Source organism: Mesorhizobium sp. LjNodule214, from assembly GCF_964252735.1.
GTDB lineage: Bacteria > Pseudomonadota > Alphaproteobacteria > Rhizobiales > Rhizobiaceae > Mesorhizobium.
Map to the genome: position 1 here is coordinate 987,493 of NZ_CAXUPE020000003.1, position 220,638 is coordinate 1,208,130.

The 220,638-nt window shown below is 62.7% G+C and carries 224 protein-coding genes, 2 tRNA genes and 6 pseudogenes (2 of these 232 cut by a window edge); 110 read left to right on the forward strand and 122 right to left on the reverse strand.

Annotated features, from left to right (window positions below; all coding sequences use genetic code 11):
- The 3 genes from ACSQ3Z_RS30175 to ACSQ3Z_RS30185 form a co-directional block, all read left to right on the forward strand.
- Positions 1–1,194, forward strand: partial view of a DNA alkylation response protein gene (locus ACSQ3Z_RS30175; protein ID WP_436174879.1) — the 3' portion only. The gene continues 435 nt to the left of window position 1, outside the view; 1,194 of the gene's 1,629 nt are visible here — the last part of the coding sequence; its start codon lies off the left edge, out of view; it ends in the stop codon at positions 1,192–1,194.
- 157 nt (positions 1,195–1,351) lie between these two features.
- Positions 1,352–1,912 carry a hypothetical protein gene (locus tag ACSQ3Z_RS30180; RefSeq protein WP_436174880.1) on the forward strand — a complete coding sequence of 187 codons (561 nt, stop codon included), beginning with the start codon at positions 1,352–1,354 and terminating at the stop codon, positions 1,910–1,912.
- Positions 1,912–2,253 (forward strand): DUF6105 family protein, encoded by a 342-nt coding sequence (locus ACSQ3Z_RS30185; protein WP_436174881.1) that lies wholly within the window; start codon positions 1,912–1,914, stop codon positions 2,251–2,253. Before ACSQ3Z_RS30180 ends, ACSQ3Z_RS30185 begins: the two co-directional genes overlap by 1 nt.
- Here the strand turns inward: ACSQ3Z_RS30185 and ruvX are convergent.
- Positions 2,171–2,677 (reverse strand): Holliday junction resolvase RuvX, encoded by a 507-nt coding sequence (gene ruvX, locus ACSQ3Z_RS30190; RefSeq protein ID WP_436174882.1) that lies wholly within the window; start codon positions 2,675–2,677, stop codon positions 2,171–2,173. The genes ACSQ3Z_RS30185 and ruvX overlap by 83 nt on opposite strands.
- A gap of 117 nt (positions 2,678–2,794) precedes the next feature.
- Here ruvX and ACSQ3Z_RS30195 point away from each other — a divergent pair, with 117 nt between their 5' ends.
- From ACSQ3Z_RS30195 to ACSQ3Z_RS30220, 6 genes are all read left to right on the forward strand, one after another.
- Positions 2,795–3,502 (forward strand): metal-dependent hydrolase, encoded by a 708-nt coding sequence (locus ACSQ3Z_RS30195; RefSeq protein ID WP_436174883.1) that lies wholly within the window; start codon positions 2,795–2,797, stop codon positions 3,500–3,502.
- Between the two features lie 36 nt (positions 3,503–3,538).
- Positions 3,539–3,955 carry a hypothetical protein gene (locus tag ACSQ3Z_RS30200; RefSeq protein WP_436174884.1) on the forward strand — a complete coding sequence of 139 codons (417 nt, stop codon included), beginning with the start codon at positions 3,539–3,541 and terminating at the stop codon, positions 3,953–3,955.
- 280 nt (positions 3,956–4,235) lie between these two features.
- Complete coding sequence (gene gatC, locus ACSQ3Z_RS30205) at positions 4,236–4,523, forward strand: Asp-tRNA(Asn)/Glu-tRNA(Gln) amidotransferase subunit GatC (RefSeq protein ID WP_006202114.1); 288 nt, start codon at positions 4,236–4,238, stop codon at positions 4,521–4,523.
- Positions 4,524–4,529: 6 nt separating this feature from the next.
- Positions 4,530–4,988 (forward strand): GNAT family N-acetyltransferase, encoded by a 459-nt coding sequence (locus ACSQ3Z_RS30210; RefSeq protein ID WP_436175189.1) that lies wholly within the window; start codon positions 4,530–4,532, stop codon positions 4,986–4,988.
- Positions 4,988–6,553 (forward strand): amidase, encoded by a 1,566-nt coding sequence (locus ACSQ3Z_RS30215; protein ID WP_436174885.1) that lies wholly within the window; start codon positions 4,988–4,990, stop codon positions 6,551–6,553. The genes ACSQ3Z_RS30210 and ACSQ3Z_RS30215 overlap by 1 nt, the downstream gene beginning before the upstream one ends.
- Before the next feature lie 133 nt (positions 6,554–6,686).
- Positions 6,687–7,484 carry a YdcF family protein gene (locus tag ACSQ3Z_RS30220; RefSeq protein WP_436174886.1) on the forward strand — a complete coding sequence of 266 codons (798 nt, stop codon included), beginning with the start codon at positions 6,687–6,689 and terminating at the stop codon, positions 7,482–7,484.
- Here ACSQ3Z_RS30220 and ACSQ3Z_RS30225 read toward each other — a convergent pair.
- Positions 7,457–8,176 carry a DUF599 domain-containing protein gene (locus ACSQ3Z_RS30225; protein WP_436174887.1) on the reverse strand — a complete coding sequence of 240 codons (720 nt, stop codon included), beginning with the start codon at positions 8,174–8,176 and terminating at the stop codon, positions 7,457–7,459. The two genes, ACSQ3Z_RS30220 and ACSQ3Z_RS30225, sit on opposite strands and share 28 nt — an antisense overlap.
- Positions 8,177–8,357: 181 nt before the next feature.
- On the opposite strand from ACSQ3Z_RS30225, the gene ACSQ3Z_RS30230 reads away from it, so the two are divergent.
- From ACSQ3Z_RS30230 to ACSQ3Z_RS30245, 4 genes are all read left to right on the forward strand, one after another.
- Complete coding sequence (locus ACSQ3Z_RS30230) at positions 8,358–9,761, forward strand: L-serine ammonia-lyase (RefSeq protein ID WP_436174888.1); 1,404 nt, start codon at positions 8,358–8,360, stop codon at positions 9,759–9,761.
- Between the two features lie 93 nt (positions 9,762–9,854).
- Positions 9,855–10,292, forward strand: coding sequence for a DUF1489 family protein (locus tag ACSQ3Z_RS30235; protein ID WP_436174889.1), 438 nt, complete (start codon positions 9,855–9,857; stop codon positions 10,290–10,292).
- A 101-nt stretch (positions 10,293–10,393) separates the two neighbouring features.
- On the forward strand, positions 10,394–11,125 hold the full coding sequence (locus ACSQ3Z_RS30240; RefSeq protein WP_436174890.1) for a VWA domain-containing protein: 732 nt from the start codon (positions 10,394–10,396) through the stop codon (positions 11,123–11,125).
- Complete coding sequence (locus tag ACSQ3Z_RS30245; RefSeq protein ID WP_436174891.1) at positions 11,125–11,823, forward strand: DnaJ domain-containing protein; 699 nt, start codon at positions 11,125–11,127, stop codon at positions 11,821–11,823. Before ACSQ3Z_RS30240 ends, ACSQ3Z_RS30245 begins: the two co-directional genes overlap by 1 nt.
- A gap of 43 nt (positions 11,824–11,866) precedes the next feature.
- Here the strand turns inward: ACSQ3Z_RS30245 and ACSQ3Z_RS30250 are convergent, their stop codons facing one another.
- A complete protein-coding gene (locus ACSQ3Z_RS30250) occupies positions 11,867–13,261 on the reverse strand; it encodes an SPOR domain-containing protein (protein WP_436174892.1) in 1,395 nt (464 codons plus the stop codon).
- Positions 13,262–13,547: 286 nt separating this feature from the next.
- On the opposite strand from ACSQ3Z_RS30250, the gene ACSQ3Z_RS30255 reads away from it, so the two are divergent.
- The 4 genes from ACSQ3Z_RS30255 to ACSQ3Z_RS30270 all read left to right on the forward strand — a co-directional run bounded on the left by ACSQ3Z_RS30255 (position 13,548) and on the right by ACSQ3Z_RS30270 (position 17,642).
- Positions 13,548–13,877 (forward strand): phasin family protein, encoded by a 330-nt coding sequence (locus ACSQ3Z_RS30255; protein WP_006205150.1) that lies wholly within the window; start codon positions 13,548–13,550, stop codon positions 13,875–13,877.
- Between the two features lie 237 nt (positions 13,878–14,114).
- The gene (gene clpS, locus ACSQ3Z_RS30260; RefSeq protein ID WP_436174893.1) at positions 14,115–14,480 is read left to right on the forward strand and encodes an ATP-dependent Clp protease adapter ClpS; all 366 of its coding nucleotides are present in this window, start codon (positions 14,115–14,117) and stop codon (positions 14,478–14,480) included.
- A gap of 6 nt (positions 14,481–14,486) precedes the next feature.
- Positions 14,487–16,955, forward strand: a complete 2,469-nt coding sequence (gene clpA, locus ACSQ3Z_RS30265; RefSeq protein ID WP_436174894.1) for an ATP-dependent Clp protease ATP-binding subunit ClpA — start codon at positions 14,487–14,489, stop codon at positions 16,953–16,955.
- A gap of 51 nt (positions 16,956–17,006) precedes the next feature.
- Positions 17,007–17,642, forward strand: coding sequence for a chloramphenicol phosphotransferase CPT family protein (locus ACSQ3Z_RS30270; RefSeq protein ID WP_436174895.1), 636 nt, complete (start codon positions 17,007–17,009; stop codon positions 17,640–17,642).
- 18 nt (positions 17,643–17,660) lie between these two features.
- On the opposite strand, the gene ACSQ3Z_RS30275 is transcribed toward ACSQ3Z_RS30270, so the two are convergent.
- The 4 genes from ACSQ3Z_RS30275 to ACSQ3Z_RS30290 form a co-directional block, all read right to left on the reverse strand.
- Positions 17,661–18,092, reverse strand: a complete 432-nt coding sequence (locus tag ACSQ3Z_RS30275; RefSeq protein WP_436174896.1) for an HIT family protein — start codon at positions 18,090–18,092, stop codon at positions 17,661–17,663.
- A 79-nt stretch (positions 18,093–18,171) separates the two neighbouring features.
- Positions 18,172–19,386 carry a GNAT family N-acetyltransferase gene (locus ACSQ3Z_RS30280; protein WP_436174897.1) on the reverse strand — a complete coding sequence of 405 codons (1,215 nt, stop codon included), beginning with the start codon at positions 19,384–19,386 and terminating at the stop codon, positions 18,172–18,174.
- Between the two features lie 41 nt (positions 19,387–19,427).
- Positions 19,428–20,156 (reverse strand): glycerophosphodiester phosphodiesterase, encoded by a 729-nt coding sequence (locus ACSQ3Z_RS30285; RefSeq protein WP_436174898.1) that lies wholly within the window; start codon positions 20,154–20,156, stop codon positions 19,428–19,430.
- A 13-nt stretch (positions 20,157–20,169) separates the two neighbouring features.
- Positions 20,170–20,634, reverse strand: a complete 465-nt coding sequence (locus ACSQ3Z_RS30290; RefSeq protein ID WP_436174899.1) for a RidA family protein — start codon at positions 20,632–20,634, stop codon at positions 20,170–20,172.
- 138 nt (positions 20,635–20,772) lie between these two features.
- Here ACSQ3Z_RS30290 and ACSQ3Z_RS30295 point away from each other — a divergent pair, with 138 nt between their 5' ends.
- The 6 genes from ACSQ3Z_RS30295 to tsf all read left to right on the forward strand — a co-directional run bounded on the left by ACSQ3Z_RS30295 (position 20,773) and on the right by tsf (position 25,944).
- Positions 20,773–21,600, forward strand: a complete 828-nt coding sequence (locus ACSQ3Z_RS30295) for a cell envelope integrity EipB family protein (protein WP_192178773.1) — start codon at positions 20,773–20,775, stop codon at positions 21,598–21,600.
- 97 nt (positions 21,601–21,697) lie between these two features.
- A complete protein-coding gene (locus tag ACSQ3Z_RS30300; RefSeq protein WP_436174900.1) occupies positions 21,698–22,996 on the forward strand; it encodes a hypothetical protein in 1,299 nt (432 codons plus the stop codon).
- A gap of 60 nt (positions 22,997–23,056) precedes the next feature.
- Positions 23,057–23,335 (forward strand): DUF4031 domain-containing protein, encoded by a 279-nt coding sequence (locus tag ACSQ3Z_RS30305; protein WP_436174901.1) that lies wholly within the window; start codon positions 23,057–23,059, stop codon positions 23,333–23,335.
- Positions 23,332–23,943, forward strand: coding sequence for a LysE family translocator (locus ACSQ3Z_RS30310; RefSeq protein WP_436174902.1), 612 nt, complete (start codon positions 23,332–23,334; stop codon positions 23,941–23,943). The genes ACSQ3Z_RS30305 and ACSQ3Z_RS30310 overlap by 4 nt, the downstream gene beginning before the upstream one ends.
- A 177-nt stretch (positions 23,944–24,120) precedes the next feature.
- Positions 24,121–24,903 carry a 30S ribosomal protein S2 gene (rpsB, locus tag ACSQ3Z_RS30315; protein WP_404276793.1) on the forward strand — a complete coding sequence of 261 codons (783 nt, stop codon included), beginning with the start codon at positions 24,121–24,123 and terminating at the stop codon, positions 24,901–24,903.
- Between the two features lie 117 nt (positions 24,904–25,020).
- Positions 25,021–25,944 (forward strand): translation elongation factor Ts, encoded by a 924-nt coding sequence (gene tsf / locus ACSQ3Z_RS30320; RefSeq protein ID WP_436174903.1) that lies wholly within the window; start codon positions 25,021–25,023, stop codon positions 25,942–25,944.
- Between the two features lie 21 nt (positions 25,945–25,965).
- Here tsf and ACSQ3Z_RS30325 read toward each other — a convergent pair whose 3' ends face one another.
- A complete protein-coding gene (locus tag ACSQ3Z_RS30325; RefSeq protein WP_436174904.1) occupies positions 25,966–26,892 on the reverse strand; it encodes a LysR family transcriptional regulator in 927 nt (308 codons plus the stop codon).
- 114 nt (positions 26,893–27,006) lie between these two features.
- Here ACSQ3Z_RS30325 and ACSQ3Z_RS30330 point away from each other — a divergent pair, with 114 nt between their 5' ends.
- The 13 genes from ACSQ3Z_RS30330 to lpxB all read left to right on the forward strand — a co-directional run bounded on the left by ACSQ3Z_RS30330 (position 27,007) and on the right by lpxB (position 40,143).
- The gene (locus ACSQ3Z_RS30330) at positions 27,007–27,534 is read left to right on the forward strand and encodes a nuclear transport factor 2 family protein (RefSeq protein ID WP_436174905.1); all 528 of its coding nucleotides are present in this window, start codon (positions 27,007–27,009) and stop codon (positions 27,532–27,534) included.
- Positions 27,535–27,572: 38 nt separating this feature from the next.
- The gene (locus tag ACSQ3Z_RS30335; protein WP_436174906.1) at positions 27,573–28,682 is read left to right on the forward strand and encodes an aldo/keto reductase; all 1,110 of its coding nucleotides are present in this window, start codon (positions 27,573–27,575) and stop codon (positions 28,680–28,682) included.
- Between the two features lie 157 nt (positions 28,683–28,839).
- Entirely contained in the window at positions 28,840–29,562 is a 723-nt protein-coding gene (gene pyrH, locus ACSQ3Z_RS30340) for a UMP kinase (protein WP_436174907.1), read from the forward strand.
- 94 nt (positions 29,563–29,656) lie between these two features.
- A complete protein-coding gene (gene frr / locus ACSQ3Z_RS30345; RefSeq protein ID WP_006205169.1) occupies positions 29,657–30,211 on the forward strand; it encodes a ribosome recycling factor in 555 nt (184 codons plus the stop codon).
- Between the two features lie 32 nt (positions 30,212–30,243).
- Positions 30,244–30,963 carry an isoprenyl transferase gene (locus ACSQ3Z_RS30350; RefSeq protein ID WP_436174908.1) on the forward strand — a complete coding sequence of 240 codons (720 nt, stop codon included), beginning with the start codon at positions 30,244–30,246 and terminating at the stop codon, positions 30,961–30,963.
- A gap of 11 nt (positions 30,964–30,974) precedes the next feature.
- Complete coding sequence (locus ACSQ3Z_RS30355) at positions 30,975–31,790, forward strand: phosphatidate cytidylyltransferase (protein WP_436174909.1); 816 nt, start codon at positions 30,975–30,977, stop codon at positions 31,788–31,790.
- A gap of 124 nt (positions 31,791–31,914) precedes the next feature.
- Positions 31,915–33,057 carry an RIP metalloprotease RseP gene (gene rseP / locus ACSQ3Z_RS30360; RefSeq protein ID WP_436174910.1) on the forward strand — a complete coding sequence of 381 codons (1,143 nt, stop codon included), beginning with the start codon at positions 31,915–31,917 and terminating at the stop codon, positions 33,055–33,057.
- Between the two features lie 218 nt (positions 33,058–33,275).
- Positions 33,276–35,648: an outer membrane protein assembly factor BamA gene (gene bamA, locus ACSQ3Z_RS30365; RefSeq protein ID WP_436174911.1), complete on the forward strand. Its 2,373-nt coding sequence runs from the start codon at positions 33,276–33,278 to the stop codon at positions 35,646–35,648.
- A gap of 78 nt (positions 35,649–35,726) precedes the next feature.
- The gene (gene lpxD / locus ACSQ3Z_RS30370) at positions 35,727–36,782 is read left to right on the forward strand and encodes a UDP-3-O-(3-hydroxymyristoyl)glucosamine N-acyltransferase (RefSeq protein ID WP_436174912.1); all 1,056 of its coding nucleotides are present in this window, start codon (positions 35,727–35,729) and stop codon (positions 36,780–36,782) included.
- Positions 36,775–37,236 (forward strand): 3-hydroxyacyl-ACP dehydratase FabZ, encoded by a 462-nt coding sequence (gene fabZ / locus ACSQ3Z_RS30375; RefSeq protein WP_120016200.1) that lies wholly within the window; start codon positions 36,775–36,777, stop codon positions 37,234–37,236. The genes lpxD and fabZ overlap by 8 nt, the downstream gene beginning before the upstream one ends.
- 13 nt (positions 37,237–37,249) lie before the next feature.
- Positions 37,250–38,083, forward strand: coding sequence for an acyl-ACP--UDP-N-acetylglucosamine O-acyltransferase (gene lpxA / locus ACSQ3Z_RS30380; protein ID WP_436174913.1), 834 nt, complete (start codon positions 37,250–37,252; stop codon positions 38,081–38,083).
- Entirely contained in the window at positions 38,070–38,972 is a 903-nt protein-coding gene (locus ACSQ3Z_RS30385; protein ID WP_436174914.1) for an LpxI family protein, read from the forward strand. Before lpxA ends, ACSQ3Z_RS30385 begins: the two co-directional genes overlap by 14 nt.
- Positions 38,962–40,143, forward strand: a complete 1,182-nt coding sequence (gene lpxB, locus ACSQ3Z_RS30390) for a lipid-A-disaccharide synthase (protein WP_436174915.1) — start codon at positions 38,962–38,964, stop codon at positions 40,141–40,143. Before ACSQ3Z_RS30385 ends, lpxB begins: the two co-directional genes overlap by 11 nt.
- Positions 40,144–40,203: 60 nt before the next feature.
- Here the strand turns inward: lpxB and gltA are convergent, their stop codons facing one another.
- Complete coding sequence (gltA, locus tag ACSQ3Z_RS30395; protein WP_404276775.1) at positions 40,204–41,532, reverse strand: citrate synthase; 1,329 nt, start codon at positions 41,530–41,532, stop codon at positions 40,204–40,206.
- A gap of 166 nt (positions 41,533–41,698) precedes the next feature.
- The gene (gltX, locus tag ACSQ3Z_RS30400) at positions 41,699–43,123 is read right to left on the reverse strand and encodes a glutamate--tRNA ligase (RefSeq protein WP_436174916.1); all 1,425 of its coding nucleotides are present in this window, start codon (positions 43,121–43,123) and stop codon (positions 41,699–41,701) included.
- A 99-nt stretch (positions 43,124–43,222) separates the two neighbouring features.
- On the opposite strand from gltX, the gene ACSQ3Z_RS30405 reads away from it, so the two are divergent.
- Entirely contained in the window at positions 43,223–45,712 is a 2,490-nt protein-coding gene (locus ACSQ3Z_RS30405; RefSeq protein WP_436174917.1) for a ComEC/Rec2 family competence protein, read from the forward strand.
- Here ACSQ3Z_RS30405 and lexA read toward each other — a convergent pair.
- A complete protein-coding gene (gene lexA / locus ACSQ3Z_RS30410) occupies positions 45,706–46,446 on the reverse strand; it encodes a transcriptional repressor LexA (RefSeq protein ID WP_436174918.1) in 741 nt (246 codons plus the stop codon). The two genes, ACSQ3Z_RS30405 and lexA, sit on opposite strands and share 7 nt — an antisense overlap.
- Before the next feature lie 462 nt (positions 46,447–46,908).
- Between lexA and kynU the strand changes: the two genes are divergently transcribed.
- Together kynU and ACSQ3Z_RS30420 are read left to right on the forward strand one after the other, a co-directional pair.
- The gene (kynU, locus tag ACSQ3Z_RS30415) at positions 46,909–48,156 is read left to right on the forward strand and encodes a kynureninase (protein WP_436174919.1); all 1,248 of its coding nucleotides are present in this window, start codon (positions 46,909–46,911) and stop codon (positions 48,154–48,156) included.
- 29 nt (positions 48,157–48,185) lie between these two features.
- The gene (locus tag ACSQ3Z_RS30420) at positions 48,186–49,016 is read left to right on the forward strand and encodes an alpha/beta hydrolase (protein ID WP_436174920.1); all 831 of its coding nucleotides are present in this window, start codon (positions 48,186–48,188) and stop codon (positions 49,014–49,016) included.
- A 10-nt stretch (positions 49,017–49,026) separates the two neighbouring features.
- Here the strand turns inward: ACSQ3Z_RS30420 and ACSQ3Z_RS30425 are convergent, their stop codons facing one another.
- The 5 genes from ACSQ3Z_RS30425 to ACSQ3Z_RS30445 are packed head-to-tail and all read right to left on the reverse strand — an operon-like array spanning position 49,027 to position 54,452.
- Complete coding sequence (locus tag ACSQ3Z_RS30425; protein WP_436174921.1) at positions 49,027–50,232, reverse strand: molybdopterin molybdotransferase MoeA; 1,206 nt, start codon at positions 50,230–50,232, stop codon at positions 49,027–49,029.
- Positions 50,233–50,730, reverse strand: coding sequence for a cyclic pyranopterin monophosphate synthase MoaC (gene moaC, locus ACSQ3Z_RS30430; RefSeq protein WP_436174922.1), 498 nt, complete (start codon positions 50,728–50,730; stop codon positions 50,233–50,235).
- Between the two features lie 2 nt (positions 50,731–50,732).
- Positions 50,733–51,545, reverse strand: a complete 813-nt coding sequence (gene trpC / locus ACSQ3Z_RS30435) for an indole-3-glycerol phosphate synthase TrpC (RefSeq protein WP_436174923.1) — start codon at positions 51,543–51,545, stop codon at positions 50,733–50,735.
- Positions 51,546–51,549: 4 nt separating this feature from the next.
- Positions 51,550–52,560: an anthranilate phosphoribosyltransferase gene (gene trpD, locus ACSQ3Z_RS30440; protein ID WP_436174924.1), complete on the reverse strand. Its 1,011-nt coding sequence runs from the start codon at positions 52,558–52,560 to the stop codon at positions 51,550–51,552.
- A complete protein-coding gene (locus ACSQ3Z_RS30445) occupies positions 52,557–54,452 on the reverse strand; it encodes a SurA N-terminal domain-containing protein (RefSeq protein ID WP_436174925.1) in 1,896 nt (631 codons plus the stop codon). Before ACSQ3Z_RS30445 ends, trpD begins: the two co-directional genes overlap by 4 nt.
- A gap of 145 nt (positions 54,453–54,597) precedes the next feature.
- Between ACSQ3Z_RS30445 and tpiA the strand changes: the two genes are divergently transcribed.
- The 5 genes from tpiA (at position 54,598) to ACSQ3Z_RS30470 (ending at position 59,827) form a co-directional block, all read left to right on the forward strand.
- A complete protein-coding gene (tpiA, locus tag ACSQ3Z_RS30450) occupies positions 54,598–55,365 on the forward strand; it encodes a triose-phosphate isomerase (protein WP_436174926.1) in 768 nt (255 codons plus the stop codon).
- A gap of 168 nt (positions 55,366–55,533) precedes the next feature.
- A complete protein-coding gene (gene secG / locus ACSQ3Z_RS30455) occupies positions 55,534–56,028 on the forward strand; it encodes a preprotein translocase subunit SecG (protein ID WP_436174927.1) in 495 nt (164 codons plus the stop codon).
- 306 nt (positions 56,029–56,334) lie between these two features.
- Complete coding sequence (locus ACSQ3Z_RS30460; RefSeq protein WP_436174928.1) at positions 56,335–57,450, forward strand: L,D-transpeptidase family protein; 1,116 nt, start codon at positions 56,335–56,337, stop codon at positions 57,448–57,450.
- A 173-nt stretch (positions 57,451–57,623) separates the two neighbouring features.
- Positions 57,624–59,261 (forward strand): CTP synthase, encoded by a 1,638-nt coding sequence (locus ACSQ3Z_RS30465; RefSeq protein WP_436174929.1) that lies wholly within the window; start codon positions 57,624–57,626, stop codon positions 59,259–59,261.
- Between the two features lie 26 nt (positions 59,262–59,287).
- Positions 59,288–59,827 (forward strand): DUF1697 domain-containing protein, encoded by a 540-nt coding sequence (locus ACSQ3Z_RS30470; RefSeq protein ID WP_436174930.1) that lies wholly within the window; start codon positions 59,288–59,290, stop codon positions 59,825–59,827.
- 39 nt (positions 59,828–59,866) lie between these two features.
- On the opposite strand, the gene ACSQ3Z_RS30475 is transcribed toward ACSQ3Z_RS30470, so the two are convergent.
- Complete coding sequence (locus ACSQ3Z_RS30475; RefSeq protein WP_436174931.1) at positions 59,867–61,324, reverse strand: NCS1 family nucleobase:cation symporter-1; 1,458 nt, start codon at positions 61,322–61,324, stop codon at positions 59,867–59,869.
- Between the two features lie 325 nt (positions 61,325–61,649).
- On the opposite strand from ACSQ3Z_RS30475, the gene ACSQ3Z_RS30480 reads away from it, so the two are divergent.
- From ACSQ3Z_RS30480 to ACSQ3Z_RS30490, 3 genes are all read left to right on the forward strand, one after another.
- A complete protein-coding gene (locus ACSQ3Z_RS30480; RefSeq protein WP_192178741.1) occupies positions 61,650–61,952 on the forward strand; it encodes a DUF982 domain-containing protein in 303 nt (100 codons plus the stop codon).
- Between the two features lie 159 nt (positions 61,953–62,111).
- Positions 62,112–63,632 carry a winged helix-turn-helix domain-containing tetratricopeptide repeat protein gene (locus tag ACSQ3Z_RS30485; protein WP_436174932.1) on the forward strand — a complete coding sequence of 507 codons (1,521 nt, stop codon included), beginning with the start codon at positions 62,112–62,114 and terminating at the stop codon, positions 63,630–63,632.
- 117 nt (positions 63,633–63,749) lie between these two features.
- Positions 63,750–63,977 (forward strand): hypothetical protein, encoded by a 228-nt coding sequence (locus ACSQ3Z_RS30490; protein ID WP_436174933.1) that lies wholly within the window; start codon positions 63,750–63,752, stop codon positions 63,975–63,977.
- 369 nt (positions 63,978–64,346) lie between these two features.
- Here ACSQ3Z_RS30490 and ACSQ3Z_RS30495 read toward each other — a convergent pair whose 3' ends face one another.
- The 3 genes from ACSQ3Z_RS30495 to cueR all read right to left on the reverse strand — a co-directional run bounded on the left by ACSQ3Z_RS30495 (position 64,347) and on the right by cueR (position 65,792).
- Positions 64,347–64,769 (reverse strand): hypothetical protein, encoded by a 423-nt coding sequence (locus tag ACSQ3Z_RS30495; protein ID WP_436174934.1) that lies wholly within the window; start codon positions 64,767–64,769, stop codon positions 64,347–64,349.
- A 99-nt stretch (positions 64,770–64,868) separates the two neighbouring features.
- Positions 64,869–65,297: a cytochrome c gene (locus tag ACSQ3Z_RS30500; RefSeq protein WP_436174935.1), complete on the reverse strand. Its 429-nt coding sequence runs from the start codon at positions 65,295–65,297 to the stop codon at positions 64,869–64,871.
- Between the two features lie 96 nt (positions 65,298–65,393).
- On the reverse strand, positions 65,394–65,792 hold the full coding sequence (cueR, locus tag ACSQ3Z_RS30505) for a Cu(I)-responsive transcriptional regulator (protein ID WP_436174936.1): 399 nt from the start codon (positions 65,790–65,792) through the stop codon (positions 65,394–65,396).
- Between the two features lie 254 nt (positions 65,793–66,046).
- On the opposite strand from cueR, the gene ACSQ3Z_RS30510 reads away from it, so the two are divergent.
- A complete protein-coding gene (locus ACSQ3Z_RS30510) occupies positions 66,047–66,484 on the forward strand; it encodes a YqaA family protein (RefSeq protein ID WP_436174937.1) in 438 nt (145 codons plus the stop codon).
- Between the two features lie 224 nt (positions 66,485–66,708).
- On the opposite strand, the gene ACSQ3Z_RS30515 is transcribed toward ACSQ3Z_RS30510, so the two are convergent.
- The 13 genes from ACSQ3Z_RS30515 to ACSQ3Z_RS30575 form a co-directional block, all read right to left on the reverse strand.
- Positions 66,709–66,948, reverse strand: a complete 240-nt coding sequence (locus tag ACSQ3Z_RS30515; RefSeq protein WP_436175190.1) for a hypothetical protein — start codon at positions 66,946–66,948, stop codon at positions 66,709–66,711.
- A 216-nt stretch (positions 66,949–67,164) separates the two neighbouring features.
- Positions 67,165–67,638 (reverse strand): hypothetical protein, encoded by a 474-nt coding sequence (locus ACSQ3Z_RS30520; RefSeq protein ID WP_436174938.1) that lies wholly within the window; start codon positions 67,636–67,638, stop codon positions 67,165–67,167.
- A gap of 110 nt (positions 67,639–67,748) precedes the next feature.
- Positions 67,749–68,483, reverse strand: coding sequence for a cytochrome c biogenesis CcdA family protein (locus tag ACSQ3Z_RS30525; protein ID WP_436174939.1), 735 nt, complete (start codon positions 68,481–68,483; stop codon positions 67,749–67,751).
- 29 nt (positions 68,484–68,512) lie between these two features.
- Positions 68,513–69,304, reverse strand: coding sequence for a DsbA family protein (locus ACSQ3Z_RS30530; protein ID WP_436174940.1), 792 nt, complete (start codon positions 69,302–69,304; stop codon positions 68,513–68,515).
- A 63-nt stretch (positions 69,305–69,367) separates the two neighbouring features.
- Complete coding sequence (locus ACSQ3Z_RS30535; RefSeq protein ID WP_436174941.1) at positions 69,368–70,108, reverse strand: SCO family protein; 741 nt, start codon at positions 70,106–70,108, stop codon at positions 69,368–69,370.
- The gene (locus ACSQ3Z_RS30540; protein ID WP_436174942.1) at positions 70,108–70,437 is read right to left on the reverse strand and encodes a hypothetical protein; all 330 of its coding nucleotides are present in this window, start codon (positions 70,435–70,437) and stop codon (positions 70,108–70,110) included. The genes ACSQ3Z_RS30535 and ACSQ3Z_RS30540 overlap by 1 nt, the downstream gene beginning before the upstream one ends.
- Positions 70,438–70,452: 15 nt before the next feature.
- On the reverse strand, positions 70,453–70,980 hold the full coding sequence (locus tag ACSQ3Z_RS30545; protein ID WP_436174943.1) for a TlpA family protein disulfide reductase: 528 nt from the start codon (positions 70,978–70,980) through the stop codon (positions 70,453–70,455).
- Positions 70,977–71,585, reverse strand: a complete 609-nt coding sequence (locus tag ACSQ3Z_RS30550; RefSeq protein ID WP_436174944.1) for a DsbE family thiol:disulfide interchange protein — start codon at positions 71,583–71,585, stop codon at positions 70,977–70,979. The genes ACSQ3Z_RS30545 and ACSQ3Z_RS30550 overlap by 4 nt, the downstream gene beginning before the upstream one ends.
- A 168-nt stretch (positions 71,586–71,753) precedes the next feature.
- Positions 71,754–72,194, reverse strand: coding sequence for a DUF411 domain-containing protein (locus ACSQ3Z_RS30555; RefSeq protein ID WP_436174945.1), 441 nt, complete (start codon positions 72,192–72,194; stop codon positions 71,754–71,756).
- A gap of 65 nt (positions 72,195–72,259) precedes the next feature.
- The gene (locus ACSQ3Z_RS30560; RefSeq protein ID WP_436174946.1) at positions 72,260–73,696 is read right to left on the reverse strand and encodes a multicopper oxidase family protein; all 1,437 of its coding nucleotides are present in this window, start codon (positions 73,694–73,696) and stop codon (positions 72,260–72,262) included.
- Between the two features lie 134 nt (positions 73,697–73,830).
- A complete protein-coding gene (locus ACSQ3Z_RS30565) occupies positions 73,831–74,226 on the reverse strand; it encodes a hypothetical protein (RefSeq protein ID WP_436174947.1) in 396 nt (131 codons plus the stop codon).
- A 105-nt stretch (positions 74,227–74,331) separates the two neighbouring features.
- Positions 74,332–74,571 (reverse strand): GDCCVxC domain-containing (seleno)protein, encoded by a 240-nt coding sequence (locus tag ACSQ3Z_RS30570; protein ID WP_436174948.1) that lies wholly within the window; start codon positions 74,569–74,571, stop codon positions 74,332–74,334.
- Between the two features lie 22 nt (positions 74,572–74,593).
- Positions 74,594–75,016 (reverse strand): MerR family transcriptional regulator, encoded by a 423-nt coding sequence (locus ACSQ3Z_RS30575; RefSeq protein WP_436174949.1) that lies wholly within the window; start codon positions 75,014–75,016, stop codon positions 74,594–74,596.
- Between the two features lie 70 nt (positions 75,017–75,086).
- Between ACSQ3Z_RS30575 and ACSQ3Z_RS30580 the strand changes: the two genes are divergently transcribed.
- On the forward strand, positions 75,087–77,276 hold the full coding sequence (locus tag ACSQ3Z_RS30580; protein WP_436174950.1) for a heavy metal translocating P-type ATPase: 2,190 nt from the start codon (positions 75,087–75,089) through the stop codon (positions 77,274–77,276).
- A gap of 439 nt (positions 77,277–77,715) precedes the next feature.
- Positions 77,716–78,636, forward strand: coding sequence for a complex I NDUFA9 subunit family protein (locus tag ACSQ3Z_RS30585; protein ID WP_436174951.1), 921 nt, complete (start codon positions 77,716–77,718; stop codon positions 78,634–78,636).
- A gap of 120 nt (positions 78,637–78,756) precedes the next feature.
- On the opposite strand, the gene ACSQ3Z_RS30590 is transcribed toward ACSQ3Z_RS30585, so the two are convergent.
- The 4 genes from ACSQ3Z_RS30590 to ACSQ3Z_RS30605 all read right to left on the reverse strand — a co-directional run bounded on the left by ACSQ3Z_RS30590 (position 78,757) and on the right by ACSQ3Z_RS30605 (position 81,689).
- Complete coding sequence (locus tag ACSQ3Z_RS30590; protein WP_436174952.1) at positions 78,757–79,092, reverse strand: 4a-hydroxytetrahydrobiopterin dehydratase; 336 nt, start codon at positions 79,090–79,092, stop codon at positions 78,757–78,759.
- 139 nt (positions 79,093–79,231) lie between these two features.
- On the reverse strand, positions 79,232–80,059 hold the full coding sequence (locus ACSQ3Z_RS30595; protein ID WP_436174953.1) for an SAM hydrolase/SAM-dependent halogenase family protein: 828 nt from the start codon (positions 80,057–80,059) through the stop codon (positions 79,232–79,234).
- Complete coding sequence (locus ACSQ3Z_RS30600) at positions 80,056–80,991, reverse strand: oxygenase MpaB family protein (protein ID WP_436174954.1); 936 nt, start codon at positions 80,989–80,991, stop codon at positions 80,056–80,058. The genes ACSQ3Z_RS30595 and ACSQ3Z_RS30600 overlap by 4 nt, the downstream gene beginning before the upstream one ends.
- Positions 80,992–81,230: 239 nt before the next feature.
- Positions 81,231–81,689: a YbhB/YbcL family Raf kinase inhibitor-like protein gene (locus tag ACSQ3Z_RS30605; protein WP_436174955.1), complete on the reverse strand. Its 459-nt coding sequence runs from the start codon at positions 81,687–81,689 to the stop codon at positions 81,231–81,233.
- Between the two features lie 367 nt (positions 81,690–82,056).
- Between ACSQ3Z_RS30605 and nuoH the strand changes: the two genes are divergently transcribed.
- Genes nuoH through ACSQ3Z_RS30620 form a run of 3 tightly spaced genes read left to right on the forward strand, consistent with a single transcriptional unit; the run spans position 82,057 to position 84,129 of the window.
- A complete protein-coding gene (gene nuoH / locus ACSQ3Z_RS30610; RefSeq protein WP_404284241.1) occupies positions 82,057–83,043 on the forward strand; it encodes an NADH-quinone oxidoreductase subunit NuoH in 987 nt (328 codons plus the stop codon).
- A gap of 30 nt (positions 83,044–83,073) precedes the next feature.
- Positions 83,074–83,640 (forward strand): NADH-quinone oxidoreductase subunit I, encoded by a 567-nt coding sequence (locus ACSQ3Z_RS30615; protein ID WP_436174956.1) that lies wholly within the window; start codon positions 83,074–83,076, stop codon positions 83,638–83,640.
- 45 nt (positions 83,641–83,685) lie between these two features.
- Positions 83,686–84,129 carry a CBS domain-containing protein gene (locus ACSQ3Z_RS30620; protein WP_436174957.1) on the forward strand — a complete coding sequence of 148 codons (444 nt, stop codon included), beginning with the start codon at positions 83,686–83,688 and terminating at the stop codon, positions 84,127–84,129.
- Between the two features lie 58 nt (positions 84,130–84,187).
- Here the strand turns inward: ACSQ3Z_RS30620 and nuoG are convergent, their stop codons facing one another.
- From nuoG to ACSQ3Z_RS30695, 15 genes are all read right to left on the reverse strand, one after another.
- A complete protein-coding gene (nuoG, locus tag ACSQ3Z_RS30625; RefSeq protein WP_436174958.1) occupies positions 84,188–86,776 on the reverse strand; it encodes an NADH-quinone oxidoreductase subunit NuoG in 2,589 nt (862 codons plus the stop codon).
- A gap of 33 nt (positions 86,777–86,809) precedes the next feature.
- Positions 86,810–88,075 (reverse strand): NADH-quinone oxidoreductase subunit NuoF, encoded by a 1,266-nt coding sequence (gene nuoF / locus ACSQ3Z_RS30630; RefSeq protein WP_436174959.1) that lies wholly within the window; start codon positions 88,073–88,075, stop codon positions 86,810–86,812.
- A 4-nt stretch (positions 88,076–88,079) separates the two neighbouring features.
- Positions 88,080–88,592: an NADH-quinone oxidoreductase subunit NuoE gene (locus ACSQ3Z_RS30635; RefSeq protein ID WP_436174960.1), complete on the reverse strand. Its 513-nt coding sequence runs from the start codon at positions 88,590–88,592 to the stop codon at positions 88,080–88,082.
- Between the two features lie 16 nt (positions 88,593–88,608).
- Positions 88,609–89,823: an NADH dehydrogenase (quinone) subunit D gene (nuoD, locus tag ACSQ3Z_RS30640; RefSeq protein ID WP_436174961.1), complete on the reverse strand. Its 1,215-nt coding sequence runs from the start codon at positions 89,821–89,823 to the stop codon at positions 88,609–88,611.
- A gap of 26 nt (positions 89,824–89,849) precedes the next feature.
- Positions 89,850–90,386, reverse strand: coding sequence for an NADH-quinone oxidoreductase subunit C (locus ACSQ3Z_RS30645; RefSeq protein WP_436174962.1), 537 nt, complete (start codon positions 90,384–90,386; stop codon positions 89,850–89,852).
- Complete coding sequence (locus ACSQ3Z_RS30650; RefSeq protein ID WP_111547966.1) at positions 90,383–90,886, reverse strand: NuoB/complex I 20 kDa subunit family protein; 504 nt, start codon at positions 90,884–90,886, stop codon at positions 90,383–90,385. Before ACSQ3Z_RS30650 ends, ACSQ3Z_RS30645 begins: the two co-directional genes overlap by 4 nt.
- Positions 90,874–91,239 (reverse strand): NADH-quinone oxidoreductase subunit A, encoded by a 366-nt coding sequence (locus tag ACSQ3Z_RS30655; protein ID WP_436174963.1) that lies wholly within the window; start codon positions 91,237–91,239, stop codon positions 90,874–90,876. The genes ACSQ3Z_RS30650 and ACSQ3Z_RS30655 overlap by 13 nt, the downstream gene beginning before the upstream one ends.
- Before the next feature lie 153 nt (positions 91,240–91,392).
- Entirely contained in the window at positions 91,393–92,832 is a 1,440-nt protein-coding gene (locus ACSQ3Z_RS30660) for an NADH-quinone oxidoreductase subunit N (RefSeq protein WP_436174964.1), read from the reverse strand.
- The gene (locus ACSQ3Z_RS30665; protein WP_436174965.1) at positions 92,829–94,304 is read right to left on the reverse strand and encodes an NADH-quinone oxidoreductase subunit M; all 1,476 of its coding nucleotides are present in this window, start codon (positions 94,302–94,304) and stop codon (positions 92,829–92,831) included. The genes ACSQ3Z_RS30660 and ACSQ3Z_RS30665 overlap by 4 nt, the downstream gene beginning before the upstream one ends.
- An 8-nt stretch (positions 94,305–94,312) precedes the next feature.
- Positions 94,313–96,073 carry a Na(+)/H(+) antiporter subunit D gene (locus ACSQ3Z_RS30670; RefSeq protein WP_436174966.1) on the reverse strand — a complete coding sequence of 587 codons (1,761 nt, stop codon included), beginning with the start codon at positions 96,071–96,073 and terminating at the stop codon, positions 94,313–94,315.
- Complete coding sequence (locus ACSQ3Z_RS30675; protein ID WP_436174967.1) at positions 96,066–96,320, reverse strand: hypothetical protein; 255 nt, start codon at positions 96,318–96,320, stop codon at positions 96,066–96,068. The genes ACSQ3Z_RS30670 and ACSQ3Z_RS30675 overlap by 8 nt, the downstream gene beginning before the upstream one ends.
- Positions 96,317–97,771 (reverse strand): monovalent cation/H+ antiporter subunit D family protein, encoded by a 1,455-nt coding sequence (locus ACSQ3Z_RS30680; RefSeq protein ID WP_436174968.1) that lies wholly within the window; start codon positions 97,769–97,771, stop codon positions 96,317–96,319. The genes ACSQ3Z_RS30675 and ACSQ3Z_RS30680 overlap by 4 nt, the downstream gene beginning before the upstream one ends.
- A 3-nt stretch (positions 97,772–97,774) precedes the next feature.
- Entirely contained in the window at positions 97,775–98,077 is a 303-nt protein-coding gene (nuoK, locus tag ACSQ3Z_RS30685) for an NADH-quinone oxidoreductase subunit NuoK (protein WP_436174969.1), read from the reverse strand.
- Positions 98,077–98,577 (reverse strand): NADH-quinone oxidoreductase subunit J family protein, encoded by a 501-nt coding sequence (locus ACSQ3Z_RS30690; RefSeq protein ID WP_436174970.1) that lies wholly within the window; start codon positions 98,575–98,577, stop codon positions 98,077–98,079. The genes nuoK and ACSQ3Z_RS30690 overlap by 1 nt, the downstream gene beginning before the upstream one ends.
- A gap of 373 nt (positions 98,578–98,950) precedes the next feature.
- A complete protein-coding gene (locus tag ACSQ3Z_RS30695; protein WP_436174971.1) occupies positions 98,951–99,205 on the reverse strand; it encodes a hypothetical protein in 255 nt (84 codons plus the stop codon).
- Positions 99,206–99,358: 153 nt separating this feature from the next.
- On the opposite strand from ACSQ3Z_RS30695, the pseudogene ACSQ3Z_RS30700 reads away from it, so the two are divergent.
- Positions 99,359–99,586 (forward strand): annotated as a pseudogene (locus ACSQ3Z_RS30700) (NAD-binding protein); the annotation flags it as partial.
- A gap of 183 nt (positions 99,587–99,769) precedes the next feature.
- Positions 99,770–100,240: a phasin gene (locus ACSQ3Z_RS30705; RefSeq protein WP_436174972.1), complete on the forward strand. Its 471-nt coding sequence runs from the start codon at positions 99,770–99,772 to the stop codon at positions 100,238–100,240.
- Between the two features lie 409 nt (positions 100,241–100,649).
- On the opposite strand, the pseudogene ACSQ3Z_RS30710 reads toward ACSQ3Z_RS30705, so the two are convergent.
- A pseudogene (locus ACSQ3Z_RS30710) lies at positions 100,650–100,974 on the reverse strand (GYD domain-containing protein).
- Between the two features lie 467 nt (positions 100,975–101,441).
- Here ACSQ3Z_RS30710 and ACSQ3Z_RS30715 point away from each other — a divergent pair.
- A complete protein-coding gene (locus tag ACSQ3Z_RS30715; RefSeq protein ID WP_436174973.1) occupies positions 101,442–102,227 on the forward strand; it encodes a GGDEF domain-containing protein in 786 nt (261 codons plus the stop codon).
- A 958-nt stretch (positions 102,228–103,185) separates the two neighbouring features.
- Here the strand turns inward: ACSQ3Z_RS30715 and ACSQ3Z_RS30720 are convergent.
- The 3 genes from ACSQ3Z_RS30720 to ACSQ3Z_RS30730 form a co-directional block, all read right to left on the reverse strand.
- The gene (locus ACSQ3Z_RS30720) at positions 103,186–103,374 is read right to left on the reverse strand and encodes a hypothetical protein (RefSeq protein WP_436174974.1); all 189 of its coding nucleotides are present in this window, start codon (positions 103,372–103,374) and stop codon (positions 103,186–103,188) included.
- Between the two features lie 156 nt (positions 103,375–103,530).
- Positions 103,531–103,734, reverse strand: a complete 204-nt coding sequence (locus tag ACSQ3Z_RS30725; RefSeq protein ID WP_192183193.1) for a hypothetical protein — start codon at positions 103,732–103,734, stop codon at positions 103,531–103,533.
- A gap of 121 nt (positions 103,735–103,855) precedes the next feature.
- Positions 103,856–104,137, reverse strand: a complete 282-nt coding sequence (locus ACSQ3Z_RS30730; protein ID WP_436174975.1) for a hypothetical protein — start codon at positions 104,135–104,137, stop codon at positions 103,856–103,858.
- 345 nt (positions 104,138–104,482) lie between these two features.
- Here ACSQ3Z_RS30730 and ACSQ3Z_RS30735 point away from each other — a divergent pair.
- Positions 104,483–104,605, forward strand: a pseudogene (locus tag ACSQ3Z_RS30735) (IS110 family transposase); the annotation flags it as partial.
- On the opposite strand, the pseudogene ACSQ3Z_RS30740 reads toward ACSQ3Z_RS30735, so the two are convergent.
- Positions 104,594–104,800: pseudogene (locus ACSQ3Z_RS30740) on the reverse strand (adenylate/guanylate cyclase domain-containing protein); the annotation flags it as partial. The pseudogenes ACSQ3Z_RS30735 and ACSQ3Z_RS30740 sit on opposite strands and share 12 nt — an antisense overlap.
- Before the next feature lie 428 nt (positions 104,801–105,228).
- Here ACSQ3Z_RS30740 and ACSQ3Z_RS30745 point away from each other — a divergent pair.
- Together ACSQ3Z_RS30745 and ACSQ3Z_RS30750 are read left to right on the forward strand one after the other, a co-directional pair.
- Positions 105,229–107,094, forward strand: a complete 1,866-nt coding sequence (locus tag ACSQ3Z_RS30745) for a tetratricopeptide repeat protein (RefSeq protein ID WP_436174976.1) — start codon at positions 105,229–105,231, stop codon at positions 107,092–107,094.
- 2 nt (positions 107,095–107,096) lie between these two features.
- Positions 107,097–108,959, forward strand: a complete 1,863-nt coding sequence (locus tag ACSQ3Z_RS30750; protein WP_436174977.1) for a TPR end-of-group domain-containing protein — start codon at positions 107,097–107,099, stop codon at positions 108,957–108,959.
- Between the two features lie 394 nt (positions 108,960–109,353).
- On the opposite strand, the gene ACSQ3Z_RS30755 is transcribed toward ACSQ3Z_RS30750, so the two are convergent.
- Positions 109,354–110,046 (reverse strand): winged helix-turn-helix transcriptional regulator, encoded by a 693-nt coding sequence (locus ACSQ3Z_RS30755; protein ID WP_436174978.1) that lies wholly within the window; start codon positions 110,044–110,046, stop codon positions 109,354–109,356.
- A gap of 136 nt (positions 110,047–110,182) precedes the next feature.
- On the opposite strand from ACSQ3Z_RS30755, the gene ACSQ3Z_RS30760 reads away from it, so the two are divergent.
- The 3 genes from ACSQ3Z_RS30760 (at position 110,183) to dusA (ending at position 114,030) form a co-directional block, all read left to right on the forward strand.
- Positions 110,183–111,355, forward strand: a complete 1,173-nt coding sequence (locus ACSQ3Z_RS30760) for an acyl-CoA dehydrogenase family protein (RefSeq protein ID WP_436174979.1) — start codon at positions 110,183–110,185, stop codon at positions 111,353–111,355.
- Between the two features lie 12 nt (positions 111,356–111,367).
- The gene (locus ACSQ3Z_RS30765) at positions 111,368–112,345 is read left to right on the forward strand and encodes a carbon-nitrogen hydrolase family protein (RefSeq protein WP_436174980.1); all 978 of its coding nucleotides are present in this window, start codon (positions 111,368–111,370) and stop codon (positions 112,343–112,345) included.
- 695 nt (positions 112,346–113,040) lie between these two features.
- On the forward strand, positions 113,041–114,030 hold the full coding sequence (gene dusA / locus ACSQ3Z_RS30770; protein WP_436175191.1) for a tRNA dihydrouridine(20/20a) synthase DusA: 990 nt from the start codon (positions 113,041–113,043) through the stop codon (positions 114,028–114,030).
- A gap of 6 nt (positions 114,031–114,036) precedes the next feature.
- On the opposite strand, the gene ACSQ3Z_RS30775 is transcribed toward dusA, so the two are convergent.
- The gene (locus ACSQ3Z_RS30775; RefSeq protein WP_436174981.1) at positions 114,037–114,741 is read right to left on the reverse strand and encodes a TIGR02281 family clan AA aspartic protease; all 705 of its coding nucleotides are present in this window, start codon (positions 114,739–114,741) and stop codon (positions 114,037–114,039) included.
- Positions 114,742–114,754: 13 nt separating this feature from the next.
- Positions 114,755–114,988 (reverse strand): DUF1289 domain-containing protein, encoded by a 234-nt coding sequence (locus tag ACSQ3Z_RS30780; protein ID WP_006205202.1) that lies wholly within the window; start codon positions 114,986–114,988, stop codon positions 114,755–114,757.
- Positions 114,989–115,148: 160 nt separating this feature from the next.
- Between ACSQ3Z_RS30780 and ACSQ3Z_RS30785 the strand changes: the two genes are divergently transcribed.
- On the forward strand, positions 115,149–116,147 hold the full coding sequence (locus ACSQ3Z_RS30785) for a nicotinate-nucleotide--dimethylbenzimidazole phosphoribosyltransferase (RefSeq protein WP_436174982.1): 999 nt from the start codon (positions 115,149–115,151) through the stop codon (positions 116,145–116,147).
- Between the two features lies 1 nt (position 116,148).
- On the opposite strand, the gene ACSQ3Z_RS30790 is transcribed toward ACSQ3Z_RS30785, so the two are convergent.
- Positions 116,149–117,669, reverse strand: coding sequence for a sensor histidine kinase (locus tag ACSQ3Z_RS30790; RefSeq protein WP_436174983.1), 1,521 nt, complete (start codon positions 117,667–117,669; stop codon positions 116,149–116,151).
- 75 nt (positions 117,670–117,744) lie between these two features.
- On the opposite strand from ACSQ3Z_RS30790, the gene ACSQ3Z_RS30795 reads away from it, so the two are divergent.
- The 4 genes from ACSQ3Z_RS30795 to ACSQ3Z_RS30810 all read left to right on the forward strand — a co-directional run bounded on the left by ACSQ3Z_RS30795 (position 117,745) and on the right by ACSQ3Z_RS30810 (position 120,373).
- Positions 117,745–118,368, forward strand: coding sequence for a thermonuclease family protein (locus ACSQ3Z_RS30795; RefSeq protein WP_436174984.1), 624 nt, complete (start codon positions 117,745–117,747; stop codon positions 118,366–118,368).
- Positions 118,369–118,423: 55 nt separating this feature from the next.
- Complete coding sequence (locus tag ACSQ3Z_RS30800; protein WP_436174985.1) at positions 118,424–119,035, forward strand: glutathione S-transferase; 612 nt, start codon at positions 118,424–118,426, stop codon at positions 119,033–119,035.
- Between the two features lie 18 nt (positions 119,036–119,053).
- Positions 119,054–119,671, forward strand: coding sequence for a uracil-DNA glycosylase family protein (locus ACSQ3Z_RS30805; RefSeq protein ID WP_436174986.1), 618 nt, complete (start codon positions 119,054–119,056; stop codon positions 119,669–119,671).
- Positions 119,672–119,881: 210 nt separating this feature from the next.
- Positions 119,882–120,373 carry an Lrp/AsnC family transcriptional regulator gene (locus ACSQ3Z_RS30810; RefSeq protein WP_006205209.1) on the forward strand — a complete coding sequence of 164 codons (492 nt, stop codon included), beginning with the start codon at positions 119,882–119,884 and terminating at the stop codon, positions 120,371–120,373.
- 53 nt (positions 120,374–120,426) lie between these two features.
- Here the strand turns inward: ACSQ3Z_RS30810 and ACSQ3Z_RS30815 are convergent, their stop codons facing one another.
- The 13 genes from ACSQ3Z_RS30815 to moaA form a co-directional block, all read right to left on the reverse strand.
- A complete protein-coding gene (locus tag ACSQ3Z_RS30815; protein WP_436174987.1) occupies positions 120,427–120,996 on the reverse strand; it encodes a DUF3299 domain-containing protein in 570 nt (189 codons plus the stop codon).
- Positions 120,997–121,042: 46 nt separating this feature from the next.
- Positions 121,043–121,624 carry an N-acetyltransferase family protein gene (locus tag ACSQ3Z_RS30820; RefSeq protein ID WP_436174988.1) on the reverse strand — a complete coding sequence of 194 codons (582 nt, stop codon included), beginning with the start codon at positions 121,622–121,624 and terminating at the stop codon, positions 121,043–121,045.
- A complete protein-coding gene (locus ACSQ3Z_RS30825) occupies positions 121,584–122,288 on the reverse strand; it encodes a DNA alkylation repair protein (protein WP_436174989.1) in 705 nt (234 codons plus the stop codon). Before ACSQ3Z_RS30825 ends, ACSQ3Z_RS30820 begins: the two co-directional genes overlap by 41 nt.
- Before the next feature lie 9 nt (positions 122,289–122,297).
- The gene (locus ACSQ3Z_RS30830) at positions 122,298–123,167 is read right to left on the reverse strand and encodes an NAD(P)-dependent oxidoreductase (protein ID WP_436174990.1); all 870 of its coding nucleotides are present in this window, start codon (positions 123,165–123,167) and stop codon (positions 122,298–122,300) included.
- Between the two features lie 111 nt (positions 123,168–123,278).
- Entirely contained in the window at positions 123,279–124,109 is an 831-nt protein-coding gene (locus tag ACSQ3Z_RS30835; protein WP_436174991.1) for an ABC transporter permease, read from the reverse strand.
- On the reverse strand, positions 124,106–124,819 hold the full coding sequence (locus tag ACSQ3Z_RS30840) for an ABC transporter permease (RefSeq protein ID WP_006205215.1): 714 nt from the start codon (positions 124,817–124,819) through the stop codon (positions 124,106–124,108). Before ACSQ3Z_RS30840 ends, ACSQ3Z_RS30835 begins: the two co-directional genes overlap by 4 nt.
- A gap of 119 nt (positions 124,820–124,938) precedes the next feature.
- Positions 124,939–125,721, reverse strand: a complete 783-nt coding sequence (locus ACSQ3Z_RS30845; RefSeq protein ID WP_436174992.1) for an ABC transporter substrate-binding protein — start codon at positions 125,719–125,721, stop codon at positions 124,939–124,941.
- Positions 125,722–125,934: 213 nt separating this feature from the next.
- Complete coding sequence (gene mobB / locus ACSQ3Z_RS30850) at positions 125,935–126,441, reverse strand: molybdopterin-guanine dinucleotide biosynthesis protein B (protein ID WP_436174993.1); 507 nt, start codon at positions 126,439–126,441, stop codon at positions 125,935–125,937.
- Positions 126,438–127,064 (reverse strand): molybdenum cofactor guanylyltransferase MobA, encoded by a 627-nt coding sequence (mobA, locus tag ACSQ3Z_RS30855; protein WP_436174994.1) that lies wholly within the window; start codon positions 127,062–127,064, stop codon positions 126,438–126,440. The genes mobB and mobA overlap by 4 nt, the downstream gene beginning before the upstream one ends.
- A 49-nt stretch (positions 127,065–127,113) precedes the next feature.
- Positions 127,114–128,034: a DMT family transporter gene (locus ACSQ3Z_RS30860; protein WP_436175192.1), complete on the reverse strand. Its 921-nt coding sequence runs from the start codon at positions 128,032–128,034 to the stop codon at positions 127,114–127,116.
- A 121-nt stretch (positions 128,035–128,155) separates the two neighbouring features.
- Positions 128,156–128,512, reverse strand: a complete 357-nt coding sequence (locus ACSQ3Z_RS30865) for a hypothetical protein (RefSeq protein WP_436174995.1) — start codon at positions 128,510–128,512, stop codon at positions 128,156–128,158.
- A gap of 115 nt (positions 128,513–128,627) precedes the next feature.
- Positions 128,628–129,101 carry a hypothetical protein gene (locus ACSQ3Z_RS30870; protein WP_436174996.1) on the reverse strand — a complete coding sequence of 158 codons (474 nt, stop codon included), beginning with the start codon at positions 129,099–129,101 and terminating at the stop codon, positions 128,628–128,630.
- A gap of 76 nt (positions 129,102–129,177) precedes the next feature.
- Positions 129,178–130,173, reverse strand: a complete 996-nt coding sequence (moaA, locus tag ACSQ3Z_RS30875; protein WP_436174997.1) for a GTP 3',8-cyclase MoaA — start codon at positions 130,171–130,173, stop codon at positions 129,178–129,180.
- Positions 130,174–130,371: 198 nt separating this feature from the next.
- Here moaA and ACSQ3Z_RS30880 point away from each other — a divergent pair, with 198 nt between their 5' ends.
- The gene (locus tag ACSQ3Z_RS30880; RefSeq protein ID WP_006205223.1) at positions 130,372–130,725 is read left to right on the forward strand and encodes a gamma-butyrobetaine hydroxylase-like domain-containing protein; all 354 of its coding nucleotides are present in this window, start codon (positions 130,372–130,374) and stop codon (positions 130,723–130,725) included.
- A 70-nt stretch (positions 130,726–130,795) separates the two neighbouring features.
- On the forward strand, positions 130,796–131,407 hold the full coding sequence (locus ACSQ3Z_RS30885) for a pyridoxamine 5'-phosphate oxidase family protein (RefSeq protein ID WP_436174998.1): 612 nt from the start codon (positions 130,796–130,798) through the stop codon (positions 131,405–131,407).
- Between the two features lie 154 nt (positions 131,408–131,561).
- Here the strand turns inward: ACSQ3Z_RS30885 and ACSQ3Z_RS30890 are convergent, their stop codons facing one another.
- Positions 131,562–132,014 carry a MarR family winged helix-turn-helix transcriptional regulator gene (locus ACSQ3Z_RS30890; protein WP_436174999.1) on the reverse strand — a complete coding sequence of 151 codons (453 nt, stop codon included), beginning with the start codon at positions 132,012–132,014 and terminating at the stop codon, positions 131,562–131,564.
- A 47-nt stretch (positions 132,015–132,061) separates the two neighbouring features.
- Between ACSQ3Z_RS30890 and ACSQ3Z_RS30895 the strand changes: the two genes are divergently transcribed.
- Entirely contained in the window at positions 132,062–132,973 is a 912-nt protein-coding gene (locus ACSQ3Z_RS30895; RefSeq protein ID WP_436175000.1) for an alpha/beta hydrolase, read from the forward strand.
- Between the two features lie 3 nt (positions 132,974–132,976).
- Here the strand turns inward: ACSQ3Z_RS30895 and ACSQ3Z_RS30900 are convergent, their stop codons facing one another.
- Positions 132,977–133,372: a rhodanese-like domain-containing protein gene (locus tag ACSQ3Z_RS30900; RefSeq protein WP_436175001.1), complete on the reverse strand. Its 396-nt coding sequence runs from the start codon at positions 133,370–133,372 to the stop codon at positions 132,977–132,979.
- Positions 133,373–133,423: 51 nt separating this feature from the next.
- On the opposite strand from ACSQ3Z_RS30900, the gene ACSQ3Z_RS30905 reads away from it, so the two are divergent.
- Both ACSQ3Z_RS30905 and ACSQ3Z_RS30910 read left to right on the forward strand, forming a co-directional pair.
- Positions 133,424–133,639 (forward strand): SDR family oxidoreductase, encoded by a 216-nt coding sequence (locus ACSQ3Z_RS30905; protein WP_436175002.1) that lies wholly within the window; start codon positions 133,424–133,426, stop codon positions 133,637–133,639.
- A gap of 212 nt (positions 133,640–133,851) precedes the next feature.
- Positions 133,852–135,735: a L,D-transpeptidase family protein gene (locus tag ACSQ3Z_RS30910; RefSeq protein WP_436175003.1), complete on the forward strand. Its 1,884-nt coding sequence runs from the start codon at positions 133,852–133,854 to the stop codon at positions 135,733–135,735.
- 35 nt (positions 135,736–135,770) lie between these two features.
- On the opposite strand, the gene ACSQ3Z_RS30915 is transcribed toward ACSQ3Z_RS30910, so the two are convergent.
- A complete protein-coding gene (locus tag ACSQ3Z_RS30915) occupies positions 135,771–136,244 on the reverse strand; it encodes a hypothetical protein (RefSeq protein WP_436175004.1) in 474 nt (157 codons plus the stop codon).
- A gap of 104 nt (positions 136,245–136,348) precedes the next feature.
- Entirely contained in the window at positions 136,349–136,606 is a 258-nt protein-coding gene (locus ACSQ3Z_RS30920) for a PepSY domain-containing protein (protein WP_436175005.1), read from the reverse strand.
- A gap of 429 nt (positions 136,607–137,035) precedes the next feature.
- Here ACSQ3Z_RS30920 and ACSQ3Z_RS30925 point away from each other — a divergent pair, with 429 nt between their 5' ends.
- Both ACSQ3Z_RS30925 and ACSQ3Z_RS30930 read left to right on the forward strand, forming a co-directional pair.
- Complete coding sequence (locus tag ACSQ3Z_RS30925; RefSeq protein ID WP_436175006.1) at positions 137,036–138,817, forward strand: adenylate/guanylate cyclase domain-containing protein; 1,782 nt, start codon at positions 137,036–137,038, stop codon at positions 138,815–138,817.
- Between the two features lie 130 nt (positions 138,818–138,947).
- Entirely contained in the window at positions 138,948–143,273 is a 4,326-nt protein-coding gene (locus ACSQ3Z_RS30930; RefSeq protein WP_436175007.1) for a cytochrome P450, read from the forward strand.
- Between the two features lie 16 nt (positions 143,274–143,289).
- Here ACSQ3Z_RS30930 and ACSQ3Z_RS30935 read toward each other — a convergent pair whose 3' ends face one another.
- Positions 143,290–143,976, reverse strand: coding sequence for a Crp/Fnr family transcriptional regulator (locus tag ACSQ3Z_RS30935; RefSeq protein WP_436175193.1), 687 nt, complete (start codon positions 143,974–143,976; stop codon positions 143,290–143,292).
- Between the two features lie 474 nt (positions 143,977–144,450).
- On the opposite strand from ACSQ3Z_RS30935, the gene ACSQ3Z_RS30940 reads away from it, so the two are divergent.
- Positions 144,451–148,128, forward strand: coding sequence for a S8 family serine peptidase (locus tag ACSQ3Z_RS30940; protein ID WP_436175008.1), 3,678 nt, complete (start codon positions 144,451–144,453; stop codon positions 148,126–148,128).
- On the forward strand, positions 148,121–149,656 hold the full coding sequence (locus ACSQ3Z_RS30945; protein ID WP_436175009.1) for a hypothetical protein: 1,536 nt from the start codon (positions 148,121–148,123) through the stop codon (positions 149,654–149,656). The genes ACSQ3Z_RS30940 and ACSQ3Z_RS30945 overlap by 8 nt, the downstream gene beginning before the upstream one ends.
- Before the next feature lie 69 nt (positions 149,657–149,725).
- Here ACSQ3Z_RS30945 and ACSQ3Z_RS30950 read toward each other — a convergent pair.
- Positions 149,726–149,800 (reverse strand) — tRNA-Val (locus ACSQ3Z_RS30950).
- A 137-nt stretch (positions 149,801–149,937) separates the two neighbouring features.
- The gene (locus ACSQ3Z_RS30955) at positions 149,938–150,621 is read right to left on the reverse strand and encodes a phosphoglycolate phosphatase (protein ID WP_436175010.1); all 684 of its coding nucleotides are present in this window, start codon (positions 150,619–150,621) and stop codon (positions 149,938–149,940) included.
- Between the two features lie 189 nt (positions 150,622–150,810).
- Here ACSQ3Z_RS30955 and rpiA point away from each other — a divergent pair, with 189 nt between their 5' ends.
- The 3 genes from rpiA to gor all read left to right on the forward strand — a co-directional run bounded on the left by rpiA (position 150,811) and on the right by gor (position 153,634).
- Positions 150,811–151,542, forward strand: coding sequence for a ribose-5-phosphate isomerase RpiA (gene rpiA / locus ACSQ3Z_RS30960; RefSeq protein WP_436175011.1), 732 nt, complete (start codon positions 150,811–150,813; stop codon positions 151,540–151,542).
- Entirely contained in the window at positions 151,529–152,125 is a 597-nt protein-coding gene (locus ACSQ3Z_RS30965) for a DUF2059 domain-containing protein (RefSeq protein WP_436175012.1), read from the forward strand. Before rpiA ends, ACSQ3Z_RS30965 begins: the two co-directional genes overlap by 14 nt.
- Positions 152,126–152,242: 117 nt before the next feature.
- Entirely contained in the window at positions 152,243–153,634 is a 1,392-nt protein-coding gene (gene gor, locus ACSQ3Z_RS30970; RefSeq protein WP_436175013.1) for a glutathione-disulfide reductase, read from the forward strand.
- A gap of 64 nt (positions 153,635–153,698) precedes the next feature.
- Here the strand turns inward: gor and mgtE are convergent.
- Together mgtE and ACSQ3Z_RS30980 are read right to left on the reverse strand one after the other, a co-directional pair.
- A pseudogene (gene mgtE, locus ACSQ3Z_RS30975) lies at positions 153,699–155,027 on the reverse strand (magnesium transporter); the annotation flags it as partial.
- A 248-nt stretch (positions 155,028–155,275) separates the two neighbouring features.
- Positions 155,276–157,174 carry an ABC transporter ATP-binding protein/permease gene (locus ACSQ3Z_RS30980; protein WP_436175014.1) on the reverse strand — a complete coding sequence of 633 codons (1,899 nt, stop codon included), beginning with the start codon at positions 157,172–157,174 and terminating at the stop codon, positions 155,276–155,278.
- A 584-nt stretch (positions 157,175–157,758) separates the two neighbouring features.
- On the opposite strand from ACSQ3Z_RS30980, the gene ACSQ3Z_RS30985 reads away from it, so the two are divergent.
- Positions 157,759–158,193 carry a hypothetical protein gene (locus ACSQ3Z_RS30985; protein ID WP_436175015.1) on the forward strand — a complete coding sequence of 145 codons (435 nt, stop codon included), beginning with the start codon at positions 157,759–157,761 and terminating at the stop codon, positions 158,191–158,193.
- A 1-nt stretch (position 158,194) separates the two neighbouring features.
- Here the strand turns inward: ACSQ3Z_RS30985 and ACSQ3Z_RS30990 are convergent, their stop codons facing one another.
- Entirely contained in the window at positions 158,195–158,875 is a 681-nt protein-coding gene (locus tag ACSQ3Z_RS30990) for a DsbA family oxidoreductase (RefSeq protein ID WP_436175016.1), read from the reverse strand.
- Between the two features lie 23 nt (positions 158,876–158,898).
- Entirely contained in the window at positions 158,899–160,719 is a 1,821-nt protein-coding gene (locus ACSQ3Z_RS30995; RefSeq protein WP_436175017.1) for an extracellular solute-binding protein, read from the reverse strand.
- A gap of 290 nt (positions 160,720–161,009) precedes the next feature.
- Here ACSQ3Z_RS30995 and ACSQ3Z_RS31000 point away from each other — a divergent pair, with 290 nt between their 5' ends.
- A complete protein-coding gene (locus tag ACSQ3Z_RS31000; RefSeq protein ID WP_006199773.1) occupies positions 161,010–161,639 on the forward strand; it encodes an invasion associated locus B family protein in 630 nt (209 codons plus the stop codon).
- 65 nt (positions 161,640–161,704) lie between these two features.
- On the opposite strand, the gene hspQ is transcribed toward ACSQ3Z_RS31000, so the two are convergent.
- Complete coding sequence (gene hspQ / locus ACSQ3Z_RS31005) at positions 161,705–162,028, reverse strand: heat shock protein HspQ (protein ID WP_436175018.1); 324 nt, start codon at positions 162,026–162,028, stop codon at positions 161,705–161,707.
- Positions 162,029–162,350: 322 nt separating this feature from the next.
- Positions 162,351–163,562 (reverse strand): UbiH/UbiF family hydroxylase, encoded by a 1,212-nt coding sequence (locus ACSQ3Z_RS31010; protein ID WP_436175019.1) that lies wholly within the window; start codon positions 163,560–163,562, stop codon positions 162,351–162,353.
- A 102-nt stretch (positions 163,563–163,664) separates the two neighbouring features.
- Between ACSQ3Z_RS31010 and ACSQ3Z_RS31015 the strand changes: the two genes are divergently transcribed.
- From ACSQ3Z_RS31015 to ACSQ3Z_RS31050, 8 genes are all read left to right on the forward strand, one after another.
- Positions 163,665–164,552, forward strand: a complete 888-nt coding sequence (locus tag ACSQ3Z_RS31015; protein ID WP_436175020.1) for a DUF2182 domain-containing protein — start codon at positions 163,665–163,667, stop codon at positions 164,550–164,552.
- A 15-nt stretch (positions 164,553–164,567) separates the two neighbouring features.
- A complete protein-coding gene (locus ACSQ3Z_RS31020; RefSeq protein WP_436175021.1) occupies positions 164,568–165,182 on the forward strand; it encodes a DUF1326 domain-containing protein in 615 nt (204 codons plus the stop codon).
- Positions 165,179–166,021 (forward strand): phosphatidylcholine synthase, encoded by an 843-nt coding sequence (pcsA, locus tag ACSQ3Z_RS31025; protein WP_436175022.1) that lies wholly within the window; start codon positions 165,179–165,181, stop codon positions 166,019–166,021. Before ACSQ3Z_RS31020 ends, pcsA begins: the two co-directional genes overlap by 4 nt.
- A 41-nt stretch (positions 166,022–166,062) precedes the next feature.
- Positions 166,063–167,040 (forward strand): quinone oxidoreductase family protein, encoded by a 978-nt coding sequence (locus ACSQ3Z_RS31030; RefSeq protein WP_436175023.1) that lies wholly within the window; start codon positions 166,063–166,065, stop codon positions 167,038–167,040.
- Positions 167,041–167,276: 236 nt separating this feature from the next.
- Positions 167,277–168,854, forward strand: a complete 1,578-nt coding sequence (locus tag ACSQ3Z_RS31035) for an ABC transporter ATP-binding protein (RefSeq protein ID WP_436175024.1) — start codon at positions 167,277–167,279, stop codon at positions 168,852–168,854.
- Positions 168,851–169,963: an ABC transporter permease gene (locus ACSQ3Z_RS31040; RefSeq protein ID WP_436175025.1), complete on the forward strand. Its 1,113-nt coding sequence runs from the start codon at positions 168,851–168,853 to the stop codon at positions 169,961–169,963. The genes ACSQ3Z_RS31035 and ACSQ3Z_RS31040 overlap by 4 nt, the downstream gene beginning before the upstream one ends.
- Positions 169,963–170,883, forward strand: a complete 921-nt coding sequence (locus tag ACSQ3Z_RS31045) for an ABC transporter permease (protein ID WP_006199782.1) — start codon at positions 169,963–169,965, stop codon at positions 170,881–170,883. The genes ACSQ3Z_RS31040 and ACSQ3Z_RS31045 overlap by 1 nt, the downstream gene beginning before the upstream one ends.
- Before the next feature lie 49 nt (positions 170,884–170,932).
- Entirely contained in the window at positions 170,933–172,000 is a 1,068-nt protein-coding gene (locus ACSQ3Z_RS31050; protein WP_436175026.1) for a BMP family ABC transporter substrate-binding protein, read from the forward strand.
- Between the two features lie 45 nt (positions 172,001–172,045).
- On the opposite strand, the gene ACSQ3Z_RS31055 is transcribed toward ACSQ3Z_RS31050, so the two are convergent.
- Positions 172,046–173,011: an acyltransferase family protein gene (locus ACSQ3Z_RS31055; RefSeq protein ID WP_436175027.1), complete on the reverse strand. Its 966-nt coding sequence runs from the start codon at positions 173,009–173,011 to the stop codon at positions 172,046–172,048.
- Positions 173,012–173,518: 507 nt separating this feature from the next.
- Between ACSQ3Z_RS31055 and ACSQ3Z_RS31060 the strand changes: the two genes are divergently transcribed.
- Positions 173,519–173,962, forward strand: a complete 444-nt coding sequence (locus tag ACSQ3Z_RS31060) for a hypothetical protein (RefSeq protein WP_436175028.1) — start codon at positions 173,519–173,521, stop codon at positions 173,960–173,962.
- Positions 173,963–174,122: 160 nt separating this feature from the next.
- Here the strand turns inward: ACSQ3Z_RS31060 and rimO are convergent, their stop codons facing one another.
- From rimO to ACSQ3Z_RS31080, 4 genes are all read right to left on the reverse strand, one after another.
- Entirely contained in the window at positions 174,123–175,439 is a 1,317-nt protein-coding gene (gene rimO / locus ACSQ3Z_RS31065) for a 30S ribosomal protein S12 methylthiotransferase RimO (RefSeq protein WP_436175029.1), read from the reverse strand.
- A gap of 184 nt (positions 175,440–175,623) precedes the next feature.
- The gene (locus ACSQ3Z_RS31070) at positions 175,624–176,310 is read right to left on the reverse strand and encodes a TerC family protein (protein WP_436175030.1); all 687 of its coding nucleotides are present in this window, start codon (positions 176,308–176,310) and stop codon (positions 175,624–175,626) included.
- 203 nt (positions 176,311–176,513) lie between these two features.
- Positions 176,514–176,921 carry a DUF930 domain-containing protein gene (locus ACSQ3Z_RS31075; RefSeq protein ID WP_436175031.1) on the reverse strand — a complete coding sequence of 136 codons (408 nt, stop codon included), beginning with the start codon at positions 176,919–176,921 and terminating at the stop codon, positions 176,514–176,516.
- Between the two features lie 238 nt (positions 176,922–177,159).
- Complete coding sequence (locus ACSQ3Z_RS31080; RefSeq protein WP_436175032.1) at positions 177,160–177,486, reverse strand: hypothetical protein; 327 nt, start codon at positions 177,484–177,486, stop codon at positions 177,160–177,162.
- A gap of 55 nt (positions 177,487–177,541) precedes the next feature.
- On the opposite strand from ACSQ3Z_RS31080, the gene ACSQ3Z_RS31085 reads away from it, so the two are divergent.
- The 3 genes from ACSQ3Z_RS31085 to ACSQ3Z_RS31095 all read left to right on the forward strand — a co-directional run bounded on the left by ACSQ3Z_RS31085 (position 177,542) and on the right by ACSQ3Z_RS31095 (position 181,430).
- The gene (locus tag ACSQ3Z_RS31085; RefSeq protein ID WP_436175033.1) at positions 177,542–177,934 is read left to right on the forward strand and encodes an autotransporter outer membrane beta-barrel domain-containing protein; all 393 of its coding nucleotides are present in this window, start codon (positions 177,542–177,544) and stop codon (positions 177,932–177,934) included.
- A 301-nt stretch (positions 177,935–178,235) separates the two neighbouring features.
- Positions 178,236–179,120, forward strand: a complete 885-nt coding sequence (locus ACSQ3Z_RS31090; protein ID WP_436175034.1) for a helix-turn-helix domain-containing protein — start codon at positions 178,236–178,238, stop codon at positions 179,118–179,120.
- 153 nt (positions 179,121–179,273) lie between these two features.
- Positions 179,274–181,430, forward strand: coding sequence for a TonB-dependent siderophore receptor (locus ACSQ3Z_RS31095; protein WP_436175194.1), 2,157 nt, complete (start codon positions 179,274–179,276; stop codon positions 181,428–181,430).
- A gap of 34 nt (positions 181,431–181,464) precedes the next feature.
- On the opposite strand, the gene ACSQ3Z_RS31100 is transcribed toward ACSQ3Z_RS31095, so the two are convergent.
- Both ACSQ3Z_RS31100 and ACSQ3Z_RS31105 read right to left on the reverse strand, forming a co-directional pair.
- Complete coding sequence (locus ACSQ3Z_RS31100; RefSeq protein WP_436175035.1) at positions 181,465–182,001, reverse strand: DnaJ domain-containing protein; 537 nt, start codon at positions 181,999–182,001, stop codon at positions 181,465–181,467.
- A 780-nt stretch (positions 182,002–182,781) separates the two neighbouring features.
- The gene (locus tag ACSQ3Z_RS31105; protein ID WP_436175036.1) at positions 182,782–183,192 is read right to left on the reverse strand and encodes a hypothetical protein; all 411 of its coding nucleotides are present in this window, start codon (positions 183,190–183,192) and stop codon (positions 182,782–182,784) included.
- 71 nt (positions 183,193–183,263) lie between these two features.
- Here ACSQ3Z_RS31105 and ACSQ3Z_RS31110 point away from each other — a divergent pair, with 71 nt between their 5' ends.
- Positions 183,264–183,449 (forward strand): hypothetical protein, encoded by a 186-nt coding sequence (locus ACSQ3Z_RS31110; RefSeq protein WP_436175037.1) that lies wholly within the window; start codon positions 183,264–183,266, stop codon positions 183,447–183,449.
- Between the two features lie 53 nt (positions 183,450–183,502).
- Here ACSQ3Z_RS31110 and ACSQ3Z_RS31115 read toward each other — a convergent pair whose 3' ends face one another.
- Positions 183,503–183,889 carry a DoxX family protein gene (locus ACSQ3Z_RS31115; RefSeq protein WP_436175038.1) on the reverse strand — a complete coding sequence of 129 codons (387 nt, stop codon included), beginning with the start codon at positions 183,887–183,889 and terminating at the stop codon, positions 183,503–183,505.
- A gap of 91 nt (positions 183,890–183,980) precedes the next feature.
- Positions 183,981–184,160 carry a hypothetical protein gene (locus tag ACSQ3Z_RS31120; RefSeq protein WP_436175039.1) on the reverse strand — a complete coding sequence of 60 codons (180 nt, stop codon included), beginning with the start codon at positions 184,158–184,160 and terminating at the stop codon, positions 183,981–183,983.
- A 478-nt stretch (positions 184,161–184,638) separates the two neighbouring features.
- Between ACSQ3Z_RS31120 and ACSQ3Z_RS31125 the strand changes: the two genes are divergently transcribed.
- Both ACSQ3Z_RS31125 and ACSQ3Z_RS31130 read left to right on the forward strand, forming a co-directional pair.
- Positions 184,639–185,904, forward strand: coding sequence for a hypothetical protein (locus ACSQ3Z_RS31125; RefSeq protein ID WP_436175040.1), 1,266 nt, complete (start codon positions 184,639–184,641; stop codon positions 185,902–185,904).
- A gap of 19 nt (positions 185,905–185,923) precedes the next feature.
- Positions 185,924–186,115, forward strand: coding sequence for a hypothetical protein (locus ACSQ3Z_RS31130; protein ID WP_436175041.1), 192 nt, complete (start codon positions 185,924–185,926; stop codon positions 186,113–186,115).
- Positions 186,116–186,179: 64 nt separating this feature from the next.
- Here ACSQ3Z_RS31130 and ACSQ3Z_RS31135 read toward each other — a convergent pair whose 3' ends face one another.
- From ACSQ3Z_RS31135 to ACSQ3Z_RS31180, 10 genes are all read right to left on the reverse strand, one after another.
- Positions 186,180–186,494: a hypothetical protein gene (locus ACSQ3Z_RS31135; RefSeq protein ID WP_436175042.1), complete on the reverse strand. Its 315-nt coding sequence runs from the start codon at positions 186,492–186,494 to the stop codon at positions 186,180–186,182.
- The gene (locus ACSQ3Z_RS31140) at positions 186,484–186,894 is read right to left on the reverse strand and encodes a hypothetical protein (RefSeq protein WP_436175043.1); all 411 of its coding nucleotides are present in this window, start codon (positions 186,892–186,894) and stop codon (positions 186,484–186,486) included. The genes ACSQ3Z_RS31135 and ACSQ3Z_RS31140 overlap by 11 nt, the downstream gene beginning before the upstream one ends.
- A 143-nt stretch (positions 186,895–187,037) precedes the next feature.
- Positions 187,038–187,241 (reverse strand): hypothetical protein, encoded by a 204-nt coding sequence (locus ACSQ3Z_RS31145; RefSeq protein WP_436175044.1) that lies wholly within the window; start codon positions 187,239–187,241, stop codon positions 187,038–187,040.
- Complete coding sequence (locus ACSQ3Z_RS31150) at positions 187,238–188,071, reverse strand: hypothetical protein (RefSeq protein WP_436175045.1); 834 nt, start codon at positions 188,069–188,071, stop codon at positions 187,238–187,240. The genes ACSQ3Z_RS31145 and ACSQ3Z_RS31150 overlap by 4 nt, the downstream gene beginning before the upstream one ends.
- A 12-nt stretch (positions 188,072–188,083) precedes the next feature.
- The gene (locus tag ACSQ3Z_RS31155; protein WP_436175046.1) at positions 188,084–189,124 is read right to left on the reverse strand and encodes a hypothetical protein; all 1,041 of its coding nucleotides are present in this window, start codon (positions 189,122–189,124) and stop codon (positions 188,084–188,086) included.
- Between the two features lie 54 nt (positions 189,125–189,178).
- A complete protein-coding gene (locus ACSQ3Z_RS31160; protein ID WP_436175047.1) occupies positions 189,179–189,469 on the reverse strand; it encodes a hypothetical protein in 291 nt (96 codons plus the stop codon).
- A 63-nt stretch (positions 189,470–189,532) separates the two neighbouring features.
- Positions 189,533–189,925 (reverse strand): hypothetical protein, encoded by a 393-nt coding sequence (locus tag ACSQ3Z_RS31165; protein ID WP_436175048.1) that lies wholly within the window; start codon positions 189,923–189,925, stop codon positions 189,533–189,535.
- 118 nt (positions 189,926–190,043) lie between these two features.
- Positions 190,044–190,373 carry a hypothetical protein gene (locus tag ACSQ3Z_RS31170; protein ID WP_436175049.1) on the reverse strand — a complete coding sequence of 110 codons (330 nt, stop codon included), beginning with the start codon at positions 190,371–190,373 and terminating at the stop codon, positions 190,044–190,046.
- Positions 190,360–190,569, reverse strand: a complete 210-nt coding sequence (locus tag ACSQ3Z_RS31175) for a hypothetical protein (RefSeq protein ID WP_436175050.1) — start codon at positions 190,567–190,569, stop codon at positions 190,360–190,362. The genes ACSQ3Z_RS31170 and ACSQ3Z_RS31175 overlap by 14 nt, the downstream gene beginning before the upstream one ends.
- Positions 190,570–190,647: 78 nt before the next feature.
- The gene (locus tag ACSQ3Z_RS31180; RefSeq protein ID WP_436175051.1) at positions 190,648–190,833 is read right to left on the reverse strand and encodes a helix-turn-helix domain-containing protein; all 186 of its coding nucleotides are present in this window, start codon (positions 190,831–190,833) and stop codon (positions 190,648–190,650) included.
- A 111-nt stretch (positions 190,834–190,944) separates the two neighbouring features.
- Between ACSQ3Z_RS31180 and ACSQ3Z_RS31185 the strand changes: the two genes are divergently transcribed.
- The 3 genes from ACSQ3Z_RS31185 to ACSQ3Z_RS31195 all read left to right on the forward strand — a co-directional run bounded on the left by ACSQ3Z_RS31185 (position 190,945) and on the right by ACSQ3Z_RS31195 (position 192,879).
- Entirely contained in the window at positions 190,945–191,559 is a 615-nt protein-coding gene (locus tag ACSQ3Z_RS31185; protein ID WP_436175052.1) for a hypothetical protein, read from the forward strand.
- Positions 191,556–192,722, forward strand: coding sequence for a tyrosine-type recombinase/integrase (locus tag ACSQ3Z_RS31190; RefSeq protein WP_436175053.1), 1,167 nt, complete (start codon positions 191,556–191,558; stop codon positions 192,720–192,722). Before ACSQ3Z_RS31185 ends, ACSQ3Z_RS31190 begins: the two co-directional genes overlap by 4 nt.
- 67 nt (positions 192,723–192,789) lie before the next feature.
- Positions 192,790–192,879: transfer RNA gene (locus tag ACSQ3Z_RS31195), tRNA-Ser, on the forward strand.
- 407 nt (positions 192,880–193,286) lie between these two features.
- Here ACSQ3Z_RS31195 and ACSQ3Z_RS31200 read toward each other — a convergent pair.
- Positions 193,287–193,541 (reverse strand): hypothetical protein, encoded by a 255-nt coding sequence (locus tag ACSQ3Z_RS31200; RefSeq protein ID WP_436175054.1) that lies wholly within the window; start codon positions 193,539–193,541, stop codon positions 193,287–193,289.
- Between the two features lie 212 nt (positions 193,542–193,753).
- Here ACSQ3Z_RS31200 and ACSQ3Z_RS31205 point away from each other — a divergent pair, with 212 nt between their 5' ends.
- From ACSQ3Z_RS31205 to ACSQ3Z_RS31235, 7 genes are all read left to right on the forward strand, one after another.
- On the forward strand, positions 193,754–194,995 hold the full coding sequence (locus ACSQ3Z_RS31205) for a septal ring lytic transglycosylase RlpA family protein (RefSeq protein WP_436175055.1): 1,242 nt from the start codon (positions 193,754–193,756) through the stop codon (positions 194,993–194,995).
- Between the two features lie 89 nt (positions 194,996–195,084).
- Positions 195,085–196,251, forward strand: coding sequence for a D-alanyl-D-alanine carboxypeptidase family protein (locus ACSQ3Z_RS31210; protein ID WP_436175056.1), 1,167 nt, complete (start codon positions 195,085–195,087; stop codon positions 196,249–196,251).
- Positions 196,252–196,412: 161 nt separating this feature from the next.
- Positions 196,413–197,087, forward strand: a complete 675-nt coding sequence (gene tmk, locus ACSQ3Z_RS31215; RefSeq protein WP_436175057.1) for a dTMP kinase — start codon at positions 196,413–196,415, stop codon at positions 197,085–197,087.
- Positions 197,084–198,139: a DNA polymerase III subunit delta' gene (locus ACSQ3Z_RS31220; RefSeq protein ID WP_436175058.1), complete on the forward strand. Its 1,056-nt coding sequence runs from the start codon at positions 197,084–197,086 to the stop codon at positions 198,137–198,139. Before tmk ends, ACSQ3Z_RS31220 begins: the two co-directional genes overlap by 4 nt.
- An 89-nt stretch (positions 198,140–198,228) precedes the next feature.
- Entirely contained in the window at positions 198,229–199,779 is a 1,551-nt protein-coding gene (metG, locus tag ACSQ3Z_RS31225) for a methionine--tRNA ligase (RefSeq protein ID WP_436175059.1), read from the forward strand.
- A complete protein-coding gene (locus ACSQ3Z_RS31230; protein WP_436175060.1) occupies positions 199,779–200,573 on the forward strand; it encodes a TatD family hydrolase in 795 nt (264 codons plus the stop codon). Before metG ends, ACSQ3Z_RS31230 begins: the two co-directional genes overlap by 1 nt.
- Positions 200,574–200,576: 3 nt before the next feature.
- Positions 200,577–201,389, forward strand: a complete 813-nt coding sequence (locus ACSQ3Z_RS31235) for an MBL fold metallo-hydrolase (protein ID WP_436175061.1) — start codon at positions 200,577–200,579, stop codon at positions 201,387–201,389.
- Positions 201,390–201,725: 336 nt separating this feature from the next.
- Here ACSQ3Z_RS31235 and ACSQ3Z_RS31240 read toward each other — a convergent pair whose 3' ends face one another.
- A complete protein-coding gene (locus ACSQ3Z_RS31240; RefSeq protein ID WP_436175062.1) occupies positions 201,726–202,214 on the reverse strand; it encodes a RidA family protein in 489 nt (162 codons plus the stop codon).
- 159 nt (positions 202,215–202,373) lie between these two features.
- Here ACSQ3Z_RS31240 and ACSQ3Z_RS31245 point away from each other — a divergent pair, with 159 nt between their 5' ends.
- Together ACSQ3Z_RS31245 and ACSQ3Z_RS31250 are read left to right on the forward strand one after the other, a co-directional pair.
- Positions 202,374–203,057, forward strand: coding sequence for a TetR/AcrR family transcriptional regulator (locus tag ACSQ3Z_RS31245; RefSeq protein WP_436175063.1), 684 nt, complete (start codon positions 202,374–202,376; stop codon positions 203,055–203,057).
- Between the two features lie 45 nt (positions 203,058–203,102).
- A pseudogene (locus tag ACSQ3Z_RS31250) lies at positions 203,103–204,013 on the forward strand (agmatinase).
- Between the two features lie 20 nt (positions 204,014–204,033).
- Here ACSQ3Z_RS31250 and ACSQ3Z_RS31255 read toward each other — a convergent pair.
- The 7 genes from ACSQ3Z_RS31255 to ACSQ3Z_RS31285 form a co-directional block, all read right to left on the reverse strand.
- Positions 204,034–204,504: a hypothetical protein gene (locus ACSQ3Z_RS31255; protein WP_436175064.1), complete on the reverse strand. Its 471-nt coding sequence runs from the start codon at positions 204,502–204,504 to the stop codon at positions 204,034–204,036.
- 34 nt (positions 204,505–204,538) lie between these two features.
- Positions 204,539–205,405, reverse strand: a complete 867-nt coding sequence (locus ACSQ3Z_RS31260; protein ID WP_436175065.1) for an aldose 1-epimerase family protein — start codon at positions 205,403–205,405, stop codon at positions 204,539–204,541.
- 207 nt (positions 205,406–205,612) lie between these two features.
- Entirely contained in the window at positions 205,613–206,329 is a 717-nt protein-coding gene (locus tag ACSQ3Z_RS31265) for a Bax inhibitor-1/YccA family protein (RefSeq protein WP_436175066.1), read from the reverse strand.
- Between the two features lie 25 nt (positions 206,330–206,354).
- On the reverse strand, positions 206,355–206,717 hold the full coding sequence (locus tag ACSQ3Z_RS31270; RefSeq protein ID WP_436175067.1) for a hypothetical protein: 363 nt from the start codon (positions 206,715–206,717) through the stop codon (positions 206,355–206,357).
- Positions 206,665–207,192 carry a sigma-70 family RNA polymerase sigma factor gene (locus ACSQ3Z_RS31275; protein ID WP_436175195.1) on the reverse strand — a complete coding sequence of 176 codons (528 nt, stop codon included), beginning with the start codon at positions 207,190–207,192 and terminating at the stop codon, positions 206,665–206,667. The genes ACSQ3Z_RS31270 and ACSQ3Z_RS31275 overlap by 53 nt, the downstream gene beginning before the upstream one ends.
- Before the next feature lie 70 nt (positions 207,193–207,262).
- Complete coding sequence (phnX, locus tag ACSQ3Z_RS31280; protein WP_436175068.1) at positions 207,263–208,075, reverse strand: phosphonoacetaldehyde hydrolase; 813 nt, start codon at positions 208,073–208,075, stop codon at positions 207,263–207,265.
- Entirely contained in the window at positions 208,075–209,232 is a 1,158-nt protein-coding gene (locus ACSQ3Z_RS31285) for a TIGR03364 family FAD-dependent oxidoreductase (RefSeq protein ID WP_436175069.1), read from the reverse strand. The genes phnX and ACSQ3Z_RS31285 overlap by 1 nt, the downstream gene beginning before the upstream one ends.
- Positions 209,233–209,419: 187 nt before the next feature.
- On the opposite strand from ACSQ3Z_RS31285, the gene ACSQ3Z_RS31290 reads away from it, so the two are divergent.
- Both ACSQ3Z_RS31290 and mazG read left to right on the forward strand, forming a co-directional pair.
- Positions 209,420–210,604, forward strand: a complete 1,185-nt coding sequence (locus ACSQ3Z_RS31290) for an aromatic amino acid transaminase (RefSeq protein ID WP_436175070.1) — start codon at positions 209,420–209,422, stop codon at positions 210,602–210,604.
- 112 nt (positions 210,605–210,716) lie between these two features.
- Positions 210,717–211,541 carry a nucleoside triphosphate pyrophosphohydrolase gene (mazG, locus tag ACSQ3Z_RS31295; RefSeq protein ID WP_436175071.1) on the forward strand — a complete coding sequence of 275 codons (825 nt, stop codon included), beginning with the start codon at positions 210,717–210,719 and terminating at the stop codon, positions 211,539–211,541.
- A gap of 6 nt (positions 211,542–211,547) precedes the next feature.
- Here mazG and hflX read toward each other — a convergent pair whose 3' ends face one another.
- The 7 genes from hflX to ACSQ3Z_RS31330 all read right to left on the reverse strand — a co-directional run.
- Complete coding sequence (gene hflX, locus ACSQ3Z_RS31300; RefSeq protein WP_436175072.1) at positions 211,548–212,939, reverse strand: GTPase HflX; 1,392 nt, start codon at positions 212,937–212,939, stop codon at positions 211,548–211,550.
- On the reverse strand, positions 212,940–213,185 hold the full coding sequence (hfq, locus tag ACSQ3Z_RS31305) for an RNA chaperone Hfq (RefSeq protein ID WP_006202172.1): 246 nt from the start codon (positions 213,183–213,185) through the stop codon (positions 212,940–212,942).
- 144 nt (positions 213,186–213,329) lie between these two features.
- Positions 213,330–214,193, reverse strand: coding sequence for a D-amino-acid transaminase (locus ACSQ3Z_RS31310; RefSeq protein ID WP_436175073.1), 864 nt, complete (start codon positions 214,191–214,193; stop codon positions 213,330–213,332).
- Between the two features lie 101 nt (positions 214,194–214,294).
- Positions 214,295–215,656 carry a nitrogen assimilation response regulator NtrX gene (gene ntrX / locus ACSQ3Z_RS31315; protein WP_436175074.1) on the reverse strand — a complete coding sequence of 454 codons (1,362 nt, stop codon included), beginning with the start codon at positions 215,654–215,656 and terminating at the stop codon, positions 214,295–214,297.
- Positions 215,646–217,979 carry an ATP-binding protein gene (locus tag ACSQ3Z_RS31320; protein ID WP_436175075.1) on the reverse strand — a complete coding sequence of 778 codons (2,334 nt, stop codon included), beginning with the start codon at positions 217,977–217,979 and terminating at the stop codon, positions 215,646–215,648. Before ACSQ3Z_RS31320 ends, ntrX begins: the two co-directional genes overlap by 11 nt.
- 203 nt (positions 217,980–218,182) lie before the next feature.
- A complete protein-coding gene (gene ntrC / locus ACSQ3Z_RS31325; protein WP_192181160.1) occupies positions 218,183–219,643 on the reverse strand; it encodes a nitrogen regulation protein NR(I) in 1,461 nt (486 codons plus the stop codon).
- Positions 219,640–220,638, reverse strand: the 3' portion of a protein-coding gene (locus ACSQ3Z_RS31330) for a two-component system sensor histidine kinase NtrB (RefSeq protein WP_436175076.1). 159 nt of this gene lie beyond the right edge of the window; the window shows 999 of its 1,158 coding nt (coding positions 160–1,158); its start codon lies off the right edge, out of view; its stop codon occupies positions 219,640–219,642. The genes ntrC and ACSQ3Z_RS31330 overlap by 4 nt, the downstream gene beginning before the upstream one ends.

Consider the following 220,638-nt stretch of genomic DNA (forward strand, 5'->3'; position numbering starts at 1 on the left):
AGCCCAAAGCTGTTCCGCGAATGGGCGCCGCGGGTGACGACGCGCAAATATGACCAGAGCCAGAAGCCGCCGGTTGAAAAGACCGGGCTGACGCTCGGCATGGGCATGACCGAGAAGCAGGGCGGCACCGATGTGCGCGCCAACGTCACCAGGGCTGAGCGCGCCGGTAGCGGCTTCTATCGCCTGACCGGCCACAAATGGTTCATGTCGGCGCCGATGTCGGACGCCTTCCTGGTGCTCGGACAGGCGCCGGAAGGTCTTTCCTGCTTTCTCGTCCCGCGCATCCTCGGCGACGGATCGGGCAACGGCTTCCGCTTCCAGCGGCTGAAGGACAAGCTCGGCAACCGCTCCAACGCCTCGTCGGAAGTGGAGTTCGTCAACGCCATCGGCGAGATGGTCGGCGAACCCGGGGCAGGGGTGAAGACGATCATGGATATGGTGACGCTGACCAGGCTCGACTGCGCCGTCGCCTCCTCGGCGATCATGCGGGCGGGCCTCGCGGAGGCCGTCCATCATATCCGTCACCGCCAGGTGTTCGGCGCCAACCTGATCGACCAGCCGCTGATGCAGCGCGTGCTGGCCGACATGGCGCTCGACGTTGCCGCCGCCACGGCGCTGTCGTTCCGGCTGGCGCGCTCGTTCGACGAAGCGGCCAGCGATCGGGGCGAGGCGGCCTTCGCCCGCGCCATGACGCCGGTCGTCAAATACTGGGTTTGCAAGATCGCACCGCCGCTGCTCTACGAGACGATGGAATGCCTCGGCGGCAATGGTTATGTCGAGGAGGCGCCGCTGGCCCGCTACTACCGCGAGGCGCCGGTCAATGCGATCTGGGAAGGCTCCGGCAATGTCATGGCGCTCGACGTGCTGCGCGTGCTCGGCCGCGCGCCAGGCCTGTTCGAGGAGGTTCTGGCCGGCATCGACCGCGACCTCGGCGCCGGCGGTCGAGGCACCATAGGCGTGCTCAAGGCGGCGATGCAGGTGGCGGCGACAGACGAGGGGTCGGCCCGCCTGCTCACCGAGCAGCTGGCGCTGTCGGCGGCGGCGGCCGAGCTTCGGCGGCTGGGGGCAGGGCGGATCGCCGATGCCTTCGTCGAGACGCGGCTCGCCGGCCAGTGGCGCAACACCTACGGCATGCTCGATTCGCGCCACGATGCGCGCATGATCATCGACACGCTCTATCCACCGGTGAACTAGTCTCGACGCGGGCTTTTCGCGGTTCGCCTTGCCCTGTGGATGGCGGTTAACCTTAACAAATGGTTTCCGTTGCGGTGGCCGGCCGCAGAGCCCACAGTCCTGACGGAGCAAGGATTGGTTAACCATAAGCCGCCTGTGCTCGCGAAGCAGGAACGCCATGCGGCACGTACTGACCTCTTTTCTGGCCTTGCACTGGGCGATCGTTTTCGCACTGCTGGCCTTCATCTGCATCGACGGCAACCGCGGTGTCGCCGGCGCTCTCGGCGTGCTGGGCGTGGCCGTCGGGAATACCCGCTTAGCCGGTCTCGAGAACGCCGTCGTCGTCGCGCCTTTGGCCATCGCACTGCTGGTCGTGGCGGTGCTGTTCTGCTGGGCCTTCGTCGAGACCCTGATCAACATCGCGGCAAATCCCGATGCCACCGACATCGTCGTACGCATCGCCTTCATATCGGCGTCCGGCGTCTTGTCGCTGATCCTGGTCGGCGGCGCCGCGCAAGGCATCGACGGGCTGTTCATGGTCATTGCCGTGCAACTGACGGCGCTGCTGGCATCCTATGTTGCGGTGCTGGCGGAGCGGCGGTCGGCGTTGGCCACGACGGTTGCCGCCGAGAGCGAGATCCGTGCCAGAGCCAACGTCATGGCGAGGGGGGCGGCGCACAGTTCCTTGCTCAACCGTATTTCCGGTCGATCGGACACGAAGCATGGGGATGGCCGCTGATGCGCACTTTGTTCGCACTTTGGGCGGCCCCCATGGCCCTGTTCTGGGGCTGGTTCTATCTGTCGCTCAACGACATCAATTTCGGCTATGTGATGCTGAGCCGTCAGTTGCATGACCTGGTGTTCCAACTCTACGGCCAGATGCTGGGCATCGATCCGGCGATCATTCCTGGCATGGTGGCCAAAACCTGCGTCTTCGACGGCTTCCTGCTGATGGCGCTGTGGGCGTTTCGCCGCCGCCGCAACATTGCCGCCTGGATCAGGAACCGCTGGATGAATCCGGTTCCGCCGGAGCGGATGAGCCGAGCGCCTGAAGCCGGTCAAGGACTCCCTGCAGAATAAAGGCGGCCGCCGCCGAATCGATCTTGCCGGCGCGCTTCTTGCGCGAGAAATCCATCTCGATCAGCGTCCGCTCGGCCGCCACCGTCGACAGCCTCTCGTCCCAGAGCACGAAAGGCAGGTCGGACAGGCCAGCCATGTTGCGGACGAAGGCACGCGATTTCTGGGCACGCGGACCTTCCGACCCGTCCATGTTGACCGGCAGGCCGAGCGCGATCGCGCCGACATTGTCTTTCTGCAACTGGGTGAGCAGCAGGGCTGCATCGAGCGAGAATTTCCGTCGCAGGATGACAGGGCGCGGGTGAGCGAAGGACAGGCCGCGGTCGGAAACCGCCACGCCTATCGTCTTGTCGCCGAGGTCGAGCCCGGCCAGTGTCCTGCCGCCGGCAAGCCGTGCCGGCAATTCCTCGATCGCTATGATCCCCAACGGTTTTCCTTCGATGGAGCGTGACACGCTCTTTTGACCGGCAATGACACTATGGCACTTTCATTCTGCAGGAGGCGTTCTATCTTCCGGCGCAGCAAAAATCGAGGAACACGACTGATGAAACTGACCTGGTATGGACATTCGGCATTCCGCATCGAAACGGCGGACGCCAATATCCTCATCGACCCCTATCTGGTCGGCAATCCGTCCTGGACGGGCGGCTGGGAAGGGCCGGCGGAAGGGGTCACCCATGTGCTGCTGACCCACGGCCACAACGATCATGTCAGCGGCGCGCTGGAAGTGCTCAAGAAAAGCGGCGCCATGCTGGTCGCCAACTACGAGATCTGCATGTACCTCGTCGGCAAGGGCGCCAGCGGCGACAAGATCAACCCCGGCAACATCGGCGGCACCGTCGATTGCGGCGCCTTCACCACCACCTTCGTCCAGGCCCTGCACTCCTCGTCGTTTGGCGGCGAGGGCGGTCAAAAAACCTATCTCGGCAATCCGGGCGGGCTCGTCCTGCATTTTCCCGAAGAAAAGACGCTCTACCATATGGGCGACACCGACATCTTCTCCGACATGGCGCTGATCAACGAATTGCACGAGCCGAAGATCGGCATCGTGCCGGTCGGCGACCGCTTCACCACGGGCGGCGCGGTAGCAGCCCTTGCCTGCCGGCGCTTTTTTCGCTTCGATACGGTCGTTCCCTGCCATTTTGGCACGTTTCCGATCATCGACCAGACGGCGGAGAAATTCGTTGCGGGAATGGAGGGATCCGGCGTGGACGTGGCGTTGCCGGGGATCGGCCAGACCATCACTCTCTAGGAAGACCGTCGCACTCTAGAAAAATGGAATGAAACCATGGCGTTGAGACAGACTCTTTGCGTTTCGATGTTGGTCGCCGCATCTCCGGCGCCGGCGGCCGACGATTTCATCGAGGGGGTCTATCTCCAGTCTGAGGAACTCTGCGCCAAGGCCAAGAAGGAGACGCTGCAGAGCGTGATCGACGCCGGCAACATCGTGCTGTCGGCCCACGGCCTGCAAAGCGTCGAATACAATTGCGAATTCCTTCAGGTCACCAAGGCAACGCTCTCGCCGAGCTGGGCGGTGACGGCCATTTGCCAGGAGCCGGGCTTTGTCTTTCCGGATGTCCTTTCGGTCACGCAAATGAGCCCGACGCAAATCGACCTGGTGTCGGTCCGCCCGGTCGTCGACGAAAGCGAGCAGGCCGGCAATGGCGGCAGTTATGTGCTGTGCGACGGCGTGGCTTTGCCTTAGTGCAGTTCCAGGAAAGTACGCGGGGGTTTTCCGTCCGGAGTTGCGCAAACAAACAGTTGGCGTGAACGGCGTGGAAAAAAGGCGCAATGATGCGTGGAGCTGCGTAAGCCCGTGACAATCCTGGAACGGCGTCTTTTTCGAACTGTCCGTTCCGCTGCGCCGCCCAGGTCCCGGGCCGTCCCGGCGGTTTAGCCGTTCGAGGCCGGCAGATCCCGGCACGATGCATGTTGCGCGGCACGCGCCGCGCCGCTATAGCGCTGGTTTTCCCGAGGCAACAGAAATGTCCGTTGATCTTCAGACAGTGAAGCGCGTCGCGCACCTTGCCCGCATTGCGGTGAGCGAGGAGGACGCCGAGCGCATGACCGGCGAGTTGAACGCCATCCTTGGCTTCGTCGAACAGTTGAACGAGGTCGACGTCTCCGGCGTCGAGCCGATGACGTCGGTCACGCCGATGGAGATGAAGAAGCGGCAGGACGTCGTCACCGACGGCAGCAAGGCCACTGACATCGTTGCCAATGCGCCGGCGACCGATGAGAATTTCTTCCTCGTTCCCAAGGTGGTGGAGTAGGTGGCGGTGGCAGTCGAGATCGCCATCGAGACGCCGCTGCAGGACGACGTGCGCACCCTGGTCGAGGAGCTCAACACGACGCTGCTCGAGCTGACGCCGCCGGAGCATTGCTACCATTTGACTGTCGAGCAGATGGCCGGCGAGGACACGAGCGTCTTCATCGCCCGCGACAACGGCCTGGCCATCGGCTGCGGCGCGCTGAAGCGTCATGACGGCTCGGTCGGCGAGGTCAAGCGCATGTACACACGGCCCTCGCATCGCGGCCGCAAGATCGGCGCCAGGATCGTCGAGCGGGTCGAGGCGCTGGCGCGCAGCGAAGGCTTGAAGCGCCTGGTGCTGGAAACCGGCGATCGCCATCCCGCCGCCTGGGCCGTTTACGAACGTGCCGGCTTCTCGCGCTGCGGTCCCGTGCTGGATTATCCCGATTCCGAGTGGTCGGTGTTTTACGAAAAGAGCCTTGCCTGATGAGCGACCTGACCCACCTGACGATTTCGCAGGCCCGCGCCAAGCTGCGCGGCAAGGAGATTACCGCGGCCGAGATCACCGAGGCCTACCTCTCGGCGATCGAGCGCGCCAATCCGGCGCTCAATGCCTATATCACCGTGACCGGCGACAAGGCGCGCGATATGGCCAAGGCCTCCGACGCCAAACTCGCCAAGGGCGAGGCCGGCGCGCTGGAAGGCATCCCGCTCGGCATCAAGGACCTGTTCGGCACCGAAGGTGTCCACACCCAGGCCTGCAGCCACGTGCTGGACGGCTTCAAGCCGCGCTACGAATCGACCGTCACCGCCAATCTGTGGGCCGACGGCGCCGTCATGCTGGGCAAGCTCAACATGGACGAATTCGCCATGGGCTCCTCCAACGAGACCTCCTATTATGGCCCGGTCATCAACCCGTGGCGGCGTTCGCGCCTCGACACGGTGGTGATGCCGACCACGCATCAGGGCGACGGCGGCTTTGTCTCGGCCGGCGGCACCAAGACCGCGCGCACGCTCGACAACGCCCAGCTCGTGCCCGGCGGCTCGTCGGGCGGCTCGGCGTCGGCTGTGTCGGCCTTCCTCTGCGCCGGCGCCACGGCGACCGATACCGGCGGCTCGATCCGCCAGCCCGCCGCCTTCACTGGCACGGTTGGCATCAAGCCGACCTATGGCCGCTGCTCGCGCTGGGGCATCGCCGCCTTTGCTTCCTCGCTCGACCAGGCCGGGCCGATTGCCCGCGACGTGCGCGACGCCGCGATCCTGTTGAAGTCGATGGCCTCCGTCGACCCGAAGGACACCACCTCGGTCGACCGTCCGGTGCCGGACTACGAGGCGGCGATCGGCAAGCCGATCAAGGGCATGAAGGTCGGCATTCCCAAGGAATACCGCGTTGACGGCATGCCCGAAGACATCGAGGCGCTCTGGCAGAAGGGCATTGCCTGGCTGAAGGATGCCGGCGCCGAGATCGTCGACATCTCGTTGCCGCACACCAAATACGCCCTGCCGGCCTATTACATCGTCGCGCCCGCCGAAGCCTCGTCCAACCTCGCCCGCTATGATGGGGTCCGCTACGGCCTGCGCGTGCCGGGCAAGGACATCATCGACATGTATGAGAAGACCCGCGCCGCCGGCTTCGGCCGCGAGGTCAAGCGCCGCATCATGATCGGCACCTATGTGCTGTCGGCCGGCTACTACGACGCTTACTATCTGCAGGCGCAGAAGGTGCGCACCCTGATCAAGCGCGACTTCGAGAACGTCTTCGCGGCCGGCGTCGATGTCATCCTGACCCCGGCGACGCCGTCGGCCGCCTTCGGCGTCGCCGACGAGGACATGGCCTCCGATCCGGTCAAGATGTATCTCAACGACATCTTCACCGTGACGGTCAACATGGCCGGCCTGCCGGGTATCGCCGTGCCCGCTGGCCTCGACGCCAAGGGCTTGCCGCTCGGCCTGCAGCTGATCGGCCGGCCCTTCGACGAGGAAACCCTGTTCCAGACCGCCCATGTCATCGAGCAGGCGGCCGGCACATTTCAGCCGGAGAAGTGGTGGTAGGATCGTCTCTCATCTAGCGCATTATCCTTTCCGAAAATCGGAATCGATTTTCGGAAAGGATAATGCGCAAAATCAAAGTGTTACAGCGTCCTTTGCGCGCCCAGGGACGCGCGGCGCTGTAATGGGGTGAGGGATGTTCTTCTATCTTTCCAAGATTTTCTGGTTCTTCATTCAACCGCTCAACCTGGCGATCTTCCTGCTGCTGGCCGGATTGCTCGCCGCCTTGCTCGGCCGCCGAAAACTGTTCGCCACCGGCAGCGTGCTGGCCTTCCTGATCCTCGCCGTGGCGGTATGGACCTCGCTCGGCGCCATGCTGCTCAATCCGCTTGAGGAGCGCTTTCCCAAGCCGCCGCTGCCGCAAAAGGTCGACGGGATCGTCGTGCTCGGCGGCGGCTTCGAGAGCGCCATCAACCTGGTGCGCGGCGGCTACGAGCTGAATTCCGGCGGCGATCGCATGGTCGAGACCGCGATCCTGGCCCGCCGTTTTCCCGAGGCGAAAGTGGTCGTCTCGGGCGGCAATGGCGAGCTTTTCCTCGAAGGCGAGGGCGATGCCGACACTGCACCCCGCCTGCTTGGCGCGCTCAGCGTCGCGCCCGATCGCCTGATCCTCGAGACCAAATCCCGCAACACCTACGAGAATGCCGTCTTCACCAGGCAATTGGTGACGCCGAAGCCGGGCGAGACCTGGCTGCTGGTGACCTCGGCCTTCCACATGCCGCGCGCCAAGGCGCTGTTCGACAAGGCCGGCTTCGCGACCATTCCATGGCCGGTCGACTACCGCACCTCGGGCAGGGAAGGCATCGGTCTGTTCCGCGACAATCCGGCCGATTCGCTGCAGGTCACCACCATGGCCATCCGTGAATGGATCGGCCTCATTGCCTATTGGCTGTCGGGCCGGATCGATCAGCCGTTTCCGGCTCCCGGCGGCTGACCGATCACCGCCTGTCTGGCGGCGGAGAAGAACTGGCGGCGCACCAGCACCGCAAGCAACAGCAGCGTCGACAGCACGAACACGATCGGGTCGACGAACCAGCCGAGATAGCCGATCGAGAAGAACACGGCGCGCAGGCCGGAATTGAAGTGCTTTCCGGCCAGCATGTTCATGCGCGTCGCACGCCACACCGCCGTCTGGCTGACCGGATTTCGCGCGGCCTCGCCATGCGGGATCGGCACAGCTCCAATCAGGATCGAGCAGTAGTTGAACAGGCGGTAGGCCCAGCCGAATTTGAAAAAGGCGAAGGCGAGGATCAGCACCAGGCCGAAGACTTTCATCTGGAACGCCGTGCGCGATGAGGTCGTACTCAACGGCAAGTCGCTCAGCACGGTCAGGACCTGGTCGGAGGCGCCAAGCAGGGCAAAACAGCCACCGAGCGCGATCAGCGAACTGGAGGCGAAGAAGGCGGTGCCCTGCTGCAGGCCGCTCATAATGGCGGTGTCGACGATACGGATCTCGCGCTCGGCCATGGTCCGCATCCAGGCGGCGCGTTGCGCGTTCATCGCCGTCGTCAGCGACACCCGGCTGACCAGCCTGCCGTCGGAGGCGAGCGTATGCAGCACCCAGACTATCAGGAATAAGGCCAGCGCCGTGAGATCGGCCGTCGACAGATGGAAGGAATCGCCCATGTGCCCTTTTACCACAAGCAAAGCGGCGTCTTCGATGGGCGAGCGCTGCGATGTCGCTGCAGGAGCAAACAAGGTCGGCAGGCGCCGCGCCGCGATCTTCAAAACAGCGGAAACATCATGAGAATTCCTATATGTAGGTTTCAAAGGGTCCAGGTTTCAAAGGACCAGGAGACAGCGCCGCGTGTTCCTTTCGGTTTTCGACCTGTTCAAGATCGGCATCGGCCCGTCGAGCTCCCACACGATGGGGCCGATGACGGCCGCGCGCCGTTTCCTCGACGAGGTCGCGGGAGACGACTGGCCACGCCCGGCCGGCGCCAGGGTCGACCGTATCGCTGCCAGCCTGCACGGTTCGCTCGCCTATACCGGCATCGGCCACGGTTCGGACCGCGCCGTGGTGCTGGGGCTGGCTGGCGAAACACCGCAGACGGTGGACCCCGACCAGGCCGACGAGATCGTCGCCCGCATCGCCGCCGAAAAGCGGGTTTCGCCGCCCGGACACCCGTCCTATCGCTTTGATCCTGCGACCGATCTGGTGCTCGACAAGAAGACGCCGCTGACCGGCCACGCCAACGGCATGGCCTTCTACGCCTACGATGCCGGCGACCGCCTGCTGCTCAAACGCATCTATTATTCGATCGGCGGCGGCTTCGTCGTTTCCGACGAAGAGCTGCAGCGGATGAAGGCCAAGGGCTCGGTGACGACCGAAGGCAAGAAAGTGCCTTACCCCTTCAAGAATGCCGTCGAAATGCTGGCGATGGCCGGCAGGAGCGGGCTTTCCATCGCCGAGATGAAGCGCGTCAACGAGGAGACGCAGATGTCGCGCGAGAAGCTCGACAGCGGCCTCGACGCCATCTGGAGCGCCATGAAGGGCTGCATTGATCGCGGCCTGTCGCAGGATGGCATCATGCCCGGCGGGCTGAAGGTGCGCCGCCGCGCACGGCAGCTCCACGACAAGTTGCAGGAGCAGTGGCAGCAGAACCGGCCGAACCCGCTGCTCGCCAATGACTGGCTGTCGATCTACGCCATGGCGGTCAACGAGGAGAACGCCGCCGGCGGCCGCGTCGTCACCGCGCCGACCAATGGCGCGGCCGGCACGCTGCCGGCGGTGCTGCGCTACTGGCTGCATTTCCATCCCGAGGCCGACCAGCCGAGCATCCGCGACTTCCTGCTGACGGCGGCGGCAGTCGGCGGCATCATCAAGACCAACGCTTCGATCTCGGGCGCCGAGGTCGGCTGCCAGGGCGAGGTTGGTTCGGCCTCAGCGATGGCGGCGGCTGGGCTTTGCGCCGTCATGGGCGGCACGCCAGAGCAGGTCGAGAACGCCGCCGAGATCGCGCTGGAACACCATCTCGGCATGACCTGCGACCCGGTCGGCGGACTGGTTCAGGTGCCCTGCATCGAGCGCAACGCGCTAGGTGCGGTCAAAGCAGTGACCGCCGCCTCGCTGGCTATCAAGGGCGACGGCGTCCATTTCGTGCCGCTCGACGCGGCGATCGAGACCATGCGCCAGACCGGCCTCGACATGAACGAGAGATACAAGGAGACCAGCCTTGGCGGTCTCGCAGTCAATGTGGTGGAATGCTGAGAGCTCTGCCACAGTAGGTATCTGTGGACTGGCACTGTGGAGAAGTCGGGCAGGGCCGTTGACGCATCCGCCTGCCGGACTAAACCTTAGGCGATGGCACTCAATCTCCTAAAACTCTGCGTCGGCTGCGACAGCGTCGAGGATCTCGAAGAGTGGATCGCCTTCCGCCTCGATGAGCGGCGCCGGGCCGGCGAGCCTGCGGAACACTGGCACACCACCCGCATGGTGCCGACGCGCGGCGACGAGGTCACCGATGGCGGCTCGCTCTACTGGGTGATCAAAGGCAATGTGCAGTGCCGACAGCTGATCACCGAGATCCGGCCGTTCACCGACGACGAAGGCATCGGCCGCTGCCGTCTCATGCTCAACCCGCAAGTCGTGCGCACCGACTGGCAGCCGCGCCGAGCTTTCCAGGGCTGGCGCTACCTGAAGCCGTCCGATGCGCCCGCTGATCTCGGCAAGGGCAAGGCCGCGTTTGCCGAGATGCCGCCGAAACTGCGGCTCGAACTGGCCGAACTCGGCCTGCTTTAATCAGCCATCCTGGAACCGCTTCTCCTGCCCGGCCGTGCTGGCCCTTCATGTCGCCCTAGATGGGACTTGCAAGCGCTGCCGCCGCGCCACATCTTGATCTCATGAGTGACAACAAGCAGCCCGTGCCCGCAAAGGCCGATACTGCGCCGGTCAAACCTAAATCAAGCGCCGGCGAGATCGATGCCTTCATACGTCAGGCGAGGACCCTTGCCGCATCCGCGACCGGTGTGGGCCGTCTGATCCTGTCCCTCGACGCCACGATGAGCCGGCAGCCGACCTGGGATCTGGCGAATGCGCTGCAGGGCGAGATGTTCGACGCCGTCGGCAAGGTCGGCAGCCTCAGCGTCCAACTGGTCTATTTCCGCGGGCTTGGCGAATGCCGCTCGTCCGATTTCGTCACCGACACCAATGCCTTGAAGCAGCTGATGACCGGCATCGAATGCCGCAGCGGCAACACCCAGATCGGCAAGGTGCTCGCCCATGCGCTGAAGGCGACGGCCAAGGCCAAGGTCAATGCCCTTGTCTATATCGGCGACGCGATGGAAGAAAACCCCGACGATCTGGCCGAAAAGGCCGCCAGCCTCGGTCTGCATGGCGTTCCGGTCTTCGTCTTCCAGGAAGGTCATGATTCCGGCGCGGAAAAGGCATTCAAGGAAATCGCGCGGCTGTCCAAAGGAGCTTGGTTCCGATTTGATCGGCGGGCCGCCGCGACCCTGGCAGGACTGCTTTCCGCGGTCGCCATGTTCGCGACCGGTGGGCTGAAGGCGCTGGAAGCCAGGGGCAGGCCGGGAGACCGGCTGTTGATCGAGCATTTGCGGGGCGGCGGGAGCTGATGGGCGCAATCATCGCACTTGTTGCACTGGTTCTGGTGCTTCTTGGCGTCATGACGATCTTCGTGCGCGCCGATCCGGCAAAGGTTGCGGACGGCTTGAAGACGCTGGGGCCGATTCTTCTGGCGCTAGCCGGTGCAGCCGTGCTTGTCGCGGGCCGCAGCAGCATCGGCGGCATGATGCTGGTTGGGGCGGCCGCCTGGTATGGTTCGATGCGGATGGCGCGGCCGACATCGAAACCGGCGACCAGCAACCGTTCGACTGTGCGCACCGCAGCGCTGGAGATGGAGCTCGATCACCAGACCGGCGGTCTGGAAGGCCTCGTGCTGGCCGGGCGCCACGAAGGCAAGATGCTTGGCTCGATGGGCCTGGCGGAATTGCAGCAGCTCTACCGCGAGCTCCCGGGCGATCCCGAGAGCCGCCAGTTGCTAGAGACGTATCTTGACGGCAGGTTTCCCGTCTGGCGCAAAAACGCTGAGCCGGACGGTGGCGAAGGGCTGGGTGTTGCGCCAGGTGCGGGCGCCATGACTAAGGAGGAGGCCTACAAGATCCTTGGTCTTGAAGCGGGGGCCGCCGCGGCGGATGTCCGCAAGGCGCACCGCCGCCTGATGCAGCGCCTGCACCCCGATATCGGCGGCACGTCGTTCCTTGCGGCGCGAATCAATGAAGCCAAGGACGTCTTGCTCTCCAACCACAATTAGTCTCCTTCGACGCAGAAATTTCCCGGGAGAATCCAGCACCGTCCTACTGTTGGACGGCGTAGCACGCGATTTTCTTCTTCTTCAAAGCACTGCAGGCGTTCCACGCGGCGCTCTTTGAACCGAAGCCGCCGAACCGAGCGCGGTAATAGGTCACGCCGTCCTTGTCGAACGCGACGGTGAAGCCGGCCGCATCGGCCAGGACCTTGGGCGCCTGCTTGCTCGTCTTGTCGAGGAAGGCCTGGGCTTCGGACTGCTTTGGCGACGAAGCGACCTGGATCGCCCAGCCCGACGGCACCGAGGCGGTGTTGACCGGGTCGACTGCAGGCGCAGGCTCGGCATAGGCGGCCACGACCTGCGCCGCCGGAACCTCGGTTGCTGCGGCAACAGCGACGGTCTTGACCTTTTTGATCTGGACGACGGGCGCGGTCTCTTCGACGACCGGCGCGGTGTCGTCCGCCGAGGCAACCGTCGTATCCTCTTCGACCGCCGGCTTTTCATCCGGCGTCGGCGCATCGTGCTTCGGCAGGAACACCTTGGCCAGCGCGCGGATCGGACCGTCGCCGTCGGCCTTGGCGACCAGGCCGCCGCCGCCGCGGGTCGACGCCCTCGGCATATAGGCATTGATCAGCGAGGCCATCTGGTTGTCGCGGCTGCGGCCCGAACTTCCCCCCATGACGACGGCGACGAGGCGGCGATTGCCATCGGAAACCGACGAGACGAGGTTGAAGCCGGAGGCGCGGGTGTAACCGGTCTTGATGCCGTCGACGCCCTTGATGCGGCCGAGCAGGCGGTTGTGGCCGTTGATGCGCTGGCGGCCATAGAGGAAGGAGCGCTGCGAGAAATAGCCGTAATACTGGGGGAAGTGCTCCCTGAGCGCTATGCCAAGCATCGCCATGTCGTGGGCGGTGGTGAACTGGCCGGGATCGGGCAGGCCGTTGGCGTTGCGGAAGACGGTGCCGTTCATGCCGAGCGCGCGTGCCTTGGCCGTCATCATGCGGGCGAAACCGGGCTCGCTGCCGCCAAGCAGTTCGCCGAGCGCGGTCGCCGAGTCATTGGCCGACTTGGTCACCATCGACAGGATGGCCGTCTCCACCGAAACCGCGCGGCCAGCTTTCACACCCAGCTTGGTCGGCGGCTCGGCCGCGGCACGGGCCGAAAACGGCACAGGCGTATTCTTGCTGATCCGACCTTTGGCCAGCGCCTCGAAGGTCAGATAGAGAGTCATCATCTTGGTCAGCGATGCTGGGTAGCGACGGCCGTTCGCGTCGGACGAATAGAGCACCTTGCCGGTCTTGGCATCGACGACGATGGCCGCGGACTTGGCCGCCATCGACGAGGCTACGTCGCCGACGACGACCGCCATCGCCAAAGCGACGATCATGACCGCCTTGAAGGAGATTGAGGATTTGGAGACGAAGCCCGACCACGCCTGACGCACTGAATACTTCCCTTGAATTTCATTGCCTTGGAGGCGGCAAAGGGACCTGCCTCGCTTCCGGCCAAACTATCGCGGTCGGCGTTACCAATCCGTTTATGGTAACCGCCGCGTTCACCATTTTCTTTGCGTTTGAGCCTCCCTTTATTCGAATTTTAGCCATTGCCGGCGCAGCGGCGCCCACGAAAAAGGCAAAAACTTGACTTTTGTGCAGCGCACAATATATTCATCGTGCATTGCACAAGGGCGCCCGGGGCTAAAGGGCGTTTCAACCAAAGGGAAACGTGAAATGACCCAGACCTATGAGGACTTCAGCAAATACGGCAAAGAGTTTGCCGACACCGGATTGAAGAGCTTCGCTTCCCTCTCGAAGGGTGCGCAGGCGATCGCCACCGAGGCTGGCGAGTACACCAAGAAGAGCTTCGAAGCCGGCAGCGCCGCGTTCGAGAAGCTGTTTTCGGCCAAGTCGCTGGACAAGGCGATCGAGATCCAGTCCGACTACGCCAAGCAGAGCTACGAGAGCTTCGTCGCCGAAGCCACCAAGATCGGTGACCTCTATGCGGAGCTCGCCAAGGAAGCTTACAAGCCGTTCGAATCGATCGTCGCCAAGGCGAAGTAATTTCGCCCGACGGCACTGAAAAACGGCCTGCGGGCCTGCAGGACAGACCCGGTCGCGGATGCGCGGCCGGGTTTTTTCATGCCCGGTTCAATTCCGGGGCTTTATGTCCTCACGATTTTCAAAATCGCTCAAGTTTGCCCACCTAGCCATATTGTCAGCTAACCAGAAGGGCTTAAAATCGTCCATCGAACACCTACATGTCGAACTCGCATGGGGATTCGAAAGAGGCAGGATTACGTGACGATCGGTTTGACTGCCACGGCAGGCGTGGTGCGGATGCAAAGTGACGATGACGGCAACGAGGCCGGTCGCGGCACTGCCGTCATCACGCGCACCAAAACCAAGACCAAGAAGCCCAGCCTTTATCGGGTCCTCATCCTCAACGACGACTACACGCCCATGGAGTTCGTGGTTCACGTCCTGGAGCGTTTTTTCCAGAAGGACCGCGAAGCCGCCACACGCATCATGCTTCATGTTCACAATCATGGAGTGGGCGAGTGCGGGGTCTATACATTCGAGGTGGCCGAGACCAAAGTGTCCCAGGTCATGGATTTTGCACGACAGAATCAGCATCCGCTGCAATGCGTGATGGAGAAGAAGTGAGGTAACATGCCGGCTTTCTCCCAAGGCCTGGAAAAGGCGCTTCACCAGGCGCTGACGCTCGCCAATGAGCGGCACCATGAATATGCAACGCTCGAACACCTGCTGCTCGCGCTGATCGACGACACCGAGGCGGCCGCCGTCATGCGCGCCTGCAACGTCGATCTCGACGAGCTGAAGCACACCGTTCTCACCTATATCGACACCGAGCTCGACAACCTCGTCACCGGCTACGACGAAGACTCCAAGCCGACCGCCGGTTTCCAGCGTGTCATCCAGCGCGCCGTCATCCACGTGCAGTCGTCCGGCCGCGAGGAAGTATCCGGCGCCAACGTGCTCGTCGCCATCTTCGCCGAGCGCGAGAGCCACGCTGCCTATTTCCTGCAGGAACAGCAGATGACCCGCTACGACGCGGTCAACTACATCTCGCACGGTATCGCCAAGCGCCCGGGCGCCTCGGAGAGCCGCACCCCGCGCGGCGCCGATGACGAGCAGGGCGGCCCGAACGGCGCCGAGCCGCAGGAGGAGAACGGCAAGAAGAAGCAGCAGCAGGACGCGCTCACCGCCTACTGCATCAACCTCAACAACAAGGCCAAGGCCGGCAAGATCGACCCGCTGATCGGCCGCGAGAGCGAGATCAACCGCACCATCCAGGTGCTGTGCCGCCGCTCCAAGAACAACCCGCTCTATGTCGGCGATCCCGGCGTCGGCAAGACGGCGATCGCCGAAGGCTTGGCCAAGCGCATCGTCGAAGGCGACGTGCCGGAAGTGCTGCACAACGCCACCATCTTCGCGCTCGACATGGGCACGCTGCTCGCTGGCACGCGCTATCGCGGCGATTTCGAGGAGCGGCTGAAGCAGGTCGTCAAGGAGCTCGAGGATTATCCTGGCGCCGTGCTGTTCATCGACGAGATCCACACCGTGATCGGGGCAGGGGCGACGTCGGGCGGCGCCATGGATGCGTCGAACCTTCTGAAGCCGGCGCTGTCGACCGGCGCCATCCGCTGCATCGGCTCGACCACCTACAAGGAGTTCCGCCAGTTCTTCGAGAAGGACCGCGCGCTGGTGCGGCGCTTCCAGAAGATCGACGTCAACGAGCCGACCATCGAGGACGCCATCGAGATCATGAAGGGCCTCAAGCCCTATTTCGAGGAGTTCCACAAGGTCCGCTACACGAGCGAGGCGATCAAGGCCTCGGTCGAGCTGTCGGCGCGCTACATCAACGACCGCAAGCTGCCGGACAAGGCGATCGACGTCATCGACGAGACCGGCGCCTCGCAGATGCTGGTGCCGGAGGCCAAGCGCAAGAAGACCATCGGCATCAAGGAGATCGAAGCGACGGTCGCCACCATGGCGCGCATCCCGCCGAAGACGGTTTCGGCCGACGACGAGAAGGTGCTGCAAGGCCTCGACATCGAGCTGAAGCGCGTCGTCTACGGCCAGGACACCGCCATCACCGCGCTGACCTCGGCGATCAAGCTGGCGCGTGCCGGCCTGCGCGAACCGGAAAAGCCGATCGGCTCTTATCTGTTCTCGGGTCCGACCGGCGTCGGCAAGACCGAAGTCGCCAAGCAGCTTGCCGCTTCGCTCGGCGTCGAGCTGATCCGCTTCGACATGTCGGAATATATGGAACGCCACACCGTCTCGCGGCTGATCGGCGCGCCTCCCGGCTATGTCGGCTTCGACCAGGGCGGCCTGTTGACCGATGGCGTCGACCAGCATCCGCACTGCGTGCTGCTGCTCGACGAGGTCGAGAAGGCGCATCCGGACCTGTTCAACATCCTGTTGCAGGTCATGGACCACGGCAAGCTGACCGACCATAACGGCAAGCAGATCGACTTCCGCAATGTCATCCTGATCATGACTACCAATGCGGGCGCATCCGATGCGCAGCGCGCGGCGATCGGTTTCGGTTCGACCAAGCGCGAAGGCGATGATGTCGAGGCGATCAACCGCCTGTTCACGCCGGAGTTCCGCAACCGTCTCGATGCGATCATCCCGTTCGGCTCGCTGCCGGTCCCGGTCATCCATCAGGTGGTGCAGAAGTTCGTCATGCAGCTGGAAGCCCAGCTTTCCGAGCGTGGCGTTACCTTCGACCTGTCGCCGGACGCGATCGCCTGGCTGGCCGACAAGGGCTATGACGAGCGCATGGGCGCGCGTCCGCTCGGCCGCGTCATCCAGGAGCACATCAAGAAGCCGCTGGCCGATGAAGTGTTGTTCGGCAAGCTGAAGAAGGGTGGCACGGTGCGCGTCACCGTCGAGAAGAAGGAAACCGGCGAGACCGGCCTGAAGCTCGAATCGCTGGCCGACGAGGCGCCGGTGAAGCCGAAGAAGGAAGAGCCGGACGAGGCGCCGAAGGCACGCAAGGCCGTGGCGAAGAAATCCACCGCGAAGAAGGTGGTGGCGCAGAAGCCGGAGCCGAAGGGCAAGGACGGCGGCAAGCGCAGCCTGGTGCCGCAACTGCCGCGCAAGGGCTGACAAGCCCTGAAGTCAAATAGTAAAAAAGCCCCGGAAACGGGGCTTTTTTCGTTGGTAGGAGGATGCCGCGTGGAAATCGGGAAAATCATCGTTCTGAACGGCGCGCCGCGATCGGGAAAGTCGAGCATTGTCCAGGTCATCCAGGAGACGTTCGACGGCGCCTGGATGAATCTGGGCGTCGACGTTTACGCACGGATCACCCCGCCAAGCTATCGTCCTGGCATCGGCCTGCGTCCCGGCGGAGAGCGTCCTGATCTCGAAATGTACCTACCCCAATTCTACGCCGCGCTCTATGAATCGATTGCCGCCCACAGTCGGTCGGGGCTGAATGTCGTCGCCGATGTCGGTCATCACGACGCCTATTCGAAGCAGTTCGACATCCTTGCCGATTGCGCCCGGCGGCTCGCCGGCCTGCCGGCGCTTTTCGTCGGTGTTCGGTGCCCGATTGAGGTGATCCTTGAAAGGCGCGCGCGGACGTCCGCGGAGGGCTATGTGACGGCATCGCGTGACGATCCGGCACCGCTGCCGGTCCAGCTCTGGCAGGAGGCGGTCCACAAGCCAGGCCTCTACGATCTGGAGGTCGATACCTCGCAGCTCAGTCCGGCGCAGTGCGCACAGGCAATCCTGCAACAGCTGGGCACGCAGCCGACCGCCTTTCAGAAATTGGCGCAATCGCTGGTTGGCTGAACTTCGGTTGCGGCCGGATCAGGTCCCGAGCGCGGCCCGTATCTTGCCAGCGTTCTCCACCAGCAGCTCCGGCTTTTCCATCTGTCCCGTATGCGGCTTCAAGGGGATGCCATCGAAGCGCGGAATGACGTGCACATGCAGGTGGTAGACGCTCTGTCCCGATGCCGGTTCGTTGAACTGCAGGATGGTGACGCCGTCGGCGGCGAAGGCTTTTTTGACGGCCCGCGCAACTTTCTGCACAACCGCAAAGAGCGGACCGAATGTCGCCGGATCGGCGTCGAGCAAATTGCGCGACGGCGCCTTCGGCACCACCAGCGTATGGCCGGTCCCTTGCGGCATCACATCCATGAAGGCGACAACCGCGTCATCTTCATAGACGCGATGCGACGGGATTTCGCCGCGCAGGATCTTCGCAAAGATGTTGCCGGGATCGTAGGTGGCTTCAGCCATGGCGTGCCCTCCAGATAATTGTCCAGCCCGTTTAGCGAAGCCGCTATCGCGCGGCAAGGCGACGCCGACCAGGCCCCAGCTATTCCGCCAGATCCTTGCGGAATGGCGTGTGGTCTTCGAGATATTCGCCCATGCGCTCGACTTCGCGGCGTTCCCGCCTGAGATAGTCGGCCACCGCGTTGCGCAGGCCGGGGTGCGCGATGTAGTGCGCCGAATGCATGGTCACCGGACGATAGCCGCGCGCCAGCTTGTGTTCGCCTTGCGCGCCGGCCTCGACCACCTTCAGCTTGCGCGCGATGGCGAAGTCGATCGCCTGGTGGTAGCAGACCTCGAAATGCAGGAACGGGTGGTGCTCGATGCAGCCCCAGTTGCGCCCATAGAGCGCGTCGGAGCCGATGAAGTTGATGGCGCCGGCAATGTAGCGTCCATTGCGCTTGGCCATCACCAGCAGGATGTCGTCGGCCATCCGCTCGCCGATCAGCGAGAAGAATTCGCGGTTGAGATACGGTCGGCCCCACTTCCGGCTGCCGGTATCCGTGTAGAAGGCGAAAAAATCGTCCCAGGCCTTTTCGGTCAGGTCCTTGCCGGTCAGCCAGTCGATCGAGATGCCGTCGGCAAGCGCCTCGCGCCGCTCCTTCTTCATCGCCTTGCGCTTGCGCGAGGCGAGCGTGGCGAGAAAGTCGTCGTAGTTCGAAAAGCCTTCGTTGAAGAAATGGAACTGCTGGTCGGTGCGATGCAGGAAACCTGCTGCCTCCAGTGTCGCGACATCGCTCTCGCCGGCGAAGGTGACATGGGCCGAGGACACGCCGAGCTTGTCGGTCACCATCTTGAGACCAGCGGCAAGGCCGGCCTTCACCGTTCCGGCGTCCTCGCCCTTGTTGACCAGCAGGCGAGGGCCGGTGACCGGCGTGAACGGCACAGCACTGTGCAGCTTGGGGTAATAGCGCCCACCGGCGCGCTCGAAAGCATCCGACCAGCCGTGGTCGAAGACATATTCGCCCTGGCTGTGCGATTTCAGATAGCAGGGTACGGCACCAATCAGCCTGCCTTGCGCATTCTCCAGCCTGAGGTGATTTCCCTGCCAGCCGGTACGCCGCACGGCGCAGCCGGAATCCTCCAGTGCACTCAGAAAAGCGTATGAAACGAGAGGGTTGTAGCCGTTTTCTGCATCGCCGCGCGTGGTGCCTGCAAAGCCGTTCCATTCATCGCAGGTGAAGGCGCCGATGCCGGCGGCGACACGGATCGAAAACTCCGCATTCGCCGTTTGCCCATCGCCTTCGTCACCCTGATCCATGAGGCTTATTTAAGCTCCCTATGGGGCCGTGCAAGCCTGGATCACGCCACCTTTACGAGATCGGGTTCAAAACCTTCGAAAGTCATCTGGTCGGCGTATCTGAAGGTGAGGTCCACCGCCGGCTGGTCATGCACGGTCCAGGTGATCACCGGCATTTTCAGCCGCTCGCGCACGAAGCTGACGAACGGGTTCGGCAGGTCGCCTGCGGCATAGGAGGTGAAGGCGATGTCATGCGCCAGCATCGAGAAATGCGCTTCGATCAGCTGGTTGTCCTTGCCATAGGCTGTCAGTCCGCCGGGGATGCCGGCCGCGTGTTTCGGAAAGTCGCGGATCAGCCAGTGGTCGAACGACATGATCGCAGCCTTGCCCCTGTAGCGCCTGAGCATCTTGCCGACGCTCTCCACCAGGCCATGGTCGTGACCGGGAACGCCCTTCAGTTCGACGACCAGCGGCACACGGCCGTCGACCAGATCGAGCGCCTGCTGCAGCGTCGGTACGTGGTCCGACGTGCCGCCGACCTTGAGCGTCGTCAGTTCGGCGGCCGTGCGCTGCCAGACGAAACCGTCCTGGCCGGTCAGCCGCTTGAGGTCGCCGTCATGGATAATGACGGGGATTCGGTCCGACGACAGGTGGACGTCGCATTCGATCGCATAGCCGCGTTCGGCTGCGGCGGCGAAGGCCGACAGCGTGTTTTCCCAACGCGTCTTGTTCATGTCGTGGAAACCGCGATGGGCGACAGGGCGCGCCGTCAGCCAGGAAAGATCGGTCATGATTGAGCCTGCTCTATTCGACTTCGAAGATCGCTTCGATTTCCACTGCGGCATTGAGCGGCAGCGAGGCGGTGCCGACGGCGGAACGGGCATGCTTGCCGCGCTCGCCGAGCACCGCGACCAAAAAGTCGGAAGCGCCGTTGGCGACCAGATGCTGCTCGACGAAATCTGGCGCCGATGCAACGAAGACGGTGATCTTCACCACGCGGCGGATTTTCTCGAGATCGCCGAGTGCCGCCTTGGCCTGCGCCAAAATGTTGATCGCGCAGTATTTTGCACCCTCCTTGCCGGCCGTTATGTCGACATCGCGGCCAAGCAGGCCGCTCGCCTGCAGCTTGCCGTCCTTGAGCGGCAACTGCCCGGCGGTGAACAGCATGTTGCCGGTTCGGCAATAGGGCACATAGTTGGCGGCGGGCGCGGCGGCGACGGGAATCGTCACGCCGAGATCGCTTAGCCGCTTTTCGATTGTTTCACTCATCGTATTTCCCTATTGCTTGAAGACGCCGCGCGGGCCGGGCCGAAATTGCTATTTTTGCCTCGCTTCCGCCATGACTTTTTTTAAGCTGGACCATCTTTCCCTGCGGCCTGCCATCAGCCGCGACGATCGGAGCACCATATGCGCGCAACGCGCCTTGCCTTCCACGCCGTCCTGCTGCCAACGCTCTTCTCGATGGCTCCAGCCTTTGCCGTGCCGGCTTTGCAGGCGCATCGGGCCGTCTATGATCTCACCTTGAGCAAGGCCTCCGATCGCTCGGGAATCACCGGCATTTCCGGCCGCATGGTGTATGAGTTCAACGGCTCGCCATGCGAGGGCTATACGGTCAAGTTCCGCTTCGTCACCCAGATCGTCACCAACGACAACACCAGGCTGACCGACCAGCAGACGACCACCTTCGAGGATGCCGAGGGCAAGACCTTCTCCTTCGTCACCAAATCCTTCGTCGACCAAAACCTCGACAAGGAGGTCAAGGGCACCGCGACGAAGGAGGCCAAGGGCCTCAAGGTCGATATCGACAAGCCCGAGAAGAACAGCCTGGAGCTTGCCGCCACCCAGTTCCCGACCCAGCATCTGGTCGAGCTGATCGGCAAGGCGGAAAAGGGCGAAAATTTCTATGAAACCAATCTCTTCGACGGCTCGGAAGACGCCAACAAGGTGATGACCACCACCGTCATCGTCGGCAAGAAGGCCGACGGCGACAAGGCCGATCCGGAAGCGCCGGCGCTGGCCAAGCTCGCCGGCGACAAATACTGGCCGGTCGACATCGCCTATTTCGACGACACCGACAAGACCGGCGAGGAGGTGCCGGAATACCGGATCAGCTTCAAGCTGCACGAGAACGGCATCACCCGCGACCTCACCATGGACTATGGAGAGTTCTCGATGACCGGCAAGCTGGTCAACCTGTCGCTGTTCGACCAATCGAAGCCCTGTCCGGCGAAATAGCCCCAGCCTGCTTGGGTTAACCACGACGCGGCGATCGACTTGAACGCGCCGCAATCAGGTTCCAGCTTTCCCTTGAGGCATATCGGGGGAGTTCAGCTTGAGCAGAATCGACGTGTTCGTGGCGCCGCGGCCCAATCCGGCGCTGATCAGGGTCATGACGGTGTTCAACCGGATCGTCATGCTGCGCGGCGTGCCGGGGTTTCGCGATCTCTTGCCCTTCAACCGGCTGGCCGGATTGCGCGGTGTCGCCAATGTCCGCCATATCGATTTTCCAGACGCTGACCGGGATCGGCTGAAAGCCTGCTGTGGCGCCGGCAAGGCGACGTTCATCACCCCAAACCATCCCGAATTCTTCACCGACTGGATGATCGACAAGGAGATCGTCTCGCAGGTCAGCCCGCTCGCCGCGTCCTGGGCCACGCATGGCGTCGTCAACGGCCTCGGCCGGTTGATGCAGAAATTCTGGCTGGCCAACAATCTGATCGCCCAGATCCCCGGCAACAGCCAGGCCGCCAAGGAACACTCGGTCGGCTGGGCGCTGCAAGGGCACGGCGTGCTCCTGCATCCGGAAGGCAGCGTCGGCTGGCACGGCAATGTCGTCGCGCCGCTGCTTCCGGGTGCCGTCGAGATGGGTCTCGAGGCGCTGAAGCGTGGCCGCGCCACGGCTGCCGATTTCAAGGTCTGGGTCGCGCCGGTGGTCTGGAAGCTCGCCTTCACTGGGAATGTCGAGCCGGCGCTCGCAAAGGAATGCACCTATGTCGAGCGCAGGCTGGGGATCGACCGCCGCTCCGCCGATACGCTGCCGGAGCGTGTTCACCATATCTATTCGACACTGTTGTCGCGCGACGTGGCCGCCTCGGGCATGGTGTCCGACCGGCGGCTCCCATACGACATACTGCAAAAGGCATTGCTGGTCGAACTGCGCCACCGGCTCGGCGAGGTCATTTCGGCCGGCACCGCCATCAGCGACATCGCCGAGCTGCTGCGCCTGTCACGCCGTTGGTTGCGCGAAAACGCCGGCGACGCCGAGAGATCGAAAAAGATCCGCGCGCTTACCGAGACGATCCAGCGCCTACAGCGGGTCGGGCCTTGGGCGTCAGTCAGTCCGACGGTCACACAGGAGGAGATCGCCGAGCATCTGAAGCGCATCCGCAACGACTATTGCAAGGGCGGACTGCGCGATACGCTCAACCGCTTCATTCCGCAGCCGGCCGGACCGCGCCGTGCCCATATCCGCGTGCCGGAACCACTGGGCTTGCACGCCTTTGAAGGCTCGGTCGACGAGGCGCTCGACGAATTGCGGTCGCGCATGCAGGAAGCGATCAGCGACATCGTGGCCGGTCTCGAAGCAAGCGGCGGCTTCATTTCCTATCCGAATCCCTTCTATCATCGCTGAGGTTGGACGCCGGGCTGATCGCATGGCTGCCAGAGAGAAATCGGGAGTGCGGCAAGCCTCATGGCGGTCTATGTCGATGCAGCAATCTGGAAATGGGCCGGCCACCGCTGGTGCCATCTGATGGCCGACGATACCGATGAATTGCATCGCTTTGCGGCCGCGCTCGGCGTCAAGCGTTCATCCTATCAGGGACCACCCAGGACATCGGCGCCGCATTATGACATAACCGGCTTCGAGCGCGACCGCGCGGTGCGGCTCGGCGCCATCGAATGCAGCCGCGAGGAGATCGTTGCGATCTTCCGGCGGGTGCGAGTGCCGAACGGGAAGAGACGGCGATGACATTGACGGCATTTCTGGCTTACTGCGCCGCGATCACACTTGCGGCTGCCACGCCCGGTCCGGCGATGTTTGCGGTCATCACCAGCGGCGTCTCGCGCGGCTTCGTTCGCGCTTTCATGGCCGGTATCGGCATCGCCGCCGGCGACGCGGTGCTGGTGATCCTGGCACTGCTCGGCCTGGTGGCACTGGCGCAGACCTTCGAATGGGTGTTTCTCGCCCTGAAATATGCAGGCGCCGCCTATCTGGTGTTTCTTGGCATCAGGATGTGGCGGTCGGCAGCCGTGCAATCCGATGGGCCGACTGCGACGCAGCCAAGGCTGTCGCGATCGTTTTTCCTCGGTGCTTCCATCGCTTTGGGCAATCCCAAGGCGATCCTGTTCCATGCCTCCATCATGCCGCTGATCCTCGACCTCGATACGATGACCTTCGCCGACGGATTGCTGGTGATCGCCGTCGTGATCAGCGTCAACATCCTTACCATGGGCGTCTATGCAGCATTGGCCGGCAGGGCTTCCGGCTGGTTCAGGACGCCGGGCCGTATGCGCCTGATGAACAGGTTTGCCGGCAGCGCCATGATCGGCACCGGTGCGCTGATCGCCGCACGCTGAGCCATAAGTCGGCGCAGCGCTTGCGTTTGTCGCGCATCCCCTCTATATGCGCGCTCATTCCACACACGGACTTTGGTGTCTGCCCGGGAGAAATCCGGCTGAAACCTCCGGTGGCGTTCAAGGACCTCGGTCCGGAAATGCCTGTGTCCGTGGAGGCTAACCGGAAAGGAACTAAGAATGGCTCTGCCTGATTTCAGCATGCGCCAGCTTTTGGAAGCTGGCATTCACTTCGGCCACCAGACCCACCGCTGGAACCCGAAGATGGCGCCTTACATCTACGGCGCCCGCAACAACATCCACATCATCGACCTGTCGCAGACGGTGCCTTTGCTGCACCAGGCGCTGAAGCAGGTGTCAGACACCGTCGCCAAGGGCGGCCGCGTGCTGTTCGTCGGCACCAAGCGCCAGGCATCCGACATCGTTGCCGATGCAGCGCAGCGTTCAGCGCAGTACTACGTCAATTCGCGTTGGCTCGGCGGCATGCTGACCAACTGGAAGACGATCTCGAATTCCATCCAGCGCCTGCGCAAGCTCGATGAGCTGCTGGCCGGCGAGGCCCAGGGCCTCACCAAGAAGGAGCGCCTCAACCTCGACCGCGAGCGCGAGAAGCTCGACAAGGCGCTGGGCGGCATCAAGGACATGGGCTCGACCCCGGACCTGATGTTCGTCATCGACACCAACAAGGAAGCGATCGCCATTCTCGAGGCCAAGCGCCTGGGCATTCCGGTCGTCGCCATCATCGATTCGAACTGCGATCCGGACAAGATCGACTTCCCGATCCCCGGCAATGACGACGCCGCCCGCGCCATCCAGCTCTACTGCGACCTGATCGCCAAGGCTGCGATCGACGGCATCGCTCGCCAGCAGGGCGCGCTCGGCGTCGACATTGGCGCCTCGGTCGAGGCTCCTGTCGAGCCGGCGCTCGATCCGACCCCGGCCGCCGAGAGCCCGGAAGCCTAATAGCGAAGGCCGGTTCCGGCCTTCATCTTTCCAATATGTTGGCGCGTTAAGCGCTGGTGTCGGGCGCATCATCGGGAATCGATGGTGCGTCGGCGCATTTGAAACAAAGAGGCGACAATGAGCATTTCGGCTGCACAGGTCAAAGAACTCCGCGACTTGACCGGCGCGGGCATGATGGACTGCAAGGCGGCGTTGAACGAGACCAACGGCAACATGGAAGAGGCCATCGACTGGCTGCGCAAGAAGGGCATTTCCAAGGCCGACAAGAAGGCCGGCCGCACCGCCGCCGAAGGCCTGATCGGCGTCGATTCCGGCGTCCGCGAGGCAGCCATCGTTGAAGTCAATTCCGAGACCGACTTCGTCGCCCGCAACGAGCAGTTCCAGGAGCTGGTTCGCAACATCGCCAAGGTCGCGCTCGCCTATGGCGGCAAGACCGAAGTGGTCGCTGCGGCGAAATATCCGGGCTCGGACAAGTCGGTCACCGACACCATCAAGGACGCGATCGGCACCATTGGCGAGAACATCAGCTTCCGTCGCTCGGCCAAGCTTGCCGTCGAGCACGGTGCTGTGGCGACTTACGTCCACAACGCGGTTGCCGATGGCCTCGGCAAGCTCGGCGTGCTGGTTGCCATCGAGACCACCGGCAACGAGCAGGCGGCCAACGCCTTTGCCCGCCAGGTCGCCATGCATGTCGCCGCCACAAACCCGATGGCGCTGACAGCCGAGCAGATCGATCCGGCGGCGGTCGAGCGTGAGAAGGCGATCTTCTCCGACCAGGCGCGCCAGTCCGGCAAGCCGGAAGCGATCATCGAGAAGATGGTCGAGGGTCGCTTGCGCAAGTTTTACGAAGAGGTCGTTCTCCTGAAGCAGGCCTTCGTGCTCAATCCCGACATTACCGTCGAGAAGGCGCTGAAGGATGCCGAGAAGGAGATCGGCGCGCCGGCCAAGATCACGGCCTATTTGCGCTTCGCGCTCGGCGAAGGCATTGAGAAGGAAGAGACCGATTTCGCGGCGGAAGTCGCTGCGGCGGTCAAGAAATAGCTCTGAAAAGAGCTCCCCTGCTCAGGCAGCACGGCCGGGCGTCCGCGAGGATGCCCGGCCGATTTCTTGTGCGGTGTCGATGAAGGCCCTGAGCTTCGGGGCCATCGACGCCCGGCGCGGGAAATAGAGGAACAGGCCGGGTTCCTCGATCGCCGATTGCGGCAGGATCTGCACGAGGCTGCCGGCGGCGATGTGCACGCGCACCAGCGGCTCGAAAACATAGGCAATGCCGATTCCGGCCAGCGCGAGATCGATCGCGGCGAGTGAATCCGTGACGATTGCCGTGCCGCGCGTTTCCACGGACACGTCCTTGCCGTCCTCCGTCAGATCCCAGCGATAGAGCGCGCCGCTGCGGACAAGCCGGTAGCCGATGCAATTGTGGTTCGCGAGATCGACCACATCGCGCGGACGACCGTGCCGCCCGATATAGGCGGGAGAGGCAACCATGACGGCGCTGAACGGCTGCGTAAGCCGGACCGTGACCATGTCCTGCGCGATCATCTCGCCGAGCCTGATGCCGGCGTCGAACCCTTCTCCGACGATATCGACGAGCCCCTGGTCGGCGACTATTTCGACCGTCACGTCCGGATAGCGCTCCGCCATCATTGCTGACACAGGCGTCACCGCCAGGGGGATCGCTATGTTGGAGGCGTTGATCCTGAGCTGGCCTGCCGGGCGCCCCTTGCTGCCACGGATACGATCCATCCTCTCGGCGATGTCCTGCAACGCAGGGGCGGCCGTCTCGACCAACGCCTTGCCGGCCTCGGTCAGTGAGACGCTGCGCGTCGTACGCGCAAACAGCGGTTGACCGATCCGCTCCTCGACGAGACGCACCGCATGGCTGACCGCCGAGGGGCTCATGCCGAGTTCGGCCGCGGCAAGCGCGAAGCCGCCGCGCCGGGCAACGGCGACGACGACTGGCAGATGGCTGAGCAGGTCTCGGTCCATTCATGAACAATATCGCATAGTCCTTGCGAACAATGCAATCTTCTCGATGCCAACGCGCCGGCCCATATTGCTCTCAACACATCGGCGGCGGGCTGGTGCACAAGGAGATGAGACATGAACGCGTTGAGAAACGTCACCTTCGCAGCAGGCATTGCGCTGGCGCCAGTCGATGCCGGTGGCGCCGAATCATCCGAGTGGCGGGTGCTCGCCGGCGAGCGCGCCGTCATCAGCATCGCCGACGCCATCGATCGCGCCGTCGACGCGCAGGACTGGCAACTCGCCCGCAGCTATTTCGCAGAGCGCGTCACGGTCGATTTCAGCAGCCTGAGCGGACAGCCTCCGGCAACCATTGCCTCGGACGACCTGATCGGGACCTGGGCGGCGAACCTGAGGGGCAGCAAGACAAGCCTGCACCTGCGCACCAACCACCAGGTCGCCATCGATGGCAACGGCGCCACGGTGTCGTCAAACGGCTACGCCTGGAACCGGATGGAAGGCAATGGCGACCCGCTCTGGGAAGTCTGGGGCACCTACGAACACCACCTGACCCGTTCGGATGACGGCTGGAAAGTGGATCGCTTCGCATTCCGGATGACGCATGAGCGCGGCAACCCGTGGGTCAAAGCCACCCCTGGCCACTGACCGGCGGCATCAATCTTGATCTCGATCGGAGCGACACCATGACGATGACTTACTACAATCTCGGAAACAGCGGCCTCCGGGTGAGCCGCATGGCATTGGGCACCATGACTTTCGGCACCGAATGGGGGTGGGGAGCGGACAGGGAAACTGCCCGTGCCATGTTCGACACCTATGTCGAGGCGGGTGGCAATTTCTTCGATACCGCCGACCTTTACACCGGTGGCACCAGCGAGACCTGGCTCGGCGAATTCGTGGCCGATCGCGGACTGCGCGACAAGGCCGTGATCGCCACCAAGTTCACCATGAACACGGAGCCCGGCAATCCGAACGCCGGCGGCAACGGGCGCAAGAACATCATGCGCGCGGTGGAGGCTTCGCTCAGGCGGCTGGGCACGGACTATATCGACCTCTATCTCCTGCATGTCTGGGACAAGCTGACGCCGGCCGAAGAGGTCATGCGCACGCTGGACGACCTCGTGCGTGCCGGCAAGGTGCGCCATGTCGGCCTGTCCGACGTACCGGCATGGTATGCGGGCCGGGCGCAGGTGATCGCCGAATTGCGCGGCTACGAGCCGGTTTCGGCCCTGCAGCTTGAATATTCGCTCGCCGAGCGCACGATCGAGCACGAATTCGTACCCTTCGGCACGCGTCACGGCGCCGGTATCATGGTCTGGAGTCCGCTGGCCAGCGGCCTGCTCAGCGGCAAGTACCGACCGACCCAGGCCGGAAATGCCGGGCGGCTCGATGGTTTTCGCAACACCACCCATCCGGGGTTCCAGAAATTCACGGAGCGCAACTGGAAGATCGTGACCGAGCTCGAAAAGGTCGCCGCCGAACTCGGCCGCAGCATGCCCCAGGTCGCGCTCAACTGGGTGGCGACGCAGCCGGGCATCGCCTCTGTCATCCTCGGAGCCACGAAGCTGGCACAGCTGCAGGACAATCTCGGGGCGCTGGACTTCTCGATCCCCGCCGACCTTCGCGAGAGGCTGGATTCGGTCAGCAGATCACCGGCGCCATTTCCCTATTCGTATTTCGGTTCCGAGATACAGGCCCGGGTTACCGGCGGTGCCTCGACCGGCGACAAGCCTGTCGGCTATGCCCCGCCAGTACTCATCGAAGGTGAGGCCGTCAGCGTCACCAGCAGCTGACCGACCGCGACCAAAACAGCCGGGAATTGCGAAAGGGCGCCGCGTGACATCGCGGCGCCCTTCGTGTATCGGAACTCGGCATCGCGCCGGTGTTAGGAGCGCGGCGCCTGCGCGGCCTGCCCCCCAGGCGCATCACACGCAAAATGACGAGGACCAGATGACGGTGAAGCCCCTCTACCGACGTGTCTTGTTGAAAGCGTCGGGCGAAGCACTGATGGGCGAACAGCATTTCGGCATCGACGTCTCGGTTGTCGACCGCATTGCCGCCGACATCGCGGAGGCCCGTGCGCTGGGCATCGAGGTGGGAGTGGTCATCGGCGGCGGCAACATCTTTCGCGGCGTCGCGGTTGCCTCCAAGGGCGGCGACCGCGTCACCGGCGACCACATGGGCATGCTCGCCACCGTCATCAACTCGCTGGCGCTGCGCACCTCGCTGAACAAGATTGGCGTCGACGCGGTGGTTCTGTCCGCCATCGCCATGCCCGAGCTCTGTGAGAGCTTCTCGCAACGCCAGGCGACCGCCTACATGAACCAGGGCAAGGTCGTGATCTTTGCCGGCGGCACCGGCAATCCGTTCTTCACCACCGATTCGGCCGCTGCCCTTCGCGCCGCCGAAATCGGCGCCGATGCGCTGTTCAAGGGCACCCAGGTCGACGGCGTCTACTCGGCCGACCCCAAGAAAGACCCGAACGCGACGCGCTTCGAGCGCATCAGCCACGCCGAAGTCATCAACAAAGGCCTTTCGATCATGGATACGGCCGCGATTGCACTTGCGCGGGAAAACAACATTCCGATAATCGTCTATTCGATCCATGAGAAGGGTGGTTTTGGCGATATTCTGAGGGGCGGCGGCCGTTGTACGGTCGTTGCGGACGATTGATCCGGAGCTGTTTCGAAAACCAGGGCACCGGTTTTTTTCGAAACAAGGCTCGAACACAAGCAGTGAACCCGGCTAACGGGTCGAGGAGATAAAGATGAGTGGTGAGTTCGACGACCTCAAGCGGCGCATGGATGGGGCGATTGCCGCATTCCGGCATGATCTCGCTTCGTTGCGCACCGGCCGCGCCTCCAGCAACCTGCTAGACGCCATCCAGGTCCAGGCCTATGGCACCGCCATGCCGATCAACCAGGTGGCGAACGTGTCGGTGCCGGAGCCGCGCATGATTTCGGTTTCTGTCTGGGACAAGGCAATGGTCGGCGCGGTCGATCGCGCCATCCGCGAATCCAATCTCGGCTTCAACCCGATCGTCGACGGCACCAATCTGAGGATACCGCTGCCCGAACTCAACGAGCAGCGCCGCAAGGAGTTGGTCAAGATCTCGCATGGCTATGCCGAGAACGCCCGTGTCGCCGTGCGCCATGTCCGCCGCGACGGGATGGATTTCTTGAAGAAAGCGGAAAAGGACGGCGACATCAGCGAGGACGATCATCGCAAGCGCTCCGATCAGGTCCAGAAGCTGACCGACGAGATGATCAGCACCATCGACCACCTGCTTTCCGATAAGGAAGCTGAAATCATGCAGGTTTAGGGTCGGTCCTGCACCGGCTCGAAAGCGAGACAATGGCAACGCCCGCGCATGTCGCGATCATCATGGACGGAAACGGACGCTGGGCCAAGGCGCGCGGCATGCCGCGGCTTGCCGGCCATCGCGCCGGTGTCGAGGCGCTGCGCAAGACGGTGCGTGCCGCTCCCGGCCTCGGCATCTCGTTTCTGACCGTCTACGCCTTCTCGTCGGAAAACTGGTCGCGGCCGAAATCCGAAGTCAGTGACCTGATGGGCCTTTTGAAGCTGTTCATCCGCCGCGACCTCGCCGAACTGCACCAGAATGGCGTGCGGGTGCGAATCGTCGGCGACAGGGCAGGGCTGCAGCCCGATATCAGGGGATTGCTCCAGGAAGCCGAAACGCTGACCGCGGGCAATGAAGCGCTGACGCTGGTCATCGCCTTCAATTACGGCGGACGCGACGAGATCGTTCGCGCGGCGCGCAAACTCGCCGCCGCCGCCGCGCGCGGCGAAATCGATAGCGAGGCGATCACGGCCGACATGTTTGCCGGTTCCCTCGACACCGAAGGCATCCCCGATCCGGAGCTGGTCATCCGTACCAGCGGCGAGCTGCGGCTGTCGAACTTCCTTCTGTGGCAGGCTGCCTATAGCGAACTGGTCTTCCTGCCTTGCTACTGGCCAGACTTCAGCCGCGAACACCTAGCCGACGCTTTGCGCGATTTCGCCAGCCGCGAACGCCGTTTTGGCGGCCTTGCCGCCCAAGACGTGGCTTCGTGACCGGCGGGCAAATGAGCAACCTCCAGCTGCGGGTCGTCTCGGCCTTGGTGCTGGCAGTCATCACCCTTGGCCTGACCTGGTTCGGCGGATTGCCGTTCCGTTTGCTTTGTGCGGCGATCGCGGCCGCCATCTTCTATGAATGGTCACGCATGTCGCGGCCATCCGCCGGCGCGGGCCTCGGCTTTCTGCCCGAAGCGCTGCTTCTGGTTTTCGTCGGAGCGCTGATCGCGGGCCTGCCGGCATCCTGGCTGCTAGCCCTTGTCGCCGCTCTGGTTGTGGTCACGGCGCTCGGCGCTCAAATGCGCGGAGCAGCGCAATGGGATGCGGCCGGCATTGGCTACGCGGCGCTTTCCGGCCTGTCGCTGGCATTGCTGCGCGATGGCGACCGTTCCGGCCTGGTCGCGATCCTGTTCCTGTTCGCGGTGGTCTGGGCAACCGACATCTTTGCCTACTTCGTTGGCCGCGCCGTAGGTGGGCCGAAACTGGCGCCGTCGATTTCGCCGGGCAAGACGCAGAGCGGAGCGCTAGGCGGTGCGATCGGCGGCGTAATCGCCGGCCTGCTTCTGGCGACCGCCGCAGGTGCCGGCAATCTCGGTATGCTAAGCGTTGTTGCACTGGCTTTGTCGGTCATCTCCCAGGCCGGCGATCTTTTCGAGTCCTGGGTCAAGCGCCGCCACGGTGCCAAGGATTCCGGTACGCTGATCCCAGGCCATGGCGGTGTCATGGACAGGGTGGACGGGCTTGTCGCGGCGGCTATCGCCCTGTACGTCATCGGCTGGATTTCGGCGAGCGCCGACCATCCGGCACAGGGGCTGTTTCCGGCTTGAACGACACGACTGCATGGCGAAGAACGGGCTTGCATGCCAAAGAACCGGCTGCGCCACGGATTCGCCTGGATTGATGTCACAGTCACGGCGCGACCTGCGCCGCGGGCGAATTTGAGGGCATGACTTGAACGAGATATTTCACGCGGTCTTCAGCACCGACGGCTTTGTCCTCGGCACGCTGGTGCCTTTCCTGTTCGTGCTGACCGTGGTCGTCTTCGTCCATGAAATGGGCCATTACCTGATCGGCCGCTGGTGCGGAATTGGCGTGAAAGCCTTTTCGATCGGCTTCGGACCCGAACTCTTCGGCTTCAACGACAGCCATGGCACGCGCTGGAAACTCAGCGCCATACCGCTTGGCGGCTATGTCAAATTCGTCGGCGACATGAACGCCACATCGAGCCAGCCCAGCGCCGAGGACATGGAAACGCTGAGCGATGCCGAACGCGAGGTCGCTTTCCACACCCAGCCGATCTGGAAACGCGCGGCGACGGTGGTGGCCGGGCCGCTGTTCAATTTCCTGCTGACGATAGCCGTCTTTGCAGTGCTGTTTTCGGTCTATGGCCGGCCCGTGCTCGAGCCGACAGTGGCCGAAGTCAGGGCCGACAGTCCGGCGGCCAGGGCCGGCATCCAGCCCGGCGACCGATTCGTCAGCGTCGACGGCAGCGAGATCGAGACCTTCGCCGACGTCCAGCGCCTGGTCTCCGGGCGTGCCGGCGACGCCATCACCTTCACCATGCTGCGCGACGGCAAGGAGGTGACCGTCACCGCGACGCCGGAGCTGATGGAGCAGGAGGATGCTCTGGGCAACAAGGTCAAGGTTGCCGTGATCGGCGTCGCCAACAACACCGAACTCGGCCAGCCGCGGCTGATCACATACAGCCCCGTCGGCGCGGTGGGAGCGGCTGTCGAGGAGACCGGCCACGTCATTCAGCGCACCGGCCAGTTCCTGCAACGCTTCGTTGCCGGCCGCGAGGACAAATGCCAGCTGGGCGGCCCGATCAAGATCGCCAAAATGTCCGGCCAGGCGGCAAAACTTGGCTTCGAGTGGCTGGTGCAGCTTGTGGCATTCCTGTCAGTCGGGATAGGAATTCTGAACCTTCTGCCGATTCCCCCCCTCGACGGCGGCCATCTCTTGTTCTACGGCGTGGAGGCTGTCATCCGGCGGCCGGTCTCGGAATGGATGATGGAGATGGCCTATCGGGTCGGGCTGATTCTGGTTCTGGGCTTTATGGGTTTCGTATTCTGGAATGATCTGTTTGGGTGCTGAAATCATGAAGGAATTTGACTTCGGCACCGCCAATGTTGAGACGCCGTTTACCATGCACGGGGATATGCGTGACGCGAAAGCCACGCATCAGGGTTAAGTAAATACAAATTAACCAGAAGCCTTGCGTGTAGGGAAAATCCGGTTAATACGGTATGGGAAATTTACCGCACGTCCGGTTTTCTCGCCGTGGGGACTTCGAGAAAAGGTACAAAAGCCCGATGAAGGCAGCATCCAAGTTTCTGAGCGCCGCGTCCGCGGTGGCCTTGTCCGCCGCTCTGGTTGTGCCAGGCGCGCTCGCAGTGCAGTTCGTTGCCACATCAGCTGCCGAGGCGGCCGTTGTCTCGAGAATCGACGTTTCGGGCAACCAACGCGTCGACGCCGACACCATCCGCAATTACATCCAGATCAAGCCCGGCAAGGCCTTTTCCAGCTCCGATATCGACGATGCGGTCAAGGCGCTGTTCGGCACCGGACTGTTCTCGGACGTCCAGATCAATCAGGTCGGCTCCTCCCTGGTCGTCAAGGTTTCCGAATATCAGGTCGTGAACCAGGTCCTGTTCCAGGGCAACAAGAAGCTCAAGGACAACGCCCTTGCGGCCGCGGTCCAGCTGAAGCCGCGCGGAACGTTCTCGCAGGCCACGCTTGATTCCGATGTCGAGGCGGTGAAGGCTGCCTATCGCCGGATCGGCCGCGACGATGCCGCCGTGACCACGCAGATCATGAATCTCGGCGACAACCGCGTGAACGTGGTCTTCAACATCAATGAAGGCGGCCGTACGCAGATCGCCTCGATCAATTTCGTCGGCAACAGCGCCTATTCGAGCCGCCGGCTTTCGGACGTCATCGCCACGAGGCGCTCGTCCTGGCTCTCGTTCGTGCTGCGTGACGACGTCTATGACGAGGACAAGCTGCGCGCCGATCAGGAGCTGCTGCGCCGCTTCTATTACAATCACGGCTATGCCGACTTCCAGGTCGTCTCCGCGGTCGGTGAGCTTGACGACACCACCAACAAGTACACGGTCACCATCACCGTGCAGGAAGGTGACCGCTACACTTTCGGCGATGTCAGCGTCGAGAGCACGATCCCCGAGGTCGACAGCAAGTCGCTGGAATCAGTGGTCCAGACCCACAAGGGCGACGTCTACAACGCCGAGGACGTCGAGGACTCGATCATCGCGCTGACCGAGAGGGTCGCCGGTTCCGGCTATGCCTTCGCCCAGGTGACACCGCGCGGCGACCGCAACTTCGAGAACCACACCATCTCGGTCGTCTACACGATCGATCAGGGCACCAAGGCCTATGTCGAGCGCATCGAGATTCGCGGCAACGATCGGACGCGTGACTATGTCATTCGCCGCGAATTCGACGTCAGTGAAGGCGACGCCTTCAACCAGGTTCTGATCCAGCGCGCGAAGAAGCGCCTGGAAGCGTTGAATTATTTTGAGAAAGTCGACATCTCGACCGTGCCCGGCTCGCAGCCCGACCAGGTCGTGCTGGTGGTCGACGTGGTCGAGAAGTCGACCGGTGAGTTTTCGATCGGCGCCGGCTATTCGACCGGCGGCGAAACGGCAGGTCCGTCCATCGAGGGCTCGATCACCGAGCGCAACTTCCTCGGCCGCGGCCAGTTCATCAAGCTCTCGGCGGGAGGCGGCAAGAATTCGCGCGACTACAGCCTCTCCTTCACCGAGCCTTATTTCCTCGGGCGCCGTATCGCTGCCGGCTTCGACATCTACCAGCAGACGCGCAACTACGACAATTATGACAGCGAGACGTTGGGGGCGACCGTTCGTTTCGGCCTGCCGATCACCGACGACATCTCGACACAGCTGGCGTATAATATTTCCCAGGAAAAGTACAAGTTCGACAACGGTTGTAACCCTCCCCCTGGCGGAAGCTGCGATGTCTCCCTGGCGATCATAAACGGCGTTGCAGAGAGCCCGTGGCTCAAGTCATCGGTCAGCCTGGGGCTGCTCTACAACACCATCGACGACATGAAGAACCCGCACGAAGGCTTCTACGCCAACGTCAACACGGAATTCGCCGGCCTCGGCGGCGACGCCAAGTGGGTCAAGCTCACGGGCCGCGCCAGCGCCTACCAGACGCTGTCGGAGCAACTGGATCTTGTCGGGCTCCTGTCGGTCGGGGGAGGGCATATCGAAGGCTACGGTTCCGGCGATTTGCGCGTCTTCGATTATTTCCAGAGCAACGATCGCATGATCCGCGGCTTCGCCTATGGCGGTATCGGTCCCATCGATGCCCAAGGCGCTGGCGACCATCTTGGCGGCGACACCTATTTCAACGCCTCGGCTGAAACCCAGTTCCCGCTTCCGGTTGTTCCGGAGAGCTTCGGCTTGCGTGGCGCGGTCTTCGCCGATGCGGCGACGCTCTATGGCAACAAGCTTCCTCCAATCGGTGGGGTGGAGCAAGTCAACCAGTCGTCAGTCGGCATGCAATGGCGCGCCTCGGTCGGCGTCGGCCTGATGTGGGCGTCGCCTTTCGGTCCGATCCGCATCGACTACGCGATTCCGGTCAAGAAGGAAGAGACCGACGACGTGCAGGAATTCAACTTCGGCATATCGACCCGCTTCTGATCCGCGGGTGACGTTGCTTCCGGGCCGGTTGCGGTCCGGGAGAGAGTGATCCGACCCTAGCTGGATATTGCTTCTGGAATGACCGACCCGGTGTTCTTCGCGCCCTCACGCCGGTATACGGCCGGCGAAGTCGCGAATCTGACCGGCGCGCAGCTTGTCGATTCCGGCCAATCGCTTATTTCGATCGAGGCATTGGCGCCGGCCAATGAAGGCGGTCAGGACGCGCTCGTCTTTGTCGACGGCAAGCGCAATTTCGCGCTGATGCAGTCGTTGAAGGCCGCGGCTGTTCTTTGTCCGGCCGAATTCGCCGGCAAAGCTCCCGCGGGCATCGCCGTTCTGGTTCACCCGCGCCCGCAACAGGCTTTTGCGCTGGTCGGGCGTCTTCTGTTTCCGCAGGCTGCGACGCCGGGACCGATGACCGGCGAAACCGGTATCTCGCCACATGCCCACATCGATCCATCGGCGCATGTCGAGACCGGCGCCATCGTCGAGGCCGGCGCGGTCATTGGCCCCCGCGTGTCGGTCGGCGGTGGCACCGTCATTGCCCCGCATGCGGTCATCGGCCACTCCTGCCAGATCGGCCGCGACGGCTATATCGGCCCGGGCACCAGCGTTCAGTATGCGCTGATCGGCAACCGCGTCATCATCCATGGCGGCGCCAGGATCGGTCAGGATGGCTTCGGCTTCGTAGGCGGCGCCAAGGGTCCGGAGCGCGTGCCGCAGATCGGTCGCGTCATCATCCAGGACGATGTCGAGATCGGCTCGAACACCACGGTCGATCGCGGCGCCATGTCCGACACCATCATCGGCCAGGGCACCAAGATCGACAATCTGGTTCAGATCGCCCATAACGTCCGCATCGGTCGCAATTGCATTATTGCCGGTCTTTCGGGTATTTCCGGTTCCGTCGTGGTGGGCGACAACGTCACCATGGGCGGCGGCGTTGGGCTTGCCGATCATTTGACCATAGGAACAGGGGCCAAGCTTGCGGCGAGAAGTGGATTCATGAGCAACGTCCCGGCAGGCGAGATCTGGGGAGGCTATCCGGCGCAGCCGATGGCGGAAGCCATGCGCGAGATCGCCATGCTGCGCAAGCTCGCCAGAACGCGCAAACAGGGCGATGGGAATGGCTGACATGGTGGCGACGCTCGAGGCGGTCGACATATTGGGGCTGATGAAGCTCCTGCCGCATCGCTATCCGTTCCTGATGATCGACCGCATCGTCGATATCGACGGCGACGAGTCCGCCGTCGGCATCAAGAACGTGACCATAAACGAGCCGCATTTCCAGGGCCATTTCCCGGACCAACCGGTGATGCCGGGTGTGCTGATCGTCGAGGCCATGGCGCAAACCGCCGGTGCCATCTGCATCCGCAGCCTCGCCACCGAGAAACCGTCGCTGGTCTATTTCCTGACCATCGACAACGCCAAATTCCGCAAGCCGGTCGTCCCGGGCGACCAGCTGAGGATTCACGTCAAGAAAATCAAGAAACGCGGCAACCTGCTCAAATTCGCTTGTGAAGCTCTGGTGGACGGCGCAAAGGCCGCTGAAGCCGAGATCTCGGCGATGATGGTCACAAGCGTCTGACAATCGAATGCTCATGAAAATCCAGACTTCAATCCATCCTTCCTCGGTCGTCGAAGAGGGCGCTCAAATCGGCGAGGGTGTCCGTGTTGGACCTTTCTGCCATATCGGCGCCGACGCGGTGATCGGCGACCGCGTCGAGCTTGTCAGCCACGTTTCGGTGATGGGCGCGACCACCATCGGTGCCGCGACCAAGGTCTATCCGATGGCGATCCTGGGCGCACCGCCGCAGAACACCAAGCACAAGGGTGGCCGCACCACCCTGGTCATCGGTAAGAACTGCACGATCCGCGAAGGCGTCACCATGCATCTCGGCACCGATTCCAGCCGTGGCGAAACAACCGTGGGCGACAACGGCAATTTCCTTGCCTACGCGCATATCGCCCATGATTGCGTCGTCGGCAGGAACGCCACCTTCGCCAACGGGGCGACGCTGGGCGGCCACTGCGAGATCGGCGACAATGTCTATATCGGCGGTCTGACCGCTGTTCACCAATTTGTCCGCGTCGGCGACAACGCTTTTCTCGCCGGCTGCTCGGCCGTCGTCGGCGATGTCATCCCCTTCGCGATTGCCGTCGGCAATCGCGCCAGCCTGCGCGGGCTCAACATCATCGGCCTGAAGCGCTCCGGCCTGCCGCGCGCCGAAATCCATATGCTGCGCAAGGCTTACAGGACGATCTTCGACCGCTCCCGGACTGTTGGCGAGAATATCGAATTTGCCAAGGCGGAATTCGCCTCGTCGCCGACGGCCATGAAAATCATCGATTTCATCGCCAGTCGCGGCAAGCGGCACTATGCCGTCCCGTCGCTCAAAGGTGGCGACGGCGACGACGCCGATGACGAAGGCTGAGACCGCCGTAACCGCGCTTGATCTTCCGCCGGGCGCCAGGGTCGGCATCATTGCCGGCGGCGGCAGCCTGCCGGTCGAAGTCGCGGCCAGCCTCGCAAAACAAGGGCATTCGCCCGTCATCATCGCGGCTGAGGGCGAGGTAGACCGCAAGCCGGACCTCGCCGCCTACGAAACCGAGCAGCTTGCGCTCGAAGATTTCGGCTCGCTGGTCCCGCTGCTCAGGCGCAAACGGATTAGCCATCTTGTGCTGGCCGGCGAGATCAGGCGCAGGCCTAAATTGACCGGCATGCGGCCAAGCCTTGGCCTGCTGGCCGCCGTGCCTACGGTGTTAATGGGGCTGGCGCGTGGCGATGATGGCTTGCTAAGGATCTTGACGCGCTTTCTGGAAAAGCGGGGCATCAAGGTCGTCGGAGCACATGAGATCGTGCCTGAACTGCTTGCGGCCGAGGGCTCGCTGACCAAGGCAGAACCGCGGAAATCCGATTGGCGTGATATCGAAGCGGCCCGTGTGGCGGCAAAGGCCATCGGTGCGCTCGACATTGGCCAGGCCGCCGTCGCGATCGGCGGCCGGGTGATTGCGCTGGAAGGCATCGAGGGCACCAACGGGCTGCTCGAGCGGACGAGGCAACTACGTGACCATGGCCGGCTCGCCGGCAAGACGCGCGGTGTGCTGGTCAAATGCGCCAAGCCCGATCAGGAACTGCGAGCCGATCTTCCCTCCATCGGTCCGCTGACGGTCGAGGCGGCGCATGAAGCGGGACTTGCCGGCATCGCCGTCGAAGCCGGCCGTTCGCTCATTCTGGAAGGTCCTGTCACCATCGCACGCGCCAACGCGCTTGGTCTGTTTGTGGTCGGCCTGGCAGCGGCGGAGCCGGCTGATGGTCGCTGAGAAGCCGCTCAAGATCGCCATCGTCGCCGGCGAGGAATCCGGCGATCTGCTTGGCGCCGACATCGTTGCTGCACTCAAGCGGACGACCGGCCGCGAGATCAGGCTTGTCGGCATAGGCGGCCGTCATTTGCAGGCGCTCGGGTTGAAATCCCTGTTCGACGGCAGCGAGATCGCGCTGATGGGCTTCAGTGCCATCCTGCGCGACCTGCCGCGTCTGATCAGGCGCATCGGTCAGACGGCAAGCGCGATCGCCGCCGAAAAGCCCGACTGCCTCATCACCATCGACAGTCCGGATTTTTCGCTGCGCGTGGCTCGCAAGGTGCGCGCCGCCGATCCGAGCATTCCGATCGTCCACTATGTCTGCCCGAGCGTCTGGGCCTGGCGGCCGGGCAGGGCGGTGGCGATGAAGCCCTATGTCGACCACATCCTGTGCATCCTGCCTTTCGAGGTGAAGGCGCTGGCCCGTCTCGGCGGCCCGCCCGGCACCTATGTCGGCCACCGCCTGACGCAAGATCCGGGCGTGCTTGCTGCCGCCAGGGCACAAGGTCAGGCGCGCGACCTCTCGGAAGATCGCGTGAAGACCCTGCTCGTGCTGCCCGGCTCCCGCCGTGGCGAAGTGCGGCGCCTGATCGACGCGTTCGGCAAGACGGTGTCGGTGCTGCACCAGCGCGGTCATCGCCTGCGCCTTCTGTTGCCCACCGTGCCGCATGTCGCTGATCTCGTCAGGACTTCGGTCGCAAGCTGGGACGAAAAGCCGGAAATCATCCTGGAGGCCGAGCGCAAGTGGCAGGCCTTCGGCAAGGCCGACGCGGCGCTGATCGCCTCGGGAACGGTGTCGCTCGAACTTGCGCTGTCAGGTGTCCCGATGGTGTCCTGCTACAGGCTCGATCCCATGGCGCGGCTCGTTATGCCGCATCTGATTTCCGTCTGGTCGGCGCTGCTGCCCAATCTGATTTCCGACCGCACGCTCGTGCCGGAGTTCTACGACCAGTATGTCCTGCCGGAAAACCTCGCCCGGCAACTGGAGGCACTGTTTAACGACACCGGCATGCGCGCCTGGCAGAAGGACGGTTTCGCCAAGATCGCGAAGCGTATGGCGACGGAGCGACCCTCCGGCGATATCGCGGCAGAGGTCGTGATGGGCTGTATCAAGAGAGCGAATAGTGAGTAGAAGGCAGTGAACGCCGATCCGCGCTCACTTACTACTCACTATTCCCTACTCACTCCTCACTCACCTTTTCGCGATCGGCACGTAGTCGCGCTCCGGCGCACCGGTGTAGAGCTGGCGCGGGCGACCGATCTTCTGGTGCGGATCCTCGATCATCTCTTTCCACTGCGCGATCCAGCCGACGGTGCGGGCGACCGCGAACAGCACGGTGAACATGGTAGTGGGGAAGCCCAGTGCCTTCAACGTGATGCCGGAATAGAAGTCGACGTTCGGGTAAAGCTTCTTCTCGATGAAATAGGCGTCCGTCAGGGCGATCTTTTCCAGCTCCATGGCGATGTCGAGCAGCGGATCGTCCTTGATGCCGAGCTCGCCCAGCACCTCATGCGCGGTCTTCTGCATGATCTTGGCGCGCGGATCGTAGTTCTTGTAGACGCGGTGGCCGAAACCCATCAGCCGGAACGGATCGTTCTTGTCCTTGGCGCGGGCGATGAATTCCGGGATGTGGTCGACATGGCCGATCTCGCCCAGCATGTTCAGAGCCGCCTCGTTGGCGCCGCCATGCGCCGGGCCCCACAGGCAGGCGATGCCGGCGGCGATGCAAGCAAACGGGTTGGCGCCCGACGAGCCGGCCAGACGCACGGTCGAGGTCGAGGCGTTCTGCTCGTGGTCGGCATGCAGGATGAAGATGCGCTCCATGGCGCGCGCCAGCACCGGGTTGATCTTGTATTCCTCGCACGGCACCGCAAAGCACATGTGCAGGAAGTTGGCGGCGAAGTTCAGCTCGTTCTTCGGGTAAATGAACGGCTGGCCGATATGGTATTTGTAGGCCATCGCCGCGATGGTCGGCATCTTGGCGATCAGCCGCATCGAGGCGACCATGCGCTGGTACGGATCCGAGATGTCGGTGGAGTCGTGGTAGAAGGCCGACAGCGCGCCGACCACGCCGCACATCACCGCCATCGGGTGCGCGTCTCGGCGGAAGCCGGTGAAGAAGCGCGACATCTGCTCGTGCACCATCGTGTGGCGCGTCACCCGGTAGTCGAAGTCGTCCTTCTGCGCCTTGGTCGGCAGTTCGCCGTAGAGCAGGAGATAGCAGACCTCAAGGAAGTCGCCATGCTCGGCCAGTTGGTCGATCGGATAGCCGCGATGCAGGAGGATGCCTGCGTCGCCGTCGATGAAGGTGATCCCCGACTCGCAGCTTGCCGTCGAGGTGAAGCCGGGATCATAGGTGAAAGCCCCGGTGGTGTTGTAGAGCGAGCCGATATCGATGACGTCAGGCCCGACTGAACCGCTTCGCACCTTGAGTTCATGCGTCTTGCCGGCGAGCTCGAGCTTTGCGGTCGACTCGTGCGGTTTGCCGCCAAATTCCAGTTTTGTCGCAGCTTCGGTCATTGCAAACTCCTTTTCGTTCCTCATGCCGGCAAGGGCAAATCCTGCAAATCACCGGAATGCGCGTACTCGCCACCGCATTTTAGGAGGTGCGTGCCAGATTGGGCCAAGGCCTAATGTTGCACTGCGAAACGCGCCTTTCAATGCCAATCTTCTTGGGCCAGTTTTCCTAATCGATTTGATCCGCGATGCGCGCCAGGCTTTCGCCCCGGCCAAGCACGGCAAGCACGTCGAACACGCCCGGCGAGGTGCTCTTGCCGGTGAGCGCGGCCCTGAGCGGTTGGGCCACGGCGCCGAGTTTGTGGCCCTCGGCCAGTGCGAACTCGCGGATCGCCGCCTCCGCCGCAGCGGCAGTCCACTCGCCGGAAACCGCATTCAAGACACGGTGAGCGCCAGCCAGGATCGCGCGAGCGTCACCGCCGAGCAATGAAGCCGCCTTGTCGTCGACCGGCAGCGGCCGCTCGGCGAACAGGAAACCTGCGCCATCGACGAGCTCGACCAAAGTCTTCGCCCGCTCCTTCAGGCCGGGCAGGGCGGCCAGCAGCTGCGCCTTCTTGTTGCCATCGAGGCGCGCCGCGATTGCCGGGCCGCCCTCGAGATAGGGCAGCGTGGCGACGAAGATGTCGAGCAGTTCTGCATCGCCCATGCGCCGCATGTGCACGCCGTTCAGCGCCTCGAGCTTGGCGAAGTCGAAGCGGGCGGCACCCTTGTTGACGTCGCCGATGTCGAACCAGGCGATCATGTCCTTGATCGACATCACCTCGTCGTCGCCATGGCTCCAGCCGAGCCGCGCCAGATAGTTAAGCAGCGCCTCGGGCAGATAGCCCATCGCGCGATAGGCCTCGACGCCGAGCGCGCCATGCCGCTTCGACAGCTTGGCGCCGTCGGCGCCATGGATCAGCGGAATGTGCGACATGGACGGCACCTCCCAGCCCATGGCGTTGTAGATCACCGTCTGGCGGGCGGCGTTGGTCAGATGGTCGTCGCCACGGATGATGTGGGTGACGCCCATATCGTGGTCGTCGACGACGACAGCATGCATATAGGTCGGGTTGCCGTCCGAGCGCAGAATGATGAAATCGTCGAGATCCTTGTTGGGGAAGCGCACCTCGCCCTGCACGCGGTCGTGCACCACCGTTTCGCCTTCGGTCGGCGCCTTGATGCGGATCGCGCCCTTGACGCCTGCCGGCGCCTCCGACGGGTCCCGGTCGCGCCAGCGGCCGTCATAGCGGGGCGGCAGGCCCTTGGCACGTGCGGCCTCGCGCATCGCCTCGAGTTCGGCCGGCGTGGCGTAGCAGTAATAGGCCTTGCCCATCCGCACCAGATCCTCAGCCACCTCGCGGTGGCGCGGCGCGCGCTCGAACTGCGACACCGGCTCGCCGTCCCAACTGAGGCCAAGCCAGGACAGCCCATCGAGGATGGCGGCTGTGGCGGCGTCGGTGGAGCGTTCGCGATCCGTATCCTCGATGCGCAGCAGCATCGTGCCGGCGGTGTGCTTTGCATAGAGCCAGTTGAACAGCGCCGTGCGCGCGCCGCCAATGTGCAAATAGCCTGTCGGCGAGGGGGCAAAGCGGGTGACGACCTTGTCGGACATGGAACTCTCGGAAGCGCAGAAAGCGGATGTGATGCGCGGACTTTCGCGCGTTGCGCGTTCATGTAGCATAGGAGGTCTGGGGCGCAAGGGGCAGACCCGATGGCTGGACGAGGCCGGGGTGCAGGGGAGAGCGAGGGCGCGACGAGCAGCGTCAGCGAACGGACGCTGTTTGCCGATATTCCACACGCCGAGCCGATGCCGGTTTCATTGCTTGCGCCACGGCCGGGCTTCGAGCCTTTGCCGCCCGGCAATCGCGCGCCGGAGCTTGTCCCCGCGACTGTTTCGGTAAAGCGGGTCTCCGGAGCATTCCGCCGCCTTTCTGGTCCCGCAGTCCGGCGAAGCATCGCTGCGGCTGCCGGCACGGAGCTTGACCGCGGCATGGGCTTCCTGCTGGTGCCGGTGTTTCTGGCATGCGGGGTGATCTTCTATTTCTCGCTGGCGACGGAACCCGATTTCTACAGGCCCGTCGCCGTGGTCGCCTTGACGGCCGCCTGCGCGGTGGCTTCGCGGTCATGGCTAAGGACGCATTTGTGCTTCATGGCAGCGCTGCTCTGCGCGCTCGGCGTGCTCGCCGCAAAGGTCGAGACCTGGCGCGCCGGAACCCAGATGCTCGGCTCGGAGATCCAGACGCGGCTGACCGGGCGGCTCGCCAGCCTGGAAGAAATGGAAAACGGCCGCGTCAGGCTGACCATCGACGTCATCTCGACCGCCCATCCGAAGCTGCGCTATGCGCCGGAGCGGGTCAGGCTTTCGGCGCGGAAAGTTCCTCCTGATATGACCGCCGGTTCCCTGATCACCGGCTATGCCCGGCTACTGCCGCCGACCGGACCGGTGCGGCCGGATAGCTACGACTTCTCCTTCGACAGCTATTTTTCCGGCATCGGCGCCAGCGGCTTTTTCCTCGGCAATCCGAAGACTGTTGTCCCAAAGACTGGCGCCGGCGAAGACGCACCATCCAGGACGCGCTTGGCGTCCGCAATCGAGAATGCCCGGGAGAGCATCGCGGACCACATTCGCGGCCAGATTGGCGGCCCGGAGGGCGAGATTGCTGCGGCATTGATCGTCGGCGTGCGCGCCGGCATTCCCGATGAGATCAACGAGGCGATGCGGCGCACCGGCATCTACCACATCATCTCGATCTCCGGCCTGCACATGGCGCTGGTCGCCGGAACCATTATGGGGCTGCTGCGCGGCGCCTTCGCCCTGTTTCCCGATTTCGCATCGCGCCGGCCGGTGAAGAAATATGCGGCCGCCGCGGCGCTCTTTTCCATCGCCGCCTACCTCGTCTTTTCCGGCATCGTCGTCGCGGCCGAACGCAGCTTCATCATGCTGGCGGTGATGCTGGTCGCCGTGCTGTTCGACCGCGCGGCGCTCACCATGCGCAATCTGGCGATCTCGGCGATTGCCGTGATCCTGGTGTCGCCGCACGAAGTGGTCGGCCCGAGCTTCCAGATGTCGTTTGCGGCGACCGCGGCCCTTGTCGGTGCCTATGCCGGCTGGTCGGACTACCGTGCCGGCAGAGCGACGTCGCCGCCGCCACGGCGATCGCCGCTCGCCTTCGTCACGCGAAAATTCCTGCTCGGCATGGGCGGCCTCGCCATGACCTCCATCATCGCCGGCAGTGCGACGGCACTCTTCGCCATCTGGCATTTTCAACGCGTGTCGCCGCTCAGCCTGCTCGCCAACCTGGCCGTCATGCCGATCGTCTCGCTGATCGTCATGCCGTTCGCCGTGCTCAGCGCGCTGGTGATGCCGTTCGGCGCCGATGGACCATTCCTCTACGTGATGGGCAAGGGGCTGACGGCGATGATCGCAATATCCGGATGGATTTCCGAGCGCTCGCCGATCGATGCTGTCGGGCTGATCTCCATTCAGTCGGTACTGCTGGTGACGATCGCGCTGGTCATCGCCACCATGGCGACGACATGGCTCAGGCTGGCAGCCGTTCCGTTCGCATTCGCTGGCCTGCTGACTGTCTCCGACACCCGCATGCCGGATGTCCTCATCTCGGAGGATGGGCATCTTGTGGCAATGCCGATCGGGGGCGGCGAACTCGCCATCAACCGCGTGCGATCGAACGAGTTCACCACCGACAACTGGAAACGGGCTGTGAAGTCCGAAACCATTGTCGAACCCGAGACCTTCGAGAAGGGTGACGCGCGGTTCGACATGGATCCGGCCGACCTGCCGCCGGGCTCGCCCTTCTACTGCAGCACCGGTCTGTGCCTCGCACGGCATCCGTCTGGCGCGATCATCGCGTATGCAGAAGACCGCAAGGACGCGTGGCGAGCGTGTGCTTTCGCGACCCTGATCATCGTCAACGACGCCACCGCCTACGACCCTTGCCGCAATCCGCTTGTCCTTGTCGTCAAGAAACGGCAACTTGCCCGCTTGGGCAGCGCCGCTGTCTTCTTCAATCAGCAATCGGCAATCGCGCCGGCAGAGATAAACTTCGCGGTCGAGCAGCCGTACCGGGCCTGGCACGAGCAGCGAAGATTCTCACGCGAGGCGAGGGGCCTGCCGCCTTACAAGAGACCCGAAAGGCAGGCCAGCAAACCGCCGCCCAAACAACCGCCGCCGCCTCAGTAGCGGCGGATCAGACCGACCAGCTTGCCCTGCACCTTGACCCGGTCGGGCCCGAAGATGCGGGTTTCATAGGCCGGATTGGCGGCTTCCAGCGCGATCGAGGCGCCCTTGCGGCGGAAGCGCTTCAGCGTCGCTTCCTCCTCGTCGACCAGCGCCACTATGATCTCTCCCGGGCTCGCCGTGTCGGCGTTGCGGATGATGACCGTATCGCCGTCGAAGATCCCGGCCTCGATCATCGAATCGCCCTTGACCTCCAGCGCGTAATGCTCGCCGCCCATGATCATGTCCGGCGGCACCGAGATCGAATGCGTCTGATGCTGGATGGCGTCGATCGGCACACCGGCCGCGATCCGCCCCATCACCGGGATGGACACTGCCGCAACCGCATCGTCGTCATTGCCCGCCTGGGGCGTGCGCGACGATGCCATCGGCTTGATCTGCCGTCCGAGGCCGCCCTGCCCAAGACTGCCCTGAATGACGCTCGGCGAGAACTTCTTCGCCGCATTGAGGCCGGGAGCAATCGAGTCCGGCAGGCGCAGCACTTCGAGCGCGCGCGCCCGATTGGGCAGCCGGCGAATGAAACCGCGCTCCTCCAGCGCCGTGATCAGCCGGTGGATGCCCGACTTCGAGGCAAGATCGAGCGCCTCTTTCATCTCGTCGAAGGAGGGTGGAATGCCGCTTTCCTTCAGCCGCTCATGGATGAACATCAGCAGTTCATGTTGTTTGCGTGTCAGCATCGCGGCCCCCAACGGAATCAGAAAAACAAACCCAGAACAAACACTATCTGTTCCAGTTGTGTTCCGCAACTGTTTAAAGTTTAATGAATGGGTTAAGGCTCCCGAAACGATGTCGCGTGCGACAGCGAATATCCCAGCCCCTTAGATGCCGGCTTCATCGCATTGATTTTGTTATCGTTTACGGCCAACCACCGGCCTGGGAGCTGCTTGGAAGTCGGCAATCATTCGCCGCAAACAATGTAGGTAGGGCCGTGTTTGACGATCCAGCCCGCTCGATGCACCGTGAACGAAACGAACTCAAAATGCCAACTATGAGCAGGGGTCGAGGGTGTCGTTGGGCCGATAAGTCATCAATGCAGGTTCTTGCAGCGCGATGGCCTGTGATGAGAGAAAGTACCGATCGTCGGCTTGTCTCATCATTGCGTGCCGGTGTCGTGCGTATCTGGGGGGAGCAGACATATCATGACAGGAATTCCTGATCTTGCGGCCGTCGAAGCGATGGACGCCGCGGATCCACTGCGCCCCTTGCGCGACCGCTTCATCCTGCCCGAAGGGGTAATCTATCTCGACGGCAATTCGCTGGGTGCAGCCTCGCATGCCGCCTTCGACGAGCTACGCAAGGCGGCGACCGAAGAATGGGCGCACGACCTCATCCGCGCCTGGAACACTGCCGGCTGGTTCAACATGCCGGTCGAACTCGGCGATCAGCTCGGGCGCCTGATCGGCGCCGCTCCCGGCCAGACGGTGGTCTGCGACACAACATCGATCAACATCTACAAGCTGCTGCACGCGGCAATGGCCATGCGGCCGGATCGGCCCGTCATCGTCGCCGAGGGCGACAGCTTTCCGACCGACCTCTACATGGCTGAAGGTGTCGCCTCGACTCGAAAGAACACTGTGCTGCGCCTTGCAGGCGTCGACGCACCGACGATCGAAGAGCTGATCGACGACCGGGTCGCGGTGGTGCTGGTCAACCACGTCAACTACAAGTCAGGCGAACTGCGTGACATGACGGCGCTGACGCGCATCGCCCATGACGCCGGGGCGCTGATCGTCTGGGATCTCTGCCACACAGCAGGCGCCATGCCGGTCGAACTGGACACGGCGAATGCCGATTTCGCTGTCGGCTGCACCTACAAATATTTGAATGGCGGCCCGGGCTCTCCCGCCTTCATCTATGCCGCGGAGCGCCATCATGCCGATGTGCAGCAGCCGCTCAGCGGATGGTGGAGCCATGCGCGGCCCTTCGCCTTCGAGCAGGCCTACGCAGCCGGCACCGGCATCCGCCGGTTTCTGTGCGGCACGCAGCCGGTCCTGTCGATGCGCACGCTGAAGGGCGCGCTCGACATCTGGAACGATGTCGACATGGCGGCCGTGAGACAGAAAAGCATCGCCCTGGCCGACCTGTTCATCGAACTCGTCGAGGCAAAATGCGGCGCCTATGGTCTCACGCTCGAAAGCACCCGCGACAGCGCCAGGCGCGGCAGCCAGATTTCATTCATGCACGAGCACGGCTACCAGATCATGCGGGCGCTGATCGAACGCGGCGTGATCGGCGATTTCCGGGCGCCGTCGACCATACGCTTTGGCTTCACCCCGCTCTATGTCGGCTACGCCGATGTGTGGCACGCTGTCGAGGTGCTGGAAGACATCCTGCGCAGTGGGGCCTGGAAAGACGCACGTTTTGCCGTCAAGTCAGCCGTCACCTGAGCGGCAGGAAAAGGAGGGGGAGGGCACAGGTGCTGGAACATCGTATTTCCGACTGGGACAACGCCTATACAAACGGCGCCAACATAGCTGGCGGCGATCGCTGGCCGGCCGCCTGGGTCGAGCCCGCGCGGGCCTTTCGTGACGCTCTTTCGGCCGAGGGCAGGGCGCGGCTCGACATCGTCTACGGCGACAGACCGCGCAACCGGCTCGATCTTTTCCTGCCGAGCACCCCGCCCAAGGGGCTCGTGGTGTTCGTGCATGGCGGTTACTGGAAGGCGTTCGACAAGAGTTTCTGGTCGCATCTTGCCGCAGGTCCGATCGGGCATGGCTATGCGGTGGCGATGCCCTCCTACACGCTTAGTCCCGAGATACGCATCGGCGGCATCGTTCGCGAGGTCGGCGCGGCGATCGGCAAGGCGGCGGCACTGGTCGATGGGCCATTGATGCTGACCGGGCATTCGGCCGGCGGCCATCTCGCCAGCCGGATGGCGAGTGCAACCACGCCTCTGTCGCCCGAAGTGACTGGTCGCATACGTCATGTCGTGTCGATCTCGGGTGTGCACGACCTGCGCCCGCTCATGCGCACAGCCATGAACGAGACGCTGGCGATCGACGAGGCCGAAGCGCTGACCGAAAGCCCGGCCCTTCTGCGCCCGATGGACAATGCACGCCTGACCTGCTGGGTCGGCGGTGGCGAGCGCGCCGAGTTCCTGCGCCAGAGCGCGCTGCTTGCCAATGTCTGGATCGGCCTCGGTGCCGCGACCAGCTTGGTGGTCGAGCCGGACCGGCACCATTTCAGCATCATAGACGGTCTTTGCGACCCGGAGCATCCGCTGAGCCGGACGCTGGTTGTCGAGTAAGGGAACGGGTTCAGCGCAACATCAGCACGCTGCAGGCAGCGCCTGCTGCAGCGGCAGGGGCGAACGGCTCGCGCACGATCAGCCCGTTGGCGTCGGCGAGCATTCTCAGCATCGAGGAATCCTGGATGCCGAACGGCGTCGCCACCAGGCTGTCTCCATCTTCCCGGACCACGGCACGCACATAGTCTTGCCTGAGATCGTTGGCCGGCATCGCGGTCCCGAGGCGGGCCGCGCGCATGTCCTGCCGGAAGCCGCGGTCGCCGAGCCGCGCCAGCAGCGGCTTCAGGAACAGCTGCGAACAGACGAGGCTGGCCACCGGATTGCCGGGCAAGCCGATGCAGCTTATCTCCCCGAGCCGGCCGAACATCAGCGGCTTGCCCGGGCGCATGGCGATCTTCCAGAAGCCGAGCGTCATGCCTTCGCCGGTCAGCACGTCATGGATCAGGTCGTGGTCGCCAACCGAGGCGCCGCCGAGCGTGACGATGACATCGGCGCGTTGCTCGACCGCCTGCCTCACCAGCGCGGCAATTGCCTCCTTGCGATCGGCGGCGATGCCGAGGTCGAGTGCACGGGCGCCAACCGATTGCGCGGCGGCGGCGACGCCATAGGCATTGGACGAGATGATCTGGTCGGGGCCGAGCTCGCTGCCCGGCGGCAGGAGTTCGTCGCCGGTGGCGATGATGGCGACCAGCGGCCTCTTGACCACGCTCACGCTTGGGTGGTTGGCCGATGCCGCCAGGGAGAGTGCCGCCGGATCGAGCAGTCGGCCTTTTTCGAGCAGCACGTCGCCCCTGGTGAAATCGAGACCAACGCGGCGGATATTGCGTCCTTCGGCTGTCGGTTCCGTTACCTCGATGGCGCCGCCGCCGAGATCCCTGACATTCTCCTGGATGACGATGGTGTCGGCGCCTTCGGGCAGCGGCGCGCCGGTGAAGATACGCACTGCCTGACCATTGTGGACAGCACCTTCAAAGCCACGCCCTGCCGGCGCCATGCCAATCACCGAAAGCCGCGCCGGCACTGAGGCGATATCGGCGACCCGAACGGCGTAGCCGTCCATGGCGGAGGCGTTGAACGGCGGCTGGGTGCGCAGCGCCATGACGGGTTCGGCCAGCACCCGGCCAGCGGCATCGATGAGCGCGACGCTTTCGCTGCCTGTCGGCCGCGCGCCTTCAAGCAGGCGCTCGAGCGCTTCGGCGACCGGAACCAGCGCCATCTAGGCGCCTGCCTTATGGCCGGTGGACCGGTAATCGCCTGATTTGCCGCCGGTCTTTTCGACCAGCCGGATGCCGGAGATCACCATGGCGCGGTCGACCGCCTTGGCCATGTCGTAGATGGTCAGGCACGCGACCGAGGCCGCTGTCAGTGCCTCCATCTCGACGCCGGTCTTGCCGGTGACGCGGGCCAGCGCAGTGACCTTCAGGCCTGGAAGCGAATGGTCCGGCTCGATGTCGACGGAAACTTTGGTCAGCAGCAGCGGATGGCAGAGCGGGATCAGCTCATGCGTCTTCTTTGCGGCCATGATGCCGGCGATGCGCGCGGTGCCGAGCACGTCACCCTTCTTGGCATCCCCGGCCAGGATCATGTTCAGCGTTTCGGGAAGCATAGCGACAAAGCCTTCGGCGATTGCCGTCCGTGTCGTCTCGGCCTTGTCGCCGACATCGACCATGTTGGCCTCGCCCTTGGCGCCGAGATGGGTGAGGGCGGCTGCCATCGTCAGATGGCCTCGGCCGGCGCCTTGCCTGTCAAAAGCAGGCGTGTTGCCGCCGCGACATCCCGTTGCCGCATCAGGCTTTCGCCAACGAGGAAGCTGCCGATGCCGCTCCGTTGCATCCTGAGGCAATCGTCATGGGTGAAAATACCGCTCTCGCTGACCAGCAGCCGGTCGGCCGGCACCATCGCCGCCAGCCGCTCCGAGGTTTCAAGACTGGTTTCGAACGTTCTCAGATTGCGGTTGTTGATGCCGATCAGCTGCGATGACAGTTCTACCGCGCGCTGCGTCTCGGCCTCGTCATGCACCTCTATCAGCGCATCCATGCCGAGCTCGAATGCCGTCGCCTCAAGCTCGCTCGCCAGGGCATCATCGACGCTGGCCATGATGATCAGAATGGCATCAGCGCCCCAGGCGCGAGCCTCATAGACCTGATAGGGATCGAACAGGAAATCCTTGCGCAGCGCGGGCAAAGACACGGCCTTGCGCGCATTGGTGAGAAATTCCGGCGCGCCCTGGAAAGACGGCGCGTCGGTCAGCACCGAAAGACAGGCGGCGCCACCTTTCTCATAGGCCTGCGCCAGGGCTGGTGGGTCGAAGTCGGCACGGATCAGCCCTTTGGAGGGGCTTGCCTTCTTGATCTCGGCGATCAGGGCGAAGCCGCCCGTTCTGCGCTTGGCCTCGAGTGCTGCCAGAAAGCCGCGCGGTGCTTCGGCGTCCTTCGCTCGCGCCTTGATCTCGGCCAGCGGCATGCGTGCCTTCGCTGTGGCGATCTCGTCGCGTTTGTAGGCCTCGATCTTGCGCAGGATGTCGGACAAGGGCCTATCCGTTCGAAATTGCGACCAGCCTGTCGAGCACCTGGAGCGCCCGGCCGCTGTCGATGGCTTGCGCCGCGCTCGCCATGCCGTCGGCAAGCGTCGTCACCTTGCCCGCCACCACCAGCCCGGCGCCGGCATTCATCAGCACCGTATCGCGATAGGCGCCTGCGGCACCGCCCAGCATGTCGCGCAAGGCCTTGGCGTTGTAGGCGGCGTCGCCGCCGCGCAACTCGTCCTTGCTGTGGCGATTCAGCCCGACCGCTTCCGGGGTCAGCGTGAAGCTACGGATCTCGCCGCCGACGAGTTCCGCCACCTGCGTCTCCCCGGTGGTGGTGATTTCGTCATAGCCGTCGCCATGCACGACCCAGGCATGGTCGGCGCCCAACGCCTTCAGCGTTTCGGCGACCGGCATGATCCATTCCGGCAGGAACACGCCGACCATCTGCCTGAGGACGCCGGCCGGATTGGACAGCGGTCCGAGCAGGTTGAAGATGGTGCGGGTGCCGAGTTCGCCTCGGATCGGGCCGACATGCTTCATCGCCGGATGATGCGCCGGCGCGAACATGAAGCCGACGCCTGTCTCGTGGATGCAGCGGCCGATGGTTTCCGGCGGGATGTCGATCTTGACGCCGAGCGCGGTCAGGACGTCGGCGGCACCCGTGAGCGAGGACAGGCCGCGATTGCCATGCTTGGCGACCGGCACGCCGCTGCCGGCGATGACGAAGGCCGACCCGGTCGAGATGTTGACCGAGTGCGAATTGTCGCCGCCGGTGCCGACAATGTCGATGGCGCCGTGCGGAGCGTCGACGCGCAGCATCTTGGCACGCATCGTGGCGACGGCGCCGGAAATCTCGGTCACCGACTCGCCGCGCACGCGCAGCGCCATCAGGAAGCCGCCGATCTGGCCGGGCGTCGCATCGCCCGACATGATGATGTCGAAGGCTTCGCGCGCCTCGTCGAACGAAAGCGGTGTGCCGCCCGCGACCTTGGCGATGTGGGTCTTCAGCGCGCTCATCTGGCCTGCGCCTGGGCAACGGCGGCCTGGTCGATGCGGACGTCGTATTGCGTCTGCAACTGCGCCACCAGTTGATCGAGCAGATCGTCCGACATGCCGGCGGTGAAGGATTTCTGCGCGTCGTCCGGCACCGAGCTGGCATCGGCGCCGGCCGGTTCGAACACTTCGGCGACCTTGAACAGTACCTGTCCTTCGCCGGTGGGCGAGGGGATCAGCCCGGTTCCGCCTTCACCGACGCCGAACATCGCTGCCGCACCCTCCTTGCCGAAATCGACGTCGTCCGCCTCGCGCTTGACGCCGCGCTTGGTCTGCTTCTCGAGCTTGAGTTCGCCGGCGATGACATCGAGTGTGGTGCCGGCCTTGAGCCGCTTCTCCAGTTCGTTGGCCTTGGCGGTGAGCCGCTTCGTCGTCTCCGCCGCCGTCCAGTCGGCCACCACCTTCTGGCGGACCTCGTCCAGCGTGCGATCGCGGGCCGGCGTGATCGATCCGACCTCGTAGAACACGAAACCGTTGTCGGCGGTGGTCAGGCCCTCATTCTCGGCGCCGGGCTCGGCGGCGAACACCGATTTGATCAGCTCGGCCGATTCCGGCAGATCCTTGACGATCGTGTCGTCGGGCCGCAGGCCGGTGCGGTCGATCGCATCGATGGTGACGACCTTGAGCTTCAGCTTGGCGGCTGCGTCGGCGAGCGAACTGCCCGAGGCGCGCGTATCTTCGTAATTGTCGTGCACATCCAGCAGGATGCGGCTTGCCTCGCCCAGCGCCAGGTCCTTGCGGATCTGCTCGGACACTTCGGCAAGCGGCTTCACCACTTCCGGCTTGATGTCGGTGACGCGCAAAAGCACCGGTCCGAAGGCGCCCTGGACGACCGGACTGACTTCATTGGCGGCAAGCTTGAAAGCCGCGTCGGCAACGGCCTTGTCGGCGATCTTGTCCTTGGCCAGCGTGCCGAGCAGCGTATCGGCCTGCGTCTTGCCCTCGGCAGTGACGATCTTGTCGAAGGTCGCACCGGTCTTCAGCGAGTCCAGCGCTGCCTTGGCCGCGTCGGGCGACTGGAACACAAGCTGTTCGATGGTGCGCATTTCAGGCGTGGTGTAGCGCGACTTGTCCTTGTTGTAATCGTCGCTGATCTGCTGGTCGGTCACGGCGCTGAGATCCATGATGTCCTGCGGCTCGAGCCTGACATAGGAGAATTTGCGGTATTCCGACGCCGCATAGGCTTTCTTGCTGGCATCGAAATAGGCCGAGAGCACGCTTTCGGACGGCGCCTCGATCGGCTCGACCAGCGTCTTCGGCAACGTCAGGTAGTCGACCGTGCGGTCCTCGCCGCGATAGAGCGCCACCGCCCTGAGGAAGGTTTGCGGCGCCTTGAGGCCGTCCGAAACCGCCTCGACGATCTGCTGACGCACCGCCACCTGGGCGCGGTTCTTCAGATAGTCTTCGGGCCGCATGCCGACCTCACGCAGCAGGTATTCGAACGTCCTGCGGTCGAACTGGCCGCCTGGCCCCTTGAAGGCCGGGTCTTCGCGCGTGAGTTCGGCAAGCCGGTCCTTGGAGAGGCCAAGCCCGAGCTTGCGGGCCTGCTCGTCGAGGACGGCGCCCGAAACGAGCTGGGCCAGCACCTGATTGTCAATGCCGAGCGCCTTTGCTTGCTCGTGCGTGATGCGCTGGCCGAATTGCTGAGACATGACGCTGACCTGGCGATCATAGGCGAGGCGATATTCGTTGATCGAAACGGTCGTGCCACCTGCGGTGATCACCGCGTGGTGGCCGCCCAGCATGCCATCCACCATCCGAGTGGTAGCGCCCCAGGCGAGGAAACTCACCACCAGCAGGGACAGCAGCGCCTTCGCGACCCAGGTGCCCGCCGCGTTTCTCAAGATACCAAGCATGCATACTTCCGATTTATGCGCATTTCGCGTGCGCCCCAGTCTGAAACAAGCGCAATAGCGCCCTTCCAGTCCACTGTCGATTGCTTTGTGGCCTGATTTTGATAGTGAGGGCGGGAGCCCAATGTCGCCCGGAGAAACAAAGCCCATGACGCCTGGAATCCGCCCGCTCGTCGCCGGCAACTGGAAAATGAACGGCACCAGCGCCTCGCTGAACGAGCTGAGGACGATCGGCAACGGCTTCATGAGCGGACTCGACACCGAGACGGAAGCCGTGGTCTGCGTGCCCGCGACCTTGCTTGCGCACGCCGCCGAGATCCTGTCGCGCACCCCGGTGCGAACCGGCGGCGAGGATTGCCATCCCAAGGAGAGCGGCGCCTATACGGGGCGGATTTCGGCGGAGATGTTGAAGGACGCCGGCGCCAGCCACGTCATCGTCGGCCATTCCGAATGCCGCTCCGATCTCGGCGAAGACGATGCCCTGGTCCAGGCCAAGGCTTCCGCGGCCTGGCGCGCCGGCCTTGTGGCGATCATCTGCATCGGCGAGACCAGTGCCGAACGCGAGGCCGGCACGACGCTCGAAGTCCTGTCGCGTCAGGTCGCCGGCTCGGTGCCGCCGAGCGCCACTGCCGCCAACACCATCATTGCCTACGAGCCGGTCTGGGCGATCGGTACCGGCCTGACGCCGACCGCCGCCGACGTCGCCGAGGCCCACGCCCATATCCGCGCAAAGCTGGTGGAACTGCTCGGCAATGCCGCGGCACGGATGCGTATTCTCTATGGCGGCTCGGTCAAGCCCTCCAACGCTGCTGAGCTGCTCGGCATCGACAATGTCGACGGCGCGCTGGTCGGCGGCGCCAGCCTGAAGGCGGCGGACTTTCTTGGCATCGCCGAGGCTTATTTGAACATCGCGTAACCAGGCGGTTCATTGCCGGCCTGGGCGCGCTGGCGAAATCGTTGCAAAGACTGCAATGCTTCCCATATTCCGGCCACGGGCTTGGAAATGCCGTTAAAGCATTGTAAGGAGCCGCCTCCAAATCACCGGTCGTCTTCGCGGCCGCGCAAGGCCTTGCCAGGATAAACTATGGAAACCGTACTGATCGTCATCCACCTTATGGTCGTGCTCGCGCTTGTCGGCGTGGTGCTGCTGCAGCGCTCCGAAGGCGGCGGTCTTGGCATCGGCGGCGGTTCCGGTTTCATGACCGCGCGCGGCGCAGCCAACGCGCTGACGCGGGCAACGGCGATCCTGGCGGCCGCCTTCTTCGTCACTTCGCTGACATTGTCGATCCTTGCCCGCTATGGCGAAAAGCCGATCGACATCCTCGACCGCGCTCCGGCATCCTCCGACAATGCGGGCAAGGGCGTGCTCAACCAGCTGCCGGGCACCACGGCGCCTGCAGGCACCACAGCGCCGGCGGCTCCCGCCGGCAGCACCGCGCCGACGCCGCCCTCCGGCAACGATGCTGCGGCGACGCCTCCCGCGACCGCTCCGGCCGCGTCGGCGCCCGCGACTCCGGCCACCCCACCGGCGGCCAATGGCGTCACCTTGCCGGTCACTCCGCAGGTTCCGAACCAGTAGCCGGCAGAGCATGATCCCGAAAAGCGGAATCATGCTCAAACAAAAAGATAGAGCCCCATCCCGATTCTATCGGTGGAACAGGTCTATCGGCGTGGAACAGGCCTCTTGATGCCACGATCTGTTGTCGTTTGAACACAGTCGCGGCAAATGCCGCACGATCACGAAGATTCAACCGAGCGTAGCTCCATGGCGCGCTTGAGGCGCCCGTGGCTAATCGATTATAGATTGCGCGCGGCACTTTCGGCGTCCTTGGGGGGCGCCGGGCGACGCCGTGGGCAACAAGCATTGAACGATCGGATCTTCGCCATGCAGCTTCGCAGCTTCATTCTCCTGGGGTTTTGCGCCGTACTCGGCATGAGTTCGGCCGCCGTCGCCGGCACACCGGCAATGGTTTCACAGCAGTCGGTTGGAAAGACCGATGTCATCAATGTCGCCGCCGCCAAAAGCGATACGGCGCAGTTGAAGCTTCTCAAGAAGAAGAAAAATCCGAGCGCCGACGATCTGGCTCAGATCAGCAAGCTCGAAGCCAAGATCGCGGCCGACAAGGAAGCCGCCCGCGCCAAGGCGCTCGAGGCCAGGAAGCTGGCGATGCGCGACGCGGCCAAGGCCAAGGCTGGCGCGGAACGCCAGGCATTCCTGGCCAAGAAAGGCCAGGCTGCGGAAACCAAGGTGGCGGACGCCAAGCCGGGCAAGAAGACCGTCAAGATCATCGAGCTGGTTCAGCCGATCGCGCCAATCCAGTCCGCAGAACCGCTCCCGGCCGAGGCGATGAACGTGGCGCTGGCCGGCAACAACGGCGAGTTGCGCAGCGAAGCGCCCGGCCAGAAGCCGCGCAACATCGGGCTCTTCGCCGGCCTGTTCGGCGGCACGTCGTCCTCGTCGATGTCGCTGCTGCCGGAGACGCGGGCGCTCGATCAGGTGCTCGCCAAGAAGGAAGCCAAGAAGCAGTTCAAGGTGAAGCCGGAATTCGTGCCGCAGGAAGTGGAATTCACCGGCTACGCTGCGGGCACCATCGTCATCGACACCAGTGCCCGCCGCCTCTATTTGGTCGAATCGGCTTTCACTGCACGCCGCTACGCGATTGCGGTCGGCCGCGAAGGCCTGCAGTTCAAGGGCACGGTTGCGGTCGGCGACAAGCAGGAATGGCCGCGCTGGATCCCGACGCTCGATATGCAGAAGCGCGAGCCGAAGCACTATGGCCAGTACAAGGACGGCATGCCCGGCGGCGGCGAGAACCCGCTCGGCGCGCGCGCCATCTACCTGTATGACGGCAAGAAGGACACGCACCTGCGCATCCACGGCACCATCGCGCCGCAGTCAATCGGCACCAGCGCCTCCAATGGCTGCTTCCGCATGATCAACGAGCACGTCATGGACCTCTACAGCCGGGTCAGGGTCGGCACCAAGGTCGTCATTATCTAACAACCAAGGTCGTCATCATCTGACGGTTTGACAAGGAATGCCGAAAGGGCCGGCTCAGCCGGCCCTTTTGTTTTGATAGGAACACTATTAGCCCCTCGGGGCTTCGCGCCTTCTTGGAAAAAGCCTTCGCGGCGGTTTTTTCTCTGGCGGAATCAATCCGGCCGCGTTAAGCGATGACTCCCATGGCGCGATATGTATTCATCACTGGCGGCGTGGTTTCCTCACTCGGAAAAGGCATCGCTGCAGCGGCCCTTGGGGCTCTCTTGCAGGCGCGAGGCTATCGCGCGCGCATCAAAAAGCTCGATCCCTACCTCAACGTCGACCCCGGCACGATGTCGCCGTACCAGCATGGCGAGGTCTTCGTCACCGACGACGGCGCCGAGACCGATCTCGATCTCGGCCATTACGAGCGCTTCACCGGCCGCTCGGCCAACCAGCAGGACAACATCACCACCGGCCGCATCTACAAGAACATCATCGAGCGCGAGCGGCGCGGCGACTATCTCGGCGCGACCGTGCAGGTCATTCCGCACGTCACCGACGAGATCAAGCATTTCGTCCTCGACGGCAATGACGAATACGACTTCGTGCTGTGCGAGATCGGCGGCACCGTCGGCGACATCGAGGCGATGCCGTTCCTGGAGGCGATCCGCCAGCTCGGCAACGACCTGCCGCGCAACAACGCCGTCTATGTGCACCTGACCTTGATGCCTTACATCCCGACGGCCGGCGAGCTGAAGACCAAGCCGACCCAGCATTCGGTCAAGGAACTGCGCGGCATCGGCATCGCGCCCGACATCCTTTTGGTCCGCGCCGACCGGCCGATCCCCAAGGAAGAGCGCAGAAAGCTGTCGCTATTTTGCAATGTGCGCGAGAGTGCTGTCATCCAGGCGCTCGACGTGCCGCACATCTACGACGTGCCTATGGCCTACCACAAGGAAGGGCTGGACTCCGAGGTGCTCGCCGCCTTCGGCATCGACCCCGCGCCTAAGCCGCGCATGGAGCCCTGGCAGAAGGTCTCCGACCGCATCCACAATCCGGAAGGCGAGGTGACCATTGCCATTGTCGGCAAATACACCGGCCTCAAGGACGCCTATAAATCGCTGATCGAGGCGCTCTCGCATGGCGGCCTCGCCAACCGCGTCAAGGTCAAGCTCGACTGGATCGAAAGCGAGATCTTCGAAAAGGAAGACCCGACGCCGTGGCTTGAAAAGGTGCATGGCATCCTGGTCCCCGGCGGCTTCGGCGAGCGCGGCTCGGAAGGCAAGATCCTGGCGGCGAAATTCGCCCGCGAGCGCAAGGTGCCCTATTTCGGCATCTGCTTCGGCATGCAGATGGCCTGCATCGAGGCGGCGCGTTCGCTGGCCGGCGTCGAGCATGCCTCCTCGACCGAGTTCGGCCCGAGCAAGGAACCGGTCGTCGGCCTGATGACCGAGTGGTTGAAGGGCAACATGCTGGAGAAGCGCAAGGAGACCGGCGACCTCGGCGGCACCATGCGGCTCGGCGCCTACCAGGCCGAGCTCACCAAGGGGTCGAAGATCGCCGAGATCTACGGCGACACCCAGATTTCCGAGCGCCACCGCCACCGCTACGAGGTCAATGTCGACTACAAGGAGCGGCTCGAGGATTGCGGCCTGGTGTTTGCCGGCATGTCGCCCGACGGCGTGCTGCCCGAGACGGTCGAATACCCCGACCATCCCTGGTTCATCGGCGTGCAGTACCATCCGGAACTGAAAAGCCGGCCGCTCGATCCGCATCCGCTGTTCGCCAGCTTCATCGAGGCGGCGATGGAGCAGTCGCGGCTGGTATAGTAGCGCCAAGCCGGGTCCCGCGCCTCATGCAGACCTATGTCGCACTGCTCTACAGCATCATCCTGGGCGAGGGACGGCGCGTCGTCATGGCCGACCTCAGAGCGATGGCGGAAAGCCTGGGGCTGAAGAACCCGCGCACGCTGGTGGCTACCGGCAATCTGGTCTTCGAGACGAAAGCGACGGAAATTCCGGTGCTGGAGCAACGGCTGGAGGCGGCGTTCGAAAAAACCTTCGGCCGCCATGTCGACATCATCGTGCGCCGCGCGGATGACTGGCTGAGGCTCGCCGCCAGCAATCCGTTTCCGGTCGAATCGGCTGCTGCCGCCGATCAGGTGGCGGTGCGGGTGATGCGCAAGCCTGTTCCGGCGGAGGCTGCTGCAACACTGCAGACCTATGTCGGCAAGGACGAAAAAATGCAGGCGGTCGGCGGCGATATCTGGATCGTTTTTTCGCGCGCGACACCAAGTTCGCGGTTAATTGCAGCGACAAGCCACAAGCGCTTGGGCATCGGCACCTCGCGCAACTGGAACACGGTGCGCAGATTGGCCGAGATGGTCGGTCGATAGAGGAGGGGCGGCTTGCACCGCCCCTGACGATATTACTTTTCAAGCCTTCGCTGTCTTCGCTCCGGCTCCCAGCGCCATCGTGCGCAACACGTAGTAGATGGCGCCGGCGATGGCGACGCCGAAGAACCAGCCATAGACGCCCCACCAGGCCGGCAGCCAGTTGGTGAAGTTGGGCAGGATCGAGGAGAAGATGGCGCCGATGCCGGCGGCGATGAAGGCATTGACGTGCCAGCCGCCCTGGAATCGGAACTCGCCGTCTTCCCGGTAGAGTGCCTCAACATCAACCTCGCCCTTCCGGATCAGATAATAGTCGACCATCATCACACCGAAGATCGGCCCCATCGTCGCGCCGATGATGTTGACGAAATGCGCAGCACCGCCGTCCCATGGCGCGAAGGGATAGAGCAACAGCGCGATCACCGCTGCGATATAGCCGCCCTTCTTGAAGTCGATCTGGCGCGGGAAGACGTTGGAGAAGTCGAAAGCCGGCGAGACGAAATTCGCCACCACATTGATGCCCAGCGTCGCCACCGCGAAGGTCAAGGCCGCGAGTGCCGCCAGGAACCAGCTGTCGAATTTCGCCGAGATCTGGTCGGGGTGCAGCAGCACCTCATGGTAGACGTCGTAGGCGGCGATGGTGGTGACGCCGGCGACCAGCGAGAACAGGATCAGGTTGACCGGCAGGCCCCAGATGTTGCCCTTGCGCAGCGCGGCGTTGTCGGGCGCATAGCGGGCGAAATCGCAGAAGTTGAGATACAGCGCCGAGAAATAGGTCACCCAGATCGCCGCCACCGCGAACAGCGCCGTCCACGAGCCAGGCGTGCCGGGAACGCCCGCATCCTTGGTCTTCTCAAGCAGCACATCCATCGGGATGTCGCTGGTGAAGTCGAAACTCCCAGATTTGACGCAGAGATAGATCGCCAGGATCAGCATCATCACCCACACCGCCGGGCCGGCCCAGTCCTGGAAGCGGCGCACCGTTTCCATGCCCTTCTGGATGATCAGAAGCTGCAACGCCCAGATCACGACGAAACAGATCACTTCGAGGCCGCTATGGCCAAGGAAGTGCGAGTTCTGGTTGAAGTCGTCGAACCATTGCGAGCGGATCAGCAGCGCCACGATCGCGCCCGACGCCGCCGCCGTCTGTGCGCCATACCAGAAGCAGGCGACGATGGCCCGCACCAGGGCTGGAATGTTGGCGCCCCAGATGCCGAAGGAGGCGCGGGCCAGCACAGGGTAGGGCACGCCGGTCTTCACGCCGGCATAGCCGACCATGTTCATCAGCACGTAGATGATCAGCGAGCCGATACCGATGGCGATGATGAAATTGACGAACCCGCCGCAGAACAGGAACAGGCTTGCCGCCAGGTAATAGCCCCAGAGGCTGTGAACGTCCGACGTCCAGACGTTGAAGATCGAGAACGGTCCCCAGTTTCGAACCTTCGCCGGAGCGAGATCCTCATTGTACAGGTCAGGCGATGCGCCTTGGATGGTCATGCTTATGTCCTCCCCGGTTTGCCGCGCGCCTCCACGCGATGGCTGCGCAGCCTATGCCTGCCGTTGGGGAACCGGCAAGCAATCCATTTGCCGGCTTTGGCCTTAAAGATATTCAATGAGAATCGCGCTTATCAGCAGGGGCAAGCTGCTGCTTTCATGGCAGTAGCGACGATTCGATTTCGCCGATTTTGTTACGAGGGCCGAAGGCTGCCCGTTTTTTCCGCCAAATTTTTTATGCGCAGCCCACTTTTTTCTGGAACCAAATGCTCATCCGGGAGTTTAATGGGGTTCGATCGAGCGGAGGCGATCGGCCGGGAGGTTAAATATGGATCGCTTGCATTTCTTCACGCCTGTGCGCATTGCGCCCGGGCAGGGATACCCAGTGCAGGAAGTCGATAGCGTTGCCGAAGCCATGGTGTTCTTGCGTAAGTGGCCAACAGGACGGCGTGGACCGGTTTATCAGTGCGCCCTGAATTGCTGCGCCGCAGCACTGTCCGGCAACATGTCGGCCGAGGAGGCGAGGAAGGCTTTCACCGGATTTGCCCGCATCACCCGTCTGCTGGACGACGACATGGCGCTGCCGATCGGTGGCGAAAGCATGGAAAACGTCTACGCGTTGAGGCGGTAGGCCGGCTCTGTTTTCATCGTTGCACTTTGTGGTGCGCTTACGCTCACCGCAAGCGGCGTTACGCGGCATCCGTGTAGCGTTCGAGCGCAAGAACTGCCCGCCAGATTGCCGGAAACATGGCCGATTGCCCATGGACCGTTGCGGCTATAGCATCTCATCGTGGTTGAACAGACTTTCATCTTCGGCCCGTTCGAACTCGATCCGGCCGCGGGACTGCTGCGGCGGGACGGACAGATTGTCGCCCTTGGCCAACGCGGGATAGCGCTTCTGCATACGCTGCTAGCGGCGGGAGGCCAGACCGTCAGCAAGGACGAATTGATGGCCAAGGCCTGGCCGGGGATGATTGTCGAGGAAGCCAATCTCTCGGTGCAGATGGCGACACTGCGCAAGGCACTGGGCCCAGCCCCGGACGGCGAAGAGTGGGTCGTGACCGTCCCCCGGCTTGGTTACCGGTTGCCGCGCACAATCGCCCGGTCCTCGCTGTTACGGCCGTTGCGCCCATCCATCGCGGTCCTGCCGTTCCAGAGCCACCTTGGCGACGGCGAAGAAGAATACTTCGCCGATGGAATGTTCGAAGACATCATCACCGCACTGTCCCGATTCAGAACCTTCGCGGTCGTCGCACGCAACGCTGCCTTCGCCTACAAGGGCCGGTCGCCCGACAGCCGGGAAGTCGCCCGCGCCCTGGGAGTGCGCTATGTGCTTGAGGGAAGCGTGCGCCGGCGCGACAGCCGGCTGCGGGTCAGCGTACAACTCGTCGACGCCGCCGAGGCGACTGAGCTGTGGGCCGACCACTTCGACGGCGAAGTCACAAGCCTGTTCGATTTTCAAGATCGCATCACCGAGGCTGTCGTGGGCCTGGTCGAGCCCGAGGTGCGCAAGGCCGAGATCCAGCGGGCACGACGGAAGCCCCCGGACAGTCTCGATGCGTACGATCTCTATCTCCGAGCGCTTCCGCTGTTCCGCGGTGCGTCGCCAGAAGTAAATGCCGAAGCCATTCGCCTTCTTGAAAAGGCCATAGAACTTGACCCCACCTTTGCCATCGCACTCGCCTATGCAGGGTGGGCCTACGAGCGGAAGGAAACGTTTGGCCAAGGCCTGTCGAATGAGGAGCGACGACGCGCGCTCGAACTCGCCGAGCGGGCGGTAGATGCTGGTGGCGACGACCCGCTGGTCGCCGCGATATCGGCCTTGGTGTTCATGTCCGTGGGGCGCGAAGGGCGGCGTAGCCTCGTCATGCTGCGGCAGGCCTTGGCAGGAAACCCGAACAACTCAACTGTCTTGTCCTTGTGCGCCTTTTGTAACGTAATGCTGGGCGACTTGGCGTTCGGCCGCGAGTGCTATCTGCATGCCCTGCAGATCGCACCTGGGGCCTTGGACAATTATGAAATCCTTTTGGGGGTTGGGCTTTCGCACCTCGTGAGCGGCGAGTTCGAGCAAGCTTTGGAGTGGGCGCAACGGAGCCTTGCCGCCAACGGGGAATGGATCGGCGCTCACTGGACGTTGGTCGCCTCTTTCGCTCATCTCGGCCGGATGGATGAGGCACATGCCGGCGTTGCAACGCTGTTGCGCAAAGCCCCATTTACGCGGATGTCCGATATTGAAAGGATTGCCGATCGATATAGTGAGCGCTGGCAGAGCACTATTGATGGCCTGCGCAAGGCCGGTCTGCCAGACTGACATCGCCAGCCTTTGTATCTTTTTGGACCAATTTGGCACCGGCTTTGGGACTTGCGGTGCCCATCTCCATCAAACTCCCCCGATCGAACTGCTGTGGCGCAAACACGGGAGAGACAGATGACCAGCAATGCCAATGTCCACAACGCTGCCAACCACAACCGAGCAAAGGCCTTGGAGACACGCTTCGGCGCGTGGGCCGCCAGCTACGCGACAGGCCTACGCATTCGAACACGAGCCCTCATCGAGCGGTTGGTTGCTGTACCGGAAATTGATCCTACCGCCCACTTCACAAATCGCGAGTGGGCCGACCTGCCCAGCTATCATCCGGCAAGCGATCAGGACTAGGAACGAGCAGCGCATCCGGCGAGCAACCCTAAAGCAGACCGAACGAGCGCTGTGGATTTCCTGGTTGCGTTGCCGCCAAAGACAATCCATGCGAGCAGAAGCATAGGTGTTGGATGGGGGAAGGGGGTCCACCGCCTCGCCAGCAGTCAAGGAGACGACGCAAGTGCCAACTGGCGTTGCGGGAGCGCTAGTCGCTGCGGCTAGGAAAATCGCGCGAAATCACTTAAGTCAGCGGAAAGCTGCTGGGGTCGAGGCGGCGAGAGTTTCAAGCGGGCGTTGCCAGCTGAATCCTTTCCGAATCGAGGTCAGCGAAGCAAAAAATCGATTCCGATATTCTCTGACGCGGGACCTTCGGATCGGGGTCATGCGCTAGGCAGGTATCAGGACGGCGAGGCGATGCACGCCGACCACTGCGCTTGTATTCGTCGCCTCGTCGGTCTTGCCCTTGGCGCAGGTGTACATGTCGCCTTCCTTGAGCTTGAATTCCTTGTCCACCTTCTTGATGGTGAATTCACCGGAAACAATCGTGCATACCATGTCGTTGTCCATCACCATCGCGGGAACCACGGCTCCGGGCTGAAAGACTATGTCGACAATCGCGATGCTCTTGTAGGCGGGAATATCGGAGTTTCCTGTGCCGACCTCCACCACCCTGACGCCCGGCGCTAGCTCCTTGCCTTCAGTCGGACCGTATTCCTTGACCTTGGCAGATGTCGCCAGGGTGAACAGAGGCGTTACCGCGGCAGCCGTCATACCGAGGGCAATTGCAGATCTGCGATTCATGGTTTTCATCGCATCCTCCCAATGTTCGTCATGCGTGACTGTGCATGGCTGGAAATACATTAGCACAAACGAATTTAAGTGTATGCAACGCGACCCGCAGCAGTCCGTTCACTGCACCTTTTGCCGGATACTTCGAATGACAGCTTGAGCAATCCTGCAGGATAAGATGCAGAAGGTGCTCCGCCGGAAGTTTGGCGGGATCGGCTTCGGACACGCCCGGCCGCTTGCCAAGCCCATCACCAGGCCGGAACCCATGCGGATATCGTTGGTGATGCCGGCTGGCGCCTGCTCGGCGTCCGCGGCTAGTGCGCTCGCCAGCGTCCCGATATGACGGGCCAACGCCTCGAACTCCGGGCGAGCCAGATCGATATCCGGCCTGACGCCCGAAGGAGCTCCCAGTGTCGCACTCGGGAATTCGGCAATCAGGGCAGGGCCGGTGTGGGCGCGGATGGTTTCCGCCGTCGCCTTGAAGGCTGCGGCGTCATAGGCCAGTTTGCCGTCAAACATCCCCGCGATCGTTTTGGCGGCGGCCGCCATCTCCTTCATCAAGGACTGGCCTTGACTATCGCGTCGCCGCTGGCTGCGGCCACCACCACCGCAGAGGCGCCAGCATCGCGGCGGAGGCGGTTCGCTTCACTGCACCATGCGTTGTCCTGCCAGTTCGTCGATGATCGGACAGTCCGGCCGCTCGTCGCCGTGGCAATGCTCGACCAGGTGATGCAGCAGATGGCGCAATCCGACCAGTTCGGCGATCTTCCTGTCGATCTCCACCAGCCTGGCTTGCGCAATTGCCTTGACGTCGGCGCTCTCGCGCTCCTTGTCATGATAGAGCGACAGCAGCTGGCGGCACTCGTCGACCGAAAACCCCAGGCTGCGCGAGCGCTGCAGAAACCGCAGGCGGTGGATGTCGGCCACCGAATAGTCTCGATAGCCATTACCCGTCCGGGCCGGGCGCACAAGGCCGATATCCTCGTAGTAGCGTATGGTCTTCGACGGCAGGCCGGATTGCTCGGATGCGATGCCGATGTTCATGGTTGAAAATCTCCTTCTGCAAGGAAGATAGGCTGCCTTCCAGCTACTGGAAGGTCAACACGCCGTTACGATTCAGATGAGCAGGGCGCAGGCGTTTTGCGCTTGACCTTCCGGCGGCTGGACCCCTCAAGAGTAAAGCACCGTTCGCATTTGGGAAGGAATTTTGAAATGAAGGACTCGGGCTCGTTTGATCCTCGCCGGCGCGGCCGATTGGCTGAAAAGGAACGCCAGGTGAGACGGCGGCGCTAGTCGAATTGGGCGATATTCTCGCCTATGGCGGCCTCCTCCTGAGCGCACTGGTTGCCGCCACCATTCTGCCCGCCCAGTCCGAAGGTGTCTTCGCGGCCTTGCTGCTGCGCGGCACCTACCAGCCATGGGCGCTCCTGGCCGCCGCCTCGGTCGGCAACGTCCTGGGGTCGGTTGTTAATTGGGGCCTTGGCCGCGGCCTCCTCCGATTTCAGTCTTACCCCTGGTTTCCTGTCACGCCCGCCCGGCTCGGTTCGGCGGCCGACTGGTATCGACGCTTCGGACGATGGTCATTGCTGGCCAGCTGGATGCCGGTGATCGGTGATCCGCTGACGCTGGCTGCCGGAGTGCTGAGAGAGCCGTTCTGGAGTTTTCTGGCCATTGTCACGGTCGCGAAAGTCGGCCGCTATCTCGTCTTGATGATGATCGTTTCGAAGTGGCTGTGAATCCGTTGCCGGTCTTCCGGTGACCACGGCTCAGGGTTCTCCTGATGAGCGGTCGCGGCATTGCTTGAACGGCAGGCAAGCCAAAACCGCTGCGACAGCAACCGCAGGAGCAAACCAGGGTCTGCCTGGATGACCACGACGTCGTCCACGGTGACACCGTGACGCGTGAAGTCGAGACGAACGGACAAGTCGGCACGCGGCCACGAAAGCCGCGTTGGTCCTGACTACATGCTGAGAATCTTCTTGGCTTCGTTGAGCGCGGCCTCCGATCCTGCATGATCGCCGGCGGCATGCAATTTCTCGCCTTGGGCTCGCAGGTCTTTGACCTTAGCCAAATCGGCCTCCGAGAGGGTCGCGGTCGGCAGCGCCGCGTCGATCGCGGCCATGATGGTCGGGCATGAATTCGCAAAAGCAGTTGCTGGGATGACCGACAAGAAAAGCGCAAGTGAAATTGAGCGTAACATGGCTGTTCCTCCCTGCCGGCACCCGGATTGCATAGCATCGACGGCCGGCCGGTAATAATACATCGCAGCACCCGCTACGGCAATCGCCATGCGGGAACCCATGTGCCTATCTGGCGCGCCGCCGCCCGGCAGGCAATCTGCACCTGCGGGTTATCGGCGAAGGAGTTCATCAATGGCAGGCAGCGCGAGATTGCGGCTGCCAGCGCCGTCTTACTGTTACATACCGCCGCCGCAGCCGTCGGAGAGGTCCCACACATCGACGATCTGCTCGCCGGTGAAGCCGCGTTCATGGATCAGGTATTTCGCCAGCCCGCCATACATCTTCCAGCGCCAGCATTGGCAGCAACACGGACCTTTCTCTTCGGATTTGGCCATCGCATAGTCGTAGGCCTTCTGTTCGGTGCTGGTGAGCTTCACATCGTAGTAAGGCATCACCTTCTGCGCGATGCCCGACGGGATATCGTATGGATCGCTCGGGATCATGGCGATGTCGCGGTATTTGGTCAGGCCATTCACCTGCTCGACATAGCGCTTCATTTCCATCGGGCTGCAACATGACCCCTTGATCCGCGACGTGCTCGGCATTGTTGCGATCGACTCCGTGAACGTGCCCGAACAGGTGCTGTTGCCATTTTCGCTAAGGTCTTTGAAGCGGCTCGCCAAGCTGGTGTCCTCGGCGGCGATCGCCAAATCCGATTCCTTGAGAAAGCCGGTAACCGTCGCCAAGCCAAAAACACCGAGAGCAACCATTCGTCTGTTTGGGCACATTGTCCGGATCATGGCTAATTCCTTTCCCGGCCTCAGCCGATGCGCGTGAAAATGGGAAATTGCTCCAGCAGCCAGAACGAGAATGTCGACATCCGTCCGGTGATCATGGCGAGCCCCATGACCACCATGATGCCACCGGCCGCCGGCTGCAGCAGACGACCCGCCTGGCGCATCGCCTTCAGCCGCCGCACGAGGCCGTCGGTGAACAAGGCGGCAAGCAGGAAGGGAACACCAAGGCCAAGCGAATAGATGGCAAGCAGGGCAACGCCATCGGCGACCGTTGCCGAGGCCGCACCCACGGTCAGGATCGAGCCGAGGATCGGACCGATGCAAGGTGTCCAGCCGAAGGCAAAGGCAAGGCCGAGAGCGTAAGCGGACATCGCGCGTCCACCCGGAGCGGCGGCGTGAAACCGCGCTTCGCGCATCATCCAGCCCGGGCGGACGAGCCCGATCAGGAAGAGTCCGAACAGGATGACGATGGCGCCGCCGACGAGGTTGAGCTCGACGCGGTAGCTGAGCAGCAACCGGCCGAGCGCGGTGGCGCTGGCGCCCAGCACGATGAAGACAGTCGAGAATCCGAGCACGAAGCAGAGGCCCAGGGCTGCCGCTGACAAGCGGGCCATCCGGTCGGCAGGCCCGTCCATGGGCGTCCGGCCGGCGACATAGGAAACATAGCCCGGCACCAGCGGCAGCACGCAGGGCGAGAGAAACGACACGATGCCCGCCGCGAACGCGGTCAGCACGCCGATGTTGGAGAGTTCGGGCATTCAGCTGTTCCCGGTTGCTGGTGCGTGCCTCATTTCTGCAAGGCCCGTGCTTGCTCGATCAGTTTCTTCATTGTTGCGAGATCAGTAGCGCCAGGGAAAATCTGGTCGCCGACGACGAATCCCGGTGTTCCGGTGATCTTTAGCGCCTGCGCCAGTTCCGCGTTCCGGTCTATCGACGCCTGGATGTCGGGATGCTGCATGTCGGTCTTCAGGCGCGGGACGTCGAGGCCGACCTCGGCCGCAACCTTGAGCACGATCGCTTCGGTCACCCTTGTCTTGGCGCCGAGCAGTGCCTTGTGGAACGCCGCGTATTTGCCTTGCCGCTCGGCCGCGAGCGCCGCCTTGGCCGCGAACACCGAATCCGGGCCGAGGATGGGAAATTCCTTGTAGACGATCCTGAGCTGCGGATCGTCGGTCACGGCTTGCGCCATGATCGGTGCCACCTGGCGGCAATAGGGGCAGTTGTAGTCGAAGAACTCGACCAGGGTGACGTTGCCCTGCGCGTTGCCACCGACGGGGCTCTGCTTGTCGCGGAAGATGTCGTCGGCTCGCGACGTGAGTGCCGCCTTTGCCTCTGCCGCCTCGGCCTCGCGCTGGCGCGCATCCAGACTTTGCAGCGCCTGCATGACGACCTCCGGATGCGCGAGGATATAGTCGTGCACCCGCTGGTCGAACTGGTCCTGGGACATTTCGCCGCCCGCGCTCGCCGGTCGCTGCGCGCCTTGAAGGCCGAGCAAGAGCCATCCTGTCACGCCGGCAAGCAGAAGGGCGCGGACAAGCCCGCCCTCGTATCGACTTGCCTGTTTCGCGCTTGTGATCATATGCGTCTCTCCTTGCCATCCGTGGGGCGGCCCGCTGTCGGCCTGCCGCCGGTGAAAAATGCGTCAAAAGAGGTTCTTTAGTTTAGCCAGCCAGCCTTCTTCCGGTTCATCGTGCGGACGCTCGATGTTGTTGGTCAGCGCGTTGACCAGGGTGACGAGATTGACCGACGCGAAATTCAGGCCGTAGAAATTCGCCCGCCAACGGCCCTCCTTGTCGATCACATGGGTGACGATGCCGTGCATCTGATAGCCGTCATCCGACAGGGTGAACTTGTGGCCGAAGGCTTCCGCCAGCTTGCGGGTCGAGTCCTCCGACTGACCTTGGTTGGTGGTCAGGAACAGCCAGTTCACAGGATCGAGCCCGTGCGCTGGTCCGTAGTCGCGCAGCACGTCCGGCGTGTCTCGGGTCGGGTCGGTGGTGATGGTAACAAAGGCGACCTGACCCTTCATCGGCGTGCCGTTCACCATGGCCTGAATCTCGGCAATCTTCTCGGCGTGCAGGGGGCACACGTCCGGGCACGATGTGTAGATGAAGTGGAGCACGACGACCTTGCCGCTGAGATCGGCCAGCCGCACGACTCGTCCGTCGGCGGTGCGCAGCGTGAAATCGGGCGCCGGCTTGTCGATCGGCTGGAAATACTTCTCGTCGCCCTGAAGCATGGCGTCGACTTCATCCAGCGAGTGCGCTTGCGCGCCGTGGACAAAGCCGGAGATCAGCGCCGTCAGAGCGATCAGGCTGCGCAGCAAGCGCATCCCCAAAGCCGGAGAGAGAGCCTGTGGCTCGCCTTGGGCCCGGACGAACATCAACCATTGCCTTTCAGATTGATGGGCACTGCCTTGGCGCCATCGCTGTCCCCGTCGCGTTTTTGGGCGACGTCCTCGGTCGAGCATGACCGGCCGGTCATCCGGCTCATGCACAGGCCAAGCGCGCACATGGCAACGCAGGGCAACACGCTGAGCAGCAGCGGCGCAATTCCGGCGGCGACCAGCCATGTCCAGTTGAACGCGAGGCCGGCGATGGCAATGGCCGCGCCGGCAGCGATCAGGCCACGTCGACCGCCGAGAGTGTGGCGGATGGTGGCATCGCGTCCGGGCGAGGCCTGTCTGGTTTGGGTGAGTTCTGTCGTGGTCATCTATCGGGTCCTTTCTCAGTTGGCGGCAAGATACCTGCGGATGTACGCGACCATTTCGGGTGAATCCCATTCGGCGGGGCCGATCAGCCGACCGATCTCCTTGCCTTTGCGGTCGATCAGCAATGTCAAGGGAAGGCCGAGCGCGCCGAGCGTGAACATCGCCTTGCCCGATGTGTCGATGTTGAGGGCAAGGTGCTCGATGCCGATCTCGGTGAAGAAGTTTTTCACCTTGTCCGGGCCGCCACGGTCCATCGACAGCGCGACGACCGCGAAGTCCGGCCCGCCAAGTTTGGCCTGCAGCCGGTCGAGCGTCGGCATTTCCTTTCGACAGGGAGCGCACCATGTCGCCCAGATGTTGAGCAGCACGACCTTGCCACGGAAATCCGCAAGCGTTTTCGGCCGACCGTCGGCGTCCTCAAACCGGATTTCCGGCACGGGGACGGGAGCCTCGTGAACGACAAAGTTCTGCGGCGGCTCGACGGCCGATGCGGGCTGCGTCACCGCGAGCAAGGCGCCGAAGAGGGCGAGAGCGAGCATCTTCATGGTCGCCGCTCCTTCGCCTCGGCTCTCAGGCGCTCGACGAGCGGCAGAATCGTCTTCTCAAGCGCCTCTTCCGTAACCGCGCCAATGTGCTTGTAGGCGATGCGGCCATCGGCGCTCACCACGAAGGTTTCCGGTACCCCGTAGACACCCCAGTCGATGGCGACGCGGCCGTTCAGGTCCGCGCCGGTGCGTGTGTAGGGATCGCCCATCGTGTCGAGCCATCGTGCGGCGTCATCAGGCCTGTCCTTGTAGTTGAGTCCATGCAGCGGCACCGTCTTGCTTGTCGCTAGTTGCACGAACACAGGATGCTCCTCGCGGCAGGCCAGGCACCAGGATGCGAAGACGTTGACCAGCGAAACTTCGCCCCGCAGGTCGCTGCTAGACAGGCCAAGCGTGCGGCCCTGGACCGGCGGCAGGCTGAACTCGGGCACCGGCTTGTCGATCAGCACCGATGGAATATCCGATGCGTTGCGTGTGAGCCCCCAGGCGAGCACGATGGCGAGCCCGGCGAAACCCATCACAGGCAGGACGACCAGCAGCCGTCGTAGCGCAGCGCGCCGGATGGCCGGCGGTCCCGCATCGGATTGAACGTCACCGCTGGTCATGATGCACCCGGTCTATTGGGTCGACGTCCCGTCAGTACATATCTTGCGAGTGCTGCGACGGCGAGCACCAGAACCAGCAGGACAAGAAAGCCGGCTACGGACACGAACGTCATGGCCAGCCAGGTCTTGGCGGGGCAATCTGACATGTTCGTCAACATCGCGGTGTCCCTACTCCGTGGCGTAGACGGTGGGTGCTTTGCCGTCCTTGGTGAAAGCGTAAATCGTCCAGGTTCCGTCCTTCTCGCCGCCCATGCCTGGCGCGCCGGTCGGCATCCCAGCCAGCGTGATGCCGGTGATGGCGGGCCGTTCCGTCAAAAGCTTCCTGACGATATCGACCGGCACCAGGCCGTCGACGACATAGCCGTCGACCATCAACGTGTGGCAGCCTTCGAGATCGGCCGGCACGCCGGCATCGCTGCTGATTTGCGAAAGATTGTTGACGGCCTTGATCTCGACCTTGAAGCCATTGTGCTCCAGATAGTTGGCGTAGGATTCGCAGCAGCTACATTGCGGGTTCTTGTACATCACCGCATTGATCGTCGCCGCGACAGCGGGTAGGGGCATTGCTATCGCGACCGCGAAGGCGGCGAAGGCGTAGGTCGGTTTCATGTGCAGTTCTCCTTGGTTGATTGGTAGATCTGGTTGACGAAAAGGTTCAGCGGTTGGCGAAGAAATCAGGTTACTCGGAAGACGGTCATGAGGCCGGCCATCTGGTGGTCGACGATATGACAGTGCAGCATCCAGTCGCCGGGATTGTCGGCGACGAAGGCGCATTCGACCGTGTCCTTGGGGGCAAGCAGCACCGCGTCCTGCCATTGCCGGTGCGGCACCGGCGAACCGTTGCGCGAAAGCACCAGCATGCTGAAGCCGTGGATGTGCATGGGATGCCACCACGCGGTTTCGTTGCGCATGGTGAGATGACAAGTGGCGCCGCGTTTCAGCGTGAACTGCGGCATCATGCCGGCATGGCCGTCGCCGGTCATCGACATGCCGTTGATCGCCCAGGCAGCGCCGCCATTCATGCCGGGCGTCGCCATGCCCATCATGCCGCCGACGCCGGCGAGCTTGCCGCCGCCCATCATGCCGCCTTGCAACACGATCTGCTGGCGCTCGGCCCCGGCGAGGTCGGGTTCGGGCAAGGGATTGCGCGGCAGGCCGACAGGCGCGTCGAGAGGATGGGCGCGCAGCGGCGTCGCGTTGTCGTAGGCAAGGTTTGTCAGCGTGTAGGCAAGGCCGTCATAAAAATCGTCGACCACAGCGTGGCGGCTGCCGGGGTCGCCCTGCATGTCGAGCACGATGTCGATGCGCATGGCCGGCGCCAGCAGCAGACGGCCACCCTCCGGCTCATGCGGGTCGCAGGGCTGACCGTCGATGGCGACAACGACCGGGCGATGGCCTTCGAAGCGCAGCGCCATGATGCGGGCGAGCGAGCCATTGGCGAGCCGCAGCCTGACGCGCTCGCCGGCTTTCACGCTCTGGTCGGCCGGCACCGTGCCGTTGATGGTGACGACATTGCCGACGCGGCCAGACATCGACGCGTCCATGGCACTGCCGAAGCCACCGGCGATCTGCCCGTCGGAAGCAAGCCGCCAGTCCTGCAGCAGCCAAAGAAGGTCGCGATCGACGGCGACGGGCTCGCGCTCCTCGACGATGAGGGCGCCGGCAAGGCCGCGGCCGAGCTGCACGAGGCTATCGGCATGCGGATGGTACCAGAAAGTGCCGGCGTCGGGCGGCGTGAACTCGTAGACAAAGCTCGTCCCCGGCTTGATCGGCGGTTGAGTGAGGCCCGGCACACCGTCCATGCCATTCGACAGGCGGATGCCATGCCAATGGACCGTGGTGTCCTCCTCCAGCCCGTTCTCGACAGTAATGCGAACCGGCTGGCCTTGCCTGAGCCGCAGCGCCGGGCCGGGGACAGTGCCGTCATAAGCCCATGCGGACGTGGCTGGGCCGTTCGGGCCAGTGAACCGCACCTTGTTCGGCGCGACCTTGATCAGGCGTTCGTCCACGGCAGACGCGCGCCCGGGACGCGTCGACGCGGATACGGCAACGCTGGCGACCGCCGCGAGAAACCCCCGGCGGGATATGGAATAATGGAAATCGTCATTCACCCTTGTAGCCCTTTGCGATCTCGATCGATGGCGGGCATGCCGACATCAACTGGATTGCCATGCGTGCCTGCGGCACTTCGTTGCGCGCAGGCGATCAGGCGCCGGGGATCAGCCGTAAGACGGCTGAATCGGCATCAGGCGCTGGGTCTGGGAGGGTAAGGGTCGGGCAGGGAACTTCGCCCGCACAGGAACGGGGCGGGTAGCGCCGGCGGCTGCCGCAGCCTGGGAACCACCGCTATGGCGAGACCCTGAGGCAGCACCGCAAGCACCGGCGCAATGCACGTCGGCGGACAATGCATCGGATTGTCACTGCCGCTGGCATCCTTGAGGCAAGCCTTGCAATCGCCGGCCATGGCGCCATCGGCCATCTTGGCCATGCCGGTATCGGACGACATGGTCATGCCATCGCCCGCTGTCATTGCCATCCTTGCCGACATGACGCTGGCCTGAACTGCAGACAGGCTGAACCCCGCGGTCAGGAAGACCGCGAGCAGTATGACGAGCAGATGTTTTGGCGAAAGCCGGGCCATGATCCGCTCAGGCTGATCGCAAAGCGCTACTTTTGCAAGTCCCAAGCCCGTGATTGCCAGATGCTGCGACATCAGGACCGCCCGGAATGGCCTGGCACGATCTCGTCAATCCCGACAACCCGCGTCGCCGCAGGCCGCTGGGCGCCCTTCCGCACGCGCCTCCTGGACCGGCGGACACGGCACATCTCCGTAGGAGCAGAAAACGCAGCAATCCTCCGCCTTCGGGCGAAGCAACGTCCCGCAACCCTTGCACTCGTAGAAGAACTGGCAGGCATCGCCTGGCATCGTTTCGACGGCCCGGTGTCCGCAATCGGGGCAGGTGAGGGTGGATGTGAGCTGCGTCATTCGGGTAGCACCAGTTCGGCAATCAATGCCGGGCATGTTCGCATTGGCTGTGGTCCGCCAGCACCTCGATGACGCGGCATTCGCCGACCTTTCCGTGCCGGCAGCCTTCGACCATGATCTCCAACTCGGCCTTCAATGCGGTGAGGCTGCGTATCCGCTGAACCACGTCGGCCAGCCGCGCCTGCGCAATGGTATCGGCGGTGGCACAGGGCTGGCTGGGATTGTCCTGCAACGTCAGCAGGGTGCGGATGGCTTCGATCTCGAACCCCAGCTCTCGGGCATGGCGGATAAAGGCCAGCCGGCGCAAGTCGCTCGTCTCATAGAGCCGGCGGTTGCCGTCGCTGCGGTTCGGCTCGGGCAGCAAACCGATCTGCTCATAGTAGCGGATGGTCGGAACTTTCACGCCGCTCTGTCGGGCCGCTTCGCCAATCGGGACACTGCTCATCAATTTTCGCTTGCTCCTCTAGTCGCTAGAGAATGTAGCGTGGCGCTGGAACGGTTCAAGGAGTGAGACGATGGCTGCAACCGCCGCCCAAACCCGCTATCGCGTCGAAGGCATGGATTGTGCCGGCTGCGCGACGAAAATCGATGGCGCCGTGCGGCGCATGCATGGCGTCGAGGACGTGAACGTCTCGGTCACATCTGGCACCATGACCATCAGGCATAGGGCGGAAAGTGACCTCGCCGCGATCGAGAAAAAGGTGACGGGCCTCGGCTATTCCGTGGCTCAGCTCAAGGCCGGACAGAATGCCAAGCCGGCCGCGCACGGCGCCAACGACGATCATGACCACGCTGGCCACGATCACTCTGGCCTCACCGGCCACGATCATGCTCCGGCCTCGGGCCCGTGGTGGAACTGCGCCAAGGGCCACCTGACCATCGCCAGCGGTGTTGCGCTGGCCGCGGCTTTTGCGGTTCACACCGTCTGGCCGGCCACCGGCGTATGGGTTTTCATTGCCGCCATGCTGATCGGCCTGGTGCCGATTGCACGGCGGGCGGTGATGGCCGCGCTCGCCGGCATCCCCTTCACCATCGAAATGCTGATGACCGTCGCGGCCGTCGGCGCCGTCATCATCGGCGCCGGTGAGGAAGCCGCGACCGTGGTCTTCCTGTTTCTGGTCGGCGAGTTGCTGGAAGGGGTCGCCGCCGGCAAGGCGCGCTCCAGCATCCAGGCGCTGACCACGCTGGTGCCCAAGACGGCCCTGCTGGAGGAGAATGGCGCCACTCGCGACGTTCCGGCCGGTGCCCTGAAGGTCGGCGCCGTCATTCTGGTGCGGCCGGGCGATCGCATTCCAGCCGATGGCAAGATCATCGAGGGCGAAAGCGCCATCGATGAATCGCCGGTGTCGGGGGAAAGCGTGCCGGTCCGCAAGGGCGTCGACGCCGAATTGTTCGCCGGCACCATCAATGGCGACGGCGTGTTGCGCATCACCGTGACGGCGGCGGCGTCCGACAACACCATTGCCCGCATAGTCAAGCTGGTCGAGGAGGCGCAGGAGAGCAAAGCGCCGACGGAACGCTTCATCGACCGCTTCTCGCGCTGGTACACGCCTGCCGTTGTCGCCGTGGGGGCTCTGGTCGCAGTCGTCCCGCCGCTGGCCTTCGGCGGCGACTGGAACGAATGGATCTACAAGGGCTTGGCGCTGTTGCTCATCGGCTGTCCCTGCGCTCTCGTCATATCGGTGCCGGCGGCCATCGCGGCTTCGCTTTCGGCCGGCGCCAGACGCGGTCTGCTGATGAAGGGAGGTGCTGTGCTGGAAGGCCTCGGCAAGGTCACCGCCGTGGCCCTCGACAAGACCGGAACGCTGACCGAAGGCAAGCTCGTGGTGACCGATGTCATGGCGGTCGGCGTCAGTGAAAACGACGTGCTGTCGCTGGCGGCCGCACTCGAAACCGGGTCGAGTCATCCGCTGGCGCTGGCGATCCTGCGAAAGGCCAGGGCTGACCGTGTGCCGGTGCCGCAGGCGGCGGAAGCCAGGGCGCTAGGCGGCAAGGGTGTCGTCGGCCGTGTTGGCGGCAAGAACGTGTTCCTGGGCTCGCCGATCGCTGCCGGCGAAAAGGCCGCGCTGCCGGCCGATCAGGCGGCCCGCATCGCCGAACTCAACGATGAAGGCAAGTCGGTATCGGTGCTGCTCATCGACGATATGCTGGCCGGTTTCATCGCCATGCGCGACGAGCCCCGGCCGGACGCAATGGCCGGCCTAAGGGCTTTGACCGACGCCGGCATCAGGACTGTCATGCTGACCGGCGACAACCAGCGCACGGCGTCGGCGATCGGCAGGCAACTCGGCATCGAGGTGCGCGCCGAGCTGCTGCCGCAGCACAAGCAGCGCATCGTCGGCGAGTTGAAAGGGCAGGGGCTGACGGTCGCCAAGGTCGGCGACGGCATCAACGATGCGCCGGCGCTCGCCGCCGCCGACATCGGCATTGCCATGGGCGGCGGCACCGATGTCGCCCTGGAGACGGCAGATGCGGCGGTGCTGCATGGCCGCGTCGGCGACGTCGCCGCGATGATAAGGCTGTCTCAGGCGACCATGACCAACATCAAGCAGAACATCACCATGGCGTTGGGGCTAAAGGCGGTGTTCCTGGTGACGACCGTAGTCGGCATCACCGGCCTTTGGCCCGCCATCCTGGCCGATACCGGAGCGACGGTTCTGGTGACGGCCAACGCCATGCGGCTGTTGCGCTGGAAGGGCCTTTAGACGCGCTGGAGCAAAGCCCGCTCTGCCTCGTCGAGCCCGTCTTGAAGGCGGAGCGGGCTTTGCTCACTGGCTTTCGTATGCACTACGTGTGCAGTGAGAAGTTTGATGTAGCTGAGGGGCTTTCAGATGCTGCGGCAAAATCGTAAATTCGGATACATTTGGGCGGGCGTCCCTTGCCAAATGGTCTGTCGTTCCAGCACGGCATCGGAGCCTCGACGGGCGGCGCATCGTCAACGACGTCCAATAGCAGAATCGCGATCTGCTCATCAATCGCCGGAATTCCGCAAGGAGTGGGGTCATTTTCGATCAGTTGACGGACGAGATCGATCCAATCTGTACCAGGTACCCCAGATGGTAGATTGTGGTCAGTAGGCGCGCCGTCCACGTGACCTGAACCGCCGGGTCGAGACGGCTGACATGAGCCGACAAAGTCTAAGCCATGGCTGCCATGAACCATCGCGTCGTCACCGTGTTCGGTGGAACCGGGTTTCTCGGCCGCCGCGTTGTTCGGCATCTCCGCAATGGTGAGTTTTTCGTTCGGATTGCATCAAGACATCCGGAACGGGCCAAGAAATTGTTTGGTTCTGATGATCCGCAACTTCAATCGGTCGAAGCCGATATCCACGATGAGCGGGCGATCGCCCGTGCACTTGCCGGTGCCTACGGTGTTGTAAATGCGGTCAGTCTTTATGTCGAACGGGGACAGGAGACCTTTCATTCCGTGCATGTCGAGTCGGCTCGGCGGGTTGCAGCCCAAGCACACCGAGCTGGCGTCGAACGGCTCGCTCACGTTTCAGGAATCGGCTCCGATGTTGCCTCGCCGTCGCTCTATATCCGCAAGCGTGGCGAAGGCGAACTGGCGGTGCGTGCCGCGTTTGCTGACGCCACCATCATCCGCCCGGCGGTGATGTTCGGACCGGATGACGCATTTCTCACCATTATCCTCAAACTTCTCCGCCGGCTTCCAATCTATCCGATGTTCGGTCGCGGCCTGACGAGATTGCAGCCGGCCTATGTGGGCGATGTGGCAGAGGCGACCGCAAGAGCGCTGCAGGGGACGGAAACCCATGCGATCACGTATGAGTGCGGCGGTCCTCGCGTCTACTCTTACGAGGAATTTCTCAGAGCCGTTGCACACCAAGCCGGCCTTAGACCCAGACTAGTCCCAGTGCCATTTGCCGCTTGGCACGCACTGGCATGGGCCGCGGAAATGCTTGCGAGCCCGCCCGTCACTCGGAATCAAGTGGAGCTGATGCAGGTCGACAATGTGTCATCGCCGCAGATGCCCGGATTTGAAGAACTTGGCGTTTCGCCGCACCAGGTCGAGGAAATACTCCAGGAGATGTTGCGCGATCACTGATCAATGAGCCTCTTCGGTACAGCTCTCAGGCGCCACGATTGAGTGTCCGGAAATCGCGCCAACCGGCCAACTATGAATGCGATTTGGGACACGTTCCGGTCGTTGGGGTGCCGAGTGCCTCTATGAACCGGCGAGCAGGTTGATCTTCGCGGCCATGATGAAGTCGTTCTCGTGCAATCCCTTGATCTTGTGAGTCTGCAGCGAGACTGCCGCATAACCCCAGCCGAAGCAGATGTCGGGATGATGCCGTTCTTCTTCCGCCAATCGGGCAACTTTGTCGACGAAGCCGAGCGATTGACGGAAGTCCGCAAATTTGAATTTGCGGCTTAGCAGGCGCGCCTCCTCTAGTTCCCAGCCAGGGGTCTGGGACAGATAGCCCTCGGCTGCCTCCTGCGTCAGCGGCGCGACGCCGCCGCGGCAGGGCGTACAGGTTTTCTGAGCAATACCATCGGTCATGACAACCTCCCTTCGTGCTCATTCCGGGTGTAGCGTTCGCGTTTTTCACCTCGCCCGGTATTTGCTCGCATAATGCTTGGCGAGAGCCTTGCGAATCTGCTCGGCAAGGCGCTTGTTGCCGGTCGTCGCCTGCACCTTGTCATCGCCTTTTTGCGGCTTCGGCAGATCGGCACCCGGGCCTCGTTTCGTTGATTTGCGCATCGCAATAGATCAACGCCGTCACGGACAACCGGTTTCGTTCAAAGGACGATCTCCACAGGACTGCCGATCGCAAGACCGAGCTCGCCGTCCGCGCGCCCTTGATTGACCGCATCTCGGCAAGCCCGTTCGAGTTCTCGTACCAAAAGGCCGTGCCAGGCGGCCGATTGCTGAAGGTCGTCGCGCCATCCAGCACGCGATCTGCTGCGGCGAGCCTTGCGCCTGCCGGCAGCCTGGCCGCCCTCAGGCCGGTCATGGCATTGCCGAAATGGTCGATATAGACGATCTCGGCGAGGTCCTCCGGCCAGTCTCTACGGCGATCTGCTTCATCCCGGCGCGGCCTGCCGGGCGGCCGCTCACCGCGTGCCAGCATGGCAGCGACCGGGGCAAATAGGTCACGCCCGTGGAAGCTGGCAGACAGGCGCTCTGGCTTCCAGTCGATGTCCCAGCTGAACGTCTCGGCTGCGCTGCGCTGGATCAGCTCGAACAGGCCGTTGCCGGGACCGACGTACCAGCGACTGTCGGCCTCGACGATGACGGACGGCCGTGTCCCTCCGACGCCTGGATCGACGACACAGAGAAAGACGGTTCCCGCAGGAAACCACTGCGCGTAGACCGCCAGCAGGTAGGCCGACGCCTTGGGATTGCCGACCGGCGCATCGGAGAAGAGGTCGATCGCGGGGATGCCCGGCGCCATCTGGTGCAACACAGCCTTCACCTGACCCGTGTAGGGGCCGTGCAAGCCGAAATCCGTGAACAAGACAATCATAGACGGGCGCCGACTGCGCTGCGCTGGACATATAAATAGTCGGCCGGCAGGCGCATCCGCCGGCAGGCCTGAACGGCCGGGTTGGTTTCCATAACGAGGCGATCCGCCAGAACCCCTGCCTGCCGGACTGCCTCGGCTTCCCAACCGTGCAAGCCGTGCCCGGAGAGCCCCACCAGGGCCTGGACCTGAGAAGGCACCAGATCGACGGCAGCCGCTACCAGTAGGTGCTGTGCCGGCCTCAGCGGCAGCGGCAGGATAGGCGCCGAACGCATGATCGCGAGAAATTCGAGCACAATGGTCGAGCGCTCCAGCCGTCCGGCTGTCGCATGGAACAGCGCTTCAAGCTCGCCTTCCGATCCCGGTGCGCCTGTGGCGCCGAAAAGGCGCGCAGCGGGAACGCCCTCGGCATAACAGCGGTTGCGCTCCGATGCAGAGAGCTGCCGCACATAGACGTGATAAGCTTGGACAAAGCCGTATGTTGCCGTGCCCTGAACCCAGTTCAGAAGGTCGGGGTCATTGGCGCAATACGTCTCGCCTGATGATGTCACGCCTGCGACCCGGTCGTGTATCTGCCGAACACGTGCGATCATGGCCTCGGCCCTGGTGCGGGAGCCGTAGATCGTCACCATGGCAGCGAGCCCCGTGCTGTGCAGTCGCCGAATTGGATTCTGACGGAACGACGTATGCTCCCATACGCCAGTGCGCACGCGCGGTTCTGCAAGCTCCATGATCACGGCGGTGACGCCGCCGATGAACAACGAAAGCGGGTTCTTGAACACGCGCCACGACACGGAGTCCGACGATACCAGTCCGGCCTCGCCGATCGGTCGCGAGAAATCGATGTGAGGCCGGTCGCCAGGTTGCAGCACCGCCCGCGCTAAGGCCTCCAAGAGGCTTTGCGACGGCCAAGGCAGGACGATCGGCGTGGTCATGGCACGAGCGCCATTCACAAAAAACGCGCGCACCCAGCAGCGAAGTTGGGCCGCTGGATGCGCTTGGAGACACTACGGCCACTTTCTGCGGTGCTCGATCGCGCACAATAGCTCAATTGGATGACAGTGCCCACCCCGAGCGGACGCCGCGACAGCCGCGGGGGCCATTACGACCAGTGATGCCGCTCATGACTCGCAGGCCCTCGTCAAGTTGCCAGAGTTCACACGAACGAAGACTATCATCGCTCATACACTCCGACGAGAACCGCCTCGGCGAGGAGATGCCTGCGCGCTTCTCGTTCGACCCCCTGACACGATGGGTCGTTGCCGAGCGGCAGGTGATCGATCGACAGCGCAAGCAGCCGGAAGTGATAGCGGTGTGGGCCGTGGCGATGCGGTGGGCAGGGACCACCGTAACCTGGTCGCCGGAAATCGTTGGTTGCCTGCTTGAGGCCTTGCTTGCCGGGGTGCCATGCAGCGCCTTCGGCCAACTCCATACAATCGGCCGCAATGTCATAGGCCGCCCAGTGATGCCAGATCCCCGCCGAGGCGTCGGGATCATCGCAGAGAAGGACAAAACTGCGGGTTCCTGCCGGAGCGCCGGTCCAGCCGAGCGGCGGGGAAAGGTCCTGACCGTCGCAAGTGAAACGCCGCGGGATCGTCGTACCGTCCGCAAAGCCATTTGAAATGAGCTGCATGGGTCACCTCTGACGCTATTGCCGCGCCGCGCAGCACTCGTCCCCAAACGCCAGGTGCCAGGCAGAACTGGCAGGAAGCGCGGGCGTCGCCTTGAGGCTGCGTTCCGACACGAGCTTCACGGTTGATCGGGCGTAAGGATAAGCACTCTATCGAAAATGTACGAGACAATATTGAATGGCAGTTCGTTTCGCCCTGCCATCCCGTTTAAGCGCCGAACGTCACACATCGTAGCCAGTGACGGCAAGGCTGTGATACCATCGCACAAGTTGCGCCGCCGTTGGCAATTGCCATGCCCGCGCAACCTGACAACTGCGCAGTGCTAATCGAGTCGCGGGTCTCGTCCCGTTGAACGAGTGGCCTCGGATCATGGAACTCGTCGTTGCTCTTGGTCTGATCGTCTTCAAGGTCGCGTTGCTGATTGCGATCTTGCTGCTGCTGCCCTTGCCGCTAACCTGGCTGGAACGCAAGATCGCGGGGCACATCCAGCAGAGGATGGGGCCGATGCGTGTGGGATGGCATGGGCTGCTGCAGCCGGTGGCGGACGGGATCAAGCTCTTGACCAAAGAGGACCACATCCCGGCCGAGGCCGACCGCTTCCTGTTCAAATTGGCGCCAATCCTGGCGCTCGCTCCGCCCTTCGTGGTGTTCGTCGCGGTCCCCTTCGGCGAATCCGTCTCGGTCCTCGGCACTGAGATCACTCTTTACGTCTCCAACATGAACGTGGCGCTCCTTTTCGTCTTTGCGGTGATCGGGATTGAGGTCTATGGCGTCATCTTCGGCGGCTGGGCGGCGAACAGCAAATACGCTGTCCTGGGCAGCCTCAGGACCTGCGCTCAGATGATCAGCTACGAGATCCCGATGGGGTTCGCGGTCATCGGGGTGGTAATGCTTGCGCAATCCATGAGCCTGCTCGAGATCGTGCGGGCGCAAGCCAATGTCTGGAACATCGTCTACCAACCGGTCGGGTTCTTCGTGTTCTTCGTCGCCGGGCTGGCCCAAGCGCAGCGCATTCCCTTCGACCTGGCTGAAGCGGAAGGCGATCTGGGGGCCGGGTTCCATACCGAATACAGCGGTATCCGCTTTGCGTTCTTCATGGTCAGTGAATACGCCATCATGCTTCTGACGTCGGTCCTGGCGGTGATCCTGTTCTTCGGCGGCTGGAACGGCGTGCTGGTCCCGTTGCCACCGATCCTCTGGTTCCTGCTCAAGGTCGCGTTCTTCGTTTATGTGTTTATCTGGTTCCGCTTCACTTTCCCACGCTACCGCTACGACCAACTGATGGCGATCGGGTGGAAGGTCTTGCTTCCACTGTCAATGGCGAACATAATCATAACCGGTGTTGCTTTCCTTTAGGGGCCGCAGCGGCTCCGCAGCGGGGCGACGATGTCGCGCGCACTGGACAGAATTGGAACATGGATCGGCTGGGCGTTCTTCGCCGATCTGGCGAACGGCTTGGCGCTGACCTTCGGCTACATGTTCTCCAAATCCGTGACTATGCAGTATCCGGACAAGGAAAAATGGTTGCCCTATTCGCGTTACCGCGGGCATCACTTCCTTAAGCGCGACGAAGAGGGCGAGATCAAATGCGTGGCCTGCGAACTCTGCGCGCGGATTTGTCCCTGCTACTGCATCGAAGTCATCCCCTACGAGGACGAGAAGGGCAACCGACGCCCGGCAAAATTCGAGATCGACATGGCCCGGTGCCTATTCTGCGGGCTGTGCGAGGACGCCTGCCCGGCGGACGCGATCGCGCTTGGCCAACAGTACGAATTCTCGAGTTTTTCCTCGCGTGACCTGGTGATCGGGCGCGACGATCTGCTCGGCAAGCCGGGCAAGGCGATGACCGGCGGCGGCGTGGTCGCTGCACGCCTGAACACCGAACAGGACGTGCTGGTCGAGACGAGCGAGCCGCTGGGGTACAACTGGTGGCGGAATATCCGACGAACGTGAGTGCGCGCCAGCTGGCAAGCCGGAGCGCGCAGACAGGAGGCTCATATGCTGGTCTGCCAAATCTTGAAGACCAAGGCTCCCGAGGTCATCTCGGTCACTCCAAGTCAGACGATGGTGGAAGTGCTACGGCTGTTTCGGGAGAACAACATAGGCTTCGTGGTCGTCAGCCGTTTCCCCGGAGGGGATTGCCTGGGCACGCTGTCGGAGCGGGACTGCTGCAATGCCGTGGCTGAACACGGAACCAAGGCGCCCATTATGCGGGTCGCCGACATCATGAACCGCACTGTGGCGACCTGTTCGATACAGGATTTGTTGCCCTCGGTGATGGCGACCATGACCAACCGGCGCACGCGCCATGTGCTGGTCATGGATGGCGGCGCCCCTGTCGGCGTGGTGAGCATCGGCGACGTGGTCAAGCACCGGCTCGACGAATTGCTGAACAACGAGCAGGTGCTGCACGATTACATTGCCGGGACAGGTTATCACTGACGACGCCAGCTCAAGTGTGCAGGGGCGGGTGGGCTGCCGGTGGGGAGTGCGTAGTGCCTCAGCCCAGATTCTCAGGACGCGCCTCGACCCCGGCGACAGTGGCGATCTCGAAGGCCGCGTGCGCCATTTGAACTTCCACCGGACATGGGTATTCGCCCCGCCGCATCAGGCCGTTGAGACGGAGGGTTCTGTAGTTTTCGGGAACGAACACGAGGCCCGTGGGGAAACGCTTGTTGACCTTGAGCTTCGCCGTCAATTCGCCCTGGGCGGATCGCACGACCACCTGATCGCCATCCGAAAGGTCAAGCCGCACCGCATCCGGCGCGCTTATCTCGACATATGGGTCATCCGCGACCGTATTCAGGATCTCCGAGCGCTCGGAAAGATATCCGTTGTGGAACAGGCAGTTGCCGGTGACCAGCATGAGCCGGTCGGCTGAAATGGGGGCAGGCGGGAGGACGAAGAACTCGCCAACCGGTGGCGCAAGGGCTGCCTTCGTGAATGCTCCGTCGGCGCCAAGCCCGTCCTGCGTCAGCCCCTGGTAGGCCGGAACCAGCCGGGCAATCTCGCCGAAGATTTCGCCATGGATCGACGGCCGCAACGCTTGGCCCAGAAGCGCCGCAACGAAGTCGAATATCGCCAGATTGTCCCGCGCCTCGAGGGCTGGTTCGCGGAACTTGCAGACCTTCTGTGTGCGGCCTTCGTTGTTGGTGAACGTACCGGATTCCTCGCCATAACTCGCCGCGGGCAGCACGACATCCGCCAGGCCCGCCGTATCTGTGAGGAACGCGTCCTGCACGATCAAGAGATCGGCGGCGCGAAGCGCCCGCTGCACGAATCCCCGGTCGGGATAAGACATCAGGGGGTCGCTTCCGGCGATATAGAGCGCAGCCATTTGCTTTCTGTCACAGAGCTCCAGCATGGCGTCGAAATCCACGCCCGGTTCAGCGGGAATTTTGGCGCCCCAGGCCCGTTCGAGAGTTGTGCGCGCCGCATCATTGGCGAGCGCGCGCAGCCCCGGCAGCGCCGCCGGCAAAACGCCCATGTCCCAGGCGCCCAGTTGGTTGGCACGGTCGAAGAGGAACTGCATCGCCGGGCCCTTACCGAGTACGCGGAGAACCTGCAAAAGGTTGTTGAGCTGCTGCAACGTCGCGCGCGCTCGGGGCGATCTCAGGAGGTCGGCGCTGACAAGCACGGTGACGCTCCGGCCTTCCAGCAGCGCTGCGGCCACACGGCCCGGACCGTCACTGTCGGTGGCCGCTGCTGGCCTGCCGGTTGTCGCGCCGATGTCCGCAAAAACGTCGCCCGGCAATGCCTGACCAACTGCCCCCAGTCTGGTCACCACCGCGGCAAGGCCCTGAGCCTCACCGCCCGGCGGCACGCGAATGACTGCCCGCGCATCGGCGTCCAGACGGGATGGCCGCGCCGAGAGCATGAGTAACCTGGCCTGTCGCCGCCGTACACAATCTCGTAGCAAATATTCGGTGACTGGGTTTTCGTCCGTCACGTTGCCACCGACGACAAGCACACAGTCGTTGCCGATCACCTCCTCCAGCGGCGTGCGGGTGTAGAAGGCGGCCACCAACGGGCCGAGCGCATCAAAGGGCGTGCACCAGCGCGAGGAGCAGTCGATATTGTTGGTCTGGAATGCTGTCCGCATCAGCTTCTGGAACTGATAAAGCACCTCGTTGGGCAGGCGCGGCGAGGCCAGCCCGCCCGCAGCCTTGCTGGCGACGGCCGACAGCCGCCGGCGGAGGTAGTCCCCCGCTTCGTCCCAGGAAGCCGGAACCAGGACCCCGTCACGACGGATCATCGGCCGCTTGATCCGGTCCTGGCTCCCGACGAAGTCCAGACCGAAGCGCCCGCGCACGCAGAGCGTTTCGCGGTTGACCCCGTGCTCCACCTTCGAGCGGACCCGCATGAACTCGCCTTTGCGCGCGCCGACGGTCAGTTGGCAGCCGGTGCCGCAATGCGGGCAGACCGTGTCGGTCTCGACCAGATCCCAGGGCCGCGCCTTGTAGCGATAGGGGAAGCTCATCAGCGCGCCCACTGGGCAGACCTCGACGCAATTGCCGCATTGATCGCAACTCGCGAGACTGCCCTCGAAGCCAGTGATGGCGGTATCCATACCTTTTTCGACGGTGCCCAAGGCTACCGCGCCGACGACTTCTTCGCACATCCTGACGCAGCGCTGGCACTGGATGCAGCGGTTGACGTTCATGATGATGACCGGGCTGAGACGGATGTCCTCGGAATGGAACACACGCTTGGCATCGCGGAACCGGCTTGTGCGGGGCCCGTATGCCATCACCATGTCTTGAAGCTCGCACTCGCCGCCCTTGTCGCAGATCGGGCAGTCGAGGGGGTGGTTGGCGAGCAGCATGTCGAGCATGGAAGAGCGGGTTTCGTCGATCAGCAGCGTGTTCGTCCGCACCACCATGCCGTCAGTGACCGCGGTGGCGCAAGAAGGCTGTAGCCGCCGCTGCCCCTCAATCTCCACCAAGCACATGCGGCAGGAGGCCAGCGCCGGCAGCCGCTTCAGATAGCAGAAGGTCGGGATGTCGATGCCCAAACGCTCGGCGGCCTGGAGCACCGTAGAGCCGGCCTCCACTTCCAGCATTCGTTCATCGATTGTCACGCTAACCATGGCTTTCCTCGCGGTCCTCTCGCTGCGTCCTCCTCAGTGAAACGGGCACCTCCGCTCTTCGATATGCGCGACGAATTCATGCTCGAAATGCGCCAGTGCTGCCCGCAGGCCCATCGCCGCGCCGTCGCCCAGAGCGCAGAACGTGTTGCCGAAAATGCCCTTGCAGAGCGCCTCCAGCTGTTCCAGATCGCCCGGCGCGCCCTGGCCAGTCTCGACCCGGCGCAGCACTTTCACGACCCAGTTCAGCCCCTCGCGGCAGGGGGTGCACTTGCCGCAGGACTCGTGGTGGAAGAACTCGATGATCCGGGTGGCGACTTTGACAATGCAGGTCGAGTCGTCGATCACGATCACCCCGGCCGAGCCGAGCATCGAGCCAGCGGCGGCCAGCGAGTCGAAGTCCATCCGCACGTCCAGCCCGCGCTCCGGGATCAGCGGCGCCGAGACCCCGCCTGGGATCACCGCCTTGAGCTTGCGCCCCGGTAGCGGCCCGCCGGCGCAGTCCTCGATCAGTTCGCGCAGCGGTATCCCCATCGGCAGCTCGTAAAGGCCCGGTTTCCGCACCTGTCCGCTGAGGCAATAGAGCTTCGGGCCGGGGCTCTTGTCCGGGCCGATGCCGCGGAACCAGTCCGGCCCTCTCGCCACGATATGCGGTACGCAGGCCAGCGTCTCGACGTTGTTGATCACCGTCGGGCTGGCGTAGAGCCCTTCGACCGCCGGAAATGGCGGTTTCAGACGCGGCTGCGCCCGCTTGCCTTCGAGCGAGTCGAGCATCGCGGTCTCCTCGCCGCAGATATAGGCGCCGGCGCCGCAATGGATGTGCACGACGAAACTGAAATCCGAGCCCAGAATCCGCGTTCCCAGATAACCCTTCGCATGAGCCTCGGCGATCGCCCACTCCAGCCGGCAGATCGCCAGCGTGTATTCCCCGCGGATGTAGACATAGGCGGTTTCCGCTCCTATCGCGTAGGCGCTGATCGCCATGCCCTCGATCAGTTGGTGCGGGTCACGCTCCATGATGATCCGGTCCTTGAAGGTGCCCGGCTCGCCCTCATCGGCGTTGCAGCACAGGTATTTCGGCTTGCCAGCACGCTTAGGCACGAAGCTCCATTTCGCCCCGGTTGGGAATCCGGCTCCGCCGCGCCCGCGCAGGTTGGATTTCTTGACGAGGTCGATGATCTCGTCGGGCGTGTGCTCCCGCAGCGCCTTGGCCAGCGCCTGGTAGCCGCCGCCGGCCTCATAGGTCGTGAGCAGATGGCCATCCGGCACGTCCACGTTCCTGAGAAGGACCGGTTCGAACATGGCGCTATTCTCCCGGCGGTCCTGCGGCGGCAAGATCGGCGCTAGTCGCCTGCCGCACCGTCGCGCGCAGCCTGTCCAGGAGCGCGTCGATCCGCGTGATGTCGAGGTCGCCGTGATAGTCGTCGCCGACCTGCATCACCGGGGCCATCTCGCAAGCGCCGAGGCATTCGACGGTCGAAAGCGTGAACAGCCCGTCCGGGGTCGTGCCGCCGTTCTTGATGCCCAGCACAGCCTCTAGGTGCCTTAGCAGGTCCTCGGATCGGCACAGCATGCAGGAGACGTTGTCGCAGAGTTGCAGGTGGAACATACCCATCGGCTCGGTATGGAAGAGGGTGTAGAAGGTCGCCAGTTCGTAGACCCAGATCCGTTCGACACTGAGGATGTCGGCGACCTCTTCCAACACCGGGCCGGGCAGATGACCATGTTCCTTCTGCGCGATCAGAAGCGCCGGCATGATCGCCGAGCGCTGGTCGGGATATCGCGCCGCTGCCTCTTCGATCTTTTCGCGCATGGTCATCGCGTCCAAATCCCTGCTACTTGTCTACCTCCGCCATCACGGGGTCGAGGCTGCCGAGCACGGCTATCATGTCCGCCAGGTAGCGCGCGTTGGTGACCCCGAAAAGTGCCTGAAGGTTGACGAACGAGGGTGCCCGGACCTTCATGCGGAACGGTTTTGGCGACCCGTCGCTGATGATGTAGAAGCCGAGCTCGCCCTTTGGCGCCTCGATCGCCGAATAGACCTCGCCCTTCGGCACCTTGAAGCCATAGGCCGACAGGTCGAAATGCTGGATCAGCGCCTCCATCGAGCAGTGCACCCGATCCTTGTCCACCGGGAAGGCGACTGTCGGCATGTCGATCTGGAACGGCCCCTCGGGCATCTGGTCGAGGCATTGTTCGATGATCCGGACGCTCTCGCGCATCTCCTCGACCCGGCATCGCCAGCGCGCATAGCAATCGCCTTCATCGCGGGTAATAACGTTGAACGCGAGCCGGTCGTAGATCTCATAAGGCTCGTCGCGGCGGATGTCCCAGTCGACGCCCGAGGCGCGCAGGTTCGGGCCACTCAGGCCCAGATCGATGCCGTCCGCGGCGGAGATCACGCCGATCCCCTGCGTGCGCTTCAGGAACACGCGGTTGTTCTCAAGCAGCCGTTCATAGTCGCGTATCCGGTTCGGGAAGATATCGCAGAACTCCCTGATCTTGGGGAAAAACCCGTCGGGCAGGTCCTCGCGCACACCGCCGACCCGGCAGAAGGAGGTGTGCATGCGCGCGCCGCTGATCATCTCCATCAGGTCCATGATCATTTCGCGCTCGCGCATGGCGTAAAGCAACGCCGTCATGGCGCCCAGGTCCATCGGGAGCGCGCCGATGATCAGGAGATGACCGGAGATCCGCGCCAGTTCGGCCATCAACACGCGGATATATTGCGCGCGGATCGGCGCTCGAATGCCCATGAGCTTCTCCACTGCAAGCGCGAAGGCCAGGTTGTTCGAGGGCGGGCAGAGGTAGTCGAGCCGGTCGGTCAGCGGGAAGATCTGGGTGTAGGTGAAGCTCTCGGCCAGTTTTTCGGTGCCGCGGTGGAGGTAGCCGATATGCGGGTCCACGCGCGCGACATATTCGCCGTCCAACTCGAGGACGAGCCGCAGCACCCCATGCGTGCTGGGATGCTGCGGGCCGAGGTTGAGAAGCACCTCCCTGGTGTGGGGCGCATCGGCTTCTGGCAAGCTCAGTTCCGTGACTTCGGTCATCTCAAGTCCCGGTGGGGAACGGCCTCCTATGGAATGTCCTTGGTGGCAAGGTCGGGCTGTGTCGGCTGCGGACCTTCGGCGCCAAACGGGTTCAGCTTGTCCTTGTAGCCCCGGAGCGGAAAGTCCTTGCGCTGCGGGAAGCCCTCGAACCCTTCCCACATATAGATCCGGCGCAGGTCGGGGTGGCCCTCGAACCTGATCCCGTACATGTCCCAGGCCTCGCGCTCGTGCCAATTGGCAGTGCGCCAGACCCCCGTCACCGACGGGACCCGCGGTGGATCGCCAAGGCGGCACTTGATGCGAACGCGCCATTTGTTCGGCAGCGAATAGAGGTGGTACACCGCCTCGTAGCGGGGCATCGCGGGGTAATGATCGACCCCGCAGATGTCGGACAGGAAATCGAACCGCAGCGCCGGGTGTTCCTTGAGGAACCGGCCAAGCTCGACGATCATGTCAGGCGGAACGGCGAAAGCGTGAACCCCATGCGAGAAGCCAAGCTCCTCGATTGCCTCCCCGAAACGTTCCGCGATCAGGGTGCGGATGAGGGACGTCTCCGCGCTCATGGTACCGCGACCCGGTCCAGAGGCGTCCCGGCCAGCGCCCTGGATTTCTTGATCTTCTCCTGAAGCAGAAGGAAGCCGTGCATCAGCGCCTCGGGTCGCGGCGGGCAGCCAGGCACATGCACGTCCACCGGCACGAAGGTCTCCGCCCCCTGCACCACCGCATAGGTGTTGTAGACCCCGCCCGAGATGGCGCAGGTGCCCATGGCGATGACCCAGCGCGGCTCCGGCATCTGGTCGTAGAGCCGGCGCACCACGGGCGCGAATTTCCGCGTTATGGTGCCGGCGATGATCATCACGTCGGACTGGCGCGGCGAAGGCCGGAACACCACGCCGAAGCGGTCGAGATCGTAGCGGGCACACCCCGCCGAGATCATCTCGATGGCGCAGCAGGCAATGCCGAAGGTTTCGGGCCACAGCGCCGACCTTCGGCTCCAGCTGATCAGGCTGTCGGCCGTAGTGAACAGCACGCTGTCGCGGATCGCGTTGTTTACGCCTCCCATTCCAGCGCTCCCTTCAGCCAGGCGTAGGCGAAGCCCACGAGAAGCAGCAAAATGAAGATGAACATCTCGACATAGCCGACCAGCCCGATCTCTTTCAGGACAACGGCCCAGGGAAAAAGGAACATCGTCTCGACATCGAAGACGACAAATAGAATTGCGATGATGAAGAACTGCACCCTGAAGCGGCCTCCGGCGGCTTCGCCCGCCGGGTCCATGCCGCATTCATAGGGCATGTTCTTCGCGAGATAGGGATTGGATGGGCGCAGTAGCGAGGAGACAAAAAGCGTAACCATCGCCACCAGAACAATTCCGGCGACCATGAAAAGAACCGGCAGGAACTCCATTCCGGTCACGTCGCGTAGCCCGGTCACCTACCGTGGGCTTTGCTCAGGCCGCTACCGACCCGTCTGGGACCGGTGATGCGGGCGCCCTGGCAAGCAACTTGGGCATTCCTTTCTTGCACGGCCAGAGTATTCCGTCGGCCAGATCATTGCAAATCCAATCGATCAGCCGCCAACCGCGGCATGTTGAGCAAGCCCCAGAAACCACGCCGGAAATAGGCCGATGCCGATGGTACCGGCAGCGGTGAAGGCGAGTGTGGCGCCGACCGCGGGCGTCAGCGCCGGGTCGAATGTGTCCTCCGGCTCGCGCATGTAGATCACCATCACGATGCGGATATAGAAGTAGGCGGCAACGGCGCTCAGCAGCACTGCGATCACCGCCAGCATGACGAAACCCCGCTCGACGAGTGCGACCAGCACGTAGAACTTGGCGAAGAACCCGGCTGTCGGCGGAATGCCGGCAAGCGAGAACAGATAAAGCAGCATCAGAAGCGCCAGTCCGCGATGCGATTTGGCGAAACCAGCGTAGTGCTCGATGACCTCGCCCGAGAAATCGCCGTTCCGCATCATGATGACGATGCCGAAGATGCCGAGGTTCATGAACGCATAGATCAGCAAATAGAGCATCACGCTGGCAACCCCGTCCGCACCGCCGGCCGCCACGCCGAACATGGCGAACCCGGCATGGGCGATGCTGGAATAGGCCAAGAGGCGCTTGAAATTGTCCTGCACCAGCGCCACGAAACTGCCGAGCGCCATCGTCACTACTGCAATGACCGCGACGATGATCCAGACGTCCGAGGCTGCGACCAGTGGGTTGAGGAACACCCGCAGGATCACAGCGAACCCGGCTGCCTTGGGCCCCACCGACATGAAGGCAGTGATCGTCGTCGGCGCGCCTTCATAGACGTCCGGCACCCACATATGGAACGGCACTGCGCCGACCTTGAATACCAGCCCCGCGACGATAAAGACCACAGCCAGGAGCAATCCGGGATCGAGCGGATCACCAGTCACCGCCGCAGCCATCCTGTCCAACTGCGTAGTGCCGGTGAGCCCGTAGATCAGCGAAACGCCGTAAAGGAAAATCCCGGTCGAGACCCCGCCAAGGATCACGTATTTCAGCGCTGCTTCGTTCGACCGCCGCTGCAGCCGCAGGAAGCCGGTCAGCACATAGGTGCAGAGCACCATCAGTTCGAGGCCTACATAGATCGACAGGAGGTCGGTCGCCGAGGCCATGATCATCATTCCCGAAAGCGCCAAGAGCAGCAGTACATAGTATTCACTGCTCCCGATCCCTTCGATCTCGGCATATCTTCGCGAAAGAAGGAATGTCAGAACTGTAGCCAGGTAGAACACGACCTTGAAGAAGACCGCGAAGCGGTCGGCGACGAACATGCCCGAGTAGGCCGGCCGGACTTCGCCCGCCAGCATGAGTGTTCCCAAGGCGGCAATCAGCACGACCGCGACTGAAGCCCAGACAAGGAAATGCTCCTGCTCCTTCCGTACAAACTGCCCTAGGATCAGCAGGATGCAGGCCCCGGTAACCACCACGATCTCGGGCAGGCTCGCCAGAATCGACTGGAAAAGCGCGGCGGCGGTCACTGGGCGCCCCCCTTGCCGTGCACCTGCGCTAGTAGATGCTTCACCGAGGCGTCGATGATTTCGAGAAAGGGCTTGGGATAGAGTCCGATCCAGACAACGAAGACGGCTAGCGGCAGGATCGCCGCTATCTCGCGGGCGTTCACGTCGCGGATCTTGAACCGCACGCCGATGCTGGCCGGACCAAGCGCGACTTTCCTATACATGCCAAGCAGATAGGCCGCTCCCAGCAAGGCCCCCAGAACGGCGGCGGCGCCGACAGCGAGGTTGGCTGCGAACGCGCCTGACAGCACCAGCAACTCGCCCACGAACGAATTCGTCCCCGGCAGCGCCATCGACGACAGGGCGAATAGTGCAAGAAACGCCGTATAGACCGGCGCCGCCTTCATCAGCCCACCATATTCCGAGATGCTGCGTGTATGGGTCCGCTCGTAGATAAGACCCACGGACAGGAACAACGCGCCCGTCGTCACGCCATGATTGAACATCTGCAGGATGCCGCCCTCGAGCCCACGGAGGTTCAGCGTGAAAATCCCCAGCGTCACCAAGCCCATGTGGCTGATGCTGGAATAGGCCACCAGCTTCTTCAGGTCGTCCTGCGCCAAGGCGAGCAACCCGCCATAGACGATAGCAACAGCCGAAAGGACCTGCATCAGCGTCGAATAATGCACCGTCGCCTCGGGCAGCATTGGCAGCGAGAAACGCAGGAATCCGTAGGCGCCCATCTTGAGGAGCACGGCGGCGAGGATGATGCTGCCGGCCGTCGGTGCCTGCACATGGGCGTCCGGCAGCCAGGTATGGACCGGGACCATCGGCACCTTGACCGCGAAGGCGATCAGAAAGGCGAAGAACAGCCATGACTGGATCTGGAACGGCAAATCCTGCGCCATCAGGGTGCGGATGTCGAAGGTCTCACCACCGTGGAAATAGAGTACGATGACACCGATCAGGAACATCAGGCTGCCTGCCAGTGTGTAGAGGAAGAACTTGAACGCCGCATAGACCCGGCCGTCGCCACCCCAGACGCCGATGATCAGGTACATCGGGATCAGCATCGCCTCCCAGAAGACGTAGAACAGGAACAGGTCCAGCGCGCAGAACACGCCAAGCATCAGTGCCTGCATGGCCAGCAGGCTGACCATGAACTCCTTCACCTTGCGGTCGATCGCAACCCACGAGGCAAGCACGCAGATCCAGCCCAACAGCGCGGTCAGGAACACGAAGGGTGCGCTGATCCCGTCGATGCCAAGTGCGTATGTGATCCCTAGCGCGGGCACCCACGGGCGCGTCTCGGTGAACTGCATCTCATGGGTAGAGGTGTCAAGGCCGCCCAGCATGGCGATGCAAAGCGCGAAGTCGAGGACAGTGACACCCAGTGCCATCCACCGCACCACATTGTCGTTCCGGATAAACATCAGCGCCGCCGCCCCGACGGCTGGCGTGAACACGATGAGGCTAAGCAAAGGGATCGTCATCGCGCCCCCTACCGCCACGCCACTGCGAATACGGCGATCCCCGCGATCACACCAACAATCATCGCCAGCGCGTAATGGGTCACGACGCCGCTCTGGAGCCGCCGCAGCGCCCCACCGCCGAGCAGAATCGCGCGAGCGACGGCGTTCACGAAAGCGTCCACGCCGTGGAGATCGATCCGCAGTCCTGCCAGTGCCATCCCGTGCAGAAAGGGCAGCGCCGCAGTCTCGGACACATCGCTCACCGCCTTCTCGTAGCGCGCCAGCGGTTTTTCGGCGAGCCACATGAAGCGCCGCGCGCCCATGCGGTAGAACCAGTCGGTATCGATGCTGATCGTATTCTCGGGGTCGAGCGCCCTGAGGAAGATAACGAAGCCCAAGGCGGTGAACATCAGCACGCCAAGGCTCTCGGTGACATGGACGCCGATGTAGGGTTCGAAGTCGACCGGATGGGGCAGAAGCGCATAGAGCGTCTGGGGGAACATCCCGATCGCAATGCAGAGCACCGCTGCCATCCCCATCGCAACCAGCATGTTGCGCGGCGGCTCTCGCGCTTCCAGTCCTTGGTCCGTACCGAAGAACATGTAGTAGGGGAGCTTGAGCCCGGTGTGCAGGAACGTCCCTGACGACGCCATTGTCAACGCCAGCACGACCAGCGCGCGATGATCCTGTCCGGCGGCGGCCACCACCATCGACTTGGTGACGAAGCCTGAAAAGAACGGGAATGCCGAGATCGCGAAGGCGCCAACCATGTAGAGCGCAAGGGTTACCGGCATGGTTTTGTAGAGCCCTCCGAGTTCGGTAAGCTTGCGCCGCCCGGTGACGTGGATCACCGCCCCCGCGCCCATGAAGAGGAGCGCCTTGTAGAGGATATGCGCGAAGGCATGGCTGACGGCGCCGTTCACCGCCATCTCGGTTCCGATGCCGATGCCCGCCACCATGTAGCCCACCTGACTGACGATGTGATAGGCCAAGAGCCGCCGGCAATCGTTCTCCAGCACGGCGTAGATAACGCCGTAAAGCGCCATCACAATGCCGAGCCAGACAAGAAGATCGGTCCCCGGAAACGCCCGCGCCAGCACATAGACGGCGGTCTTCGTGGTGAAGGCGCTCATGAATACGGCCCCGGTGACGGTCGCTTCCGGGTAGGCGTCGGTCAGCCAGGCGTTGAGTGGCGGGACCGCGGCGTTGAGCAAGAACCCGGCAAGGATCAGGCAGGTGGCCAAGCCCAGCCCCCCCTCGATCGGGCCGAAGAGCAGCGAACCGGTGGCGAACCCATGGAGAATGATGCCGCCGAGCAGGGCAATGCTGCCGGTGATATGGATCATGAGGTAGCGGAACCCTGCGCGGAGCGCCTGATCGCTGCGCTGGGCAAAGACCAGGTAGGCAGAGGCAAACGTCATACCCTCCCAGAACAGGAACAGGGTCAGGTAGTCGCCGGCGAACACTACCCCGAGCGCGCTGCCGACGTAGACGAACGCCGCCACATGCTGTCCTGCGTGCGTCAGATGCAAGGCATAGACCATGCCGATCAATGCCATGATGCTGAAAACGGTGGCGAAGAGGATGCTAAGCTTGTCGACCTTCGCAACAATGATTTCCTGCTGGATGAACTGCGCCGCGCCGTAGTCGCCAGGCTGCATCGTGAGCACGGCCAGGATCGCCAGCGTTGGGATCAGCAGCACATAGGCCTTGCGGACTGACCCTTTTAAGAGGGGGATAGGAAGCGCGCCGAGAATGAACAGCAGGCCGGGATGGACGAAGTCAGTCATAATAGTCCTCGCGCCGCATCAGCCCGCACTGATGGCCAAAAAACTTGGACACGAAGATCAGAAGCACACAGGAGCCGAAGCCGTAGAGGGCAGACCAGCCAGGCAGCCGCTCCCACAGGTATTCGGCGTGTTCGCGGAAGACCAGAAAGTCGGCGATGATGATCAGGACGAGCACCAGATAGAATAGCCGGCGACGCCTTTTCGCATGTCTCTCATCGCCAAAGAAATCGACGACGCGCTTGATCATCTGACGACCCTTTCCGCCAGGGCGAGGAAATAGTCCGGGAAGATGCCCATCGCCACCGACAGGATGGCGGTCGCGACCAGCGGGACCGTCAACATCGGATTTTCACGAACGGTCGCCGGGCATTCCTGCGCCTCCGTCCCGAAAAAGGCGACATAAGTGACCGGCAGGAAGTAGGCGGCGTTAAGGACCGAACTTACCAAGAGCACGATAAGGAACGGGGTCTCCCCGGCCTCCACCGAGCCGAGCGCCAGATACCACTTGCTGATAAAGCCCCCAGTCGGCGGCACCCCGATCATGCTGAGCGAACCGATGAAGAACGCCCCCATCGTCCAGGGCAGTCTGCGGCCGATGCCGGCCATGTCGCTGATGTTCCGCTTGCCAGACGCGCAATAGATCGCCCCGGCACAGAAAAAGAGCGTGATCTTCGAGAATGCATGCGCCGCGATGTGGATGATCCCGCCGACCATCGCGGCCGGCGACAGCAGGACCGCGCCCAGCACGATGTAGGAGAGCTGGCTGACCGTCGAATAGGCGAGCCGTGCCTTCAGGTCGTCCCGCGTCAAGGCGTAGATGGACGCCATCAGGATCGTGAACGAGACCACATAGGCCGTGGCGATGCCTAGCCCCAGCCCGCCCACCAGTCCTGTGCCGAAGACGTGGAACACCACGCGCAGCACGCAGAACACACCCATCTTGACGACGGCCACCGCATGCAAGAGCGCGCTAACCGGTGTCGGCGCCACCATCGCGGCAGGCAGCCAGGCGTGCATCGGCATCACCGCGGCCTTGGCGAAGCCGAAGACGTAGCAGAAATAGACAACGGCCAGCAGCGGTGCCGAGGCGTCGACCCCCGCCAGCAGTCCCCCCGGCACAAAGTCGAGCGATCCCGCAATGTGGTAAGTCAACGCCAGCGCGGCCAAAAGTACGCTTTTCGACGCGCCCATCAAATAGACGAGGTACTTGCGGCTGCCCGCCCATCCCTCCTCGTCCTCGTGGTGGTAGACAAGCGGATAGGTAACGAGGCTCAGTACCTCGTAGAAGATCACCAACGTGAACAGATTGGCGGCAAAGGCGCCCCCGGCGGCCGCCGCGAGGCTGGCGGCGAAGCAGGCGAAGAACCGGGTCTGCGCATGCTCATTCAAGTGCCGCATGTAGCCGATGGAATAGATCGACGCCACGATCCACAGCAGCGATGAGACGGTGGCAAATACCATGCCGAGCGCATCGACACGGAAAGCGAAGTCGATCCCCGGCAGAATCTCGAACAAGCGCAAATCGACTGTCCCGCCCGCCAGTACCGTGGGCGCCATTGACGCGACAATTGCGAACATGGCGATCGCGGCCAACGGCGAGACGGCATCGCGAAGTTTCTCGCGTTTGTTTAGAAGGAGAACTGCAAGGGCCGCCAGAACTGCGACAGCAACGACCAGCAGCGGCCGGATCGATATCACCGGCTATCCTTTCATCATGGTCACTTCGTCGACCTTGAGGGTGGCCTTGTTCCTCGCGAGGGCGACTAAGATACCGAGGGCAACGGCAACCTCCGCCGCAGTGATAGCGATGACGAAGATTGCAAAAATCTGCCCGCGGAAGTCGTCGTGGTAGTGCCCGAAAGCGATGAAATTGATGTTGACCGAGTTGAGCAGCAGTTCCAGCGACATCAGCACGACCAGGATATTGCGCCTGAGCAGTACGCCCGCCGCACCGATCACGAACAGGACCACTCCGAGCACGATATACCACCAGAGCGGCACCATCACTGCGGCTCCTTACGCGCCAGCACGATGGCGCCTATCAGGGCCGCCAGCAGGATGACGGAGGCGACTTCAAACGGCAGGAGATAGTCGGCGAAAAGCGTCGTGCTGAGTTGCCTGACCTCACCGCCGGTGCGCATTGCGACGGGCTCCGCGACCGAAAAACGATCGCTCCTGAGCACCAGTACAAGCATCTCGATCCCAAGCAGGCCGAGCAGCACCAGAACAGGCAGGTTGCTGCCCGGCAAGAACCGCTGCAACACCGCTTCGCGCACATCAATCATCATGATCACGAATAGGAACAGGACCATGATCGCGCCGACATAGACGAAAATTTGGATGACCGCGAGCAACGGCGCCTCGAGCAAGACGAAGATCGCCGATACCTGCAGGAAACACGCCATCAGCGCCAATGCGCTATGAACTGGATTCCGCGCCAGGACCAAAGTCAGAGCCGCGACTACGGACGCCGCAGCGAACAGAAGAAAGAACCCCTGATCCATCGACGCCGCTCCTCCGACGCGAACTGTCACTTGGCGCGACAGGGCCGGACTTGAGATAGCTGTCCACTTCCGTTCACAAATTGTGCCCTAGTATCGGACTTTTCACAAGATTATCGTGGTTTGGCGCTACGCTAAACTCACTGCACATAATCGAGAGCGCAGTGCGCCAGCTCAATTTCCGGGTTGCCTCGGAAGAGTTGGGTGTTCGCGAGGGTACTGTTTGCGGGGCAGGGTGGGTGTTCATCGCGCAGCAGCGCTGCACCTTCGTCGCTCAATCCGATGGCCGTGAACTTCGCGAAAGCCTTCTCAAAACCGGATAGAAACTGGGGGCAACGTCACACAGTCTGGCGCTCAGGGTGTTAGAGGCACATAACTAAGTCATTCTCCGAAGGACCCAGAGCGACCGGCCCGCATGAGCGATCCCGGATAACAGTCGAAGGCGAGGATCATCTTTGAGCCGCTCAGCCTCGACCACATCAAGAAGCAGGACCTGCTGATCGGTCTCGTTGGCGTTCGGCGTAATCCACCAGCGCCCATCCTCGCAGCAAAGCCCGGCCTCCGGATGCTCCTGGAGGTATTCAATCGCATATTCGGCGTCCACTTTTCTCGGTGCGGCATCCACGGACATTTGCTCTTTCCTCCGCCGTCGGCGATCGCTTAGGGACTATACCTGATGATGGTGTCTGTTGCAGTGAGAACCCATCACGTCCGGCGGACGAATGGATCGGGCACTATCAGCCGCTGCCCGGCCGGCGCCCGGCGCCCGGCGCCATTACCGTGAAGAAACTACCGCACAGGCAAAGCGCCGGAGGATTGGATTCCGCTGCGCGGAGAAAGCTTTTACTCAAGGATCGAGCGAGCCACAACTGCACGTCGCGCCGTCGTGCTCGGTGCCAGTTTCATTGGCCTGGAAGTCGCCGCGGGCCTCCGGTCGCGCGACACCGAAGTTCATATCGTGGCCCCGGACAAGCTGCCCATGGAGCGGGTCCTGGGGCAAGAATCGGGAAAAAATCGGAATGAGAGGCATGCGGGCGCCCCAGGTTCCGTTTCCGTCAGCGATTGCAGGCGCTGCCCTGCCTTCAGCGCTTGGTTACCGCAGGGGAAGAAATTCATGGTGCAACGCACAAAAATATTGCTATTGGGCTGTGTCGGTTTCATAAATGAACGGGGCTTTGGGGGTGTTCACTGAAGGATGGAAACTATGCCCACCGCTGAAAAAACCCCTGATACCATTGAAGGCACCGCCTTACCGACCTTCGATCCGGCCAAGGCTACGGCCGAGTTCCGCGCTGCCGCTGAAAAGGGCGTCGAAAGGTCGAAAGAAGTTCTTACCAAATTCAAGGCCGGCTCTGAAGACGCCCAGAAGGCTCTTGAGTCGAGCGTCGAAACCGCCAAAGCCGTTGGCAGCGATCTATCGCTGAAGACAATTGCCCTTCTGCGCGTCAATACTGAAGCCGCCTTCTCGCACTTTGAAGCCCTAATTGCCGTTAAGTCGCCTTCCGAATTCGTTGAACTGCAGACCGCCTTCGTCCGCAGCCAGGTTGAAATGGCGGTCGAGCAGGCCAAGGAACTCCAGGCCGTCACGACCAAAGCCGTCGAGGACGTATCCAAGCCGATCAAGTCCGCCTTCGAGAAGGCGATCAAGGAACTCAAAGTCGCCTAGCTTTTTCTTGGGCGGAGCCTTGGTCGCTAGCCGCGCCTGATTTGCCGCATCTGGTCTCGTCGCGAAAACGGACAGAAAGGGCGGCAAATCGGCGGGGTGCACCCTAGGCTGAATCACCCCCGGCGCCGCCGCCGTTCTCGGGGATGAACTCGACACCGGCGGCTGAAAGCGCCGCGCGGATCACCGCAAGGGGGGGAACCGTTTGGGGCTGTCAGATTCTCAGGCAGATCCGGCAGGCGCCGCTCGGGGCCGAGATGGCCAGCTCGGGCAAGACGCGAAGAGCCAAGATCAGCGAAGGCGAGAAGCGGGCGACGTAGGTATAGGGCAGGTCACAGGCATGCCTCAGGACGCGCGGGGCAGGACAGCGGCCGGCAAGAACGCGCGCTGGTGGGGCTCAGTGGCCGGTCTTTTACGATCCCGGCTGGCGATACCGGATCGACTTCGCCTTCCCAAGGGCTTCCATAGTCTCTTCGACGCTTAGGAGAACGGTGGTCTCGTACGAGCTGAGCGCTCCCCCCGCACCGATGGCAAGCACGACCGATGCCATCGACACGTTGTCTGGCGCCTCCCACAGATTCCAGCCATCATGCTCTCCGAAGCATACCAGAATCCGTGCAGCTTTCCGCCCACCGACTCGATGTACGAACGGGCCGCCTCGCGTCGATCCTAGGGTTTTTGATCAAGCGCGCCCAGGTCTCGGGCGTATAGCTGAATCGCGAGAGATACATTGGCATGGTTCGCCTCTTGGGTCGCCGCCTAACCGGCTTGCGGGGTAGGTTCACCGGGTGACGAAATATGCACTCAAGCTTTAAGCGCAATATCATAACCGCTTAGGCATCCAGGCTATGCATTGTTCGAGGCGTTCCAGCTGAGCTTTCTGCAAACGAAGCTCGTAACCTACGTTTTGCAACTTGGATTTGCCTCTGGCGGCGGCTGCATTGATCAGTTCGCATTCAAGCTGAGCGATTCGATCTCGCACCTGCCGAGCTTCTGCCTGCCGTATGTCTCTAATCCAACCTGGGCCACGCATATTCAACGATCACCGTCCGTTCAGCAAAGGGGTAGCATTTGAAAACTAACGCCGGCAGATTCGAAAAACTCGAATTTTAACCATCGCAAAAATCACCGCCCTCATTGAGGCCAGAATAATCTTAATCGACTTGGTAACGGCCTGTTCAGCGCCAATGTCTAAAGAAACAATATGACGCCGCGCGCCAAGCGTATTCTGGGCAAATCATTGATCGTGACGACAATTGCAGTCGTCGCGACGTTCGGTCTGTCGTTTACGGCTAGACTTGCGTTGCAGATGCCGATCGACTGGCTGAGTTGGGTCGAATGCACCTTCATTCCCATTCTGATCGGAATGCCGGTCAGCGCCTACATCTTCGCCCAGTCCGAAACGATCCAGGATACATGTGACAAGTTGGAGAGGTCGCATACGGCCCTGAAAGAGGCGCACGACAGGCTCACCTTCGTAACCAGCCACGATCAGATGACGGGGCTCCTTAGCCGCGGTGAATTCATCGCAAGGATGGACAGAAGCCGCGATGAAGGAGAATGCGACACGCTTCTCCTGATCGATCCAGATCACTTCTCCTCGATCAATGACGAGCACGGACATTCCAAGGGTGACGAGGCTCTGGTTCGGATCGCGAAGGCGCTCGTCTATACGACTCGCCCAGGCGACTCAATTGGCCGCCTTGGTGGGGAAGAGTTTGGGGTCTTGCTACGCGACGTGCGCAAAGCGCAGGCGATTACCATAGCGGAGAACATCCGTCGGCTTGTCGAGGGGGGGCCCTGGGTCAAAGGGCAACAAAATGGCGTGAGGGTGACTGTCAGCATCGGCGGTGCGGAAATCCCTCATAATGCAGATCCTCAGGATGTCCTCCGCGCTGCGGGTCGGTGCGTATTTAAAGCGAAACAAGGTGGGCGAAACCGCGTTTCGTTCGACCAGGAGGCAGCCAAGTTGCGAGTCGTGACACCGTAACCGACCTCCGAAGCCCCGCAATTCTGGTACGTTCGGCTGCTTCGTCAAGCGATAGGTAATATAGATGAGCCTGTGTCATCCAATCGGCTCAGGGAGCCCATAACGGGCTCGTGCTAGTCTAAAAGCATGGCGCGACTACCCCTCGCGCTATTGAGCGCCGGTTGAAGAAGCCCTCCCGGTCGCCATTCTCCCGGCGCTCATCCCCGCGCGCTGATGAGGCTCTGCGGTCTTGTCAGCGCGACTGAGTTCAGGAGTATAATCCTCCCTCGTGCGGCGACCCCCTCAACGGAGATCGCCTGTCGCAATGACCATGAAATATTCGTTTGTCGAGGACACACTCGGCAAGAAGCTCCAGATCGGATCGGGCTTGTCTGTCGACTGCATGACATGCCACAGGCATGTGAAACTCGATATCCAGACGCTCGTCGACCGGCTCGGCGAGGACTATGGCTGCCTGCATTGGGACTTGATCAAAGTGCTGTTCTGCCAGCCGTGCCGAGAGGCGGGGCGCCCCAGATCGCAACCAGGCGTTCACCCGCCATCCGAAGACGCCGGACAAGCGGCGCTAGACTCTAGGGCGAGACGCGCGCTGGAGAGCAGTTCTGCCACCTCCTTAAGACGGTGTCGACTCTTTGGCTGTTCAGCGCGATACTTTTGGGCAGCAAGGTTCGGATGCCGCAGGAGGGTGTGCCATGCGAGAATTGCCGTCCAACGTAGACGCAGACGCCGTGATTGAAGTCGGTCGTTACCTGGATGATCACGCGAAATCCACAGCAGTTTCGATTTCTGAAGCGCTTCGTATAGTCAGACGTCGCGTCCCCATATCGACCGTCGGCGACACATGGCTGGAGGAACTGATTATGGAAAGCGCCGCTACCAGGCACCTAGCCATTCTACTGGACAACCACTAGCGCTTGATGGGAAGGGCTGGACGTTTCAATCTAGGTCATGAGAGGCTTTAATTGCCTCCGGCCTGGCTGAAAACAACCGTCCCGTCGTCTTTGCGAACTTCCACCGCTACGATACCGTCACCCTGCTTTCGAGCAAGAAATGTCGCCTGCGCGTGGTCTCGTGCGGCTTTCTCGGTATCGAAGGGCGTCTTTTCAGCGATACCCTGTCTCCCGTACCAAATCACCGTATAGGCCACGGCTGGGACGCTCCCGATCTCTTAGCCATAGGGACTTCTTTTTTCTTGCCAGTAGCTCATCGCGATCGCCATCAGCGGTCGCTCGGTCATGCCTCGCGGCAATCGCATAGTCGGCTCTGTTGGTTCGATAGTCTTCTTCTTTTTGCACAGACATGGTTAGCGCGCCGGTTGTTTCTTAGCGTATTGGGCGACTGCACAGAGGAAAGCCAATGCGGCAGCATCACAAGCCATCCGCGACGGGCCTTTGGCGAAAAGCACGGCGTCAGCAACTCGTATCGTTAGGCCATGCTTTTTAGCGAAAGAGGTAACTTCGTAAGGCTGATCTTCAGATGGATAGGCGATGCCGAAATCGTCATTCATGGACTACATCCTCCCCAGTTCGCGACCTTTTTCCTCCTCGCGCAGAGGTAAAATTAACTGCCGGTGTGTCGCGCGAGTCTAGCAACTAGGGATTGTGTAAAACGATATAACTCCGCACCGCCTACATCTTGTTGTTGTCGATGATGCCGGCTTCGCCTTCGGGCAACTGATCGGCCTGCGGCCGCGGCTTTGCCAGCCTCACATCAGCGCCGCCGCCATTCTCCGGGATGAACTCGACGCCGGCCGATACGAGGGCGGTGCGCATCGTGTCGACACTGCTGACACGAGCATCCTGGCCGGCCTCAAAACGGTTGACCGTATTTCCTCCGACCCCAGCAGCGCTCCACGGCTCGTGGCATTTGATGCCGAATACCGGAATTATCTGCTCAGGTGTGAGCGGCACACCGCTTACGCTTTGCTGAGATCGCACAGGACAGACACAATGCCGGAGAGAGCCCATGTGCCGTCTTCGCGAGTTTTATACTGTTCTACGAGGTACAGACCGGTCGCCTCGGCGCGCGCGTCTCCGCCCCAACGAGGTTCCAATACAAGGCATGCATCCTTGATCTCGCGGCCGGGTTTCTCGTTCCGAATCTGGCAAGACCCGGCTCGCGTTCGGGCATTTGGAGCAAACTTTATGCGACGTTAGTGCATCGCTAGCCAAGCGGTGCCTGCAACAAGCGTGATCAGTGTCAGCGGCGGTCCAACCTTGAAGAACGCCCCGAAGGACAGGGCGTGCCTGCCGTCCGGGGCGTTCGAGCAGGCGGTGCGCCAGGCGGTGGCGGACGATCCGCTGTCAGTCGAGCTGATGGACGCCATGCTGTCTGCGCGCGCGGCGCTGTGGAGGCAGTATTGCCGCGCTACCGAACTCAACCAAGCAGCCGTCCCCCATCACCTTGAAGATGCGGCCACCGTGCTGGGCTACGGTGGGATCGAAGAACTCGCGACGATGCTGGCGCAGCGCACTCAGCGTGCGCTCTTCATTGGCCTCCATGAGACGGCTGTAGCCCACAACGTCCGCAGCCAAGATGGCGGCCAGACGTCGCTCAACCTGCTGCTCGGACAAAGCCTCGTTCCTCTCAATCGGGAACTATCCTATTCGATCCGGACACTAATGGGCAGCGCCATCGCCGAAGCAGCGCGGAAGGTCCCGAATGGTCAATAGTGGACATTCTTGACTGTCCGTTTTGCGCCGATCTCCGTCATAGAGGCAACCTTTGCCTCCGCCCGGAAGCGGACATCGTGGGTGACAATGCTGGAGGTCATGTTCGCGCCAGAAGCGGCCGTCTATGGGTTCGCCGCCAAATGGCGGCTTTGGGGTCAAAAGTTCGCGTTCGCGACAGGCCGGATCGCGGCATGAACGGACATTCGAGCTGTGCTTGATCTGCTTGCCCTTGTGCGGAAGCCGGTATTCTTCCTCTGGTCGACGAAAAACCGCTTGCGACGCGGGAGAACTGCTAAGGTATATCTCCGAAACAAGCGGGCCAACCGACTATGGAACGCCGCCTGACCGCAATATTGGCCGCCGACGTCGTCGGTTACAGCCGCCTTATGGGCCTTGACGAGGCCGGCACGCTGTCGGCGTTGAAAACCCATCGCCGTGAAATGGCTGACGGCAAGATCGCCGAACACCAGGGCCGCATCGTCAAGCTCACCGGCGACGGCATGCTTGTCGAGTTCCCGAGCGTGGTGAACGCAGTGGCATGCGCCGCTGACATCCAGCGCCGGATGCGCGAGCGCAATGTCGACGTGCCGGAGGAGCGCCGCATCGAATTCCGCATCGGCGTCCATCTCGGTGACATCATCTTCGAGGACAACGACATCTATGGCGACGGCGTCAACATCGCGGCGCGCATCGAAAGCATCGCCAAGCCCGGCGGCGTCGCGGTGTCCGGCTCGGTTCGCGACAATGTTGGCAACCGGCTCGATCTCTCCTTCGAGGACACCGGCGAGCAGACGCTGAAGAACATCGAGCGGCCGGTCAGAGTCTACAACGTCGACCTCTTTGCAGGCGCGCGACCGCCGCTGCCCGCTGCAACGGCAGTGCAGGTCAAGGCTGAGCCTGCTGCCAAGGCAAAGCCTTCGATCGCTGTGCTGCCGTTCAACAACATGAGCGGCGACCCCGAGCAGGAATACTTCTCCGACGGCATCACCGAAGACATCATCACCGATCTCTCGAAGATCTCCGGCCTGTCGGTGATCGCCCGCAATTCGGTGTTCACCTACAAGAGCAAGTCCGTCGACGTGCAGGAGGTCAGCCGGCGCTTCAATGTCGCAACTGTGCTTGAAGGCAGCGTCCGCAAGGCCGGCCAGCGCGTGCGCATCACCGCGCAGCTGATCGACGGCAAGGACGGCACGCATCTGTGGGCCGATCGTTACGACCGCGACCTGACTGACATCTTCGCTATTCAGGACGAGATCACAAAAACGATCGTCGACCAGCTCAAGGTCAGGCTGCTGCCGGAAGAAAAGAAGGCGATCGAGGCGTCGCCGACCGAGAGTGTCGAGGCTTACACCTACTATCTGAGGGGCCGTGAGTTTTTCCACCGCGGCACAAAGCTGAACTACCGGCTCGCCAGACGGATGTTCACGATGGCGATCGAGCTCGACCCGCTCTATGCGCGCGCCTATGCGGGCAGCGCCGATTGCGACTCCTTCCTGTTCCTCGACTACAGCGAGGAGGTGTCGCTCGACGGCATACTGGCCAACGCCGCCAAGGCGCTCGAGATCGAAAGCGGACTGGCCGAAGCGCATGCCTCGCGCGGACTGGCCCTCTCGGTCGGCCAGCGGTACGACGAAGCGGACCGAGAATTCGAGCAGGCGATCGCGGGCAATCCCAACCTGTTCGAAGCCCACTATTTCTACGCCCGCAGCTGTTATGCGCGGGGAAAGCTCGAAAAGGCCGCCGTCCACTGGGAGCGCGCCGCCGAGATAGACCCCAACGACTACCAATCCCTGCTTCTGCTGATTCAGATCTATCGCACGTTGGGACGGCATGAGGAACAAGGGGAGACGGCTCGCAGGGGTGTTGAACGAGCCGAGCGCGAGTTTGCAAGGAATCCGGAAAATCCCCGCCCTGCCTACCTCGGCGCCAATGCGCTCGCCGGACTTGGCGAGTTCGATCGGGCGAAGGAGTGGGCCGCGCGCGCTTTCGCGATCGACCCCGACGATGTCCTGACCCAATACAACCTTGCCTGCTTCCACTGCTTCCTCGGTGATTTCGACCGGGTGTTCGACATGCTCGAAAGGGTGATGCCGCGCGCCAACCACGAAATGAAAGCGTGGGTTCTGCAAGACTCGGATTTTGATCTGCTTCACAGCCTTCCGCGCTGGCAGACGGTGCTGGAGCTTGCGAGATAGCAATGGAACGCCGGCTTACCGCCATCCTTGCCGCCGACGTGGTCGGCTATTCCAGGCTGATGGGGCTTGACGAAGCCGGCACGCTGTCGGCGCTCAAGACGCATCGGCGCGAGATGGCTGACGGCAAGATCGCCGAGCACCAGGGCCGCATCGTCAAGCTCACGGGAGATGGCATGCTGGTCGAATTCCCAAGCGTGGTGAACGCGGTCGCCTGTGCCGCCGACATCCAGCGCCGGATGCGCGAACGCAATGTCGACGTGCCGGAGGACCGCCGCATCGAGTTCCGCATCGGCGTCCATCTCGGCGACATCATCTTCGAGGACAACGACATCTATGGCGACGGCGTCAACATCGCGGCGCGCATCGAGAGCATTGCCAAGCCTGGCGGCGTCGCCGTGTCCGGTTCCGTCCGCGACAATGTCGGCAATCGGCTCGACCTCTCCTTCGAGGACACCGGCGAGCAGACGCTGAAGAACATCGACCGGCCGGTTCGAGTCTACAATGTCGACCTCTTCGCCGGCGTTCCGCCGCCGTGCGTGGCGAACGGCGCGGCGTCGCCCAAGCCAGCGCCGGCGAAGGAAAAGCCGTCGATCGCTGTGCTGCCGTTCAACAACATGAGCGGCGACCCTGAACAGGAATACTTCTCCGACGGCATCACCGAGGACATCATCACCGATCTCTCGAAAATCTCCGGCCTGTTTGTGGTCGGCCGCAACACGGTGTTCACCTACAAGGGCAAGTCGGTGAAGCTGCAGCAGGCGGCACAAGAGCTTGGCGTGAAGTTTCTTCTCGAAGGCAGCGTCCGCAAGGCTGGCCAGCGCGTGCGCATCACCGGCCAGCTCATCGATGGCGCGACCGGCGGCCATCTTTGGGCTGATCGCTATGACCGCGACCTCACCGATATTTTTGCGATCCAGGACGAGATCACCAACACCATCGTCGATCAGCTCAAGGTCAAGCTGCTGCCGGAGGAAAGCGAGGCCATCGCGCAGGTGCCAACAGAAAACGTCGAGGCCTATACCAACTATTTGAGGGGACGGGAATTTTTCCACACGCGCACCAAGGGCTCATTGCAACTTGCGCGACGGTTGTTCTCTCGGGCGACGGATCTCGATCCCAACTATGCGCGCGCTTATGCCGGCATCGCTGATTGCGATTCGGTTCTGCACGCCTGGCACGGTGCCGAAATATCGCTGGAGTCGCTTTTTTCGACTTGCGCCAAGGCGCTGGCGCTTGATCCCAATCTCGCCGAAGTGCACGCCTCGCATGGCCTTGCCCTGTCGACCAATGGCCGTCACGCGGAGGCAGTCGCTGAATTCGAACGCGTGATCGCGCTCGATGCAAATTCCTACGAAGGCCACTATTTCTACGCCCGCCACTCGTTTGCGGAAGGAGATTTTGAAAAGGCGGTCGAGCTCTATGATCGTTGCGCCGAGATCAATCCCGACGACTACCGGTCGCCGCTGCTGGTCATGAACGCTCTGCATTCCCTTGGACGTCGCGACGAGGAGGCCAGGCTTGCCGAGGTGGGACTCGAGCGGGCGGAGCGGGCGCTGAAGCTGCACCCGGAGAATTCCGATCCCGCGCAACTGGGCGCCATCGCGCTCATCGCTCTCGGCCAGCACGACCGGGCCAAGGAATGGGCCGATCGCGCTCTGGCGATCGATCCGGACGACAACAATGCCATGTACAATATCGCCTGCGTCTATTCGCTGCTCGGCGAGGCCGACCATGCCATCGACCTGCTGGAGCCTTATTTGCGGCTGGTAGGGGACCACATGAAATCATGGTTCAAGAACGATTCGGATTTCGATCCCATCCGCAGCCATCCGCGCTACAAGGATCTGTTGAAACTGATCGAGTAGCAATTGTCCTGTTGGTGATGCCGCGAGCCAACCACGAAACGAAAGCGTGAGTCCTGCGGCATTCCGATTTCGGTCCGTTGTACGCCCTTCCGCCCTGGAGGAGAGTTCTGCTGTTCACGACATAACTCACTTGTAGATAGCCGGGGTTTGCGTCCTCATGGATGCATGAGAATCCTACCGTCATACCGTCGCTCTTCGGATTACTCGGACTTTCTTCCATGGCGCCTGCGAGGTCCGGATTGGGTCAGCTCACGACGATGCCCCCGCCGACCTGAATGTCCGCTCTTGAAGCTTCCGCAGCCTGAAGCTGCCAGTCCGCTGTCGGCCAGAGGCGGACAATCGCCACGGCTCGGGAACTTCTGGAATTGGCTGAAAGCGCCCCTTTGGCCAATCTCTACTGCACCCGCCGAGGCTCGTGGACGAATGCGCTCAGTCCAAGCCATTGCTGCATTGATTGCGCGAGCGCCGGGTCGCCTTCGATCTGCAGCTGGCCGTTGGCGGCTTCCTGCTTGATCGTCGTCAGCCCCATCCAGATTGCCGTCATGGAGCGCAGCGAACTCGTTACGAGAAGGTCAAGTTCGTGGCCTGGATCGAAATTGCAGAGGTCGACCGTGCCTCCTTCGGTCACGAGCCACCAGCTTTTTTGGGAGGGTGGAAGCTCGGAATACAGAAACTGTATCATACACCTCCGCTCGGGCAGCAGCTTCACATTGAGGCTACGACGCATATCCCACATGAGTAGGGACGGGTCGAGGTTCTTCAGCGAAAGCCGGGACTCCATCCAGCGCTGCGCCCATTTGCCGAGCCCCATGATCAAGGGCCGTAGTTCCTCCCCGGCCTCGGACAGCCGATATTCGACGGAGCCGTTGGCCCTCGGCAAGGTGACTACGACGCCGGCGGCCCGCAGTTCCTTGAGGCGCTTGGAGAGCAGGGCGGGGGACATCTTGGGCAGCCCGCGCCGCAAGTCGCTGAAGCGGGTGCTGCCGCAAAGAAGCTCGCGCACCACCAGCGTGGTCCAGCGACTGCACAGGATTTCTGATGCCATCGATACGGGACAGAACTGGCCGTAACTTCCGCGCTCTTCCATTGGCCACCTCGCTACTCGGCCGTTCGAGAAGTTACCGCACATCGAGGCTTTCGGAAATAGCGGGCAGTACAGATGCTGAACTAGAACGTCCGGCCATTACCGACGATCCTTCAGCCTCCTATAGATGGAGGATCTCATGTCACTGAACGCAACACTAAGCACCTCGGCAGGTTCACCTACGGTCGACACGGTCAACGAGGCCAGCGACGTCGTTGCCATAGCGCAAGGCCTTGCGCCCAAGCTCGCCGCCCGCACTGCCGAATTTGACGAGAACGATCGTTTCGTAGCCGAGAATTACGTTCTCCTGAAGGAGGCCGGTCTGGTTGAGGCTGGCGTCCCCCGCGAGTTGGGCGGCAAAGGCGCAGAAATACCGGAACTTGCCAACATGTTGCGCATGCTCGCCCAAGCGTGCGGATCCACCGCTCTTGCCTTTTCGATGCATACCCATCAGGTCGCCATTCCGGTTTGGCGCTGGCGCCACCAGAAGATCGCAGCGGTAGAACCAATTCTGAGACGGGTCGCCGCTGAGCGACTGATCTTGCTCTCGAGCGGCGGCTCCGACTGGATCGGCGGTTCCGGCAGGGCGACCAAGGTCGATGGCGGCTATCGAATATCCGCGCGCAAGGGCTTCACCTCCGGCGCCGAGGCCGGAGATCTGCTGATGACCGGTGCCGTGGTGGAAGGAACTAACACGGTGATCCACTTCGCCGCCCCGATGAAGGCCCCGGAAGTGCGCGTTGAGCAAACGTGGAAGGTGCTCGGAATGCGCGGTACCGGTTCGAATGACGTGGTCATCGACAACCTGTTCATACCCGAAGCGGGTGTTACATTTTCGCGCAGTGCCGGAGAGTGGCACCCGGTGTTTCAGATAATCGCCACGATCGCATTCCCGCTGATCTACGCCGTCTATCTCGGTGTTGCAGAGCGTGCGCGCGACCTTGCGGTAGACCTGGCGAAACGCAAGGCACCGACACCCCACAGTCTCGACCTCGCAGGTCGAATGGAGACCTCGCTCCGCGCCGCGCGCCTCGCTCACCGCTGGATGCTGGAAACGGTCGACCTCAATGCCCCTTCGGCAGACGCGGTCAATGAAGTGATGATCGGCCGTTCTCTCGTCGCCGATCATGCGATACGGACCGTCGAACTCGCGCTGGAACTGGGTGGCGGCGTGGGGTTCTACAGACGGAATGGGCTGGAGCGTTGCTTTCGAGACATCCAGGGCGCCCGCTTCCATCCGCTCCAGACTGGGCCGCAGGCTCAGTATGCGGGCGCGATGGCGCTGGGGCACCCCGTCGCCACGATCTTCTAGGGAGTCTATGCGATGGACACCAGGATAGCGATCTCGCAGAAGCCGCCGGTGCTGCTCGACCTCGAAGCGACTTACGAGCACGCAATCGCATCAATCGCCGAGGCCGCGGCAGAGGGGGCGAAGCTCATCGTTTTTCCCGAAGCCTATCTGCCCGGTTACCCGATCTGGATATGGCGGCTGCGCCCGGGCGGTGACATGACGCTTGCCAATTCCCTCCATGCAAAGCTCCGCCGCAACTCTGTGGACATCTCCGCCGGAGGCCTCGACCGGCTACGGGAAGCGGCGGCGCAGCACGGGATGATCGTCGTCATGGGACTGAACGAGATCGACTCCCAGCGCAGCGGATCGACCCTCTATAATACGGTCGTGACGATTGGGTCTGACGGCTCGATCCTCAACAGCCATCGCAAGCTGATGCCGACCAATCCCGAGCGGATGGTATGGGGCTTCGGCGACGCCAGCGGCCTTCGCGTCGTCGAAACACCGATCGGCCGCGTCGGCTCGCTGATCTGTTGGGAGAGCTACATGCCGCTCGCCCGCTTCGCGCTTTATGCCCAGAATATCGACATCTATGTTGCGCCCACCTGGGACAGCGGCGAGACTTGGCTTACAACCATGAAGCATATCGCTCGCGAAGGTGGCTGCTGGGTATTGAGCACCGCGACAGCCCTGGAGGCCATCGATATCCCGGAAGATTTTCCTGATCGCAGCAAGCTCTTTGCCGAGGACGAATGGATCAATCCGGGCGACGCCGTAGTGGTGAAACCATTCGGCGGCGTTGCTGCTGGCCCGCTGCATCGGGTGAAAGGAATTCTCTATGCCGACCTAGACGTAGACGCGGCCCGCGCCGCACGAAGATCGCTCGACGTGGCCGGACACTATGGCCGCCCAGACATCTTCAGGCTGGAGGTCGATCGAAAGGCGAGGCTTGCTGTACATTTCGACGATGGCACGCACGATCTTGAGCTTGGACGCCCTCATATGCCTTGACAGCTGATCTTCCTTTAACGCTGTGGAAGGTCAGCATCGGGGCCAGTCCACGACCTTTCAGCAGGTTGAATGTCTGCAATCTTCGCTACGAAGCCAGAAGCTGCCATTCCGCTTCCGGCCCCATTGCGGTCATTGCATAACTCGCCCAATTGGCCGTTACCTATCCCGCCTCAACTCGACGCCAGCCCACCAGACGTTGGTCGATTCATAGTCGATCACGGTCGCCGCAATCTGACGCCCGGATGATTGCCGTTGGTGAATTGCACGCCCTCTGCCTCGAGAGCAGCACGGATCTTGTGCTCTGACGCATGAAGAGGTCGCCAAGAGCTTCGTCCAGCCCATCACCGAACTCGGCGATGAGGCGTTCCATGACGGCATGGCCAGCCTGCTCAGAGGCTTCGATCGGGCCGTGCTGTCTTCCAATGCGACAAAGCCCGCCTATCCGGCGATGCAAACTTGCTAGCCAATCCGGACTAATCGGACACATTCACACCGACACGGTCGGCTCTCAGCCACTTATTGCTATTGCTCCAGAGACCGGCGTGATCCGGATCAACCGTGGTTTCCCTGATCGGCGCAATCCTTGTGCGAGACAATTGAAAAAATTCAGGAATAGACTAGATGGTGCGGCTCGCTAGGCCGAACCGATCGTTGCTGCCGGGCGAACGCGCCTCGCGGAAACGAATACGATGAGCATGTTGATCAACCGGCTGGCGATAGCCCCCATGATGGACTGGACGGACCGGCATTGCCGGTTCTTCCACCGTCAGTTGACGCGCCGTGCGCTGCTCTACACCGAGATGGTGGTGGCCGACGCGATCATCCAGGGTGCGCGGGAACGGCTGCTCGGCTTCGACGAGGCGGAGCATCCGGTGGCGCTGCAGCTCGGCGGTTCCGATCCGCAGAAGCTGGCCGAGGCCGCGCGCATCGGCGAGGCCTTCGGCTATGACGAGATCAACCTCAATGTCGGCTGCCCGTCGGATCGCGTCCAGTCGGGCACGTTCGGCGCCTGCCTGATGAAGACGCCGGTGCTGGTCGCCGATTGCGTTGCGGCGATGAAGACCGCGGTGAAAATTCCCGTCACCGTCAAATGCCGCATCGGCGTCGACGAGCAGGACCCCGAGCCGGCGCTCGATGCGCTGGCCGACGGCGTTTTGGCAGCCGGCGCCGACGCGCTGTGGGTGCATGCCCGCAAGGCGTGGCTGGAGGGGCTGAGCCCGAAGGAAAACCGCGACATCCCGCCACTCGACTATGACCGCGTCTATCGGTTGAAGACCAGAAAACCGAACGAATTCATCGGTGTCAATGGCGGCATTCAATCACTGGAAGCGGCGCGTCTCCACCTCGATCATGTCGACGGCGTCATGCTCGGCCGCGCCGCCTATCATACGCCGGGCATCCTGGGCGGTGTCGACGCGGCCTTCTACGGCGAGACATCCGGCGCCTTCGATTTTGCCGCGCTGATCGATGCCATGGCGGTCTATGCGGCGCGCCACATCGAGAAGGGCGGACGGCTTGGCCATGTCACCCGCCACATGGTCGGCCTGTTCCACGGCCTGCCCGGTGCACGCCGCTACCGGCAGATCCTGTCGACCGACGCGACGAGGCCGGGCGCCGGACCGGATGTGCTGAAGATGGCCTTTGCCGCCGTCGATTTCAGCAGCGCTGCCGCGGAAGCCGCCTGACGGATTTCAGTCCCTGAGGATCATCCGGTCGCCGCGCACGTCGAAACCCGACAACGAGCTGATGAAGTTCATGCCGAGCAGGGACTGGCCGAGCATGCCGGGCGCCGCGATCATCACCGGCATGTCCTTGCGCACGATGCCGCCGATCGCCACTTCGTCGGTCTTCACGGCGGCGGCGCGTGCCATGCCGTTGGCGGTCGAGACCGGTATGGTGAAGTTGAGGGCAGCAGGGTTGAAGCCCGCAGCCTGAGCGTCTTCCGCCGTCAGCACGATGCTGGTCGCGCCGGTGTCGACGACGGCGCGGATCGGTGCGCCATTGATCATGATGCGGGCTTCGAAATGGCCAGTGTCGGCCTTGTCCAGCGTCACCGTCGCGTGGCCGTCTTCCACGCCCAGCGCCAAGGGGCTGCCGGGAACGAAGCCGGCGGTCACCCGGCTGGCAATATCCTGCAGCTCGTAGCGGTACTGATAGCCGGCGATCAGCGCCAGCGCGATGACGGCCCAGGTGCCGAGATTGCGGGCCATATCGCCCAGTGACCGGCCTGAGCGAATGAGGCCGGCGCCGATCAGCGCAGCGATCGCGCCAAGCCAGATCAGCCGGCTGAAATCATAGTTTTCGACACCGAAAGTGCTGCCGGCCGAATCGTTGATCATCAGCAGGATCAGTCCCGCGCCGATCACGACCATCACTATCCAGAACAGTCGGCTCATTGGCTTTGCCGTCTCACGAGAGCACATCGCGCTCGCGCGCCATGCGCGTGCGGCGCGTTTCCCGGCGCGGTCGCCGCTCGACCGTTTCCAGCCTTGCTGGCAATTCGGCCATGACGCTGCGGCGCGTTTCCGGGGTCATACCGATCCAGGCGCCGATTTCCTCGCGCGTGCGGCCACAGCCGAAACAGAAGCCGGTTTTCATGTCGATCGAACAAACCAGGATGCATGGGGATTCGATGGCCGTCATGATATTCTCTTGCGTTACCTCCACATGGTGCAACGCCAAGGCCAATGCAAGCCCTCGGGATTGCGCCCTCGGCGAGCGTTTTCACGGCAAGACCGAAGGTTGTGCCGGCCGGGGAAGGCGGCTATGCCGCTGACCAGCTCCAGCAACGATCGCCACCGACATGACCAGCGCACTGCCTTTCGACGATTTTCGCAACCTGCTGGCAAACCTGCCGCCGGCCGATGCGCAGGCCGAGGCGCGTGTCCGCACACTGTTTGCCAAGGCCGACAAGCCCGGGGGATCGCTTGGCCGTGTCGAGGACATCGCCGCCTGGCTCGCCGCCTGGAGTGGCCGCGCCCCGCCGGCGGTGAACCGGCCTTTGGTCGCGATCTTTGCCGGCAACCATGGCGTCGCCCGTCACGGCATTTCGCCGCGGCCGGTGGCGGCCACCGCCAATGCCGTCGAGCTTTGTGCGGCCGGGGGTGCTGCGATCAACCAGATCTGCATCGCCAATGATCTAGGCCTGAAGGTTTTCGACCTCGCGCTCCATATCCCCACCGAGGACATCACCGAGGACGCCGCACTCGACGAGCGCGGCTGCGCTGCCACCATGGCCTTCGGCATGGAAGCGATTGCCGGTGGCAGTGACCTGCTTTGCCTCGGCGATCTTGGCGTCGGCAATTCCACCGTCGCCGCCGCCCTGTGCGCCGCGCTGTTCGGCGGCGGCGGCGCCGACTGGGTTGGAGCGGGATCGGGCGCCGATGCCGCAATGCTGGCGCGCAAGGCCGAGGTGGTCGACACGGCGCTTGCTTTCCATGCCGACGCCTTGCGCGATCCTCTCGAGGCCTTGCGCCGGGTTGGCGGCCGCGAGTTCGCGGCAATAGCCGGTGCCATCCTGGCTGCCCGCATGCAGAAGATCCCGGTGTTGCTCGATGGATTTGCCGCGACCGCCGCGGCAGCGGCGTTGCATGCCGCCAACAGGGCTGCGCTCGACCATTGTCTTCTGGCCAGCCTGTCGCCGGAGACGGGGCACGCAAAGGCCGCCGAACGGCTTGGCCTTCGGCCGCTGCTCGACCTTGGCGTGAGCCACGGCGAAGGGGTAGGGGCCGCACTCGCCGCCGGTCTGGTCAAGGCCGCCGCACTCACCAGTTCGGGTATGGCGGCGGCTGTTCGAAACTGATTCAGCGCCTGCGCGCGGCGACCGCCTTGGTGGGCAGAGCCGGCAGTTCCTCCATCACCCGGCTGAACGGGAAGATGGCGATCGCCTCGGTGCCCTCGCGCAGCTTGGAATGAAGCTCGAACTCGCCGCCATGCATGGCCAGCAGGCCCTGCACGATCGGCAGACCGAGCCCGGTTCCCTGTTCAGCGCTCTTGATGGCGATCGAGCCCTGGCCGAAGGCGGACAGCACGATCGGAATCTCTTCTTCCGGTATGCCCGGGCCATTGTCCTTGACCGAGATGTATTGCCCGCCGCCGGCAGTCCATCCGACGCGCACGCGGACCTCGCCGCTGGATGCGGTGAATTTGATGGCGTTGGACAAGAGGTTGAGCGTGATCTGCCTCACCGCGCGCTCGTCGGCAAACAGGCGCGGCAAGGTGGTTTCGAAATCCTGGACGACGCGGATGTCCTTGTTGCGCGCCTTCAACTCCATCATGTGGCAACAATCTTCGGCGATGCTGAGCAGCATCACCGGTTCCTCGTTGAGCTGGTAGCGGCCCGCCTCGATGCGGGAGAGGTCGAGGATCTCGTTGATCAGGTCGAGCAGATGCTGGCCGGACTCATGCACGTCATGGGCGTAGTCGCGGTAGGTCGGGTTGCTCATCGGCCCGAGCACCTCGTTGGCCATCACCTCGGAAAAGCCGAGGATGGCATTGAGCGGCGTTCTGAGCTCATGGCTCATCGAGGCGAGAAAACGCGACTTGGCCAGATTGGCATCCTCAGCCCGCCGCCGCGCTTCGTCCGACATCGATTTCGCCGTCTCGACCTCGGCGATCAAAGCGTCCTTTTCGGACCGGAACGACAAAAGCATCACTGACGAACGGTTGAGATTGCGCGCGACATAGATGAAGAAGGGCAAGGCTGCGACCAGCAGCGCGGCCATGATCACCTCGATCGGCATCCAGAACCGTGCGCCGGCATAGGCATAGACCGCCACAGGAACGGCAAAGGTCGCCAGCAGGGCGCCGCTCAGCGACGAGGCCATGACGGCGGTCGCCGCCATGGCAACCAGCAATACCATCGCCTTGACCACCTGGAACTGGTCGATCTGGCAGGTTGCGCAACCGAGCCAGGCGAACCAGGCCCAGCCGAGGCCGCATAGCGAGTGGCCGATCAGGAAATCCCTTTGCTTTCGCGACGGGTCGAGTTCGGACGCTTCCGCGCGTTCGACGCGACGCGCCATGAACGAAACGACGGTGTAGCAGATGAGCATGAACAGCGCCCAGACGGCGATCTGCTTGTCCATTCCGGTAAGCAGGCCTGCTGCCGCGATCGCCAGCACAAGCAGCGGAATCGCGATCACTCCACCCATCATCGAGCGAGCGTGCAGCTTCAGGAGTTCGCGGTCGAAGTCGAGATTGCCGGCCTGCTGCGAGAGACGGTCACGCGTCCTGCGCACCGCGCGCGCCACATCGCTGTTGCGATGCGGTTTCCTGCGGTCCACAATGAATTTGTCCGCTGTGTTCGAGCGTAGCAAAGGCATGGTAACTTCGATTTATGCGCGCAGCGATTTCAATTCGTTAAGCTACGTTCGAATGATTAAGAGACTGTTTGCCATATGAGCCGTTCGTGGTCGCCGAGGCCGCGCCGGCGCTATGCTCCGGCGCCACCGCGAAGCCTGTGGCGCCGGCTGCTGGACTACGGACTGACGGTCATCCTCCTTGGCTTGCTGATCCTGCTGGCGGCGCGCCTCGACCGGTTCGAGACGCGCAAGGCCGAGGGTGCGGCCATCGTCAATGACGGCGATTCGATCACGCTCGGCAGCGAGCGCATCCGCATGCGTGGCATCGACGCCCCGGAATACCAGCAGACCTGCCACAAGGACGGCGCCGACTATCCCTGCGGCAAGCTTGCGCGCCAGTCGCTGGTGCGGCTGATCGCCGGCAGGCCTGTCTCCTGCAGCGGCTGGCAGCGCGACCGCTACGGCCGGCTGCTTGGCGACTGCAAGGCCGGGAGCACGGATCTCAACCGCGCGCAGGTCGAGGCCGGCTGGGCGGTCGCCTATGGCGGTTTCGAGACCGAGGAGGCCGGCGCCCGCGCCGGCAAGACCGGAATCTGGGCCGGCAGCTTCGACGAACCGCAGGACTGGCGCGACACCCACGGCCACGAGCCGGTCGAAAGGAAGCACGGCACGCTCGCCTCGATCGGCGACGCCATGCGTGAGTTTTTCCGCTTCCGGTGATACCCAACAGGCGCATGAACCCTATAGTTTGTCAGGACCAATCGGGAGGGATGGAATGAAACTGTTCGACGGCGGGCGCGCGCCCAATCCACGCCGGGTCCGCGTTTTCCTCGCCGAGAAAGGGATCGAGGTTCCTTTGGTGCCCGTCGATATGGGCGCGCTTGGGCACAAACAAGAGCCGGTCAGCTCACGCAACCCACTGCGGCGCCTGCCGGTGCTCGAACTCGACGACGGCACCATCATCACCGAATCCGTCGCCATCTGCCGCTACTTCGAGGAACTGCATCCGGAGCCGGTTCTGTTCGGGCGCGGCGCGCTCGGCAAGGCCAAGGTCGAGATGTGGCAAAGGCGCATGGAGTTCAATCTGCTCAGTTGCGTAGCACAGGCCTTTCGCCACATCCATCCGGCGATGAAGGAATGGGAGATCCCGCAAATCCCCGAATGGGGCGAGGCCAACAAACCGAAAGCGATCGAATTCCTCAAACTGCTCGACGGCGAATTGGCGCAACGGGAATTCGCCGCCGGCGACGCGTACTCGATCGCTGATATCACCGGCTTGATCGCCATCGATTTCATGAAGCCGGCGCGCATCAAGGTGCCGGACGAATGCGCCAACGTGCTGCGCTGGCATCAGGCGATCTCCAGCCGGCCAAGTGCTGCTGCGTAGGGTTCTGTCGTGGACCTGATGAGCGAAGATCTGGAACGCCTGACGGCACGGGTCCGTGCCTGCCGCATCTGCGTCGAGCACCCGCTCGGCCGGCCGCTGTCGCACGAGCCGCGTCCGGTGCTGCGGCCGTCGTCGACCGCCCGCATCCTGCTTGCCAGCCAGGCGCCGGGCACCAAGGTCCACATCACCGGCATGCCCTTTACCGACGCCTCCGGCGACCGGCTGCGCAGCTGGCTCGGCGTCAGCAGCGAGGAGTTCTACGACACGGAAAAGTTCGCCATCGTGCCGATGGGTTTTTGTTTTCCCGGCCAGGACGCCAAGGGCGCGGACCTGCCGCCGCGGCGCGAATGCGCGCCGGCATGGCGCGTGCCGTTGATGGCGCTGATGCCGCGCATCGAACTGGTGCTGACGATCGGCATCTACGCGCAATCCTGGCACATGGGCGCCACGCGCCGTTCTTCGCTGACCGAAACGGTGAAGGATTGGCGCTCGATATGGGATGCCCCGGGCGGCCCAAAAGTGCTGCCGCTGCCGCATCCGTCCTGGCGCAACTCCGGCTGGCTGAAGCAGAATCCATGGTTCGAAATGGATTTGCTGCCGTTCCTGAGGTCGGAAATCCGCTATCGCCTTGTTTAGTCATCTTGCAAGAAATCACTCGCTTTTGCGGCAGTTGGGAGAATTTCGTTCTTGTGAAAGCCCCGGATAAAAGGGAATATAGCCAAACTATTCCCCAAAGCGCGTCGCGCCTGAAGGGAAGCCGTGACGCGCTTTGAATTCTTGTTTTTCTGCATGTCGTTATCCCAAAACCGCTGCGCACTTTTGGGCGACATGCATCAGGAGCATCCAATGGACCGCCTTGACAGAAAAATCCTTCGCCTCCTGCAGGAGGACGCGACCCTCGCGGTTGCCGATGTCGCCAAGAAAGTCGGCCTGTCGACGACGCCATGCTGGCGGCGCATCCAGAAGCTTGAGGAGGAGGGCGTCATCAAGCGGCGCGTCGCCATCCTCGATCACGAGAAGGTCAATGTGCGCGTCACCGTCTTCGTGTCGATCCGCACCAATTCGCACAGCCATGAATGGCTGCGGCGTTTTTCCGAGGTCATCCAGGAATTCCCGGAAGTGGTCGAGTTCTACCGCATGAGCGGCGACGTCGACTATCTGCTTCGCGTCGTGGTGCCCGACATCGCCGCCTATGACGCCTTCTACAAGCGGCTGATCGCCAAGATCGAGATTCGCGACGTGTCGTCTTCCTTCGCCATGGAGCAGATCAAGTACACGACCGAAATCCCGCTCGACTACATGGTGCTGGATAAGGAATCGGGCGCCAACGCCGCCTGATCATCAAGCCTTGTGTGATCCATTCGCTCGAAGATCACACGAGTTCGTTCCACTTACTTCTTCTTTTTGTTGAGAAAACTCCAAGGCGAGTTGACCGGCAGCGTCACCGTGTCCGGCACGGTGTCGACGCTTGCCACCTCAGCCTTGCGCACGGTGTAGCCCGACTGGATGACCGAGACGCCGTCGAGGATGAAAAGCTGGCTCTTCTCCATGCCCGGCTGCAGCGTGCCGGTGACGGAAACCGGCCGATAGGCTTCCGACATCGTGTAGGGATGGGCTGGCGTGACCAGCACGATCTGGTTCGGCGGCGGCGTCGGCATGTGGCTGCAGGCGCCCGTCCATGGCACCAGCAGGAACTGGTAGACGAGGTCGCCGTCGCGATCGACCGGAAGTGCATAGCCGGCTAGCTGAACGGTCTTGTCCTGCAAATTGATGGACAGCGTCTCGCCGTGGTCGGGCAATTTTGCCGCGATCATCGGCAGGCCGGCGTCTTCGGCGATCGCTTGCGTCGCCGGACGCAGGTCCTTCCAGAATATGTGCGCGGTCTCGGCCGAGGCATCGGCAGCAGTGGATACAAACAACAGAGCAGCGAGCGCTGCACCTAGTTTGAGACGGTTGCTCATCGGCCGCTTCCTTTGGCTCCAAGTAAAGACGCCGCCCGCAATGTCGTCAACGCTCGAGCCGCATCACATGTCTGCGAGATCCGGCCGTGCCGGTCTCGCGAAATCCGCGCGCCAAGAACATGTCGCGAAAACCCATGAAACTGTAGCTCGGCGATGCCTGGTCGACCGGATAGGCCTCGATCGTGCCGGCGCCCTTGGCGAAGGCATGATCGATCGCCGCGTCGAGCAGGGCGCCGGCGAGGCCGCCGCCGCGCAACGCTCTAGGCACATAGAAGCAGACGATCGACCAGACCGCGGTCTCGCTGTCGTCCTGCTGGCGCGACAGCTCGCGATAGGTCTGGCGTGGCGCGACCGAGCACCAGCCGACGGTCCTGCCATCGGCCTGGGCAAGAATGCCGACCGGCGTGCCGACCTCGACAAGCGCCATAATTGCTCGTTTCTTCTCGTCGTTGTCGACATGCTCGCGGCTGGAGAGGTTGCGCCACGCCATGCACCAGCAATATTTCGGCGCGCCGGGCTGCTCGAACAGAGTCTCGAAGTCGGCCCGCGTTTCTCGCGTTACTTCGACAAAGCGGATCCTGGCCGCGTCAGCCTTTTCTGGCGGCGAGCCGCTCGAGCGTCTTGGCATCGGAAAGTTCCCTCACCGCGTCCTTGCCGATCCAGCGCGCCGTCTTGTCGGTCGACCGCGCCAGCCGTTCGGCGACAGCAAGGGCGGCGCCGTGCATAGCCATGGATCGTTTGCCGATCGAACGAAGCGCCCAGTTCACGGCCTTCTTCACGAAATTGCGGTCGTCGGTGGCATGCGCTTCAATGATCTGCAGGAAGTCGAGGAAGGTCGTCTCTGGCTCTTTCTTTCGGTGGACGACCGACCAGGCCATCATGGCAAAGGCCGTGCGTCGAACGAACTCCCGTTCGTCGGCTACGAACGCGTCGATCAGGTCCCTCCAGCACTCCGTGTCGACGAAGAGATCGGAAACACCGTCGACGATATCCCACGAGTCAAAAGACGCCGCCCAATGCCTTGCATCCGCTGCAGGGAACCGCTTCGGGTCGGCCGTAACGGAAGCGATAAACTGCGCCTCCATGATACCGCTCTGCCATAGCTCGAAGGCACGTTCATGGTTGCGCTTGATTTTCTTGGCAATCTGCCGCTGCGCACCGTGCGGGATGCCGAGCGCTCGGTCGATCTTGATGCCATAGCGCAGCATGCCACGGCGGTTCTCCTCCGAGCCGATCGAACGCAGATGCTCTACGATTTCATCGGCGCTGGATTGGGGCGAAAGCTCAACCACCGCTAAGACCTATTTCTCCAGGCGCGCCAGCAGCGAAGACGTATCCCAGCGCCTGCCGCCCATCGACTGCACATCCTTGTAGAACTGGTCGACAAGCGCCGTCACCGGCAGCTTGGCGCCATTGCGGTCGGCCTCGGTCAGGCAGATGCCGAGATCCTTGCGCATCCAGTCCACGGCGAAGCCGAAATCATATTTGCCGGCATTCATGGTCTTGTGGCGGTTTTCCATCTGCCATGAGCCTGCGGCGCCCTTGGAGATCACCTCGATGACCTTCTCGATATCGAGCCCGGCCTTCTTGCCGAAATGGATGCCCTCGGCCAAGCCCTGCACCAGCCCGGCGATGGTGATCTGGTTGATCATCTTGGTGAGCTGGCCGGCACCTGCTGGTCCCATCAGCCCGACCATGTGGGCGAAGGCCTCGATGACGGGTTTTGCCCTGTCGAAGGCTGGCTGTTCACCGCCGACCATGACGGTCAGCACGCCGTTTTCGGCGCCGGCCTGACCGCCGGAGACCGGCGCATCGAGGAAGGAAAAGCCAAGCGCGTCCGCCTTCTCAGCCAGTTCGCGCGCGACCTCGGCCGACGCGGTGGTGTTGTCGACATAGACAGCGCCTTTCTTCATCGCCTTGAAGGCGCCGTCGGCGCCCGTCGTCACCGAACGCAAATCATCGTCATTGCCGACGCAGGAGAAGACGAAATCCTTGCCCTCGGCCGCCTCAGTCGGCGTTGCGGCAAAACGGCCGCCATGCTGGCCGACCCATTGCTCGGCCCTCGCCGTGGTGCGGTTGTAGACGGTGACGTCGTGGCCGCCCTTGTTGCTGAGGTGCCCGGCCATTGGGTAACCCATGACGCCAAGACCGAGAAATGCCACCGATGCCATAGGCCTACCTTCCAGCGGAAACGAGAATTTGCCGTGGAACGTCTAGGCCATGCGGCGGATTCGTCAAGATGCTGACACCGGCAGTGCCTTGGGCCTAAATCCGGAAACGCGTCAGCGTTTAAGGTGGATTGTGATCCGGCGTTCGATCCATTCGATGCCATGACGCAAGATCTCGACAATCACCAGATACACCACGGCGACCCAGATATAGGCCTGGATATCGAAGGTGCGGGAGTAGGTAAGCTTTGCCATGCCCATCAGATCGTACACGGTGATGATGGCGACGATCGCGGACGCCTTGATCATCAGGATAAGCTCGTTGCCATAGGGCCGCAGCGCGACGACCAACGCTTGCGGCAGGATGATCTTCCACAACGTCTGCAATTTATGCAGGCCGAGCGAAGCAGCACCCTCCCACTGGCCCTTCGGTACGCTTTCGATGGCGCCACGCAGGATTTCGGCCTGATAGGCAGCCGTATTCAGGGCAAAGGCAAAGACGCCGCAGTTGAATGCCTCGCGGAAAAAGCCCCACAGCCCGACCATTTCGAGTTGCGGCTTGAACGATCCGACCCCGTAATAGACCAGGAAGGCCTGGACGAGCAGCGGCGTTCCGCGGAAGAAATACACATAACAATAGGCAAGGCCGGACAGGATCCGGTTCTTCGACATGCGCGCATAGGCGACCGGAAACGACAGGATGGCGCCCAGCACAATCGAGATGCCGACCAGCGAAAGCGTGACGCCAAGGCCTTCTACGTAGCTTGGGCCATACTTGGCAAAGAGCTCGCCGTTCCAGGCCCAAGCCAGATAGGCGACGATGCCGCCGCCGGCGGCAATCCAGACGAGTATCAGCACATAGCCGATGATGCGTGAACGCGGCCAGCCACGCGCTCGCGGCGGAGGCCGTTCTACAGCGGTCTTGGCGTCGGCCACAATGCTCATCGCCGTGCCTCCCGCCGGCTAAGCGAGCGCTGTATGGCGCCGGTAGCCAAGGATGAAACGACCGCCAGGATAAGAAACACGACCGCGGCCACGCTGAAGAACAGGAAGGTGTGTTTGGTGACGCGTGCGGCCACGCCGGCTTGACGCAGAGTCTCAGCCAGGCCGACCACCGACACCAGCGACGTGTCCTTGAGCAGGCTCAGCCAGCAATTCTCCAGGCCTGGAAACGCGATGCGGACCAACTGCGGCAAGATCACTTTGCGCATCGTTTGCCCGTATGAAAGGCCGACAGCGTAGCCGCCTTCATATTGGCCCTTGGGGATGGCCCGGAAAGCCGAAAGAAATACCTCGCTGGCATAGGCCGAAAAGATAATGGCAAGCACGATCATGCCGGCGACGAAGGCGTTAACGTCGATGGTCGCCTCGGGCCTTACCAATCTGATGAGATATTGCAGGATCAGCGGGCCGCCGAAAAAAAACAGAAACAGCGTCACCAGTTCGGGCAATCCACGGAAGATCGTCGTGTAGATGTTGGCGGCGATGCGCAGCGAGGGCTCCTCGGACTGTTTGCCCAGCGCTATGAAAAAGCCGATCGTCAAACCGATTGGAAGGGTTGCCAGCGCCAGAAGAACGGTGACGGCGGCACCAGAGACGATGTCGTCAAGCCAGCCATCCGGTCCCCAACTCAGAAGCGTCCAAACGCTCAGCATCCGCTCGCCTGTTCTCCCAAATGCCTTTGGAGAGTCACGCCGCTGCACCCCTCGTGCCCGGCCTGTTCTTGCAAGAACGGCGGGACTAACCCGCCGTTCTCTGGATCAGAAGGCCGCGATCAGGAATCGCCGCCGTAGACGTCGAACTTGAAGTACTTGTCGTTGATTTCCTTGTATTTTCCGTTGGCGCGAATGGCGTCAATCGCGGCATTGAATTGGTTGACCAGGTCGGTCTCGCCCTTGCGCACGGCAATGCCGGCGCCCGGACCGTGGATTTCAACGACCGGCTTGATCGCACCGATCAGCTTGCAGCAGGCGCCGTCAGGCGAATCCAGCCACTGCTGCAGCACGACGATGTCGTCATTGGCGGCATCGAGGCGACCATTGGCGAGATCGAGCTGGTATTCCTGCGCGGTCGGATAGGGCTTGACCGTGCTGTCGGTGTAGATCTTGGTCGAATAGTTGAAATGCGTGGTCGAAGCCTGCACGCCGATCGTCTTGCCGGCCAAATCTTCCTTGGTCACGCCCTTGAGGTCGCTGTCCTTGGGCGCAACGATGGCCGGTGGCGTGTTGTAGTATTTGTGGGTGAAGTCGACCTTTTCGGCGCGTTCCGGCGTGATCGACATCGAGGCGACGATGGCGTCGAACTTGCCGGCTTGCAGCGCCGGAATGATCCCGTCCCAATCCTGGGCGACGAAGGTGCACTTCACCTTCATCTCATCGCAGAGAGCCTTGGCGATGTCGATGTCGAAGCCGACGAGCTGCCCGTCGGAAGTCAGGTTGTTGAATGGCGGATAGGCGCCCTCCGTGCCGATCTTCAGGGTTTTTTCCTGAGCCTGGGCAACGCCCAAGGTCAGCAGCGCAGCCGATGCGGCGAGCGCGATACGCAATGCAATACGCATGATGATCCTCTCATATTGTCCCGGCCGCTGTTCCATGCGGCTCTGAGGGCGGTGCTTTTGACCGCCCGCTGGCGGCGATACTCCCACTCTTTCCCCGAAAAAAGCAACTGCAAAACAGTGGCCTCGGGGATTTGCATTCCCGGCCAAAGATGACGCAGGGTTAGAACCAGGAAACAAGATTGGCGGCGGCTGAACGATGTTTTGCCGGCCCGTTCAGCGCTTCAGGCCTGCGATGCCTTCGACGAAGTCGGCTATCGATTTCACGTCGTCGAGATCGAACACCGGCAGACCTTCTCCATCGGCCGCGAAGTCGGCAGCGATTGCGACGATGTTGGGATCGCTGTCCGCAAGCGGGGTGCGGTCCTTGGCCTCCAGACGCCGCGTTTCAATCTTCTTGTGCGCCTCGCGCTTGTAGCCTTCGATCAGCACGATATCGGAGGGCGCTAGCCGCGACAGGATGGCGTCCAGCGTCGGCTCGTCTTCGCCGCGCAATTCGTGCATCAGCGCCCAGCGTCGGCCGGACACCACCGCGACCTCGGTCGCGCCGGCCTGGCGGTGACGAAAGGAGTCGGCGCCTTCCTTGTCGATGTCGAAATCATGATGGGCGTGCTTCACCGTCGACACGCTCCAGTTGCGCCGCACCAGTTCGGCGACCAGCTTTTCGGTCAGGGTGGTCTTGCCGGAATTCTTCCAGCCGGTGATGCCGAAGACGCGTCTCATGGTTCGATGCTCTGCAACAGACGCTCGGCCGCCGCAAGGTCATCGGGCGTGTTGATGTTGAAGAACGGATCAATCTCGTGTTCGCCGGAATTCCACATCGGAAACGCGACCTCGACAAAGCCATGCCGTTCGATGAAGGCGGAAACCCGCCGGTTGTCCTCATCGACCAGGAACCGGCGCAGGGCGTCGTGCAGACCAAGCGGCCAGAGCGCGAATGTCGGATGCCGCTTGCCGCCCGAACTGGCGACGGCGATCGCGCCAGGATGGTCAGCCGCCGCGGCGGTCAACCTATCGACCAGGTCCTCGGGAAGGAACGGCGTATCGCCGGCGGCGGTGACCACCCCGTTACAACCCATGGACGCCCATTCCAGGCCGGTCAGGATCCCGGCAAGCGGTCCCGCGTAGCCTTCCACCGTATCGGCAAGCACCGGCAGCCCGAACCTGGCAAAGCGCATCGGATCGCCATTGGCGCTCAGCGCCATCGGTCCCACCTGCGGAGCAAGACGGGCGACGACATGGTCGAGCAGCCTGCGGCCACCCAGCACAAGCAGCGTCTTGTCGCCGCCGCCCATGCGCCGCGATTGGCCGCCGGCCAGAATGATCCCTGCAATGTCCCGGTCCATGGTCCGCCGTCTTCTGTTCAGCCCGAAAATCGCGGGGTCTCGGGACGATCTATATGCCGTCCGGCGCCATGTCAGGTCCAGCGCTTTCGGCGGCGGTTTGTCGCTTGCCGACGACCCGTTCGCGGTAGAGCGCATAGAGCCCGGAGCCGACGATAATCGACGCGCCGACGATCATCGGCAGGTCGGGGATGTCGCCGAAGACGACCAGGCCGAGCAAGATCGCCCAGAGCAGGGCGGTGTAGCGAAACGGCGCGATGAAGGCGATGTCGCCCGACCGCATCGCCATGATGATGAATTGGTAGCCGATAAGTACGAGCACTGCTGCAAGCGCCAGCAGCACCGTGGCTTTGCCTGTCATCGGCGTCCAGCCGCCCATCGGCGAAAGCAGTGCCGCCCCCAGCACCGTCATGGCCAGCGCCGTGGCGGTCGACACCAGCAAGGTCGGGATCGCCTGCGGGACGCGCTTGGTGGCGAGGTCGCGCACCGCGCAGCAGGCAACGCTCGCCAGCGCCAGCAGCGAATAGACACTGAACCCTTCGAAGCCCGGCCGCACGATGATCAGCACGCCGGCAAAACCGACGGCAATCGCCAGCCAGCGCCGCCAGCCGACGCCCTCGTTGAACACAAGTGCCGCCCCCATCGTCACCGCCAGCGGCAGCGCCTGCAGCACGGCCGAGACATTGGCGATCGGCAGATGGGCAAGGGCGAGGAGGAACGACACCGTGGCGCCGGCCTCGCCGGCGACGCGTAGAGCCACCATCGGCTGCAGCATCGAGGCCGGCCGGGCCAGCGCGCCGCGCTGCCAGGCAAGCAGGCCGACGAACAGAGAAGCGAAGGCGCCCCGGATCAGCATGACCTGCGCCATGTTCATCGATTCCGAGGAGAATTTCGTGATCGCGTCGTTGAGGGTGAAGCCGACCATGGCCACCACCATGAACAGCGCGCCGCGAAGATTTGGCGAAAGAGGCAAGGGCATCACTCGTTGTGCTTCGGATCAGCCTGTATCAGCCGGCCGCGAAACAGCAACGTCAAAAGGACTGGGCCACGGCTTTGCGCCGTGGCCCACATATCCGCCCAAAGACCAGCAAAACTTACTTTGGCGTCAGCACCTCGGTGCCGTTGCCGTCCTTGCCGGCGATGGTCCACAGGCCGTGCAGAGAGCCGTCCTTCTCCACCTTGTAGACGACGAGGCCGATTTCCTTGCCCATCACGTAGCCGGCGGAAAAGGCATTGTCGTTGCGCATGCAGATGCCGTCCGAGGACGAGCCGCCCGTCTCCCAATGGATGGTGCAGGTCGTCCCGCTGGTCAAGGTGATGGTTGCCTCGCCGCCATAAGCCGAGCCGTCGAAATTGGTGCCGGCAACCGTATAGGTGCCGCCGATCGACTGCGCCGACGCCGGGACAGCAGCAAGGCCGAGCAAGGCAAGCGAAAGAATGAATTTGCGCATGTTGTAATCCCCCTTCTAGTGAAAACCGCTAGAGTCGGAGGCTAGGGCGGAACGCTCTGCCGGTAAATCAGGTCGCGGCCTTGGATCTGATAATTTTGCGGTGTGGCCGAGATGCTCACGGTCCCTTGAGGCTGTCCGCAATAGCGCCCACGAGCGGATCATATTTCGCCTTCAGGGCTGGCGGATAATCGATCCAGACCGTGCGAATCACGCCGTCCTTTCCGAACAGGCGGCGCTCGTAGAAGATTGTCTCGCCCTTGATGCCGGACAACACCGCCCAGTCCTTGCCGGTCTTGCTGTAGGTGATCTTGTAGCCTGGCTCCTTGCTGGCTTTCTCGGCGGCGACAAAGCCCTTCGGCGTGTCGTCGTCGATATTGAGGATGCCCGAACAGATCAGGCTGGCACCGTCGGGCGAGCTCCATTGCTGCCCGTCGCCATTCTCCGGCTCGGCTTCCCGAATGCTGAATATCTCGTCGGGAAAGGTGCAGACGGTGCCGAAGCGCGCGTTGACGTAGGTAAAGGAGGCCGCGACTGCAGCGGTTGCTGTTATCGTCGCCAAAGACGCCATGATCGAAAAGAGCCGCCGCATGTCTTGCCTCGAAACCGATGACCGGCCTCGAAACCGATGACCGGAAGGCAATCCTTGCACGAAATCGCCAAGAAAATCAGCCGCCGGTCACGCTCATGTGCCGCGATACCGAGGGACGACTGGTGCGGCGGTCGATGATGAAATCATGGCCCTTCGGCTTGCGGCCGATCGCCTCGTCGATGGCGTCGGCCACCAGCTCGTTGCCTTCGGACGCACGCAGCGGTGCGCGCAGGTCGGCAGCGTCTTCCTGCCCGAGGCACATATAGAGCGTTCCGGTGCAGGTCAGCCGGACGCGATTGCAGCTTTCGCAGAAGTTATGCGTCATCGGCGTGATGAAGCCGAGCCTGCCGCCGGTCTCGGCGACATGGACATAGCGCGCCGGGCCGCCGGTCTTGTAAGGGATGTCACTCAGCGTGAACTGCCGCTCGAGCGAGGCGCGCAGCAGCGACAACGGCAGATACTGGTCGGTGCGGTCGGCATCGATCTCGCCCATCGGCATGGTTTCGATAACCGTCAGGTCCATGCCACGGCCGTGCGCCCAGCGCATCATGTTGGGCAGTTCGGCGTCATTGAAGTCCTTCAGCGCCACCGCGTTGAGCTTGACCTTCAGCCCGGCAGCCTGCGCCGCGTCGATGCCTTCCATGACCTTGCCAAGATGGCCCCAGCGGGTGATCTGGTGGAACTTGTCGGCATCGAGCGTATCCAGCGACACGTTGATGCGCTTGACCCCGCAATCGGCGAGCTCGGCCGCGAAGCGCGACAGCTGCGAGCCGTTGGTGGTCAGCGTCAGCTCTTCCAGCGCGCCGCTGTCGAGGTGGCGCGAAAGCTGGCGCACCAGATGCATGATGTTCTTGCGCACCAGCGGCTCGCCGCCGGTCAGGCGCAGCTTCCGCACGCCCTTTTCGATGAAGACGGTGCAGAGACGGTCGAGCTCTTCCAGCGACAACAGATCCTTCTTGGGCAGGAAGGTCATGTCCTCGGCCATGCAATAGGTACAACGGAAATCGCAGCGGTCGGTGACCGACACGCGCAGGTAGCTGATCGTGCGACCGAATGGGTCGATCATGTCCATGTTCAAGCGTTTCCGTGGCCGTGAGCGGCGTCGTTATATACAGCTATGTGATACGATCCGGCCTTTCATTCAAGATAGCCGGTCTTGATCTTTGGTAACATTCCGCGACCGACATCGCATGTCGGCTGCCTGCAACGGCCTTTTCGCGTGTGGCGAAGCAGCGTAGGGAAGGGCGGACGTAACGCAGGAACGATCAGCATGACGGCGCCGAAGGAACTCCGGGTCTCGAAAGACCGCAAGCTGCTCACCGTCACCTTTCCGGATCACCGGCCGTTCGAGCTGCCGGCGGAATTGCTGCGCGTCGCCTCGCCCTCGGCCGAAGTGCAGGGCCATTCGCCGGACCAGCGGGTGACCGTGCCCGGCAAGCGCAATGTCGCGATCCTCAAGATCGAGCCGGTCGGCAATTATGCCGTGCGCATCACCTTCGATGATTTCCACGACACCGGCATCTTCACCTGGAACTATCTGCATACGCTCGGTCATGAGAAGGAAGAGCGCTGGAGCGCCTACCTCGCCGAACTTGCGGAAAAGGGGCTCAGCCGCGACCGCTAGTTTCATGCCGCTGTCGTCATGGCGTCATCGATCTGGAGTAGCGCCGGCAAAGGTTCGGAGACGAAAAAACATGTCCGTCATCACCACGGTCGAACAGCTCGAAGCCCTCTATGGCCTGCCCGGCGAGGCCTCGATGGTCAAGGAACTCGACCATGTCATCCCCGAATACGCGGCTTTCATCGCGGCTTCGCCTTTCGTGTCCCTCGCGACCAGCGGACCGGAGGGACTGGACTGCTCGCCGCGCGGCGATCTCGCCGGTTTCGTGCGCATCCATGATCCAAAGACGCTGATGATGCCGGACCGGCGCGGCAACAACCGTGCCGATTCGCTGAAGAACATCATTCGCGATCCGCGCGTCGGCCTGCTGTTCCTGGTGCCAGGTTCCGGCACGACGTTGCGCGTCAACGGCCGCGCCCACATCACCACCGATGCCGCGCTGTGCGCCTCGTTCAGCGTCGACGGCAAACCGGCTCGATCGGTCACCATCATCGATATCGATTCGGTCTATTTCCAGTGCGCCCGGGCCATCGTCCGCTCGGACCTGTGGAACCCGGCAAGGCATGTCGATCCGAAGTCGCTGCCGACACCCGGCCAGATCCTGGAAATCACCAGCCGCAAGAACATCGACGGCGAGGCCTACGACAAGGAATGGCCGGAGCGGGCGAAGAAGACGATGTGGTGAGTGAGCCCCGACCGACGTGTGTTGGGATTCAGGTCAGGCCGAGCCGAGAAGGGTGGTTTCCGAGAACGGAGCGCAGCGTACTTGAAGCACGTGAGCACCGGAAGCGCAGGAAACCGCCGTTTGCAGGCCGACTTCACCTGAATACCGACACACGTCACGCGTCCTTCAGCACCTCATAGATCTTGCGCATCTGCTCGCCGATCAAGTCGCACTGCTCCGGCGTCGACTGGCTCATCGCTTTCTCGATCAGCGCCATATGGATCTTCAGCGCCTGCATCAGCAGGGCCTCGCCCTCATTGGTCAGCGTCAGCCGCAGCACCCGCTTGTCCTTCTCGTCGCCTTCGCGGCGCAGCAGGCCGCGCGTTTCGAGCTGCGGCAACAGCATGGTGATGTTGGAACGGCCGACCAGGAGCTTGCGGGCAAGATCGTGCTGCGACATGCCGGGATGGCGATAGAGGTTCATCAGCACGTCGAGCTGCGCCGGCTTGAGATCCAGCGGCGCCAGCTTCATCGCCAGCGTACGCTCCAGCACATGGCAGGCGCGCGCCACCGCGACCCAGTTGCGAAAACGCGGGTTGTCCCAAGGCAGCTCTTGCTTAATGTTCATGTTTGAACTATTATGTTCATGCTTGAACGAATGGATGGATCGCCACTATGGCATCATTTGGATTGAAGGTCATCCGGGGGGTGTTCGGCGCTGCCGAGCATGTGGCACCGCGTCTCAGCGGCCGCGCCGCGTTCGAATTGTTCTGCCGCACGCCCAACGTCAAGGCTCTCAGCGACGGCGAGCGCCGCGCCGTCGATCGCGCCGCCGCCTTCATGACCGAGGCGCGCCATCACCGGCTGAAGACCAGGACCGGCTGCGTCATGCTGCATGAATTCCGGCCCGAGCCAGGCAGGGCGGCTCAAGGCACCGTGCTTGTCATCCATGGCTGGCGCTCACGCACCGAATATATGCGCGCGTTGATCGAAGGCTATCGCAATGCCGGCTACAGGGTCGTCTCGCTCGACCTGCCGGGCCACGGCCAGTCGCAAGGCCGCCGCCTGAACATGGTCAACGCGGTCGATGCGGCGCGGGTTGCCGGCGAATGGTTCGGCCCCTTCGCGGTGATCGTTGGCCATTCCTTCGGCGGCGCCGTCGCCGCCAACGCCGTCGCCGGTTCCGTCAAAGGTGTCCAGCCGGTGGCGGCCGAGCGGCTGGTGCTCATCGCGGCGCCGAGTTCGCTGCCGGCGATCTTCGACGACTTCAGCCGCATGCTCAATGTCGGCCCGCGTTCGCAGGTCGCCATGGCCGACCGGGTCGAAAAACTATCCGGCCGGCCGTTGCGCGAATTCACCGGCGATCGTCAGCTTTCCCAGGCGCCGGTGCCGACGCTGGTCATCCACGCGCCCGACGACCGAGAGGTCTCCGCCGATCATGCCAGGCGCTATGCCGGCGCCGGCGATCATGTCAGGCTTCATTGGGCAGACGGGCTTGGCCACCGTCGCATCCTCGCCGACAAGGGCGTGGTCGAGCGCGCCGTCGGCTTCGTTGCCGGCGAGCGCGAGCCGGTAGCTCTGCACTAAATTCTACTTCTTCCTTTGCCCGGGCTCGACCGGCAGCCCGGCCGCCTTCCAGGCGGTGTAGCCGCCGAGAATATGCTTGACCGGCGCAAGCCCCATGTCCTGCGCCGTCTTGGTGGCCAGCGCCGATCGCCAACCGCCGGCGCAGAAGAACACGAAACTCCTACCCGTGGCGAAGAACGGCTTGTGGTAGGGGCTTTCCGGATCGATCCAGAATTCCAGCATGCCGCGCGTGACATGCTTCGCGCCCGGGATCTTGCCGTCGCGCTCGACCTCGCGGGGATCGCGCAGGTCGACGAAGACGGTGCCTTCGTCATCGAGCAACCCGGCCGCTTCCTCCGGCGACATCACCTCGATCGCGGCATTGGCCTCGTCCAGCAGCTCGCGATATCCTTTTTTCACCGCCACGTCCTTCCCGACCGCTCGTTTTCGGCCAACGGGATTTCCAGCACAATGGCCGGCATTTGTCACGCAGGGTCGGCGCCGGCCATTGCCTTCCATGCCGCTATTGCTCCGGCTGCCGTGAGCGAGCATCAGCGGCGGAAGATGGCGACTCCCCGATTCGGCAAGGCCGAGGAGATCGCCGGCATGGTCGCCTGGCTGGCGGGGCCCGAGGGCCGATTCGTCACCGGCGCCGCGCTGACCATCGATGGCGGCGCCAACGCCTGACGCAACCCGGTTTCAACCGGCCGGAGCAGACACGAATTCGCTCCGACCGTCACAAACTTGTGAAACGGTTCTGCAACAGACCCCTCGAAATTTATGGAAGCTTAACGAAATCGGTATGAATCGGTATAGTCGCGCCTTACATCCGCCATGCGGTTGGCAAGATCGTCTAGCGGCGCGGAACGGGAGCCGGTTGCAACCGGAGCGGGTGATCCATGAATATCTTCGGAAACAGAGCCGCCGTAATGCCGCTTGCGGTCGCGGCAACGCTGGCCATTGTCGTGCCGCAAGCCAGCGCGCAGGGCCTGTTCGACATGCTTTTCGGCGGGGGCGTTCGCCATAATCCGCAAGGCGAGTTCCCGCCGCCACCCAAATACAAGCCGAAGCCAAAACCCGATACCGGTGGCGGTGGCGGCACCAGGATCAGCGGCCCATCCTATTATACCTACAAGGCCGACCGGCTGGTGCGTGTCGACTTCGCCGCGCTGATGCCGAAACCGCAGCCCGCGGCACCGCAGGACGCCGCATTCGTGCCGTCCGTCACCGGCAATGCCTTCGCCGAAGCGATCGCCGGTCTCAGCGACTATGAGCTTTATGCCGAACCGGATATCGCCAAGGCGCTGATCGCCTATTACTCGGCCAATCCGGATTTCATCTGGGTAAGCGGAACTGCTCCCAACAGCCGCGCGCAGGATGCGGTGCGGGTGCTTGGCGAGGCCGCGAGCTACGGCCTGACGCCGGCCGACTATACGGTCGACGTTCCGGCCGCCGCCGCGGCGTCTGCCACTCCCGACGAGCGCCTGAAAGAACTCGTCCGCTTCGAGATGGCGCTGTCGGCACGCGTGCTGCGCTACGCCCATGACGCCCAGAGCGGCCGCGTCGACCCCAACCGCATGACCGGCTACTATGATTTTCCGCCGAAGCCGCTCGACATGGAAGGCGTGCTGAAAACGCTCGCGCATACGCGGGAAGTCCGCACCTATCTCGAATCGCGGCATCCGCAAAACCCTGAATACCAGGCACTGCGGGTCGAGTTGGAAGCGCTCCAGGCCAGCGAGGAGAACGAGATCGTCGTCGATCCCAAGCTCTTGCTGAAACCCGGCGAAACCAGTCCTGAACTGCCGAAGCTGCTGACGTTGATCGCGCGCAATCTCGACGACGAGATGGGCGGCGACTATGGCGAGGTGCTGGCCAGACTCGGCAAGAGCGAGATCTATGACCCCGAGCTGGTGCCGGTCATCAAGGCGGTGCAGAAGCGGGCCGGCATGAAAGGCGACGGTGTCATCGGCCCGCGCACGGTCGCGTCGCTCGCCGGCACGTCCAAGGCCGACAAGATCGGGAAAGTGGAGGTGGCGCTGGAGGAACTGCGCTGGCTGCCTTCCGACCTCGGCAGTCCGCGCGTCTTCATCAACCAGCCGGCCTTCACCGCAAGCTATATCGACAATGGCGAGGTCAAGCTGAAGACCCGCGTGGTCATCGGCCGGACGACCAACCAGACCGCCTTCTTCTACAAGGAGATCAAGCAGGTCGATTTCCATCCCTACTGGGGCGTGCCGCAATCGATCATCGTCAACGAGATGCTGCCAAGGCTGCGCAACGATCCGGGCTATCTCGATCGCGCCGGTTACGAAGTCACGGATTCGCGCGGCAGGCGCGTCCCGTCATCGGCGGTTAATTGGGGTGGCTACGGCGCCAACATCCCCTACAGCGTGCGCCAGCTGCCAAGCGAAGCCAATGCGCTCGGCGAGCTGAAGATCCTGTTCCCCAACAAGCACGCCATCTACATGCATGACACGCCGCAGAAGTCGTTCTTCGAGCGCGACATGCGCGCGCTCAGCCACGGCTGCGTCCGGCTGCAGGATCCGCGCGGCATGGCGGCTGCGGTGCTCGGCACCTCGGTCGACTATGTCGTCGAGAAGCTGAAGCACGGGCATTCGACCGAGAATGTGACGCGGACCATCCCGGTCTATGTCGCCTATTTCACCGCCTGGCCCGACATGTCCGGCAACGTCGAATATTTCGGCGACGTCTACGACCGCGACACAAGGCTGATGCAGGCGCTGGACGCGACCGAGGCGGTTCGCTCACCGGCGAGCTGAAGCCTGTCTCGATAAAGCCTGCCCTCGGGCCTGGCTCAAGCTCGCTCGAAGTGCGGACGCCGGAAACCGGCGTCGCGCCCGGCAATCAGCCAATAGACCAGGCCGGCCACGACACCCGCCGTGCCGATGATGCCCATATCGGCCCAGCGCTCCGGATTTTCCGACGCGCCCGGCCAGATCAGGGCGAATCCGGCGACCGCCGCGATGGCGCCGAACATCATGTGCAGCAGGGCATTGCGCAGCGAGAAGAATTCGGCGATCAGCGCGAAGACAAGCGTCTGCATCCCGGTCAATATGATCGTCAGGAAATAGATGAACATGCCGAGCGGCGGCACCAGCACTGCCGCGATCGGGCTAACGCCCACGACGCTGAAATATTCAGGCGCGTTGGGCAGCGAACTCAGTATGGCGTAGATCGCCACCACCGCGAACAGCCCTACCAGAACCGCCACCAGATAGCCGGCGAGCATCATCAGGACGCGCTTCGATACGTGCTTTACCACCGCCATGCACCCCCGTGCCCGCAACTGCGGAGCCGCAGTCAGCCATCAAAGATGTGCCGGCGCAAGAGCCATATGGCGCCGTGCCATAGGTCCGCAGCGCGTTGGCGATCCTATTTCGTCTCGCCGGTCACCGGATCGTAGGAGATTTCGACTTTCGCCTTGTCGCTCGTATAGTAGGTGACGGTATAGACGCCGCTATCCCAGTCGATCTCCTTCACATAGCGGAAGTCGTTGCGCTGCTCGACCTTGGCGATGATCTCCGACAGCTTCTTGGCATTGGGCGGGGGCAGTGGCTTTTCGTCGGCCGCGAAAGCCGATCCGCTCACGAGAAAAACCGCCAGGCTGGTCGCCAGAAGAACGATGCGCATGAGTGCCCTCATTTCATGTTGGCCTGATGCGTTGGAAACTCGCTTCCAGGCCGGTTTGTTCCGGCGCGCCAAGGGCAGGCTCGGACCGCTGCACCACCATTGTTTGCAACTGCGATCCGGGATCATAAGAAACCGCACCCAATCGCTGCAGCTGCAATCTATGAATGCCATTGAATTTCAATGCGTAAGGGCAAATGCCCTATCCGAGATCTCAGATAACCGACAGCCAACCGTGACGGAGCCGCGCTGTGCGATACATTAGCTGATCGTGGTGGAGCTTTTGCTGTGACCCTGCTAGACTTCCTGCCATGACAGGGCGGTATCTGCGCGCCGGCCTGTCTGAATCTTCATTCAACAACGCGGCGAAGTGCCCAAGAGCGGGCAGTCGCCTGTGTTGGACAGGACCAGAAGGGACCGGGGGGCTCCAATATGGCTGAACGGAACTACACCCGTCAGCTGGCGACAATCATTTCCATCGATGCCGTTGGATTTTCACGGCTGATGGGTATCGACGACGAGTTGGCGGTCGCCGCGTTCGAGGAACGGCGCGACATCATCGCCGATAGCTGTGGGGCGTTTGGTGGCCGCACCTTCGGCGATGCCGGCGACAGCGTCATGGCCGAATTCGGCAGTCCGATCGAAGCCTTGCGTGCCGCCTTCGATTTCCAGGGCCGGATCGTGGCGCTCAATGCATCGGCAGCGCAAGACATGCGCATGCCCTTTCGTGCCGGCATCAACACCGGCGACGTCATCGTGCGCGAAGGCCGCCTCTATGGCGACGACGTCAACATCGCCGCCAGGCTGCAAGAACTCGCCCCGCATGACGGGCTCGCCATCTCCGAGACCACCTGGCACCACGTGAAGGACAAGACGACGGCCGAATTCACCGATCTTGGCGAATTCATGCTGAAGAACATCGCGCTGCCGGTTCGCGTCCTGATTGCCGGCCGCGGCGGCAACGGCTCCGCGCCCATGGCGCCGCTGGCCGCCATGTCGTCACCCCTTGGCCAGCGGATGCTCTCGCCCAAGGGCCCACCGGCGATCGCGGTGCTGCCGTTTGCCGGCGACGGCGGCGAGCACGACGTCGGCTACATGGCGGACGGCATTGCCGAGGACATCATCTACGGCCTCTCCAACACCAGATGGCTTTCGGTGATCGCCAAGAGCTCCAGCTTCCAGTTCCGCGACGACAGCCTGGGAACGCGGGTGATCGGCAACGCGCTCGGCGCGCGCTACATCGTCAGCGGGACGCTGACACGCAATGGCGGGCAAATCCGCCTCAACACGTCGCTTGCAGACACCTCGAACGGGCGCCTGGTGTGGTCGCAGCGCTTCGATCGCAACCTCGTCGACATCTTCAACCTGCGCGACCAGATCGGCAGCGAGATCGTCTCCATACTCGACAAGGAAGTCGACCGGGCAGAGCAGGCGCGCACCTTCCAGGTGCCCTGGGAAAGCCTGGAGACCTGGCAATTGGTGCGGCGCGGCCGCTGGCACATGAACCGGCGCACCCGCGGCGACACTGAAATCGCGCTGGATTTCTTCGAAAAGGCCTATCGGGAAGACCCGAATTCGAGCGCCGTGCTGAATGAGCTCGCATGGTGGTATTTCTGGCGGGCGTGGCTGCGTTTCGGCGACAGTGACGATCTGGAGAAGGTCGAGCAATATGCGCGCAAGGCCTTGCTCATGGATAGCCTGGACGCACGCCCGCACGCCCATCTCGGCGCGATCGACATTATGAGGGGAGAGCCGCGGGCCGCGGTCGAACATCTGGAGGAAGCGATCCATATCAATCCGAGCTTTGCCTTCGCAAGCTCGGCGATGGGCAGCGCCCGCCTGCTGCTCGGCGATGCCGCCGGCGCGATACCGTTTTTTCTCGACGCCGAGCGATTGAGCCCCTTCGATCTCTACAGGTTCCACAATCTGGGGGAACTGGCGGTCGCCTACAGTTTCGTCGAGGACTGGCCGGCCGCGATCGCCATCGCGGTTCGCTCGCTCAACCTGTCGCCTGGCTACTTCTACGCCAGGTTCCTCAAGATCGGCGCCTTGGGGCGCAGCGGCCGCACGGATGAAGCCCGACGGGAGCTGGCCATTTTCACGACAAGGCACCCGGATTTCTCCTACCAACGGGTGCGCTGGATACCTTTCGTCGACAAGGCAGCGAACGAATTCCTTATCGGCAATTTCGAAGCGGCCAAGTCGGGCAAATGATTTCGCTGCTGACAAGTGGTAGAACAAGCGTGACTGTGAAGAACTTAACATACGCGCAGCCGAAGCAAACCTAGGCCATGGGGTTAGCCGGTATCGCAATGACGTGGACAGCCGGGGGGCTTGAACGCGCATGATCAAGATCAAGTATTTCGCCGCCATTCTCGCCGCCCAGAAAAGCCAGCGTCCAGTATCGGAAATGCCGCCCTTCGACATCGGGCGGCTCCGTTCCAAGGGCGGCCTGGCATCTCGCATCGGCGGCTATCTCTTCAGCGATCCGCGCTGGATGCTGGCGCTGCTGCGCCGCTTCTGGCCAAACCTTGCTTTCGGCAATTTCCTGCTGGTGACCAGGAATGCCGACGTCCGCGACATCCTTGAGCGCGGCGACGAGTTCGAGACGCCCTACGGTCCGGAGATGGCCGAGCTGGCGCGGGGATCGAACTTCATTCTCGGCATGCAGGACGGCGCTGCCTACCGTCAGATGAAATCGTCAGTGCTGAGCGCCTTCCCGCCGGCGGAGGTCGAGGCCATGGTCCGGCCGATCGCCGCACGTCATTCCAAGGACATCATGACCCGGGCCAACCCCGGCTTTGACGCCATCTCCGGGCTGATGAAGATCGTCCCGGTGCGCATCTGCCGCGACTATTTCGGCCTCGAGATCGACAACGAGCCCGAATTTGCCGACTGGGCGATCGCATTGAGCGCGCTGTTCTTTTCCGATCCGACGGCAAGCCCCACCACCCGCCAGCTTGCCGTGGTCGCGGGCGATCGGCTGATCAAGGTCATCGACCACTCCATCGACGCGATCAGGGAGAGGGGAGGAAAGGACGAGCGGCCGCTGCCGAGGCTCGTCGCCCTTCTCGACGACGGCCGCCTGTCGAAACCCGACCTCCATTCGATCATACTCGGCATGATCGCCGGCTTTGTCCCGACCAATGTGCTGGCCGGCAGCAACTGCCTCGATGTCATCCTGTCCCGGCCAGACGCACGGCGGGCGGTCGATGCGGCGCTAGCCGACGACGATACCGGCAAGCTTGACCGGGCGATCATGGAGGCCATGCGCTTCAAGCCGATCTGGGTCGGTCCCTGGCGCTATACCTCACGTGACGCGACCATCGCCAGGGGCACGCCGCGCGAGCGGCTCGTGAAAGCGGGAACGGTGGTGATGCCGGCAACGCTGTCGGCGATGTTCGACCCCGAAGCGGTGCAAAACCCGAACGACTTCGACACCTCGCGCCCGCTTCGCGATTACATGGTGTTCGGCCACGGCATCCATTTGTGCATAGGCGCCGAGATCGCCAGGATTCAGATCGGCGAAAGCATTCGCGCCCTGTTCCAGAAGGACAGGCTGCGCCGGGCGCCCGGCAAGGCAGGGCGGATGACGCAAGTCGGCGCCTATCCGGAAAGCCTCAAGGTCGACTTCGACCGGCCGGCGCTGTGCCGCACGGTCGATCATTCGATGGTGACGGTGGTCTGCCCGATCACGCGGGCCACTTCGCTGGATGCCATACGCGAAAGGGTCGCGACATTAGGCAATCCGGCCACGAAGGCAGTCGGCGAGGAACTCGACATTGCCGGCACCATTCATTTCACCAGCCTGGCCGTTGCCGGCACTGGCGAGACAGATGAGGCGTCAGGCCTCGAGAAAGGTGCCCTCGTTCTCGAAATCTCCGGCGACGGCACCGCCGATGAGGTCATCGATGCCTTGGCGCAGGCCATTGGCCACCAGCTGCGGCCGATTTTCAAGGATTTCTGCGGCTTGCCCGAAGGCAGCGCGCTGAACGACTTCCTGCGCAAGCACAACGTCGCGATATCGCCATCATTCGGCAGCGCTGCCGGCCTGGTGTTTTCGGGCACGCCCGGACATTCGGTCCGACGCATCCTGGCCGAAGCAGAGCTCGCCGACGCCGTGCGCGACATCGTCGAGCAGCCGCGTGCCGGCAATGGTGACGCTGCTGCGGTGCTTGCCGAGGCCCGCCAGCATGTCCGGTCGCTCGGAAAGTTCAGCTGGGCATTCGAGCCTGCCGAAAGCCTGCTTGAAAGGCTTTCGGGTCATTGGGGCCGTGCCCTCATGACGACCCTGCTGGTGCCACCGGTTTTTGCGACAGTGGCGGTCATCTGGGCTGCTTGCTGGTACATGACTTACAGTGTGGTGTTCGGCAGGTCCATTGACCTCGGTTCCCACGAAATCTCGTTCACCGCCATAGCCATAGCAGTCACTTCGCTTCTGTTGTCGGCGCTTGGACTGTTAGCTGCGGCGGCGCTGCTGGTGTTCTTGTGCTTGCTGGCGTTGCGGCGCATCGAGGACAAGGATCGGCCGGAAAGCACATCGATCGGAATATCTGCCTTGAACGAGATACTCGCCAAGGAGGACCACGCGGCGCAGAACCATCTGACCGCGATCTCGACGATGAAGGCCGGTATCCTGCGTAGGCTAGCGCTCAGGTTTTCCTTCTACCTGATCTCGATAGCTGCGCAGAAGGTGTTCAAGCCAGGCTTTCTCAACACCATCAACACCATCCATTTCGCCCGCTGGGTGCTGCTGCCGGGCTCCAACAGACTGATGTTCTTCTCCAACTACGGCGGCAGCTGGGAAAGCTATCTCGAGGACTTCATTGCCAAGGCATCCGCCGGTCTGACCGGCGTGTGGAGCAACACCGAGGGCTATCCTCGCACACGCTGGCTATTCCTCGACGGCGCGCGCGACGGCGATCGCTTCAAGCGTTGGGCGCGGCGCCAGCAGGTGCCGACCCTGTTCTGGTACTCCGCCTATCCCCATCTCAACACCACGCGCATCCGCATGAATTCCCGGATCAGGCGCGGCATTGCTTCCGCCGTCGGCAACGAGGCGCGCGACTGGCTGAGCCTGTTTGGTTCGCTACCGCGTCCGGTGAGCGAAAGAACCACCGTTCAAAAGACGACCTCGCTGCTGGCCAATATCAGCTCAGCCTTTCCGGCGCCTCTCGAGCAGCAACTGGAAACCGGCGAGATCCAGTCCATCTTCTTCGGCCCGTTCGGCCCGCTTGGCTATGCGCATATGATTGCGATCCGAGTGCCGGACAAATTGCCGGCGTCCAAACGCCGGGCCTGGCTCGATTTCGTCATCGAACAGACGAGTTTCGGCGAAGGCAAGCCCGCCGCGCGAGCCATGACGGTGGCCTTTGGTCCCGGCGGTCTGCGGCAATTTGGGCTCGACGCGGGCGTCGACGACGATCCGCTAGACACATTCCCGATTGCCTTTCGCCATGGCATGGGCAATCCCGAGCGTGGGCGCATCCTGGACGACCGAGGCCGCGAAGCACCCGACGAATGGGAGTGGGGGTCGTTGAAGAAGCCTGTGGACGTGGTCGTCGTCTGCTATGCGAAAGAACCGGAAAGGTTGGCGACCGAGATCGCCGCCGTGAAACGAAAGACGACCGGGGCGGGGATGAAGGTCGTCGCTGAACTGCCGCTCGCCGTAAAGCGGGACCCGACCAACACGAACACGAAATCGTCGAACACGGCAAAACATGACGACAAGTCGGAGCGCATGCCCGCTTATGAGCATTTCGGGTTCGCTGATGGGATTTCGCAGCCGATCGTGCGGGGCACGACGCGCGCCAGCAGGGGCGCCGCGCCCATGCACCTGGTCGCGCCGGGCGAGTTCCTGTTCGGCTACCGTGACGAGCACGGCTTCTATCCGGCCTCGCCCTCGGTAAGCGCCTCGCGCGATCGGAGCGGTATCCTGTCGCAGGTGCGTCGTAGTCGGCAGATTCCGGGCCTGCCTCCACCCCCGCGGGATTTCGGCCGCAACGGCTCATTCCTGGTCGTTCGCCAATTCGAGCAGCATGTCGACATTTTCAACGACTATTGCAAAAGGGCCGCGGCGCGGGTTGCGCACGAAACCGGCAATCAGTCCATGACGTCGGAGTGGGTTGCCGCCAAGATGCTCGGCCGCTGGCAGAACGGCAGTTCGCTGGTGCGCAATCCCGATCATCCGGGACGCGTAGTCGACAACAATTTCGCCATCGGCGCCGAGGATCCGCAAGGGCATCGCTGCCCGCTCGGTGCCCACATACGCCGTTCCAACCCGCGCGACTCGCTTGGTGAGGACCGCGAGACGCAGATCAATATCGGCAAGCGCCACCGCATCCTGCGCGTCGGGCGCACCTATGAGAAGCAGGCCAGTAGGAGTGGAAAGGCCGAAAAGGGGCTGCTCTTCATGTGCCTAAACGCCGACATCGAGCGCCAGTACGAATTCATCCAGCAGACCTGGGTTTCGTCGACTTCCTTTCAGGGCCTGGTTGGCGAGAAGGATCCGACGATTGGTGCGCGCGACCAGGGCGGCCACTTCACGATCCCGTCCTGGGAGAAGGTCACGATCCTTCGGGAAATCCCGCAATTCGTCACCACGAAGGGCGGGGGCTACTTCTTCATGCCGAGCCGATCGTCGCTGCGCTACCTGAAATCGCGGCTCTGATTCGGCCCGGACTCGCTCAGTCGTCGTCCTGCGATTCGGCGATATGGGTGAGCGCCTTGCTGTCGGTTATGCGCAGGCCGCCACGCTTGATGGCGATGATCTGCCGGTTGCGCCAGTCGTTGAGCGTCTTGTTGACCGACTCGCGCGTTGCACCAAGGAACTCGCCAAGCTCCGATTGCGAGATCGGAATCCAGCCCGCGTCATCGGCCATGACGCCGGCGAGAAACACCAGGCGCTTGGCCAACCTGGCCTCGATGCCGAAGAAAGCTTGGTCCCCAAGCTCGCCGCTGACCCAGCGCAGCCGCGCGCACAACAACTCGATCATGGCGCGCGCCAGGGACGGGTTTTTCTCAATTCGGTCAAAGAGTTGAGTCCGGCTAAGCGAAACCAGCTCGCAAGCCGTGAGACAGATGGCGGTTGCCGTGCGCGGGCGCCCGTCAAGCGCGCCGATCTCGCCAACCAGGCTGCGCTGGAGCTCGATGTTGGCCACCAGCTTCTGCCCGCCGGGCGAGTAGATCGAAATCTCCACCGTGCCGCTCATCACGCCGTAGATGCGGTCGGCGGCATCTTCCTGGACGAACAGGTGCTGGCCGGCCGCGTAGCGTTCCAGCTTGCAGCCGCTGAACAGCAGGTCGAACTGGCTCGGGTCGATCCGTGCGAGGCGCGGCAGATCGTTCCTGTCGTTCGCGCTGGCGAAAGCCATATCGATTTTCCAATTACCCCAACCACTGAAGTTTACGGCAAGAGAGCACATCATCAAAGCCCGGCGTTCATGTAAGGCCGCAGCCGAAGCACGGAAGGCCGTCTGCACGCGCGGCGGGAGGTGGCCGGGAGCGCGCAGACGGCAGCCGTGCAAATGATTAGGTGCTCAAAAAACCCGCCTTGGAGCGGCTGCCTTTTCGAAGTCTGGGAAACTTGAAGCAGCCGGCCGAAGTGGAACCCCTGGCCACATTCGTGCGGAAGCCGCCGGCGATCTGTGAAGTCCGTCACAGAGACACCTGTCGAATGGCGCGAATGTCATGCAGCCGGCAAATCGGCAATATTTGAATGACAAACGATCCTGGAACATAGCCGTCGCTGCGAAAGTTGTTTGGCGGTTTTTCCACCCACACTTGCCAGCACCTGACAGTCGAGACTACGATTTCTACTTCAACCGATTGGGAAAGCGGAGCATGCCATGGCGACGGCAGCGGGACTCCTGATCAAGGTGCGCGGCGACGGCACCGGCTTTGCCGCGGGCAGCCGGTCATTGCGCCTCGGGGCGGTCGACGTCGAGCCAATCCTGCGCGTGCCGCCCGGCGCTTCGGGCGGCAATCTCGGCGCCGGTGCCGATCGCGGCGCGACCTGGCTCAGGCTAAGCGCCAAGGCCGGTTCGGAAAACCCCTGGGACGATGCCCATGCCCTTGCCGGCCAGGGCCAGGCTTTCGCGGCGACAGGCAGCCCCGACATCCTGGCCGTGGAGCCCGACATCGTCCAGCACTGGGACTACAGGGACGCCAATGGCGATCGTGGCATGGCGGCGAGCGCCAGTCCGGCCTGCACCTTCGATGACCAGGACCCCGCAGGCGGGCAGGCGACGATGCCGGGCGTCGTCGCCTGGAATGCCGGAGCGGCCTTCAGCCAGTTCGCCACGGCCCGCACCAAGGTCGGCGCCAAGCAGGCCAAGATCACCATCGCCCATCTCGATACCGGCTTCGATCCGGGGCATCGCACCTTGCCCGCCGGACTGCTCACCGCGCAGCAGCGCAATTTCGTCAATGACGGCGCCGGCCCGAACGACGCCACCGATCATGCCCCGGCAGGGGGTCTCGCCAGCAATCGCGGCCACGGCACCGGCACGCTCAGCCTGCTCGCCGGCAACAAGCTCGACGGCACCTCGCCGAATTGGCCGGGCTTCAAGGATTTCGTCGGCGCCGCCCCCCAGGCAAACATCATCCCGGTGCGCATCGCCGACTGGGTGGTGCGGCTCACCACCGGCACGATGGTGCAAGGCATCGACTATGCCCGCGCGAAAGGCGCGCAGGTGCTGTCGATGAGTATGGGCGGCCTCACCTCGCAAGCGCTGGTCGATGCGGTCAATCTTGCCTATGACAACGGCGTCGTGATGGTCACCGCCGCCGGCAACAACTTTACGATCACGCCGCGGAGCATCGTCTTTCCGGCCCGCTACAATCGCGTTCTGGCGGCCTGCGGCGTGATGGCCGATGGCCGCGCCTATTCCGGCCTGAGCTTCGGCACGATGCAGGGCAACTACGGGCCGCAATCGAAGATGAAGACCGCGCTCGGCGCGTACACGCCGAACGTGCCGTGGGCTGAGATCGACTGCGCCAAGATCGTCGACATGGATGGCAGCGGCACATCGGCGGCGACGCCACAGATCGCCGCCGCCGCGGCGCTCTGGCTGGCCGAGCACTGGAACGTCGTGAAGAAATACTCGCAAGCCTGGATGCGCATCGAGGCGGTCCGCTTCGCGCTGTTTTCCGCGGCGTCGAAGACCACGGCCAAGATGGGGGCGGCGGAGACACTTAAAAAGATCGGCCAGGGCGTGGTCCGGGCGGATGCCGCGCTCTCGGTCATGCCGCCGGCCGAGAACAAACTCCGCAGGTTGCCTCCGGCGGAATATTCCTGGGCCTGGCTGGATTTCATCACCGGGGGCGGCAACTCCGTGGCGGCGATGTCGCCCACCGACATCATGCACCGAAAAATGCTGGCGCTGGAACTGACCCAGATGGCGCAGCGCGTCGCGTCGGTCGACCAGGCGATCGCCGATCCGGATGTCGACCCCAGCAAGATCTCGGCCGCCGCGCGCAACCGCTACCTGGAAGCCGCGCTCGACGACGGCAAACCGTCCGGGCCGCTGCGGACCTTTCTCGAAGGCGCGCTGGGACGGCCTGGCGCCAGACCTCCTGCGCCGGCGGCGACGAAACCGGCGGCCCAGATCAAGCGCAAGCCGCGCGCGCTGCCGCCGCCCAAGCGCCGCCTGCGCATCTACGCGCTCGATCCTTCCATCGCCAAGCAGCTGGATTCAATATCCGTCTTCCAGGCGACCCTTTCCGTTCCCTGGGACGACGAGCCGTCGACGGCCAAGCCGTTGCTGCGCGGTCCAGTCGGCGAATATCTCGAGGTCATCGACGTCGATCCGGCATCCAACCGCGTCTACGACCCAGTCGACCTCAACGACAAGATCCTGCTCGCCCAGGACGGCCTGCCGCCCTCGGAAGGCAATCCGCAGTTCCACCAGCAGATGGTTTATGCCGTGGCCATGACCACGATCGGGCATTTCGAGCGCGCTCTGGGCCGCCGCGCGCTCTGGGCCCCGCACTATACCGGCAAGGTCGGCAGCCGTGGCAGCATGGCCATGAAGGCGCATGAAGTTCCGCGCCTGCGCATCTATCCGCACGCGCTGCGCACCGCAAACGCCTACTACAGCCCCGACAAGAAGGCGTTGCTGTTCGGCTATTTCCCGGCCGAGAGCAAGGAAGGCGACGTGACCACGCCGGGCACGACGGTGTTTTCCTGCCTGTCGAGCGACATTGTCGCGCATGAGATGTCGCATGCTCTGCTCGACGGGTTGCACCGTCTTTTCGAAGAAGCATCCAACCCGGACGTGCCGGCCTTCCATGAGGCCTTTGCCGATATCGTGGCGCTGTTCCAGCATTTCACCCTCAAGGAATTGGTCAGCTTTGCGATTGCCAAGGCGAAGGGCGATGTGTCCGTGGCCACGCTGCTGTCCGGCATCGCCGCGCAGTTCGGCGAGGGCAGCGGCCGCGCCGGACCGCTGCGCGACTATGGCGGCCCCGGCATGGCCGCGCTCGACTACACCAAGACCTTCGAGCCGCACGACCGGGGCTCGATCCTAGTCTTTGCCGTCTACCAGGCGTTCCTGGCGATCGCCGACCGCCGCACCGACGACCTGATCCAGTTGGCGACCGGCGGCACCGGCGTGCTGCCGGCCGGCACCTTGCATCCCAGCCTGGTCGAGCGCCTCACCGACGAGACCGCCAAGATCGCCCAGCAGATGCTGACCATGTGCATTCGCGCGCTCGATTACTGCCCCGCCGTCGACATCACCTTTGGCGAATATCTGCGTGCCCTGATCACGGCCGACATCGATGCCTTCCCCGACGATCCGCTCCACTATCGCCTGGCCTTCATCGAATCCTTCCGCCGATGGAAGCTTCTGCCACGCGACGTGCGCACCATCTCGGAAGAGACGCTTGCCTGGAGCGAGCCCGACGATCCGTCACCTCCCTGGCTGAAAGGGCTGCTGGACGAAATCGACCTCGGCTGGAACCAGAAGCTCGATCGCTCCGATATCTTCGCCCTCAATGAGAAGAACCGCTATGCGATGTGGCAGGCGATGCACCGAACCTTTGCCGCCCATCCGGCCCTTCACAAGGAGTTCGGACTTCTGCCCGACCTGCCGCGCTATCGCGACGACGGCACCCTTTTGGCCAAGGCAAAAAAGGGCGAGACCACCTTCAGCATCCTCAGCGTGCGTCCGACCCGTCGCGTCGAGTCCGACGGCTCGTTCCGCACCGAGGTCATCGCCGTCATTCAGCAACGCATTCCGATCGATTTCGAAGGCAAGCCCATGCCGAACGGCGTGAAGGCGGGCGACGGCTTCATCTGGTTCCGCGGCGGAGCGACGCTCATCATCGACCCGCGTGAGGGCAAGGAACGCATCCGCTATTCGATCATCAAGAACACCGGCAGTCTCGAACGGCGCAAGCGCCAGGCCGAGACCGCGACCGCGAACTACCTGTCGCCGCTGCGGGCGCTGTATTTCGGCAACGAGGTTTCCGAGCCCTTCGCCCTCCTGCATGCCAGCGATGGAGATGACGACCATGTCTAGGAGGCCGGCAACAAGAAACAGGCCGCAAGAAGCGGCGGGTGCGGCAGTGGCAAAGGCGGCAAAGCCTGCCGTGACGGTCCGGCACTATTGCCAGGGCATCGGCGACTGCCACCTGCTGAGCCTTCCAACGCCCGACGGCTCGTTGTTCCGCATGCTGATCGACTGCGGCGTTCATGTGTCGATCAAGGGTGGCCCGGCGCTGGTGGCGGACATCGTCGCTGACATCAAGAAGGCGACGGACGGCGGCAAGATCGACGTCCTCGTCGTCACCCATGAGCATTGGGACCATGTTTCGGGCTTCCTGACCTCGAAGGACCTGTTCGCGGGCTTTGATGTCAAAGAGGTGTGGATGGCATGGACGGAAAACCCGGCCGACCAGCAGGCCGTCGAACTCGACAAGTTCAAGGGCTCGGCCCTGACGGCGCTGCAAGGTGTGAGCCAGAGGCTCGATGCCGCGCAGGAGCCGACCGCCCATCTGGCAGGCATTCGTGACGGGTTGCAGTCGGTGCTCGGCTTCCAGTTCGGGGCCGCCGGCGAAAAAGTGCGCGCGGCGCGAGACGCCGCGGCCAGCCTTTCGAAGACCAAGCCAACCTATCTCGAACCAGGCAAGCCGCCGCTCTCGATCAAGGTCTTGCCCAATCTGCGCATCTACGTGCTTGGTCCGCCTCGCGACAAGGCAGCACTTCGGCTCGAGGAGAAGGCGGGCGAAATGTTTCCGCTTGCCAGCGGCGGTCCGTTCACGCGGGCGCTTGCCGCGGGGCTGAAGATGAACGACGGAGCCGGCGATGCAAACTATATCGATGAGCTCAGCCCTTTCGAGCGCCACGTCGGAACGGAATTGTCGGCGGCGCTGAATGGCGACAAGGGCAGTGATCCCAGGATCGATATCGGCGCCTTTGTGCGCGAGCACTATGCGGGGCCGGTCTCCCATCCGGCGCCAACGGAGGACCCCGACCAGGCATGGCGCCGCATCGATGCCGACTGGATGGGGATTGCCGCCGACCTTGCCTTGCAACTCGATCGCGGCGTCAACAATACCAGCCTGGTGCTGGCGTTCGAGTTCACCGACAGCAACAACGTGTTCCTGTTCCCGGGCGATGCGCAGATCGGCAACTGGCTGAGCTGGAAGGATTTGAAATGGCAACTGGAACAGACGACGGTGACGACCGCCGATCTTATGGCGCGCACGGTCTATCTGAAGGTCGCCCATCATGGCAGCCAGAACGCCATGCCGCAAAAACAGGGCATCGACCTTTTGACCAGCACCGATCTTTCGGCCTTCATCCCGACCAACAAGGATGACGCCAAGAAGGTCCGCTGGCACGAAATGCCCTACGACGCCATCCTGACCGCGCTTGCCGCCAAGACCAACGGCCGCGTGATCCGCGCCGACGACAAGTGGCTGGGCGACAAGAACGGCAAACCGGCCTTTGCCGCGCCCTCCGGATCGATCCGTGCGGTGCGACATGCGCCGCGGGATGCGGCCCGGGGCGAGGGCGGGCTTTGGGTGGAGGTTGATCTGGCGTGAGGCGGGGCAAAGCGCCGGCTGAAGAATGGCTGGAGCGGAGATAAGGAAAACAGATCAGCGCGGGTAGAATGGTGGGCGATGCAGGGATTGAACCTGCGACCCCACCCGTGTGAAGGGTGTGCTCTCCCGCTGAGCTAATCGCCCGCTCGTTGCCCGAAGGCCAAGCGAGCCGCGATATAAGGGAGGCTGCCTTGTGAAGTCAAGGCGATGTGCCACCATTCCAATAAGGACTGAAACAGGGCAAGGTCGGGTAGGCGCCTGAGCTTGGTAGCCTTCGTCGCTCAGTCGCCAGCCGCGGCGATCAGCCGTTCCGCCAGATCGAGCGTCAGTGCGTCGAAATGCGAGATCACTGCCGACGGTTCGAATTCGCGTACATGGCGTTCGGTGTAGCCGAAATCGACCGCCACCACTGGAATGCCGGCGGCCTTGGCGGTGTCGATGTCGGTTTGCGAATCACCGACCATCAGCGCCCGATGCGGGTCGCCGCCGGCCAGCTTGATGGTCTCGACGAGATGGCGCGGGTCGGGCTTGCGGAAGGCGAACGTGTCCTGGCCGGCGATCGCCGCGAAATGCTTCGCCAGACCGAGCGCCTCGATTAGCGCCACCGAATTCGCCTCGTATTTGTTGGTGCAGACGGCAAGCAGATAGCCGGCCTTCTCGAACCGGGCGATCGCCTCGACGACGCCGGGGTAGGGGCGCGACTTGCCGGGAATGTTGTCGGTGTAGTGGTCGAGGAACAGTTTTAGCAACCGGTCGTGCTCTTCCTCTGCCAGCGATTTCCGCTGCGCGGCGTGGGCGCGTTCGATCATCACCCGGCCGCCATGGCCGACGTAGCGCTTGAAGCCGGCTTCGTCGACGGCGGCCAGTTCGCTGGCGGCGAGACTGTGGTTGAGGCTGTCGAGCAGGTCCGGCGCCGTGTCGACCAGCGTCCCGTCGAGGTCGAACACGATGATCGGTCTGGTCATGGCCTGTCCTGTGGCGATTGCGTCGCCTGGGGCGATAACGCCTGCGCTCCGATAGGGCAAGCCGGCTCGGCCAATCCACAGCCGAAGACCGATCGAGAGAGGCGCGGCCTTTGACCGGGCGGGCAAAAATGCTAGGAGCGCGCGAACCAGCGAAACCGGACGAGACATGGGACCGCACAAGACATGGGCATGGATGCGAGGCAACTGAAGGTCGAGGCCGCGCGGGCAGCCCTTGCCCATGTCAGCGAAGGCATGCGGCTTGGCATCGGCACCGGCTCGACCGCCGAGGAGTTCGTGCGGCTGCTTGCCGAAAAGGTCGCCACCGGCCTCACCATCGTCGGCGTGCCGACGTCGGAGCGCACCGCGGCGCTCTGCCGTGAACTCGGCGTGCCGCTGTCGACGCTCGAGGAAACGCCTGAACTCGACCTTACCGTCGACGGCGCCGACGAAGTCGACTCCGCACTGACCCTGATCAAGGGCGGCGGCGGCGCGCTGCTGCGCGAGAAGATCGTAGCGGCGGCATCCGGGCGCATGATCGTCATTGCCGACCGTTCGAAAATGGTCGAGACCCTCGGCCGTTTCCCACTGCCGATCGAGGTCAATCAATTCGGCCTGCGGGCGACCGAAATCGCGGTCGGCTCAGCGGCCAAAAGTCTCGGTCTTTCCGGTCCGATTACATTGAGGATGACGGGGGGCCAGCCTTTTGTTACAGACGGCGGCCATTTTATCCTCGATGCATCTTTTGGCCGCATTCCGGATACAAGAGCGCTTTCGAATGCTCTCCACGCCATACCGGGCGTCGTCGAGCACGGTCTTTTCATCGGGCTGGCGTCAGCGGCCATCATCGCCGGCGGCGACGGCATCCAAACCGTCCATGCCGCCCGAAAACCAGGGAGTTCTACCGACCATGATGTTGCATAACCGGGTTCGCAGCCTTTCGGCCATTCTGGTGGCTTCGGCCGTCTTCGCGTTTTCTTCGCCTGTCTTCGCGCAGGACGTGACCGAATCGCACCTGAAGGCAGCGCGCGCCGCCGTCGCCGCGATCCACGCGACCGACCCGTTCGACAACATCCTGCCGCAGGCTGCCGCCGCTTTGGAACAGCAGTTGATCCAGAAGAACCCGGACATGCAGGAACTGATCGGCAAGACCATCACTGACAAGGCGATGGCATTGGCCTCGCGCCGCGCCGACCTCGAGAAGGAAGCAGCCCTTGCCTATGCCAAGGTCTTCTCCGAGAAGGAACTCAACGACATCGCCGCCTTCTACAGCTCCGATTCCGGCAAGAAGCTGCTCGACAGCGGCCCGACCGTGACGCGTGACCTGGTGAAGGCCGCCGACATCTGGCAGAACGGCCTTGCCCGCGATCTCGCCCAGCAGGTCGGCGAAACGCTGGCCGCGGCGGCGAAGGCCAATGCGCCGGCAGCGCCCGCTGACGCCACGGCCCCCGCCGACGGCGCTGCCCCGGCTGGTGGCGACGGGCCCGCCGACAACACGCAGAACTGATCCCGCTTTTCCAATGGCCTGAGCGCCGCTGGACCAAAAAGCCCGGTTTATCCGGGCTTTTCTTTTGGCTGTTGGCAGCCTACCTGTCTCAAGCATTTTGAAGGCAAGGAACAGTCTATGGCCGGTTACGACTACGATCTTTTCGTCATCGGCGGCGGCTCCGGCGGGGTGAGGGCGGCGCGCGTCGCGGCCGCGCTCGGCAAGCGCGTCGGCATCGCCGAGGAATACCGCTATGGCGGCACCTGCGTCATTCGCGGCTGCGTGCCGAAGAAGCTCTACGTCTATGCCTCGCAATTCCCCGAGCATTTTGCTGACGCCGCCGGCTATGGCTGGACGGTGCCCGAGGCCAGCTTCGACTGGCCGACGCTGGTCGCCAACAAGGATCGTGAGATCGCCCGGCTCGAAGCCATCTACGAGAAGAATGTGAAAGGCGCCGGCGGCGAGACCTTCCATTCGCGCGCCATGCTGGTCGACCCGCATGTGGTGCACCTTCTAGGCGAGGATCGCACCATCACCGCCGAACAGATCCTGATCGCCACGGGCGGCCGCCCGGCGCCGCATCCGGCGCTCGTCGGCCACGAACATTGCATCTTTTCCAACGAGGCCTTCGACCTCAAGAAATTGCCGAAGGCAATCATGATCGAGGGTGGCGGCTATATCGCCGTCGAATTCGCCAACATCTTCCATGGGCTCGGCGTCGACACCACGCTGGTCTATCGCGGCAAGGAGATCCTCTCGCGCTTCGACATGGACCTGCGGCGCACGCTGCACGAAACCATGGAAAAGAAGGGGATAAATATCCTCTGCCACGCCGTGTCGGAATGGGTCCGCAAGCGGCCGGACGGCAGGCTCGACGCCTTAGTCACCGGCGGCAAGGTGCTGACTGTCGACCAGGTCATGCTCGCCATCGGCCGCATCCCCAACACCGAGAATATGGGGCTGGAAGGCGTCGGCATCGAGCTCGGCAAGACCGGCGCCATCGTTGTCGACCAATACTCCCGCACCAACATCGACAACATCTGGGCGATCGGCGACGTCACCAACCGCGTGCAATTGACGCCGGTGGCGATCCACGAGGCGATGTGTTTCATCGAGACCGCCTTCAAGGGCAATCCGACCGCGCCCGACCACGAAACAATCCCGACGGCGGTGTTCTCGCAGCCCGAGATCGGCACCGTCGGCCTGGCGGAAGACGAGGCGGTCAAGCGCTTCTCCGACATCGAAATCTACCGCGCCTCATTCCGCCCGATGCGCCACACGCTATCCGGCCGCGACGAGAAGATGCTGATGAAGCTGGTGGTCGACGGCGCTTCGAAGAGAGTGCTCGGCGCCCACATCCTCGGGCCGGACGCCGGCGAAATGGCGCAGCTTCTCGGCATTCCGCTGAAGGCCGGGCTGACCAAGGACGACTTCGACCGCACCATGGCCGTGCATCCGACGGCGGCGGAAGAACTGGTCACCATGTACAAGCCGACCTACCGCGTGAAGGACGGTCAGCGCGTCGATTGACGCATTTCGCGACAAGAGCTCATCGCGACAAAAAGGTTGCCGCGATGAGTGTGCTTTGGCGTTGCTACAGCAGCGTGCCGTGCAGGATGACCAGCGCCACCGAGAAATAGATCACCAGCCCGGTGACGTCGACCAGCGTGGCGACGAACGGTGCCGACGCGCTGGCGGGATCGAAGCCGAAGCGTTTCAGCGCGAACGGCAACATCGATCCCGACAGCGAGCCGAAGGTGACGATGCCGACCAGTGCCGCGCCGACGGTCGCCGCGATCAGCTCCCAGTGCGGGCCGTAGTCGTAGAAGCCGAAATACTGCCACAGCGTGATGCGGCAGACGCCGACGACGCCGAGGATCGATCCGAGCACCAGGCCGGTCGGCAGTTCGCGCAAGGCGACCCGCCACCAGTCGCCAAGGCCGATCTCGCGCAGCGCCAGCGCGTGGATGACCAGCGAGGTCGCCTGCGAGCCGGAATTGCCCCCGGAACTCATGATCAGCGGGATGAACAAGGTGAGCACGATCGCCTTTTCCAGCTCGCCTTCATAGCTCTGCATCGCATTGGCGGTCAGCATCTCGCTGATGAACAGCGCGCAAAGCCAGCCGGCGCGCTTCTGGATCATGGCGAGAAAGCTCATCTTCATGTAGGGCTCGTCGAGCGCCTCCATGCCGCCGAAGCGATGCACGTCCTCGGTCGTCTCCTCGATCATCGTGTCGATGATGTCGTCGATGGTGACGATGCCGAGGATCTTGCCGTGGTCAATGACGGGGACGGCGAGCAGGTCGTATTTGGAGATCAGTTGCGCCACCTTCTCGCTGTCGGTGAGCGGCGAGACCGTCACCGGCGCGCGATCCAGTGCGACATCCATCACCAGATCGTCCGGATCGCCGGTGATCAGCCGGCGCAGGCCGGTCGAGCGCACCAGGACATGCGTCTCGGGATCGACGATGTAGATCGCGTAGATGGTCTCGCGCGTCCGCTCGACCTTGCGGATGTAGTCCAGCGTGCGGCCCACGGTCCAGTCCGAGGGCACGCTGACGAACTCCGTCGTCATCAGGGATGCGGCGCTGCCTTCGGGATAGCCCAGAATGGCAAGCAGCGTAGCGCGCAGCGGCGGCGCGAGTTCGACAAGCAGTTCGGAACGGGCCGGCTCCTCCAGCTCGCGCAGAATGTCGGCGGCACGGTCGACCGACATCCCAGTCAGCAGCTTGCCGGCCTTGGCGCGCGGCAGCGCCTCGACAAGCTCGGATGCGCCGTCGAGTTCCGGCTGGTCGAAGATCTCGACCAACCGCTCGAAGGGCACTTGGCAAAGGATACGGGCGATGGCGACGGCCTCGTCGCCCGCTACAGGGGAAAGTTCGTTCATTGGTTCACTCCTTGCCGTCCGGCAGGACGTGAACCGTCAAGGTCACGTCTAGGCGGACGGCGGTTGCGTTCGACTACTGTCGCCAGGCATGGCGCGGTGACCTTTCTGCTCGCGGGTTCGGGTTGGAATTCTGCGAGCCGGCGGCAACATAGGAGCGCGTCCTGCCGAGTCAATCGCAACGACGGGCAAAAGCGACACCGGAGAGGCGGGATCGCGAGACTGTGATCGCCGCACGAGGTGGCGTCAGCGCGGCTGATGCAATCGACAGGCAAGGAGGGCTGGAGTTATTTCTGCTTCAGCCGGCGCGGGAAGCGCAGCCATTTGTCCTCAATCGGCCTTGGGACCGGCCTTGGCTGTGCGAGGATGGTGGTGAGCTCGCGCGGCAGGCTCGGAGCCAGCGGCTTCTTGGTGGCGACGCCATCCGAGATCGCGACCACGCTGTGGTAGAACTCGGCGCCGGACAGCGAGCGAGGCGGCGTGGCCTCGTGCATGACGCTGATCACCGTGACATCGGGGCAATTGTCCTTGATCGCCTGGTGGAAAGCGATCTTGCCTTCGGGATCGAGCGCGCCGGTTGCCTCGTCGAGGAACAGCAGCCCAGGCTGCTGCAGGATGATGCGGGCAACCACCAGCTTCTGCTTCTGGCCACCTGAAAGAACCTGGTCCCAGTTCTTTCCCTCGCGGCTTTCATCCGCCATGTGCTCGATGAAGTCGCCAAGGCCGGCCTTGTGCAAGGCCGCTGCGACCTGCGCTTCGCCATGATCGTGCTCGGAGCCGGGCAGGCAGACCAGCTGCTTCAGCGTGACCTGCTGCAGCTTGACCTCCTGGGCGGCATAGAAAATCCTGATGCCTTCCGGGAAGACGATGGTGCCGCGGCCATAGGGCCACAGGCCGTTGATCGCCTTGATCAGCGAGGTCTTGCCGCACCCCGATTCGCCTTTGAGGAACGTCCATTCGCCACGCCTGAAGCGCAGGTTCGCCGCGCTCAGGAATGGCGTCGCGTCCTCACCCTGATGCGCCAGTTCGAGCTTCTGGATGGTCAGGCCGAAAACCGGGTTCTGGCGATCGTAGCGGAAGTCGGAACGGCCGGTCTGGCTGTAGAACTCCTGTGGATGCTGGACGTTCTCGATGGCGTTCGCCAGTTCGGTCACACGCTGGCTGTTGGCCCGCAATGTCGCGATATTCGGCATGACATGGATGAACCACGAACATTGGCTGATCAGCGAATTGACCATTTCGGAGCCGGTAATGTAGCCCTTGAGATCGAAGCCGTTGTGGATGAACGGAACAAGGCCCGGCCCGTAAGCAACGATGCGGGCACCAATGAAATTGTAGATCAGCTCGAACGAATTGTAGCTGGTGTTGACGATGTTCAGTCGCGCCCAGGTGCGGTCGATATCGACATAGAGCCGGCTGTGCATCGACTTCTGCACATTCTCGCCCTGCGAGGCGGCGACGTGGAAACTGCGGCGCAGGAAAGTGGTCAGTTCGCCGCGATAGCTGCCCTCGGACTGCTGCATCCTGACGTTGAGGCGTTCCAGCAGTCTGCCCAGTTTGACCGCGATCCAGGTGTTCAGCGGCACATAGGTGGCGACGGCCAGGAAAGCCAGAACCGCGCTGCCGTAGCTGCCGAGGAATTCCAGTCCTCTCACTTCCACCGAGGTCTCCAGCAGCTTCTGGCCGACGAAGTAGAGTGATGTCGCAACAGCCAGGACGCCCATGGCGAGGCCGATGGCGCCGCCGGTCATGTCCTTGATCGATTCCTGGATGCGCTGGTCGATGTTGTCGGGAGCAGCGTTGCCGGACGAACCATGCTGGGCGTGGAAATGCGTGTGATTGGTGTCGAGCAGCGCTTCGTTGAAGCGGCTATCCAGCCAGCCGCGCCATTTACGATGCAACGTCGCCGAAACGAGGCTGCGGATGCCGGTGAAGCCCGCGTCCTTGAGGATGACCAACAAGACCAGGATGCCGGCGTTGGTCAGCAGCGACTTCAGTGGTGTGGTATTTGCGGCATCGTGGAAAAAAGCGATCGAATTGACCAGTTCACCCGATGCTTCGGCGAACCACACGCCCGATTTGCTGGACAGCGCCGTGAGCAATGCGATGACGAGGGTGAGTGTCCAGGCTTCCTTCCAGCGGTCGGAGAACCAGTAGGCCCGCATCAGCCCCCAGAAGCTGCGCATCGACGACACCGGCGTCAGGGGCGATGGCCTCGCGGCCTCGCTAGCTAGTTCTGCCGGTACTGTACGTTGCGGTCTGCCGACCCGAATCACGATCCCGCCCAAACCTTTTCTAGTTTTGTTACGGATAGTAACACCAATTGATCATTTTCTATTAATTTTCTCCCGGCCTCTGTGAACACGCGCACGCAACGTTGCCATGGAGCAACAGGTCGGGCTGCGGAATCGGCACACGGAAAACGGATTATTGGTATTTATTCCAACAGGTTGAGCAGCTATGGCGGCGTTCGTTCCTACCTTCCCTAAGGGAAGCGTCTCACACGATTTTGTGAACCTTTTCGCCTTGCCGAGCGGCCGATTTTCCTACGAAGGACTGACTGGCAGGTCCCCAAATCGGGCTATCCCCGACCACTCCAGAAGTACTCTCGTGATGGCTCGCGGGCAGCCGAACCTGCATCGATTCGTCTCGCACGAAGCGTTCTGGGGCGTGGGCAGGTCGCGCCTCCGCAGATGCATGGCAAACCGCGTTTGACAATGCAGCCGTCCGGATCGAACCTGATCCACACATTTGGCGTAGGGGGTCTTCCATGTATGCACGAACATTTTCAGTCGCGATGCTCGCGGCTTTCGTCTGGCAGCCTCTGGCGCATGCCGGCAGCCAGACCATTCCGGCGAGCGCCGAAGGCCAGATCGAATTCAACACGCCATCGGGCAATATCGGCTGCATCTACACGCCGAAGGGCGGCACCAGCACCTATCAACCGCAGGACGGCGGGCCGGAACTGAGTTGCTCGCGCATCGCGCCGAGCTACGTGACCGTCATTCTTGGGCCGAAGGGACCGGCGACGCAGATCAAGAACCCCGGCGAGCAGGGTTGCTGCGGCGACGTCGCCAAGCTGGCTTACGGGAACAGCTGGAAGAAGGGGCCGTTCTCCTGCCAGTCGTCGACCAAGGGGCTTACCTGCGGCAGTAGCAACGGTCATGGCTTCTTCGTCAGCAAAGCCAAGGTGACGGCTAAGTGAGCTAGCTCGCCGTTTCCAACTCGCCTCGCGCCTTGGCCGCCGCGACTTGGCGGATGGCATCGGCAAGCGTGTCGGCGTCCTGCGCGCCCATCACCGCATATTTGCCTTCGAGCAGGAAGCACGGCACGCCGGTGATGCCCATGCGCGAAGCCGTGGTGATTTCGGTACGCACAGCCTCTACATCGGCGTCGGTCGGCAGCAGCGTTTCGACGACGGAGGCGTCCATGCCGGCTCCACGCGCTGCTTCGGCCAGCACGCCATGGTCGCCGATATTGGCGCCTTCCTCGAAATTCAACTGGAACAGGCGGCGCACCAGCCGGTTCTGCGCGGCATCGCCGGCAGCACCTGCCCAGCGGATGACGCGGTGGGCGTCGAGCGTGTTTGGCGCCACCTTGATGGCGTCGAAGGCGAAATGAATCCCTTCGGCCTCGCCCAGCGGCTCGATGCGGGCATGGATCTCACGGACGCGCTGCTCGCTGCCGAACTTGGCCAGCATGTAGGCGCGGCGATCCTTGCCTTCGGGCGGGATGGTCGGGTCGAGCTGGAACGGCCGCCAGCGCACATTGACGTCAATGTCGCCAACGGCGGCGATCGCCCTGTCGAGCCGCTTCTGGCCGATGAAGCACCACGGGCAGACGACATCGGACACAACGTCGACCGTGATCGAGTTCCCGTCGCTCATCTTCATCTCCTGTCTGGAAGGATTCAGTTCGCCTTGCGCCACCAGGTCGGCAGTTGATAACCGAATATGGGCGTCTTTTGCGGATGTTCCAGATAATTCCAGTAGGCGATCCACTGCTGGTCGTTGTGCTGCATCGGCACCATGTAGTTGCCCGAGATCAGCAACCGATCGAGAACGCGCACCGCCGCGACATAGTCTTCCTTCGAGCGCGCCCTCAGCATCGCATCGATCGCAGCGTCCACGGCCGGGTCGGAGACGCCGGCGAGGTTGAACGAGCCTTCAGCCTTGGCGGCGGAAGAGCCCCAGCGCCCGATCTGCTCGATGCCCGGCGACAGTGAGTTGTTGAAGCCGCTCGAGCCGATCAGCACCTCGAAATCGAAGCGCTGCTTGCGCGACTGGATCTGGTCGCCATCGAGGCTGCGGATGGTGACGTTGATGCCGATCTTCTCCAGCGTGCGTTGGTAGATCGCGGCGAGGCGTTCTTCATCTTGTGATGAAGTCATGATCTCGAATCCGAAGGGTTTTCCCTCGGGATCGAGCATGGTTCCATCCTTGACGCTGTAGCCCGCGGCCTTCAGCAGGTCGAACGCCGCCTTCAGTTCCTTGCGGTCCTGGCCCGAGCCGTCGGTGATCGGCGGCCGCCAGCTGCCGTCCATGACGTCGGCCGGAACGCGGCCGGGGTAGGGCGCCAGCAGCGCCTTCTCCCTGTCGTCGGCCGGATGGCCGAGCGCCGAAAGTTCGGAATTCTGCCAGTAGCTCATGGTGCGGTTGTATTTGCCGCCGAACAGGTTCTTGTTGGCCCATTCGAAGTCGTAGAGCATGCCCAGCGCACGCCGCACCACCGGGTTGGAAAATTTCTGCAGCCTGGTGTTGAACAGGAATCCGGTCACCACCGGCGGGATGCCGGTGTCGAAGGTTTCGGCCACCACCTCTCCCTTGCGAAAGGCCGGAAAGTCCATGTCGCGCTCGCGCTTGACCGGATCGGTCTCGTCGTCGATGGCGCAGATGCCTTTCTTGAACGCTTCGGTCTTGGCGTTGGCGTTCAGGAAATATTCGATGATGATCTGATCGTAATTGTCGAGGCCGCGCTTGGCGGGGACACCCTCGCCCCAATAGTCGGGATTGCGCTTGAACACGATGCGCTGGCCGGGCTGCACCTTGTCCACCCTATAGGGTCCGCTGCCGATCACCGGCTTCAGCGTCGTCTTGTCGAACGTCTCCTTGTCGAAGGCATGCTTCGGGATGATCGGCGTCAGCGCGATGATCAGCGGAAACTCGCGGTCGGCCTTGTCGTTGAAGGTGAAGCGCACGCTGTGGTCGCCGGTCTTTTCGAGCTTGGCGATCTTGGCCATGCGGTCGCTGTAGGGCGGGCGGCCCTTGTCGGTGAAGACGTCATAGGTGAACAGCACATCCTCCGGCGTCACCGGCTGGCCGTCCGACCATTTTGCATTGGGGTTGAGGTGGAACTCGATGCTCTTGCGCTCCGGATCCATGTCGGCGCTGTCGGCGAGCAGCCCGTAGAGGCTGAACGGCTCGTCGTAATTGCGCTGCATCAGCGGCTCGAAGACCAGATTGCCGTAGATCGTGTCCATCATGCCGCGCGCTGTGGTGCGCAGGCTTTTCAGGATGAACGGGTTGAGATTGTCGAAGCTGCCGACGACGCAATAGGTGATGCTGCCGCCCTTCGGCGCATCGGGATTGACGTAGTCGAAATGCGTATAGTCGGCCGGTAGCGCCGGTTCGCCCTGCATGGCGATGGCATGCCGCGGTTCCGACACGGCCGGCCGGAGCGAAACGGTCAGAAACGAGATCGCGGCGATCAGCCAAACGAGAACGCGGCCCATGACCGTCTCCTTGCAGGCGGCTTTGTGATTCGCTGTGCACCCTAGAGCATTTCAAGCAGGGATTGAATCGCTCTGCGGGAGAAGAGTTCGGCCTGCGGTGACGACCCTTGGCGCAGGACCTGAGCGCGGCATCTTCGCACCAAGAATCGCCGAGAACGGGCTGGATTCGACATCGCTGGCAGTGTAACACGCGCACCGAAGTCATGCTGTTGCCTCATTTCGGCAACAGGTAGCTGGACCACGCGGCACGAAGCGGCCGGTTCCGGGATCATTGAGAGGAAGTACACCATATGAAGAGCCTGAACAGCAACGCATACCGCCTTTCGGTTATGGCCGCAGGCGTGGTCGGCTTTCTGGGCGCTGAGCTTCCCGCTGCTTCGGCACAGCAGCAACAGCAGATTCCGCAAGGCTGGTTCAAGGCCTGCACCAAGCAGGAAGATGTCGATATCTGCAACGTCCAGAACATCGTCACCGCCGGCAACGGCCAGCTGGTCACCGGCGTCAGCCTGATCGAGCTGAAAGGCAAGGTGAACCGCAAGGTGTTCCAGGTGACGGTTCCGACCGGCCGTCTGGTGCCTCCCGGCATCGGCCTGCAGATCGACACCGGCAAGGCGCAGAAGCTCGACTACGTGATCTGCTTCCCCGACCGTTGCGTGGCCGAAGTGCCGTTGACCGACCAGCTCGTCTCGTCCTTCAAGAAGGGCCAGGCAATCACGCTCACCTCGGTCAATTTCCAGAACCAGCCGAACCCGATCAAGGTCGCGCTGACCGGCTTCAGCGGCGCCTATGACGGCCCGCCGCTGCAGCAGTCGGACATCGAGGACCGGCAGAAGAAGCTGCAGGACTTCGTGGCCAAGAACAACCAGGACTTCGCCAAGAAGCTCAAGGAAGAGCAGGACAAGGCGAAAGCCGCCAACTGATCACCGGGACTATCCCGGGCCATGAAAAAAGCGGGGCGTGCCCCGCTTTTTTATTGCCCCCCGCGTCAGTGTCTCAACTGACGTTTCGGCTGGTAGCGGCCATCGGGCCGCTTGTCGAACATCTCGCCGATCTGCGGATGCCGGATCGGTTCGCCCGACTGGTCCTCGAGCAGGTTCTGCTCGGACACATAGGCGATGTATTCCGTCTCGGAGTTTTCAGCCAGCAGATGGTAGAAAGGCTGGTCCTTGCGCGGCCGCACGTCGGCCGGGATCGCCTCGTACCACTCCTCGGTGTTGGCGAATTGCGGATCGACATCGAAGATCACGCCGCGGAACGGAAACAGCCGGTGGCGGACCACTTGTCCGATCGAGAATTTGGCCGTTTTCATCGTACTCACCACTTAAGTCTCTAAAGCAATTCCAGGAAAAGTGCGTAGCGGTTTTCCGTCCGGAATTGCGTAAAACAAACACCTAGAGCGGATTGGCGATTCTATCAAAAGCTGAACCGCTCTAGGACGGAGCAGGGACGCCCTAAGACCTTGAATCTACACAACCCGCCACCAAAATCGAGCCCGACTTTAGGGTGGGTGCCTATTGGCGCAGGCGCCCGGTCAATTCAATCCCGAAGCGCTTGACGTCTGGTCAAGCAACGGACCAGCCGGCAAAGAGGTTTCGGAACGGGGCAAGAATGTCCGATGTCGTCGGTCTTATTTACCGGCGGACCTGTTTCCTCAGGCCGCCGGCCAGCGCCTGAAAGCCGCTGCCCGGTCGCAGCCCCTCGCGCATGAAGAAGGCACGCAGCGGTGCGAAGCTGCCTAGCACGCTGAGACCGGCGCTGCGCGCCATCTGCGCCGGCAGCATGTCCGACAGCAGCGACCTGTTGAGCAGATTGACCGCGCCGCTGCGCGCCAATATGTCGGGCCGCCGCCTGGAATCATAGGCCGCAAGGCTCATCCGTGACCCCGGGTCGGATCGATTTTCGCAAGCGATTCCAATCAGGTCGTCGATATCCCTGATACCGAGATTGAGACCTTGTGCGCCGATCGGCGGGAAAACATGCGCGGCTTCACCGACCAGCGCGACGCGGTTCTGCGCGAAACGCCCGGGGGACGCCGCCGACAGGGGATAGACCTGCCGGCCAGGCTCGACGGACACCCGGCCAAGCATCGACTGCATCTGCTCTTCGACGCGCCGCGAAAGCGTGTCGTCATCGAGCGCCGCAAGCTCCTTCGCCGTCTCCGGTTTTACCACCCAGACAAGGCTGGAGCGGTTGCCGGGCAGGGGAACCTGCGTGAACGGACCGGTTTCGGTGTGAAATTCGGTCGAGGTGAAGGCATGCTCGCTGCGATGGCCGAAATTGAGGACTAGCGCTGCCTGCGGATAGTACCGTACGGAGGCGGGGATGCCTGCCGCCTCGCGCGCCGGCGACAAACGCCCATCGGCGGCAACCGCCAGCGATGCCGAAACCTCGCTGCCATCAGCCAATGTCGCATGGGCATGGCCGGCGTCGAGGCGCCAGTTTTCCACCATCGACTTCCGCCAGTCGATGCCGGAATGCGCGGCAACCGCCTTGGCAAGCGCTGGAAGGAGGGCGCTGTTGGGCAGGTTCAGCCCGAACTGCTCTTCGCCGATCTCGCTGGCGCGGAAGGTCACGACCGGGCTGCGGATCAGCCGTCCGGTTGCATCGACGATGCGCATCACCTTCAGCGGTGCCGCCTTTGGCCTGAGGTCGGCGAGCACGCTGAGCCGCTCGAGCACCGCGAGTGCAGGGTTCATCAGGGCGGTGGTGCGACCATCGGCGCCGGCTGCTTCCGGGCCGACCAGCGTCACCGGAAAGCCCGCCTCGGCAAAGCCGAGCGCGGCGATCAGCCCGGCCGGGCCGCTGCCGGCTACCAGTATCCGCGCTGTTTCCTGATGGTCCAATTTCGGCTTCCGGATCGCAATTGAGGCCCAACCGGCCGCCAACTTGTATAGGCCCGATCATGCGGCTTGATCAACGCGGCGATTCGGCCCATTTCGATTGCCATGAGCGACGACTTCAGCCATCTCGACCGGGCCGGCCGCGCCACGGCAAGTGTCGTGCGCAACCCCCGGCTGACAGTGACCGTCAGCGTTGGTATCGGAATCGCCCTTGCCTGGGCCATCCTAGCCGCGATGGCGATCCGCAGCGCCCAGGGCCGCTTTGCCGGCGCCGATGCGCCCGGCGATGCGATGCTCAGATATCTGCCGCGGCTGCCGCTGCCGGATTTTCTCGACCGTTTCTTCGCGCTTTGCGTCACGCCTGCGCCGCTTGCCGGATCGGCAGGGATGCAAGCCCTGGCGCTCATGTCGATGTGGTTCCTGATGGCGGTGGCGACGATGCTGCCTTCGGCAGCGCCCATGATCCGCACCTATTGCGAGATCGCCGACACGGCGCGGATCAAAAGCGAGCCGGTCGTCCACCCGCTTGTTCTGGTCGCCGGCTATCTCGGCACATGGCTGGTTGCGTCGGCACTGTTCGTCGCATTGACGCTCTGCGTCCACGCCATCGCTGCCTCCGGTCAGATGCTCGATCCGGCGGTCGGAACTGCCGGCGCGCTCGCCTTGCTGATTGCTGGCCTCTTCCAGTTCAGCACCCTGAAGGAAGCCTGCCTGACAAAATGCCGGAACCCGTTCTCGGTCCTGTTTGCCAACTGGAGCGCAAAACCCTTGCGCATCTTCAGGCTCGGCATGGAGCAAGGCGTGTGGTGCCTTGGCTGCTGCTGGGCGCTGATGCTGGTGATGTTCGCCGTGGGCGCCATGAACATCTTCTGGATGGCGCTGATCGGCCTGTTCACCCTGATCGAAAAACAGACGGCAGGCAGGATGCCAAGCCGTGTCGCCGGTGCGATACTGCTTGTGTGGGCAACCGCGCTGCTATTAGTCTCGGCCTGAGGGGGAGAGAATTCGATGAGCGACCGAGGCTGGGCGATGAAAGGAGAGCTCGTACTCTCCTGCAATTGCACGGTTTTTTGCCCTTGCGTGTTGTCTCTCGGCGGCCATCCGCCGACCGAAGGTTATTGCCAGACCTGGGCAGGCTTCCGCATCGACGCCGGCCATTTCGGAGAGGTCGACCTGTCTGGCCTCAATCTCGGGCTGATCATGGAAATCCCCGGCTACATGAGCCGCGGCAATTGGACCGCAGGCCTGTTCATCGACAAGCGCGCCTCGGTCTACGCGGTCAAGGCGCTGACCAAGATCTTCACCGGCAAGGCCGGCGGCACCACCTCGCTGCTCTCAATCCTGGTCGGAAAATTCCTCGGCGTCGAACAGGTGCCGATCAGCTATGAGACGCGCGACAAGACGCGCATCTTCCAGATACCGAAGATCATCGACGGGGCGGTGACGCCGGTTCCCGGCAAGGATCGCGAGAAGGATACGGTGATCAGCAACTCCGAATATTGGATCGCGCCCGAGATCATCGTGGCGAAGTCCGACAAGAGCAAGATGCGCGCCTTCGGTCGCAACTGGAACTTTGCCGGTCGCTCGGCCGAAATCTGCAAGCTGGACTGGCGGGGGCCGTGAGCAAAAACACATCGGCAAGGAAAACGGCCAAGAAAATTGCAGACCGAATTCCGCGGCCGAAGAAGAAAGTCACCTGGCCGCAGGCGCGCGCGTTTTCAGTCCATCTCCTGACCGCGTCGGGCTCGTTCCTGGCCTTCCTGTCACTGGTCGCCGCAAGCGAGCAGCGCTGGACGGCGATGTTCTGGTGGCTCGGCCTGGCACTGTTCGTCGATGGCATCGACGGGCCGATCGCCAGGAAGCTCGAAGTCAAGGAAATCCTGCCGACCTGGTCGGGCGAAATGCTCGACAACATCATCGACTATGTCACCTATGTGCTGATCCCGGCCTTCGCGCTCTACCAGCGCGGCTTCATGGGCGAAAAGCTGTCGTTCCTGTCGGCGGCCATCATCGTCGTGTCCAGCGCCATCTACTATGCCGACACTGGCATGAAGACGAAGGAGAATTTCTTCAAGGGCTTCCCGGTGGTCTGGAACATGGTGGTGTTCACGCTGTTCGTCATCGAACCGGGGCAATGGGTTTCCTTCGGCGTGGTGGTGGCGGCCGGCATTCTCACTTTCGTGCCGATCAACTTCATCCATCCGGTGCGCGTGGTGCGGTTGCGGCCGATCAATCTCGGCATGACGCTTTTGTGGTGCGCCTTTGGCGCTCTGGCGCTGGCGCAGGCAGCTCTCGCCGCCTTCTACGACCAGATCGGCGTGCTCGGCGAACAGGTCAGCGACTTCACCAAGATCGGCATCACCGTGACCGGACTTTACCTCGCAAGCATCGGCGCTATCATGCAGTTCTTTCCAAATCTCGGCTCCAAGCCCGGCGCCGGCAAGACCGACCCCAAAGACTGACAGCCGCCCCAGGCGAGCCGTGTCCCAAGAAAGACCAATCGATGCCCAAAGCAGTCCGTATCCACGCCCATGGCGGTCCGGAGGTTATGACCTATGAGGACGCCGATCCGGGGCAACCCGGCGCCGGACAGATCCTGATCAGGCACACCGCGATCGGCCTCAATTTCATCGATGTCTACCATCGCTCGGGCCTCTATCCGCCGCCCGGCGGCTTTCCGCTGATCCCAGGCGGCGAGGCGGCCGGCGAGGTGCTGGAAGTCGGTGCCGACGTCGACTGGCTGAAGCCGGGCGATCGCGTCGCCTATGCCGTCAATGTCGGCGCCTATGCCGAACAGCGCGTGGTTGCCGCCGACCACGTTGTGAAAGTGCCGGACGGCATCAGCGACGAGCAGGCCGCGGCCATGATGCTGAAGGGCATGACGGCCGAGTATCTTTTGCGCCGCACCTTCAAGGTGAAGCCAGGCGACACCATCCTGTTCCATGCGGCGGCCGGCGGCGTCGGCCTGATCCTGGGACAATGGGCCAAGCATCTCGGCGCAACCGTCATCGGCACCGCCAGTTCCGCCGACAAGATCGAGCTCGCCAGAGCGCATGGCTTCGACCATGTCATCAACTACAAGGAGCAGGATTTCGTCGCCGGCGTCGCCGCCGTCACCGGCGGCAGGAAATGCGATGTCGTCTACGATTCCGTCGGCAACGATACGTTCCCGGCCTCGCTCGACTGCCTGAGACCGCTCGGCATGTTCGTCAGCTTCGGCCAGTCGTCGGGGCCGATCCCGCCTTTCTCGATGTCGCTGCTGGCGCAGAAGGGCTCGCTGTTCGCCACCAGGCCAACGCTCTTCGTCTACAATGCCAAACGCGAGGACCTCGAAGCCTCCGCCGCGGCATTGTTCGACGTCGTGCTCAGCGGCGCGGTCGAGATCAGGATAAACCAGCGCTATTCGCTGAAGGACGCGGGCAGGGCGCATTCCGACCTGGAAGGGCGCAGGACGACAGGCACAACCATTCTCATCCCTTAGTCCCGTCTGCCTTGCTATCCATTAGAGCGACGTGCGTCCGCCTGGACGCACAAAGTACGCTCTAATACTTTGAACCAGCGCATCGTGCTTTCCGAAAATCGATTTCGATTTTCGGGCCGATGCGTTAGGTTTCCGCTGAAATTCTTGAAGCTCTTTCAAGTCGTGTGCCGCTTTCCGACGGGAGGCGGCAGCGCATACCATGCTTGCGGGAACACAGAACATATCTGGCAAACCAGATGGGAGGCACTGTGAGTGCAAATCATGACAGCACGACCCTGCTTGAGGTTCGTGGCCTTACCAAGATATTCGGCACGCTGACGGCGTGCGACCATGTCGATCTCAACATCGCCAAGGGTGAGATCCACGCCTTGCTCGGCGAGAACGGCGCCGGCAAGTCGACGCTGGTCAAGATGCTGTTCGGCTCGCTCGAGCCAAACTCGGGCGAGATCTTCTGGAATGGCCAAGAGGTCAGGATCACCAGTCCGGGCGCAGCCAAGAAACTCGGCATCGGTATGGTTTTCCAGCATTTTTCGCTGTTCGAGGCGCTGACCGCGGCCGAGAACATCGCGCTGTCGCTGGACGACGGTTCGCCGATCAGCAGCATTGCCGCCAAGGCGAGGGCGCTTTCCTATAGCTACGGCCTGCCGCTCGATCCGGAATCGCTGGTTGGCGACCTCTCGGTCGGCGAACGCCAGCGTATCGAGATCATCCGCTGCCTGCTGCAGACGCCGCAACTGATCATCCTCGATGAGCCGACATCGGTGCTGACACCGCAGGAGGCCGACAAGCTGTTCGAGACGCTCGAGCGGCTGCGCTCGGAAGGCAAGTCCATCCTTTACATTTCGCACCGGCTGGAAGAGGTGAAGCGCATCTGCGACCGCGCCACCGTGCTGCGCCACGGCAAGGTGGTCGGCCATTGCAATCCGCGCCAGGAAACCGCTTCATCGCTGGCCCGCATGATGGTCGGCAACGAGGTGAAGGCGGTGGTCCGTGCCCCGGCCGAAGGCATCGAGACCGCGCCTGCCCTGCTCGATATCCGTGCCCTGACCCGCAAGCCGGCAACGCCGTTCTCGATCCCGCTCAAGAACATCAATCTCTCCGTGCGCGCCGGCGAAGTGATCGGCATCGCAGGTGTGGCCGGCAACGGCCAGGGCGAATTCTTCGAATCCGTCTCCGGCGAGGTGCTGCAGCAGGATGCCGGCTCGGTGCGCATTCGCGGCAAGGACGCCGGCGGCCTCTCCATCACTGGCAGGCGGCTGATGGGCGCTGCCTTCGTGCCCGAAGAGCGGCTCGGCCATGGTGCAGCACCCCGCATGAAGCTTTCGGAGAACCTGCTCCTGTCGCGCCACGCCACCGACGGCAAGGCTTTTGTCGGTTCCGGCGGCATGGTCAAAAGCGCTGCGGTCTATAGCGCCGCCCAGCGCATCATCGAAGCGATGGACGTGCGCAAGAGCGCGCCGGATCCGGAAGCCGCGGCACTTTCCGGCGGCAATCTGCAAAAATTCATCGTCGGTCGCGAGCTCGACCGCAGGCCGAGCGTGATGGTGGTCAACCAGCCGACCTGGGGCGTCGATGCGGGTGCGGCCGCGCACATCCGCCAAGCCCTGATCGAACTGGCGCGCAGCGGCTCGGCGGTGCTGGTGATCAGCCAGGACCTCGACGAATTGTTCGAGATTTCGGACGCCATCGCGGTCATGCACAATGGCGAATTGTCGAAGCCGCTGCCGATCGCCGAAGCCACATTCGAGAAGATCGGACTGTTGATGGGCGGTGCCGAACCCGGCCACGCCGAACACACGCTGGAGACGGCATGATGCGCCTCGAACTCGTCAAACGCCCGCAGCGCTCGATGCTGTTTTCGGCGCTGTCGCCCTTCATCGCCTTCGGGCTGACGATCATCGCCGGCGCCGTCATGTTCGCGCTGCTCGGCGTCAACCCGTTGAGTGCGTTTCGTATCTACTTCATCGAGCCGATCAGCCAGGTCTGGCAGCTGCATGAACTGGCGATCAAGGCAGCACCCTTGATCCTGATCGCGGTCGGCCTGTCGGTTTGCTACAAGGCCAACATCTGGAACATCGGCGCCGAGGGCCAGTTCATCCTGGGCGCCATTGTCGGCTCGATGATCCCGGTGCTGTTTCCTCAGTTCGAGGGACCGCTGGTGCTGCCGCTGATGCTTTTGCTCGGCATGGTCGGCGGCGCCGCTTATGCGGCAATCCCGGCTTTGCTGAAGACGCGCTTCGGCACCAACGAGATCCTGACCAGCCTGATGCTGGTCTATGTCGCGCAGCTCTTCCTCGACTGGCTGGTTCGTGGCCCATGGCGCGACCCACAGGGCCATGGTTTCCCGCAGACCATTCAGTTCAACGACTCGGCCATCCTGCCGGAATTGATGCCGGACGCCGGCCGCGCCAACTGGGGCTTCGTCTTTGCGCTGGTCGCGGCGGTGGCGATCTGGATCCTGATGAGCCGCATGCTGAAGGGTTTCGAGGTCCGCGTGCTCGGCTCGAGCCCGAGGGCAGGGCGTTTCGCCGGCTTCGGCCTCAACCGCATGGTTTTCTTCGCCTTCCTGCTGTCGGGCGCGCTGGCCGGACTTGCCGGCATCTCGGAAGTCTCCGGCGCCATCGGCCAGCTGCAGCCGGTGATTTCGCCCGGCTACGGCTTCACCGCCATCATCGTGGCCTTCCTCGGCCGGCTCAATCCGCTCGGCATCGTTGCCGCGGGCCTGGTGCTGGCGCTGACCTATCTCGGCGGCGAGGCGGTGCAGAGCGCGCTCGGTATCTCCGACAAGGTGGCGCGTGTGTTCCAGGGCATGCTTTTGTTCTTCGTGCTCGGCTGCGACACGCTCATTCACTACCGCATTCGTCTGATCGGACTGGCCGCGCCGAAACTCGAGGCCGCGCCGAAGTTGAAGGAAGCCCGCTGATGGACATCACCGTCAACATCCTTTTGACCATCGCCACGGCGGCAACGCCGCTGCTGATCGCGGCGATCGGCGAACTGGTGGTCGAACGCTCCGGCGTGCTCAATCTCGGCGTCGAAGGCATGATGATCATGGGCGCGGTCGGCGGCTTCGGCGCCGGCTACCTCACCGGATCGCCATGGATCGGGCTGCTCGCGGCGGTCGCGATGGGCGCTGTGTTCTCGCTGCTGTTTGCCGTCATGACGCTGTCTCTGGCCACCAACCAGGTGGCGACAGGCCTGTCGCTGACGCTGCTCGGCCTCGGCCTGTCCGGCATGATGGGAACCAGCTTCGTCGGCCAGCCCGGCGAGCGGCTGCCGAACCTCGACATTCCCGGCCTGACGTCGATCCCGGTCGTCGGCAGGCTGCTGTTCGGCCAGGACCCGATCTTCTACATCTCGATCGCGCTGACCGCCGCCGTCATGTGGTTCCTGTTCAAGACCCGCACCGGACTGACGCTGCGCTCGATCGGCGACAGCCACACGTCGGCGCATGCGCTTGGCATCAAGGTCATCCGCTACCGCTATCTCTCGGTGATCTTCGGCGGCGCCTGTGCCGGCCTTGCCGGCGGCCACCTGTCGCTGGTCTACACGCCGCAATGGGTTGAGAACATGACCGCTGGACGCGGCTGGATCGCGCTGGCCCTGGTCGTCTTCGCCTCCTGGAGGCCATGGCGGGTGTTGGCCGGCGCCTACATCTTCGGCGCCGTCTGGATCGGCCAGCTTCATGCACAGGCTTTCGGCATTCCGGTGCCTTCGCAACTGCTTTCTTCGCTGCCCTATCTGGCAACCGTCGTGGTTCTCGTTCTAATCTCGCGCAACAAGCGTCTGACGATGATGAACACGCCGGCTTCCTTGGGGCAGCCATTCGTTCCGGATCGTTGACAATAACAAAGACGGGAAGCTCCAAGGCTTAACTCAGAGAGGTAACACAATGAAAAAACTGCTTATTGCCCTGATGACCACAACCGCCGCCCTATCGCTGGCGGTAACCGCCGAGGCCGCGGACAAGCTCAAGGCCTGCTGGGTCTATACCGGCCCGATCGGCGACTTCGGCTATTCCTACCAGCATGACCAGGGCCGCCTCGAAGTGGAGAAGGCGCTCGGCGACAAGGTCGAGACCGCCTATCTCGAGAACGTCTCCGAAGGCCCCGATGCCGACCGCGCTTTCGAGCGCCTGGCGCGCGAAGGCTGCAAGATCATCTTCGGCACCTCCTTCGGCTTCATGGATCCGGAAGTGAAGGTTGCCAAGAAATTCCCCAAGGTGATGTTCGAGCATGCGACCGGCTACAAGACCGGCGACAATCTCGGCATCTACAACGCGCGCTTCTACGAAGGCCGCTATGTGCTCGGCCAGATCGCCGCAAAGGAATCGAAGGCCGGCGTTGCCGGTTACATCGTTTCCTTCCCGATCCCCGAAGTGGTGATGGGCATCAACTCCTTCATGCTCGGCGCGCAGTCGATCAACCCGAACTTCAAGGCCAAGATCGTCTGGGTCAATTCCTGGTTCGATCCCGGCAAGGAAGCCGACGCCGCCAAGGCGCTGTTCGACCAGGGTGCCGACATCATCGTCCAGCACACCGATTCGACCGCTGCCCTGCAGGTGGCGGAAGAGCGCAAGCTGCACGGCTTTGGCCAGTCCTCCGACATGATCAAGTTCGCGCCGAACGCGCAGCTGACCTCGCTCACCGACGAATGGGGCCCGTACTATATCAGCCGCGTCCAGGCCGCGCTCGACGGCACCTGGAAGCCGGGCAATGTCTGGCTGGGCATCAAGGACGGCGCCGTCAAGCTCGCGCCCTTCACCAACATGCCCGACGACGTGAAGGCGACGGCCGAGGCGACAACGAAGAAGATCGCCGACGGCTGGAACCCCTTCACCGGGCCGATCGCCAAGCAGGACGGCACGCCGTGGCTGAAGGACGGCGAAGTCGCCGACGACGGCACGCTGCTCGGCATGAATTTCTACATCAAGGGCGTCGACGACAAGCTGCCGCAGTAAGCGCAAGAAAACTCAAACGAAAAGGGCGCCGCGAGGCGCCCTTTTTCATTCGGCGGGTTGCGCATCGGTGGAGGCGCGCCGAAATCGCGCCAGCGTGACCTCAACCGCGCGGCCAAGCCAGGTCTTGAGCGTGCGTTGGACCGGTCGCTCGAAATAGCGCCAGATCGCCCATGAAACAAAGAGCATGAGGGCGACGCAGCCCAGGGCGGCGGCCCATTTGCCGACCAGCGGTGCGACGGCATTGATCGCGAGATAGCCTATGTTCTGGTGCAGAAGGTAGAGCGGATAGGTCAACCCGCCCAGCGCCAGCGTCAGCGCGGACGGCCCGACATGGCTGCGCAGCAGAACGCCGCCGATCAGCATGGCATGCATCGCGAGATTGGCGATCACGAGATGTGGCTGCGAAACGGCGAGGCCATATTCGTTCAGCATCCAGTCCCGCGTCACCGATATCGTGCTGCAGGACAGCAGGAAGGAGGCCGCCAGCAGCAGCAGGGCCACCGGTGACCGGCCATGCGCATGGATATGGTGGACCAGTACGCCGGCGGCAAAGAACGGGCCGAACTCGGTGATCAATAGCAGCCTTATTGCGCGACTGCCGATGAAGAACTCGTTCAGCGCCGAGATCGCCAGCCAGATGAAGATCAGCTCCAGCTTGCGTTTCTGGAAGATGCCGGTGATCAGAGCGAGCGTCACCCATCCGTAGAAAACCAGCTCAAGCACGATCGACCAGTAGACGCCGTCCATGAACGGTTGGCCGAAGGCCGGCGCAAACATGGACAGGTTGGCGGCATATTGAGCGAAGGAGGTTGAAAACAGCGGTTCGCCGACAGAAAGGATGACGATGAAGGTGATCGTCATGCAGAGCAGAAAGCCCGGATAAAGACGCACGAAGCGCGCCATCGCGAACTGTTCCCAGTTGCGGCCTTCCGCCGACCAAGCGATGACGAAGCCACTGATCAGAAAGAACAGATTGACGCCGAGATAGCCGTAAATGGCGAGTGGCGCCATCAGCGGATAGCCCTCGACGAGCACCGCCAGGGGCCGCGCCGCGAAAGAAATAGTGGAAGATGACGACAGCCAGCGCAGCCGCCAGCCTCAAAGGTCCAGCGAAGCGATGTAATCCTGCCGCGCCGGTCTGGCGTGCATGCGAACCCCCGCATTGACAGTTTTGCAACCATTAATGCGGATCGCGGCCGAATGGGTTAAGACGCCGGAACTATCGCCGGTTGTAGTAAATGCGGCGAGGTTGAACGACGTCAGACCGCCGAGCCGTAGAGGTCGCAGGCTTCGCGCGGTCGATCTTGAAGGATCGCTCGACGGTCTTTCGCCAAGTGTTTGAGGCCCCGCCTGGCGCCGGCCGCTTTTGTGTGTTCCATGTCTTCGCGCCCCAGGCGCAAGGTCTCAGACACGGCTCCGTGACCGCCTTCACATACTTCAATGGCTTTTGCTTCCATGCTGATTAAGCGGCCCGGACGAAATCGGCCGGCGCGACAAGCGTCAGCAGGGGGAAGTCTCATGCAATTGAACAAAAAACTCTTAGCGATCATCGGGAAACGCATTCCCGCCATCTACGACGTCATCCCGCGCGGACCACAGGGGCGGCTTGTGCAAATCGCACTCAATCCTCAGCCGCTCCCGCCTCACGAACTGGGTGCCGCGATCGCCGACGAATTCGTCCGCTGCGCGTGGTTCGGCGAGCGAGGCGGGCTCGACATGCAAGCGTTGTTGAGCGACCTCGACGATTGGTGCCCCACGCGACCGAAGATACCGAAGCTTCCCCCGTGGTGGGGGCCATTTCCAGATCCGGAGCCGCGACCCGATTGGTTCGTGGACTTTCATTTAGGGTTTGCCGCACGCCTGTCGGTAGTCGCAGCCGAGTCGACGGACATGCGACTGGATAAGACCCTCGATCAGGTGATCGATCGGTCCCTGGCTGCAATCGAGGCGGTGAAGCTCTGACGAAACGCAACACAGGCTACCGAGGGGTGTGCCAGAAAATCTGAGGGCGCCGGGGAGGCGCCCTTTCGGCGGCTTCCGGTCTCGCAGGAAAGTGGCGAAGCGCACCGGGCCCGCCATAGATCCTGAGCCGGCTTCGTATCGCCCGTTCGAAATGTTGATTCTAAACCGCCGAGCCATAGAGGTCATAGGCATCGGCACGGTCGATCTTGACGGTGACGATGTCGCCGGCGCGCAGCGGGCGACGCGATTGGATATGGACCGAGCCGTCGATCTCAGGCGCATCGTATTTGGTGCGGCCCTTGGCAGACGTGCCGTGTGCCTCGTCGATCAGCACCGGCAGGCGCTTGCCGACCTTCTTGGCGAGTTGCGTCGCCGAAATCTTCTGCTGGCGCTGCATGAAGCGGTGCCAGCGTGCTTCCTTGATCTCCTGCGGCACCTGCTCGAGGCCGAGATCGTTGGAGCGCGCACCCCTGACCGGTTCGTATTTGAAACAGCCGGCGCGATCGGTCTTGGCCTCGTCCAGCCAGTCAAGCAGCATCTCGAAATCCTCGTCCGTCTCACCGGGAAAGCCGACGATGAAGGTCGAGCGGATGGCGAGATCGGGGCACACATCGCGCCAGCCGCGGATGCGCTCCAGCGTCTTTTCGCCATGTGCCGGCCGGCGCATGTTCTTCAGCACCTGCGGCGAGGCGTGCTGGAACGGAATGTCCAGATAGGGAAGGATTTTTCCCTCGGCCATCAGCGGGATGACGTCAGCGACATGCGGGTAGGGATAGACATAGTGCATGCGCACCCAGATGCCGAGCTTGCCCAATTCCTCCGAAAGATCAAGGAACTTCGCCCGCACCTCGCGGTCACCGAACACGCTGGTCTGGTATTTGATGTCGATGCCGTAGGCGCTGGTGTCCTGCGATATGACGAGGATCTCCTTGACGCCGGCCTTGGCCAGCTTCTCCGCCTCGCGCAGCACGTCGGCCGCCGGGCGTGAGACGAGATCGCCGCGCAGCGCGGGAATGATGCAGAAGGTGCAGCGATTGTTGCAGCCTTCCGAAATCTTAAGATAGGCGTAGTGGCGCGGCGTCAGCTTGACGCCCTGCGGCGGCAGAAGATCGATAAAGGGATCATGGCTTGGAGGCGCCGCCTCATGCACCGCGGCCATCACGCTCTCATAGGCCTGCGGCCCGGTGATGGCGAGAACGTTCGGATGCTTCTCGCGAATGACATCGGGCTCGGCGCCGAGACAGCCGGTGACAATCACGCGGCCATTCTCGGAAAGCGCGGAACCGATGGCGTTGAGCGACTCGTCGCGGGCCGAATCGAGGAAGCCGCAGGTGTTGACGACGACGAGATCGGCGCCGTCATGCTTGCGCGCGATCTCGTACCCCTCGGCGCGCAGGCGCGTGATGATGCGTTCCGAATCCACCAGGGCTTTCGGGCATCCAAGACTGACGAAACTGACGCGGGGGGCTGCGGACATTTGCGGTTTCCAATGGACGCGGGCCGGAAACCCTGAGGTCCGGCCCGGAAGTCCCGATGCATATCGATCTTGTGAGCTCTCGCGGGAGCCTAATTTGCGCGGCGCAATAGCACAGTTCCGCAGTCAAGCAAACCGGCGAACGGTTCGTCGCGACGCGAGCCGACCGCCCTGCAAGGGACCGGGCTCAATGATGGCTCGGTCCGAACCAGGGCGCCAGGAACGCAAACTGTTCGGGGAACTGCTGCACGGCACCATCCAGAAACATCTTCACCGCGACGTAGAGGATGATCAGGAGGCCGATATAGGCAATCCAGCGGTACTTGTGCAGGAGGCGTGCGACAAACGAAGCGGCAAAGCCCATCAGCGCAATCGACAGCGCCAGGCCGATGATCAGCACCGTCGGATGGTCCATTGCCGCCCCGGCGACCGCAAGGACGTTGTCGAGAGACATTGAAACGTCGGCAATGACGATCTGCCACGCCGCCTGAGCGAAGGTCTTGCGCGGTCCCTTGCTGCCAATCCTTCCGTCCTTGTCGTAGTCGACATTGGACAGCGATTCCGTCGCATCATGTTCCTGCTCGAGGGTGACACGCAACTCGCGCCACATCTTCCAGCACACCCAAAGGAGCAGCAGACCGCCGGCGATGAGGAGCATGGGGCCGATGGCGAGCAGCCACTGCGTGATCAGGGCAAAGAAGATGCGAAGCACGGTGGCCGCCGCGATGCCGACGAGAATCGCCTTCTTGCGCTGGTCGGAGGGAAGACCGGCCGCGGCAAGGCCGATGACGATGGCGTTGTCGCCGGCAAGTACGAGGTCGATGGCGATGACCTGGAGCAGGGCCGAGAGGCCTGCGGCGGTGAAAATTTCCATCGGCTGGAGGCCCTTTGCTTGTTCGCCGAGTGTCGGTCGTCGAATGTCCAGACGCCGTAACGTGTATGGTTCGTGCGCGTCAAGGGATTGCAGGGGACAATGTCGGACGCCTGCCTTGCCGCATCCGCGATACAAGGCAAGCAGCACTGTCGCCGAGGGCGGCCAAGGCCCGCAAATGCCAGGGGATCGGGGGTTAGAGAATTCTAATCGTAGAGATTGTACTTCGTCCAATCGGACTGCGGAATTTCGTCGCCGATGTGGTAGCGGAGCTGCAGCACCTGCATATGGTCCGGTGCGGTCTGGCACTTGAATTTCAGCCGATACCACTGCCCCTTGCTGCGAAAGGCAGCCCCTGGGCTTCTGATCGCGTCGGTACCCATTTCCGGGGTCGCGAAGGCGTAGGCGACGACGCGATCCGCCTTGAACTTGTGGTCGTCATGGGAAATCCGGTCCAGCACCTCTGCATCGCAGCGCTGTTCGAGTCGGGTCTGTGGATCGAGTTTCAGCAGGCCGGCGCGTAGCGCGCTATCCATCGCGCTGGCCGGCCACGCCAGCATCATGGACGCCAGCACCATAAGGCAGAGCTTTTTCATGGGCGCGACAAGCAGCATATTTCGTCCGAGAAATCAACCAAGCGCGATCGCAAGCTTTGCCCCGAAACCATCGGGAAAGCAGGCGCGGAACGGCCGGACGGCAGGGGGTCAAGTTCAACTCGCCTGCCAATTCCGCATGGTGTATATTCGCCTCCAGCACCTTCGCAGAAGGCGCTTGTTCGCGGGCAAGGATGATCTTCCGCCACAGCGTCTGGGCACTCGCCACGGGGGGATTGGATGTGAGATTGATCACATCTCACGCGCAGCAGATGCGAGATGATGCGCTGCGATCCGTGACGTCAGCACTGGAGGCGACAATGCGGGCAACCATTTCAATCCTCGTTCTGGCAGCAGCACTGGCGGCGTCGAATTCGTCGCTTGCCGACCCGGTCCAGTCGTCGGAAGACATCATCAAGTTTTTCGCCAAGACGTCTGATCTGGGCGCATCGCGCGGGATATGCGTTGGCGTGTCGTAGCTTCCTGACGTGCCGGAGCGGTCGACGTCCGTGTTGCCGAGGAACGCCGACGCGGCCACGAGCACATAGCTTGTGCCGTGACGATAGAGGCCATAGCCGCCGAACACGCAAGGCTATGCGGTAACCGGATCGGTCGGCCGTATCTTCAGCCTGACCGATCGGGTGCGCCTTGATCTGCGCGGCGGATTGTTGGGCGTCACGTTTACCGGTGATGCCTACACGGACGACTCCGACACGGATTTCGGAAAGAGCCGCTTGTCGTTCGGCGCGGTCAAATTCGATCCCGGAATCTATGCCGATTTTCTACTCGGGAACAGCATGGTGATCAGCCCCTATGCGCGGGCCGATATCCAGCAGCGCTTCGGTTATTCGAACACCGCCAGCGTTGAAGGCGTGGAGAGCGAGTTCGACGATGCGGACCTGTCGGTGGCGTTATCCTCGGGCTTCAATCTCAAGATGACGCAAGCGACCACGCTCAGCAGTGAAATTCGCGGCAAGTGGTCCGAAGACAGCTCAACCATCAGCGGCAAGCCGGGCTTGAAGATCGCGTTCTGACATTCAGCAAAGAGCGTTGGTTGCGGCCGGATCGAATCCGCCTTGATCCAAGCAACAACTCACAGCGGTGCTGCGCCGCTCGACTGCTCGAGATGGACCTCGCCGTCACCGCGGGAAGGGAGGCCGGGTGCCGGCGACGGGCATATTGCCGTGGTGGACAGCCCGTGCCTGAACACGGCTGCGACGCCATGCGCCGTAGCCACATCATTCTGCCGCGATCGGAACCATTCCGCGACAAAACTTGACCATTTTCATCAAGAAACGTACTGAAGCTAGAGTCTCGATCAGATGAGGGGAAAGCGTGTCCTTCGTTCCGCGCATGGAAAGCCGCATTCAGGGATTTTCCGTCATTGGCGGTTTGAAATGCCACGTCTGGGACGGCGCGGTTGCCGACCTCTGGGATGTTTCATGCGCGGACAAGGCGGAAGGCTTCTATGTCTCTCCCGACCCCCGGCTGTTTGTCGCGCTCGATGTCGACGGCGACGGCGCCTTCTTCGTCGAAGGGGCCAAGGGCGAGGCGCGCCGCCACGACCGGGCCTTTTCCATGGCCTATATTCCGGCCGGCGTGGCGATCCGTGGCCGGGTCGAGGGACTGCGCCGGATCAGGCATCTCGACCTGCATTTCGACGCCGCAGCCCTGACGCGCCGCTTCGGCCGCGGCCTCGATCGCGAGGCTTTGCAGGTGTCGCGCTTCCAGTTTCGCGACGACCGGATCGCTGCGCTTGCCGGCCTGATCGCCGCCGAATGCGACACTGGCCAGAAGCTGCATGATCTCTACGGCGAGGGCCTGCTCAACGCCTTGTTCGCGAGTCTTTTCCAGATAGACCGGCCGGTTGCCGCGCGGCGACGGGCGCCATTGTCCCGTCGCCAGCTGCGCCTGGTCACCGACTACATAGACGCGCATTGCCTGGACAGGATCCGTCTCGCCGACCTCGCCGCGCTGACCGGCCTGTCCGAAACCGCGACAAGCCACGGCTTCAAGGCGGCGACGGGCGTGCCACCGCATCGCTGGCAGATGCAGGCGCGGATCGGCAGGGCACAGGCGATGATGGCGCATGATGCCGCCTCGCTCGGCGACATCGCCGAGGCGACCGGGTTTTTCGACCAGGCCCATCTGACGCGGGTGTTCAAATCAGTCGTCGGAGTGACGCCGGGCGCCTGGATGAAGAGCGCCGGCCGCCAGTGACATTTCCGCAACATGACGCTGCGATGTCAGCCGTTTGGACAAGAACCGACAAACCGCCCAATTCCATCCAATGACCCGCAAATAAGTTGAGATAAATGATCAAGTATCTCAATTTCGACAGGCGGACCTTTCCTCATGAGCAGAACTTACTGGATGAAGTCGCTTCTGGCGGGCAGCGTCGCCGCTGTCGCGATGATCCCGCCGATGGCTGCGTTCGCGCAGACTGCGCAAACCAGTACCCAGCTCGAACCGGTGCTGGTCGAGGGCGAGGCGGGAGATAGCGCGACCGGGTCGGTCGACGGCGTCGTCGCCAGGAAGACGACGACCGGCTCCAAGACGGCCACCGATCTCAAGGACATCCCGCAATCCGTCTCGGTGATCGGCCGCCAGGAAATCGATGACCAGGGCGCGCAGAAGGCCGACGAGGCGCTGCGCTACACTGCCGGCGTGTTTGCCCAACCTTTCGGCCCCGACAGCGACACCAACTGGATGTTCATTCGGGGCTTCCAGGCGACGGACACCGGCGTCTACATGGATGGGCTGCAACTGTTCAGCTATGGCTTCGGCGGCTTCTATGTCGACTCGTTCGGATTGGAACGCATCGAGGTGCTGAAGGGACCGGCTTCCGTGCTCTATGGCGGCAGCAATCCGGGCGGTCTGGTCAACTATGTCAGCAAGCGGCCGGATTTCGAGCGCAAGCGCTATGTCGAAACCGGAGTCAACGATGCCGGCAATGTCTATCTCGGCTTCGATGTCGGCGACGTGGCTAGCAATGGCGCTGTCAGCTACCGGATGACGGGCATGGTCGCCGGCGGCGACACTTACAGCGACTTCCAGGACGGCTGGCGCGGCTTCATTTCGCCAAGCATCAGCTGGAAGCCGGACGAAGCAACAACGCTGACCATTCTGGCCAACTACAGCCACATCGACGAGAACCACAATGGCGGCAGTTTTCTGCCTTACGACGGTACGGTGACGGACCGGATCGTCAATGGCGTGAACTACGGCCGCATCGACCCCGACGCCAACTTCACGGAACCGGGCATCGATCTCTACAAGCGCGAACAAGGCTCGATCGGCTACGAGTTCGAGCACACTTTCGAGAATGACTGGACGGTGCGCTCCAACATGCGTTTCACCGCCGCCGATATCAATGAGGTCAATGTCTACCCCAACGGGTGGGCAAGTGCGACGCAGCTGAACCGCATCAACTTCGGTCACGACACCGACGCGATGACGTTCCTGTCGGACCTGCAGATCGAGGGCAAGGTGGAGACCGGCCCAATCGAACACACGCTGCTGGCCGGCATCGACTACAAATACTACAACATCGACCAGGTGCAGTCGTCGGCCCTCTTCGGAACGACCCCACCGATCGACGCCTTCGACCCTGTCTATGGTGCGCCGCTTACAGAGCGCGTCAGCTATCTCAATCAGGATCTGACGCAGAAGCAGCTCGGCTTCTATGCGCAGGACCAGCTGCGCTTCGGCGACGGCTGGCTGGTAACGCTGAATGGCCGCTATGACCGTGGCAGGCTCGAAGCCGACAATCGCCCGACATACTACTCGGCGAGTTCCACCACGCAGAACAGCACCGTTGGCGACTTCTCTGGCCGCGCCGGCCTCGCCTATGAGTTCGCCAACGGCGTAACCCCCTATGTCAGCTTCGCCACCTTCTTCAACCCGATCATCGGAACCGACGCGAACGGCAATCTGTTCAAGCCGGAGGAGGGCGTACAATACGAGGCTGGCATCAAATACGTGCCGACCTTCATGGATGGCCTGTTCACCCTGTCGGTGTTCGACTTGACCCGTCAGAATGTGCCTTCGAACGTTACTCTGTTCACACAGCTGCAAACCGGCGAGGTGCGCTCGCGCGGCGTGGAGCTGGAAGGCAAGGTGAACGTCACCGAGGATTTCCGGGTAACGGCTGCTTTCACCGCCAATGACATCGACATCACCAAGGACGAAGATGCGGCGCTGATTGGGAAGACACCCTTCATCGTGCCCGAGGTCATGGCCTCGGCCTCCGTCGACTACACCTTCCGCGGCGGCTGGTATGACGGTTTCTCGATCGGCGCCGGCGTGCGCCACATTGGCTCCTCATGGGCCGACAATGAGAACACGTCGAAGGTGCCGGCTGTCACGCTCGCCGACCTGAAGCTCGGCTACGAGAAGAAGGACTGGGGCGTCGATCTCAACATCACCAATCTCTTCGACAAGACCTATGTCGCCAGCTGCCAGGGCCTTGCCGTATGCAGCTACGGCGAAGGCCGGTCGTTCAAGCTGAAGGCGCATACCAACTGGTGACGACCCAAGGGGAGCCGGGGACGAGCCTTCCGCATCAGCCTGTATGGTCCAGTAGTCTGGTGGTGATGTCAGGACGATGTTCGGAATTGGCGCGATCGATGCCCTCTACGGTGATCGCGAACATCCCGTTTTCGATCCTTGCAATCCAGCCTTTTGCTTTGAGATACCAGAGATGAAACTCCAGGTGTTCACGCGGACAGCCTGATAAGCGTTCGAGTTCTGTATCGCCAATGCCGGGATTGTTCACGTCTTGCCGGCGTTTGACATAAAGAAGCGAGAGCACTTTGGCCTGAATGACGACGTCCCGTTCGATGCCTTTGGTGTTGCCGGCTTCCTCAGTCAACTCGCGCCGAAGGTTCAAATGGTCTTTATACTGAATGTCATACTGCGCGCGCTTGACCGGATCTCTGAGCGTATTGTGGGCCTCCACGATTTCGCTGAAGCGTGCTTCATCACCGGTATTTTGATTATCGGGATGGTAGCGCATAGCAAAATGACGAAATATCCGTTCTATCGTTTCCGAGTTGGCGTTCGGGCTGATTTCCAGAGTTTCGTAGTAGTCAATGAACATAGTGGCGCCCCCACGACATCGCTATTGCGCACACCGGCGGGCCTCCGCCAGAATCCGCCGAGCGGAGCGCAAGTTGTCTTAGAGTGTTTGGCGAGCCCACCGCGCCCCTCCCGACTTCAACCACGCCGTAATATCAGCATAAAGCTTGTACGAACTCTTTACGAAAGTCGCAGGTCGGACCTCTGCCGCCATTGCTCAGACCTCTCGCATCAGATTAGAGGACTTCGGTTGAGCCGGCATGATACAAACGTCGACAAATCCGCACCGTCGTCGCCATCATGGTTGTCGCTGCAAGTGGTTGATTCCTCCGGGATGTAAGTTCTGGGACGTGCCACGGTCCCGCTTAGCATTTATGTGCATACGCTGCCTGGTCAGCAGGAAGGCGCCGCAGCGGTGGTTGACGCCGCCCTCAATGCCGCTCTACAGGAATGAAAGTGCGAACCGGTCGGGAACGCCTTCGGTGCCAATCCGGTGCCAACTGCCCGAACTGACCGAAAGCGAAATCCTAAGTGATTGAAAAATCACAATGGAGGGATGGCCGAGCGGTTTAAGGCACCGGTCTTGAAATTCGCTTACGCCCATACCGCCCAATCCTTCCCTGTCCCGCTCTATCTCGTATTATCAATGGGATAAGCGGCATCTTGCGCTTTTGATCCCGTCTCGTCATTGGCCGTGCTACCGAGTTCGGTAGCAAAATGGTAGCAGCGTGTTCGCGGGCTGTTCCACAAATAAAAAGCCGCCACCGTGAGGCAGCGGGCCAGCTAGGCAAATTTGCCGAGGTCAGTTCGCCTTCACGATGTTTTGGCTCGAACACAGGTCTTCGGAATTGGCGGCAAGCCGCTCGGCCAAGTCTCGGGCAATCCAAAGCAAGCCGTTCACGTCCTCTATGTCGGGAACCTCTAGCGCCTTTTCCGTGATGACGTTGATGACGGAGGAAAAGTTACAGCACGAAGCAGCTTTGAAAGTCATCAGGTTGGCAATGGAATTGACCTCCGCCGTCGAGGCCCGGGGCGCTTCCCCAGCCATTAACCATGCGTTAACCCTGTTGTTGACAGGCCGGCTTTGCAAGCGCCTGATTGCAGCGGGCAGGGGTATGGGGCAATGGGCAATCAATCGTGGAAAATGGCGGTTGAACTCGACATGGCCGGCGGCAGGCCGTTCGTTCGTGTGATCGACAACGGCGTCGTGCACATCAGGTTATTCGAGAAGCAGTCCGAGGCAGAAGCCTTCGCGCAGATCGAGAAGGTGCGCCTAGGTTCCAAATGCTGGACAACATCGTAGCGTGGTTCAAGGCGATGTTCCGGGAAAGGCACCAAACCCACGCCCTCACCCAGCGAGGGCAGGCCAAGAAGGACAAGTCCTTCTATAGGACGTTGGCCATCGACGGGAAGCGCCATCCCACCGCCCGCGAAGAGCAGGCCAAAATGGACAAGAAGGATCGCGATTAAGGCTACCCGGCTTGTCGGTCATCTTCTCGGTGGCGAAGCTTGAGCTTCTTCATTCAGCTTCGGTTGTCAACGCTCCATTGACCGGGCCCCGCGAAAAACAGGTAGAGGAAGGCAAAGCAGAACAGGATCGCTGCATCGCCCATATTGTTCGCAGGGAAAAACCCTTGTTTGGCGTGCACCATGAAATACGCGACCGCCATCATTCCGCAGAGGATGAAAGAGACCGGCCGGGTCAAAAAGCCCACTAGGACCAATAGACCGCCGACGAATTCAAGAATCCCCGTTATCAGCTCCAACGTTTCCGTGCCGGGCTGTGCGGGCATCGTCGAGGGTGGAAAATTGAAAAGCTTCTGGGTGCCGTGTTCCAGGAACAACAGTGCCACAACGATTCGGAACACTCCCAAGGCATGAGGCGAATATTTGGAAAGGGCCTGAAACATCAGAAACTCCGTCGTGCCAGTCCGCCGAGCGGGAGTACAATGAGATTTGCGGCATTATGTAGCAAAAGCACCAAAGGTGTCGGGGGACTATCTAGGCCTTGTCCTTGTGGACTATGAAAAGCTTCGGCTGGTGGGCTTCGCGGATGATCGTGAGAGCTTCGTCTCTGGTGATGCCGACCTTGCGGGCATAGTAGGCAGCTTCTCTTTCCAGATCGCCTTCTGATGGCGCTTCAACCGCCTGCTTCGCTTTCTGCTTTGCCTTCTTTCCCATGTGCCGAATCATAGCACATTCAGCCTGCCAACCCTATGGCTAGCTATTCCGCTGGGTCGCCCGGAATGGCGTCATGAACGTCCGTGACGATGTAGCCTTTTCTGGTAGTGTCTCAGTTGCGACTCTGGCCTCATCCGATTTGAGGATGGAGGAACCAAACACCGCCGTTTTGCCAGGTATCCGCGATGATTGACGGGCCTATAACCTCGCCAGCCGGCGAGCAATCGGTTCGCCGTCGAAGGCCTTCAGCCACGCGTCCGCATACTCTTGCCAGTACTGGGGCACGTCTCGCGCCTTGCCGTCCCTGCGAGCTTGGACACCGTACATCCACGCATATGCAAAACGCTCATGGTCCTTTCTAGCCACCACCATTTTGGTCGTCCGTGCGTCAACAGGAAGTCTGTTCACGCGGTTGACGGTGAATCGACATCGTCAGCAATCTGTAGAATAGTGCCCGCCAGGAGTTGGGGAGGAACTGTTGACTTCAGAAGTGTGCATTATGAATAGGCTTGCCGTCGTGCTTGCCGCCGACAGCGCCACAACCGTCACATACTGGACAGAGAACGGAAAGGAAGAGCGCTACTTCAAAGGCGCGAATAAAATATTTCAGCTCTCTGACTTCGCCCCTGTCGGAATCATGATCTTTGATTCGGCGGACATTTTGAGAGTGCCATGGGAAGTGGTTATTAAGTCTTTCCGACAAAACCTAGGGACAAAGACGTTTAATAACATAGCAGGATACGCGAACGAGTTTTTCACGTTTATCGAAACGAACACGCGCATTTTCCCTAAAGAGATTCAGCATGAGGCTTTTATCAACGCGGCGCGATCCGCTGCACTTCAAACAGCTGTAGAGGCAACCCGTCAAGAACCCGCCGACAAGCATACCGAGTTGTTGGACGCAGCTGTCCAGTTGCGGCGTGCGGAAGTGGATGCAATTGACCTCATGGAATGCATCGGCGCAGAACTGCCGGCCGAAATCTCAACAAATGTCAGAGAGGAGCTCGGGAAAGCGATTGGAGAGTGGTTGGACGAGCTGAACATAGGGCGACCTTCAGATATGGATGCTATGGCCGACTTAGGTACCATGGAGGTCTTCAAGGATCCGAAGGAACACATGAATACCTGCGGGTTGGTTTTCGCTGGGTTTGGCGATCACGACATTTTCCCCACCATGACTGAGTATACATCGTGCGGCCTGCTAGGCGGTAAGCACGTACAATCGCTGACTTCCACCATGGCGATCGACCACGACACCCCAGCTTGGCTCTCGGCATTTGCCCAAACCTCCATGAGCGACACTTTCGCGGCAGGCGTTAGCCTGGACATATATGGCTCGCTGATGGGAGCAGTGGCGGAGGGGATTGCCGCATTTGCCGATGAGCTTGCTAAGGCAGCCAACATTGACCTCCAGGCCATTCCGGCCATTGATGATTTGAAGACGCAAGCCCGGCGATCAATTGGCAGCAGCGTGTTGGATCGCGCACGGAACGAGCACGCAATCCCGATGAGACGGGTGTTAGGCGCATTACCGGTGGACGAATTAGCCGAATTGGCGGAAACCTTAATCAACCTTCAATCGTTGAAGGAGAAGGTGACGAAGCCATCAGAGTCTGTCGGTGGCCCAGTTGACGTAGCCGTAATTACACGCAATGAAGGGCTGGTTTGGATCAAGCGGAAGCATTATTTTGATCCGGCCATCAATTCCAGATACATGCAGCGTCAAATGTCGATCCACAAATGATTCGTCACGGAGCACCAAAATGAGCACCGACGCATTCATTTCAACGAAAGCACCGCAAATGGCCGACCTTGCACGCCGTGGCGCTCCACGCGAAGCGACAGACCCTATGCGCGAACAGACCGTTCGCGACTACAAAGAATTTGTGGACAAGGTAAATCGCGCCACCGATTCTGATATGGCCCAGAGTCTGCTTCGCCATTTTGCTCGCTAAAAAGGGCGTCCTGCCAGCGCCAGCACGACGCCAGCGGACAAGGTGAAGGCCAGCGAGTCGATCATCATCGCTTGGCCCTCAAAACCTTCATCGGCTCAGGGTCAAATACTGACATTTGGGCGGCCAACATCTTGTCTTGAAGCGCGCCGGCATCGGGGTCGCGCCGAATGCCCTCGGGATAAGTGGTATCGGCGAAGGCCGGGGCGGTTTCCCACGGCTTCAAATTGAGCGAAGCCGTCTGAGCGCAATAGCAGGCGAACGTCGCCACCTCTTCCCAGGGCCGATCCTTCAACATGCTGGCGATCTGGCCGGCGCGGCTGGGGTCGCGGGATGCGATTTCCATGCAACGTTGCAGGGCTTTCTTGTCCTTAGCGTTCATTGGCCATCATCTCGTAGGCGCTCGGCTCCCAGCCGCTGTTTCGTTTGCGTCCAGCGGTCTTCGGATCTTGCTGGGATTGAGGGGTCATTCGCAGGGAACGAGCCGCCGCTGATGCCGCGCGCGTCTCGCGTTCGCGCATCTTCAGCAGCCTGTCGAACCGCTCTAAGCCGCCTTCCTTCACGAGCCATTCCGGGCGGAATTCCGCGACCATCTTGGAAAGATCGCGCGCCGAAACAGAATGCCGGACATAGCTCGCCAGCAGTTCGGCGTTTTCCGGCCGAAAGAAACCAGACGGCATGCAGGCAATCATGTCGAACCACATCGCGGCCTCGGCTTCAGACAGACCTTCTGCCGGTCTCAACGTGGTCGCCTGACCAACATTGATGGTTTGGATTGCCAAGCTGGCCGCCGATTTCCTGCCGCGTGTTGCCAATCAAAAAGGCCTTTCTGAAATCAAAAATTGTGGACGGTTAGGGTAGTGAAACTGTCCGAGCGGTAGGCGCTTTTGACTTGCGGGAATCGACAATGTCCCCCCCTGGGTGCTCAAGGACATGATGGCCTCCACTTCGACGGATCATGCATGGCACGCCACTCGCTCAAGCCGGCTTCGAAGGCTGCAGCGTCAATCTGCACTGGCCATGTGATCGACTGGAAATAGACGGCGTCAGCGGCGTCATATCCCCAAAGATGAATGGTCTGGCCATCCTCGCACAGGATCGGGTCAATCTGTTCGATCGCTGGTTTCATTTCGCCTCCAGCTTGTGCGCTTCGCCAGACTTCACGCACAACTTCCAGCCAGCCGGCGACTCGTTGGGCCTAAGGCCCTGGCTATCGATCTGTGCTGCCCAGAGACCGCCCTTGAACGTGGCGAATTCGCCGGCCCTAAACCACTGGTCAGCCTTCCACACGCCTTTGTACAACGGCAGCGACGGTGCTTCTGCTTTGGAAGCGAGAGGCGCATCCCAGAACTTCCTGCCGTCATCGCCATCGCGCAGGATTTCGAACCGGCAATTTGGGTTGGCGCCCGCGCGGCAGACCGACACCTCGCGCAGTTCCATCCCGTCATAGAACTTGACGCCATCGACCACGCTCAAGACCTTGCCCGAGCCCGGCGTGCATGAGACGGAGAAGCAAGCGACATCGCCGGACTTGATCAGCTTTTCTGCATGCTGGGCCGCGAAGTGGTCGTCCAGCCAGGCGCGGATATAGACGCCGGTTACCGATCGCCGGATGAAGTAGATACTGCCAATCGGCTCATAGTCCTTGGCATGCTCGGAAAACAATGGGAGCGGTAAGCGCGCTTCTATGCCTCGGCTCCAGATAGCCTGCCTATGGCTGTCGATCGCAGGCGTTGACGCCGTCCCATGGATCCTGAGAGCGTCGGCCTTTGGCTCAATTTCCATCCAATCCACATCGCCGCCATTCACCCAGGCAGGAAGTTCGGCATGCGGAACCTCGGCAAGTTTCGGCGCGTACTGGCGTTCCAGCGCGGCGATTTCTTCCGGCGAGCGATCGACCACGAACCGACGCACGAAAAGCGTGCCGTTCGATAAATATTCCGCTTCATCGTATGGCATGGCGATATAGCCTCAAGCCGGGCTGTCGCCGCTGGAGCCCCAGGCAACGTCGGTGACCTTGCAAAAGGCGGTGTCCCGCAAGCGCTCGACGCCGAAAAAGACTTCAGGCATCAGGCCGACCAAATTTCGCTGCCACAAATTGATCAGCGTCGATGAAGCCGTGGTCGGGCTGTCCGGGCTGCTTTCCATTTGGATGTTCGCGTGACGTGCCGACTTGATGTCGATGCCGAGCGCGTCGCCAGCCAGGCCGGCAGCATCGACAAGGCCGAGTGTGCCGGCGGCGAGAGCGTCGCAGGCCATCGCCGGCACGCTGCACATGCTGCCGCCGACCGGCGACATGTCTGGGAAGGTGAATGTTCCGCCGTCGATCAGCGTCGATGCGGAAATGGCAACGTCCGGCGCCATGACGAGCAGCGGCCGGCTTTCCGACGTAAGGCCGGCATGTCGGAACAACCATCTCAGGTCGATCGCCGCTGCGCTGGAGGTGATGCCGGCAGAGCCATTGACCGGCGTGTTCGCGTCGGTGATCAAGCTGAAAAATCCCGCATCGACGCTCGCCGTGATAGCGCGCCTCAATTCTGTGGAAAGAAACGCCTCGCCGCCTGTCGACAGAAATCTCAGAAATTCGTCCGACAAGACGACGATGCCGGCGGCGCGAACCGCATCAATCGTCACGTCGTCAGATGCCATTCGCGAAACCTTGATCGCCTCACTTTCGTTGACGATCCCGATAGTTGCGGCGCCTGTCAGCCAGGTAAGCCGCTGACGAAGAGGAATGCGCATCATGCCGTTGTCGAGCAGGCGGAAGAATGCGCTGGAGTTGCGCAAAAGCGGCGCGAACGATGTCAAAATCTGCTGCGTCTGCGTCAAACCGGCGAGGTCGCTGTCGGTCGTCAGATGAGCCGCGATGGCTTTCATGACGCGCTCGGGAGCGCCGAAGTTTTCAGCCGCCTGTCGGACTGTTCCAACAGTTTCCCCGAAAAGGACTGACTTTGCCCATATGGCCAAGTGGCTGGTGTTTTCGGCGAGGCTGATAGCGGTCAGGTTGCGCATGGGTGGATCTCCAAATCAGAGCCCGAATCTAGCAAGAAAAATTTCCCGCACCCGTCACGCGTGACGCTTGTTCATAAGGTCGATCGCCTTCGCCAATGCCTCAACAATGGCGTCGATATTTTCGGAATCCCATTCCGGCAGCAGGCCGGCTTCCACCAAGGCACAGGTGGTATCCTGGCGATGGAATGGCACATGAGGTGCAACGATACCCTTGGCTCTACGCTTGCGTCGTTGACGCTCCGCTGCTTGTGCTCGTTTCCTTTCTTCCAAAGCGGAGGTCTCAAAGTCTTCTCTCGGTTTTAGTTTCGGTCTTGTCTCCTCTCGGTCTGTGGTCTCACGTCTCACGTCTCGGTCTCGGTCTCGGTCTAGTCTTCTGTATCGGTAGCCTTTCGATAGCCTATCCATAGTCTATCGAACCCGCTGAAGGATTGGAGTGTTTGCGAGCCGTGAGTGGTTGCTGAGTTCGCTGTTCACCACGACCTCGCTCTGCCCGCCCCAATCGGTCTCACAAAATTCGGCTTCGGCCTTTTCGCGCAAGGGATCGCTGTCGATTTTGTTGATGAGGCGGCGGGCGCCCTTGGCGTGCTTCGCATTGGTTGGCGGGTTGTGCCTAAACCAGCGATCTACAAACACCTCTTCCGTTGCCCGATCGAAGCTTATGAGGGCGGCGGCAGCGAGCAGATCGCGGGCTGTCCGGTATCGTTCCATCGCCCAGCCGAGATCTGCGATTGCGTACCCATCGGGCAGCCTGAAGCAGCCAGAGGAATTCATGTGGTCGCAGGTCATGTAGTAGACCAGCAACAGCCGCTCATCGCTCCCCTGGAGCCCAAGGAAGCGCGGCGAGCGCCATAGGGCTGGCGAGACCTTGGACCATTCCCGCCCGCTCATGGGGTGGCCTCGCATTTGAAGGCCGAAACCTTCAGTTCGCGCTCGGCCGCCTTATGATGCTTCCTGCAAGCCACTGACAAAAAAGTGGGGTTTTCCATTCCGGGTGATGGGCGTCCGTCTTGGGATCGCCGCAGACTTCGCATGGCTGGCGCTCGATGATGCCGCGCCTGATCGCAGACGCCGTGGCGCTGTGGCACCAGGCTGCGATCGGATTGCGCTGCCGCCACCGTGCTTGCGGCGTGACCGCATTTGCTTGAGGTTTGCGCTTTTTCCGTCTAAGTTCGTGGCGTTCAACTACTTCGATTTTGAGAGCCGGTCCCGTCGCGAGCGGGCCGGCTTTTTCGTCGTCATGGAGAGACATTCGCGCCTCCCCGGATCTGATGCGATTGGCGAATCGCCTGGCACGTTTCCAAGGCACTAAGGCCGAACATCTCGCGCAAGGCGGGCACCAGCGGCGCCGGGCGCTGCCTCGGTGGGGTGGCGGCAAGCCATTCGGCAGCCTGGTCGATCGCGGCGGTATGCTCATGCTCGGGCGGGCTGAGGTCGGCGGCGGTCATGGCAGCCATCCGGCGACAGATGCGAGTAGGAACAGCAGCGCGGCGGCGCTGACGACGTAGGTGAGGGTGGCGGCCATGTTATGCGGCCGTCCCATTCAGCATCCGCTCAAAGGCGGCCTTCGGAACCTTCAACAATTTGCCGAAACGGATGGTCGGTATCTCGCCTCTTGCCGCCGCTTCGTAACTGGCATTGCGGCCCAAGCCGAGCTTCGCGCCCGCTTCTGGCACTGTCATTACGACACTGTCAGTCTGCTCCTTCGTCATGTCTGCTTCCTTTCTGGCTTACAATGTGTAAGGCAATATCGGCCTGTCCGTTGACCTACGCAACAGGACCGACTACATTCTGTAAGACAGTTTTCTGCGGTGGAGACATTTATGGGCAAGCGTGGACCGGCGCCAAAGGGCGAATACGAAAACAAATCCAACGTCTTGTCGACGCGAATTAGAGGTGACACCCGAGCGCATTTGGTAGCAGCAGCTAAGGCGTCTGGCCGTTCACTCAGTCAGGAAATCGAGCATAGATTGCGCCGCACGTTCATCGACGATGCGCGAATCGAGGACGCTTTCGGCGGTCGCCGAAACTATCTGCTGATGCGAATGGTCGCGCTCGCTGCCGAGTCGGCTTTCAGATTCACCGGCCGCGAGAGCAATTGGCTGGACGAGCCAGTAGCGTTCGATGCCGCCTTCAAGATGATCCAGGAAATCCTGACGGCGATCCGCCCGGTAGGCTCCACCGACGACCCCTCTTGGGATGAGAACGATCGAACCAAACTTGCACAAGTATGGTCGGACATCACATGGTCCGACGTTCAGACGGCTGACCCGACGCTTCCCCTAGACTCACCAATCGAAGACGCGCGGGAGGCATTGTTCAACGGGATGCTCAAGACCGATCTCGGCCCCTTGGTAAATCGGCCTCGATACCAGATTGATGAAGATGGAATTCCACACCGCCAGACGGGTCACAATGAGAAGGGATCTTCCAAATGAAAGGCCACGTCAAAGAGCGCTCGCCCGGCAAGTGGGTCATTGTCCTCGATATCTACGATGCGGCCGGCAAGCGGCGCCGCAAGTGGCACACGTTCGAAACCACGTCTAAGCGGAAGGCGGAAGAGGAATGCGCCCGGCTCATCACAGAGTTGAAGAGCGGCAACTACGTCGAGCCGACAAAGCAGACCATCGCCGAGTTCTTGGATGAATGGCTGAAATTCATCAAGCCGTCCGTGGCGCCGAAGACGCATGAACGATACGCCGAGATCCTGCAGAAGGGTGTTGCGCCGCTCCTAGGCGACGTGACGCTCGCGAAGCTGAAAACCGACAGGATCGACGGCGCCTTCACGAAAGCGCTCACAGAAGGCCGCAGGGACGGGAAGGGCGGGCTTTCGCCGCGGACGGTCCATCACATGCGCCGAGTGCTCATCAAGGCGCTGGGACAGGCTGTGACGTGGGATAGGCTGGCGAAGAACCCGGCCTCGGCGACGACGCCGCCAAAGGTCGAGCGCAAGACCATGCTGGCTTACGACGCCGAGCAGACCGGCGATCTGCTGGCAGCGCTGAAAGGAACCAGGATCTATGTTCCCGTCCTACTAGCCGTCATGTGCGGCCTTCGGCGCGGCGAAGCGATCGCGCTGCGCTGGGGCAACGTCGATCTCGACGGCAAGAGCATGGCCGTGGTGCAGAGTGCCGAGCAGACGAAAGACGGGGTGCGCTATAAGGAACCAAAGTCCGGTCGCGCCCGCACGGTGGCGATTTCGGCGACCGTCGTTGACGAATTGCGGGCTTGTCGAGCCCGCCAGGCTGAGGAACAGTTGAGGCTCGGCATTCGCCTCAATGATCATTCCTTTGTGGTTGCCCAGCCGGACGGCCAACCTATTCAGCCCCGATCATTGACCCACGAGTGGGTCAGGATCATCGGCAACACCGCCTTACCCCGCATTCGCTTCCATGATCTCCGGCATACCCACGCTTCGCAGCTCTTGGCGGCCGGTGTGCATCCGAAGATCGCCAGCGAGCGGCTTGGGCATTCGTCGATCGGCATCACGCTCGATCTATATTCACACGTCATGCCTGGAATGCAGGCCGACGCTGCCGAGCAGGTTGACGCTGTGATCCAACGCGCGGTAAAGGCGAAGGCGCAAAAGGCCATTCGGTAGCAATTCGGTAGCAGCAGCCATTTTAGACGCAGCTTGAAAACCAGAAAAGCTAACGAAATCAAGCCTTGGAGGGATGGCCGAGCGGTTTAAGGCACCGGTCTTGAAAACCGGCGTGGGCGCAAGTTCACCGTGGGTTCGAATCCCACTCCCTCCGCCAGATTTTCCCGCGATTGAAATACGTTGGAAAATTGACCGGAAGGGCGCCTCAGTCTTTCCTTACACAGACATCAGTTGGCTCGTGATCTAGCGCCTACGATTGCATCCACCAGCTTGCGAGGGAGATTGCAACGGCGACGCCTAGTATGATGGCGAAGATCGTGACGAGGCGCATGCGCTTCGCCGACCTCGTGCGACGAGGCCGGGACGCTGGCGCATAAGCACTGTAGATGCGCCGACCATCTTCCTCAAAGCGGTCGCTGTTTGGATAGGCTCTCTTAGGCTTAGATCGCGGTCGCAGGATACCCATCGGCTGACGATATAGCAGCTGTCGGCCGCCTTGAAGCCTGAATACTACCTATTTAGCAATTGCTTGCATTTCGCCCTAGGGAAGATGCTTGCTGCTTCCTAATTGCCGGCCATCAACACAAGTGTCGTCCGCGTTTTGCCTGCTTCGGCCTGCTTGCGGCAATGTTCCGGGATGTTCGGCCAAATTGCCACGTCGCATTGCACCATGGGTTCGGCAGTCATCTCTACGTTGGCAGCCTCGCTGGTGGATGACGCAAACAGCAGCGTCTCGGTCATAAGCCCGGCGACGGCCGCGACCTGTGTCAGCACGATGGCGAAAGCGACATTTTTAAGCATCCGGCCACAACGCGCCAAGCGGGCGCCGGTTCCATCTTGTGCCTCGCGCCATCCGCGGCGAGGGCGTGCCACAATCTCGCCCGGTTCCGACCATAATCGGTTAATACCGTGATAAACAATTCCTGTGCACAAGGGGATTGGGGATCAGGGTGTCGCTGGCATGTTTCGTGCGGGTGCTTTGGCTCCACGGAATTCAGCTGGCAGCGAGACTGTAGGGGACATCAGGAAAAATGCAGACTTCGGCGCGCCCGCGTCTTCGTCGCGCTCCCGCTTTCGTGCTGTTCGCCGCTTCGGCGGCGTTGCTGGCTGCCTGCGCGGCGCCGCAGCCGAAGGCGATGGTCGACACCAGGAAGCCGCGCTCCAAGGAGTATTTTTCCGAAACCGAATATGGCGTGAAGGCAAGCCCGCGCGTCAGGTTCAATATGGCTTCCATCCCTCGTGGCGGCGGCCGCGACCAGCTCGGCAAGCCCTACCAGGTGCGCGGCAAGTGGTATTATCCGAAGGAAGACAGGCGCTACGCCAAGGTGGGTCTCGCCTCCTGGTATGGCGATGCGTTCCACGGCCGGCTGACCGCCAATGGCGAAATCTACGATATGAAGCATCTGACGGCGGCGCATCCGACCATGCCGCTGCCGAGCTATGCCCGCGTCACCAATCTCAAGACCGGCAGCTCGGTCATCGTGCGCGTCAACGATCGCGGTCCCTATCACGAGGGGCGCATCATCGACGTGTCGCAGCGTGCCGCCGAAATGCTCGACTATTCCAATATCGGCACCGCCAAGGTGAAGGTCGAGTATGTCGGCCGCGCCCCGCTCGACGGCAATGACGACCAGTATCTGATGGCTTCCTACCATCCTGGCAACAGGGCGCCGGACCCGTCCGACGGCCTGCCGACCGGCGTCATGGTCGCCATGAATGGCCCGTCGCCGAGCCTGCCGGCGAGCGCCGCCGCCGTGCCGTTTCCCGGTCAGCTGACCGATTCAGGCCAGCGGCCCGAAGCGCAGCCGGTCATGTCCTTGCAGGCCCCGTCTTCCAGCGATGTCACGCTGCCAGATTTCGGCCCGATCGTGCCCGAGCGGCCGGCAATCAACCTGCCGCCACAATCGCCCTTTGCCATGGCCTCGCTGTCCTATGCGGACGAGCGTGTCGAACGCGCCGACGTCTTTGCCGCTTTGGGCGGCCAGGGCATGTCGCCTGCCTATGTCTTGCAGTCCTGGAAGCGGACCAACCCGCAGACCCCGTCGGCCACCACCGACTATGTCGCGGCCGGTTCGTTCGAGGATGTCGCCGAAGCCAGGCGCGTGGCGGCCGGGCTCGCAGGCTTCGGCAAGACCGAGATCCAGCGCTCCGACCTCGATGGCAAGGACTGGTATTCGGTTAATCTCTATCCGGACGGCCATGGCAGCCTGGACGAGATGCTTCAGGCCGCGTGGTCGCATGGCGCGCCGGACGCGCTTGTTGTGCGCAACTGATCAATTTTGCGCTCGCAGTTGATCCGCCGGGAAAAAGCCTGATAGCTTTGCGGGCATGACGCACGCCGGCTAACGGGTCGAGATTCCTTATGCAATTTCGCTTTTTCTCGCCTGTCGCGGGGCTTCTGGGACTTGGCCTGCTGCTGCTTTCGCTGGCTTCGGCGAGCGCGCAGCTATTCGAGACGAAGGCCGCGCAGGCCTTCATGATCGACGCCGAAACCGGCACCGTCCTGTTCGCCAAGGATGCCGACAAGCCGATCCCTCCGGCATCGATGGCCAAGCTGATGACGATGGAGGTGGTATTCAACGCCATCAAGTCCGGCCGCATGACGCTCGACGACACCTTCGTGGTCAGCGAGAACGCCTGGCGCACGGGCGGCGCCCCGTCGGGAACCTCGACCATGTTCGCCAAGCTCAAATCGGCGGTCAGCGTCGGAGACCTGATCCAGGGTGTGACCGTGCAGGCCGCCAATGACGGTTGCATCGTGCTTGCCGAAGGCATGGCCGGATCGGAGGCGAACTTTGCCGCGCAGATGACCGAGCGCGCGCGTCAGCTCGGCCTGCAGAAATCGACCTTCGTCAACGCGACCGGACTGCCGGCCGACGGACAGCAGACGACGGTGAAGGAGCTCGCGCTTCTGGCGCTGCACATCTGGCGCGACTACCCCGAGTTCTTCCGCTATTACGGCCAGCCGGAATTCACCTGGAACAAGATCACCCAGAAGAACCGCAACCCGCTGCTCGCCATGGGCATCGAGGCCGATGGCTTCGTGGCCGGCACGAGCGAGGCGGCAGGCTTCGGCATCGTCGGCACCGTCAGCCATAGCGGCACGCGGGTGATCGCAGCGATGAGCGGGCTGGCCAACGACCGCGAACGGTCCGAAGAGGCGCGCAAGCTGCTCGACTGGGGCTCGCGTTCGTTCGAAAAGACCGAGATCTTCGCTAAGGACGAAGTGGTCGGCGAAGCCGCAGTCTTCGGCGGCGCCAAGTCCGGCGTAGCGTTGAAAGCCAAGGGGCCGGTGGACATTTTCCTGCCGATCGCCAATCGCGACAAGCTGACCGCAAAGATCGTCTATGACGGGCCGGTTTCCGCACCGGTCGAAGCCGGGCAGCCGGTCGGCGTGCTGCGCGTCTGGATCGGCGACACGCTGAGCCAGGAGACGCCGCTCTTCGCGGCCGAGTCGGTTGGCGTCGGTACGCTGCCGCAGCGCGCGCTCGATGCCGCGAAGGAACTGGCCGTCGGCTGGCTGCGTTAGAGCAATTCCAGGAAAAGTGCGCAGCGGTTTTCCGTCTCGGAATTGCGACAGATAGTTTGGGACGGAAGCGGCTGGGAGTTCTGGCCGAGGTCGTGGACCTTTTTTCAAGCCGGGACTAAGAGAGCATCCAGACCAGGGCGGCACGGCAAAGGCAGTTTCGAGTGGCGAGCGGATTTTTCATCACCTTCGAAGGCGGCGAGGGCGCCGGCAAGTCGACGCAGATCGAGCGCCTGGCAAGGAAGGTGCGCGCCAAGAAGTACGATGTCCTCGTCACCCGCGAGCCGGGCGGCTCGCCGGGCGCTGAAGCGGTCAGGCATGTGCTGCTTTCAGGTGCCGCCGAACCTTTCGGCCCCAAGATGGAGGCGCTGCTTTTCGCGGCCGCGCGGTCCGACCATGTCGAACAGGTCATCCGGCCGGCGGTCGAGCGCGGCACGATCGTGCTTTGCGACCGCTTCATGGATTCCTCGCGCGTCTACCAGGGCGTCACCGGCGGCCTCGATCCAGCATTCATGGAGGCGCTGGAGGAGGTCGCCATCAACGGCATGGTGCCCGACATCACGCTGATCTTCGACATCGACCCGGCCGAAGGCCTGCGGCGCGCGACAGCGCGGCGCGGCGCCGGCGACGGACCGGACCGCTTCGAAAAAGAGACCCTTGATATCCACCAGCGCCGCCGCGAAGCGTTCCTCGCAATCGCCGCGGCGGAACCGGAGCGCTGCATCGTCGTCGACGCTTCCGCCGATCCCGATACGGTCGAGCATGTCGTCACCGCCGCCGTGTTCGCCGCCCTGGAGACCATGACGCCGGCCAACAAGCGGCAGGTGGCGCCCGCATGATCTTCGAACGCATCGCCCCCGAGCAGCACGACACGCTGGACGGCGTGCCGGAGCCATCCGAAACGCCGCGCCTGGTCGGGCATGCGCAGGTGGCCGCCATGTTGGCCGCGGCCTATCGCTCCGGCAAGCTGCCGCATGCGCTGATCCTTGCCGGGCCGATCGGCATCGGCAAGGCGACTTTAGCCTTCCACCTGGCGCACCATCTCTTGAAGCATCCGGCCTTCGAAAAGGCGCCGGACGCGATAGCCGTTCCCGATCCGGCGTCATCGCTGTTTCGCCAGATCGCCACCGGGGCACATCCTTCGGTGCTGCATCTGACCCGTCCGGCCAACGACAAGACCAAGAGCTTCAAGACGGTCGTCACCGTCGACGAGATCCGCAAGGTCAGCCGCTTCCTGTCGCTGACCTCGCACGACGGCAGCTACCGGATCGTGATCGTCGACCCGGCCGACGACATGAACATCAATGCTGCCAATGCCTTGCTGAAGAATCTTGAGGAACCGCCGGCACGCACGCTGTTCGTTCTCATCGTCCATGCGCCGGGCAGCCTGCTGCCGACGATCCGCTCGCGCTGCCAGATGGTGCGGCTGACGCCGCTCGACGCCGAGGACCTGATGACAGTCCTCCAGGGCATCGAACCGCCACCGCCGGAAGAGCCGGCAGCACGCGCAGCACTAGCCGAACGGGCAGGGGGCAGCGCCCGCAACGCGATCCTTTTGACTCAATATGGCGGGCTGGAGATTGCGGCCGCCCTGGACGCCCTTGTCGGCGCCAGAAAGAGCGACGTCACCGGTGCCTATCGGCTTGCGGAGGCCGTCGGCGGCCGCGACCAGGCGATCCAGTTCGACATCTTCAACCGCCGAGCATTAGACCTGCTCTCGACCGGGGCCAGCGAGGCGGCACTTGCCGGCGATCTGGCGCGGGCCAAAACGCTGTCGGACACTTGGCACGAGGCGCTGAACGCTATATCCGAGACTGACACCTACAATCTCGATAAGAAGCAGCACGCTTTGACCATGATCGACCGCCTGAACTCTGCAATGCGAATGTGAACGCGGCCTTGGCCTCGGGATGGCAATCGCCGTCTCGATGCGATATCCACCGCCACACTCCCATTCAGACATTCATGACGGCTTCATCCATGGCACGCGAAAAATATTACCTGACCACTCCGATCTTTTATCCGAACGGCAAGCCGCACATCGGCCATGCCTATACCGTCATTGCCAGCGACGCGCTGGCTCGTTTCCAGCGTCTCGACGGCAAGGATGTGTTGTTCCTCACCGGCACCGACGAGCACGGCCTCAAGATGCAGCAGACGGCCGAGAACGAAGGCATAACGCCGATCGCGCTTGCCGACCGCAATTCGGCGATCTTCCGCTCGATGACCGAAACGGTCGGCGGCTCAAACGACGAATTCATCCGCACGACGGAACCGCGCCACTACGCCTCCTGCCAGGCGATCTGGAAGGCGATGGCTGCCAATGGCGACATCTATCTGGACCGCTACAGCGGCTGGTATTCGGTGCGGCAGGAGGCCTATTTCGACGAGAGCGAAACCACGCTCGGCGAGGATGGCGTGCGCCGCGAGCCGCTTGGCTCGCCGGTCGAATGGAACGAGGAGGAAAGCTATTTCTTCCGGCTGTCCGCCTATCAGGACAAATTGCTGGCGCTGTATGAAAACCAGCCGGATTTCGTCGGTCCGGCCGAGCGCCGCAACGAGGTGCTCAGCTTCGTCAAATCCGGCCTCAAGGATATCTCGATCTCGCGCACCACCTTCGATTGGGGCGTCCCGGTACCGGGCGACGACAAGCATGTGATGTATGTCTGGGTCGATGCGTTGACCAACTACATCACCGCCGCCGGCTATCCCGACACCAAGGCCGAGAAATGGAGCTTTTGGCCGGCCACGCATATCATCGGCAAGGATATCGTCCGCTTCCACGCGGTGTATTGGCCGGCTTTCCTGATGTCGGCCGGGATCGAACTGCCGAAGCGGGTCTTTGCCCACGGCTTCCTGTTTAACCGCGGCGAGAAAATGTCGAAATCGGTCGGCAATGTCGTCGACCCCTTCACCATGGTCGAACACTACGGTCTCGACCAGGTGCGCTACTTCTTCCTGCGCGAAGTGCCTTTCGGCCAGGACGGCAGCTACAGCCACGATGCCATCGTCAATCGCACCAATGCCGATCTTGCCAACGGCCTCGGCAACCTGGCGCAGCGTTCGCTGAAGATGATCGCCAAGAACTGCGATGGCGTGGTGCCGAAGCGCGGCGAACTGACCGACGCCGACAGCACCATACTAAATCAGGCGGTGGAGGCACTCGCCGTCGCGCGCAAGGCGATGGCAGATCAGGGCATCCATTTGGCACTGGCGGCGATCTTCGGCGTGGTAGCAGAAGCCGACCGCTATTTCGCTTCTCAGGAGCCCTGGGCGCTAAGCAAAAGCGACCCAGAGCGTATGGAGACGGTTCTGTGGACGACGACCGAAGTCGTCCGGCGCGTGACACTGCTGTGCCAGCCCTTCGTTCCGGGGTCGGCCGCCAAGCTGCTCGACCTGCTGGCGGTGCCGGCAGACAGCCGTGACTTCGCGCATGTCCACGCGGACTATGCGCTCGTACCTGGCACGACATTGCCCGCGCCGGAGGCGATCTTTCCGCGTTACATCGAAAAGCCGGACGCGAACGCCTGATGCTGGTCGACAGTCACTGTCATCTCGATTTTCCTGATTTCGCCGAGGAGCGGGCGGCAATCGTCGCCCGCGCCAAAGCGGCCGGCATCGACCGCATGGTCACGATCTCGACGCGTGTGAAGCGGTTCAATCAAATACTTGAAATCGCGAAGTCTTTTGACGACGTCTATTGTTCCGTCGGCACCCATCCGCACAATGCGGCTGAAGAGCTTGACGTGACGACCGACGAACTTGTCCGGCTCTCCGCTCATCCAAAGGTGGTGGCGATCGGCGAGGCCGGGCTCGACTACTTTTACGATCACGCCCCGCGCGACGCGCAGGCCCAAGGCTTTCGCACCCATATCGCCGCCGCGCGCGCGACCGGCCTGCCGCTGGTCATCCACGCCCGCGACGCCGATGACGACATGGCAGCGATCCTCGAGGACGAAACAGGGAAGGGCGCCTTCCCCTTCATTCTGCATTGTTTTTCGTCGGGACGCCGGCTGGCCGAAGTCGGTGTTGCGCTCGGCGGCTACGTGTCCTTCTCCGGCATCCTGACCTTCAAGAATTCAGCCGAGCTGCGCGCCATCGCGGCCGACGTACCGCATGACCGTCTGCTGGTCGAAACCGACGCGCCATATCTCGCGCCGATCCCGTTTCGCGGCAAGCGCAACGAGCCCGCCTATGTCGCGCATACGGCCAAGGTGCTGGCCGAAACGATTGGCGTCAGCGAGGCCGAGATCGCTGATATCACCACGGACAATGTCTTCCGGCTTTTCGGGAAAATGCCGCGTCCGGGCGCGCCGGGCGCCTGAGGCATGAGCGACCGGCTGCGCCTTACCATTCTCGGCTGCGGCTCGTCGCCCGGCACGCCGCGCATCACCGGCGACTGGGGCAATTGCGACCCGGCCAATCCAAAAAACCGGCGCATGCGCACGGCGGCACTCGTCGAGCGCATCGCGGCGAACGGCGCCAAGACCACGGTTGTCATCGACACCGGACCGGATTTCCGCGAGCAGATGCTGCTGGCATCGGTCAAACGCGTCGACGCGATCATCTACACACACCCGCATGCCGACCATATCCACGGCATCGACGATCTGCGTGGCTTCGTGCTCGAACAGCGCCATTTGATCGATATCCACGCCGATCAGCCGACGATGCAGCGCCTGCGGCAGGCATTCGGCTATTGCTTCGAAACGCCACCGGGCAGTTCCTATCCGCCGATCGTGCGCGCCCACATCATCGACCATGCCAGGCCGGTGGTGATCGAAGGCGAGGGCGGCGCCCTCACCCTTGAGCCGCTGCCGCAGATCCATGGCGACATCATCTCGCTTGGCTTCCGCATTGGCCGGCTTGCCTATTGCCCTGACATCAGCGACTTTCCAGACGCCACCACGGAACGGCTGCGCGGCCTGGATATGCTCGTCATCGACGCGCTGCAGTACAACACCCATCCGAGCCATCTGTCGCTCGATCAGGCGCTTGGCTGGATCGAGAAACTGGCGCCGAAGAACGCCGTGCTGACCCATATGCACGGGCCGCTCGACTACGCCACGGTGATGGCCGAGACTCCGGACAATGTCGTGCCGGCCTATGACGGCATGACGATTGAAATCCCTTGTGACTGAGAACCGCGAATCGGGATCAGGCGCCATCAGTTCGATCTCGTTAAAAGCCGCCGCGTTGCAACAGGCGCCCAAACAATAGGCGCCAAGCCTCTGACAATTCGAAGCAATTTCGTCTGGGCGCTACACTTTCCACCATACCAAACAGTTCCATAATCTATCTTATGCGACTTTCTGATGTGGCTGCTATCTAGTAGTGCGACAGTGCGAGACGTTGTTGGTCGGCCCTCGTAATTGCGAGCGCGCCGCTGTCTGCGGCGCGCTCGACCCATTTCAATTCGAGCGATCGGACCAAAAGCGCCGCCCACTATTCCAGAATGACCCCAAAGGCACCGCCCACTATTCCAGAATGACCACGGCCTCCACCTCGAACAGCATGGGGTCAGTTGCAAGCTTGGGAACCGGAACCAGAGTCTGCGCCGGCAGCGCGGCGCCGAACATTTCCTTGACGTTCTTGGTCAACACCTCGAGCTTGGACATATCGTGATCGACCACGAAGACCGTGAGCTTGGCGACCTGATCCCGCTTGGCACCGAGCGCATCGAGGGCGGCGCCCAGATTTGCATAGGCCTGCTTAACCTGGACTGCAAAGTCGGGCGACAAGGCTCCCCTGCTGTCTTGGCCGCCTTGTCCGGAGATGTAGGCCACCCGGGCTTCGCGGGGCACGATCACCGCGGTGCTGTAGCCATTCGGCGTCGGGTCGTAGAGGTTTTGTGGATTGACGATGGTCAGCTTGAGATCATTCTCATTCGCTGTCGTCGCAGTGGGAACTCCCATGGTCATGGTGATTAGCCCTCCGATAAGCAGGTGCTTGATTGTGCGTGACATGATTTGGCTCCGCCGATTGTTGGCAACGTACCCTCGCCTATGCTAATGAATCATACGGCGTACGAGTCATCGTATAGTACAACGTACCAGTCAAGCGGTCTGCGTCGAACATTCCTGACGGCGCCTGCCAAAATCGAGTTCGGCCAGCGAGGAACACGGATGGCAGTCAAACCCGGCGGCACCCGGAGCAAACGCTCTCGGCGGACGTCGCCCCAGCCCGAGCAGGAGCCGCGCAATGAGCCGCCGCTTTCCAAAGAACGCATCGTGGCCACCGCGGTGGAATTGTTGGATGCCGGGGGACGTGACGCATTGACGATGCGCCGGCTGGCCGATCGCCTCGGCTCGGGGGCGATGAGCCTATATTGGCACGTCGACAACAAGGAGGAGGTCTTTGATCTGGCGCTCGACTCGGTGCTCGAATATCGCGGACCGGCGCAAATGGTTGAGTCTCAAGACTGGCGCGGCGAGGTCGTTCATGTGCTCGAAGACTGGCGCGCCAGCATGCTGCGCCATCCCTGGTCGGCATCGCTGTTGCCGCGCCGAGCCCTCGGCCCGAACATCCTCGGTCGCCTGGAACTGCTGAGCAAGACCTTGTCGAGAGCCGGTGTAGCGGACACAGATCTGAACGTCGCGATATGGTCGCTGTGGAACTATGTGATGGGCGCCACCATCACCCGGACGAGCGTCGACCTCTCGGACGACGACAGGGCCGCCGCGCAGCAGCGTCTTGCCAGCGAACGCTATCCGACAATCGAACGCTCTCGTTTGCTGTTGGATAACGATTGGGACGGCGCTTTTAGGAAAGGCCTCGACTTCCTGCTCGATGGCCTCGCTCCAAGATAGCAAACAGCCTTACTTCAACGCCGAAATCTCAGTTAAACCATCATCATGACCGCCTCGCCTCCCTTTCTCGGCTTTCCCGATCGCCTCGCCGCTGGCCGCATGCCCCGTGCGGTGATCTTCGGAGCCGGTCACGGCAGCACCTATCCCGGCAAGGATAGCAGCGGCCACGCCTTGGCCGCCGACGCCATCCGCGCTGCGAGCCAGGAAGATGCCGCTCTCGTCGAGCACTGGGATTTCGATCTCGGCGGCCCGCTGTTCGACGGCAAGCCGGTTTGTTGCATCGACGCCGGCGACATCGCGACCACCTTGCATGACAATGCCAGCAACCGGGCCCGGATCGAGGCGAGGACGCGCGAGGTCCTGGCAGTGCCCGCCGTACCGATCCTGCTCGGCGGCGACTGTTCCGTGACCATTCCCTTCCTCGCCGGCTTTGCGGACCACGGGCCGGTCTGGCTCCTGCAGATCGATGCCCATATAGACTGGCGCGACGAGGTGCATGGCGAACGCCACGGCTATTCGAGCCCGATGCGCCGGGCGAGCGAGATGACGCATGTCGCCGGCATCGTGCAGGTCGGCCTGCGTAGCGTCGGCAGCGCGCGCCTCACCGACATCGAAGCGGCGCAGCGCTATGGCAGCCGCTTCGTGATCGCCCGCGAGGTTCACGCCCGGGGGGTCGAAGCCGCTCTCCGGCATATTCCGGAAGGGGCGCGGATCGTCGTCACCCTCGATTGCGACAGCCTCGATCCCGGCATCATGCCTGGCGTGGCGGCGCGGCGCCTGGCGGCCTCACCTACACGCAGGTGATCGACCTGATCGCGGGCCTCGGCAGGCGGGCCAGGATCGCAGGATTCGACCTTGTCGAGCTCTATCCGCCCGCCGACCTTGACGGCCTGTCGGCCCTGACCGCCGCGCGGCTTCTCGTCAATGTGATCGGCACCATCGTCCGGCAGGTTTGAAACCCGGCTTCCCCTCGCCTCTATACCGCTTTGAATTCAGCTCGAGCGTCCATGTATGCTGACGGACTGGGCTCGCTTTTCATCATCGTTTTTCGCCAAGCTTCCTGCTCGGCGTTTATCAGAGCCAATTCCCAAACACAGGCAATAACAGGTCTCTTTACCGTATCCATCGGTTCGGTGGCGGAATACCGCTTCCGATAGATATGCTGACAAAGCACCGAACCTTGTATCCACCAGTGAGCCGAGATGGAAACACCAAGCTCGCCAGGATGAATGATCACAAAACCCATGCCGTTGTCATCACCCTCGTCCGCCACACGCGGCAGAACCTCCTGTCGCACGAATGACTGCGCTAGGCTCGCCATAGGCCCGTCGACTTCCTTGTCGTCTGCGACGAGGCCATAGACTTTGAGCTTGAGGCCGCCAATGTCCCATTGGTCCAAATTTGAAACAGCACGTGGACGGTAGATCTCGATTGTTTTGGAATTCACTGGGCTCACTCCGGCCAGCCGTTCGCGCACGACGCTACAGCAGACGTACCTGATAGCTCAGAACACGCTTCGCGGCAGGCTCGATCAGCATCACGCCGGGCTTGTCGATGAACTCACCATCGAAATCCGCCGGGCTTGCAAGGCCGTGCCAGGGTTCGATGCACAGGAATGGCGCGCCGCCGGGTTTGGACCAGATACCCAATTCCCGAAAACCCTGCCACGACATCTCGATCGCCGGCCCGCGGTCGGCGGCGTAGCGCACGCTGGAACTGACGGGCCGATCCATGATCACGGCGTCCTCGTCGAAGAGCCTTTCGGAGAGTGCCAGCCGTTTGCCCTCCACAGGCGTCGGTTGCGGCGCGGCCAGGAGCAGGCCATCCCTCAGCCGGCGGATAGGAGCGTTTTCATTATCGGCGAATGCAAGCTGGTAGGCTGTCTTTGGCAGATCCGGCAGCAACGGCCAATTGAACGCCGGGTGTGCTCCGATCGACGCCGGCAAAGGTTCTTCGCCGGTGTTGGTGATCTCGAAGGTCACGCCGAGTTGCCGCTGGCCCAGGCTGTAGCTGACCGCAAGGCGAAAGGCGAACGGGTAGTGGGCGCGGGTATCGGCATCGTCGGTAAGAACCAGCGTGCAGGAACGAGGCCCCTGCTCCGCCCACGTAAAACGTTTGTCGCGGGCGAATCCATGCTGTGTCATCGGATAGCTGCGCCCCTGATGGCGCAACTGGTCTCCCGTCAGTCGGCCGACGATCGGAAACAGAACCGGTGAATGACGCCGCCAGGCCGGACCTGCCTGCCAGAGAAGCTCGGTTCCCTCCGCATCGCGCAAGGAGACCAGTTCGGCCCCCTGCCCGACGATGGTCGCCGAGATGCCGTCACCGTGAAGCGTCACCTGTTCCATACGTCCTCGCGGGTGGCTGGTGTGGCCGGCAGGCTAGCAAAAGGCCCAGCGTGAACTCAAGAGCCGCGGGCTGCGCCGCACTCATACAGCCGGACGAGCGCATTCAGCTACAGTTGAGATTCGCGCTGCTTCAAATGAAAACCGTGGCCGGAGGTTTCCCTTCGGCCACGGCAAGGTTCGAGGTGTTGCCTGCTACGGTCGGTCCGGCTACTCACGCTCGCCGGTGAAGTTCAGCAACAGCTGGAAGATGTTGATGAAGTTCAGATAAAGCGAGAAGGCGCCGAAGACGGCGAGCTTCTGCTGCGATTCCGCATCGAAGTTCTCCGCATACTGTTCCTTTATCGTCTGCGTGTCCCAGGCGGTGAGGCCGATGAACACGGCGATGCCGATCACCGAAATCGCGAACTGCAGCGCCGTCGAGCCAAGGAAGAGGTTTACCACGCTGGCGATGACCACGCCGATCAGGCCCATGATCAGGAAGGACGAGAACTGGGTCAGGTCGCGTTTGGTCGTGTAGCCGTAGAGGCTGGTGGCGCCGAACATGGTGGCGGCGATGAAGAAGGTGCGCGCGATGCTGGTCCCGGTGAAGACCAGGAACACGGAAGCCAGCGACAGGCCCATGACCGCGCAGAAGGCCCAGAACATGGCCTGCGCGCTGGCCGCCGACATCGTCTGCATCTTGAACGAGAACAGCAGCACGAAGGCGAGCGGCGCCAGCATCACCACCCATTTCAGCGGGCTGGAGAAGATCGGCACGTAGAGGGCGGGCGTCGAGGCCACGGCGAAGGCGATGAGGCCAGTGACGACCAGGCCAAGGCCCATATAGTTGTACACGCGCAACATATGCTGGCGCAGGCCCTCGTCGTAAACGGCGCCGGCTCGGGCGCCGGTGCCTACGCGGTATCCAAGATCGGGGGTATTCATGCTGGTTCTCCTTGGCTGGATCGGATCAGTAAAGCGTCTTGGCGAGTGTCTCGGCGGCGCGGTCGAGGTCGCGGACATCGCTTCGCGCGACGATTGCGTAGGCGACATCGCCAATCTGGAAATAGGCGGACGAGATATCGCCCGAGGGTGCGACGGCAGGCCTGACCACGTCGAACGTTCCTGGCCTGACGGCAAACAGCGAGATAAGCCCAAGCTCCTTGGATTCGACGACCATTTCGACGCTCGGGCCGAATTGTGACGGATAGACCTGCACGTCGCGGACCTTCCAGTCCTTCGCCAGCGACGGCATGACGATCGCCGTGGCGGCGCGGATCTCATCGCTGTCGTAGTTCGGCGCTTCGACCTGGGATGGCATGGCTTCGCGCATCAGCGTCGTCCTGTGCGCCCGGATCGCCTCCTCGAGATAGGCCGGCGGCTGGGTCGAGGCGACGACCTTGGTCACCGGCCCGAGCATGCCGTTCGCCAGCCAGCCCGCGGCGATGCAGCGCCGAGCGCTGCTCGTCCGGCAGCTCGAAAAAGGCTTCACGTATCTGCGCCAGGCGAACGGAATGCTCCTGCGGTGCCTGCGTGCTGCCGTCGGCGAGGTGTCTAACCTGCTCGAGCCGCGCCGCTTCGGACCGGCGCGACCGCAAGCGGTCGATGAAGGCATTGTGGACGATCGACAGCAGCCACGCGCGCAAATTGCCGCCGGCGCGGAACGTCCCGCGCCGCTCATAGGCCCGCACCAGCGCGTCATGCACCAGATCCTCGGCATCGGCGCTGTCGCGCGTCAGCGAGTGCGCGTAGCGGCGGAGCGAACCCAGCTGTCCTACGATATCGAAGCGCGGCATCGACCGTTTCATGCCCTGTTTACGGAGCACGGCCGGATCTTAATCCCGTCATCGACAAATTTTAGACGATGCTGGCAGCCGCTCAAGGCCTTTCGCCGCGCCGCAGCCTGCCCTCGATCATGGCGATGACCGGCAAGAGGTCGGCGACGCCATTGACGACATAGTGCGCGCCGGCGGCGCTGAGCCTGGCGATTGCCTCGACGCGTTTTTTCCTGAACACGTCAGGCGCCAGCGCCTGCGTCTCGGCCAGCGTGTGGCCGAAGACGTTGCCGGTCACGGCGACGCCGACCGTCCAGGCGCCGGCGTTGGTTCCCTCGGCGATGCCGACTTCGGTGTCGTCGACCTTGACGCTGAGCCATGGCGGGTAGACGCCGAGCTCGGTCAGCGCCTTCCACAGCATGAACGGCGTCGGCCTGCCGTCCGGCGTCTCGCCGGTGCAGACCAGGCAATCGGGCGAGAACCCCTGCCCGGCCGCCACCGGCAGGATCTCGGCCATGATGTCGCGCGTATAGCCGGTGGTCGAGCCGATCTTGAAGCCGCGCGCCCGTAGCGCCGCGACGACATCGGCAACGCCGGGGATGACATCCGAAAACCGCGCCGCCACCGCCCGGTTCTTCGGCACGAACACAGCGTAGACCGCATCGATGTCGGCCTCCGTCGGCGCGTGGCCGCGCTGTTTCGCCCAGGCCGCCGCGACCCTCGGCAGCGCCATCAGCGCCGCGATATGCGGGCGCTTGGCCATGCCCATCGGCCCGCGCGCTTCATCGACGCTGATCGCCACGCCGAACTCGGCAAAAGCCTCGACGAACACGCCCATCGGTGCCAGCGACCCGTGGTCGACGACGGTGCCGGCCCAGTCGAACACCACGGCACGGAGCAAGCCCTGGGTGGCCATTATGCGATCTTCCTCATCTGGGACGTGGTTGCGCCGAACAGCTCTTCAATCGCCTCTTCGGCGATGGCAAAAGAGGTGCTGGCGCCGGTGCCGCTGGTGATCATCACCAGCCGCACATCCTCATGCGGCGCATCGGCGAACATGGTGCGGTCGGACGCCGAGGCGTAGATGCCCGTCCAGCGCTCGAGCACGCGCGGAACCGGTCCGCCGAACACGGCGCTGAACTCCTCGAGGATGATCTCGTCGACCCGCTCCGAGGCGAACGGATCGGGCGTCGTCGCATAGTGATGGGAATCGCCCACCACCAGCGTGCCGTCGCCGCTCTGCACCACGATCAGATGCACGCCATTGTCGAGCGCATCGCGCTGGTCGACTTCCAGCCGGCGCCGCAAGGCGACCGCCTCGGGCAAGGCGGCATAGCCGGCATAGCGCGCAAGCCCGAGGTCGGACATCACCGACACCGGCAGCCTGAAACCGGGATCGGCAAGCCGCATCATCTGCAGCTTGCAGCGCGTGACGGCATAGCGCGCGATGCGGTCGGGATAGAGCGTCGCCAGGTCGTCGCCCGGACAGACGATCGCCTTGCCGGCGTGGACAATGCCGCGGCTGGTTTCGATATCCGGCGGCTCGACCCGGCGAACCGCCGTTTCGCGGCGGAATTCGACGCCGTGCCGTTCGGCGAGAAAGGCCGCGAGACGCGGGATCGCCTGGCGCGATTCGACACGCACCTCGTGCGGGCTCCACAGGCCGCCGGCGAAGTCCTGTCCGGCGAAACCGGGATAGTCGCGATGGAGCACATCGGGTTCGAGCAGCTTGCACCCGTCGCCCATCTCGGTTTGCAGAAACGCCTCGACCACCGCCCGCGCCTCCGGACGGCGCGCCACGACGACGGCGCCGCGCTGGATGACATCGATGCCGGCTGGCCCGGCCACCTCCAGCCAGACATCACGTGACCGCATCGCCCGCCGCCAGACCTGGCCGCGCTCCTGGCCGCTGACGGTGATAAAACCGAAATTGCGCACCGAGGCGCCATTGGCCCGCACGTCGCGATCGATAACGACGACGGAAAGGCCGCGGCGAACGGCAGCCAGCGCATGCGCCAGGCCGACAATACCGGCGCCGACAACGGCGAGGTCGAATTTTTCTTGCCGGCTCATTTTGGTCCTACGCCGTCACTCTCGCGCTTGTCCTGGAAAAGGCTATTCAAACTACGCCGATGTGACAGGAACGTGTAGGACACGTTTCGCGTCTTGTAGCTCGGGCTTTTCAGCTTTCCGCGCAGGAAAAGCGCTGGCGAAACGAAGCCGATTTGCGTATCACTCCGCCGCCATTGGAGCCATGTCGATGTTCGAAACCCTGCAGCCCGCCCCCGCCGACAAGATCCTTGCCCTGATCGGCCTCTATCGCGCCGACCCGCGCCCCGACAAGGTCGACCTTGGCGTCGGCGTCTACAAGGATCGCGACGGCAAGACGCCGGTCATGCGCGCCGTCCGCGAGGCCGAAAAGCGGCTGCTCAACAGCCAGGACACCAAGACCTATCTCGGCCTTGCCGGCGACACCGGTTTCAACACGGCGATGGCCAGATTGGCCTTTGGCGATGCCGTCGATTTCTCTCGCGTCCGCGCCGCGCAGGCGCCCGGCGGCTCCGGCGCGCTGCGGCTGGTGGCCGAACTTTTGAAGCGGACCCGCGCCGACGCGACTATCTGGCTCTCGGACCCGACCTGGCCGAACCATATGCCGGTGATGCGCGCCGCCGGCCTGCAGATCCGCGAATACCCCTATTTCGACGCCGCTACGGGCGCCGTTCGCTTCGATGACATGCTGGCGGCATTGCGGACCGCGAACGCCGGCGACGTGGCGCTGCTGCATGGCTGCTGTCACAACCCGACGGGCGCCAATCTGGATGCGGCGCAGTGGGCTGCCGTGACCGAGATCGTAGTCGAGCGCGGCCTTTTGCCTTTTGTCGACATTGCCTATCAAGGCTTTGGCGAAGGCCTTGAGGCCGACGCCGCCGGAATGCGCCTGCTCGCCGCAAAAGTTCCTGAAATGGTCGTCGCCTCGAGTTGCTCGAAGAACTTCGCCGTCTACCGCGACCGCGTCGGCGCGGCGATGATCCTGGCCAAGGATGGCGCCCAGGCCGACGTGGCGATGAGCCAGATGCTGTCGGCGGCGCGCGCCATCTATTCGATGCCGCCGGACCATGGCGCGGCGGCGGTGCGCATGGTCCTGGAAGATGCCGCGCTACGCGCCGACTGGGAAGCGGAGCTCGAAGAGATGCGCCTGCGCATGCTTCGCCTACGCGTCGCGTTCGCCGAGGCGCTGCGCCGGCAGTCGAATTCCGACCGCTTCGATTTCGTCGCCAGCCATCGCGGCATGTTTTCACGGCTTGGCCTGACCGAGGCGCAGGTCGAGCGTCTGCGCGCCGAGTATGGCGTCTACATGGTCGGCGACAGCCGCATCAATGTCGCCGGCCTACCGGAAGACGGCATGGACAAGCTCGCCAAGGCGATCGTCTCGGTGCTCGACTAGCGCCAGTCGACCTCTTGGGATCGGCTGGTTCCGCACCGGCACCTGTGGACAATACCCCCTCGCCGGCCGACGGCATTGGCCGGCCGGCCGCATGCGCGATAGCATCCGGCTGATGAAACCTTCGCAAGACATTTCCCGGCTGATCGAGATCATGGCGGCGCTCAGGGAGCCGAAGACCGGTTGTCCATGGGATATCGAGCAGGATTTTTCGACGATCGCGCCCTACACGATCGAGGAAGCCTACGAGGTGGCGGACGCCATTGCGCGCGGCGATCTGGACGACCTGCGCGATGAGCTCGGCGACCTCCTGCTGCAGGTCGTCTATCATGCGCAAATGGCGGAAGAATCAGGCGAATTCGCCTTTGGCGACGTCGTCCAGGCCATCACCACGAAGATGATCCGCCGCCACCCGCATGTCTTCGGCGACGAAAAGGCGCGCAGCGCCGGCATGGCCAAGGGCATGTGGGAGAAGATCAAATCGCAGGAGAAGGCGGCGAAGCGAGCCGCCCGCATCGCCCGCGGCCACGATCCGGAAGACCATGGCAAGGGGTTTCTGGACAGCGTGCCGGTCGCCCTGCCCGCGCTCACGCGGGCGCTCAAGCTGCAGGAGAAGGCGGCCCGTGTCGGCTTCGACTGGAGCGAGGCGGCGCCCATCCTCGACAAGATCGAGGAGGAGATCGGCGAATTGCGCGAGGCTCTCGCCAAGGGCGACGCAGCACCCATCAAGGACGAGTTCGGCGACATGCTGTTTGCCATCGTCAATCTCGGCCGCCACCTCAAGCTCGACGCCGAAGCAGCACTCAGCGGCACCAACGAGAAATTCCGCTCGCGCTTCCACTATGTCGAGCGGGCGCTGGAAGCCTCCGGCAACACGCTGGAAAAGGCGACGCTGGAGGAGATGGAAGCACTCTGGCAGCAGGCCAAAGGCGCGAAATAACCAGGCTTATCCGTTGTTTTTACGGTGCAATCGGCTTTCGACCTCTTGCCGGGCGCTGTGCGTGGCCTTGAGCGAGATGGTCGCGCTGCCATCCTCGTTGTCGGTTCGCGAAACGACATCGCCATTGCGGTAGAGCCAGTCGACGAGGCCGAACTGCGCCGGTTCGATGGTCACCGTCAGCTCCTCCAGTTCGCCTGCCATCCTGGTCTCGATCAGCGCCTTCAGCGCATCGAGGCCTTCGCCGGTGACGGCGGAAATCGCAATGGGCGGCGCTTTCCTGCTGTCATTGCCGTCGGCAAGCAGCCTGGCACGATTGCCCTCGTCGAGCAGATCGATCTTGTTCCAGACTTCGATCACGCGCTTGGCATCGCCGGCATCGACGCCGAGGTCGGCCAGGATGCGCTCGACATCCTCGGCCTGCGCCGCCGTGTCGGGATCGGAGATGTCGCGCAGATGGATGACCAGATCGGCCTCGACCACCTCTTCCAGCGTGGCCCGGAAGGCCGCGACCAGATGCGTCGGCAGGTCTGAGATGAAGCCCACCGTATCCGACAGGATGATCGGCGTGCCATGCGGCAGGCGCACGCGGCGCAGCGTCGGATCGAGCGTGGCGAACAGCATGTCCTCGGCCAGCACCCCTGCCCCGGTCAGCTTGTTGAACAGCGTCGATTTGCCGGCATTGGTGTAGCCGACGATCGCCACCACCGGGAACGGCACCTTCTTGCGCTTGGCGCGGTGCAGGTCGCGGGTGCGGCGCACCGTTTCCAGCTCCTGCTTCAGCTTGATGATCTTGTCCTGCAGGATACGCCGGTCGGATTCGATCTGCGTTTCGCCGGGACCGCCGAGGAAGCCTGCGCCGCCGCGCTGGCGTTCGAGGTGGGTCCAGCTGCGCACCAGGCGACCCTTCTGGTAGTTGAGGTGGGCGAGCTCGACCTGCAGCGTGCCTTCCTTGGTCCGCGCGCGCTCGCCGAAGATCTCCAGGATCAGCCCGGTGCGATCCAGCACCTTGGCGTTCAGTTCCTTTTCGAGGTTGCGCTGCTGCACCGGCGTCAGCGGATGGTCGACGATGACCACTTCCGCGTGGCCCTCTTTGACGATCCCGGCGAACTCCTCGACCTTGCCGCTGCCCAGCAAGGTCGCCGGGCGTGGATCGTTGACGGTGGCCACCGCCGTGTGGATCAGATCGAGGTTGATGGCGCGGGCAAGCCCGACCGCTTCGTCATGCCGCGCCTCGGCCGAGCGCGTCAAACGCGGACGGTTCGACTCATCGTCGCTACGCTGATGGCGGGTAAGCACAGGCACAATGACAACCGCCCGGGTCGGGCCTTTGGCTTCCGTCCCCGGCTGACGTGCCAACTTTCCGCGGACGCTGCGGTCCGCGTCTTTCTCACGTGCCAATCAGGCGCCCTGGCTTTCCTCGCCATCGAACATCTGAACCGGCTGGCTCGGCATGATCGTGGAAATGGCGTGCTTGTAGACAAGCTGGGAATGGCCGTCTCGACGTAGCAACACACAAAAATTGTCGAACGAAGTGACGACGCCGGTCAGCTTCACGCCGTTGATGAGGAAGATGGTGAGTGGATTTTTGCTCTTGCGAACTGAATTCAGGAACAGGTCCTGAAGGTTTTGCGATCGTTCCGCCATTGTTCTTGTCTTTCGCCGATCCCCTTCGGTTTGCAGCCAATGCGCCAAATTACCGAGCGCATGTCAAGCGCGCAAACACCCTCTTGCCGTCAGTAACGACAAGCAGAACGAGATAAATTGATGTTCATTCCACCTGTGCGGTTATCAGGCTGGACTTTTTTCCGCAATGTCAAAAAAGGCTTGGCGCAACGAAAGTGTTATTGAGCCGGGGTGGCCGTTGGCGATCGGAGCACCGTCAATTGCCACGACCGGCATGGCGATCGTGGTCGCCGAGCTGATGAAAGCCTCTCGCGCCGCCTTGGCTTCAGCCACCGAAAAACCCCGCTCCTCGACCTTCAGGCCGAGCTTGTCGGCCACCTCGAACAGCGTCGTGCGGGTGATGCCGCGCAGGATGCCATGCTCGGCCGGCCGCGTCACCAGCACGCCATCCCTGGTGACGATCCAGGCATTCGACGAACCGCCTTCCTTGACCGTGCCGTCGGTGTCGACGAACCAGGCCTCCTGGGCGCCGGCCTCCTTGGCCTTCTGCTTGGCGAGCACGTTGGGCAGCAAGCCGACGGTCTTGATGTCGACCCGGTCCCAACGGTTCTCCGGCACGGTGATCACCTTGATGCCGGTCTCCGCCCTTTTGGCCGCGGCGGCCGGATCGGCCTTCCTGGCAGTCACCACCAGCGACCGCCTGGTGCCCGCCGCCGGGAAAAGAAAGTCGCGGCTGGCGACGCCGCGCGTCACCTGGACATAGACCAGGCCGTTGGCGACATGGTTGCGGCGCACCACTTCGCGCAGGATGAGCGGCAGCACGCCGCGCGTGACCGGCCAGTCGATCGACAGCTCGTTCAGCGAACGGTCCAGCCGCGCGAGATGGCGCGGCATGTCGACGATGAAGCCGCGCGCCACCTCGCAGACCTCGTAGACGCCGTCGGCGAATTGATAGCCGCGATCCTCGATATGCACGGCGGCGTCGGCGTGAGCGACATAGCGCCCGTTCACATAGGCAATACGCGGCATGGGAAACCCTCAAGAAAAGTCCCGACTTTCTTAGGCGATTCCGCCGCGGCCGTAACCGGCAATTGCGTGGGCCAGACCGGCCTCACCCGAGCCCCCCGCGGTCAGACGCCGAGCGACTTCAACTTGCGGTGAAGCGCCGAGCGCTCCATGCCGATGAATTCGGCCGTCTTCGAGATGTTACCGCCGAAACGGTTGATCTGGGCGATCAGATAGTCCTTCTCGAACTGTTCGCGCGCCTCGCGCAGCGGCAGCGCCATGATGTGCTGGTCGGACTGGTTCGGCGTGCGCGGCATCACATCGCCGATCTCGGACGGCAACAGGTCGGCGGTGATCGGCGCATCGACATTGTCGCCACGTGCCAAGATCATCAGCCGCTCGACATTGTTGCGCAGCTGGCGAACATTCCCCGGCCAGTTGTGTGCCTGTAGCACCGCCAGCGCGTCGTCGCCGATGCGGCGCGGCTTGATGCCGGCCTGGCGCGCGATCTGCTTCATGAAATTGTCGACCAGATAAGGAATGTCCTCGCGCCGCTCGGCCAGCCCCGGAACCATGACCGGGACCACCGCCAGGCGGTGGTAAAGGTCCTCGCGGAAACGTCCGTCAGCAATCATTGCTTCCAGGTTCTGCGAGGTCGACGAGATGATGCGGACGTCGACCTTGACCCGTTTGGTGCCCCCTACGCGTTCGAACTGCTGCTCGACCAGCACGCGCAGGATCTTGTTTTGCGTCTCGCGCGGCATGTCGGCCACTTCGTCGATGTAGAGGATGCCGCGATGCGCTTCCTCCAGCGCGCCGACCTTGCGCTCGGTGCCGTTCGATTCGGTGCCGAACAACTCGACCTCCATGCGCTCGGGCGTGATGTTGGCGGCGCTCAGCGTCACGAACGGCGCACCCTTGCGCGTCGACAGCGCATGAATGGCACGCGCCGCCAGTTCCTTGCCGGATCCGGAAGGGCCGACGATCATGACGCGGCTGTTGGTTGGCGCGACCCGCTCGATCGTCTGGCGCAACTGGCTCATTGCCGACGACATGCCGATCAGGTCGAAGGTCTCGCCGCTGCGCTGCTTGAGGTCCGAGACTTCGCGCCGCAGCTTCGAGGTCTCCAGCGCACGTTCGGCGATGAGAATGAGCCGGTCCGCCTTGAACGGCTTCTCGATGAAGTCATAGGCGCCGCGACGGATGGCCGACACCGCCGTTTCAATGTTGCCATGGCCGGAGATCATCACCACCGGTAGCGTTGGATGCATCGTCTTGATCTCGTCCAGCAATGCCAGACCGTCCAGGCGCGAGCCTTGCAGCCAGATGTCGAGGAAAATCAGCCGCGGCGCTCGATCGGCGATCACCGCCAGCGCACTGTCGGCATCGAATGCCGTGCGGGTTTCGTGACCTTCGTCGCTCAGGATACCGGCGACGAGTTCGCGTATATCTTCCTCGTCATCGACGATGAGAATGTCAGACGCCATTACCGACCTTTTCAGTTTCTCTTTCGTTTTCCGCCTTGCTCTCGCCGCGCGACGGCGCGGCGGCAGCAGAAGGCGGCAGGATGATGCTGATCATCGCACCGCGCCCGCCGTGGAAGTCCGCCGGCGCATCGTGCAGTTCAAGCCGGCCGCCATGGTCCTCCACGATCTTCTTGACGATAGCGAGGCCGAGCCCGGTCCCCTTCTCGCGTGTCGTCATATAGGGCTCGAGCAGCCTTTGGCGATTCTCGCGCGGCAAACCTTTGCCATTGTCGATGACGTCGATTCTGATGGCGCCATTCTGCCGTCCGGCTTGAATCCGGATTGTGCCGTCCGAACGATCTTTTGCATCAAGTCCGTCAATGGCCTCGGCAGCGTTCTTGATGACGTTGCCGAATGCCTGCGCCATCAGCCGGCTGTCGAAAGTGCCCTTGAGCGGGTCATTGCCGAAAATCCGCTCGAAGGCGATGTCGGAACGGCTGACCTCGACCAGGAACGAGGCCTCGCGCAGCGATTCGCGCAGGTCGATGGCCTTCATTTCGGGTTTCGGCATGCGCGCGAAGGCCGAGAACTCGTCGACCATGCGGCCGATATCCTCGACCTGGCGGATGATGGTGTCGGTGCATTGATCGAAGACCTCGCGATCTTCGGTAATGACCTTGCCGTAGCGGCGCTTGATGCGCTCGGCCGACAGCTGGATCGGCGTCAGCGGGTTCTTGATCTCGTGGGCGATGCGCCGCGCCACGTCGGCCCAGGCTGACGAACGCTGCGCCTGGACGAGGTCGGTGATGTCGTCGACGGTCACGACATAGGATTTCTCCTCCGCCCCGTCGTCGCCCGCCTCGATGGTGATCTGCACGTTGAAGGTCCGCTCCGTGCCGGCGCGGTAGAAAGTCACCTGCTCGCGATAGACCGGCTTGCCCGACTTGCGGCCGATCTCGAAGACGCGGCCGACATGCGGCAGCACGGCGGACAGGTTCTGCCCGAGCGCCGCGGTGGCCGAAATGGCCAGCATCGTTTCGGCCGAGCGGTTGACGATGGTGACGATGCCATAGGGGTCGACGCCGATGACGCCGGCGGTGACGCCGGCCAGCACCGCTTCCGAAAAGCGCCGCCGCTCGTCGATCAGGTCCTTGGCGGACAGGATCTCGTTGCGCTGCGATTTCAGCTCCAGCAGCATCTTGTTGAAGGTGTCGCCAAGCGAGGCGACGTCGCCGTCGGAAGGCCTGACCGGCACGGCAACGTCGAGATTGCCGGTCGCGACCTCGTCGGCGGCGCCGATAAGCTGGCGGATCGGCCGCACCAAGCGGTCGGCGACCGCGATGCCGGTCCAGATCGCCGACAGGATGATGATCAGCGTCAGCGACAGATAAGGCAGCGCGAAGGCCACCTGCGAGGTGCGGCGATTGTCTTCCAGGCCGCGATATTCGTCGGTGTTGGATCGGACGATCTGACGTGCCTTGATCACTTCGGGATCGACCAGGCGGATGGTGTAGAGGTAGAGCCCTTCGATTTCGCGCAGCTTGACGATGGCGCCCATGATGTTGCGCGTCTTCGGCTCGATCAGCACCGGCTTGCCATCGGCGGCGCTGGTCACGGCACCTTCCGGCGGCTCCGGCATGGCGAAGTCCGCATCGGTCTTGGCGCTCATGACGAAGGAGCCGTCGGGCTTGATCAGCGCCGCATGCGCCAGCGACCGGCCCACCGCTTCCTTGTTCATCAGGTCGAGAAACCCGGTCCGATCGAGGCCGTAGAGCGTACGCGACGCATCGAGATCATAGGCCATCGACAGCGTCGTGCCCTGAAGATTGCGAGCGTTTTCCTGGACATAGGCGTCCGCAATCGACAGCGACGAATTGACGATCGTCTTGGTGCGGATCTCAAACCAGCGGTCGAGGCCGATATCGAGCGTGATCGAGGCAATGATCGCCACCATGATCGCCGGGATGGCGGCGACCAGCGCAAACATAGCCACGATGCGCACATGCAGCCGCGACGCTGCCTTGCCGTGCCGGCGCGCCATCACGATGCGGTGAACTTCACGGCTGACCAGCGCGATCAGGAACAGGACGAAGACGGCGTTGAGCGCAATCAGCGCCAGAGTCGTCCTCTCGTTCGGAACGATCGGCGTGGCGCCGACCAGGATGGCGAAGGAAATCGCCGCCGTGATCAGCGCGCCGGCGATCGCCACCACGCCAGGCAGCGCCAGCAGCCGGCGCCTGTCTTCGACACCGTGCCTGCTGAAAATCGGTTCGTTCAGTGTAGGGGCCTGAGTCGCCATGTCGCCGTCTAGAGCCAGTGATTGCGTCGGATCTATGCAACGCATTGTGGCGATTATGCAACAAGTGTGGCCGGGACGGAAATCTTTCCCCGGCTCATTGGCCTAAAGCGCCGGCTCAAGGACCTTTTTGTCCACAGGCACTACAGCGTGCTCTCGAAAAGTGGAATCCGGTCTTCTGGAAAACCTCATGCTAAAACAAATAGATAGAGCCGCGCCCCGTTTCTGATTATGTCGGGATGGGGCCCGCTCTAAGCCGGCCTCGAGGACTTGTAGACGTTGACGCCGAGCTCGCGGATCTTCTTGCGCAGCGTGTTGCGGTTGAGCCCCAAAAGTTCGGCAGCCTTGATCTGATTGCCGCGCGTTGCTGTCATCGAGGCCAGAACCAGCGGATACTCGACCTCGGACAGAATGCGCTGGTAAAGACCGGCCGGCGGCAAGTCGCCGGCAAAGGATGCGAAATAGCGCTGCAGGAAATGCTCCACCGCCTGGCCGATCGAGAGGTCGTCCGGAATGAGATTGCCGCCACCCGGAACGACGGGCCGCTCTCCAGTCTTGAGCTCGGCCTCGATGATCTCGGCGGAGATCTCATCCTGCGAATAGAGCGCGGCCAACCTGCGCACGAGGTTTTCCAGCTCGCGCACATTGCCCGGCCACGGATAGCGCTTCATCAACTCGATGCCGCCGGTCGAGATACGCTTGGTCTGCAGGCCTTCGCTGGCGCCGAGCTTGAAGAAATGCCGTACCAGATCCGGAACGTCTTCGGAGCGCTCGCGCAGCGCCGGCAGCCTCAGTGGCACGACATTCAGGCGATAGAACAAATCCTCGCGGAACAGCCCCTGGTTGATCAGCGTGCGCAGGTCCTTGTTGGTGGCGGCGACGATGCGCACATCGGTCTTGATCGGCGTGCGCCCGCCGACCGTGGTGTATTCGCCTTGCTGCAGCACGCGCAGCAGGCGCGTCTGCGCCTCCATCGGCATGTCGCCGATCTCGTCGAGGAACAGCGTGCCGCCTTCCGCCTGCTCGAAGCGGCCGGTGGAGCGGTTCTGCGCGCCGGTGAAGGCGCCCTTCTCGTGCCCGAACAATTCCGATTCGATCAGGTCGCGCGGGATGGCCGCCATGTTGATGGCCACGAACGGCCCGCCGCGGCGGCGGCCATATTCGTGCAGCGCCCGCGCCACCAGTTCCTTGCCGGTGCCCGACTCGCCTGAGATCATCACCGTCAGATCGGTCTGCATCATGCGCGCCAGCATGCGGTAGATGTCCTGCATGGCCGCCGAACGGCCGACCAGCGGCATCGTCTCCGGTTGCTCGTCGGCACGCGCGTCGATTTTCGGCCGCCTCGGCTCGGCCAGCGCCCGGTTGACGATGCTGAGCAGTTCGGTCAGATCGAACGGCTTCGGCAGATATTCATAGGCCCCGGTTTCGGAGGCCCGGATCGCGGTCATGAAGGTGTTTTGTGCACTCATGACGATGACCGGCAGTTCCGGCCGCGCTTTCTTGATGCGCGGCAACATGTCGAAGGCGTTCTCGTCGGGCATCACCACATCGGTGATCACCAGATCGCCCTCGCCCGCCGCCACCCAGCGCCACAATGTCGAGGCGTTGGAGGTCACGCGCACCTCATGGCCGACGCGCGACAGCGCCTGGTTGAGGACCGTGCGGATGGCCGCATCGTCGTCGGCGACCAGAATATTGCCGCGAACGGTCATTTGCGGTCTCCTTCATTGTCATCGCCGGTGCCGAACGAAGTTTCCTTCCAGGCCGGCATTAGTATGCGGAATGTGGTTGCGCGCGGCGTTGAATCGCATTCGATGATGCCGCCATGCTCGCCGACCAGCTTCGCCACCAGCGCCAGGCCGAGGCCGGAGCCGTTCGGCTTGGTGGTGATGAAGGGATCGAACAGGATCGGCAGGATATCTTCCGAAACACCGGGGCCATTGTCGCGCACGCAGAATTCCAGCGGCAGGGAGACGCGGTCCTGCGTTCCTGGAACCGAAACGCGGATGCCCGGCCGGAACGCGGTCGACAGCACGATCTCGCCCTGCGGGTCGCCGCCGATCGCCTCGGCGGCGTTCTTGACCAGGTTGAGGAACACCTGGATCAGCTGGTCGCGATTGGCGAAAACCGGAGGCAACGATGGATCGTATTCCTCCAAGATCTTGATCCGCTTGGCAAAACCGTTCTTGGCAATTGCCTTCACATGGTCGAGCACGACATGGATGTTGACCGGGTAGCGGTCGATCGGCCGCTCGTCGGAAAACACTTCCATGCGATCGACCAGCGACACGATGCGGTCGGTCTCGTCGGTGATCAGGCGGGTCAGCGCCCGATCCTCGTCGGAGGCGGAGAGTTCGAGCAATTGGGCGGCACCCCGGATACCCGACAGCGGGTTCTTGATCTCATGGGCAAGCATGGCGGCCAGGCCGGTGACCGAGCGCGCAGCGCCGCGATGCGTCATCTGCCGGTCGATCTTGTCGGCCATCGATCGTTCCTGGAACATCACCACGACCGAGCCCGGAAATTCCGGCACCGGCGCGACGTAGAGGTCGACGACCTTTTCGATACCGAGGCGCGGCGACGAGACATCGACGCGATATTCGTTGACCGGCGCCCGACGCTCGCGCACCTGGTCGACCAGCGTCAGCAGCGGGCTGCCGAAAGGCACCAGCTTGGACAGCGTGTTGCGGGCAAGCATGGTGGCGCT

Coding starts and splice junctions, on each gene's coding strand:
- ACSQ3Z_RS30180 (WP_436174880.1), top strand. CDS start 1,352: ATGCGGCACGTACTGACCTCTTTTCTGGCCTTGCACTGGGCGATCGTT.
- ACSQ3Z_RS30185 (WP_436174881.1), top strand. CDS start 1,912: ATGCGCACTTTGTTCGCACTTTGGGCGGCCCCCATGGCCCTGTTCTGG.
- ACSQ3Z_RS30195 (WP_436174883.1), top strand. CDS start 2,795: ATGAAACTGACCTGGTATGGACATTCGGCATTCCGCATCGAAACGGCG.
- ACSQ3Z_RS30200 (WP_436174884.1), top strand. CDS start 3,539: ATGGCGTTGAGACAGACTCTTTGCGTTTCGATGTTGGTCGCCGCATCT.
- gatC (WP_006202114.1), top strand. CDS start 4,236: ATGTCCGTTGATCTTCAGACAGTGAAGCGCGTCGCGCACCTTGCCCGC.
- ACSQ3Z_RS30215 (WP_436174885.1), top strand. CDS start 4,988: ATGAGCGACCTGACCCACCTGACGATTTCGCAGGCCCGCGCCAAGCTG.
- ACSQ3Z_RS30220 (WP_436174886.1), top strand. CDS start 6,687: ATGTTCTTCTATCTTTCCAAGATTTTCTGGTTCTTCATTCAACCGCTC.
- ACSQ3Z_RS30225 (WP_436174887.1), bottom strand. CDS start 8,176: ATGGGCGATTCCTTCCATCTGTCGACGGCCGATCTCACGGCGCTGGCC.
- ACSQ3Z_RS30235 (WP_436174889.1), top strand. CDS start 9,855: ATGGCACTCAATCTCCTAAAACTCTGCGTCGGCTGCGACAGCGTCGAG.
- ACSQ3Z_RS30240 (WP_436174890.1), top strand. CDS start 10,394: ATGAGTGACAACAAGCAGCCCGTGCCCGCAAAGGCCGATACTGCGCCG.
- ACSQ3Z_RS30245 (WP_436174891.1), top strand. CDS start 11,125: ATGGGCGCAATCATCGCACTTGTTGCACTGGTTCTGGTGCTTCTTGGC.
- ACSQ3Z_RS30255 (WP_006205150.1), top strand. CDS start 13,548: ATGACCCAGACCTATGAGGACTTCAGCAAATACGGCAAAGAGTTTGCC.
- clpA (WP_436174894.1), top strand. CDS start 14,487: ATGCCGGCTTTCTCCCAAGGCCTGGAAAAGGCGCTTCACCAGGCGCTG.
- ACSQ3Z_RS30275 (WP_436174896.1), bottom strand. CDS start 18,092: ATGGCTGAAGCCACCTACGATCCCGGCAACATCTTTGCGAAGATCCTG.
- ACSQ3Z_RS30280 (WP_436174897.1), bottom strand. CDS start 19,386: ATGGATCAGGGTGACGAAGGCGATGGGCAAACGGCGAATGCGGAGTTT.
- ACSQ3Z_RS30285 (WP_436174898.1), bottom strand. CDS start 20,156: ATGACCGATCTTTCCTGGCTGACGGCGCGCCCTGTCGCCCATCGCGGT.
- ACSQ3Z_RS30290 (WP_436174899.1), bottom strand. CDS start 20,634: ATGAGTGAAACAATCGAAAAGCGGCTAAGCGATCTCGGCGTGACGATT.
- ACSQ3Z_RS30295 (WP_192178773.1), top strand. CDS start 20,773: ATGCGCGCAACGCGCCTTGCCTTCCACGCCGTCCTGCTGCCAACGCTC.
- ACSQ3Z_RS30305 (WP_436174901.1), top strand. CDS start 23,057: ATGGCGGTCTATGTCGATGCAGCAATCTGGAAATGGGCCGGCCACCGC.
- ACSQ3Z_RS30310 (WP_436174902.1), top strand. CDS start 23,332: ATGACATTGACGGCATTTCTGGCTTACTGCGCCGCGATCACACTTGCG.
- rpsB (WP_404276793.1), top strand. CDS start 24,121: ATGGCTCTGCCTGATTTCAGCATGCGCCAGCTTTTGGAAGCTGGCATT.
- tsf (WP_436174903.1), top strand. CDS start 25,021: ATGAGCATTTCGGCTGCACAGGTCAAAGAACTCCGCGACTTGACCGGC.
- ACSQ3Z_RS30325 (WP_436174904.1), bottom strand. CDS start 26,892: ATGGACCGAGACCTGCTCAGCCATCTGCCAGTCGTCGTCGCCGTTGCC.
- ACSQ3Z_RS30330 (WP_436174905.1), top strand. CDS start 27,007: ATGAACGCGTTGAGAAACGTCACCTTCGCAGCAGGCATTGCGCTGGCG.
- ACSQ3Z_RS30335 (WP_436174906.1), top strand. CDS start 27,573: ATGACGATGACTTACTACAATCTCGGAAACAGCGGCCTCCGGGTGAGC.
- pyrH (WP_436174907.1), top strand. CDS start 28,840: ATGACGGTGAAGCCCCTCTACCGACGTGTCTTGTTGAAAGCGTCGGGC.
- frr (WP_006205169.1), top strand. CDS start 29,657: ATGAGTGGTGAGTTCGACGACCTCAAGCGGCGCATGGATGGGGCGATT.
- ACSQ3Z_RS30350 (WP_436174908.1), top strand. CDS start 30,244: ATGGCAACGCCCGCGCATGTCGCGATCATCATGGACGGAAACGGACGC.
- ACSQ3Z_RS30355 (WP_436174909.1), top strand. CDS start 30,975: ATGAGCAACCTCCAGCTGCGGGTCGTCTCGGCCTTGGTGCTGGCAGTC.
- bamA (WP_436174911.1), top strand. CDS start 33,276: ATGAAGGCAGCATCCAAGTTTCTGAGCGCCGCGTCCGCGGTGGCCTTG.
- lpxD (WP_436174912.1), top strand. CDS start 35,727: ATGACCGACCCGGTGTTCTTCGCGCCCTCACGCCGGTATACGGCCGGC.
- fabZ (WP_120016200.1), top strand. CDS start 36,775: ATGGCTGACATGGTGGCGACGCTCGAGGCGGTCGACATATTGGGGCTG.
- lpxA (WP_436174913.1), top strand. CDS start 37,250: ATGAAAATCCAGACTTCAATCCATCCTTCCTCGGTCGTCGAAGAGGGC.
- ACSQ3Z_RS30385 (WP_436174914.1), top strand. CDS start 38,070: ATGACGAAGGCTGAGACCGCCGTAACCGCGCTTGATCTTCCGCCGGGC.
- lpxB (WP_436174915.1), top strand. CDS start 38,962: ATGGTCGCTGAGAAGCCGCTCAAGATCGCCATCGTCGCCGGCGAGGAA.
- gltA (WP_404276775.1), bottom strand. CDS start 41,532: ATGACCGAAGCTGCGACAAAACTGGAATTTGGCGGCAAACCGCACGAG.
- gltX (WP_436174916.1), bottom strand. CDS start 43,123: ATGTCCGACAAGGTCGTCACCCGCTTTGCCCCCTCGCCGACAGGCTAT.
- ACSQ3Z_RS30405 (WP_436174917.1), top strand. CDS start 43,223: ATGGCTGGACGAGGCCGGGGTGCAGGGGAGAGCGAGGGCGCGACGAGC.
- lexA (WP_436174918.1), bottom strand. CDS start 46,446: ATGCTGACACGCAAACAACATGAACTGCTGATGTTCATCCATGAGCGG.
- kynU (WP_436174919.1), top strand. CDS start 46,909: ATGACAGGAATTCCTGATCTTGCGGCCGTCGAAGCGATGGACGCCGCG.
- ACSQ3Z_RS30425 (WP_436174921.1), bottom strand. CDS start 50,232: ATGGCGCTGGTTCCGGTCGCCGAAGCGCTCGAGCGCCTGCTTGAAGGC.
- moaC (WP_436174922.1), bottom strand. CDS start 50,730: ATGGCAGCCGCCCTCACCCATCTCGGCGCCAAGGGCGAGGCCAACATG.
- trpD (WP_436174924.1), bottom strand. CDS start 52,560: ATGAGCGCGCTGAAGACCCACATCGCCAAGGTCGCGGGCGGCACACCG.
- ACSQ3Z_RS30445 (WP_436174925.1), bottom strand. CDS start 54,452: ATGCTTGGTATCTTGAGAAACGCGGCGGGCACCTGGGTCGCGAAGGCG.
- tpiA (WP_436174926.1), top strand. CDS start 54,598: ATGACGCCTGGAATCCGCCCGCTCGTCGCCGGCAACTGGAAAATGAAC.
- secG (WP_436174927.1), top strand. CDS start 55,534: ATGGAAACCGTACTGATCGTCATCCACCTTATGGTCGTGCTCGCGCTT.
- ACSQ3Z_RS30460 (WP_436174928.1), top strand. CDS start 56,335: ATGCAGCTTCGCAGCTTCATTCTCCTGGGGTTTTGCGCCGTACTCGGC.
- ACSQ3Z_RS30465 (WP_436174929.1), top strand. CDS start 57,624: ATGACTCCCATGGCGCGATATGTATTCATCACTGGCGGCGTGGTTTCC.
- ACSQ3Z_RS30470 (WP_436174930.1), top strand. CDS start 59,288: ATGCAGACCTATGTCGCACTGCTCTACAGCATCATCCTGGGCGAGGGA.
- ACSQ3Z_RS30475 (WP_436174931.1), bottom strand. CDS start 61,324: ATGACCATCCAAGGCGCATCGCCTGACCTGTACAATGAGGATCTCGCT.
- ACSQ3Z_RS30480 (WP_192178741.1), top strand. CDS start 61,650: ATGGATCGCTTGCATTTCTTCACGCCTGTGCGCATTGCGCCCGGGCAG.
- ACSQ3Z_RS30490 (WP_436174933.1), top strand. CDS start 63,750: ATGACCAGCAATGCCAATGTCCACAACGCTGCCAACCACAACCGAGCA.
- ACSQ3Z_RS30495 (WP_436174934.1), bottom strand. CDS start 64,769: ATGAAAACCATGAATCGCAGATCTGCAATTGCCCTCGGTATGACGGCT.
- ACSQ3Z_RS30500 (WP_436174935.1), bottom strand. CDS start 65,297: ATGGCGGCCGCCGCCAAAACGATCGCGGGGATGTTTGACGGCAAACTG.
- cueR (WP_436174936.1), bottom strand. CDS start 65,792: ATGAACATCGGCATCGCATCCGAGCAATCCGGCCTGCCGTCGAAGACC.
- ACSQ3Z_RS30515 (WP_436175190.1), bottom strand. CDS start 66,948: ATGTTACGCTCAATTTCACTTGCGCTTTTCTTGTCGGTCATCCCAGCA.
- ACSQ3Z_RS30525 (WP_436174939.1), bottom strand. CDS start 68,483: ATGCCCGAACTCTCCAACATCGGCGTGCTGACCGCGTTCGCGGCGGGC.
- ACSQ3Z_RS30530 (WP_436174940.1), bottom strand. CDS start 69,304: ATGATCACAAGCGCGAAACAGGCAAGTCGATACGAGGGCGGGCTTGTC.
- ACSQ3Z_RS30535 (WP_436174941.1), bottom strand. CDS start 70,108: ATGTTCGTCCGGGCCCAAGGCGAGCCACAGGCTCTCTCTCCGGCTTTG.
- ACSQ3Z_RS30540 (WP_436174942.1), bottom strand. CDS start 70,437: ATGACCACGACAGAACTCACCCAAACCAGACAGGCCTCGCCCGGACGC.
- ACSQ3Z_RS30545 (WP_436174943.1), bottom strand. CDS start 70,980: ATGAAGATGCTCGCTCTCGCCCTCTTCGGCGCCTTGCTCGCGGTGACG.
- ACSQ3Z_RS30550 (WP_436174944.1), bottom strand. CDS start 71,585: ATGACCAGCGGTGACGTTCAATCCGATGCGGGACCGCCGGCCATCCGG.
- ACSQ3Z_RS30555 (WP_436174945.1), bottom strand. CDS start 72,194: ATGAAACCGACCTACGCCTTCGCCGCCTTCGCGGTCGCGATAGCAATG.
- ACSQ3Z_RS30565 (WP_436174947.1), bottom strand. CDS start 74,226: ATGGCCCGGCTTTCGCCAAAACATCTGCTCGTCATACTGCTCGCGGTC.
- ACSQ3Z_RS30570 (WP_436174948.1), bottom strand. CDS start 74,571: ATGACGCAGCTCACATCCACCCTCACCTGCCCCGATTGCGGACACCGG.
- ACSQ3Z_RS30575 (WP_436174949.1), bottom strand. CDS start 75,016: ATGAGCAGTGTCCCGATTGGCGAAGCGGCCCGACAGAGCGGCGTGAAA.
- ACSQ3Z_RS30580 (WP_436174950.1), top strand. CDS start 75,087: ATGGCTGCAACCGCCGCCCAAACCCGCTATCGCGTCGAAGGCATGGAT.
- ACSQ3Z_RS30585 (WP_436174951.1), top strand. CDS start 77,716: ATGGCTGCCATGAACCATCGCGTCGTCACCGTGTTCGGTGGAACCGGG.
- ACSQ3Z_RS30590 (WP_436174952.1), bottom strand. CDS start 79,092: ATGACCGATGGTATTGCTCAGAAAACCTGTACGCCCTGCCGCGGCGGC.
- ACSQ3Z_RS30595 (WP_436174953.1), bottom strand. CDS start 80,059: ATGATTGTCTTGTTCACGGATTTCGGCTTGCACGGCCCCTACACGGGT.
- ACSQ3Z_RS30600 (WP_436174954.1), bottom strand. CDS start 80,991: ATGACCACGCCGATCGTCCTGCCTTGGCCGTCGCAAAGCCTCTTGGAG.
- ACSQ3Z_RS30605 (WP_436174955.1), bottom strand. CDS start 81,689: ATGCAGCTCATTTCAAATGGCTTTGCGGACGGTACGACGATCCCGCGG.
- nuoH (WP_404284241.1), top strand. CDS start 82,057: ATGGAACTCGTCGTTGCTCTTGGTCTGATCGTCTTCAAGGTCGCGTTG.
- ACSQ3Z_RS30615 (WP_436174956.1), top strand. CDS start 83,074: ATGTCGCGCGCACTGGACAGAATTGGAACATGGATCGGCTGGGCGTTC.
- ACSQ3Z_RS30620 (WP_436174957.1), top strand. CDS start 83,686: ATGCTGGTCTGCCAAATCTTGAAGACCAAGGCTCCCGAGGTCATCTCG.
- nuoG (WP_436174958.1), bottom strand. CDS start 86,776: ATGGTTAGCGTGACAATCGATGAACGAATGCTGGAAGTGGAGGCCGGC.
- nuoF (WP_436174959.1), bottom strand. CDS start 88,075: ATGTTCGAACCGGTCCTTCTCAGGAACGTGGACGTGCCGGATGGCCAT.
- ACSQ3Z_RS30635 (WP_436174960.1), bottom strand. CDS start 88,592: ATGACCATGCGCGAAAAGATCGAAGAGGCAGCGGCGCGATATCCCGAC.
- nuoD (WP_436174961.1), bottom strand. CDS start 89,823: ATGACCGAAGTCACGGAACTGAGCTTGCCAGAAGCCGATGCGCCCCAC.
- ACSQ3Z_RS30645 (WP_436174962.1), bottom strand. CDS start 90,386: ATGAGCGCGGAGACGTCCCTCATCCGCACCCTGATCGCGGAACGTTTC.
- ACSQ3Z_RS30650 (WP_111547966.1), bottom strand. CDS start 90,886: ATGGGAGGCGTAAACAACGCGATCCGCGACAGCGTGCTGTTCACTACG.
- ACSQ3Z_RS30665 (WP_436174965.1), bottom strand. CDS start 94,304: ATGACGATCCCTTTGCTTAGCCTCATCGTGTTCACGCCAGCCGTCGGG.
- ACSQ3Z_RS30670 (WP_436174966.1), bottom strand. CDS start 96,073: ATGACTGACTTCGTCCATCCCGGCCTGCTGTTCATTCTCGGCGCGCTT.
- ACSQ3Z_RS30675 (WP_436174967.1), bottom strand. CDS start 96,320: ATGATCAAGCGCGTCGTCGATTTCTTTGGCGATGAGAGACATGCGAAA.
- nuoK (WP_436174969.1), bottom strand. CDS start 98,077: ATGGTGCCGCTCTGGTGGTATATCGTGCTCGGAGTGGTCCTGTTCGTG.
- ACSQ3Z_RS30690 (WP_436174970.1), bottom strand. CDS start 98,577: ATGGATCAGGGGTTCTTTCTTCTGTTCGCTGCGGCGTCCGTAGTCGCG.
- ACSQ3Z_RS30695 (WP_436174971.1), bottom strand. CDS start 99,205: ATGTCCGTGGATGCCGCACCGAGAAAAGTGGACGCCGAATATGCGATT.
- ACSQ3Z_RS30705 (WP_436174972.1), top strand. CDS start 99,770: ATGGAAACTATGCCCACCGCTGAAAAAACCCCTGATACCATTGAAGGC.
- ACSQ3Z_RS30715 (WP_436174973.1), top strand. CDS start 101,442: ATGACGCCGCGCGCCAAGCGTATTCTGGGCAAATCATTGATCGTGACG.
- ACSQ3Z_RS30725 (WP_192183193.1), bottom strand. CDS start 103,734: ATGAATGACGATTTCGGCATCGCCTATCCATCTGAAGATCAGCCTTAC.
- ACSQ3Z_RS30745 (WP_436174976.1), top strand. CDS start 105,229: ATGGAACGCCGCCTGACCGCAATATTGGCCGCCGACGTCGTCGGTTAC.
- ACSQ3Z_RS30750 (WP_436174977.1), top strand. CDS start 107,097: ATGGAACGCCGGCTTACCGCCATCCTTGCCGCCGACGTGGTCGGCTAT.
- ACSQ3Z_RS30755 (WP_436174978.1), bottom strand. CDS start 110,046: ATGGAAGAGCGCGGAAGTTACGGCCAGTTCTGTCCCGTATCGATGGCA.
- ACSQ3Z_RS30760 (WP_436174979.1), top strand. CDS start 110,183: ATGTCACTGAACGCAACACTAAGCACCTCGGCAGGTTCACCTACGGTC.
- ACSQ3Z_RS30765 (WP_436174980.1), top strand. CDS start 111,368: ATGGACACCAGGATAGCGATCTCGCAGAAGCCGCCGGTGCTGCTCGAC.
- dusA (WP_436175191.1), top strand. CDS start 113,041: ATGTTGATCAACCGGCTGGCGATAGCCCCCATGATGGACTGGACGGAC.
- ACSQ3Z_RS30775 (WP_436174981.1), bottom strand. CDS start 114,741: ATGAGCCGACTGTTCTGGATAGTGATGGTCGTGATCGGCGCGGGACTG.
- ACSQ3Z_RS30780 (WP_006205202.1), bottom strand. CDS start 114,988: ATGACGGCCATCGAATCCCCATGCATCCTGGTTTGTTCGATCGACATG.
- ACSQ3Z_RS30785 (WP_436174982.1), top strand. CDS start 115,149: ATGACCAGCGCACTGCCTTTCGACGATTTTCGCAACCTGCTGGCAAAC.
- ACSQ3Z_RS30790 (WP_436174983.1), bottom strand. CDS start 117,669: ATGCCTTTGCTACGCTCGAACACAGCGGACAAATTCATTGTGGACCGC.
- ACSQ3Z_RS30795 (WP_436174984.1), top strand. CDS start 117,745: ATGAGCCGTTCGTGGTCGCCGAGGCCGCGCCGGCGCTATGCTCCGGCG.
- ACSQ3Z_RS30800 (WP_436174985.1), top strand. CDS start 118,424: ATGAAACTGTTCGACGGCGGGCGCGCGCCCAATCCACGCCGGGTCCGC.
- ACSQ3Z_RS30805 (WP_436174986.1), top strand. CDS start 119,054: ATGAGCGAAGATCTGGAACGCCTGACGGCACGGGTCCGTGCCTGCCGC.
- ACSQ3Z_RS30810 (WP_006205209.1), top strand. CDS start 119,882: ATGGACCGCCTTGACAGAAAAATCCTTCGCCTCCTGCAGGAGGACGCG.
- ACSQ3Z_RS30815 (WP_436174987.1), bottom strand. CDS start 120,996: ATGAGCAACCGTCTCAAACTAGGTGCAGCGCTCGCTGCTCTGTTGTTT.
- ACSQ3Z_RS30820 (WP_436174988.1), bottom strand. CDS start 121,624: ATGCCAAGACGCTCGAGCGGCTCGCCGCCAGAAAAGGCTGACGCGGCC.
- ACSQ3Z_RS30830 (WP_436174990.1), bottom strand. CDS start 123,167: ATGGCATCGGTGGCATTTCTCGGTCTTGGCGTCATGGGTTACCCAATG.
- ACSQ3Z_RS30835 (WP_436174991.1), bottom strand. CDS start 124,109: ATGAGCATTGTGGCCGACGCCAAGACCGCTGTAGAACGGCCTCCGCCG.
- ACSQ3Z_RS30840 (WP_006205215.1), bottom strand. CDS start 124,819: ATGCTGAGCGTTTGGACGCTTCTGAGTTGGGGACCGGATGGCTGGCTT.
- ACSQ3Z_RS30845 (WP_436174992.1), bottom strand. CDS start 125,721: ATGCGTATTGCATTGCGTATCGCGCTCGCCGCATCGGCTGCGCTGCTG.
- mobB (WP_436174993.1), bottom strand. CDS start 126,441: ATGAGACGCGTCTTCGGCATCACCGGCTGGAAGAATTCCGGCAAGACC.
- mobA (WP_436174994.1), bottom strand. CDS start 127,064: ATGGACCGGGACATTGCAGGGATCATTCTGGCCGGCGGCCAATCGCGG.
- ACSQ3Z_RS30865 (WP_436174995.1), bottom strand. CDS start 128,512: ATGCGCAAATTCATTCTTTCGCTTGCCTTGCTCGGCCTTGCTGCTGTC.
- ACSQ3Z_RS30870 (WP_436174996.1), bottom strand. CDS start 129,101: ATGCGGCGGCTCTTTTCGATCATGGCGTCTTTGGCGACGATAACAGCA.
- moaA (WP_436174997.1), bottom strand. CDS start 130,173: ATGGACATGATCGACCCATTCGGTCGCACGATCAGCTACCTGCGCGTG.
- ACSQ3Z_RS30880 (WP_006205223.1), top strand. CDS start 130,372: ATGACGGCGCCGAAGGAACTCCGGGTCTCGAAAGACCGCAAGCTGCTC.
- ACSQ3Z_RS30885 (WP_436174998.1), top strand. CDS start 130,796: ATGTCCGTCATCACCACGGTCGAACAGCTCGAAGCCCTCTATGGCCTG.
- ACSQ3Z_RS30890 (WP_436174999.1), bottom strand. CDS start 132,014: ATGAACATTAAGCAAGAGCTGCCTTGGGACAACCCGCGTTTTCGCAAC.
- ACSQ3Z_RS30895 (WP_436175000.1), top strand. CDS start 132,062: ATGGCATCATTTGGATTGAAGGTCATCCGGGGGGTGTTCGGCGCTGCC.
- ACSQ3Z_RS30905 (WP_436175002.1), top strand. CDS start 133,424: ATGGCCGGCATTTGTCACGCAGGGTCGGCGCCGGCCATTGCCTTCCAT.
- ACSQ3Z_RS30910 (WP_436175003.1), top strand. CDS start 133,852: ATGAATATCTTCGGAAACAGAGCCGCCGTAATGCCGCTTGCGGTCGCG.
- ACSQ3Z_RS30915 (WP_436175004.1), bottom strand. CDS start 136,244: ATGGCGGTGGTAAAGCACGTATCGAAGCGCGTCCTGATGATGCTCGCC.
- ACSQ3Z_RS30920 (WP_436175005.1), bottom strand. CDS start 136,606: ATGCGCATCGTTCTTCTGGCGACCAGCCTGGCGGTTTTTCTCGTGAGC.
- ACSQ3Z_RS30925 (WP_436175006.1), top strand. CDS start 137,036: ATGGCTGAACGGAACTACACCCGTCAGCTGGCGACAATCATTTCCATC.
- ACSQ3Z_RS30930 (WP_436175007.1), top strand. CDS start 138,948: ATGATCAAGATCAAGTATTTCGCCGCCATTCTCGCCGCCCAGAAAAGC.
- ACSQ3Z_RS30935 (WP_436175193.1), bottom strand. CDS start 143,976: ATGGCTTTCGCCAGCGCGAACGACAGGAACGATCTGCCGCGCCTCGCA.
- ACSQ3Z_RS30940 (WP_436175008.1), top strand. CDS start 144,451: ATGGCGACGGCAGCGGGACTCCTGATCAAGGTGCGCGGCGACGGCACC.
- ACSQ3Z_RS30945 (WP_436175009.1), top strand. CDS start 148,121: ATGTCTAGGAGGCCGGCAACAAGAAACAGGCCGCAAGAAGCGGCGGGT.
- ACSQ3Z_RS30955 (WP_436175010.1), bottom strand. CDS start 150,621: ATGACCAGACCGATCATCGTGTTCGACCTCGACGGGACGCTGGTCGAC.
- rpiA (WP_436175011.1), top strand. CDS start 150,811: ATGGATGCGAGGCAACTGAAGGTCGAGGCCGCGCGGGCAGCCCTTGCC.
- ACSQ3Z_RS30965 (WP_436175012.1), top strand. CDS start 151,529: ATGATGTTGCATAACCGGGTTCGCAGCCTTTCGGCCATTCTGGTGGCT.
- gor (WP_436175013.1), top strand. CDS start 152,243: ATGGCCGGTTACGACTACGATCTTTTCGTCATCGGCGGCGGCTCCGGC.
- ACSQ3Z_RS30980 (WP_436175014.1), bottom strand. CDS start 157,174: ATGCGCAGCTTCTGGGGGCTGATGCGGGCCTACTGGTTCTCCGACCGC.
- ACSQ3Z_RS30985 (WP_436175015.1), top strand. CDS start 157,759: ATGTATGCACGAACATTTTCAGTCGCGATGCTCGCGGCTTTCGTCTGG.
- ACSQ3Z_RS30990 (WP_436175016.1), bottom strand. CDS start 158,875: ATGAGCGACGGGAACTCGATCACGGTCGACGTTGTGTCCGATGTCGTC.
- ACSQ3Z_RS30995 (WP_436175017.1), bottom strand. CDS start 160,719: ATGGGCCGCGTTCTCGTTTGGCTGATCGCCGCGATCTCGTTTCTGACC.
- ACSQ3Z_RS31000 (WP_006199773.1), top strand. CDS start 161,010: ATGAAGAGCCTGAACAGCAACGCATACCGCCTTTCGGTTATGGCCGCA.
- hspQ (WP_436175018.1), bottom strand. CDS start 162,028: ATGAAAACGGCCAAATTCTCGATCGGACAAGTGGTCCGCCACCGGCTG.
- ACSQ3Z_RS31015 (WP_436175020.1), top strand. CDS start 163,665: ATGAGCGACGACTTCAGCCATCTCGACCGGGCCGGCCGCGCCACGGCA.
- ACSQ3Z_RS31020 (WP_436175021.1), top strand. CDS start 164,568: ATGAGCGACCGAGGCTGGGCGATGAAAGGAGAGCTCGTACTCTCCTGC.
- ACSQ3Z_RS31030 (WP_436175023.1), top strand. CDS start 166,063: ATGCCCAAAGCAGTCCGTATCCACGCCCATGGCGGTCCGGAGGTTATG.
- ACSQ3Z_RS31035 (WP_436175024.1), top strand. CDS start 167,277: ATGGGAGGCACTGTGAGTGCAAATCATGACAGCACGACCCTGCTTGAG.
- ACSQ3Z_RS31040 (WP_436175025.1), top strand. CDS start 168,851: ATGATGCGCCTCGAACTCGTCAAACGCCCGCAGCGCTCGATGCTGTTT.
- ACSQ3Z_RS31045 (WP_006199782.1), top strand. CDS start 169,963: ATGGACATCACCGTCAACATCCTTTTGACCATCGCCACGGCGGCAACG.
- ACSQ3Z_RS31050 (WP_436175026.1), top strand. CDS start 170,933: ATGAAAAAACTGCTTATTGCCCTGATGACCACAACCGCCGCCCTATCG.
- ACSQ3Z_RS31055 (WP_436175027.1), bottom strand. CDS start 173,011: ATGGCGCCACTCGCCATTTACGGCTATCTCGGCGTCAATCTGTTCTTT.
- ACSQ3Z_RS31060 (WP_436175028.1), top strand. CDS start 173,519: ATGCAATTGAACAAAAAACTCTTAGCGATCATCGGGAAACGCATTCCC.
- rimO (WP_436175029.1), bottom strand. CDS start 175,439: ATGTCCGCAGCCCCCCGCGTCAGTTTCGTCAGTCTTGGATGCCCGAAA.
- ACSQ3Z_RS31070 (WP_436175030.1), bottom strand. CDS start 176,310: ATGGAAATTTTCACCGCCGCAGGCCTCTCGGCCCTGCTCCAGGTCATC.
- ACSQ3Z_RS31075 (WP_436175031.1), bottom strand. CDS start 176,921: ATGCTGCTTGTCGCGCCCATGAAAAAGCTCTGCCTTATGGTGCTGGCG.
- ACSQ3Z_RS31095 (WP_436175194.1), top strand. CDS start 179,274: ATGAAGTCGCTTCTGGCGGGCAGCGTCGCCGCTGTCGCGATGATCCCG.
- ACSQ3Z_RS31100 (WP_436175035.1), bottom strand. CDS start 182,001: ATGTTCATTGACTACTACGAAACTCTGGAAATCAGCCCGAACGCCAAC.
- ACSQ3Z_RS31110 (WP_436175037.1), top strand. CDS start 183,264: ATGCTGGACAACATCGTAGCGTGGTTCAAGGCGATGTTCCGGGAAAGG.
- ACSQ3Z_RS31115 (WP_436175038.1), bottom strand. CDS start 183,889: ATGTTTCAGGCCCTTTCCAAATATTCGCCTCATGCCTTGGGAGTGTTC.
- ACSQ3Z_RS31120 (WP_436175039.1), bottom strand. CDS start 184,160: ATGGGAAAGAAGGCAAAGCAGAAAGCGAAGCAGGCGGTTGAAGCGCCA.
- ACSQ3Z_RS31130 (WP_436175041.1), top strand. CDS start 185,924: ATGAGCACCGACGCATTCATTTCAACGAAAGCACCGCAAATGGCCGAC.
- ACSQ3Z_RS31135 (WP_436175042.1), bottom strand. CDS start 186,494: ATGAACGCTAAGGACAAGAAAGCCCTGCAACGTTGCATGGAAATCGCA.
- ACSQ3Z_RS31145 (WP_436175044.1), bottom strand. CDS start 187,241: ATGAAACCAGCGATCGAACAGATTGACCCGATCCTGTGCGAGGATGGC.
- ACSQ3Z_RS31150 (WP_436175045.1), bottom strand. CDS start 188,071: ATGCCATACGATGAAGCGGAATATTTATCGAACGGCACGCTTTTCGTG.
- ACSQ3Z_RS31155 (WP_436175046.1), bottom strand. CDS start 189,124: ATGCGCAACCTGACCGCTATCAGCCTCGCCGAAAACACCAGCCACTTG.
- ACSQ3Z_RS31170 (WP_436175049.1), bottom strand. CDS start 190,373: ATGTCTCTCCATGACGACGAAAAAGCCGGCCCGCTCGCGACGGGACCG.
- ACSQ3Z_RS31175 (WP_436175050.1), bottom strand. CDS start 190,569: ATGACCGCCGCCGACCTCAGCCCGCCCGAGCATGAGCATACCGCCGCG.
- ACSQ3Z_RS31180 (WP_436175051.1), bottom strand. CDS start 190,833: ATGACGAAGGAGCAGACTGACAGTGTCGTAATGACAGTGCCAGAAGCG.
- ACSQ3Z_RS31185 (WP_436175052.1), top strand. CDS start 190,945: ATGGGCAAGCGTGGACCGGCGCCAAAGGGCGAATACGAAAACAAATCC.
- ACSQ3Z_RS31190 (WP_436175053.1), top strand. CDS start 191,556: ATGAAAGGCCACGTCAAAGAGCGCTCGCCCGGCAAGTGGGTCATTGTC.
- ACSQ3Z_RS31205 (WP_436175055.1), top strand. CDS start 193,754: ATGCAGACTTCGGCGCGCCCGCGTCTTCGTCGCGCTCCCGCTTTCGTG.
- ACSQ3Z_RS31210 (WP_436175056.1), top strand. CDS start 195,085: ATGCAATTTCGCTTTTTCTCGCCTGTCGCGGGGCTTCTGGGACTTGGC.
- ACSQ3Z_RS31220 (WP_436175058.1), top strand. CDS start 197,084: ATGATCTTCGAACGCATCGCCCCCGAGCAGCACGACACGCTGGACGGC.
- metG (WP_436175059.1), top strand. CDS start 198,229: ATGGCACGCGAAAAATATTACCTGACCACTCCGATCTTTTATCCGAAC.
- ACSQ3Z_RS31230 (WP_436175060.1), top strand. CDS start 199,779: ATGCTGGTCGACAGTCACTGTCATCTCGATTTTCCTGATTTCGCCGAG.
- ACSQ3Z_RS31235 (WP_436175061.1), top strand. CDS start 200,577: ATGAGCGACCGGCTGCGCCTTACCATTCTCGGCTGCGGCTCGTCGCCC.
- ACSQ3Z_RS31240 (WP_436175062.1), bottom strand. CDS start 202,214: ATGTCACGCACAATCAAGCACCTGCTTATCGGAGGGCTAATCACCATG.
- ACSQ3Z_RS31245 (WP_436175063.1), top strand. CDS start 202,374: ATGGCAGTCAAACCCGGCGGCACCCGGAGCAAACGCTCTCGGCGGACG.
- ACSQ3Z_RS31260 (WP_436175065.1), bottom strand. CDS start 205,405: ATGGAACAGGTGACGCTTCACGGTGACGGCATCTCGGCGACCATCGTC.
- ACSQ3Z_RS31265 (WP_436175066.1), bottom strand. CDS start 206,329: ATGAATACCCCCGATCTTGGATACCGCGTAGGCACCGGCGCCCGAGCC.
- ACSQ3Z_RS31270 (WP_436175067.1), bottom strand. CDS start 206,717: ATGCGCGAAGCCATGCCATCCCAGGTCGAAGCGCCGAACTACGACAGC.
- ACSQ3Z_RS31275 (WP_436175195.1), bottom strand. CDS start 207,192: ATGAAACGGTCGATGCCGCGCTTCGATATCGTAGGACAGCTGGGTTCG.
- phnX (WP_436175068.1), bottom strand. CDS start 208,075: ATGGCCACCCAGGGCTTGCTCCGTGCCGTGGTGTTCGACTGGGCCGGC.
- ACSQ3Z_RS31285 (WP_436175069.1), bottom strand. CDS start 209,232: ATGAGCCGGCAAGAAAAATTCGACCTCGCCGTTGTCGGCGCCGGTATT.
- ACSQ3Z_RS31290 (WP_436175070.1), top strand. CDS start 209,420: ATGTTCGAAACCCTGCAGCCCGCCCCCGCCGACAAGATCCTTGCCCTG.
- mazG (WP_436175071.1), top strand. CDS start 210,717: ATGAAACCTTCGCAAGACATTTCCCGGCTGATCGAGATCATGGCGGCG.
- hfq (WP_006202172.1), bottom strand. CDS start 213,185: ATGGCGGAACGATCGCAAAACCTTCAGGACCTGTTCCTGAATTCAGTT.
- ACSQ3Z_RS31310 (WP_436175073.1), bottom strand. CDS start 214,193: ATGCCGCGTATTGCCTATGTGAACGGGCGCTATGTCGCTCACGCCGAC.
- ntrX (WP_436175074.1), bottom strand. CDS start 215,656: ATGGCGTCTGACATTCTCATCGTCGATGACGAGGAAGATATACGCGAA.
- ACSQ3Z_RS31320 (WP_436175075.1), bottom strand. CDS start 217,979: ATGCGTTGCATAGATCCGACGCAATCACTGGCTCTAGACGGCGACATG.
- ntrC (WP_192181160.1), bottom strand. CDS start 219,643: ATGACCGTTCGCGGCAATATTCTGGTCGCCGACGACGATGCGGCCATC.